170 protein-coding genes, 1 tRNA gene and 1 pseudogene (1 of these 172 only partly in view) are annotated in these 167,541 nt (G+C 55.0%); 85 read left to right on the plus strand and 87 right to left on the minus strand.

The window, feature by feature from the left end; translation table 11 throughout:
• The 4 genes in view from BVC71_RS07850 to BVC71_RS07865 are tightly spaced (at most 11 nt apart) and all read left to right on the plus strand, a layout consistent with a single transcriptional unit that may run on beyond the window.
• On the plus strand, window positions 1-543 hold the 3' portion of the coding sequence (locus BVC71_RS07850) for a CDP-alcohol phosphatidyltransferase family protein (protein WP_086451077.1). Its footprint begins 66 nt before the window's first position; the window shows 543 of its 609 coding nt (coding positions 67-609); its start codon lies beyond the left edge, outside the window; the stop codon is at window positions 541-543.
• A gap of 11 nt (window positions 544-554) precedes the next feature.
• Window positions 555-1,748 (plus strand): ABC transporter substrate-binding protein, encoded by a 1,194-nt coding sequence (locus BVC71_RS07855; protein ID WP_086451283.1) that lies wholly within the window; start codon window positions 555-557, stop codon window positions 1,746-1,748.
• Window positions 1,749-1,751: 3 nt separating this feature from the next.
• Complete coding sequence (locus tag BVC71_RS07860; protein ID WP_086451078.1) at window positions 1,752-3,395, plus strand: ABC transporter permease; 1,644 nt, start codon at window positions 1,752-1,754, stop codon at window positions 3,393-3,395.
• Window positions 3,388-4,047: an ATP-binding cassette domain-containing protein gene (locus tag BVC71_RS07865; protein WP_086451079.1), complete on the plus strand. Its 660-nt coding sequence runs from the start codon at window positions 3,388-3,390 to the stop codon at window positions 4,045-4,047. The genes BVC71_RS07860 and BVC71_RS07865 overlap by 8 nt, the downstream gene beginning before the upstream one ends.
• Here the strand turns inward: BVC71_RS07865 and BVC71_RS07870 are convergent.
• Window positions 4,021-4,632 (minus strand): TetR family transcriptional regulator C-terminal domain-containing protein, encoded by a 612-nt coding sequence (locus tag BVC71_RS07870; protein ID WP_086451080.1) that lies wholly within the window; start codon window positions 4,630-4,632, stop codon window positions 4,021-4,023. The genes BVC71_RS07865 and BVC71_RS07870 overlap by 27 nt on opposite strands.
• A gap of 150 nt (window positions 4,633-4,782) precedes the next feature.
• Here BVC71_RS07870 and BVC71_RS07875 point away from each other — a divergent pair, with 150 nt between their 5' ends.
• From BVC71_RS07875 to BVC71_RS07905, 7 genes and pseudogenes are all read left to right on the plus strand, one after another.
• The gene (locus BVC71_RS07875; RefSeq protein WP_086451081.1) at window positions 4,783-5,046 is read left to right on the plus strand and encodes a hypothetical protein; all 264 of its coding nucleotides are present in this window, start codon (window positions 4,783-4,785) and stop codon (window positions 5,044-5,046) included.
• Between the two features lie 60 nt (window positions 5,047-5,106).
• A complete protein-coding gene (locus tag BVC71_RS07880) occupies window positions 5,107-5,886 on the plus strand; it encodes a hypothetical protein (RefSeq protein WP_086451082.1) in 780 nt (259 codons plus the stop codon).
• Window positions 5,887-5,894: 8 nt separating this feature from the next.
• On the plus strand, window positions 5,895-7,244 hold the full coding sequence (locus BVC71_RS07885; protein ID WP_086451083.1) for a tetratricopeptide repeat protein: 1,350 nt from the start codon (window positions 5,895-5,897) through the stop codon (window positions 7,242-7,244).
• Window positions 7,237-7,632, plus strand: a complete 396-nt coding sequence (locus BVC71_RS07890) for a DUF6165 family protein (protein WP_086451084.1) — start codon at window positions 7,237-7,239, stop codon at window positions 7,630-7,632. Before BVC71_RS07885 ends, BVC71_RS07890 begins: the two co-directional genes overlap by 8 nt.
• Window positions 7,629-8,390, plus strand: a complete 762-nt coding sequence (locus BVC71_RS07895) for an FkbM family methyltransferase (RefSeq protein WP_086451085.1) — start codon at window positions 7,629-7,631, stop codon at window positions 8,388-8,390. The genes BVC71_RS07890 and BVC71_RS07895 overlap by 4 nt, the downstream gene beginning before the upstream one ends.
• 66 nt (window positions 8,391-8,456) lie before the next feature.
• Window positions 8,457-9,254 (plus strand): flagellar motor protein MotB, encoded by a 798-nt coding sequence (locus BVC71_RS07900; RefSeq protein ID WP_086451086.1) that lies wholly within the window; start codon window positions 8,457-8,459, stop codon window positions 9,252-9,254.
• Between the two features lie 61 nt (window positions 9,255-9,315).
• Window positions 9,316-10,608: pseudogene (locus tag BVC71_RS07905) on the plus strand (flagellar hook protein FlgE); the annotation flags it as partial.
• Here the strand turns inward: BVC71_RS07905 and BVC71_RS15550 are convergent.
• The 3 genes from BVC71_RS15550 to BVC71_RS07915 all read right to left on the minus strand — a co-directional run bounded on the left by BVC71_RS15550 (window position 10,545) and on the right by BVC71_RS07915 (window position 11,443).
• Window positions 10,545-10,709 carry a flagellin N-terminal helical domain-containing protein gene (locus tag BVC71_RS15550; protein WP_338036469.1) on the minus strand — a complete coding sequence of 55 codons (165 nt, stop codon included), beginning with the start codon at window positions 10,707-10,709 and terminating at the stop codon, window positions 10,545-10,547. The pseudogene BVC71_RS07905 and the gene BVC71_RS15550 sit on opposite strands and share 64 nt — an antisense overlap.
• A 190-nt stretch (window positions 10,710-10,899) precedes the next feature.
• The gene (locus tag BVC71_RS07910; protein WP_086451088.1) at window positions 10,900-11,229 is read right to left on the minus strand and encodes a hypothetical protein; all 330 of its coding nucleotides are present in this window, start codon (window positions 11,227-11,229) and stop codon (window positions 10,900-10,902) included.
• On the minus strand, window positions 11,222-11,443 hold the full coding sequence (locus BVC71_RS07915; protein WP_086451089.1) for a hypothetical protein: 222 nt from the start codon (window positions 11,441-11,443) through the stop codon (window positions 11,222-11,224). Before BVC71_RS07915 ends, BVC71_RS07910 begins: the two co-directional genes overlap by 8 nt.
• A gap of 106 nt (window positions 11,444-11,549) precedes the next feature.
• On the opposite strand from BVC71_RS07915, the gene BVC71_RS07920 reads away from it, so the two are divergent.
• Both BVC71_RS07920 and BVC71_RS07925 read left to right on the plus strand, forming a co-directional pair.
• Window positions 11,550-12,407 carry a flagellar hook-length control protein FliK gene (locus BVC71_RS07920; protein ID WP_086451090.1) on the plus strand — a complete coding sequence of 286 codons (858 nt, stop codon included), beginning with the start codon at window positions 11,550-11,552 and terminating at the stop codon, window positions 12,405-12,407.
• A gap of 7 nt (window positions 12,408-12,414) precedes the next feature.
• The gene (locus BVC71_RS07925; RefSeq protein ID WP_240516813.1) at window positions 12,415-13,062 is read left to right on the plus strand and encodes a flagellar hook capping FlgD N-terminal domain-containing protein; all 648 of its coding nucleotides are present in this window, start codon (window positions 12,415-12,417) and stop codon (window positions 13,060-13,062) included.
• Here the strand turns inward: BVC71_RS07925 and ubiB are convergent.
• Together ubiB and ubiE are read right to left on the minus strand one after the other, a co-directional pair.
• On the minus strand, window positions 13,059-14,582 hold the full coding sequence (gene ubiB, locus BVC71_RS07930) for a 2-polyprenylphenol 6-hydroxylase (RefSeq protein WP_086451091.1): 1,524 nt from the start codon (window positions 14,580-14,582) through the stop codon (window positions 13,059-13,061). The genes BVC71_RS07925 and ubiB overlap by 4 nt on opposite strands.
• Window positions 14,582-15,334, minus strand: coding sequence for a bifunctional demethylmenaquinone methyltransferase/2-methoxy-6-polyprenyl-1,4-benzoquinol methylase UbiE (gene ubiE / locus BVC71_RS07935; RefSeq protein WP_086451092.1), 753 nt, complete (start codon window positions 15,332-15,334; stop codon window positions 14,582-14,584). Before ubiE ends, ubiB begins: the two co-directional genes overlap by 1 nt.
• An 85-nt stretch (window positions 15,335-15,419) precedes the next feature.
• Between ubiE and mutM the strand changes: the two genes are divergently transcribed.
• The 11 genes from mutM (at window position 15,420) to BVC71_RS07990 (ending at window position 26,576) form a co-directional block, all read left to right on the plus strand.
• On the plus strand, window positions 15,420-16,271 hold the full coding sequence (gene mutM, locus BVC71_RS07940; protein WP_086451093.1) for a bifunctional DNA-formamidopyrimidine glycosylase/DNA-(apurinic or apyrimidinic site) lyase: 852 nt from the start codon (window positions 15,420-15,422) through the stop codon (window positions 16,269-16,271).
• Window positions 16,272-16,334: 63 nt separating this feature from the next.
• The gene (locus BVC71_RS07945; protein ID WP_086451094.1) at window positions 16,335-17,111 is read left to right on the plus strand and encodes an enoyl-CoA hydratase; all 777 of its coding nucleotides are present in this window, start codon (window positions 16,335-16,337) and stop codon (window positions 17,109-17,111) included.
• 151 nt (window positions 17,112-17,262) lie between these two features.
• Window positions 17,263-17,526, plus strand: coding sequence for a 30S ribosomal protein S20 (rpsT, locus tag BVC71_RS07950; RefSeq protein ID WP_086451095.1), 264 nt, complete (start codon window positions 17,263-17,265; stop codon window positions 17,524-17,526).
• A 548-nt stretch (window positions 17,527-18,074) separates the two neighbouring features.
• Entirely contained in the window at window positions 18,075-19,427 is a 1,353-nt protein-coding gene (gene dnaA, locus BVC71_RS07955; protein ID WP_086451096.1) for a chromosomal replication initiator protein DnaA, read from the plus strand.
• A gap of 108 nt (window positions 19,428-19,535) precedes the next feature.
• On the plus strand, window positions 19,536-20,654 hold the full coding sequence (gene dnaN / locus BVC71_RS07960; protein ID WP_086451097.1) for a DNA polymerase III subunit beta: 1,119 nt from the start codon (window positions 19,536-19,538) through the stop codon (window positions 20,652-20,654).
• A 40-nt stretch (window positions 20,655-20,694) separates the two neighbouring features.
• A complete protein-coding gene (recF, locus tag BVC71_RS07965) occupies window positions 20,695-21,795 on the plus strand; it encodes a DNA replication/repair protein RecF (protein WP_086451098.1) in 1,101 nt (366 codons plus the stop codon).
• Window positions 21,779-22,309 (plus strand): GNAT family N-acetyltransferase, encoded by a 531-nt coding sequence (locus tag BVC71_RS07970; RefSeq protein WP_086451099.1) that lies wholly within the window; start codon window positions 21,779-21,781, stop codon window positions 22,307-22,309. Before recF ends, BVC71_RS07970 begins: the two co-directional genes overlap by 17 nt.
• Entirely contained in the window at window positions 22,309-22,740 is a 432-nt protein-coding gene (locus BVC71_RS07975; RefSeq protein ID WP_086451100.1) for a VOC family protein, read from the plus strand. The genes BVC71_RS07970 and BVC71_RS07975 overlap by 1 nt, the downstream gene beginning before the upstream one ends.
• Window positions 22,737-23,357 (plus strand): LysE family translocator, encoded by a 621-nt coding sequence (locus tag BVC71_RS07980; RefSeq protein WP_086451101.1) that lies wholly within the window; start codon window positions 22,737-22,739, stop codon window positions 23,355-23,357. Before BVC71_RS07975 ends, BVC71_RS07980 begins: the two co-directional genes overlap by 4 nt.
• Before the next feature lie 80 nt (window positions 23,358-23,437).
• A complete protein-coding gene (gyrB, locus tag BVC71_RS07985) occupies window positions 23,438-25,873 on the plus strand; it encodes a DNA topoisomerase (ATP-hydrolyzing) subunit B (protein WP_086451102.1) in 2,436 nt (811 codons plus the stop codon).
• 145 nt (window positions 25,874-26,018) lie between these two features.
• The gene (locus BVC71_RS07990; protein ID WP_086451103.1) at window positions 26,019-26,576 is read left to right on the plus strand and encodes a nuclear transport factor 2 family protein; all 558 of its coding nucleotides are present in this window, start codon (window positions 26,019-26,021) and stop codon (window positions 26,574-26,576) included.
• Between the two features lie 29 nt (window positions 26,577-26,605).
• Here the strand turns inward: BVC71_RS07990 and BVC71_RS07995 are convergent, their stop codons facing one another.
• Genes BVC71_RS07995 through BVC71_RS08015 form a run of 5 tightly spaced genes read right to left on the minus strand, consistent with a single transcriptional unit; the run spans window position 26,606 to window position 31,255 of the window.
• Entirely contained in the window at window positions 26,606-27,379 is a 774-nt protein-coding gene (locus tag BVC71_RS07995; RefSeq protein WP_205905963.1) for a class II aldolase/adducin family protein, read from the minus strand.
• A gap of 4 nt (window positions 27,380-27,383) precedes the next feature.
• On the minus strand, window positions 27,384-28,406 hold the full coding sequence (locus BVC71_RS08000) for a ketopantoate reductase family protein (RefSeq protein WP_086451104.1): 1,023 nt from the start codon (window positions 28,404-28,406) through the stop codon (window positions 27,384-27,386).
• 9 nt (window positions 28,407-28,415) lie between these two features.
• Window positions 28,416-29,696, minus strand: a complete 1,281-nt coding sequence (locus BVC71_RS08005; protein WP_086451105.1) for a TRAP transporter large permease — start codon at window positions 29,694-29,696, stop codon at window positions 28,416-28,418.
• A 12-nt stretch (window positions 29,697-29,708) separates the two neighbouring features.
• Window positions 29,709-30,239 (minus strand): TRAP transporter small permease, encoded by a 531-nt coding sequence (locus BVC71_RS08010; RefSeq protein WP_086451106.1) that lies wholly within the window; start codon window positions 30,237-30,239, stop codon window positions 29,709-29,711.
• The gene (locus BVC71_RS08015) at window positions 30,236-31,255 is read right to left on the minus strand and encodes a TRAP transporter substrate-binding protein (RefSeq protein ID WP_086451286.1); all 1,020 of its coding nucleotides are present in this window, start codon (window positions 31,253-31,255) and stop codon (window positions 30,236-30,238) included. Before BVC71_RS08015 ends, BVC71_RS08010 begins: the two co-directional genes overlap by 4 nt.
• A 140-nt stretch (window positions 31,256-31,395) precedes the next feature.
• Between BVC71_RS08015 and BVC71_RS08020 the strand changes: the two genes are divergently transcribed.
• Window positions 31,396-31,866: a MarR family winged helix-turn-helix transcriptional regulator gene (locus tag BVC71_RS08020; RefSeq protein ID WP_086451107.1), complete on the plus strand. Its 471-nt coding sequence runs from the start codon at window positions 31,396-31,398 to the stop codon at window positions 31,864-31,866.
• Between the two features lie 14 nt (window positions 31,867-31,880).
• On the opposite strand, the gene BVC71_RS08025 is transcribed toward BVC71_RS08020, so the two are convergent.
• From BVC71_RS08025 to trhO, 11 genes are all read right to left on the minus strand, one after another.
• Window positions 31,881-32,384: a flavin reductase gene (locus BVC71_RS08025; RefSeq protein ID WP_205905964.1), complete on the minus strand. Its 504-nt coding sequence runs from the start codon at window positions 32,382-32,384 to the stop codon at window positions 31,881-31,883.
• Window positions 32,385-32,386: 2 nt separating this feature from the next.
• Window positions 32,387-33,346 (minus strand): PDR/VanB family oxidoreductase, encoded by a 960-nt coding sequence (locus tag BVC71_RS08030; RefSeq protein WP_086451108.1) that lies wholly within the window; start codon window positions 33,344-33,346, stop codon window positions 32,387-32,389.
• 2 nt (window positions 33,347-33,348) lie between these two features.
• Window positions 33,349-34,113, minus strand: a complete 765-nt coding sequence (locus tag BVC71_RS08035; RefSeq protein WP_086451109.1) for an SDR family NAD(P)-dependent oxidoreductase — start codon at window positions 34,111-34,113, stop codon at window positions 33,349-33,351.
• Window positions 34,113-34,607: an aromatic-ring-hydroxylating dioxygenase subunit beta gene (locus tag BVC71_RS08040; protein WP_086451110.1), complete on the minus strand. Its 495-nt coding sequence runs from the start codon at window positions 34,605-34,607 to the stop codon at window positions 34,113-34,115. Before BVC71_RS08040 ends, BVC71_RS08035 begins: the two co-directional genes overlap by 1 nt.
• Complete coding sequence (locus BVC71_RS08045; RefSeq protein ID WP_086451111.1) at window positions 34,604-35,881, minus strand: aromatic ring-hydroxylating oxygenase subunit alpha; 1,278 nt, start codon at window positions 35,879-35,881, stop codon at window positions 34,604-34,606. The genes BVC71_RS08040 and BVC71_RS08045 overlap by 4 nt, the downstream gene beginning before the upstream one ends.
• Window positions 35,882-35,893: 12 nt before the next feature.
• Window positions 35,894-36,256, minus strand: a complete 363-nt coding sequence (locus BVC71_RS08050) for a hypothetical protein (RefSeq protein WP_086451112.1) — start codon at window positions 36,254-36,256, stop codon at window positions 35,894-35,896.
• Between the two features lie 39 nt (window positions 36,257-36,295).
• Window positions 36,296-37,444 carry an acyl-CoA dehydrogenase family protein gene (locus BVC71_RS08055; protein WP_086451113.1) on the minus strand — a complete coding sequence of 383 codons (1,149 nt, stop codon included), beginning with the start codon at window positions 37,442-37,444 and terminating at the stop codon, window positions 36,296-36,298.
• Window positions 37,441-38,613 (minus strand): amidase, encoded by a 1,173-nt coding sequence (locus BVC71_RS08060; protein WP_086451114.1) that lies wholly within the window; start codon window positions 38,611-38,613, stop codon window positions 37,441-37,443. Before BVC71_RS08060 ends, BVC71_RS08055 begins: the two co-directional genes overlap by 4 nt.
• A gap of 259 nt (window positions 38,614-38,872) precedes the next feature.
• Window positions 38,873-39,589, minus strand: a complete 717-nt coding sequence (locus tag BVC71_RS08065) for an LrgB family protein (protein WP_086451115.1) — start codon at window positions 39,587-39,589, stop codon at window positions 38,873-38,875.
• Entirely contained in the window at window positions 39,582-39,929 is a 348-nt protein-coding gene (locus BVC71_RS08070) for a CidA/LrgA family protein (protein WP_086451116.1), read from the minus strand. The genes BVC71_RS08065 and BVC71_RS08070 overlap by 8 nt, the downstream gene beginning before the upstream one ends.
• 51 nt (window positions 39,930-39,980) lie before the next feature.
• Window positions 39,981-40,889: an oxygen-dependent tRNA uridine(34) hydroxylase TrhO gene (trhO, locus tag BVC71_RS08075; RefSeq protein ID WP_086451117.1), complete on the minus strand. Its 909-nt coding sequence runs from the start codon at window positions 40,887-40,889 to the stop codon at window positions 39,981-39,983.
• A 114-nt stretch (window positions 40,890-41,003) separates the two neighbouring features.
• Between trhO and pncA the strand changes: the two genes are divergently transcribed.
• Window positions 41,004-41,606 carry a bifunctional nicotinamidase/pyrazinamidase gene (gene pncA, locus BVC71_RS08080; protein WP_086451118.1) on the plus strand — a complete coding sequence of 201 codons (603 nt, stop codon included), beginning with the start codon at window positions 41,004-41,006 and terminating at the stop codon, window positions 41,604-41,606.
• A gap of 38 nt (window positions 41,607-41,644) precedes the next feature.
• The gene (pncB, locus tag BVC71_RS08085; RefSeq protein WP_086451119.1) at window positions 41,645-42,937 is read left to right on the plus strand and encodes a nicotinate phosphoribosyltransferase; all 1,293 of its coding nucleotides are present in this window, start codon (window positions 41,645-41,647) and stop codon (window positions 42,935-42,937) included.
• A 723-nt stretch (window positions 42,938-43,660) separates the two neighbouring features.
• On the opposite strand, the gene arfB is transcribed toward pncB, so the two are convergent.
• The 5 genes from arfB to BVC71_RS08110 all read right to left on the minus strand — a co-directional run bounded on the left by arfB (window position 43,661) and on the right by BVC71_RS08110 (window position 48,138).
• Complete coding sequence (gene arfB, locus BVC71_RS08090; RefSeq protein WP_086451120.1) at window positions 43,661-44,071, minus strand: alternative ribosome rescue aminoacyl-tRNA hydrolase ArfB; 411 nt, start codon at window positions 44,069-44,071, stop codon at window positions 43,661-43,663.
• A gap of 345 nt (window positions 44,072-44,416) precedes the next feature.
• The gene (locus BVC71_RS08095) at window positions 44,417-45,256 is read right to left on the minus strand and encodes an esterase-like activity of phytase family protein (RefSeq protein WP_086451121.1); all 840 of its coding nucleotides are present in this window, start codon (window positions 45,254-45,256) and stop codon (window positions 44,417-44,419) included.
• A gap of 3 nt (window positions 45,257-45,259) precedes the next feature.
• On the minus strand, window positions 45,260-46,159 hold the full coding sequence (mepA, locus tag BVC71_RS08100; protein ID WP_086451122.1) for a penicillin-insensitive murein endopeptidase: 900 nt from the start codon (window positions 46,157-46,159) through the stop codon (window positions 45,260-45,262).
• A complete protein-coding gene (locus tag BVC71_RS08105; protein WP_086451123.1) occupies window positions 46,144-47,526 on the minus strand; it encodes an MFS transporter in 1,383 nt (460 codons plus the stop codon). Before BVC71_RS08105 ends, mepA begins: the two co-directional genes overlap by 16 nt.
• Before the next feature lie 75 nt (window positions 47,527-47,601).
• Complete coding sequence (locus BVC71_RS08110; protein ID WP_086451124.1) at window positions 47,602-48,138, minus strand: acyl-CoA thioesterase; 537 nt, start codon at window positions 48,136-48,138, stop codon at window positions 47,602-47,604.
• 129 nt (window positions 48,139-48,267) lie between these two features.
• Between BVC71_RS08110 and BVC71_RS08115 the strand changes: the two genes are divergently transcribed.
• Entirely contained in the window at window positions 48,268-48,555 is a 288-nt protein-coding gene (locus tag BVC71_RS08115) for a YggT family protein (RefSeq protein WP_086451125.1), read from the plus strand.
• Window positions 48,556-48,683: 128 nt separating this feature from the next.
• Window positions 48,684-50,717, plus strand: coding sequence for a DNA helicase RecQ (recQ, locus tag BVC71_RS08120; RefSeq protein WP_086451126.1), 2,034 nt, complete (start codon window positions 48,684-48,686; stop codon window positions 50,715-50,717).
• Here recQ and BVC71_RS08125 read toward each other — a convergent pair.
• Window positions 50,714-52,159: a sensor histidine kinase gene (locus BVC71_RS08125; protein WP_086451127.1), complete on the minus strand. Its 1,446-nt coding sequence runs from the start codon at window positions 52,157-52,159 to the stop codon at window positions 50,714-50,716. The two genes, recQ and BVC71_RS08125, sit on opposite strands and share 4 nt — an antisense overlap.
• On the minus strand, window positions 52,159-52,896 hold the full coding sequence (locus BVC71_RS08130) for a response regulator transcription factor (RefSeq protein WP_086451128.1): 738 nt from the start codon (window positions 52,894-52,896) through the stop codon (window positions 52,159-52,161). Before BVC71_RS08130 ends, BVC71_RS08125 begins: the two co-directional genes overlap by 1 nt.
• A gap of 210 nt (window positions 52,897-53,106) precedes the next feature.
• Here BVC71_RS08130 and BVC71_RS08135 point away from each other — a divergent pair, with 210 nt between their 5' ends.
• From BVC71_RS08135 to selD, 9 genes are all read left to right on the plus strand, one after another.
• Window positions 53,107-54,351 (plus strand): ABC transporter substrate-binding protein, encoded by a 1,245-nt coding sequence (locus BVC71_RS08135; protein ID WP_086451129.1) that lies wholly within the window; start codon window positions 53,107-53,109, stop codon window positions 54,349-54,351.
• A 65-nt stretch (window positions 54,352-54,416) separates the two neighbouring features.
• Window positions 54,417-55,292, plus strand: coding sequence for a carbohydrate ABC transporter permease (locus BVC71_RS08140; protein ID WP_086451130.1), 876 nt, complete (start codon window positions 54,417-54,419; stop codon window positions 55,290-55,292).
• Window positions 55,285-56,175 (plus strand): carbohydrate ABC transporter permease, encoded by an 891-nt coding sequence (locus tag BVC71_RS08145; RefSeq protein WP_086451131.1) that lies wholly within the window; start codon window positions 55,285-55,287, stop codon window positions 56,173-56,175. Before BVC71_RS08140 ends, BVC71_RS08145 begins: the two co-directional genes overlap by 8 nt.
• 5 nt (window positions 56,176-56,180) lie before the next feature.
• The gene (locus BVC71_RS08150) at window positions 56,181-57,278 is read left to right on the plus strand and encodes an ABC transporter ATP-binding protein (protein ID WP_086451132.1); all 1,098 of its coding nucleotides are present in this window, start codon (window positions 56,181-56,183) and stop codon (window positions 57,276-57,278) included.
• 101 nt (window positions 57,279-57,379) lie between these two features.
• The gene (yaaA, locus tag BVC71_RS08155) at window positions 57,380-58,159 is read left to right on the plus strand and encodes a peroxide stress protein YaaA (protein ID WP_086451133.1); all 780 of its coding nucleotides are present in this window, start codon (window positions 57,380-57,382) and stop codon (window positions 58,157-58,159) included.
• 3 nt (window positions 58,160-58,162) lie between these two features.
• Window positions 58,163-58,816: an ABC transporter ATP-binding protein gene (locus tag BVC71_RS08160; protein WP_086451134.1), complete on the plus strand. Its 654-nt coding sequence runs from the start codon at window positions 58,163-58,165 to the stop codon at window positions 58,814-58,816.
• Window positions 58,813-61,167, plus strand: a complete 2,355-nt coding sequence (locus BVC71_RS08165; protein ID WP_086451135.1) for an FtsX-like permease family protein — start codon at window positions 58,813-58,815, stop codon at window positions 61,165-61,167. Before BVC71_RS08160 ends, BVC71_RS08165 begins: the two co-directional genes overlap by 4 nt.
• Window positions 61,157-62,173: a lipocalin-like domain-containing protein gene (locus tag BVC71_RS08170; protein ID WP_086451136.1), complete on the plus strand. Its 1,017-nt coding sequence runs from the start codon at window positions 61,157-61,159 to the stop codon at window positions 62,171-62,173. Before BVC71_RS08165 ends, BVC71_RS08170 begins: the two co-directional genes overlap by 11 nt.
• A gap of 12 nt (window positions 62,174-62,185) precedes the next feature.
• Window positions 62,186-64,354 (plus strand): selenide, water dikinase SelD, encoded by a 2,169-nt coding sequence (gene selD, locus BVC71_RS08175; RefSeq protein ID WP_086451137.1) that lies wholly within the window; start codon window positions 62,186-62,188, stop codon window positions 64,352-64,354.
• Here the strand turns inward: selD and mnmH are convergent.
• The 4 genes from mnmH to BVC71_RS08195 form a co-directional block, all read right to left on the minus strand.
• Window positions 64,341-65,393, minus strand: coding sequence for a tRNA 2-selenouridine(34) synthase MnmH (gene mnmH / locus BVC71_RS08180; RefSeq protein WP_086451138.1), 1,053 nt, complete (start codon window positions 65,391-65,393; stop codon window positions 64,341-64,343). The two genes, selD and mnmH, sit on opposite strands and share 14 nt — an antisense overlap.
• Window positions 65,394-65,403: 10 nt before the next feature.
• On the minus strand, window positions 65,404-66,117 hold the full coding sequence (locus BVC71_RS08185; protein ID WP_086451139.1) for a metallophosphoesterase family protein: 714 nt from the start codon (window positions 66,115-66,117) through the stop codon (window positions 65,404-65,406).
• Window positions 66,118-66,232: 115 nt separating this feature from the next.
• The gene (gene serA / locus BVC71_RS08190) at window positions 66,233-67,828 is read right to left on the minus strand and encodes a phosphoglycerate dehydrogenase (protein ID WP_086451140.1); all 1,596 of its coding nucleotides are present in this window, start codon (window positions 67,826-67,828) and stop codon (window positions 66,233-66,235) included.
• A 75-nt stretch (window positions 67,829-67,903) separates the two neighbouring features.
• Entirely contained in the window at window positions 67,904-69,049 is a 1,146-nt protein-coding gene (locus BVC71_RS08195; protein ID WP_086451141.1) for a phosphoserine transaminase, read from the minus strand.
• Window positions 69,050-69,271: 222 nt separating this feature from the next.
• On the opposite strand from BVC71_RS08195, the gene serB reads away from it, so the two are divergent.
• The 4 genes from serB (at window position 69,272) to rlmN (ending at window position 72,885) form a co-directional block, all read left to right on the plus strand.
• Window positions 69,272-70,147, plus strand: a complete 876-nt coding sequence (gene serB / locus BVC71_RS08200) for a phosphoserine phosphatase SerB (RefSeq protein ID WP_086451142.1) — start codon at window positions 69,272-69,274, stop codon at window positions 70,145-70,147.
• Window positions 70,148-70,909: a TSUP family transporter gene (locus BVC71_RS08205; RefSeq protein WP_086451143.1), complete on the plus strand. Its 762-nt coding sequence runs from the start codon at window positions 70,148-70,150 to the stop codon at window positions 70,907-70,909.
• A gap of 155 nt (window positions 70,910-71,064) precedes the next feature.
• Window positions 71,065-71,592, plus strand: a complete 528-nt coding sequence (locus BVC71_RS08210) for an invasion associated locus B family protein (RefSeq protein ID WP_086451144.1) — start codon at window positions 71,065-71,067, stop codon at window positions 71,590-71,592.
• A gap of 105 nt (window positions 71,593-71,697) precedes the next feature.
• The gene (rlmN, locus tag BVC71_RS08215) at window positions 71,698-72,885 is read left to right on the plus strand and encodes a dual-specificity RNA methyltransferase RlmN (RefSeq protein WP_086451145.1); all 1,188 of its coding nucleotides are present in this window, start codon (window positions 71,698-71,700) and stop codon (window positions 72,883-72,885) included.
• Here rlmN and BVC71_RS08220 read toward each other — a convergent pair.
• Both BVC71_RS08220 and BVC71_RS08225 read right to left on the minus strand, forming a co-directional pair.
• A complete protein-coding gene (locus BVC71_RS08220; protein WP_086451146.1) occupies window positions 72,876-73,352 on the minus strand; it encodes a gluconokinase in 477 nt (158 codons plus the stop codon). The genes rlmN and BVC71_RS08220 overlap by 10 nt on opposite strands.
• Complete coding sequence (locus BVC71_RS08225) at window positions 73,352-74,200, minus strand: LOG family protein (RefSeq protein ID WP_086451147.1); 849 nt, start codon at window positions 74,198-74,200, stop codon at window positions 73,352-73,354. Before BVC71_RS08225 ends, BVC71_RS08220 begins: the two co-directional genes overlap by 1 nt.
• 88 nt (window positions 74,201-74,288) lie before the next feature.
• Between BVC71_RS08225 and dapD the strand changes: the two genes are divergently transcribed.
• Window positions 74,289-75,116, plus strand: coding sequence for a 2,3,4,5-tetrahydropyridine-2,6-dicarboxylate N-succinyltransferase (gene dapD, locus BVC71_RS08230; RefSeq protein ID WP_086451148.1), 828 nt, complete (start codon window positions 74,289-74,291; stop codon window positions 75,114-75,116).
• A gap of 270 nt (window positions 75,117-75,386) precedes the next feature.
• On the plus strand, window positions 75,387-75,758 hold the full coding sequence (locus BVC71_RS08235) for a hypothetical protein (RefSeq protein WP_086451149.1): 372 nt from the start codon (window positions 75,387-75,389) through the stop codon (window positions 75,756-75,758).
• Window positions 75,759-75,763: 5 nt separating this feature from the next.
• Here the strand turns inward: BVC71_RS08235 and BVC71_RS08240 are convergent, their stop codons facing one another.
• The 3 genes from BVC71_RS08240 to BVC71_RS08250 all read right to left on the minus strand — a co-directional run bounded on the left by BVC71_RS08240 (window position 75,764) and on the right by BVC71_RS08250 (window position 79,535).
• On the minus strand, window positions 75,764-76,813 hold the full coding sequence (locus BVC71_RS08240) for a transporter substrate-binding domain-containing protein (RefSeq protein WP_086451150.1): 1,050 nt from the start codon (window positions 76,811-76,813) through the stop codon (window positions 75,764-75,766).
• 62 nt (window positions 76,814-76,875) lie between these two features.
• On the minus strand, window positions 76,876-77,955 hold the full coding sequence (locus tag BVC71_RS08245; RefSeq protein ID WP_086451151.1) for a Hint domain-containing protein: 1,080 nt from the start codon (window positions 77,953-77,955) through the stop codon (window positions 76,876-76,878).
• Complete coding sequence (locus BVC71_RS08250; protein ID WP_086451152.1) at window positions 77,955-79,535, minus strand: Hint domain-containing protein; 1,581 nt, start codon at window positions 79,533-79,535, stop codon at window positions 77,955-77,957. The genes BVC71_RS08245 and BVC71_RS08250 overlap by 1 nt, the downstream gene beginning before the upstream one ends.
• 275 nt (window positions 79,536-79,810) lie before the next feature.
• On the opposite strand from BVC71_RS08250, the gene dapE reads away from it, so the two are divergent.
• Both dapE and rnr read left to right on the plus strand, forming a co-directional pair.
• Window positions 79,811-80,965, plus strand: coding sequence for a succinyl-diaminopimelate desuccinylase (gene dapE, locus BVC71_RS08255; protein ID WP_086451153.1), 1,155 nt, complete (start codon window positions 79,811-79,813; stop codon window positions 80,963-80,965).
• Window positions 80,966-81,009: 44 nt separating this feature from the next.
• The gene (gene rnr / locus BVC71_RS08260) at window positions 81,010-83,268 is read left to right on the plus strand and encodes a ribonuclease R (RefSeq protein WP_086451154.1); all 2,259 of its coding nucleotides are present in this window, start codon (window positions 81,010-81,012) and stop codon (window positions 83,266-83,268) included.
• On the opposite strand, the gene BVC71_RS08265 is transcribed toward rnr, so the two are convergent.
• From BVC71_RS08265 to mbfA, 6 genes are all read right to left on the minus strand, one after another.
• Window positions 83,269-83,751: an RNA pyrophosphohydrolase gene (locus BVC71_RS08265; RefSeq protein WP_086451155.1), complete on the minus strand. Its 483-nt coding sequence runs from the start codon at window positions 83,749-83,751 to the stop codon at window positions 83,269-83,271.
• 1 nt (window position 83,752) lies between these two features.
• A complete protein-coding gene (locus BVC71_RS08270; RefSeq protein ID WP_086451156.1) occupies window positions 83,753-84,370 on the minus strand; it encodes a hypothetical protein in 618 nt (205 codons plus the stop codon).
• Between the two features lie 66 nt (window positions 84,371-84,436).
• Complete coding sequence (locus tag BVC71_RS08275) at window positions 84,437-85,768, minus strand: S41 family peptidase (RefSeq protein WP_086451157.1); 1,332 nt, start codon at window positions 85,766-85,768, stop codon at window positions 84,437-84,439.
• Window positions 85,769-85,776: 8 nt separating this feature from the next.
• Entirely contained in the window at window positions 85,777-86,898 is a 1,122-nt protein-coding gene (locus tag BVC71_RS08280) for a murein hydrolase activator EnvC family protein (protein ID WP_086451158.1), read from the minus strand.
• On the minus strand, window positions 86,895-88,418 hold the full coding sequence (gene gpmI, locus BVC71_RS08285; RefSeq protein ID WP_086451159.1) for a 2,3-bisphosphoglycerate-independent phosphoglycerate mutase: 1,524 nt from the start codon (window positions 88,416-88,418) through the stop codon (window positions 86,895-86,897). Before gpmI ends, BVC71_RS08280 begins: the two co-directional genes overlap by 4 nt.
• An 84-nt stretch (window positions 88,419-88,502) precedes the next feature.
• The gene (gene mbfA, locus BVC71_RS08290) at window positions 88,503-89,480 is read right to left on the minus strand and encodes an iron exporter MbfA (protein WP_086451160.1); all 978 of its coding nucleotides are present in this window, start codon (window positions 89,478-89,480) and stop codon (window positions 88,503-88,505) included.
• A 160-nt stretch (window positions 89,481-89,640) separates the two neighbouring features.
• Here mbfA and BVC71_RS08295 point away from each other — a divergent pair, with 160 nt between their 5' ends.
• The gene (locus BVC71_RS08295; RefSeq protein WP_086451161.1) at window positions 89,641-90,258 is read left to right on the plus strand and encodes a TetR/AcrR family transcriptional regulator; all 618 of its coding nucleotides are present in this window, start codon (window positions 89,641-89,643) and stop codon (window positions 90,256-90,258) included.
• A 36-nt stretch (window positions 90,259-90,294) separates the two neighbouring features.
• On the opposite strand, the gene BVC71_RS08300 is transcribed toward BVC71_RS08295, so the two are convergent.
• Window positions 90,295-91,425 carry an S-(hydroxymethyl)glutathione dehydrogenase/class III alcohol dehydrogenase gene (locus BVC71_RS08300; RefSeq protein ID WP_086451162.1) on the minus strand — a complete coding sequence of 377 codons (1,131 nt, stop codon included), beginning with the start codon at window positions 91,423-91,425 and terminating at the stop codon, window positions 90,295-90,297.
• A gap of 137 nt (window positions 91,426-91,562) precedes the next feature.
• On the opposite strand from BVC71_RS08300, the gene BVC71_RS08305 reads away from it, so the two are divergent.
• Window positions 91,563-91,850, plus strand: a complete 288-nt coding sequence (locus BVC71_RS08305; protein WP_086451163.1) for an I78 family peptidase inhibitor — start codon at window positions 91,563-91,565, stop codon at window positions 91,848-91,850.
• A 222-nt stretch (window positions 91,851-92,072) separates the two neighbouring features.
• A complete protein-coding gene (locus BVC71_RS08310) occupies window positions 92,073-92,411 on the plus strand; it encodes a DUF2794 domain-containing protein (protein ID WP_086451164.1) in 339 nt (112 codons plus the stop codon).
• Here BVC71_RS08310 and BVC71_RS08315 read toward each other — a convergent pair.
• The 3 genes from BVC71_RS08315 to BVC71_RS08325 all read right to left on the minus strand — a co-directional run bounded on the left by BVC71_RS08315 (window position 92,408) and on the right by BVC71_RS08325 (window position 95,045).
• Window positions 92,408-93,214 (minus strand): C40 family peptidase, encoded by an 807-nt coding sequence (locus BVC71_RS08315; protein ID WP_165767745.1) that lies wholly within the window; start codon window positions 93,212-93,214, stop codon window positions 92,408-92,410. The two genes, BVC71_RS08310 and BVC71_RS08315, sit on opposite strands and share 4 nt — an antisense overlap.
• A complete protein-coding gene (locus BVC71_RS08320; RefSeq protein WP_086451166.1) occupies window positions 93,214-94,581 on the minus strand; it encodes a leucyl aminopeptidase family protein in 1,368 nt (455 codons plus the stop codon). Before BVC71_RS08320 ends, BVC71_RS08315 begins: the two co-directional genes overlap by 1 nt.
• 62 nt (window positions 94,582-94,643) lie before the next feature.
• The gene (locus tag BVC71_RS08325) at window positions 94,644-95,045 is read right to left on the minus strand and encodes a hypothetical protein (RefSeq protein WP_086451167.1); all 402 of its coding nucleotides are present in this window, start codon (window positions 95,043-95,045) and stop codon (window positions 94,644-94,646) included.
• A 113-nt stretch (window positions 95,046-95,158) separates the two neighbouring features.
• Here BVC71_RS08325 and BVC71_RS08330 point away from each other — a divergent pair, with 113 nt between their 5' ends.
• Window positions 95,159-95,806 carry a carbonic anhydrase gene (locus BVC71_RS08330; RefSeq protein ID WP_086451288.1) on the plus strand — a complete coding sequence of 216 codons (648 nt, stop codon included), beginning with the start codon at window positions 95,159-95,161 and terminating at the stop codon, window positions 95,804-95,806.
• A gap of 698 nt (window positions 95,807-96,504) precedes the next feature.
• Here the strand turns inward: BVC71_RS08330 and BVC71_RS15605 are convergent.
• The 4 genes from BVC71_RS15605 to hemN form a co-directional block, all read right to left on the minus strand.
• Window positions 96,505-96,639, minus strand: a complete 135-nt coding sequence (locus BVC71_RS15605) for a hypothetical protein (protein WP_276267888.1) — start codon at window positions 96,637-96,639, stop codon at window positions 96,505-96,507.
• 557 nt (window positions 96,640-97,196) lie between these two features.
• Window positions 97,197-98,219 (minus strand): aspartate-semialdehyde dehydrogenase, encoded by a 1,023-nt coding sequence (locus BVC71_RS08335; protein WP_086451168.1) that lies wholly within the window; start codon window positions 98,217-98,219, stop codon window positions 97,197-97,199.
• 82 nt (window positions 98,220-98,301) lie between these two features.
• The gene (locus tag BVC71_RS08340) at window positions 98,302-98,865 is read right to left on the minus strand and encodes a GNAT family N-acetyltransferase (protein WP_086451169.1); all 564 of its coding nucleotides are present in this window, start codon (window positions 98,863-98,865) and stop codon (window positions 98,302-98,304) included.
• Between the two features lie 55 nt (window positions 98,866-98,920).
• Complete coding sequence (gene hemN / locus BVC71_RS08345; protein ID WP_086451170.1) at window positions 98,921-100,276, minus strand: oxygen-independent coproporphyrinogen III oxidase; 1,356 nt, start codon at window positions 100,274-100,276, stop codon at window positions 98,921-98,923.
• A gap of 69 nt (window positions 100,277-100,345) precedes the next feature.
• Between hemN and fnrL the strand changes: the two genes are divergently transcribed.
• Window positions 100,346-101,083: a transcriptional regulator FnrL gene (gene fnrL, locus BVC71_RS08350; RefSeq protein ID WP_086451171.1), complete on the plus strand. Its 738-nt coding sequence runs from the start codon at window positions 100,346-100,348 to the stop codon at window positions 101,081-101,083.
• Here fnrL and BVC71_RS08355 read toward each other — a convergent pair.
• Entirely contained in the window at window positions 101,080-101,922 is an 843-nt protein-coding gene (locus BVC71_RS08355; protein WP_086451172.1) for a universal stress protein, read from the minus strand. The two genes, fnrL and BVC71_RS08355, sit on opposite strands and share 4 nt — an antisense overlap.
• Before the next feature lie 185 nt (window positions 101,923-102,107).
• Between BVC71_RS08355 and ccoN the strand changes: the two genes are divergently transcribed.
• From ccoN to ccoS, 8 genes are all read left to right on the plus strand, one after another.
• Window positions 102,108-103,700: a cytochrome-c oxidase, cbb3-type subunit I gene (gene ccoN / locus BVC71_RS08360; RefSeq protein ID WP_086451173.1), complete on the plus strand. Its 1,593-nt coding sequence runs from the start codon at window positions 102,108-102,110 to the stop codon at window positions 103,698-103,700.
• Window positions 103,701-103,712: 12 nt separating this feature from the next.
• Entirely contained in the window at window positions 103,713-104,438 is a 726-nt protein-coding gene (gene ccoO, locus BVC71_RS08365; protein ID WP_086451174.1) for a cytochrome-c oxidase, cbb3-type subunit II, read from the plus strand.
• Between the two features lie 9 nt (window positions 104,439-104,447).
• Entirely contained in the window at window positions 104,448-104,642 is a 195-nt protein-coding gene (locus tag BVC71_RS08370; RefSeq protein ID WP_086451175.1) for a cbb3-type cytochrome oxidase subunit 3, read from the plus strand.
• Window positions 104,639-105,571, plus strand: coding sequence for a cytochrome-c oxidase, cbb3-type subunit III (gene ccoP, locus BVC71_RS08375; RefSeq protein WP_086451176.1), 933 nt, complete (start codon window positions 104,639-104,641; stop codon window positions 105,569-105,571). The genes BVC71_RS08370 and ccoP overlap by 4 nt, the downstream gene beginning before the upstream one ends.
• A 241-nt stretch (window positions 105,572-105,812) precedes the next feature.
• Window positions 105,813-107,234, plus strand: coding sequence for a cytochrome c oxidase accessory protein CcoG (gene ccoG / locus BVC71_RS08380; RefSeq protein ID WP_086451289.1), 1,422 nt, complete (start codon window positions 105,813-105,815; stop codon window positions 107,232-107,234).
• Window positions 107,234-107,701: a FixH family protein gene (locus tag BVC71_RS08385; protein WP_240516814.1), complete on the plus strand. Its 468-nt coding sequence runs from the start codon at window positions 107,234-107,236 to the stop codon at window positions 107,699-107,701. Before ccoG ends, BVC71_RS08385 begins: the two co-directional genes overlap by 1 nt.
• A 4-nt stretch (window positions 107,702-107,705) precedes the next feature.
• Window positions 107,706-109,883 carry a heavy metal translocating P-type ATPase gene (locus tag BVC71_RS08390; protein WP_086451177.1) on the plus strand — a complete coding sequence of 726 codons (2,178 nt, stop codon included), beginning with the start codon at window positions 107,706-107,708 and terminating at the stop codon, window positions 109,881-109,883.
• Window positions 109,884-109,885: 2 nt separating this feature from the next.
• On the plus strand, window positions 109,886-110,044 hold the full coding sequence (gene ccoS, locus BVC71_RS08395; protein ID WP_086451178.1) for a cbb3-type cytochrome oxidase assembly protein CcoS: 159 nt from the start codon (window positions 109,886-109,888) through the stop codon (window positions 110,042-110,044).
• 33 nt (window positions 110,045-110,077) lie between these two features.
• Here ccoS and BVC71_RS08400 read toward each other — a convergent pair whose 3' ends face one another.
• From BVC71_RS08400 to BVC71_RS08430, 7 genes are all read right to left on the minus strand, one after another.
• A complete protein-coding gene (locus BVC71_RS08400; protein WP_086451179.1) occupies window positions 110,078-111,070 on the minus strand; it encodes a DMT family transporter in 993 nt (330 codons plus the stop codon).
• A 129-nt stretch (window positions 111,071-111,199) separates the two neighbouring features.
• On the minus strand, window positions 111,200-112,306 hold the full coding sequence (gene leuB, locus BVC71_RS08405) for a 3-isopropylmalate dehydrogenase (RefSeq protein WP_086451180.1): 1,107 nt from the start codon (window positions 112,304-112,306) through the stop codon (window positions 111,200-111,202).
• 91 nt (window positions 112,307-112,397) lie between these two features.
• A complete protein-coding gene (locus tag BVC71_RS08410) occupies window positions 112,398-113,342 on the minus strand; it encodes an endonuclease/exonuclease/phosphatase family protein (RefSeq protein WP_086451181.1) in 945 nt (314 codons plus the stop codon).
• Window positions 113,343-113,365: 23 nt separating this feature from the next.
• On the minus strand, window positions 113,366-114,196 hold the full coding sequence (locus BVC71_RS08415; RefSeq protein WP_086451182.1) for a hypothetical protein: 831 nt from the start codon (window positions 114,194-114,196) through the stop codon (window positions 113,366-113,368).
• Between the two features lie 391 nt (window positions 114,197-114,587).
• Window positions 114,588-115,193, minus strand: coding sequence for a 3-isopropylmalate dehydratase small subunit (gene leuD, locus BVC71_RS08420; protein ID WP_086451183.1), 606 nt, complete (start codon window positions 115,191-115,193; stop codon window positions 114,588-114,590).
• 12 nt (window positions 115,194-115,205) lie between these two features.
• Window positions 115,206-116,612: a 3-isopropylmalate dehydratase large subunit gene (gene leuC, locus BVC71_RS08425; protein ID WP_086451184.1), complete on the minus strand. Its 1,407-nt coding sequence runs from the start codon at window positions 116,610-116,612 to the stop codon at window positions 115,206-115,208.
• Window positions 116,613-116,840: 228 nt separating this feature from the next.
• A complete protein-coding gene (locus tag BVC71_RS08430) occupies window positions 116,841-117,620 on the minus strand; it encodes a hypothetical protein (RefSeq protein ID WP_086451185.1) in 780 nt (259 codons plus the stop codon).
• A 256-nt stretch (window positions 117,621-117,876) separates the two neighbouring features.
• On the opposite strand from BVC71_RS08430, the gene rsfS reads away from it, so the two are divergent.
• Genes rsfS through BVC71_RS08460 form a run of 6 tightly spaced genes read left to right on the plus strand, consistent with a single transcriptional unit; the run spans window position 117,877 to window position 121,581 of the window.
• Window positions 117,877-118,239: a ribosome silencing factor gene (gene rsfS, locus BVC71_RS08435; RefSeq protein ID WP_086451291.1), complete on the plus strand. Its 363-nt coding sequence runs from the start codon at window positions 117,877-117,879 to the stop codon at window positions 118,237-118,239.
• Complete coding sequence (rlmH, locus tag BVC71_RS08440; protein ID WP_086451186.1) at window positions 118,239-118,709, plus strand: 23S rRNA (pseudouridine(1915)-N(3))-methyltransferase RlmH; 471 nt, start codon at window positions 118,239-118,241, stop codon at window positions 118,707-118,709. The genes rsfS and rlmH overlap by 1 nt, the downstream gene beginning before the upstream one ends.
• Before the next feature lie 39 nt (window positions 118,710-118,748).
• Window positions 118,749-119,675 carry an AEC family transporter gene (locus tag BVC71_RS08445; protein ID WP_086451187.1) on the plus strand — a complete coding sequence of 309 codons (927 nt, stop codon included), beginning with the start codon at window positions 118,749-118,751 and terminating at the stop codon, window positions 119,673-119,675.
• Window positions 119,676-119,687: 12 nt separating this feature from the next.
• Window positions 119,688-120,515 (plus strand): S-formylglutathione hydrolase, encoded by an 828-nt coding sequence (gene fghA, locus BVC71_RS08450; RefSeq protein ID WP_086451188.1) that lies wholly within the window; start codon window positions 119,688-119,690, stop codon window positions 120,513-120,515.
• Window positions 120,512-120,961 (plus strand): YaiI/YqxD family protein, encoded by a 450-nt coding sequence (locus BVC71_RS08455; RefSeq protein WP_086451189.1) that lies wholly within the window; start codon window positions 120,512-120,514, stop codon window positions 120,959-120,961. The genes fghA and BVC71_RS08455 overlap by 4 nt, the downstream gene beginning before the upstream one ends.
• Window positions 120,961-121,581, plus strand: a complete 621-nt coding sequence (locus BVC71_RS08460) for an HAD family hydrolase (protein ID WP_086451190.1) — start codon at window positions 120,961-120,963, stop codon at window positions 121,579-121,581. Before BVC71_RS08455 ends, BVC71_RS08460 begins: the two co-directional genes overlap by 1 nt.
• Here BVC71_RS08460 and BVC71_RS08465 read toward each other — a convergent pair.
• Window positions 121,578-122,807 carry an MFS transporter gene (locus tag BVC71_RS08465; protein WP_086451191.1) on the minus strand — a complete coding sequence of 410 codons (1,230 nt, stop codon included), beginning with the start codon at window positions 122,805-122,807 and terminating at the stop codon, window positions 121,578-121,580. The genes BVC71_RS08460 and BVC71_RS08465 overlap by 4 nt on opposite strands.
• Before the next feature lie 137 nt (window positions 122,808-122,944).
• On the opposite strand from BVC71_RS08465, the gene zapE reads away from it, so the two are divergent.
• Entirely contained in the window at window positions 122,945-124,015 is a 1,071-nt protein-coding gene (gene zapE / locus BVC71_RS08470) for a cell division protein ZapE (RefSeq protein ID WP_086451192.1), read from the plus strand.
• Between the two features lie 33 nt (window positions 124,016-124,048).
• Here zapE and BVC71_RS08475 read toward each other — a convergent pair whose 3' ends face one another.
• The 4 genes from BVC71_RS08475 to accD all read right to left on the minus strand — a co-directional run bounded on the left by BVC71_RS08475 (window position 124,049) and on the right by accD (window position 128,230).
• Window positions 124,049-124,927 carry a LysM peptidoglycan-binding domain-containing protein gene (locus BVC71_RS08475; RefSeq protein WP_086451193.1) on the minus strand — a complete coding sequence of 293 codons (879 nt, stop codon included), beginning with the start codon at window positions 124,925-124,927 and terminating at the stop codon, window positions 124,049-124,051.
• Between the two features lie 18 nt (window positions 124,928-124,945).
• Complete coding sequence (locus BVC71_RS08480; protein WP_086451194.1) at window positions 124,946-125,584, minus strand: rhodanese-like domain-containing protein; 639 nt, start codon at window positions 125,582-125,584, stop codon at window positions 124,946-124,948.
• A gap of 406 nt (window positions 125,585-125,990) precedes the next feature.
• Window positions 125,991-127,259 carry a bifunctional folylpolyglutamate synthase/dihydrofolate synthase gene (locus tag BVC71_RS08485; RefSeq protein ID WP_086451195.1) on the minus strand — a complete coding sequence of 423 codons (1,269 nt, stop codon included), beginning with the start codon at window positions 127,257-127,259 and terminating at the stop codon, window positions 125,991-125,993.
• Window positions 127,260-127,291: 32 nt separating this feature from the next.
• The gene (gene accD, locus BVC71_RS08490) at window positions 127,292-128,230 is read right to left on the minus strand and encodes an acetyl-CoA carboxylase, carboxyltransferase subunit beta (protein WP_086451196.1); all 939 of its coding nucleotides are present in this window, start codon (window positions 128,228-128,230) and stop codon (window positions 127,292-127,294) included.
• 213 nt (window positions 128,231-128,443) lie between these two features.
• Here accD and BVC71_RS08495 point away from each other — a divergent pair, with 213 nt between their 5' ends.
• From BVC71_RS08495 to BVC71_RS08510, 4 genes are all read left to right on the plus strand, one after another.
• On the plus strand, window positions 128,444-129,202 hold the full coding sequence (locus BVC71_RS08495; protein ID WP_086451197.1) for a DUF6478 family protein: 759 nt from the start codon (window positions 128,444-128,446) through the stop codon (window positions 129,200-129,202).
• Window positions 129,203-129,212: 10 nt separating this feature from the next.
• Entirely contained in the window at window positions 129,213-129,572 is a 360-nt protein-coding gene (locus BVC71_RS08500; RefSeq protein WP_338036468.1) for a hypothetical protein, read from the plus strand.
• A 70-nt stretch (window positions 129,573-129,642) separates the two neighbouring features.
• Complete coding sequence (locus BVC71_RS08505; RefSeq protein ID WP_086451199.1) at window positions 129,643-131,664, plus strand: NADPH-dependent 2,4-dienoyl-CoA reductase; 2,022 nt, start codon at window positions 129,643-129,645, stop codon at window positions 131,662-131,664.
• A gap of 132 nt (window positions 131,665-131,796) precedes the next feature.
• Entirely contained in the window at window positions 131,797-132,702 is a 906-nt protein-coding gene (locus BVC71_RS08510) for a LysR family transcriptional regulator (RefSeq protein WP_086451200.1), read from the plus strand.
• A 152-nt stretch (window positions 132,703-132,854) separates the two neighbouring features.
• On the opposite strand, the gene BVC71_RS08515 is transcribed toward BVC71_RS08510, so the two are convergent.
• The 3 genes from BVC71_RS08515 to BVC71_RS08525 form a co-directional block, all read right to left on the minus strand.
• Window positions 132,855-133,703: an OmpA family protein gene (locus BVC71_RS08515; RefSeq protein ID WP_086451201.1), complete on the minus strand. Its 849-nt coding sequence runs from the start codon at window positions 133,701-133,703 to the stop codon at window positions 132,855-132,857.
• Window positions 133,704-133,809: 106 nt separating this feature from the next.
• Window positions 133,810-134,523: a GNAT family N-acetyltransferase gene (locus BVC71_RS08520; RefSeq protein WP_086451202.1), complete on the minus strand. Its 714-nt coding sequence runs from the start codon at window positions 134,521-134,523 to the stop codon at window positions 133,810-133,812.
• Entirely contained in the window at window positions 134,520-135,242 is a 723-nt protein-coding gene (locus BVC71_RS08525; RefSeq protein ID WP_086451203.1) for a competence/damage-inducible protein A, read from the minus strand. Before BVC71_RS08525 ends, BVC71_RS08520 begins: the two co-directional genes overlap by 4 nt.
• A 41-nt stretch (window positions 135,243-135,283) precedes the next feature.
• On the opposite strand from BVC71_RS08525, the gene sfsA reads away from it, so the two are divergent.
• Together sfsA and map are read left to right on the plus strand one after the other, a co-directional pair.
• Window positions 135,284-135,994: a DNA/RNA nuclease SfsA gene (gene sfsA / locus BVC71_RS08530; RefSeq protein ID WP_086451204.1), complete on the plus strand. Its 711-nt coding sequence runs from the start codon at window positions 135,284-135,286 to the stop codon at window positions 135,992-135,994.
• Between the two features lie 60 nt (window positions 135,995-136,054).
• The gene (gene map / locus BVC71_RS08535; RefSeq protein ID WP_086451205.1) at window positions 136,055-136,867 is read left to right on the plus strand and encodes a type I methionyl aminopeptidase; all 813 of its coding nucleotides are present in this window, start codon (window positions 136,055-136,057) and stop codon (window positions 136,865-136,867) included.
• Window positions 136,868-136,894: 27 nt separating this feature from the next.
• On the opposite strand, the gene BVC71_RS08540 is transcribed toward map, so the two are convergent.
• From BVC71_RS08540 to BVC71_RS08550, 3 genes are read right to left on the minus strand one after another with little or no spacing between them, the layout of a single operon-like run.
• On the minus strand, window positions 136,895-137,536 hold the full coding sequence (locus tag BVC71_RS08540; RefSeq protein WP_165767747.1) for an HAD family hydrolase: 642 nt from the start codon (window positions 137,534-137,536) through the stop codon (window positions 136,895-136,897).
• A complete protein-coding gene (gene rsmD, locus BVC71_RS08545) occupies window positions 137,533-138,093 on the minus strand; it encodes a 16S rRNA (guanine(966)-N(2))-methyltransferase RsmD (protein ID WP_086451207.1) in 561 nt (186 codons plus the stop codon). Before rsmD ends, BVC71_RS08540 begins: the two co-directional genes overlap by 4 nt.
• The gene (locus tag BVC71_RS08550; protein ID WP_086451208.1) at window positions 138,090-139,304 is read right to left on the minus strand and encodes an NAD(P)/FAD-dependent oxidoreductase; all 1,215 of its coding nucleotides are present in this window, start codon (window positions 139,302-139,304) and stop codon (window positions 138,090-138,092) included. Before BVC71_RS08550 ends, rsmD begins: the two co-directional genes overlap by 4 nt.
• Before the next feature lie 86 nt (window positions 139,305-139,390).
• Here BVC71_RS08550 and BVC71_RS08555 point away from each other — a divergent pair, with 86 nt between their 5' ends.
• Window positions 139,391-139,879 (plus strand): peroxiredoxin, encoded by a 489-nt coding sequence (locus BVC71_RS08555; RefSeq protein WP_086451209.1) that lies wholly within the window; start codon window positions 139,391-139,393, stop codon window positions 139,877-139,879.
• A gap of 37 nt (window positions 139,880-139,916) precedes the next feature.
• Here BVC71_RS08555 and BVC71_RS08560 read toward each other — a convergent pair whose 3' ends face one another.
• From BVC71_RS08560 to BVC71_RS08590, 7 genes are read right to left on the minus strand one after another with little or no spacing between them, the layout of a single operon-like run.
• Window positions 139,917-140,762: a mechanosensitive ion channel family protein gene (locus BVC71_RS08560; RefSeq protein WP_086451210.1), complete on the minus strand. Its 846-nt coding sequence runs from the start codon at window positions 140,760-140,762 to the stop codon at window positions 139,917-139,919.
• Window positions 140,762-141,028 (minus strand): 4a-hydroxytetrahydrobiopterin dehydratase, encoded by a 267-nt coding sequence (locus BVC71_RS08565; protein ID WP_086451211.1) that lies wholly within the window; start codon window positions 141,026-141,028, stop codon window positions 140,762-140,764. The genes BVC71_RS08560 and BVC71_RS08565 overlap by 1 nt, the downstream gene beginning before the upstream one ends.
• On the minus strand, window positions 141,028-142,200 hold the full coding sequence (locus BVC71_RS08570) for a GNAT family N-acetyltransferase (protein WP_086451212.1): 1,173 nt from the start codon (window positions 142,198-142,200) through the stop codon (window positions 141,028-141,030). The genes BVC71_RS08565 and BVC71_RS08570 overlap by 1 nt, the downstream gene beginning before the upstream one ends.
• Window positions 142,201-142,231: 31 nt before the next feature.
• Window positions 142,232-142,981: a glycerophosphodiester phosphodiesterase family protein gene (locus tag BVC71_RS08575; protein WP_086451213.1), complete on the minus strand. Its 750-nt coding sequence runs from the start codon at window positions 142,979-142,981 to the stop codon at window positions 142,232-142,234.
• Window positions 142,981-143,442, minus strand: a complete 462-nt coding sequence (locus BVC71_RS08580; protein ID WP_086451214.1) for a RidA family protein — start codon at window positions 143,440-143,442, stop codon at window positions 142,981-142,983. The genes BVC71_RS08575 and BVC71_RS08580 overlap by 1 nt, the downstream gene beginning before the upstream one ends.
• A gap of 56 nt (window positions 143,443-143,498) precedes the next feature.
• Entirely contained in the window at window positions 143,499-144,773 is a 1,275-nt protein-coding gene (locus BVC71_RS08585) for an HlyD family type I secretion periplasmic adaptor subunit (protein WP_086451215.1), read from the minus strand.
• Window positions 144,770-146,506 carry a type I secretion system permease/ATPase gene (locus tag BVC71_RS08590; protein ID WP_086451216.1) on the minus strand — a complete coding sequence of 579 codons (1,737 nt, stop codon included), beginning with the start codon at window positions 146,504-146,506 and terminating at the stop codon, window positions 144,770-144,772. The genes BVC71_RS08585 and BVC71_RS08590 overlap by 4 nt, the downstream gene beginning before the upstream one ends.
• 153 nt (window positions 146,507-146,659) lie before the next feature.
• Here BVC71_RS08590 and BVC71_RS08595 point away from each other — a divergent pair, with 153 nt between their 5' ends.
• The 3 genes from BVC71_RS08595 to BVC71_RS08605 are packed head-to-tail and all read left to right on the plus strand — an operon-like array spanning window position 146,660 to window position 148,397.
• The gene (locus tag BVC71_RS08595) at window positions 146,660-147,454 is read left to right on the plus strand and encodes an MlaA family lipoprotein (RefSeq protein WP_086451217.1); all 795 of its coding nucleotides are present in this window, start codon (window positions 146,660-146,662) and stop codon (window positions 147,452-147,454) included.
• A complete protein-coding gene (locus BVC71_RS08600; protein ID WP_086451218.1) occupies window positions 147,454-148,047 on the plus strand; it encodes an MlaC/ttg2D family ABC transporter substrate-binding protein in 594 nt (197 codons plus the stop codon). Before BVC71_RS08595 ends, BVC71_RS08600 begins: the two co-directional genes overlap by 1 nt.
• Window positions 148,047-148,397: a hypothetical protein gene (locus BVC71_RS08605; protein ID WP_086451219.1), complete on the plus strand. Its 351-nt coding sequence runs from the start codon at window positions 148,047-148,049 to the stop codon at window positions 148,395-148,397. The genes BVC71_RS08600 and BVC71_RS08605 overlap by 1 nt, the downstream gene beginning before the upstream one ends.
• Here the strand turns inward: BVC71_RS08605 and BVC71_RS08610 are convergent, their stop codons facing one another.
• Both BVC71_RS08610 and BVC71_RS08615 read right to left on the minus strand, forming a co-directional pair.
• Entirely contained in the window at window positions 148,398-149,453 is a 1,056-nt protein-coding gene (locus BVC71_RS08610) for a saccharopine dehydrogenase (protein WP_240516815.1), read from the minus strand.
• Window positions 149,428-150,072 carry a histidine phosphatase family protein gene (locus BVC71_RS08615; RefSeq protein WP_086451220.1) on the minus strand — a complete coding sequence of 215 codons (645 nt, stop codon included), beginning with the start codon at window positions 150,070-150,072 and terminating at the stop codon, window positions 149,428-149,430. The genes BVC71_RS08610 and BVC71_RS08615 overlap by 26 nt, the downstream gene beginning before the upstream one ends.
• A gap of 172 nt (window positions 150,073-150,244) precedes the next feature.
• On the opposite strand from BVC71_RS08615, the gene BVC71_RS08620 reads away from it, so the two are divergent.
• Together BVC71_RS08620 and BVC71_RS08625 are read left to right on the plus strand one after the other, a co-directional pair.
• Complete coding sequence (locus tag BVC71_RS08620) at window positions 150,245-151,900, plus strand: peptidoglycan-binding protein (protein ID WP_086451293.1); 1,656 nt, start codon at window positions 150,245-150,247, stop codon at window positions 151,898-151,900.
• Between the two features lie 86 nt (window positions 151,901-151,986).
• Window positions 151,987-153,228, plus strand: coding sequence for an aminopeptidase (locus BVC71_RS08625; protein ID WP_086451221.1), 1,242 nt, complete (start codon window positions 151,987-151,989; stop codon window positions 153,226-153,228).
• Between the two features lie 41 nt (window positions 153,229-153,269).
• Here the strand turns inward: BVC71_RS08625 and BVC71_RS08630 are convergent, their stop codons facing one another.
• The 3 genes from BVC71_RS08630 to BVC71_RS08640 form a co-directional block, all read right to left on the minus strand.
• Window positions 153,270-154,469 (minus strand): PPC domain-containing protein, encoded by a 1,200-nt coding sequence (locus BVC71_RS08630; RefSeq protein WP_133064505.1) that lies wholly within the window; start codon window positions 154,467-154,469, stop codon window positions 153,270-153,272.
• Between the two features lie 137 nt (window positions 154,470-154,606).
• Complete coding sequence (gene ykgO, locus BVC71_RS08635) at window positions 154,607-154,732, minus strand: type B 50S ribosomal protein L36 (RefSeq protein WP_008231708.1); 126 nt, start codon at window positions 154,730-154,732, stop codon at window positions 154,607-154,609.
• 68 nt (window positions 154,733-154,800) lie between these two features.
• A tRNA-Val gene (locus BVC71_RS08640) sits at window positions 154,801-154,875 on the minus strand.
• A gap of 149 nt (window positions 154,876-155,024) precedes the next feature.
• Here BVC71_RS08640 and BVC71_RS08645 point away from each other — a divergent pair.
• On the plus strand, window positions 155,025-155,882 hold the full coding sequence (locus tag BVC71_RS08645) for an N-formylglutamate amidohydrolase (protein ID WP_086451222.1): 858 nt from the start codon (window positions 155,025-155,027) through the stop codon (window positions 155,880-155,882).
• Here the strand turns inward: BVC71_RS08645 and BVC71_RS08650 are convergent, their stop codons facing one another.
• Together BVC71_RS08650 and BVC71_RS08655 are read right to left on the minus strand one after the other, a co-directional pair.
• Window positions 155,883-157,610, minus strand: coding sequence for a glycosyltransferase family 61 protein (locus tag BVC71_RS08650; protein ID WP_133064506.1), 1,728 nt, complete (start codon window positions 157,608-157,610; stop codon window positions 155,883-155,885).
• A 75-nt stretch (window positions 157,611-157,685) separates the two neighbouring features.
• Window positions 157,686-158,939 (minus strand): DNA polymerase IV, encoded by a 1,254-nt coding sequence (locus tag BVC71_RS08655; protein ID WP_086451224.1) that lies wholly within the window; start codon window positions 158,937-158,939, stop codon window positions 157,686-157,688.
• A 45-nt stretch (window positions 158,940-158,984) separates the two neighbouring features.
• Here BVC71_RS08655 and BVC71_RS08660 point away from each other — a divergent pair, with 45 nt between their 5' ends.
• Window positions 158,985-159,398, plus strand: coding sequence for an NUDIX hydrolase (locus tag BVC71_RS08660; RefSeq protein ID WP_086451225.1), 414 nt, complete (start codon window positions 158,985-158,987; stop codon window positions 159,396-159,398).
• A gap of 111 nt (window positions 159,399-159,509) precedes the next feature.
• Here BVC71_RS08660 and BVC71_RS08665 read toward each other — a convergent pair whose 3' ends face one another.
• The gene (locus tag BVC71_RS08665) at window positions 159,510-159,710 is read right to left on the minus strand and encodes an orotidine 5'-phosphate decarboxylase (RefSeq protein WP_086451226.1); all 201 of its coding nucleotides are present in this window, start codon (window positions 159,708-159,710) and stop codon (window positions 159,510-159,512) included.
• A 102-nt stretch (window positions 159,711-159,812) separates the two neighbouring features.
• Window positions 159,813-160,517, minus strand: coding sequence for an orotidine-5'-phosphate decarboxylase (gene pyrF / locus BVC71_RS08670; RefSeq protein WP_086451227.1), 705 nt, complete (start codon window positions 160,515-160,517; stop codon window positions 159,813-159,815).
• Window positions 160,518-160,901: 384 nt separating this feature from the next.
• Between pyrF and BVC71_RS15365 the strand changes: the two genes are divergently transcribed.
• The 5 genes from BVC71_RS15365 (at window position 160,902) to msrQ (ending at window position 167,289) form a co-directional block, all read left to right on the plus strand.
• On the plus strand, window positions 160,902-161,360 hold the full coding sequence (locus BVC71_RS15365; protein ID WP_133064507.1) for a hypothetical protein: 459 nt from the start codon (window positions 160,902-160,904) through the stop codon (window positions 161,358-161,360).
• Between the two features lie 166 nt (window positions 161,361-161,526).
• Window positions 161,527-164,142, plus strand: a complete 2,616-nt coding sequence (gene clpB, locus BVC71_RS08680; protein ID WP_086451229.1) for an ATP-dependent chaperone ClpB — start codon at window positions 161,527-161,529, stop codon at window positions 164,140-164,142.
• 91 nt (window positions 164,143-164,233) lie between these two features.
• Window positions 164,234-165,733, plus strand: coding sequence for an FMN-binding glutamate synthase family protein (locus BVC71_RS08685; protein ID WP_086451230.1), 1,500 nt, complete (start codon window positions 164,234-164,236; stop codon window positions 165,731-165,733).
• 57 nt (window positions 165,734-165,790) lie between these two features.
• Complete coding sequence (msrP, locus tag BVC71_RS08690) at window positions 165,791-166,684, plus strand: protein-methionine-sulfoxide reductase catalytic subunit MsrP (protein ID WP_086451231.1); 894 nt, start codon at window positions 165,791-165,793, stop codon at window positions 166,682-166,684.
• Entirely contained in the window at window positions 166,684-167,289 is a 606-nt protein-coding gene (gene msrQ / locus BVC71_RS08695) for a protein-methionine-sulfoxide reductase heme-binding subunit MsrQ (RefSeq protein ID WP_086451232.1), read from the plus strand. The genes msrP and msrQ overlap by 1 nt, the downstream gene beginning before the upstream one ends.
• Window positions 167,290-167,541: the final 252 nt, after the last annotated feature.

Genomic DNA, 167,541 nt, shown 5'->3' on the forward strand with positions numbered 1-167,541 from the left:
CGGCTGGGAATTGCGGCGAATGCCGTGACGATTGCTGGGCTGGCGCTGGGCCTGATCGGCGCGGTCTGTGTGGCCTTTGGCCATTTTGCGACGGGATTGATGTTTATCCTGTTAGGCCGTTTGTTAGACGGTCTGGATGGGGCTGTGGCGCGTCATAGCTGCAAAACCGATTTTGGCGGTTATCTGGATATCACCTGTGATTTCCTGCTGTATGGTGCTGTGCCGTTGGCTTTTGTTTTGTATGACCCTGCGCTGAACGGCGCAGCAGGCGCATTTCTGCTGGCGTCATTTTATACAAACGGGGCGAGCTTTCTGGGCTATTCAATCCTTGCGGAACGGTTTGATATGGAAACCTCTGCTCAGGGCGTCAAATCACTGTATTATTCTAACGGACTGCTAGAGGGCACGGAAACGATCGTGTTCTTTATCCTGCTGTGTCTGTTTCCCGCTGCGTTTGCTGGCATGGCATGGGTGTTTGGGACCTTGTGTTTCCTTACAGCGATATTGCGCGTTTGGGGCGCGCGACAGGCATTCGATAAATGAAAGGAAAACTAATGAAGCTTTCGACATTTGGTGCGGTGTTCATGGCGCCGACAATTGCGTTTGCTGAAACTGATCCCGCTGATTGGGATGCTATTGCACAGACCGCAAACGGCCAAACAGTCTATTGGAATGCTTGGGGTGGATCCACGTCAACGAACGCATTTATCGAATGGGTTGGTCAGCGCGTCGCCGAAGATTATGGCGTGACGTTAGAACATGTGAAACTATCCGACACCGCCGATGCAGTTTCCCGCGTTTTATCAGAAAAACAGACAGGGCAAGACACTGGCGGCGCAATTGATATGATCTGGATTAACGGCAGCAACTTTGCCGCGATGAAAGATGCGGACCTTTTGTTCGGGCCTTTCGCGACAGATTTGCCGAACTGGGCCTACGTCGATATTGACGGCAAAACCGTGGAAACCGATTTCACGGTTCCCACCGAAGGCTACGAAAGCCCGTGGGCCATGGCTCAGGTTGTATTTATGTATGACACTGCCGACATGGAGCCTGTGGGATCAATGCAGGAATTGCTGGATTGGGCTGTCGCGCACCCTGGACGTTTTACATACCCGCAACCGCCCGATTTTCTGGGGACAACATTCCTAAAGCAGGCTTTGGTTGATCTGATCGATGATCCTGCCGTTCTCGCGCAACCCGTGACCGAAGAATTGTATGACGAAGTGACCTTGCCGCTATGGACGTGGTTAGAGGCGCTAACGCCGAACCTGTGGCGCGGTGGGGAAATCTATCCGCAGACTGGTCCTGCGCAGCTGCAATTGATCGCCGATAACGCGGTTGATCTAGCAATTTCTTTCAGTCCTGGCGAAGCATCCACCGCGATTGCGAACAGCCAGTTGCCAGACACAGTGCGTACCTTTGTTCTGGATAAAGGCACAATCGGTAACGCGTCATTTGTTGCGATCCCGTACAATTCTGATGCAACCGAAGGCGCGATGGTCGTTGCAAATTTCCTATTATCACCAGAAGCCCAGATCAGAGCGCAAGACCCCAATGTGCTGGGCTACGGCACCGTACTGGATATGGCGAAATTGTCTGATGAGGACGCCGAAGCGTTCGGTGCATTGGATTTGGGCGTTGCAACATTATCGCCAGCTGAACTTGGCACGGTTCAGGATGAGCCGCACCCCAGCTGGATGACGCGTATCGCAGAGGATTGGCAAGATCGGTTTGGCGTTCGTTAATCCATGATGCGGGCTGTCGTTATTGTCGCCTTGATCGGGCCGGTGATCGCTGGCCTGATCGGGGTAGCGTTGCCCGCGATTGGATATTTTCCCGCAATTGGGCGGGTCGATTGGGGACTTGAGGCATTTCGCGACGTTATCGCGTGGCAGGGGTTCGGCCCAGCTGCGCGGCTGTCTGTCTTTACGGGTCTTGCTGCAACCGCCCTGTCGATTATTGTCAGTTTCTTTCTCCTCGCCGCGCTTACGGGGAATGGTCAAAAACGGCTTCGGTTATATTTGGGCCCCATGTTGGCGTTACCCCATGCAGCGGTAGGCTTTGCCATCGTTTTTTTGATCGACCCAACTGGCATTGTGTCACGATTGATCGCGCAGCTTGTCGGCTGGTCGCGCCCGCCAGACGTTGCGATCATAGGCGATCCCTGGGGGCTGTCGCTGATCCTGGGGCTGGTTGTCAAAGAAATCCCCTTTCTCCTGTTCATGGCGTTGGCCGCTCTGCCACCGTTAGCTGCTTTTCAACGGATCAAAGCGTGCAAGGCTTTGGGATACGGCCAAATGGCAGCGTGGATATACGCCGTTGCTATCCCATTATATCGTGCGATCAGGATGCCGGTGTTTCTGGTGCTGGCTTATTCAATGACCGTTGTTGATATGGCGATCATCTTGGGCCCGACAACGCCCCCAACATTGTCTGTTCAAATCGTGAAATGGATGGCGTCACCCGATTTGAATGTGCGTATGGTGGCAGCAGCAGGCGCGATTGTTCAGCTGTTATTGGTTTTGGCCGTTTTTGCGATTTGGTTGCTCATCGAAACAGTCGCAAAGCAGTTAATCTTGCGATCTGCCAAAATGGGCTATCGGATTCCGCGATTGGGGGCCGCCAGTTTACGCGTCGGGCGATTTGTACGTTACTTTCCAGTCCTTTTCGTGTGCTTTTTAGGGATTTTGCTGTTGTGGTCGTTTGCTGGGTTTTGGTCGTTCCCAAACCTGATGCCCGACGGATTGACGACCCGCGTTTGGGACCAAGAAGCTGGTGGGCTAACGTCGGCATTGTCGAATGCGGCTGTCATCGGAATATGCGTTGCAGGTGTTAGCACATTGTGCGCGATCGCCGTGCTTGAGTCCGGTAAACGCGTCGCGCCCTATCTGTTGTTTGTGCCTTTGATTGTGCCGCAGGTGGCGTTTCTCTTGGGGTTGCAGGTCTTTATGATCCATATTGGTGTGCGATCAGGCATGGCTGCGGTCATGTTCGTACATTTCGTTTTTGTCATGCCCTATGTCTTACTGACGTTGCAGGGGGCATATGACGGCTATGACAGACGATACGACAGGGTGGCGGCAGCTTTGGGGCGATCCTATTGGGTCATACTCTGGCGTGTGAGGTTGCCAATTCTAATCGCCCCTATCATATCGGCGTTTGCAGTCGGCTTTGCGGTATCTGTTGCGCAGTATTTGCCGACACTTTTGATCGGTGGGGGACGTGTCGCAACGATTACGACTGATGCGGTCGCCTTGGCCAGCGGCGGGGACCGGCGTGTGATTGCGTCCTACGCATTATTGCAGGCAATCGCAGCTGTGGGGCCATTACTTATCGCGGCTGTTTTGCCTTATGCACTGTGGCGCAACAGAAAAGGACTCCGCCATGCGTGATGGAATGTTGGAGCTACGCGATATCCGTGTTTCCAAAGGCGACGATACGCTAATGACCGTTGATCTGAATGTCCCAGCGGGGACGATTGCCACGATTATGGGCCCGTCGGGTGTGGGCAAATCTACGCTGTTGTCGTTGATTGGCGGAACATTGGATCCGGTATTTTCGGCGAAAGGTGACATCATACTAGATGGCGTCAATTTAGGCTCTGTTCCGCCTGAAAAACGTCAAATCGGCATTCTTTTTCAGGATGAACTGCTGTTCCCACACATGACAGTTTCGCAAAATCTGGCTTTTGGTTTGCGGCAGGGCGGAACAGCGGCGCAGCGTTGTGATCAGGTGCGTCATGCCTTGGCCCAGATTGGACTGTCTGACTTTGAACGCGCCGACCCTGCAACGCTATCGGGTGGTCAAAAGGCACGGGTGTCGCTGATGCGGACGCTGCTATCGGACCCGCGCGCATTGTTGTTGGACGAGCCGTTTTCGCGGTTAGATAGTGATCTGCGCGACCGAATGCGGCAGTTGGTGTTTGGTCATGCCAAAGAACGCAACATTCCCGTCTTGATGGTCACTCATGATAAACAAGACGCAGATGCGGCAGGTGGCCCAGTGATTAATGTGGGATCAGACCGCCAGAATCTTGCGGAATAGTTGGTCCAAATAGGCATCCGCACCCGGGAATGGATCATCAACGCCGCCCAGAACGGTACGTACTTGCACGTCGAAATCAGCATAGTGCTGCGTTGTCGCCCAGATCGAAAAAATCAGGTGATAGGGGTCTAGTTTGGCGATCTTTCCATCATCGATCCATTTTTGGATGACTTTGGTCTTATCGTCGACCAACGGTTTCAGGCCTTCGACCAGATCGGGCATGATGCGCGGCGCACCTTGGATGATTTCATTCGCAAACAGGCGACTTTCCCGAGGGAATTCACGTGCCATTTCCAATTTGCGGTGAACATAGTCCAAAATCTCTTCGACGGGATCGCCGTCTGGGTTCATTTCCTTTAGCGGGTCCAACCAAGTGTCCAAAAGACCTTCTAGCAGCTCGACATGGATCGCTTCTTTGGATGGGAAATAATACAGCAGGTTTGGTTTGGACAAACCGGACTGTTCGGCGATTTGGTCCAAGGTCGACCCGCGAAAACCGAACTGCGAAAACACTTCTAATGCGGCATTCAGGATCGCGGTCCGGTTGCGTTCCTGAATTCGGGTGCGAGTAGGTTTTTCGGTCATAATTCAGCTCTTTGGCGACTAGGTCGGGGCATTTTGATCACTGCCCCAAGGTAAAGCCCAATCAGGGGGAGGATCAACAGCGGTTTTCCCTTGGATGAAACATCTATTCAGGGTTTATCTGATCTGCGGAATATATTGGGACGAGTGTTAATGACCAGAGCTTTCTATTTATTGGCTGCTGTTTTTGTTGGGCTTTCTGCCTGTACGATGGGTGATTTTCCGTTGGATGCTGATGGAAACCCGATCTACCCGCCAGAGGTGGTTGCGGCATTACCTGAGGGTGTAGACCCAGCGATCGTATTCTCGGCAGACAATGGCTGTTACGCGTTTGAAATCGAAACCACCGATCCGCGGTCTGGGTTTCCTTTGATCGATCGAAACGGTGAACCTGTTTGCGCGCCAACAGTTGAATAGCTGTTTTGACATCATCGCAACAATCGCATTGAGTGGTGCATACCCGCAGGAGAAGCCAAAATGGATTTGTCGATCAGGTTTGAAAACGCCCCCGGTCTGCCCGAGAACAAAGGGCCAGTGACCGTCGGTTGGTTCCTCAATTCGCAAAAAAATGGTGTGATCTATTTCCCGCCGGAACGTTATCGCGGAGCGGAAAAAAATCGCGAACACGCGAAATCTGCGTCGCGCTGTCCGGCTGTGATCAATATGGAAAGCCGCTATTTCGTATTTCGTGCGCCATTTGATCTGAACCTGCAATTTATTCGCGACAAGGACGGCAAACCTGGGCTGAAGAACCTAAATGGTGATATGTCACCGGTGCGCGCGAACAAACTAGGTCAAGTATTGCACATAGCGAATGAACGGGAATGGCGTCATCCAAACGTTCCGACGGTTCAGTTGTCTTTGCCTTATGTGTTGATCGCGGATGAACCCGTTTATGCAACGCAGCTGGCCCCATTTATGGATTATCAAAAAGACCCATGGCCTGGCACCATCTTTGGTGGTCGTTTCCCCATTCATACTTGGCCCCGGCCGTTGATGTGGGCATTCGAATGGCACGACACGTCCAAGCCGCTGAAAATCAATCGCGGCGATCCGTTGTTTTATGTGCAGTTCGAAACGATATCGCCAGATCGTAGTTTCGTTCTGACAGAGGCCGAAGTGACCCCAGAATTGACCGATTACGTCGATTTTGTTTCTGGCGCTGTGTCATATGTGAACCAGACCTTTAGCCTATTCGAACGCGCCGAAGAGGTCAGACCTGACACATTAGTTAAACCCATCCGCAGAAAGAAATAGGCTCTATTATGGCCAAAAACATGCGCGATAGCTGTATAGAGGCGCATCAGTCAGGCCGTCATAGCGATGCACTGCGCCTGTACGGCCAATATCTGGGCGCGGTTCCGTCTGATGCTCAGATGTGGTCGAATTATGGTGCATTGTTACGTGCGACCAAACATTTCCATAATGCGAAACGGGCGCATGAACGTGCCTTTGCGCTATCGCCAAAAAGCCGCACCATTCGGGCTAATTACGCAAACATCCTGTCTGATCTGGGCCATTATGCGCAGTCGATCGACATACGCAGATCGCTGATTAACGAATATGGCGATGATCCCGAACAACACGCGATGATCGGGCGGTGTTTGCGCAGCATGGGGGATTATCAGGGCGCTTGGGATTATCTACGCCCTCGGATCGAACAGTTTCCCGACTATGCGGATATCAAACTTCAGGCGGCCATGGCGTTGCTGGCTATGGGGCAATATCAGGATGCCTTTGCTTTGTATCGCGCACGCTGGATGACCAATGAATTAACCCCGCGGCGTATGCCCTTTCCTGAATGGACGGGGCAGCCATTGGGTGGAAAACATATCATCGTCATGCCTGAACAGGGTTTCGGTGATTTCGTGTTGATGTCTCGTCACGTGTCCGACCTGAAACACCTAGGCGCAACTGTTTCGGTGGTTGTTGAAAAACCGCTTTTTCGGCTGATGCAGGGTCTAAAGGGCGCTGATTTCATCGTTCCTAAGCCTGATCCAAATATCGCTTATGATTATTGGGTCAATGTGATGGAATTAGGCGCGATTATGCTAAAATCGGATGCTGATATTCGTGCGCCTGTGACAATGATCGTTCCTGACGACAGCGTTCAAAGGGCACAGAAAATCCTGTCGCCATTTGAAGATACGTTTAACGTTGGTGTCGTCTGGACGGGGTCAGTCACATATCGTGGAAATGCGTTCCGGTCGTTTAGCCATAGTGATTTTCTACCGCTTTGTGATGTGCCGAATGTGCAGCTGTTTTCACTTTATAAGGGGCCGATGATCGATGCGTTTTACGATGATGGTGCCTCTGGATTGATAGTGGATGCCGGATCACATGACCGCGATTTCGCTGACTGTGCAGCGCTGATGCGTGAATTGGATCTGGTAATTACTTCCGACACGGCGACGGCGCATATCGCGGGATCATTGGGTATACCGGTCTGGGTCATTTTACATATGGATGCATTTTGGGTGTATCGCCACCGCGGCACGACGACTCCTTGGTATCCCAGCATGCGGCTGTTCCGTCAGCGCGAGGCCCTGCGTTGGGATCATGTGATGACCGATGTGCGTCAGGCTCTAAGCGAGAAGGTTTCAAAAAATGGATGATATCCTGGTTCCCGTCGCACCTGGTGAATTGATTGATAAACTGACAATTCTACAGCTGAAATCTGAACGGATCGACGATGCCGCTAAATTGGCGAATGTCGCTATTGAACAATCCGCATTAACGGCCGTCGCAAATCAGGCGATCCCGAAATCTGACGAATTGCAGCGACTTTGGGGCGAATTGTATCAAATTAACGCGGATCTTTGGGTGATCGAAGACGACATTCGTATTTGTGAATCGCATGACGATTTTGGCGACGAATTTATCCGCCTTGCCCGTGCGGTTTATCAAACAAATGACCGACGCGCGGCGGTGAAAAAACAGATCAATTTGCTACTTGGGTCGGCGCTAGTCGAAGAAAAATCATACGCGGATACGGGCAAATGAATTTGGGTGCGCGCCTGCGCCAGCACTACACAGACGCCGCCGCGATCAAAAATGAAATCGCGGTAAAGCTGCGCCAAGAGAAAGGGCGCGGTCGGGCCGCGTTGAACCGCGAATTGCATAGGTTGCGGCGCGGAACAGAGCCGCAGTATCTATTCGCGTCACAAGCGGGCCAAGACATGATCGTGGATCGGTTGTTTAGCGGTAAGACAGGCGGGACATTTGTGGATGTCGGTGCGTATGACGGTGTAACAGGGTCTAATTCATTGTTTTTTGAACAGATCCGTGGATGGTCGGGTGTTTTGGTTGAACCTGTTCCGTCCCAAATTCAAAAGGCACGCATCGCCCGCAAAAGTGAGTGTCTGCAACTGGCGGTTTCCGATACGGCTGGTGAGGCTGAATTCATTGCGGTCACCAAAGGGTTCACGCAAATGAGCGGTTTGGCGCAAAGTTATGACGCCCAGACCTTGGCTCAGGTCAGGAATGATCCGCGTCATGTAGAAGAGTTGGTTCAGGTCCAGACCAAACGATTGTCTGACATCCTGACGGACGTGGGAATTGAACATCCTGATTTCGTGTCGTTGGATATCGAAGGCGGAGAGGTCGCTGTCTTGCGCGATTTCCCGTTTAGCAAACATCGTGTTCAGGTCTGGGCGATTGAAAACAACGCGGGCGATTCCGTTATCGCGTCGATCATGCGAGACGCTGGATATGATCTGGTGGATTTTGCGGGACCTGACGAAATTTACAGATTACGCTGATCGCGATTAATTTCCCCGAAACCTTTGGATCATAGCCCTGATTGCGGGTGAACAAAGGTGGATAGAATGGCGGTTGGAACCAACGCGCCGGTCATTATCAAACGCAAAAAAATGGTCGGCGGTGATGGCCATCACGGCGGCGCGTGGAAAGTGGCCTATGCGGATTTTGTAACGGCGATGATGGCGTTCTTTATGCTGATGTGGCTACTGAACGCGACGACAGAACAGCAACGCAAGGGTATTGCGGATTATTTCGCACCAACAATCCCTCTGGCGCGTGTATCCGCCGGAGGCGACGGTGCGTTGGGCGGAGAGGACGTTTTTTCGCGCAACATGCAAATTCAATCGGGTACGGGCGGCGTGGGGAACAGTGATGGCATGCCGCCGAATGAAACCGATTCTTTAGCCGAATTTGCCGCGATGATTGCTGGCCAAACCGGCGAAGCGTTATTTGCAGAGAACGAATTGCGGCACATTGTGACGTCGATCACCGACGAAGGGCTGGTTATCGATATTTTCGCGACACCGTCAGAGCCGATCTTTGTTGATCGCACTGCTGAGCCCACTCCGATTTTGCTGGAAATATTAGATTCTGTAGGTGCCGCTGCGCAGATGGTCCAGAACGAAATATCGGTTCATGCTCATCATGCGACGCAACCTGTTGTGGTGCGCGATCATATCGTTTGGGATGTTTCGCTGGCTCGCGCGGGTCAGGTCCGTCAGTTATTAGAGGCCGAAAACATTGCGCCAAAACGTTTCGTTCGTGCAGTTGGTCACGCGGACCGCGATCCCGCAGAATTTGTACCCACATCAGTTCGGAATAACCGTATTAGGATCGTTTTTCTGCGGTCCGATCTCCGTTAGGGGCCTGTTAATTGTGATGGCCTAGACCTTTGTGCAACGTCCTGATGCAGAAAGGCTCGATATGACGATTTCCTCTTCTCTTAACGCGTCGGTCGCGGGGTTGGCGGCAAATGCGTCGCGACTTGCGTCGATTTCGGACAATATTTCGAACGCGTCGACCTATGGGTACAAACGGGCCGAAACCGATTTCAATTCGATGGTCGTATCGAGCGCCGAAGGTACATATTCGGCAGGCGGCGTGCGTACGACGACCACGCGTGCGATTGATGAAATGGGGTCTTTGGTGTCGACATCCAGCGCTCTGGATTTGGCCGTCAGCGGACGGGGTATGTTACCTGTGACAACCTCGGCATCTGTAGCTGACGGTGGTAATGACACTCCGTTTCTTATGACGACGACCGGCAGTTTCTCAACGGATGAAGATGGCTATTTGACCACCTCTAGCGGTCTGGTTTTGATGGGTTGGCCCGCAAATGCGGATGGGTCTATTTCGACCCACGCCCGCGATACCGCCGAAGGGTTAGAGCCAATTTTGATCAATGTCAGTGGTTTTGCGGGCGAGCCGACGACGGCCATCGAAATGCAGGCCAATTTACCCGCCACATCAACTGCCAATGGGGCGGAAGGCGCAGCCGAAGAATTGACCGTCGAATATTATGACAATCTGGGAAAGACGGAAAATCTGGGGATAGAGTTTGTTCCGATCGTCGCCGAAGAAGGATCATCCAACACTTGGACGATGGTCATCACGGATAGCGCCTCTGGTGATGCGGTTGTGGGTGAATACACGTTGACCTTTGACGACACGCGCGATCTGGGCGGGACGCTGGAGTCTGTCACGGCTGTGACCGGTGGCGCCTATGATGCCACTAATGGCACGATCACGGTCACTGTAGATGGGGGACCGATTTCTATCGATATTGGAACGCTAGGTGATACCGATGGCCTGACACAGCTTTCCGATACGTTTCAGCCAGGTACAGTGACAAAAGACGGGTCCGAAGTCGGCAATCTGACGACGGTTGGCGTGGATGAAAACGGCAACGTAACGGCGTCGTTTGATACAGGCGTTACGCGGGTGCTGTATCAGGTGCCATTGGTGGATGTGGCTAATGTGAACGGATTAGAGACGGTCGGTGGTCAGGCCTATCGCATCACCAACAGTTCCGGGTCGATGTATTTGTGGGATGCCGGCGATGGTCCGACAGGTGAAATCGCGTCTTATGCCCGCGAAGAATCTACAACCGATGTCGCGAGCGAACTCACAGACCTGATCCAGACACAGCGTGCCTATTCATCGAATGCAAAGGTGATCCAGACCGTCGCGTTGTCTTTGGCCGAGTTCACCTCTTTACCGGTCGAAATCGTGTCTTGTACTTTGGACAGATCAGAGTTGATGGTTTTCAGGGTGCTTAGCGCCACCATGGCGCCATTGTTGGTCAGAATGCTAGACATAAAGGATGTCCCTATAATGTGGCGCTTTGCGCCTGGTTTTGTCTTTGTTCGGTTTTGAACAATCGAAGAGACGCCATTCTGACGCGAACCGGTCCAATGCCGGCATCCATTTCGGATGTGCTGTGATCATGCGTGCGGTGAGCTAACGATTCCCTAATGCGCGCGGTGAAATTTGTTCAAATTCTATCGATCAGGCTTTGCGCAATATTTGCGGCGCCGTGGGAACATGTTTGGCGAACTGTCCATCCGAACCATAACTTGCGAAATTTTCCTGTTGTTCTTTCGCATTGGTCTGATTGGCGATTGAATCATCGATCCCGCGTTTCGCCGCCTCTATGACTGCCATTGTGCGTCTTGCGGCTGTTTTGATCGCCGTCAGATCATCTGCATCTAGATCGCTGGGTAAGTGCATTGATTCCGTGATCCGGGCCAATGCGTCCAATGTGGTGAATTTGCCTTCGGTTATGGCTGCGCGTGTGCGTGCAAGCTGGGCAATTATGTCCATGGCACGTTTATCCATCTGCCCGCTCCGCTAATGCATGAAACAAGGACTCGGTCAGGCCAATCCCGCCACTTTTTACGATCGCTCGTGCTTGGGCTTCGTGCATGAAAGTCAAAAATTGATCCCCGCTATTTCCGGTTTCGCCGACACCGGAATGTTTCAGCATCTGGGATAGAAACGCAGTTTCGATTTTTTCTGCTGCTGATCTTATTGGGGATTGTGTCGCAATCATTTGGGACTCTCCTTTGGGTCAATTTTCCAAAGATTGAATCGATTTCGGTAAAGATTGAGTAATCATCGTCAGGTTTAGTGGCATCAGAACCAGTGCGGAGATTTTGATGCAGGTCAGTTTAGTTCAGTCATCTTTATCAGGTCTGCCGAATGACGGGGGCCTCTGTGCCACAGATGAGATGTGTGATGCGTTTCTACAAACAATGGATCAGCTGGAAACTGACGGCGAAACAGACACTGATTCAGCGGAAGTTGATAAGAGCCCAGAACCCGAGCTGGACGTCGACGAGAATGATCCGCTGGCGATCCCTGCGCCTCAGATTCCACCGGTAGATCCAAAGCCGGATAGGGAAGGCAGAACCACCACAGATATCGAGGCACAGGATTTCGGCAAAGATCATCAATTTGATGGCGCCATAACAAGAATAGAGACTAAATCGGCCCAAGTTGACCAAAAATTTCTGGATATAACTGGCTTTGAGGCCAGCATGGACCACGCAGTTGCGCCAAACGACGGCCCAGAGAAAGGCCCGCCTGTGTCGCTAGAACGCACGATTGTACGGTCCGAAGTCGTACCAAAAATTGTACCAAACACGACCGAGGCTCAGGTTGTGAAACAGGTCCTGTCCGCGCCGTTGTCTGATGGAAATGTGACTGAAATCGCTCTTGATCCCGAAGAGTTGGGGCGGGTGAGGATGCAGATGATCACGCATGAAACGTCAGTCCAAATCGTTATTGCAGTAGAGCGGCCAGAAACCGTGGATTTGATGCGAAAACATCTGGATCTGCTGACAAACGAATTCAAAGAGTTGGGGTTTGGTGACGTGAGTTTAGACTTCGCGTCCCACGACGACACGGACGACTCCCGCCAAGGTACTAGCCATGGCAAAGCTGAAACCCAGACCACCGAGATAATTCAACCCGTTTTGCGCGCCTCCGATGGACGCGTAGACATCAGGCTATAGGGACCCAATGACAACGATTGATACATCCACTTTGGCAACATCAACGGGGACAACGTCGTCTGATACCAATTCGGTCATCAGTTCCGATTTTGAAACCTTTTTGACAATGCTGACGGCGCAAATGGAAAACCAGGATCCTCTTAATCCGGTCGATTCCACCGATTATGCCACGCAATTGGCGACATTTTCGTCGGTTGAACAGCAGGTGCTGACCAACGATCTATTATCGGACCTGACGGGCATGTTCGCAACATCGTCTATGTCAGAACTGGCCAATTGGGTCGGTAACGAAGTTCGCGTGTCTGCGGCGGCATATTATGGCGGGACAAACAGCGTAACGGTCGCGGCAGAGCCCGATAGCGCCGCAGATAGTGCGGAATTGGTTGTTTATGACAGCACCGGAACAGAGGTCGATCGGCTGTCGATCGACACCAACGCGGCATTGATAGAATGGGAGGGAATGTCCGAAGGCAGCTACAGTTTTGCCGTGCTAAGCTATCAAGACGGGGTTCAGATTAACGCTGAAACGGCCGATGTATATGTAGCGGTAACCGAGGTGCGCAGCGCAGACGATGGCGTCGCATTGGTGTTGGAGTCAGGTGATGTTGTGGCGGCCACTGATGTGACCGCCTTGCGTGATCCAAGTTATGGTTAGATCAGCGTACCCACCCAAAACACAGCCATCGCGCCCGCGCCGATAACAGCCCAAATAGCGGGGTGTAGCGTGGAATCGTCTGTGTCTTTTTCCGGTTTGGACTGACGTATCAACGCAGCCTCGGCCAATTGCGGCAGTCGTGGACCAAAGCGTGCCAATACACGTGCTGTGCGCACCAGGTCACGGGTCAATGCGGCAGGGCCGATCGATTTTTGGATGTATTCTTCGACCACGGGGCGGGCGACTTCCCAGATGTTGATATGTTCGTCCAGCGACCGCGCCACGCCTTCGACAACGACCATGGTGCGCTGAAGTAGGATCAATTCGGTGCGCGTTTCCATGCCGAACCGTTCGGTGACTTCGAACAGATAGGCCAACAGACGGCCCATCGAAATGCGGCTGGCGTCCATGCCAAAGATCGGTTCGCCCACAGCACGCAAGGCGCGTGCGAATTCCTCAACATCCTGATCGGCGGGCACGTAACCTGCTTCGAAATGCACCTCTGCGACGCGTTTGTAATCACGGCGGATAAATCCGAACAGGATCTCGGCGTAAACGCGGCGGGTGTATTCGTCGATGTAGCCCATGATACCAAAATCATAGGCAATAATATCGCCATTCGATGCGACCTTTAGGTTGCCGTGATGCATATCCGCGTGAAAAAAACCATCGCGCAGTGCGTGGCTTAGGAACAGTTGCAACACACGTGCGCCCAGCGCGCGGCGATCATGGCCGGCGGCGTCAATCGCGTCGATATCACCAAGGCTTAGGCCTTCGGCCCATTCCAAGGTCATCACGCGGCGGGACGATAGGTTCCATTGGATTTTGGGCACCTGAAATCCTGCGTCGCCTTCGGTATTGGCGGCGAATTCTGATGCGCTCGCGCTTTCTAGGCGTAGGTCCAATTCACCCTGAACAACGCCGTCGAAATGTTCGATGACGTCCATCGGGCGCAAACGCCGTGATGAAGGAGAGAAGAATTCAACAAAGCGGGCCGCGAAATAGAATGCGTCGACGTCCTTTTGAAAGGCGCGTTCGACGTTTGGCCGCAGAACTTTGACCGCGACCTCTTTGCCGGTTTCAGCGATCCGTGCGCGGTGAACCTGCGCGATGGATGCGGCCGCGACGGGTTCGGAAAATTCGCTGAACACCTCGTCAACGTTGATGTCCAATTCTTTGGCCACCGCTTTTTTCGCGACGTCCAATGGGAATGGCGGCAGCGCGTCTTGTAGGACGCGTAGTTCGCGGGCCAAATCAGGGCCAACAACGTCAGGACGGGTCGACATGATCTGACCGAATTTGATGTAGGCAGGGCCCAATGCGGTTAGCGCGCGGGATACTGGCGGCAGTGAGGCGTCACCTTTGTAGCCCAACCAGCGGAACGGAAATGCCAATGTGCGTGCGGCAAAGCGCAGGACGGGGCTCGCGTCGAATGCATCTAGCGCGATGTTCATGGCGCCCGCGCGTTCTAGCGTTGCGCCTGTACGGATCAGGCGCCAAATGTTGTGAGGTCCGCGCATTAGATTTTCCACCCCGAATGCAGCGCCGCGATACCCAGCGACAGGTTGCGGTATTTCGCGTTGCCGAAACCGGCCTTTTTCACCATGTCGAGGAACGTGTCCTGATCTGGGAATTTACGGATCGATTCGACCAGATACTGATAGCTTTCGCTATCGTTCGCGATCAGTTTGCCCATACGCGGGATGACGTTGAACGAATACAGGTCATAGGCCTTTTGCATCATCGGGTTCGGCAACTGGCTGAATTCCAGCACCATCAAACGGCCGCCTGGGCGCAGAACACGGTAGGCTTCGTTCAATGCCTCTTGGGGACGGGTTACGTTACGGATGCCAAAGCTGATGGTGTAAACATCAAAGGTATTGTCAGGAAACGGCAGTTTCATCGCGTCGCCTACAACCCAGTCTAGGCTATCGGCCATGTCTGCGGCTTCGGCGCGTTTACGGCCTTCGACCAGCATGGATTCGGTTAGGTCCAACACGGTGGAATGCCCGCTGCCTGCGCGTTGCAGGAAACGGAACGAAATATCGCCGGTGCCGCCAGCCACATCCAATAGTTTCTGACCTGCGCGTGGGGCCAGCCAATCCATCATCGCGTCTTTCCAAACGCGGTGGATGCCGACGCTCATCACGTCATTCATAATGTCATATTTTGATGCGACCGACTTGAACACGCCCTGAACGCGGCCCGCTTTTTCGTTTTCGCGCACGGTTTCAAAACCGAAGTGAGTGGTGTTGTCGCGATTGTCGGTCATTGCTCTTGCCGTCCTTGCCGATGCGTCACATTTAATAGGTCTGATCAGGGGCATACACTGCCGCCCCAAAGATAGGAAGCGCACCATGCCCGAATTGCCAGAGGTAGAGACAGTCCGCCGCGGATTAATCCCAGCCATGGAAGGGCAGGTGATATCAAATGCCGCCGTAAACCGCCCAGACCTGCGTTGGCCGTTTCCGGAAAATATGGCGGAACGTCTGACAGGCAAGAGGATCAACGCCCTGCGCCGTCGGTCGAAATACATCCTGATGGATCTGGATTCGGGTGAAACGCTGTTGGTGCATCTGGGCATGTCTGGCCGCATGACGATTTCGGGTGTGGCTGTTGGCGAATTCCATCACCCGCATCCGACGCCTGAAAAACACGACCATGTTGTGTTCGATATGGAAAACGGCGCACGGGTGACATTCAACGATGCACGCCGTTTTGGGGCGATGGATTTGCTGGATACCGCCACGGCCGAAGATCATTGGTTGCTGCGTGATATCGGGCCCGAACCGTTTTCCAACGCCTTTAACGAATCGTACCTGATCGACCGTTTCCGCGGCAAAAACAGTCCGATTAAAACCGCGCTACTGGATCAGGGAATCGTGGCGGGCTTGGGCAACATCTATGTGTGCGAGGTGCTGTTTCGCACAGGAATTAATCCCAAACGAAAAGCAGGGCAGATATCCGCTCAGCGCATCGCTACCTTGGTTCCTGCCATCCGCGAGGTGTTGGCCGAGGCAATTGAATCGGGGGGATCGTCGCTGAAAGATCATAGGCAAGCGGACGGTAAGTTAGGGTATTTTCAGCATAATTTCCGTGTTTATGATCGCGAAGGCCAGCCATGCCAAACAGGCGATGCAGGTCACGTGATTCAGCGATTCGTGCAGTCGGGACGCTCAACTTTCTATTGTCCGCAATGCCAAAGATAACTTGAACGCTGTCACAGCTTTGTTAATCACTGAGGTCCAAGACAACAGCAACCGAGGCTGCAAATGGCTTATGAGACCATCAACGTGGACGTTCAGGGATACGTCTCACTTATCACCCTGAACCGACCAGAGGCTCTCAATGCATTAAATTCCAAGCTGTTGGGCGAATTGTCCTCAGCGCTTGAGGCGGCAGACGAGAACGACAAAGTTCGCTGCGTCGTTATCACCGGATCGGAAAAAGCATTCGCGGCTGGCGCCGATATTTCTGAAATGTCGGACAAATCGTTCGTCGACATGATGACCGAAAAGTTTTTTACGGCGGAAAGCGACCGTTTCAATAACACCCGAAAACCAATCATTGCAGCCGTGTCCGGCTATGCGCTGGGCGGTGGGTGTGAATTGGCAATGATGTGCGATTTCATCATTGCGGCAGACAACGCAAAATTTGGCCAGCCGGAAATCAATCTGGGCGTGATCGCCGGATTGGGCGGCACGCAGCGTCTGACCCGTTATGTCGGCAAAGCGAAATCCATGGAAATGCACCTGACGGGTCGTTTCATGGATGCTGAAGAGGCCGAACGTTCGGGACTAGTATCCCGCGTGGTGCCTGCCAAAAAGCTAAAAGAAGAAGCCATGTCAGCGGCTAACAAGATCGCTGAGAAATCCATGCTTGCTACGATGGCGGCCAAAGACTGCGTGAACAAAGCATATGAGATGTCTTTGGAGCAGGGGTTGGCCTACGAACGTGGTCAGTTCTATTCGCTGTTTGCGACCGAAGACCAAAAAGAGGGCATGGCAGCTTTCCTTGAAAAACGCGAACCTCAGTTCCGCGACCGCTAAAACACTTGCCTTTTTGGGCGGCGGGCATTAAACGCCGCCCGATACATGCGCGTGAGGCCCGCTCTGGCCAGAATCAGCCGGTTCCTATGAACCTTTGGTGGGCTTTCGTGCGTTCGACATTTTATTGGCCCAGACCAAAAGGAACCGCACTATGGCAAACACAGCCCAGTCCAAAAAACGCGCACGTCAGAACGAACGCCGCGCCGACATCAACAAAATGCGCCGTTCGCGCATCCGCACCTTCCTGCGCACCGTAGAAGAAGCTATCGCTTCGGGTGACAAAGAAGCAGCAGCAGCAGCTCTGAAAGCAGCACAGCCTGAACTGATGCGTGGCGTTACCAAAGGTATCTTCCACAAAAACACAGCGTCGCGCAAAATGTCGCGTCTGGCTTCCCGCGTTAAATCGCTGGGCTAATCCCGCTGATTCCATCCTTTCGGATGGTCCATAGAACTATTTGAAGCGCGCCCTTTTTGGGCGCGTTTTTGTTGCGCGGATGCCACCAAATTTTGGTTTTCTAAGCGGTCAAAAAAGGCCGAGAGATTCTTTTTCCAGAAAGTCAGAGTCAAGGACGTTGTTGTGTTGAAGGGAGCGCCCTGACGTTGCTAGTTTCACCCAAGCGATTCACATCGTTCCTGGGGGAGCATCGTGAAAGCGATCTTGAATAGCGTCAGATTTGATCTGACTTGCTGCTGTTCTTTTATCGTTACTCCTGATCGATCTTTCGATCAGCGCAGCTAGGCAGCCGATGTCATTGATATCGGACAGCTTTCTGTACCCCGGACGGATTGCGTCACACGCCCAACGAGGCGCTGACGCGGGCCGTATATGATAGGATGAAAACGACATAGCGTTCGGAGTGGGACTCTGAGCGGTGGGAAATTTTTGTCCGTTTGAACAGTGTGGAGTGGACTGTGGGGGTCTGCGAGCGAAGATTTAAAGACTGGGATAGGTACGGGACAAAAATGACTATGTGGGGCTCAATCCGCGAGACACTTAAAAACAATATTGGCACAGGCAACTTTACGAACTGGATTGAACCGCTCGAATTTCTGCATGTTGACAATGGCGTTGCGTATTTCAATGCGCCGACCAAATTCTTTGGCGACTATGTGAGCCAGAATTTTGCAGATCAGATCATCTATCATTTGAACCGCAATGGTGCGCAGACGGAACGTTTGTCTTTTGCTGTATCCGCGGCTGCCAATAACCCACGCCCAAATGTTGAGCCGAAGCCTGTGGCGAATCCGGTCCGCATGCCGTCCGAAGGTTCGGTTATTCCAGATGTCCCGCTGGATCCACGTTTTACCTTTGATAATTTCGTTGTCGGTAAACCAAACGAATTGGCCCACGCTGCTGCCCGCCGCGTCGCCGAAGGTGGCCCAGTCACCTTTAACCCGCTGTTCCTGTACGGTGGTGTTGGTCTGGGTAAAACGCACCTTATGCACGCGGTTGCCCATGAAATCCGCCGCCGTAACCCAGAAAAAACAGTTCTATATATCTCGGCTGAACAGTTCATGTATCGCTTCATCTCGGCGCTGAAAGACCGCAAGATGATTGACTTTAAACAACTGTTCCGTTCGGTCGACGTTCTGATGGTCGACGACGTTCAATTCATTGCTGGCAAGGATTCCACTCAAGAGGAGTTTTTCCACACCTTCAACGCACTGGTTGAGGCACGCAAACAGATCATCATCTCTGCGGATCGCGCCCCAGGCGAAATCAAGGACATGGAAGAGCGTATTCAGACCCGTCTGCAATGCGGTCTGGTCGTTGACCTGCACCCAACCGATTACGAACTGCGTGTCGGTATTCTGCAGACCAAAGCAGAACTATACGCCGAACAGTTCCCAGGTTTGGAAATTGATCCAGGCGTATTGGAATTCCTTGCGCACAAAATCACCACCAACGTCCGCGTTCTAGAAGGCGCCTTGAACCGTCTGTTCGCGATGGCGTCGCTGGTTGGCAAACCGATCACGCTAGAAATGACGCAAGACTGTTTGGCCGACCTGTTGAAATCGTCCGAACGCCGCGTGACCATTGATGAAATCCAGCGCAAAGTTGCTGAACATTTTAACATCCGTCTGTCGGATCTGATCGGCCCGAAACGCCTGCGTGCCTATGCGCGTCCGCGTCAGGTTGCGATGTGGCTGGCAAAGCAGCTGACCAATCGGAGCTTGCCAGAAATCGGACGTAAATTCGGTGGCCGTGACCATACAACCGTGATGCATGGTGTGCGCCGGATTGACGAACTTTCGGAAAAAGATTCCCAGTTGGCCGATGAACTAGAGCTGCTGCGCCGCACCTTGGCGTCTTGACGCTGGTCGCGCAGTATTCAACAGTCATAAAAAGAGCTTGAGCCTTGGAATTAAACCGTTAGGTTTCATTTTCCGGCCAGGTCGGGTCCGACAAGCGGAGCGAGAGACATGAAATTCAGTATCGAACGGGCGGTATTGCTCAAGGCTGTGGCACAAGCGCAGTCAGTTGTGGAACGCAGGAACACAATTCCAATCCTCGCCAACGTTCTGATCGAGGCCGAAGGCAATAACGTACAATTCCGCGCGACCGATTTGGATATCGAAGTCGTGGACAAAGCCGACGCAATGGTTGAACGCGCTGGCGCAACCACAGTCGCTGCGGTCACCTTGAACGAAATCGTACGTAAATTGCCAGACGGCGCATTGGTTACCCTGACCGAAGACGGCGTCAAAGGTCGCCTGACCATCGAAGCGGGTCGTTCAAACTTTAGCCTGGCGACCCTGCCCAAAGAAGATTTCCCCGTGATGGCGTCGTCGGACTATACCACGAACTTCTCGGCGCCTGCGCCGGTGCTGCGTCGTTTGTTCGATAAATCGAAATTCGCGATTTCTACCGAAGAAACCCGTTATTATCTGAACGGCGTTTACATGCACATCGCTGATGGCGAAGACGGCCGCGCGCTGCGTTGCGTTGCGACTGACGGTCACCGTCTGGCCCGCATCGATGCAGCAATGCCAGAAAACGCAGGCGATATGCCGGGTGTGATTGTGCCGCGTAAAACCGTTGGCGAATTGCGTAAACTGCTGGATGACGACGAAATGCAGATTGCTGTATCTGTGTCGGAAACCAAAGTTCGTTTTGCGACCCCGAACATTACCCTGACATCCAAGGTGATCGATGGAACCTTCCCTGATTACACCCGCGTGATCCCTCAAGGGAACACCCGTAAATTGGAAGTCGACGCCAGCGATTTCGCTAAGGCCGTTGACCGTGTGGCGACCGTCTCGTCCGAACGCAGCCGCGCTGTCAAACTGTCGCTGGACGAAGATCGTCTGGTCCTGTCCGTGAACGCGCCAGACAGCGGTGCCGCGACCGAAGAACTGGCCGTGGCTTATGATGACGAACGTCTGGAAATCGGTTTCAACGCGAAATACCTGCTGGAAATCGCATCCCAAGTGGACCGCGAAAACGCGGTGTTCCTGTTCAACTCCTCGGGCGATCCGACCTTGATGCGCGAAGGCAATGATACTTCGGCGGTCTATGTCGTGATGCCAATGCGCGTGTGACGCAGGGCGCGACCATGTTTGAATATTCAGGAGGCCGCGAATGAGCGGCCTTTCTGTTGACCATATTCTGCTGTCGCATTTTCGATCCCACAAACGGGTCGAGATTGATTTTGATGGTCGGCCCGTTGCGATTTTCGGGCCTAACGGCGCAGGCAAAACCAACATTCTAGAGGCGATTTCGCTATTGTCCCCCGGGCGCGGTTTGCGCCGTGCGGCAGTGGACGACATTGTGCGCAAACCCGAAAGTCTGGGATGGAAAATGGCGGCTGATCTGCGGTCTGGCCACAATTCCCATGAAATCGAAATCTGGGCCGAACCAGAAAAAACGCGCAATCTGCGGATTGATGGCAAAGCGTCTGCGCAAACCGCATTGGGCCGCATTGCGCGGGTGTTGTGGCTGGTGCCATCTATGGACCGCCTGTGGATCGAAGGCGCCGAAGGCCGCCGCCGTTTTCTGGACCGCATGACGATGAGCTTTGAACCCGCCCATGCCGAGGCGGTTCTGGCTTATGAAAAATCGATGCGCGAACGCAATCGGTTGCTCAAGGATATGGTGCGAGATGCTCATTGGTATGCCGCGCTAGAGGCGCAGATGGCGACTGCAGGGGCCACGATCATGGCTGCGCGGCGCGATGCTGTGTTAAATTTGATGACGGCCCAATCACAGGCTGAAACGGCGTTCCCCGTGGCGGAACTGACAGTTTTGAACGCTGAGGGCACCCCCGAAACCGAAGCCGAATTGCGCAATGCATTCGCCGCAGGGCGTTCGCGCGATATGGCGGCAGGGCGCACCCTAACTGGTCCGCATCGCAGCGATCTGGGCGCAGTATTTGCGGCGAAATCCATGCCCGCGGCGGATTGTTCTACGGGCGAACAAAAGGCGCTTTTGATCTCATTAATCCTTGCCAATGCACGTGCCTTGGCCGCGCAGATCGGCATGGCGCCGATCCTTTTGCTGGACGAGGTCGCTGCGCATCTGGATGCAGGGCGTAGAGCGGCGCTCTATGATGAAATCTGCGCGCTGGGATCGCAGGCGTTCATGACGGGCACGGGCCCTGAACTATTCACCGAATTGTCCGACCGCGCCCAAAACGTCGAAGTCACCGACCAAGGGGGCGCATCGCATGTTGCCAGCTTTTGAAACGATCAATGAATTCGACCTGACCCCTGAAACTGAGGCAGAGCTGACGACCCTGCTGGACCTTGCCTTTTCGCCGGAATTTGGCGGGGCGTCCTATCATCAACAACGTCACAATGTGCGCCTAATTCAACGGTCCAAAGGCGCGATTGTCGGGCATTTGGCCATCACCTATCGCACCGTAAGGTTGGGTGAACAGCTGCTGGATATCGTAGGTCTGGCCGAGGTTGCGACCCATCCCAACCATCGCAGCCAAGGGATCGCTGGCCATTTGGTGCGTGGAAGTATCGATTTCGCGCGCAAAGTAGGCGCTGATGCGATGGTTCTGTTTGGTGATCGGCCCGTTTATGCGGCGAACGGATTTCAGGCGAAACCCAACCCCCTGCGCTGGGTGGCGATGACAGACAAACGCACGGTCGCCATCGAGCATCAAACCGATGACCTGATGGTTTTGCCCTTGAATAATCGGTCGTGGGACGATCACCTGACGCTGGATTTGTTAGGGAATAAATTTTGATGACACCGCAGCGCGTGACTTTAATCACTTTGGGCGTTTCTGATCTGGAACGCGCAAAATCGTTCTATGAAACATTGGGGTGGCAGGTCACCGCCGAACAGCCCGGCGTCGCGTTTTATCAGATTAACGGAATGGCCTTGGGCCTGTTTCCGACCACTGAATTGGCCAAAGATCAGGGCCGCGAAGGCGCGCCGCTGGGTGTTGGCAACATGACGCTGGCGCAAAATTTTACAACAACGGACGAAGTCGATGCCGCATTCGACGCTGCGCTGGCCGCAGGGGCAACCGCGCTAAAACGGCCAGAGCCCGTATTTTGGGGCGGATATTCAGGCTACTACGCCGATCCTGATGGTCACGTATGGGAAGTCGCCCATAATCCCTTTTGGCCTTTGAATGAGGACGGCAGCCTGACCCTGCCTGTTGCTGAATGACGCTATCGATCGGTGATCTGGCGCTCTATGCGGGCGCGTTGTTTGTTCTGTTCATGACGCCCGGCCCTGTGTGGGTCGGCCTGATCGCACGGGCGATGTCGGGCGGGTTTCGGGCCGCGTGGCCGCTGGCGATGGGCGTGGTCGTTGGCGACGTGCTATGGTCTGTGCTGGCGATTTTGGGCGTCAGTTGGATCGTGAACCAATACGGTGGGTTTCTGACGGGCATCAAATATGTGGCCTGCGTGACCTTTTTGGTCATGGGGTACATGGTCATCAGGAATGCGGATAAATCCATCAGCTCCGATAGCCGTTTGACCCGCCCGGGGATGATGGCGGGGTTCATCGCGGGGCTGGCCGTGATTTTGGGCAACCCAAAGGCGATCCTGTTCTACATGGGGATGCTGCCGGGGTTTTTTGATTTGACCGCGCTCACCACGCCCGACATTGTCGCCATTGCCGCATTATCGGCCATTGTGCCGTTTGTCGGAAACCTGATCATGGGGGCGTTTATCGGGAAAATACGGGCTTTGCTGACCTCGCCAAAAGCGCTGCGCAGGATGAACCTAACGGCTGGTTGGCTGCTAATCGCCGTCGGGGTCATTATCCCCTTTGTCTAACCGCAAAATATAGCGTCTTACCCGTGACAATCGCCCAGTAATCCTCTATATTTTGGCGACTAAATACGGGGAAACACCGCATGTCCGAAACAGAGCAGCAGCAGCCCGAATACGGCGCCGATTCTATTAAAGTTCTCAAAGGCTTGGACGCAGTCCGTAAACGCCCTGGGATGTATATTGGCGACACCGATGACGGGTCTGGTCTGCACCACATGATCTACGAGGCCGTGGACAACGGCATCGACGAAGCATTGGCAGGCCACGCTGACCATGTTTCGGTAAAAATCCACGCCGATAATTCGGTTTCTGTCACCGACAACGGCCGCGGTATTCCTGTGGACATGCACCCCGAAGAAGGCGTTTCCGCCGCCGAGGTGATCATGACCCAGTTGCACGCTGGCGGTAAGTTCGACCAGAATTCCTACAAAGTGTCGGGCGGTCTGCACGGCGTGGGTATTTCCGTTGTGAACGCCCTGTCTGACTGGCTGGAACTGCGCATTTGGCGCAATGACAAAGAACACTATGTCCGCTTTGAAAAAGGCGTGACCGCCAAATCGCTAGAGGTTGTAGGCGAGGCTAATGGCAAAAAAGGCACTCAGGTGCGTTTCTTGGCGTCCTCCAAAACCAACGATCCCGAAGGCACCTTCCTGAACTTGGAATATTCCTATGACGTTCTGGAAAAACGCCTGCGCGAATTGGCATTCTTGAACTCTGGCGTGCGTATCCTGCTAGAGGATGAACGGCCAGCTGAGCCGATCAAGAACGAACTGTTCTACGATGGCGGCGTGAAAGAGTTCGTAAAATATCTGGACCGTTCCAAACACCCGATGTTCCCCGAACCGATTTTCGTTCAAGGCGAAAAAGACGGCATCGGGGTCGAGGTCGCGATGTGGTGGAACGACAGCTACCACGAAAACGTTCTGCCGTTCACGAACAACATTCCACAGCGCGATGGCGGTACGCACCTTGCTGGTTTCCGTGCGGCGCTGACCCGTACCCTGACGAAATACGCGCAGGAACACGGCATCGGCAAAAAGGAAAAGGTATCGTTCTCAGGTGATGACGCCCGCGAAGGTTTGACCTGCGTCCTGTCGGTTAAAGTCCCTGATCCTAAATTCTCGTCCCAGACCAAAGATAAATTGGTTTCGTCCGAGGTGCGCCCAGCGGTCGAAAATCTAGTTGGCGAAAAGCTAAGCGAATGGTTCGAAGAAAACCCGAATGAAGCCAAAGGCATCGTTGGAAAAATCATCGAAGCCGCTTTGGCCCGCGAAGCTGCACGCAAAGCCCGCGAATTGACCCGCCGCAAAACCGCGATGGATGTGAATTTCCTTGCGGGCAAGCTCAAAGATTGTTCTGAAAAAGATCCTGTTCAAACCGAAGTCTTCCTCGTCGAGGGTGACTCGGCTGGCGGATCCGCGCAAACGGGCCGTGACCGCCGCACACAGGCGATTTTGCCGCTGAAAGGTAAAATCCTGAACGTCGAACGCGCGCGTTTTGACCGTATGCTATCCAGCCAAGAGATCGGCAACCTAGTGATGGCACTGGGCACGGGCATTGGCCGAGATGAATTCGACATGAAAAAACTGCGCTACCACAAGATCGTCATCATGACCGACGCGGACGTGGATGGTGCGCACATTAGAACGCTGCTCTTGACGTTCTTCTTCCGTCAGATGCCTGAATTGATCGAAGCTGGTCACCTGTATATCGCTCAGCCGCCGCTGTACAAAGTGGCCCGCGGTAAATCCGAGGTGTATCTGAAAGATCAGGCTGCGATGGATGAATATCTGATCCATCAGGGCATTGAGGGCGCTATTTTGCGTCTGGCTGATGGCTCTGAGCTGGCGGGGCAGGATTTGCTGCGCGTGGTCGAAGATGCGCGTTCCTTGCGCCGCGTTTTGGATGCCTTCCCAACGCATTATCCGCGCCACATTCTGGAACAGGCTGCGATCGCTGGTGCTTTCGTTCCGGGCGCTGTGGACAGCGACCTACAGGGCGTTGCTGATACCGTTGCGAAGCGTTTGGACCTGATCGCGCTGGAATACGAACGCGGCTGGCAGGGCCGTATCACCCAAGACCACGGTATCCGCTTGGCCCGCATTCTGCGCGGGGTCGAGGAAGTCCGCACTCTGGATGGCCCAATGCTGCGTTCCGGCGAGGCACGCAAGACAGGCAGCTTTACCGCTGCACTACAAGAGGTTTACAGCCAACCTGCGCAGCTGCACCGCAAGGATCGTCACACGATGATCTATGGCCCACTGGACCTGTTACGCGCCATTTTGGAAGAAGGCGAAAAGGGTCTGTCGATCCAGCGCTACAAAGGCCTGGGTGAAATGAACCCTGATCAGCTTTGGGAAACCACGCTAGACCCTGATGCGCGTACCCTGCTTCAGGTCAGCATCGAAGACCTGCAAGGCGCCGACGACATCTTTACCAAACTGATGGGTGACGAGGTGGAACCACGCCGCGAATTCATCCAGACCAACGCCCTGAGCGTAGAAAATCTGGACTTCTAATTCCAATCTGATTGCTGAAAAGCCGCGTCAGGAAACTGGCGCGGCTTTTTTGTGCGTTGATCGATTTTTTGCATGAATATTAATGTAAATTCTTGTCAGCCGCAGGGCTGGGCTTAAACTTGGCTTTATATAGTTGGAGCCAAAAATGACTGATGTTGCATCGTTAATCGCACGTATTGACCGCCTAGAGGCCGAAAGCGCAGTCCGCCAAACACAAATGAGGTACATGGCGCTTTGTGATACACCATGCCCTGAATATGGCGTGAAAACAGATGCTCAGCGAATTGATCTGATTATGGAGCTGTTCGCTCAAGACGCTATTTGGGAAGGTGTGGGCGTATATTACGACGGACAATTCGGCGCGGCCGTTGGTAAATCCGCCATCCGTGACCACTTCGAAAAATTTTGGGGCCAGAAAAAAGATCCGGCTCTTGTTTTGAATTGCCATTACGTGACATCGGAACAAATTCAGGTCTCTGAAGATGCCCAAACAGCAACGGGGCAATGGGTGCATATGCAGCCATGGCTATATGCGGACGGTACGGCATTGCTGCGGTCATCACGCCTGAACAATGCCTATCGAAAGGATGAAATGGGCAACTGGGTGTTTACGCGAAACCGCACCGAAAACGTGTTTATCGCGCCGTTGCCAAATGGATTTGCGACTGATTTCCCCAGCGCGTCGGTTGTAATGCGGCCATGAAAAAGCGCCCCAAACGGGGCGCTTTGGTTTTAGGCAAACTCTGGTCGTTCGCGTTTCATTTTGCGCACCATCGCGTCGAACAGCAGCGTTGCAAATGACGCGTTATCCTTGAGCCTTTGCGCGTCTTCTGCGCATTTCTGTTTGACCGCATCAGGCAGCTGCACGTTCGGGCCTGGAATGGCGGCCGCTGCGCATTGGATTTCGGCCGCACGTTGAACGGTCCACAGCAGGAAAAAGGTCAGCGGAATATCCGCTTCGCAGACCGCGACGCCGTGGTTGCGGAGGACCAAGACGTGTTTGTCGCCCAGTGATGCCAACATGCGTTCGCGTTCGGTGTCATAGATCGTGATACCTTCGAATTCGTGATATCCGACACGGCCATATAGCTGCGCACCGTTGAAATTGTTGTGGTCGATGTGCCCGTCTTTCATTGTGATCGCAGAAATCGGGGTGGTGTGCGTATGCGCGACGCAGCCGACATCTGGGCGATGTTCGTGGATCACACCATGCAGCGCAAAGCCCGCAGGGTTGGGTTTGTATTCGCTTTCCCGCAGCAATTTACCATCTACGCCGACGACCAACAGGTTTTCGGGCGTCACCTCGTCATAATGCAGGCCCATAGGGTTCACCAAATAGGCGTGCTCTTCACCCGGCAAGCGCACTGAGATGTGGTTAAAGATCAGTTCCGTCCAGCCCAAGTAACTGACAAGGTGGTAAAAATCGGCAAGCTGTTCGCGCAGCTCTTGTTCGGATTTTCCGGCCATCGGATTGGAATCTGCGGTGATAGAAGAGGAGGTGTTCATCTGGTTATCCTTCTGAAAACTCGGATAGGGTGAAAAGCCGCGCAAGCGCGGTAGGAACCTGATCGGCAGCCGCAGGGAGAGAGGTTGCGGTTTCGATTTCGGTAATAAGGTGAGACAGAAACGGCATGTCGCCACCCGCGCGGCGGGCCATTTCCAGCGGAGCTTTGCAAATCGTATCCAATTCTAATGCGCGGCCTGCGCGGGCGTCTTGCAACATGGATGTCGGGAAATCGCCGGCATCGATGAAAAGGTCAGTGAGCCAATCATTGGATGGCAGATCGTACCCTGCCCCATTTGCCCATGACCGAAATTCATCGGCCAGTTTCAACGCAACCTCTCGCAGCGCTGGATTGGTGCCAACCTCGTTCAGCATAGCGCCGGTTAGGGCGGTCAGCGGGTTGGTCGCGATATTGGCCAACAGTTTTACCAGCACCTTTTGGCGGATGTCGCCGCATAGGTCAGTGCGAATGCCGCCCGCCTCTAGGACCTGTAATAGGGCATCGATGCGGTTGGTATCTGCACTGCCAACGATGGGCCCAATGCTGAGCGTGGGCGTGTTCGACGAAATGGCACAGCTCTCGTCGTCCATCCGAACGGTCATCAGTAGGACAGCACCCAAAATCTGTCGCGGCTTTAGCAGTTTCGCCAGATCGCCCTTTGGGTCCAGAAAGGGCACCGATCCTATGTCCGAGCCTTTCGCGTTGAACCAGAACGGCATTCCATTCACCATCGGGATCACCAAAGTGTCCTGCGAAATAGCAGCGGCATTGGCAAGAATAGCCGAGGCCAAAGACTGTGATTTTACGCAGACGAATACCGCGTCCATAGCGTCTGTGATTGTTGGCGCCGCGATCGGGCGTGCCGTAAACCGTGACCCGCGATCAATCAGGCTGGTGCCGCGTGATTGAATGGCCGCCAACCGATCACCGCGCGCCGCTACATTGACCATAGCGCCGGACTGCGCGACAAGGGTCGCCATTGCGGTACCGATGTTGCCAGCACCGATGATGCCAATTTTAAGCGTCATAGCAGCCTCTTAGGTAAGTAATAGAACCATGGATGGGACTAGCGTCAGCAAAGCGACGCGCACGATATCCATCGCAACGAATGGTCCTAATCCGCGGAAAATGGTGCCTAGCCGTACATCTGGTACCACCGACCGCAGGACAAAGGCGTTCATGCCAACGGGCGGCGTGATGTAGGAAATCTCGGTTACCATGACCACGAAAATGCCGAACCAGATCAGATCAATGCCCATTGATGCCGCGATCGGATAGAACACCGGAACGGTCAACATGATCATCGACAGGCTTTCTAACACGCAGCCCAGAACCAGATAGATGCACAGGATGATCAGGATGAAACTAACGCGGCTATCACCGAATGCGGATAAAAACGTCTGGATGTCGATCGTCATGCCCGACAGGTTGACGTAGTTCGTAAACGTCAGCGCACCGAACAGGATAAAAAACATCATCGCGGTGGTATTCATGGTGTCATACAGAACCACCAGCATGGAATTGACGGTGAATTTGCCCGACAGGATCACCAACAGTAACGCGCCGCCTGCACCCATGCCCGCGCTTTCGGTTGGGGTGAAAACGCCCAGATAAATACCGCCCATGACAAAGGTGAACAGGGCCAACGCGCCACCTGTTTTACGCAACGCACGTAGCCGATCACGCAAGGGTAGTTTGGGTTCAGTCGGCAGATCGATATTGCCAACCTTGAGCGTGATACGCACGGCCATGGAGTAGAACAGAATTCCGATCACGCCTGGAATGATGCCGGCCAAGAACAGTTTGCCGATGTCTTGCTGTGTCAGAATGCCGTAAAACACCAGAATGACCGACGGTGGGATCAGGATGCCCAATGTGCCGCCCGCCGCGATTGATGCGGTCGATAGCTGATCTGGGTATCCGAATTTGCGCATCGATGGCAGCGCGATACGGGTCATGGTCGCGGCGGTTGCCATGGATGATCCACAGACGGATGAAAACGCACCACATGCGATCACGGTAGCGGTCGCCAATCCGCCTTTGCGGTGGCGCAACCATGCATAAGCAGAGGAATACAGATCCTCGGCCACGCCTGATTGAACGACAAAATTACCCATCATCAAAAACAGCGGCAGCACCGACAGGGAATAGTCGCGGCCATTGTCAAAGAACGCGGAGCCAAGCAGCGACAACGCAGGTGTCCAGCCGATGATGGACGCTGTGCCCACCAACCCTACACCAGCCAGCGCAAAGGCAATCGGGACGCCTAGGAAAAGTAGAACAGACAGAATGGCAACGCCAATGGGCCAATGTTCCATGGGAAAACTCCTTTATGCGGTGGGGGGCGCAAAGAAACGTTTCAGGGGAATAGCGACGGTGATCAGCGCGCCAACGACCGTGCAAATGGCACAGAAATATCCCAAGGGCGCGATGGGAATAGACAGGTTCGTGGTCGATCCGTTGTAACCGCCGATCTGATCGGCATAGACCCAGAGCCGCCATCCGACCACGCATAGGATCACACCGGAAAACAGCCCCGTCAGCACCTGACGGATCGGGTGAACCCAAGCGGGCATATAATCGACCAGCAGGTCCACGGTGACGTGGTCTTCGCGCAGGGAAACCGCGCCTAGACCCAAAAAGATCACAGCGCAAAGTAGAATTTCGGTCAGCTCTGCCGCGCCTTTGATGGGCGAATTGAACAAATATCGCCCGATCACGTCGAAAACGGTCAGGCCCATCATGGCGACCAGCATGATCGCCCCGATGATGGCGAGCGTTACCCCCGACCGTCCAAGTGTTTGGACGGCCGAAAGAGCATTGCCCGAAGGCGGCTTGCTTATCAGGGCTTGGATTTTCATTCCGCTGCCAGAGCCTCGATTTCAGCCATTAGCATGTCATAAGCGGCTTGCCCGTCGATGCCGGTTTCCGAAACTTCGGCGATTTTGGCGTCGATGACGGGCGACAGGCTTTCGGTCCACGCGGCCAATTGGGCATCGGTTGCTGTGGTTACAGTTACTTGGCCCTCCATCGCGGCCAGACCTGCAGCATCCACGGTGTCCCACATTTGGCCAGCCATGCGGGCCAGCGCTTCGCCTGTGACGCTGTCGATGGCAGCTTGGGATTCTGGGGATAGGCTTTCCCATTTGGCTTTGTTCATCACGACGTAGAACGACGTATTATACAGGCCGCCCGGAACGTCGACGCCAACGGACAGCTGCGGGATCAGTTTGAAAAAGTTCACCGATTCATAGGGAAACAGAATGCCGTCAGCCACGCCTTGGCTCAGCAATTCATAGGCCTTTGACGATGGGCCTTCGACGGGGACCGCGCCCAAGGTCGATGCAACTTCGTGGACGATGCCGCCGCCAACGCGTAGTTTTTGTCCGTCCAGCAATTCAGCCGCGGCCGCGTCGCCGTCTTTTAGGAAAACCTGACCTGGGCCGTGGGTGAAAACGCCGAGAACTTTGACGTCGTCATATTCGCCAGCGTCGGCCAGCATCGCCTCGAATGTGCGCCAATACGCGACCGAGATATCTTCGGCGCTGTCGCCCAAGAATGGGACTTCAGCGATGTTGGTGGTTTTGAAACGACCCGCGTTATAGCCCTGCACGCCAAAGGTGATGTCAGCGATGCCATTTACCGCAAAATCGAAATGCGCAGCGGGTGGTCCCAATGGCGCAGGCAGGATGTTCGCGGTGACCTCTCCGCCCGTGGCTTCGGCGATTTGTTCGGTCATTGGAACGATCACATCCGACACCAATGGGTGCGATGGTGGCAGCCAGTTTGCAACGGTCAATGTTTCTGCCGATGCGGCGGTCGCTGCCAAAGAAGCAGCCAAGGCAATGAGAGATATTTTGGTAAATTTCACGTTCATTTTCATATTCCCCGTTGGAATGGTTTAAGTATATGACGCCTTGATCAGCGCTCTTTTGGCAATAACTGGCCCTTGTCAGGACCGAAAATGCCTGTAGTTTCAGTGTTTCTGATCATTCCGCGATAGATGTTGGGTGCGACATGACCGAAAATTTGGCGAAAGAAGAACAAACCAGTCCCGAACATTTCCGTGACGGATGGCCCTTTTTTTGGATCAATCGTGCGAATGCTTATTACACGCAGGCGTTGGAAAAACGGCTCAAGCCGCTGGGCGTGGACGCGCCAAAATGGCGTGTGTTGATGTCGTTGCACGAACAAAATTACATGTCCGTTTCTGAAATCGCCGAATTTTCCACGCTCAAGTTGAATACCACGACGAAAATCGTGCAGCGCATGATTGCCGATGGATTTGTTGAAACCCGCGTGCGCGCATCTGATGCCCGCGTGACCGAGGTGTGTTTGACCGCAATCGGTGACGATCTGCGTGCCAAAGCTTTGGTCGAAGTGGACCGCATCAAGGCCGAGGCATTTTACAACACGTCGCCCGCCGAACTGGATGCGCTGAATGATACCTTGCGCAAAATCAGCGACGACCTGTTCAAACTGTTTTGATGCAGCCCAGCTCATTACGCGGTTTCCGTGATCAGATGGTGGAAATCGCGGGCGAACCAGACCAGACCGTGACGCGCCTGATCTGACAGGCTGACGGCCTGCACATTGCAGAAAAACACCGAATGCGTGCCCATTTCCTGACGCGAGGCAATAGTGCAATCAAAGGCCACATTCGCGTCGCCTAAAACAGGTGCGCCGGTTTCCATGGTGCCCCAATTCGCGGTGCCGAAACGATCCACGCCTTCGACGTAGCGGGCGAATAGCATCGATAGATCTTGATGATCGGATGCCAGCACATTCACCGCTAGAACGCCGTTTTCCACCAGTTTGTCGTGGGCGAACGCGTTGCGGTTTATACACACCAGCAGGGTAGGCGGGGCATCGGTGACCGAACAGACCGCAGACGCGGTCAGGCCGTGTTTGCCCGCTGGTCCATCCGTGGTGATCAGGTTCACGGCAGCGCCTAGGCGGCTCATGCCTTCGCGGAAATCTAGTTGGGTTTGGGTCAGGTCGGTCATGGTCACAGGTCCAATACGAGTTTCTTGCCCGAACAGCGCGAACAGCAGGCGCAGATGACATCGCCGTCTTCGCGTTCTTCTTCGGTTAGGAATTGGTCGCGGTGATCAATCACGCCTTCGATGACGTCGGTCAGGCAGGTGCCGCAAACGCCTTCTTCGCATTTGACCTCGATCTTGATCCCTTCGCGGGCTAGCGCTTTGGCGATGGTATCTTCGGGGCCGACGGTGACGGTGATCCCGCTGGCGGCGCATTCCACGTCAAAGCTGTCGCCAGTCAGGTCCACATCCGCCGAAAAATATTCGCGGTGCACATTCGCGGTCGCGTGACCTGCGGCTTCGGCGCTGTTGATGACCCAATCCATGAACCCTTGGGGGCCGCAAACGTAGATATGGGTTGCGTCGTGGACGGCAGGTAGGTCGCGGGGCAGGTCCAGCCGTTGATCGTCGCCAGCATCGTCGAAATGGAACACGACTTGATCTTTGAACGCGCAGTTATCTAGCAGATCCAGAAACGCGGCTTGGGATTTCGATCGGGCGCAATAGTGCAGAGTGAACGGTTTGCCCAAGGCATGCAGGCGGTGCGCCATCGCGATCATCGGGGTGACACCAATGCCGCCGCCGAACAGAACAGTTTGGGTCGCAGTTTCATCAAGGGGGAAATGGTTCCGCGGCCCTTCGACGGTAAAGCTGGCACCATTCACCGCCGTTTCGTGTACCTTGATCGATCCGCCACGACTGGCTGGGTCTTTTAGCACTCCGATTTCGTAGAATGCCGTTTCAGCAGGGTCTGAACACAGGGAATACTGACGCCACATATCCAGATCGGGCAGATACAAATCTAGATGCGCGCCTGCGTCAAACGCAGGCAGCGGCGTGCCGTCGACGGTGGCCAGACGAATGCGGGCGATGTTGCCCTGATCGTCGGATCGTTCAATCACAGTAAGGGTTTGAGAGTTGGTCATTGTTACCTCGGGAATAGGCCGCCGTTGACGTCCCAGCAGGCGCCATTGACGAAAGCCGCATCAGGGCCAGCAAGCATCACAACCATGCGTGCGACATAGGCGGGATCGCCCAGCTGACCGACGGGGATATTGGCCAGAAAGCCGTCCATTTTTTCGGGCGGCACGATCGACCACACCATTGGGCTGTCCATCGGGCCGGGGGAAATGGCGTTACAGGTGACTCCGAATGCCGCCAGATCGCGGGCAAAGATTTTGGTCAGGGTCAGGATTGCGCCCTTGGAGGCAGCGTAATGCGCGCCCGTGGCAGTGCCGCCGTTCTGACCGGCCAGCGATGCCATGTTGACGATGCGCCCGTACCCGCGGGTTTTGAAATGCCGGCCAAAGATTTGACAGCCCGCAAAAGTGCCGCCAGCGTTGGTGGCCATGATGTCGTTGAACACATTTGGCTCGATGTCCATCAGCGGCTGCGCCATCGTGCGGGCCGCGTTGTTCACCAGCACCTCGACCGACCCGTATCGATCCACGCATTTATCCAGAACCTTCTGGAAATCGGCAGGGTTCGATACGTCCAGCGTGGCGGTCACAGCCGTTTCGCCAGCCAGATCTAATTCGGATGCCAGCGCCTGACCTTCGTCGCCGACATCGCGGTCGGCGATCACAACGCGGTAGCCTGTGGCGTGCAGGGCGCGGACAATCGCCGCCCCCAATCCGCGCGCGCCGCCGGTCACCACGGCTGTTTGCATCTGTTCGGGCAAAGGCGCTGTCATCAGAACAAGTAGCTGAACGAATTCAGCATCCCGGCAGAGTTCAACAGACGCACGATTTTGCGGTCGATTTTGAAACCATCATCGGTGCGGATCAGCGTGTAATAGGCATTGCCTGCCCAAACGCGCTGACGACCAAATTTGTCTTCGATCAGGTGTTCGGCGCAGGATACGCTGATCACATCACCTGCTGCGTTGTCGATTTTGATGCGCGACAGAGTACGCACTGTTTGCGCCGGCGGAGCCGAAGAGATCGAAAAGCCGCGATTGAAACGATCAATGCGATCACGGCGCATTTTGTCGTTGTCGTAGCACAGGTTCAGCTGGTTTGCGTAATCGTCGCCTTCGTCAATCGGCATGATGTACAGACCTGTGTCAGTCCATAGGTCCAGCCACGCTGCGTAATCTTTGGCATCCAGATATGCGCCTTCGGTCCAGATGAATTCCGTGACATCGGCCAACAGGCTACGAGTGTCGATTTGGCTAAGCTCGGTCATTGGCTCATCATTCCTTTCCACATCTTGTAGGCGGCGCGCATTCCCGTTTCAGCCGAGATGTGACCGCGTGGGCCGTATTCGCCGGGTTCTTCGTCGACCATGCCGCGGTTAACGAGGATCGACAGGTCTTCGCCGCCTTTGGTGCCGCGCTGAACGCGTTCCCAGACTTCGGCGTCGTCAGGCGATCCGAACCCCATTGGGCCCTGAAAATGTTCGTGTAGGCGCATACGCATTTGGTTGGCGGCCTCTGGTCCGCCGTCCATGCCTAGGGCGATGTGACGGATGTCGGTTTGTTCCACCGATTTCGGGGTCAGTACGCGCAAGAAAGACAGCGAAAATGAAACGTTCGGGAATAGGTTCAGGTTGAACCCTGCACCACTGACCGCCCGCACGATTTTGCGCATTTGCTCGTCAGGATATCCGTCATCCAGCAGTTGCTGCGCCAGATCGGCGAAACGTTCGGGGATCGGGTCATCCAGGTTTTCGTCCAGATCCAGCAGTTCGGGGATCATCAGCATAACCGAATGGCCGTTGCCCAGATCTTCGACATAGCCGACGCCTTTGTCCAAGAAATCGAACAGCTCGCCCGTTTCGCCATCCAGTGTCTGCATAAAGCTTTTGTGGACGATCGGGAAATGGTAGGCGTCGGTGGTGTTTTCCAGCTGCACTTTCCAGTTCATCGGAACGGAAAACTGGTGTTCTCCCAATACTTTGACAGGAAAACCGCCGCCCTGTTTCATGAACAGATCGATGTAGCGGCAGACGCCTTCGCCCAGAAAATCAACCAGCGGTTCGGCGTCTTCGTTGAAGGTCGCGAAAACCATTCCGTTGTAGGATTCGGTTCGTAGTTTCAGCAGGCCATGCTGCGTTTTGTCGAAATCATCGCCGTATTGTTCAGGATACGGCAGCGCGCGCAGGCTACCGTCTAGGCCATAGCCCCAACCGTGGTACGGGCATTGGAAGGACGATGTTTTGCCCTTTTTGACTTCGCAGACGGTGGCGGCGCGGTGACGGCAGCGGTTCACCATACAGTGGATTTTGCCCTTGCGGTCGCGCACAACGATCACAGGTTCCAGACCGACGTTCGAAAGTTTGAACGATCCTTTGTCCGGGAATTCGCTGTCATGGGCGACAAAGACCCAAGTCTTTTTGAAAATCTTTTCCATCTCTTCGGCGAAAAGGTCAGGATCTTCGTACATCGAGGTCGCAACCTCGGCAGTGTTGGTGTTGTACAGCGCGTCTAGGTCGCTGAATTTTGGCATATCTAGTGACATGGTGTCGGCCCTTTACAGCTGTGGGATTTCTAAAGCGCGGCCCATGCGCGCTTCGACGGTCATGTATTTCCAAAGGCGGTCGTTGCCTTCGCCGACGACGATGGTGCGCAGCAGGTTGCAGGCGGCTTGGACGTCTTCGCGGGTGGGGAAATCGGCCATGATGTACCATGTGAACGGAAACCCGACGGACGCGCCCACAAAGGTCTGGTCGTCATCAAAGGTGCCAACGATCTCAACGCCGTCCATCTGGTCGATCTTGAACATCAATTCCTGCGTTGCTTTCCAAACAGGGCCGATCTGATCGAATGGCAGGCTGAAAAACGCAGCGTGGTTGTTAAAGCACAGCAGGGTGCGGATCGGTTTTGTCTCGCTCATCTGTTTTGTCCTGTTGTCTGAATTCTGAAATGAAATGGATTAGGGGTAGCCGGGCATCGTGGGTTGGTTGAACAGTCCCGCACCCGCCGCAGGCCATGTGCCAGCACCCATGAATGCGTGCTGGGCAACGCAGGCGGCATCGATCATGCAGCGACCCAGCGGATGGCCCGTGGTCATCACGCCCGACCCGCCGATGTTGAATGCGATCCGTGCGGCCTCGGCCCCGTCGGCGGCGGCTTTGGTCGCGACAAGGCGCAGTTTCACGCGCATGTCGTGGCTGATGTCGCCAGTGGTCAGCAGTTCGTCCCAGCCCGCTTCGATCGTGTCGTAAAACGCGGCCTTGGCGCCCATCAGGATGCCTTGGGCCTTGGCGTAGCCTTCTTGGACGTAAGGACGGGCACCGGGGTTTGGTGCGCCTGTGATTGATGCGCGTTCGGTGCTGTCTTTCATGAAATCCAGCGCTTCGCGGGCGGTGCCCAATGCGACAACGGCTAGAACCTGCGCGGCCAATGCCATGGCGGGGAAACGGAAAATCGGATCATCCATCGACGACGGTGCGCCGCGTACAAATGTCCATTCTGGGGCAACCGTGACGTTATCAACCACCGCATCATGCGATCCAGTCGCGGCCAAGCCGATGGTATCCCATGTTTCGTCGACTGTGACCGACGATTTAGGCAGGACGGCGACGCGCGGCAGGGGTGTGTCGTCACCGTCAATTTTTATACCGCAGCCAACCAGCGATGCGCCCATGATGCCTGAACACCATGGCCAGCGGCCTTTGACCACGTAGCCTTTGTCGGTTTTTGCGGCCTGCTGCGGTGGGAACAATGCGCCCGCAAAAACCGTGTTTGGATCGGCGCCATAGATTGCGGCATAGGTGTCCGTTGGTAGCGCGGCCAGATATGTTGCCGATACCCCGAATGATGCGACCCAGCCCGTTGATGCGTCAGCTGCCGAGATGTCTTCAATCAGACGGCAGAAATCGGCAGGCGATTTTTCATCGCCACCAAATCGGGCGGGAACAAAGGCACGATAGGCCCCGATTTGCTGAAGTTGCTCAACCGTGTCCTGCGGTATGTGACGCAGGTTTGAAAACTCCGAACGGCGGGCACGGATAGATTCTAATACAGCGGAATATTCGCTAGTTTCTGACTGGCTTGTGGCCAATCTAGTGACTTTGTTCATTGTTCGAATTCCTTGATTAACGCGGGGCCGCGGAAATAGGGGGTGCAACCGACAAACCAATCGGCAATCGCACAAAGGTCTGCGTCTGCGCCTTTGCGGCCAACGATTTGCAGGCCGACAGGCAGGCCCGTGTTGGTGCGGGCGGGCAAGGTGATTGCGGGATGACCGCTAAGGTTAAAGGGACGCAAGAAACGGGTCAGCGGCAGGATTGTTGCCGGATCCAAAGCTTGGGTCAGGGTCGGCGGAATAACGGGCAGCGCAGGGGTGACGATGGCGTCATAGCGGGCCAGCAGCGCGTCCACTTCGTCAGTAAAGGTCGCGCGGATGTATTCAGCGGCATCGTATTGATCTTTGGTCACGCTGCGGGCCGCGATCAGCCGTGCGCGGACATCATCACCTAAAGGCGCATTTTCATCGATCAAATGTCCGAATTCTGCGGCCATTTCATAGGCGATGATCGTCATGCCTGCGTCGAAAGCCGCGCCCATGTGAGGCAGCTGTTCGTAGGCCATGTCGGGGTAGGACTCCATCAACGAGATGACCAGCGGATCGCCGACTTCGCGGGTGAGGTCAGATTTGATGCGGGCCAGTTTTGGCGGATGTTTGATGGATGTGCGTTTGAAGGTGGGGTCAATCGTGGCCATGCCTGTCTGCAGCATGTTCATGTCGCGGGCAAAAACGCCGACGCAATCCAACGTGCTGTTTACAGGTGTCAGGCCATCGCGGGATACGCGGCCAAAGGTCGGTTTGAATCCGAACACGCCGCAGCAGACCGCAGGTTGACGGACCGAACCGCCTGTATCTGTGCCCACGGCGAAATCACACAGGCCCGATGCGACAGCGACCGCCGATCCTGACGATGACCCACCAGGGATGCGATCGGGCCAAATTGGATTGATGGGGGTGCCGAAATAGTCGTTCGCACCCGTCATGCCATAGGCCAGTTCGTGCATATTTGCCTTGCCGATAATGCGGCATCCTGCAGCGATCAGATTGTCAACAACTGTGGCGTTTTGTGCTGCGACCGGCCCCGTAGAAAAGGTTTCTGACCCTGCAGACGTGATATAGCCTGCGATGTCGATGCAGTCCTTGATGGCAACAGTCGGTCCGTCGCCTCCTAAGGAAAGAGGCTGGACCAACGCATTAAAGGCGTCGGTGTGGCGTGTCATAGGTTTTCCGATTTCGTCTTTGCTGATTACAGCGGATATACAGTAACTTTCACGTAAATAATTTACGCGTCAATCACCGACAGTCGGAAAAATATGAAAACCGCAAAAACTGGAATATTACCGCATTTATGTTATGCACATGTTGCAAATTGGCGTCTAAAAAATGTGCATCGCTGAGATTTCACCGATTTCAGCACGATTCGATGCGAGATCTGTGATCCATTAAATCGGATTTTTAGGTGATTAATACCCTATTGGGTCACAGTAAAAGGGGCCAAATCAATGGCAGTGCCAGCGCGGTGACCAAGGCATTGAGGCCCATTGCCAGGCCTGAAAACGCCCCCGCGACCTCTCCGATCTGTAGGGCGCGCGCGGTGCCAACGCCGTGGGCGGCAGTACCGATGGCGAAACCTGCGGCCCGTTGATCAGTGACGCGCAGCAGCGATAATACCGCTGGTCCAATCGCCGCGCCTGTGATGCCAGTGCCCATCACAAAAACGACCGCAAGGGCGGGAATCCCGTTCAGTTGTTCGGCAACTGCCATGGCAACAGGTGATGTCACGGATTTCGGCGCAGCAGAGGCAAGGATGTCTGCGGGCAAATCGAACCACCATAACAACCCGACAGCAGATGCCATCCCCGCAAAGGATCCGATGCATAGACTGATAATAAGGGGCCATGCGGCCTCTTTCACGCGGTCCAACTGACGATACAGCGGAACAGCCAGCGAAACAGTCGCCGGGCCCAGTAGGAAATGGACGAACTGGGCGCCGTCGAAATAGGTTTCATAGCTGGTGTTGCTAAGGGTTAGGATCGTGATGATGACCACTACAGCGACCAAAACAGGGTTCAACAATGCAAAATTACCCGAAGCGCGAAATGCATACAGCGCCAGTTGATAGGCAACCAGTGTCAGTGTCAGGTGAAACAAAGGCGAGGCGCTAAGGTAGACCCAAACCTGAAATAAGTTATCCATCGCGGCGACCTTTCAGCAGCAGCTGAAGAACGACACCCGTTACGCCAATCCCAACAATAGTGCTGACTAAGATAGACAGGCTAAAGGCAACCAGATGGGATGCCAAAAGCCCAAGGTAGACCATCACTCCAGTGGCCGCAGGCACGTAGAGCAATTGCATATGCCGCTGGAGCCCGTCCGTCACCTCGGCCAATTCGGCGGGGACGTGTCCGCGGATCACAAGGAACAGTAGCAACGCCAATAATCCGGCGACCGGCCCTGGGATAGGTAATCCAAACGAGCCAATAAACAGTTCGCCAACCAATTGGCAGACGAAAATCAACGTCAGATACTTTAACATTGCGCCCCCTTAACATGCCGCAATTCAGTTTGGCACGTTTGGGACGGCTAGTTAAAGATCAGCGCCCAAATGTTTTTCGCCGCGTTTTTTTGCCAGTTGGATCTGTTTCTGGCGTTCGCGGAAACGGGCTTTGTCGGTGTCTGATGTTTTGTCGATGCACAGGTGGCAGGATACGCCTTCTTCCCATTCGGGGCGGTTCTTGTCCTCTGGCATGATCGGGTGACGGCATGCGTGGCACATTTCGTGCGGGCCTTCCTTTAGGCCGTGACCAACGGATACACGGCCGTCAAAAACGAAACAGTCGCCTTTCCACAGGCTTTCGTCCTCGGGGACTTCCTCCAGGTATTTCAGGATGCCGCCCTGCAGGTGGTACACTTCGTCGATGCCCTGCTGTTTGACAAAGTTCGTCGATTTTTCACAGCGGATGCCGCCCGTACAGAACATCGCGATGCGTTTGTTGTGGAAACGCTCTTTGTTTTCTTCCCACCATGCGGGGAATTCGCCAAAGGACTTGGTTTCGGGATCGATCGCGTTTTCAAACGTGCCGATGGCGTATTCGTAATCGTTGCGGGTGTCGATCACCACAACGTCGGGCGCGCTGATCAATTCGTTCCAGTCTTTGGGTTCGACGTAGTGGCCCACGGCTGCGCGCGGATCAACGTCCGGCTGGCCCATGGTCACGATTTCCTTTTTCAGGCGCACCTTCATTTTGCCGAAGGGCTGTTCGGACGCTGTCGACAGTTTCCAAACGATGTCGGAACATCCGGGCAATGCCTTGATATGCGCAAGCAGTTTGTCGATCGCTGGGCCCTTACCCGCGACGGTGCCGTTGATGCCTTCTTTGGCCAGCAACAGGGATCCGGTGATCTCTTGCGATTTACACAAATCCAATAGCGGCCCGCGAATGGCTGCAGGGTCCGCAAACGGGGTGAAGTGATATAGAGCGCAAACTGTAAACATGGTTTCCCCTTACGCCTGTCGAATAGATTCAGCAAGCGCGGCGAAATGTCATTGCCCGCGTTGACGGCGCAAAGAACCACGTTAGGGTCAAAACCAACCTGACAGGAGAGTGAGATGACCAAATCCACAACCGCGCTGATCGTCATCGACGTGCAAAATGATTTCTGCCCCGGCGGTGCGCTGGCTGTGGCGGGCGGCGATGAAATCGTCGCGGGCATCAACGAAATTATGGACGATTTCGGCGCTGTTATCCTGACCCAAGACTGGCACCCAGCGGGCCATTCGTCATTCGCGTCCAGCCACGCGGGCAAATCCCCGATGGAGCTGATCGAAATGCCCTACGGCCCCCAAGTGCTATGGCCTGATCACTGTGTTCAGGGCACCAAAGGCGCTGAATTCCACCCCGATCTGCGGATAGACGGCGATCTGATCATCCGCAAAGGGTTCAATCCTGCCATTGACAGCTATTCTGCGTTCTTTGAAAACGACCACACGACCCCAACAGGGCTGGACGGGTATTTGCGTACCCGTGGGATTACGGACCTGACTCTGGTCGGTTTGGCGACTGATTTTTGCGTGAACTATTCCGCCGTGGATGCCGCCAAACTAGGTTATACCGTGACCGTCCGCACCGATCTGTGCCGAGGCATTGATTTCGACGGGTCGATGGTTGCGGCCATCGACGGAATGCGCGCCGCTGGCGTTGACGTTCAATAACCTGATACACGGGCCGCAATCGGCACAAGGAACGCACCATGGTTGATATCGCGACCCGAGTTTGGAACCACAAATGGAAGATCGATCCGATCGTCCGGTCCTTGATCGATACTGATTTCTATAAACTGCTGATGTGTCAGTCGGTGTTCCGCAACAAACGCGACACGCAGGTTACGTTCAGCCTGATCAACCGCGCCAAACACATCCGCCTTGCCGATATGATCGACGAAGGCGAATTGCGCGAACAGCTGGATCACGTGCGGTCCCTGTCGCTGACGCGCGGAGAATCCACGTGGCTGCGCGGGAACACGTTCTACGGAAAACGCCAGATGTTCCGCCCCGATTTTATGGAGTGGTTCGAAAACCTGCGCTTGCCCGACTACCATCTGGAAAAACGAGACGGCCAATATGAACTGACCTTCGAAGGCACCTGGCCCGAGGTGATGCTCTGGGAAATCCCCGCCCTTGCCATCCTGATGGAGCTGCGGTCGCGCGCCGTGCTGAACACCATGGGGAAATTCGAACTTCAGGTGCTATACGCCCGCGCGATGACCAAGCTGTGGGAAAAGGTGCAGTCCCTGCGAGAAATTCCCGACCTGAAACTGGCCGATTTTGGCACCCGCCGCCGCCATTCCTATCTGTGGCAGGATTTCTGCGTTCAGGCCCTGATCGAAGGGCTGGGCGATAAATTCACGGGCACGTCGAACTGCTCCATCGCCATGCACCGCGACCTAGAGGCGATCGGCACAAACGCTCACGAACTGCCCATGGTCTATGCCGCGCTGGCCCGTGATGACGCCGCGCTGCGCAATGCGCCCTATGACGTGCTGGCCGATTGGCAAGAAGAACACGATGGCAATCTGCGCATCATCTTACCCGACACCTACGGGACCAAGGGGTTTCTGGACGGCGCGCCCGATTGGCTGGCGGGCTGGACGGGCATCCGTATCGACAGCGGAGACCCCGCAACAGCCGCCGAAACCGCGATTCAGTGGTGGAAAGACCGGGGCGAAGACCCGACGCAAAAGCTCATTATCTTTTCGGATGGGCTGGACGTGCAGAAAATCCACGAACTATCGGATCAATTCCGAGGGCGCGTCCGCGCGTCATTCGGGTGGGGCACAATGCTGACCAATGATTTCATCGGCCTGACCCCTAACGACGCGCTCGCCCCATTTAGTCTGGTCTGCAAAGCGGTGTCCGCCAACGGCCACCCCACCGTCAAACTCAGCGACAACCCCAACAAAGCCATGGGCCCCACAGACGAAGTCGCCCGTTATAAAAGCGTGTTCGGGGTAGGGGAGCAGGAAAAATTCGAAGTTAGGGTTTAGTGCGAGAGCCGTAAGGCAGCTCTCGCGAAGTCGAACTATTTCGACTTTTTTATGGTCTCAACAACATGAGTGCTTTTATGTTGTTGGGCTTTCTTTACCGTTGTGAAGCGGCCTGTTTTCGCACTTCTTCCAACCTTAAAAGTCTTTTTAGCCATCGGCGTTCCTTTCGAAAGGCGTTGCAAATGGCCAAGTTTTCCGACAGAATCTTAGTGCTACCGAAGATTGACGGGCAACTTGGCCTGTTGTTTTCACCACGAGGGCTAGTTCATAAGAGCTAGCCTTCTTGGCCTCTATCGGTCCGACATTGCTGATCGGGGTGAAGCTGCCGTAGAGGTTTTACTAATAACTTCATATCGTTCCTTTCCGTGGATACCCTGAGTACATTTTCGTACGCCAGTGGGTTCACGGCATAAGCTTGAGACAAGATCTTAATTACGGCAAGGTTGTTTTTGGACTTATCGTCCCAAAAAGCACATCGGATTAATCACCCAAATGTTCCTGTATTGTTCTGCGACTTTTGGGCGGCATTTATTTTGGTATCAATTTCAGGGCGTTAACTATCTGAGCGGGCAGAATACTGGCAGATATGCGTTTCTATGATGCCTGCTAAGCGCATCTCGACTCTGATGCGATTAACAATATGATGTGTTTGTTTCATCGCTATTTGCGATATTTTGTGTGCCCACCTGAAGTGTGATGCGAATCGATGATGGGCACGGCTGGTCAGATTCCACGCCTTAACGCCTTAACCTCCCCCCGACGTTTCTTCTCGTCCAGACGTCTCCGCACCGATCCTTTGGTCGGCTTAGTCGCGATGCGGCGTTTGGGGGTGTGGGTGGCTTTGGTGATCATTTCGGACAGGCGTTCGCGGGCGATCTCTCGGTTTCGGGCTTGGGACCGCGTGTCCTGAACAAACAGGACAATCGCGCCGTCGTTCGTCCATTTGCTGCCCGCGATGCGGCGTAGGCGGCGTTTAACAGGATCGGGTAGGAACGGGCTGCGTTCGGCCTCAAACCGTAGCTCAACAGCCGTGGACACTTTGTTCACGTTCTGACCGCCCGGGCCAGAGGATCGCACGAACTGTTCCGTCAGTTCCCAATCCTGAATGGTTATCGTGTCCGTGACCTGCAACATGGCCCTTATGTATCGCGTTTGCGCCAAATTAAAAGGACCGCCGAGGCGATCGGCGATCCTTCGAAAGTTCAGGAGGTGGGTGTGGTTAGGAACGTCCCACCTGAGGTTTTGAGCCGTCCGAGGGGCTGCCCTAGACGATCGCCCCCCAAGCTGTCCCGACACCATTCTCCAATACCTTTCTCGACACTGGATCACCTCCTTTCAATGAGTTTCGCCTGTAAGTTAAGGGTGGCACAGATGTCGTGTTTGTCAAAACTTTTTCCACAAAGGATTGTGAAATTTTTCCGAAACTGCCGCAGAAATAGGCATGGTTTTTGCCAGAGTGTTACCCAAAAGGGCGCGAAATCAGTCCAAAAGCCTATATTCGACGATCATGGTGGGCAAAAATGTCTGGCCGTTGTCCGACACCATGGTCAGGCGGGTTGCGCCTGTGTCGTCTTGCCAAACGGCGATGCCTTCGAGGTTAGAGTGGGTTCCAAAAGCGCTTTGCATGACGGTTTCGCCATTGCCGTTCATGTCGAACCTGCGAACACGGCTGCGAAATCCGATGCCCAGAAAATCACGTTCTAGAACATATAGCAGGCCATCTGGCCCGAAATCCGCACCCGTGATCAGGAATGAATCCGTGCGCGGGATGACAAAGGCAATGTCCCAATCAGAGATGTAGCGATAGACGGGAAAAGGTTCATCGTATCTGCCCGACCGTTCGGGGATCGTGTAGATCGCGCCGTCGGGGCCGGTTGCCAGCGCTTCTAGCCCTGCGTTGGGTTGAAATGTCTGGAAGGCATCGAAAACCGGATTGGCCTGCGCTTCAGATGTGATCGATGGATAATACCAAACACGTCCCCAGTTTTCGAAACTGACATGGAAGCCACCCTCTGGGGCAAAGGAAATGCCCTCGGCATCGGCTAGGCGATTTTTCAGTGGGTCGCCCGCGTCGTCCAAAAGTGCGGCTTGTTGCGCGATCGTCAGTCCCGTTATGCTGTCGCCTGCGCGGATAATGGTGCCTTCGAATGCGACACCGCGATCCGTGACCATGACAAAGGTTGCGCCATCATCGCGTAGATCAATGGCGGATAGTTCGGCTGTTTGTTCCAAAGGGATGGCTGTTTCCGATAGCAGAGCCGCGTCGGAAAAACAGGGTGCGGCCCAGATAAGGGCCGCAAGAGTTGTTAAAATACGCATGTTTTATTGAGCAGCCACGGCCCCGCACTGCGCTGGTAGATCGGCCATAGTGAGCGGGCCGCGCGGCGTTGATGGAGTGGCGTTCGGGTTTGGTGGAGGTGGATTAAGGATACGATCAACCCAGCCTTGAGCTTCTTCACAGCCATCGCCAGGTGGGGGCGGGGCTTGATCAACGCAGGTGGCATCGCCTTCGGGGCAGCTAAGTCGTACGTGGAAATGATAGTGGTGGCCCCACCATGGGCGAATTTTCCGTAGCCAGCTACGGTCGCCTGTGGCGCTATTGCACATCTCAACTTTGGCGCCAGGGAACACGAAAATGCGGGCGACACGGGGGTCGCTTGCTGCGGCGCGCAGCAAGGCTTCGTGCTGTGGGGTCCAATCGTCGTTGGTGAACGCACCGCTGGCGCGACGCATCGAAATCGACGAAATGTTTTCGCGTTCTGTTTCCGTCAAATCCAGTTGGTTCGGCGGTAGCATCCAGATGTCGACGTCCAGACCGATTTGGTGGCTGGCATGACCTGTCAACATTGGGCCGCCGCGTGGTTGGCTCATATCGCCAACGTAAAGGCCATCCCATCCGTCCAAGGTAGCGGCGAATTTACTGAGGTCTTCGATGAAATCGACCAGCTCTGGTTGGCCCCAGTTGCGGTTTCGGCTGAGGCGCATCGCTTGCCATGTTGTGCCCGTTTCGGCCAACTGTTCTGCACCTGACTGACACCCGCGGGCGTAGGATCCGATTGCTTCGGATGGGCCATGGTTGGCTTCGGGGATATAGCCGAAAACATCTTTGGCGATGCGGGGGTCATTTATGGTCTGCGATGAAACCACGGATGCTGTTTGGCTTTCTGTTTTACATGCAGAAAGCGATAGTAACGCAAGTACCAGTGCTAATGCGCGGACCATTCTGCTCGATCTCCTTCGCTGTTAACCCAGCGTAGCATCAACATGCCCAAAAGGAAAAGCACGATCACCGGCACAAACCCAAGTTGTACGTTTCCGGTCAAATAGGTGACGATCCCAATCAGCATTGGTGCCAAAAATGCAGTGGCCTTACCCGTCAGTGCGAATAGGCCGAACGCTTCGGCAGGGCGGCTTGGGTCGGTGTGGCGCACCATCATAGAGCGCGACGACGCATATAGTGCGCCGCCTGCCCCGCCGATTGCGGACCCGCAAATCAGGAAAATGATATCAGGTAGGTTTGACCCTGGTGCCAAAGCGATTGGGCCGATGTGTTCGCGGTTCATGGACACGATAACGATACAGACCAGTACAAGGACTGAAACGGTCGTTTTGATGACTGGTTTGGGACCAATTTTCTGATCAAAGCGCCCGCCGATATATGTCGCAATGGCGGCAGTGATTGCACCGATAATACCAAAGATGCCGACTTGCATCGTTTCCCAATCCAGCACCAGCGTCGCGTAGACGCCGCCAAAGGCATACAGCGCATTTAGCGCGTCGCGGTACAGCATGGATCCCAAAAGAAAGCTCGACAGGCTGCGGCTGTCCAAGACACCTTTGATCGTTGATTTCAGATCGCGGAATACCACAACTAAATTAACGCGGCGGGTCGGCGCATCGCGTTTATCACGAACCCACAGGAAAAACGGGATCATGAAAACGGCGTACCAGATGGCGATAAACGGTCCCACAGCGCGCGTGCCCTCGTTTTGAGAGGCATCCAGAAGGCCGAACGCTGGCTCCAGCTCTAGCAGCATTGTTTTGCCGTTCGTATCGACAAAGAACAGCAACAGAATGAATAGCGATAGAACGCCGCCCCAATAGCCGAAGGCGGCGCCTGATCCTGAAATGCGGCCAACCTCTTTGTCGTTGCCAAGGGACGGTAGGATGGCATTCGTAAAGTTCAGCGCAGATTCAGCGGCAAAGAAACCGACGTAGAAAATGACCAGTGTAAACGCCAGTCGTGATCCATCAGGTGTCAGGCCCCATAACATCCATGTCGCGACGACATAAATGACCGAAAAGAACGCGATCCATGGGATTTTTCGGCCCGATAAATCCGCCCAAGCGCCCAATATCGGGGCGGTGATCGCAATGACTAGACCCGCAACAGATTGCCCCAGCGACCACATCGATTGTGCGTTTGCTTTGGCCTGATCAATCGGCGCGCCGCTGTTTAGGAAATAATCCGTGGCAACAGCTGCAAAGTAGGGGCCGAAAATGAACGTCAGGCCTAGCGTGTAGATGGGCTGCGATGCCCAATCAAAGGCCATCCATCCCCAAATGCGTTTCTTTTGTACCGATGCCATGACGTCCTCCTGCCTTGCAGGGGTTAGATCATCGAACGGTCAAATCTGGCAAGTGGTTGATTATGCGAAAATCATTTAGTCTTGCATCGGGGGCCATGGGCGTTGCGTTTCTGCCGCGCTCCATGCTGCGATCCAGTCAGGCATGTCAGGCGATGGGCCGGTATGTCCCATTTCGGCGGCAACCAAAGCAGGATTGACGATGCCGTTCTTGTCCGTCAGCGCGGCGCGGATCAAAACGTGGCTGGCGCATTCGCCGTTCCTTTTCCACATGCTTTGTTCCAGATACATAAATTTGTCGTCCCAGCACACAGCGCGGGTTTTCATTGTGAATCGATCAAACAGTCGGATGCGGCGGCGATAGCGCGGGCATGATCCGGCAACAGTCAGGCCCCAGCCTTTCTTTTTCAGGACGTCCAATAATTCAGAGGACTGACCCAAAACCATCCGTCCGATATCGTACAAAGTCAGCGTACGGCCGTTATTCAGTTCCCAAAAGATATCCAAATCCCACGGCCAGCAGATGTGATGCGTTTCCATGATATCCCCGAAATTCGGCTTTGGATCGTTGCGGTGCAAAAACATCTGATAAAGAATGCGGGGTAGCGGATACATGGTGCCAACCTGTGAATTAGAATGCGGGTAACGTGACATGCCGCGCGGCCGCGTCAATCGAAACGTGACGGCAGGGGATTGTCGAAAGCGCTCTGTGCTATTACCTGAGGGCCAACGAAAGGAATCCAGATGACTTCGATCTTTCAAATTCTGCTGATGCTGCTTGGCGTTGCGCAATTCATCATCTTTGCCCACTTCATCATGAGCTGGCTGATCAGTTTTCAGGTGCTGAACATTCGCCAGCCGCTGGTCGCCCAAATCTGGTACGGCCTAGAGCGTATTCTTGAGCCCATCTATCGCCCGCTGCGGAATATTCTGCCGAATATGGGCGGGCTGGATCTGTCGCCACTTGTGGCATTGCTGGGTATTCAGGCGATCGAAATCATCCTGCGCAACAACGCTGGATTGTTTTACTAATTTCACCCACTGATCGTCGGCGTTCTTGGCCCGATATTTGATGCGCAATGAGGCATGTGGGGTTGCTGCGGCGGCCCCCTTGTGATTCTTATGGGGCAATAAAAACAACCCTACAGGCACAGTTCCGCATGAGCGCTGACACGCTATTACGCGATGTATTTGGATTCGACGGTTTCCGCCCCGGTCAGGGTGAAATCGTGGATGCGGTCGTTGCGGGGCGAAATACGCTGGCCATTATGCCGACAGGCGGCGGTAAATCGCTGTGTTACCAGCTGCCTGCGTTGGTTCGCCCGGGCGTAACGGTTGTTATTTCCCCGCTGATTGCCCTGATGCGCGATCAGGTGCGCGGTCTGCGCGAAGCAGGGGTCGAGGCCGGCGCGCTGACATCCGGCAATACTCAAGAAGAAAATGACGCTGTTTGGCAGGCCATCGAAGAAGGCCGACTAAAGCTGCTGTATATGGCGCCTGAACGTCTGGCATCGGGCGGTGTTCCGCAAATGCTGCGCCGCATTGGCGTTAGCATGATCGCGGTGGACGAAGCACACTGCGTCAGCCAATGGGGCCATGATTTCCGTCCTGATTACCTGCGCATCGGTGAATTGCGCCGCGCGTTGGATGTGCCTTTGGCGGCGTTTACCGCCACGGCAGACGCCGAAACCCGCGCTGAAATCGTTGAAAAACTGTTTGGCGGGGATGCCCCTGTCGAATTCCTGCGTGGTTTTGATCGCCCGAATATCCATCTGGCCTTTGCTGTGAAAAACCAGCCGCGCCAGCAGATCCTTGGTTTTGCCAAAGAACGGCAGGGGCAGTCGGGCATTGTTTATTGCGGCACCCGTGCGAAAACGGAATCCATTGCCGCCGCGCTGCGCGATGCGGGTCATGTCGCCTGCCATTACCACGGCGGGATGGAGGCCGATGACCGCCGCGACGTCGAAGCCCGTTTCCAGCGCGAGGATGGTTTGATCGTCGTTGCGACCGTGGCGTTTGGTATGGGCATCGACAAACCCGATATCCGCTGGGTGGCCCACGCCGATCTGCCTAAATCGATCGAAGCCTATTATCAGGAAATCGGCCGCGCTGGGCGTGATGGGGCGCCTGCGGAAACGCTGACTCTGTTTGGACCTGATGACATCCGTTACCGCCGCCAGCAAATCGACGAAGGATTAGCCCCGCCCGAGCGCCGCATGGCGGATCACGCGCGACTAAATGCGCTGCTGGGTCTGTGCGAGGCGCTGGATTGTCGCCGCAGCACTTTGCTGAATTACTTTGGCGAAACGGGCACGCCCTGCGGCCACTGTGATCTATGCGACAAACCCGCTGATGTGTTCGACGGGACGACACCGGTGCGTATGGCGTTGTCGGCGGCGTTGCGTACGGGCGAAAGTTACGGCGCGGGGCATCTGATCGAAATTCTGGTCGGGTCGGACATCGACCGGATCAAAGAACGCGGTCACGATGCGCTGCCCACCTATGGAGTGGGGAAGGACTATAGCCGCCGCGAATGGCAGGCGATTTTCCGTCAGATGATGGGGCATGATTTGCTGCGCCCCGATCCAGAACGCCACGGTGGTCTGCGCATGACCGAAAAAGCGCGGCCGATCCTGCGCGGCGAAGATACGATCAAACTGCGCCGCGACACGATCAAAGCGGCCAAAACCGGCAACAAAATCAAAATGCTGGTCAGCGAAGACGACGCGCCGCTGCTGTCCGCTCTCAAGGCGAAACGCCGTGCATTGGCCGAAGCTGCCAGCGTGCCAGCCTATATCATTTTCAACGATTCAACGCTGATCGAAATGGCGCAAAAACGTCCGCGTAACTTGGATGATATGGCTGCGATCAGCGGTGTCGGGGCTAAGAAGTTACAAAGCTACGGCGACGCATTCCTGACCGTCATCGCGGGTGAGGCCGAACAACTTCACCCCGCGCGTCGCAAAATGGCAGGCCGCGCCGAAGGGTCAATTTACGATCAATTATTGGCCGTTCAAGCGGACCTGAGCCGCGGCGAAGACGGCACAGGTAAACCGATGACCTGCAGCGCATCGCTATTGGCGAAAGTCGCTAAAATGCGCCCCAACGATATGGGATCAATGCAGCGCGTTTTGGGTGACCGATATGCGGAACGATTTGGCGCTGCGTTTTTGGATGTGATTGGCAACGCTTAAGCGCGTTGGATCGTGATCTGCGCCCGTAAACCGCGCCGCCCGCGAATAAATTCCAACGTCCCGCCATGTTGCTCTGCGACAGCTTCGACAATGGTAAGGCCTAATCCGTAACCATTTACCGATCCTACGTTTGAACCGCGTTGAAACGGGGCGGTCAAAACGGCCATGTCGTCAGGGCCGAACGTGCCTTCGTCTTCGACGATGATCGTTGCGGTTTGGCTATCCGCGATCAGCCCAACGTGGGCGCGGCGGCCGTATTTCAGCGCATTATCAATCAGGTTCGTGATTGCGCGTTGCAGCGACACCATGCGCACCGTGGCCAGCATTTTCTGGGCATCCGGCATATGCGCCATCATGGGGCGTGCAGCAAATACTGAATGGCCTGCTTCGATCTGGGCAGGGGGCTGATCCATCAGCGTGACCGGTTTGTCCATATCTTGATAGTCATCGACGATGGATTGAACCAGTGATGACAATGACACTTTGCGTGGTTCTTCGGCGGACATTTCAGACCGCGTATAAGTCAGTACGCTTTCGATCATGCCCGTCATGTGGTCAATGTCGTGTTCCAGTTTGGAACGCAAATCATGATCAGGGATCAACGCTGCGCGCAGCCTCAGCCGCGTTGCCGGGGTGCCCAAATCATGACTAACGCCTGATAAAACAACGGCTCGATGCGATAGCTGCGCCCGTTCTACAGCAAGATAGCTGTTCACCGCATCCACCATATCGCGCAATTCCATCGGGCCTTCGGTTTGATAGGCTTCGGGCCCGCCCAAACGGCGGCGATTGCGCAGCGCGGCGGCAAAACGTCCGAAAGTCGCGGTCGTATCAACGACCAGCGTGTATAAGATCGCCATGCCTAGCATCGCAATGCCGACTGCGATCAGTCGCAAATCCTTGGGCGCGGTTTGGCATCCCCATAATTCGGTACCATCAATCTTGTACCACGACCTGTTGCCATAAAACGCGTAGATGATGGGTTCGCTGCAATAGCTGGCCAACATGCGCGTGATTTCTGCCATTTTTTGCGGAGCGGTGGCATAGGGGCTGCTGGCGATGGCCGCTGCGCTATATTGCAGGTCGCCCGACACAATAGCGAGAGTAAGGATCTCTCCGGTAAAGCTGTCCCCTGAGTTGGCAAGGATCGACGCATTGGTCACAAATGTTGGCTGCGGCGCATCGGGCATGCGTGCGAATTGGCCCAGATCTGCCAATGCGTTTTCCGCATCTGACAGCGGTGTAATTGTTACCCCTTTGGGCGTAGACCGTTGTTCGCGCAGCGCCTCGTAAACTGCAAATCCAGCCTCGTAGGCGGTTATGAGATGGTTTTGCCACGCCCGTTGTGAATGGTTCCACAACGCGGCGGCGCTCAGCCCGCAAATAAAGGCGGCCAACATCCAGATCAGCGCAAGCGACCGCAAAGGCAGTGAGCGCAGCATCAGGTATCCTCGACGGTGACGTCGACGGAGAGGACATAACCAACACCGCGTTCAGTGCGCAGCATACGCGGGTCTTTTGGTGTCTTTTCGATCTTAGCACGTAGGCGACCCACCAACACGTCAATCGCGCGTCCCGTTGCCTCGGGCGAGGCATCGCCAGAGGCCGTGACATCCAAAGCCGCTGCGATTTCTTCGCGGGTAAGCGGGATGTGGGGGTTCGCCAGTAGAACGTTCAGCAAAGCGGTTTCGCGGCGTGAAAGGGCCACTTGAAATCCGTCAGGGGAAATCACTTCGTCTTTTTTGGCGTTATAGGTCCACCCACCGAAATGGAACGTGCGGGTTTTCCGGCGATACGCCAGCGACGGTGTGCGTTGCGCGCGTTGCAGGACAGCGCGAACGCGGGCCAGTAATAGCTGCGGGTTAAAAGGTTTCGCGATGTAATCATCTGCGCCAACCTCGTATCCAGCCATGCGTTGATGATCTGCGGATAAGGCAGATACCAGAATAATGGGAATATCTTGTTCGCGGCGCAGGTTGGCGCAAATCTCTACGCCGTTTTCGTTGCCCAACATCACGTCCAACAGGATCAGGTCGATCCGTCCGTTTTCAAGGTGCGTCAGGATTTCGTCTTCGGATTGCGCGGGCAGCGCAATAAACCCATTCTGCCGCAAAAACTGCGTCATCATTTGGCGCATATCCGCATCGTCATCGACGACCAGCAGTCGGGGTATTGTCATCCTTGGCTCTCCTCAGGCGCACCTTGGATACGTGCTTTGTAACACTCTGCAACAAAATCAATGGCAACGTAACAGCGTGTAACAAATTGCGTATATTTCGGTATGCATAAGGCGCAAACCCGCCGTTTCAGTGTTGAAAGGGCTGCGCGCAATTCGCCATGATCTGCGGCACCACTGCCTGATAGTTGGGCAGAATCATGGGAGGAAAACATGAAAAAATTCACATTCGCGGCAGCTTCTGCCGTAGCAATCGTCGCATCGGGCGCTGCATTCGCTGAACCACAGGCAGAAGTTCTGCACTGGTGGACGTCGGGCGGCGAAGCGAAGTCCGTAGCTGTTCTGCAAGAAGAATTCGCTGCAAACGGCGGCACCTGGACCGACATGCCTGTAGCAGGCGGCGGCGGCGACGCTGCGATGACCGCACTGCGCGCACGTGTTCTGTCGGGCAACGCACCGACCGCTGTTCAGCTGAAAGGCCCAGCGATCCAAGAATGGTACGAAGAAGGCGTTCTGGCTGACATTTCGGCAGTTGCCGAAGCAGAAAACTGGGCGAACCTGCTGCCCGCATCGATCGCAGCGCACATGCAGTGCGAAGGCAGCTGGTGTGCAGCACCTGTTAACGTACACCGCGTTGACTGGATCTGGGCAAACGCTGACATCCTAGAAGCCAACGGCATCGAAATGCCAACCACTTGGGACGAATTCAACGCAGCAGCAGAAAAACTGCAGGCGGCTGGCATCACCCCACTGGCACACGGTGGCCAGGCTTGGCAGGACGCAACCGTATTCGAAACCGTTGTTCTGGGCGTAGGTGGTCCTGAATTCTTCCACAAAGCGCTGGTTGAACTGGATCAGGACGCGCTGACTTCGGACACGATGGTTGCTGTATTCGACCAGATGCGCACCATGCGCGGCTATGTCGACGACAACTTCTCGGGTCGTGACTGGAACCTGGCAACTGCAATGGTCATGAACGGCGAAGCGGCGTTCCAGATCATGGGTGACTGGGCCAAAGGCGAATTCATGGCTGCTGGCAAAGTTCCAGGCGAAGATTTCCTATGCGCATCGACCCCAGGTGACGGTTACCTGTACAACGTAGACAGCTTTGCGATGTTCGACGTTGACGGTGACGACAAAGTTGCTGGTCAGGCTCTGCTGGCAGAACTGATCATGGGCCCGAACTTCCAAGAGGTTTTCAACCTGAACAAAGGTTCGATCCCAGCACGTACCGACGTTGATCTGGCTGCATTCGACGTGTGCGCGCACACTTCGGCAGAAGACATGTCGGGCACGTCCGAGCGCGGTTCGCTGCTGCCATCCTATGCACACGGCATGGCGCTGCGCGGCGCACAATCGGGCGCAATCACTGATGTTGTGACTGCACACTTCAACTCTGACATGTCGTCGGCTGACGCTGTTCAGATGCTGGCAGACGCTGTCGCAAACTCGATGTAATCCATCCCTCCCTAATCCCGCCCGGCGTCATGCTGGGCGGGGTTTTCTATTAACGGAGACACCCCATGTCAGAATGGCTTGAACGCCATGTCCCCAAGGTGGTGCTGGCCCCGTCCTTTGTGGCGATCCTCTTTTTCGTATATGGCTTTATCGCATGGACAGCGTGGGTTTCGCTGACCCGTTCGCGCCTAATGCCGAAATACGACATCGAAGGTTTCATCCAGTACGAACGCCTGTTTGCTGCGCCGCGTTGGGACACGGCCATGAACAACCTGTTCATTTTTGGTACCCTTTTCATCGTTATCTCGATGATCCTAGGCCTTTTGTTGGCGATCCTTCTGGATCAAAAAATCCGCACCGAAGGCGTGATCCGCACCATCTATCTGTACCCGATGGCGCTATCGATGATCGTAACCGGTACCGCATGGAAGTGGATCCTGAACCCAGGCCTAGGCATCGAAGCCATGGTGCGCGGCTGGGGTTACGAAGATTTCAAATTCGATTGGCTCGTGAATAGCGATTTGGCCATCTACACCGTTGTTATTGCGGGTGTTTGGCAGTCGTCCGGTTTTGTTATGGCGCTGTTCCTTGCAGGTCTGCGTTCCGTAGACGGCGAAATCATCAAAGCGGCCCAAGTCGACGGCATTCCAACATGGCGCATCTATTCGGCGATCATCATTCCGTCGATGGCTCCGATTTTCTTGTCCGCGTTCATCGTGCTGTCGCACCTTGCGATCAAATCGTTCGATCTGGTTATCGCGCTGACGGGCGGCGGACCAGGTTACGCGACTGACCTGCCTGCGACTTACATGTACGCAATGGCGTTTTCGCGCGGTGACATCGGTCAGGCGGCATCCTCGGCCATGATCATGATGGCTGTCGTGTTCGCGATTGTTGTGCCTTACCTGTATTCCGAGCTGAGGGCGGCGAAAAATGACTGATATGACTGTCACCAACGCCCGCAGTGGCGGGCTGAGCAAGATCGCTCTGCGCTGGATCCTGTACATCCTGCTAGGCATCTTTGCGCTGTATTACCTGATGCCGCTTTTCGTGATGTTGACCACATCGCTGAAAAGCTTGGACGAAATCCGCACTGGTTCGCTGGTGGCCCTACCGCGCGATGTCACGTTTGACGCGTGGCGCACCGCATGGTCGGGCGCATGTACCGGCATCCAGTGCGAAGGCCTCCAGCCTTATTTCTGGAACTCGGTTCTGATTGCGGTGCCAGCGGTTATGATTTCCACCCTATTGGGTGCGATGAACGGCTATGTCGTTGCACAATGGAGATTCAAAGGCGCAAACATCATCTTTTCGCTGATGCTGTTCGGTTGCTTTATCCCGTTTCAGGTTGTTCTGCTGCCGATGGCAACCACGCTGGGCAAACTGGGCCTTGCGGGTACCATCCCGGGGCTGATTTTCGTGCACGTGGTTTATGGTTTGGGCTTTACCACCCTTTTCTTCCGCAACTACTACGTCACGATCCCACAGGAATTGGTCAAAGCGGCCAAAGTCGACGGCGCGGGATTCTTCCGCATCTTCTGGTCGATCTTTCTGCCACTGTCGCTGCCGATCATCGTTGTGACCGTCATTTGGCAGTTCACACAGATCTGGAACGACTTCTTGTTCGGCGTTTCGTTCTCTCAGGCGGGGACGCAGCCGATCACCGTGGCCCTGAACAATATCGTTAACTCCACCACGGGCGTGAAAGAATACAACGTCGATATGGCCGCTGCCATCATCGCCGCTCTTCCTACGCTTCTCGTTTACGTCGTGGCTGGCAAATACTTCATCCGCGGTCTGACCGCTGGTTCCGTAAAAGGATAATCCCGATGGCTCCTATTCTGGATATCAAAAACCTGAAAAAGAATTACGGTTCGACCGAAATTCTGAAAGACATCAACGTGTCGATCGAGCCGGGCGACTTCCTGGTGCTGGTTGGCCCATCGGGCTGCGGTAAATCCACCCTGCTGAACTGTATCGCAGGTCTGGAACCGATCACCGGCGGATCGATTAGCATCGCAGGTCAGGACATGACCGAGGTGTCGCCAAAGGACCGCAACATCGCAATGGTGTTCCAGTCCTACGCGCTATACCCGACCATGTCGGTTGCCAAAAACATCACTTTTGGCATGAAAGTGCGCGGTGTGGATCAAGCGACCCAAGACAAAAAACTGCAAGAAGTCGCAGCGCAGTTGCAGATCGAACAGCTGCTGAACCGTCGTCCGGGTCAGTTGTCGGGCGGTCAGCGTCAGCGTGTTGCCATGGGCCGCGCATTGGTTCGTGACCCTGCGCTGTTCCTGTTCGACGAACCTTTGTCCAACCTAGACGCCAAACTGCGCGTCGAAATGCGGACCGAGATCAAGAAACTGCACCAGAACCTGAACGCGTCGATGGTTTACGTGACCCACGACCAGATCGAAGCGATGACTCTGGCGACCAAGATCGTTGTGATGAAAGGCGGCGTGATCCAGCAAATCGGATCGCCTGCGGAAATCTACAACCGTCCTGCAAACCTGTTCGTAGCTGATTTCATGGGCTCGCCTGCGATGAACCTGATCCCTGCGAAAACCCGTGCAAACGGCGGCGCGACCGAAATCGTGATCGACCGTCCAGCGGCAGAGCCTTTGGTTCTGAAAGACACGCAGAACGCCAATTTGCCTGCGGACGTAATTCTGGGCCTGCGCCCCGAAGACATTGCCGAGGCTGGCTATCGTTCGGGCGACAACGTTCAGACGGCAGACTGCATGGTCGAAATGGTCGAACCTGCGGGCGCGGATACCTATGTTGTGTCGCACTTGGGCGGCAAACAGGTCACTGCACGCCTGCACGCAGAAACCACCGCAACGCCGGGCGCAGCACTGCCAATGGCGTTCGACCTTAGCAAAGTCAGCTATTTCGCCCCAGAAACCGGTGCGCGACTGAACTGATTTCCGCTTTTGTGCGTAATGATAGGGCAGGGTCTATTGATCCTGCCCTTTTGTTTTTGGACCCGAATGCTAGGTTCTGCGCGGAAGTAAGGAGATCAGGAATGCTAATCGTCGTATCGCCCGCAAAATCGTTGGATTTGTCGCCTGTTGACATCGAAACCACCGACATCATGTTCCCCAAAGAGGCGCTAAGCCTTGCCAAAACCGCGCGGAACCTGACGCTGGGCGATCTAAAATCCCTGATGTCCATTTCCGACAATCTGGCAAAATTGAACCGCGATCGGTTCAAGGCCTACACCGAAACGCCAGATGCTGACGCGGTTAAGGCGGCCGTCTACGCCTTCGACGGCGATACCTACAAAGGGTTAGAGGCAAAAACGCTGGACGAAGACGACATCAAGTGGGCCCAAGACCACCTGCGCATTCTGTCGGGCATGTACGGCCTGCTGCGCCCGCTCGACGCGATGCAGCCCTACCGATTGGAAATGGGCAGCAAACTGAAAACCCGCCGCGGTAAAAATCTGTACGAATACTGGGGCGATCAGATTGCCAAGACCCTGAATACCGAAGCCGAGGCGATTGGCACCGACATTCTGGTCAACTGCGCGAGCCAAGAATATTTCCACGCCGCAGACACCAAGGCGCTGAAACTGCGCGTGATCACGCCGCAGTTCTATGAAATCAAAGACGGCAAAGCGAAAATCGTCAGCTTTTTCGCCAAACGTGCGCGCGGTGCGATGGCCCGCTACATCATTGAAAACCGCCTGACCGATGCCGAAGCGATCAAAGGCTTTGCCACGGGCGGCTATGCCTATGACGCGGACCTGTCGGATGGTGACACTTGGGCCTTTAGCCGCGCGTATCCAGATACCAAGGATTGATAGATGCTGTCGGTCCGTGATCTGCGCAAATCATATGCCTTAGGTGGGCAGACGTTGCAGATTTTGCAGGGCGTGTCGTTTGATCTGGCCGCTGGCGAAACGCTGGCACTGACGGGCGAATCCGGCAGCGGCAAAAGCACGATCCTGCATTTGGTCGGCGGACTGGATCGCCCTGACGCCGGGCAGGTTGTGATCGACGGACGTGATATTGGCGCGATGTCCGATAAACAGCAGGCGCAATTGCGGCGAACAACGCTGGGCATTGTGTTTCAGCAATTCAACCTGATCCCATCATTGACGGTGGCCGATAACATTGCGTTTCAGGCGCGATTGGCGAGGCGCCACGACCCCAGCTATGCGGCAGATCTGGCATCAGAAATGGGGTTAGCTGATCAACTGACAAAGTACCCAGAACAACTGTCTGGGGGTCAGCAACAGCGTGTTGCAATCGCGCGTTCTTTGGCGGCAAAGCCGAAAATCATTTTGGCGGATGAGCCGACAGGAAATTTGGATGAAACCAGTGCCGACGCCGTGATGGCAGTCATGAACCAGTTGGTTCGTGAAACGGGCACTGCGATGTTGATGGTGACCCATTCCGAAAAGATCGCGCATGCGATGGACCGTCGTCTGCACTTGAGCCATGGGCAGGTGGCATGACCCGTGCGATCTGGTCGGCGGTCCTAAGCCACTGGCGGCGTATGCCGCTGCAGTTGTTTACGCTTGTTATGGGGTTGGCCTTGGCCACCGCGCTGTGGTCGGGCGTTCAGGCCATTAACGCCGAAGCACGGGCAAGCTATGCGGCGGCGTCGGATGAACTGACAGGGGGATTTGATCGGATCGAACGGGCCGATGGTGGTTCCATATCAGTCGACACCTTTGTTGCGTTACGGCGCGCTGGTTGGTTGGTATCGCCAGTCATTGTTGCGGACCTGGATGGCACCCAAGTGGCGGGAATAGACGTCCTGACAATGCCAGATTTTGTTCTGGATGATAGCCAGTCAGTCACGCCCAGTACCCCAACTTTATGGGTTGCGGAAAATGTGAAAATTACGTCGAAAACCGTAACTACCGTTGTTGACGCTGATCTACCGCCCGGTACGGCGGTCGGTGATATAGGTGTTGTTTCTGACCTGACGGGCGCCGATATTTCCTACCTGGTTGTGAACCCAGTTCAGCCTCTGTTTCAAGAAAAATTAGACTCTATTTCGCCTGAACTCGTGATTCTTGAGGCAAGCGGTGAGACTGATATCGCACAGTTGACTGATAGCTTTCACCTGAATCTGACCGCCTTTGGACTGCTATCGTTCGTTGTTGGGATATTTATCGTGCATGGTGCGGTTGGTTTGATCTTTGAACAACGGCGGCCGTTGGTCCGGACCCTGCGGTCAGTTGGGGCACCGTTAGGTCAGATTATCACCGTGATGGCGTTAGAACTGTTGGTGATCGCGATTTTGGCGGGCGCAATTGGTGTGATCCTTGGCTATTTTATTGCGTCTGCCTTGTTGCCTGATGTCGCGGCGACGCTGCGTGGTCTTTACGGGGCAGAGGTTGGCGGCACGCTGACCTTGCGCCCGATATGGTGGATCAGCGGGTTGGGTATCGCCGTCGTGGGGGCAATGATAGCCTCGATCAGGGCTTTGTTATCGATTGCACGTATGCCGATCCTGAAAATTGCCCAACCCCGCAGTTGGGCGATGCAGTCGGGGCGGGGGCAGGTTGTTTTATCTGTGATCGGCATCGGGTTGATCGCCGCGGCTGGGATACTGTCACTATTTGCGACGGGATTGTTGGCAGGCTTTGCAATTTTGGCGGCACTTTTGATTGGTGCCGCGTCATTGGTCCCTGTCGTTTGGACGCTATTTCTAGCGGGTACTGAACGATCTGCGTCTGGCCCTATTGCCAAATGGTTCTGGGCCGATACGCGCCAGCAAATGCCGGGATTATCGCTCGCGTTGGCCGCATTAATGTTGGCGATGGCCGCAAATATCGGTGTGTCGACCATGGTTGGTTCTTTCCGCAACACGTTTCAGGGTTTTCTGGATCAGCGGCTGGCGTCCGAAGTTTATATAGACACTAAATCAGCCGAACAGGGCCAAAATTTTGTTGATTGGGCAGCGGGCCGTGTTGATGCAATCCTTCCGATTGATAAGGCGGACGTGAACATCAGCGGGATTCCAACAGAGCTGTATGGTCCTGTGGCGCACCAGACTTATCGTGATCATTGGGCGTTCTTATCTGCAAAGCAGGACGCGTGGGAAACGATCCATGCGGGCGATGGCGCAGCTATTAACGAACAACTGTCATATCGCGGCGGATATAAGGTTGGTGACGTGATTGTGGTCGCTGGGGTCGCGTTACCGGTTGTTGGCGTCTATGGGGACTACGGAAACCCTATCGGACAAGTGATTATCGGACGCGACCTTTTCTTACAGGCCTATCCCGATAGCGCGGCAACTTCGTTTGGTATCCGTATCGCGCCCGAGCGGATGTCAGAGTTTATGGCCGAAGCGCGGGAAGAATTCGGTTTATCTGGTCAAGACGTCATCGATCAAAACGCGTTGAAAGCCTATTCAATGGAGGTTTTTGAAAGAACCTTTACCGTCACCGCATCGCTAAACGTTCTGACGTTGGGCGTTGCTGGCTTTGCGATCCTGATGTCGTTGTTGACCTTGGCGGGCATGCGATTGCCGCAATTGGCACCTGTCTGGGCGATTGGATTGGACAGGCGCCAATTGGGCTGGATCGAATTGGCCCGCGCTGTGATTTTGGCCATCGGAACGGCCGTCATTGCACTGCCTGTCGGGTTAGCGTTGGCTTGGGTGCTTTTGGCCGTTGTGAATGTGGCCGCCTTTGGATGGCGTTTGCCGATGCAGGTTTTCCCGGTGGATTACGCAGTGTTGGGGATCCAAGCTGTTGTCGCAGCGATCATCGCAGCGATTTGGCCCGCCGTGCGGATCGCGCGCATGCCCCCTGCTGATCTAACAAAGGTATTCGCAAATGAACGTTAAAGCGATCGTGCTGTGCATTTTGCCGATGTGTGCAATGGCTCAGGGGTTTGCTGGGCTGGGTGAAACGGTGGATGGGTTCGCGGTTCCGACCGCGGGATATCAATTCATGTTTCCCGAGGATCACGGCGCGCATCCTGAATTTCGGATCGAATGGTGGTATGTCACAGCCAATCTTACGGGCCCTGACGGGACGCAATACGGCGCGCAATGGACAGTGTTTCGGAACGCGTTAGAGCCTGAAATGGGCACTGGATGGGGCGCGCCCCAGATTTGGCTGGGGCACGCGGCCCTAACCACCCCGACCGATCATTATTATGCAGAACGGTTTGGCAGGTCCGGCATAGGTCAGGCGGGTGCCAAAGATACCTCGCTGGATGTATGGATCGACGAATGGGAACTGACGGACAACCATATGACCGCGCAAGGCGCAGATTGGGCCTATCACCTAGATCTGCAATTCGACGGTCCATTAGTTTTCCACGGCGACAACGGCCTGTCGGTCAAATCCTCGGCTGGTCAGGCGTCCTATTATTATTCGCAGCCATATATCCGTGTTTCAGGTTCTATATTCGTCGATGGCGCTGAAATCCCTGTGATGGGTCAGGCGTGGATGGACCGTGAATGGTCGTCGCAACCGCTGGCCTCTGATCAGTCTGGCTGGGATTGGTTTTCTTTGTCTTTCGATACGGGCGACAAATTGATGGGGTTCCAGTTGCGCGGGACGGATACCTATACATCAGCCAGTTGGATCAGTGCGGACGGAGGCGTAACGGCTTACTCAGATGGCGCGTTTTTAGCCGAACCAATAACGGTACATGAAACCGCAGGCGTAACTTTGCCGGTGGAATGGCGCGTGACCTTGCCCTTGCAAGGGGTAGATGTAATCGTAAACGCAATTAATCCAGATGCTTATCTGCCCGTATCTGTTCCCTATTGGGAAGGCCCCGTCACGGTGACCGGATCACACGGCGGCGTTGGGTATCTGGAAATGACAGGTTACGATTAGAAAGACGCGTTGATGCAAAACGATATTCCAGTGACCCGCGATTTGGTTTTGATCGGGGGCGGACATGCACATGCACTGGTGTTGCGTATGTGGGGGATGAAACCCGTGCCGGGTGTCCGTGTTACGGTCATTAACCCCGGCCCGACCGCGCCATACACAGGCATGTTGCCAGGTTTCGTAGCAGGTCACTACACGCGTGATGATCTGGACATTGATCTGGTGAAATTGGCCCGTTTCGCGGGCGCGCGGATCATTATGGCCAAAGCGACGGGTATCGACATCGAGGCGCGAAAAATCGCGATCGAGGGGCGTCCAGCGATCAACTATGACATCGCGTCGATCGATATCGGGATCACAACAGATATGCCCGACATCGACGGTTTCGCCAAATACGCTGTACCGGCCAAGCCCCTGGATACCTTTGCCCAGCGGTGGGATGCCTATCGTGGTAGCACATCAAATCCCAAGGTTGCAGTAATAGGAGGAGGCGTCGGCGGGATTGAATTGTCGATGGCAATGGCCCATGCGCTTCGCGACAAAGACGCGACGGTGTCGATCATTGATCGTAGCGATATCGCAGGTGAATTCGATGAAAAACCTCGGGGTATGTTGCGGCGTGAATTGGCCGAACTAGGCATTCAGATGTACGACAACGCGTCTGTGCGGTCTGTTCACGAAGATGGTGTAAAGCTGGAAAATGGTGATCAGATCGATGCCGATTTTGTTGTCGGCGTTGCTGGGGCCCGTGCGCATGGGTGGCTATCAACAACAGGGTTAGAACATCAAGACGGCTACCTGACGGTATCTGAAACCCTGCAGACCAGTGATTTGAATGTCTTTGCTGTCGGCGATTGTGCCAATCTGGTCTACGATCCACGGCCAAAGGCAGGGGTCTATGCGGTTCGCGCTGCGCCGATTTTATATCACAACCTGTCTGTCGCCTTGCGCGGGAATACGTTGTCGCCGCAGATGAAACCGTTCAATCCGCAAAAGGATTACCTCAAGCTTATTTCACTGGGTGAGCAAGCAGCGCTGGGCGAAAAATTCGGACGGATCATCAAAGGTGGCTGGGTGTGGAAATGGAAAAACCACATTGATCGAACCTTTATGCGCAAATTCTATGAATTACCCCAGATGGGGGCACCGAAAATTCCTCGAAACGCCGCCCAAGGTGTGGCCGAGGCATTGGGTTATCAGCCAATGTGTGGCGGTTGCGGATCCAAAGTTGGGCGCGCTGCATTAGGTGACGCGCTGGATGCCCTGCCCGCGCCGACCCGCGCCGATGTATCGTTTCTATCGGGTGATGATGCTGCCGTGATCAAGGTCGGGAATGCGACACAAGTGATGAGTACGGATCACCTGCGTAGTTTTATAGAAGACCCCTATGACATGGCGCGGATTGCGGCGGTTCATGCGTTGGGCGATGTCTGGGCTATGGGTGGTGATCCACAGGCCATGACCATGACGGTGATCCTGCCACGCCTATCGTCTGAATTGCAGCAACGCATGTTGTCCGAAATCGTCGCTGGGGCGTCTACGGTGGCCAAAGCAGCCGGAGCAGAAATCATTGGCGGGCATAGCTCAGTCGGGGCAGAACTGACCATCGGGTTTACCGTTACCGGCCTATGCGATGGCGATCCGATCACACTAAAGGGCGCCCATGCGGGCGATGCGATCATTTTGACCAAGCCTATTGGGACTGGCGTCATCATGGCTGCGGATATGCAGCGCAAAGCACGCGGTGCTGACGTTACCGCGGCCCTGTCGCAAATGGCCGAACCGCAAGGCATGGCATCTCGTATCTTGCGCGATCATGCCCGCGCTATGACTGATTTGACCGGCTTTGGCATCGCGGGCCATCTGTCAGGTATGTGCGATCATTCAGGTGTCGGGGCAGAGATCAAAACAGACTCTGTTCCGTTGTTAGATGGTGCATTTGAATTGGCAGAAAACGGGGTCAAATCCAGCCTCTGGAATGAAAATCGGGCTGGTGTAGAGTCTGTTTTTGGCAAACAAGGCCCTGTTTTCGATCTGTTGTTTGATCCCCAAACAGCGGGCGGTCTAATGGCTGCCGTACGCGGGGATCAGGCCGAAGAGATTCAGAAAAAGCTATGGCTATGCGGCCATCACGCCTCGATCATTGGGCATTTCACCGAAAGCCCAGGGATCAAAGTGATTTGATGATATCAGCCAGTTGTGTTGCAGCGGCGGCCTGACCGGTCTCAGTCAGGTCCGAGGGTTCGATTGTATGCAACACCGTTGGCGTGTGAACCGCACGGGATTTGGCATAGGACGGATCGTAATGATCTTGCATCAGTGCGGCGGCAAACCCGTGCATGTCACCATCCGCGAACAGTTGTTCCCATTTGTCCACGGTCGCATGGCTGCGGTGCTGGCGTAGGGGCTGTAGCCGAGCCATCAGGCGGTCCGCGTCATTTGACAGATCATGATACGCACCAGCCAGATAACGCGCACGTTCGTCCAGGGGCGCACCGATATCAATGCGGGGCGCGGCGCACATAGCGGACCACAGGCTGGGCGGGATGTTGATTTTGCCGATCTTGCTGCTTTCGGCTTCGATCACGACAGGGCGGGTCGGGTCCATGCGGGCCAAGGCGCAGGCGATCGTCGATTCAAACGCTTTTTGATCGGGCTGTCCGCCTACCATGCCGCCTAACATTGATCCGCGGTGCTGTGCTGCGCCCTCTAGGTCTAGAATTTGGATTCCATGGGCGGGTAGGCGTTTCAGAATATCCGTTTTCGCGGTGCCCGTGTTGCCGTCCAGTAGGACAACGCGGTGCGGCAGCGGTTTTTCGTGCAGGTCTTGAAACACGAAACGGCGATAGGTGCGATAGCCGCCTGCTATGGTATCTGCCCGCCACCCGATTTGTTTCAGGATGATCGCAACCGACCCAGACCGCTGCCCGCCGCGCCAGCAATAGACCAAAGGTTTCCACCCGCCGTCTTTGTCCGCCAATGCGGTTTCCAGATGATGGGCCACATTGCGCGACACGATTGCTGCGCCGATTTTGCGGGCGTCAAAGGGGCTGACCTGTTTGTAGATCGTGCCGACCTTGGCGCGTTCTTCGTTCGACATCGCGGGCAAGCTGATCGCGTCTGGTACGTGGTCTTCGGCGTATTCAGCGGGCGATCTGACGTCGATCACGGTATCAAACCCGTGCGACATCAGATCAGATAGCGATGTAAACTCAATCGGCATTGTGCGCCTCTTAGGACGCGGGCAATAGCGCCTGTCGTCCGGTTTCGGTCAGGATATAGCAGTCTTTGCCATCAAATACCGCAGGAACGATGGGGCGACCATAGCCTGCACCTGTATCCAGATCGACGCGGTTGCCGAAATGGGTGGGTTCGTCCAGTGCAGTGTGCCCATGAACGATCAGTTTAAAGTGCGGATCGGTGTAATCCAGATACCCGTCACGGATCCAAATTAGGTCGTCTTCGTCCTGATCTTGCATGGCGACGTTGGGTTTGATGCCTGCGTGCACAAACAGCAGATCGTCGCTTTCAAACCACAGATCGCGGGACGACAGAAACTCCATATGTTCGGTTGGTACGGCTGCTTTTGCCAGTTCCAGAACATTCTCCGCATCAGGATCAACGCCATAGGACGCCAGCGTTTCCCGTCCGCCCAGCGATGGGTTCAGCCATCCTTTGCCCGATAGAATGCGTTCGTCGTGTTCGATGCCCTGGGTCACATAGCGCACAAACATACGGTCGTGGTTGCCGCGCAGCACGGTCCAGTTTTTGCCCGCAGCAACGCCGTCGATTAGTTTTTGGACAACCGCGCGGCTATCTGGCCCGCGGTCGGTGTAATCGCCCAGAAAAACGATATGAGCGTCAGGGCCGCCGTCTGCGTCAATCATCGCCAGCGCTTTATCCATCTGTTCAATTTGGCCGTGGATGTCGCCAATCGCGTAAATCATATGGGTCTTTCAAATGTCTTTGGTTTAAAACCTATGCCAATAGTGTTCCCTGTCACGGGAAAAAACAAAAGGGGGCGGAAAACCGCCCCCTTTAATTCATCTGAACCTGTGTGCCTTAGGCAATATCAAAGGTCAGCGGTTTAACCTGCTTGAAGCGGCCAGTTGCTGCCAGCGCGTCCAAGGTCGCTTGGCTCAGTGCATCGTCAACATACAGCAGAGCGATCGCTTCGCCGCGGGCTTCGGAACGGCCCAGGGTAAAGTTTGCGATGTTCACGCCATTGTCGCCCAGAACCGAACCCAGGGTACCGATGATGCCTGGAACGTCTTCGTTCGTGGTGTACAGCATGTTTTCTCCAACTTCGGCGTCCACGTTGATGCCTTTGATCTGGATGAAACGTGGTTTGCCGTCCGAGAATACGGTGCCTGCAACCGAACGTTCTTTGGCTTCGGTGACGACAGTCACTTTGATGTAGCCTTCGAATGCGCCCGACTGGTCCTGAGTGGTGGTCGAGATTTTCACACCGCGTTCTTTTGCGATCACTGGTGCGGACACGACGTTCACGTCAGGGTTGCCCTTTTTCATGATGCCAGCAACCACAGCCGAGGTCAGAGCAGCCAAGTTCATGTCCTGAACTTCACCATCGTACAGGATGTTGATCGCTTTGATCGGCTCGTCGGTCATCTGACCGATGAAGTTACCCAAGTGAGTTGACAGTTTCACCCATGGGCCCATGACTTTGGCTTCTTCTGCGGTCACGGATGGGGTGTTCAGTGCGTTCGAAACAGCGCCGGTCAGCAGGTAATCCGCCATCTGTTCTGCAACTTGCAGCGCCACGTTTTCCTGTGCTTCGGTGGTTGCTGCGCCCAAGTGTGGGGTACAAACAACGTTCGGCAGGTTGAACAGTGGGTTTTCGGTTGCTGGCTCTTCCGAGAATACGTCGAAAGCAGCGCCGGCAACGTGGCCCGATTTCAGGGCTTCGGCCAGTGCAACTTCGTCTACCAGACCGCCGCGTGCACAGTTGATGATGCGAACGCCTTTTTTGGTTTTCGCGATGTTTTCAGCCGACAGGATGTTGCGGGTGGAATCGGTCAGTGGAACGTGCAGCGTGATGAAATCAGCGCGTGTCAGCAGCTCTTCCAGTTCGACTTTTTCTACGCCGATTTTGTCTGCGCGTTCTTCGGACAGGAATGGATCGTATGCAACGACCTTCATTTTCAGGCCCTGAGCGCGGTCGATCACGATGGAACCGATGTTACCTGCACCAATAACGCCCAGCGTTTTGCCGGTCAGTTCAACACCCATGAATTTCGACTTTTCCCATTTGCCAGCGTGGGTGGATGCCGACGCTTCTGGGATCTGACGTGCAACAGCGAACATCATGGCGATCGCGTGTTCAGCGGTGGTGATCATGTTGCCGAACGGCGTGTTCATGACAATGACGCCTTTTTTCGAAGCGGCTTCTTTGTCGATGTTATCGGTGCCGATACCAGCGCGGCCGATGACCTTTAGGTTGGTCGCAGCAGCGATGATTTTGTCGGTCGCTTTGGTTGCCGAACGGATCGCCAGACCGTCGTACTGGTCGATAACAGCCAGCAGAGCGTCTTTGTCTTTGCCCAGTTCAGGGCGGAAATCCACGTCGATGCCGCGATCTTTAAAGATCTGCACAGCTGCGTTGGACAGTTTATCGGAAATCAGAACTTTGGGGGCCATGATGGGCTCCTTCCACAGTAGATAAGGATAGGGGGAATAGGCGCGGGGATGGGCCCGCGCCCGAAATAAGATCGATTAGGCTTGCGCTTCGATTTCAGCGTTGAACGCGTATTCCAGCCAAGGCAGCATTGCGTTGATGTCAGCGGTTTCAACCGTTGCACCAGCCCAGATGCGCAGACCAGCAGGCGCGTCACGATATGCACCGATGTCCAGCGCGATGCCTTCTTTTTCCAGACGCTTTGCAACAGCTTTGGCGAATGCAGCGCCGTCTTTGATGCGATCGTCGGTGAATTTCAGGCAAACCGAAGTGTTCGAACGGGTCGCTGGGTCAACAGCCAGGTTGTCGATCCAGTCGCGGGTTTCGCAGAAATCGAAAATCGCCTGAGCGTTGGCATTCGCACGCGCGAACAGACCTTGCAGACCGCCAACTTCTTTGGCCCAATCTAGCGCGACCAGATAATCCTCAACCGCCAACATCGAAGGCGTGTTGATGGTTTCACCGCGGAAGATACCGTCGATCAGTTTGCCGCCTTTGGTCAGGCGGAAGATTTTTGGCAGTGGCCATGCTGGGGTGTAGTTTTCCAGACGCTCAACTGCGCGTGGGGACAGGATCAGCATACCGTGTGCTGCTTCGCCGCCCATAACTTTCTGCCAAGAGAAGGTTACGACATCCAGTTTGTCCCAAGCCAGATCCTGTGCAAACGCAGCCGAGGTCGCGTCACAGATGGTCAGACCAGCGCGGTCCGCAGGGATGAAATCGCCGTTCGGGACGCGCACGCCCGAAGTGGTGCCGTTCCACGTGAACACAACGTCGTTGTCAAAGTTCACTTTGGTGAAATCAACGATTTCGCCGTATTCAGCGGTGTGAACGTTGGCTTCGATTTTCAGCTGTTTCACAACGTCGGTGACCCAGCCAGCGCCGAACGATTCCCAAGCAACCATTTCAGCAGGACGTTCGCCCAGCAGCGACCACATAGCCATTTCAACCGCGCCGGTGTCGGACGCAGGAACGATGCCGATGTGATAGTCAGCAGGGATGCCCAGAATTTCACGAGTGTTTTCGATGGCTGCTTTCAGCTTTTCTTTGCCGACAGCTGCACGGTGCGAGCGGCCCAAAGGCGCATCAGCCAGCTTGTCCAACGAAAATGTAGGGATTTTGGCGCATGGGCCAGAAGAAAAACGCGGATTGGCCGGACGCGTTGCCGGAGCTTCGATAGCCATAGGTGTTACCCTCTCAGATATATGCCCTACGTTGGGGTAGGGTGTCCCACCGCCTGACATAAGGCCCAGATGCTGCGCCTGCAATAGGGAAAATGACGTCATTTCCCGACAAGGTGTCGCATTTGAACCAGCAGCGACCACTGTCGGAAACATCAGGGCGCTTGGCAGGGGAAACGCGATGTGCGAAACGGGGCGAAACCGCACAATTTTTCGGAGCCGACAATGTTCACCGTCAGCCTTTTGACCGCCGCATCGAACCCAACCCTAGAGTCAGCCATGGTTGATGCGCTGCGCAACGCATGGGGTGGCGGCGATGCGACCGTGTTGTCGACAGGAGAGGCCGCCGAATTCGAAGTGCAGACCAAACCGTCCAATTTTTGGGATGTTTGGAACGACCTTCAGGCGCAAAAGATCGATCTGGTGATCCAGCCATCCGCGAACCGCCGCAAAAAGATGCTGCTGGCCGATATGGACAGCACGATGATCCAGCAAGAATGCATCGACGAACTGGCGGCAGAGGCGGGCGTTGGCGAACGCGTGGCTGACATCACCAAACGTGCGATGAACGGCGAATTGGATTTCAACGGCGCATTGGAAGAACGCGTTGGCCTGCTGGCGGGTCTGGACGAAACGGTCATTGAAAAGGTGCTGAACGAACGCATCACCCACATGCCAGGCGGCCGCGAATTGGTGCAAACGATGAAAGCCAACGGCGGTTATGCTGCGCTGGTATCGGGCGGCTTCACCGCGTTTACCGCGCGCATCGCGTCGGAATTGGGGTTCGATACCAACCGCGCGAACACTCTGATCGCTGAAAACGGCAAGCTAACGGGCAAGGTTGGGTACCCAATTCTGGGCCGCGAAGCCAAGGTTCAAGCACTAGAAGAAATCACCACCGAACTGGGTATTTCCGAATCCGACGTGATCGCGGTGGGTGATGGTGCGAACGATCTGGGCATGTTGGGTCGCGCAGGGGCAGGCGTTGCGCTGCACGCGAAACCCAGTGTTCAGGCAGAATGCGATATCCGCGTGAACCACTGTGATCTATCGGCTCTGTTGTTCCTACAAGGCTACGCCCGCGAAGATTTCGTGTCCTAAATGATCGAAGTCTCGGTCGAGGTTCTGATTCTACTGACCAGTGCGGCTGTGATCGCGGGTTTTGTTGATTCCATCGCAGGCGGTGGCGGTTTGATCACGGTGCCTGCGCTGATGATCGCAGGCATCCCGCCCGTCGCTGCATTGGCCACGAACAAAGTGCAGGGCCTATTTGGCGCGGGCATGGCCGCATTCAGCTATGCGCGGCACGGCCATGTGGATCTGAAAAAACAAATGCCAGCGGCGCTTATGTCCTTTGCTGCGTCGATCGCTGGTGCATTGCTGGCCAGCCACCTACCCACCGATGTCATCCGTTTGGGCCTGCCTGTTCTGCTGATCGCTGTTGCGCTGTTTTTCGCATTCCGACCCGGTTTGAATGACCTTGACCGCCAGCAGCGCATCACGATGGGCGTGTTTATCCTGACCTTTGTGCCGCTGATTGGGTTCTATGACGGCCTGCTGGGGCCAGGAACGGGCGCGTTTTTCATGATCGGGTTCGTCGCGCTGGCGGGTTATGGCGTGCTCAAGGCGACGGCGCATACCAAACTGTTGAACTTTGCATCGAACGTTGGCGCCACGCTGGCCTTTGCGCTGGTGGCAAAACCGTTGTGGATCACGGGATTATGCATGGGTGCGGGGCAAATGTTGGGCGCTTATTTGGGGTCGAAACTGGCGATGCGCGTTGGGTCCAAAGGCATTAAACCTGTGCTGGTCGTCGCCTCGACTGCGATGGCGATCAAATTAATTTGGGATGCTTTGCCCTGATTTTGGCAAAAAACCGCACATAACGTCCAAGTTATTTGGTGTTTCCCAAACTAGGCGTTTATTGGTATGGCTAATTTATCGGGTACATCCGCCTCGAATATCGCCGTCAGAGCGTTAGGGGCAAAGAGGCAAAAGACAGCTTGGAGGCTGCAGACATGATTTCGTCTTTGATGCGTAGCGTTGGTTTGGTTGTGGCGCTGGGAACGGCAACGGTTGCCGCGGCCCAAGATTCGAACAACCGCGTGGCTGCAAACACAGACTGGAGCGTTTTCGAAGGTACCGATCCGCGTGAATGCTGGATCGTTTCGGCTCCGAAAGAAACGGTAAACACCCGCGATGGCAACGTGGTTGCTGTGCGCCGCGGTGACATCCTGCTTTATGTTTTCTTCCGTCCGGCATCGGGTGTTGCTGGTCAGGTGGCCTTTACGGGTGGATATCCCTTTGCATCTGACAGCACCGTAAATTTGGAAATCGGCGGCACCAATTTCGACCTATATGTTCAGGATGAATATGCATGGCCCGCCGATGCGGCCGCCGATGCGGCAATCGTTGCTGCGATGAAAGCAGGCGCAAATGCGACCCTGACCGCACGTTCATCGCGTGGCACCGTGACCCGCGATACATTTTCCCTGCTGGGCTTTACCGCGTCCTTGGACGAGGCACAGCGCCGCTGCGCAGGCTAAGACCGGCGCCAGTCGCGCCGTTTTGAATAACTTAGGGGCGGAATTCTTTTGAATTCTGCCCCGAATCCTATATGAGCACCGCTTATCCGAAAATTCGAGGCCGCCATGACTGCCACCGCTCCGATTACCCAAGACGTTATGACCATCCCGCGCAAAGCGGCTGATGGCGCGAAAAATTTGGCCGGTATGACCCGTGACCAAATGCGCGAGGCATTGGCCGAAGCAGGCACGCCAGAAAAACAGCTGAAAATGCGCGTCAATCAGCTGTGGCAGTGGGTTTATCACTGGGGCGTCACCGATTTCGACGTGATGACCAACCTGTCCAAAGATTTCCGCAAAATGCTGTCGGAAAATTTTGTGATCGAACGCCCTGAGTTGGTCACCAAACTGGTGTCCGAAGACGGCACGCGCAAATATCTGGTCCGCATCGCTGGCGGTCACGAAGTTGAAATCGTCTATATCCCCGAAGAGGGCCGCGGCACCCTATGTGTGTCGTCGCAGGTGGGCTGTACCCTGACCTGTTCGTTCTGCCACACGGGCACCCAGAAACTGGTGCGCAACCTGACCGCGTCGGAAATCGTCGGTCAGATCATGCTGGCGCGCGACGATTTGGATGAATGGCCCGAACCAGGTACTGGTACGGGCGACGATGGCCCCCGTTTGCTGTCGAACATCGTTTTGATGGGCATGGGCGAACCGCTGTACAATTTCGAAAACGTGCGCGACGCGATGAAAATCGCGATGGATGGCGAAGGCATCGCATTGGGCCGCCGCCGTATCACCCTGTCGACCTCGGGTGTTGTGCCTGAAATCGCCCGCACCGCCGAAGAAATCGGGTGCCTGCTGGCCGTATCGTTCCACGCCACCACCGACGAAGTGCGCGATGTTCTGGTTCCTGTGAACAAAAAATGGAACATCGAAAAACTGCTAGAGGCGCTGCGCGAATATCCAAAGGCGACAAATTCGGAACGTATCACCTTTGAATATGTGATGCTGAAAGACGTGAACGACACCGACGAAGACGCGCATCGTTTGGTCAAACTGCTGGACGGTATTCCGGCCAAGGTAAACCTGATCCCATTCAACGAATGGCCCGGTGCGCCGTATCAGCGTTCGTCGAACAACCGTATCCGCGCTTTTGCGACGATCCTGATGCAGGCGGGCTATGCCTCGCCGATCCGTACTCCGCGTGGCGAAGACATCATGGCCGCCTGCGGTCAGTTGAAATCCGCGACCGAACGCGCTCGTAAATCACGCGCTCAGATCGCGGCAGAGGCTGGCATTCAAAGCTGATACAGCGCTGATTTCACCATATTTTCGATAGAGTCAGAGGCGTCCACGACAATGGGCGCCTCGTCCTTTTCTGGCTCTTCCAATGTGGCCAATTGGCTGTCCAGTAGGCTGGGCGGCATATAGTGATCTGTACGCGCCTCCATCCGTGCGCGGATCGTTTCGGCGTCCACCTTTGGGTACACGAAGACCACGTCAGGCGCATAGACGCGCAGCAGCTTGCGATAGCTGCGTTTCAGGGCCGAACAGGCCAGAACGATCGGATCATTTCCAGCCAACTCTGCCCCGCAGGCCTGCAACCACGGCCAACGCATATCATCGTCCAGCGATTTCCCCGCAGCCATATGCGCAACGTTTTCAGGCGGATGCAGCCTGTCGCCTTCGACAAAGACCGCCCCTAGGGCATCCGCCATCGCCGCGCCCAGGGTCGATTTGCCCGACCCTGAAACGCCCATCACGACGATACGCATTAGCGCCCCGGAATAGCGTCGCGGGTTTCGCCAGCATGAGCCCAGTTTTTCAATGCATCGATCGCCTCTTCGGCGGTGTCGACGAATCGGAACAGGTCCAGATCTTCGGCGGAAATTGTGCCCGCGTCGGACAGAGCGTCCCAGTTTACGATTTTTTGCCAGAATTCTTTGCCGAACAGCAAGAACGGGACCTGCTCCATGCGGCCTGTCTGAATTAGGGTCAGGGCTTCGAACATTTCGTCCAAGGTGCCAAATCCGCCTGGAAAGACACAGATCGCTTTGGCGCGCATTAGGAAATGCATTTTGCGGATCGCAAAGTAGTGGAAATTGAAACACAGCTCTGGTGTGACGTATTCGTTCGGGGCCTGTTCGTGCGGTAGAACGATGTTCAGGCCGATCGATTTGCCGCCTGCGTCCACGGCGCCGCGGTTGCCTGCCTCCATCACGCCGGGGCCGCCGCCGGTGACGATCACGTTTTCACGTCCGCCAGACTTTAGCGACTCTTCGGTCATCAGGCGGGCAAAGGTGCGGGCCTCTTCGTAAAAGGCCGACAAATCAGCAAGTGTCTGAGTTCGCGCGGTTTCTTTTTTGTCCGGTGCAGGAATACGCGCGCCGCCGAACATGACGATGGTGCTGTCGATGCCTTCGTCGTCCATGTCCAATTCGGGTTTCAGCAGTTCCAGCTGCAACCGAACGGGGCGCAATTCTTCGCGGCATAGGAAATCATTATCGGCAAAGGCCAAACGGTACGTCGGGGACCGCGTTTGTGCCGTGTCTGGTACATCACCCACGGCTTTGCGGTCTTGCCCGCTGTTGCGTAGTGGGTGGCGGCGGTGGTCTTCGGTCATCTACTCGTCCCGTTTGTTGCTCTTTGCTGGGGAAACAGTTTATATCCCCGCAACCGTCTACAAAGCACAGATAACACCAAGAGGCCACATGTCGAACGCTCAGCTAGAAGCCGCAATCGAATCCGCGTGGGAAGCCCGCGACACCATCACCCCAGCTACCACTGGCGAAACCCGCGAAGCGATCGAAGATACGCTGAACGCGCTGGACAGCGGCTCTCTGCGCGTTGCTGAAAAACTGGAAAACGGCGACTGGCACGTAAACCAGTGGGCAAAGAAAGCTGTCCTGCTGGGGTTCCGCATCAAAGATATGGAACTGCAATCCGGCGGCCCACAGGATCACAGCTGGTGGGACAAGGTCGACAGCAAATTCAAAGGCTGGGGCGCTGACGAATTCAAAACCGCTGGGTTCCGCGCTGTACCTAACGCTGTTGTGCGCAAATCCGCGTTCATCGGCAAAGGCGTTGTTCTGATGCCATCCTTTGTGAACTTGGGCGCATTCGTTGACGAAGGTACCATGGTCGACACTTGGGCGACCGTTGGATCCTGCGCACAGATCGGTAAGAACGTTCACCTGTCGGGCGGCGTTGGCATCGGCGGCGTTCTGGAACCTATGCAGGCTGGCCCAACCATCATCGAAGACAACTGTTTCATCGGCGCCCGTTCCGAAGTTGTCGAAGGCTGTATCGTTCGCGAAGGTTCGGTTCTGGGCATGGGCGTTTACATCGGCCAGTCGACCAAAATCGTTGACCGCGAAACCGGCGAAGTCATGTACGGCGAAGTCCCACCATATTCGGTGGTCGTTTCCGGTTCGATGCCATCGAAGAACGGTATCAACCTGTACTGCGCGGTTATCGTGAAACGCGTGGACGAAAAAACCCGTTCGAAAACCGGCATCAACGAACTGTTGCGCGACTAAGAAAAAAACCCGCAGGTTTTGGGGAACCTGCGGGGGAATAAGTAGGTCACGGATGGACGGAAGTGTGTCCGTGACCGCTGAAAGACTGAAGCGACATGACAGGATCCATTCAAACAACAACAACCACGAATGGAGCGCATCATGTCTCGACCCCTTAACCATACGTTGAATGACACGGCAAAGGCGATTGCCCAAAAGTGCAAAGCCGTGGTCGCATTCGTATAGGGTGTCGAAAGTTTACACCGCACTACGCGGTCGCAGTGCAAGGAAATGACCATGGCAAAAAAAGACAGTAAGCAACAGGTCTACACATTGGTCGTACAGGTCGGCCGCAAGGATGGCGATGGTTTGCCAGAGGAAAGCACTGGGGCGGCGCTAATGTGCTATGCCAGCGGCGTGGACGAAGCAGAAGCCGTCCGCGAAACCGTTGCAATTCTTAAACAAGCTGAGCTGAACCCGCTGGATGTCACGGGTTATGGAAACCTGTCTGATCGAGAGGCAGCAGGCCACGAAATCGATGATGACGAACGCGAATTGATGGATCGTGCGCTGGACGAAAACAGTGTTATCGTCGCGCAGATGACGCCATTTTTTGGTGACGAAAACTTGCGTGACATCGAAGGCGAAGTACCTAACGCCTGATCTAATTACTGTTGCCCGAACCAGTCGCGATAAATGGCATCATAGGTGCCGTTTTCGCGCAGGGTTAGCAAGCTGCGGTTGATTTGTTCGCGCAGCGCGCTGCCCGATGGCATGATGATCCCATAGTTTTCAGGCACAAGGTTGTTTCCAACCAATTTGAAATCGCCGGCTCCGCGTGTCTGTGCGTACCACGCCAGGATCGGAGCGTCGAACACCACAGCGTCCAGTTCGCCGTTTTCCAGCGCCAAATACATCGAATCCAACTGGTCGTAACGGATGGCGGTCACCTCGCGGCGGTCCAAAAATTGATCTGCTGTCGATCCTTCAATCGTGCCAACGCGTTTTTCGTACAGATCATTCACGCCTGTGATTTTCGACTGGATCGCCTCGACTGTCATGACAGTTGTGATTTGCGCCACGAAAATCGACACAATGAACAAGGAAGACACGACCAAAACCACAGCGAACATGCGGCCCAAAATCGTGCGAGGCATGCGTTCTTCGAAGCCGCCATTGACGACCAGATTCAGCGCCCACCAAAATGATGGGAAAGCAGCCTCTTTAAAGGTGCCTTGGAAATAGGGCTGCGCTTTGCGTTCCAGCAACCACATGACAGCGCCGCCGCCAAACAAAAGACCGATTGCGGCGGCAACGGCGATCAGCACATCACGAGAAAAGATAGCTGACCAAACCGATCCACTCGTGTTATCGACAGGGGCTAGAATGCGTATCCCTGATTGGAAAACGGGTTGAGAGAAATCCATGATTTCTTCGCGGGATGCTGTGATCGAAATGTTGGCGATGGCGGCATCAACTTCGCTGTTTTCGACCGCAGACAACATTTCGCCAAAACTGTCGACGCGGCGAAATTCAGTTTCTGCCCCCAGTTCAGCGGCAATGGCATTCCACAGCTCGATCGAAAAACCCGTGTCGCCGCCGTCGCCATCGGGCATGGAAAACGGTGGACGCGTTACTGTAGACACAGTCAGAGTTTCAGCGAATGCCGGTTGGCATAGCAAACCGATCAGCACAAAGATGCCACGTAGAAGTTTCATAAATGTGTCCCCGATATCGATAAGCGTCGCGATACCTGTCTTTCAGGCGACACGCAACAAAGTTACCTAAACGGAATGAGTAAGGCCTCGAAATTACGAAGGTGAGGCATATCCAGACTGGTCGAGTTTGGCAAAAGTTCGATGGGCACATCGCGCAAAATTCCTGCACGAATGACCTCGGGGTTTGCGCGGAAATGAGCAGGGTTCAGCGTCGGTGCACGCACGCCTGATAGCGATATGACATCGTGTTGATCCAGAAGCAGGTGAAAATAGGTCACAACATCGTTGCGGGTATCGACGACGATTTCGCTGTCGTCGACCAAATGACCGATTTCCGCCAGCACGTGTTCTTGATTGAATAGATATTCGATTTTTGAACCAGCTAGTTCGATCTGCTGCGTTGCCCCAAACCCAATATTAGTCGTTGCACCATAAAACGGCGCGCGGATGACCCGCGGCGCAAACCGTCCGCGTGCAGGTAACGATTGTTCCACCACATGCAGGACTTGCGCCCGGCCACCGTTGGCCGTGTGAATTGACGTGCCAGGTTTGATGTCTTTGACCTTCTGGGGGCCGCTGGTTGTTTCGATGATCGCATCGCCTGACAAACTGGCAGGCAACCCAACAGGTTCGATCGTATTCGCCATTGCGCAAAACTGCGTGGTGGGCCCCAGTCGCGTATGCGCGGATTTGGTAAACATACGGTCGGAATCCAGTACCGATAGTGGCATTGGACCCTGTAGGTCAGTGGAAAATTCGTCTCCGGCACAGCTGCGCGCGGCCAACATGCCGGTGCGGTTTTGGCTGTCCCACGTATACCAGATCGTCGCCGCACCTTTGTGCGTCGCCAAAGATGTCGGTAGTGCATAAGCAACCGTAGATGGCCCCATAGACATCATCAGGTGCAAGGTACCGTCATCGTCGATGGCGATCCGAAACGAACTATGCCACGGGGCCGATGCCGCATAGCGGAATAGGTTTTGCCGCACGTGATCGGGGTCTATCGAACATTCGATGACAATCGTGCCACGCGTAAAAAGTGAATTCGCCTTAAGCTGTAGGGGACCGTTGTGCGGGGCGTCTAACCCCCGCGGAGCAAACCGGCCAATGCCGTGTCTATCCCGCAGGCCGATCCACGCCATTACGCGATCCCTGCCAACAATTGCGCTTCGTAGGATTTTAGCGAAAGCCGTGCAGACGGTCCGTATCCCAACCCAGTTTCGGGTGACAATTCCGGGAACAGCGTACAGATTTCGTCCAGCACCTCTTTTTCAAAGCAGTCTTTGGTCTGGGGGCCGGGGTGAAAGCTTTCGGTGGCTAGGCCTTCGGAAAAGACGACTTGGTGCGAATCAAACAGGATGTGGTGATAGGTCACCGTTCCGCCCGAAACAGGCCGAACCGTCAGATCGTTAATCAAATCTTTGGCTTTGACTAGAACCTCGTCTTCGCCAAACAAAAGGTCCGCTTTGGTGTCTTTTAGCAAAACGCGGTGCTGCGGGGATACCATCAGGCGTTCGTGATCGCCCAAGGCACCTTTATCAATCACGATCGGGGCTAGGTTGCCCGTCGCAGGGACAGTGCGGCTGCCAACCCACCGCAGCGGCTGTGGTCCATCGTCTAGCGTCACGACCCAATCGCCTGGTTCCAAATCTTCGACAGGGATCATGCCGCGCACAGTTTCGATCCGCGTTCCTGCAACGAAACAGGGGATAACGTCCAAATTGACGATGCCGGTCGAAACCGCAATTTCATTGCCGTTTTCGAAAGAGGATGCCTGATACGTGAAAGCCACATCTTCGGCATTGGCATCTGCATCGACAGTGATCGTTCCGTCGGCGTTCAGCGTTACAACTTGCCCTGTTGATAAGGTAACAGTGCTACCTGCTGTAACATCCTGGCCGTTGATCTGCGTAATTTGCAGTGTACCAGTTGTCTGATTGGTATCGTTAGCCAGTAGGTCAAACGTTTTGCTGCCGCCAATGAACATGGATTCATCGTCAAGTTCGGCAATCAAATATGTTTGGCCGGAATTCGCGGCGATCAAAAGATTGGAGTCGTAAGAGGCGTCGCTCACATCGGCGATGCCGATGCGGATCGTGTTCACTTCGCCCGAGTTGACGGGCATGTTCAGCGTCAGGGTGACCGTAAACCCGTCCATTTCGGTGTTGTACTGGTCACTTGTGTTGTCGATGTACAGGTTCTCTTGGCTCGTGCCGTTTACGTTCGACACAGACGTAGACCCGTCACCAACGGTGATCGGAACATGTTCGCCGTTTACCCATACGCCAACCACATCGTTGAAAACCGATCCTGCGTATTCCGGATATTCATCCGAGCTGAACACAAAGCTCAGCGTCATGACATCACCGTCTGGGATAAATGATGCATCGATCCACGACGCATCATAAGTCGATGTGCCCGCGACTTCGTTGAAATCCGCGTTGTTATTGACGCCGCTAGTGTTGGTTGTTGTGTTGTTCGATACGTTCGACTGCCAACGGTTGTTGGTCGTGAATGAGGCGGCATCACCTGTGGACAGGATCACGCCCGTGTCGGACGGAGTCACCCCGCCTGTGCGGTCACCATCCGTATAGATCGCCGAAGAGTCGTTATCTCCGGTGTACGATGCCGATACAACTGTGACGCCATCGCCGAAAATGGTTTCGGCTATCTCCATCGCAGATGCATTGGTATCGTAGCCTATCTCGCGTCCACGTACCATTTTTATGCCTCAGCCCCAGCCAAGGTCAGCGCAGATTCGGTCGGTCTTTGCCGACTTCACTATATATTGTGGCTATTCCTGCTCGCCACGGACCATATATGGTCTGCCCTGCCTCGGGTCATTCTTATGGGTATAGGTTATGATCCGTTTGGTAAATTTGTTAACCTTTTTGGGCGCTTGGCTGTCCATGTGGCGAAACTGTGTTCAAATCGCCACATTGTGATTGATTGCATCAGAGCGGCGGCTTGGGTACGGCTAAGTCAAAGGAGACAACCATGACCCCTATCGATCCCGTTGATTTGACCGCCCGTTTGGTGCGCTGCAATTCTGTGACGCCAGCCGAAGGCGGGGCGCTGGTTTTGTTGCAAAACGAACTAGAGGCCGCAGGTTTTGAATGCACCCGCGTCGACCGCGAAGGAATCGCCAATCTATACGCGCGCTGGGGTCGCAAGGGCGCGAACCGCACGTTCGGGTTCAACGGACACACCGATGTTGTGCCTGTCGGGAACATCGATGACTGGACGACTGACCCATTCGGGGCCGAAATTAAAGACGGCATTATGTACGGGCGCGGCACAACCGATATGAAATCGGGCGTCGCGGCGTTTGTAGCGGCAGCGATCGACCATGTGCGCGAAACGCCCCCCGATGGCGCGATTGCGATTGCTATCACTGGCGACGAAGAGGCGGACGCTGAACACGGCACCATCGCGTTGCTGGACTGGATGGACGAACAGGGCGAGGCGATGTCGGTCTGTCTGGTCGGCGAACCGACGTGCCCTAATGAAATGGGCGAAATGATGAAAATCGGTCGTCGCGGGTCCATCACCGCGTGGTTCACGATCACGGGTGTTCAGGGACACGCGGCCTATCCGCATCGCGCCAATAACCCGCTGCCTGCGATGGCGCGATTGGTGGATCGTATGTCCAGCCATGAATTGGATCAGGGTACTGATCATTTCGATGCCTCCACGCTGGCCTTTGTGACGGTGGATACGGGCAACCCCGCGACCAATGTCATTCCGGCCGAGGTAAAAGCGACCGTGAACATCCGTTTTAACGATCTGCATACGGGCGCATCACTGGAACAATGGATCCACGATCAGGCTGATACTGTCGCACAGGCATTCGGTCTGCAAATCGCGGTCAAAGTGAAATGTTCCGGCGAAAGCTTTGTCACGCCCCCGGGCGAATTGTCTGATCTGGTCGCGAAATCCGTTCAGGCGGTGACAGGTCGCACGCCTGAATTGTCGACCTCGGGCGGCACATCGGATGCGCGGTTTGTGAAAAATCACTGCCCCGTTGTGGAATTCGGTCTGGTTGGCAAAACCATGCACCAAGTCGACGAACGGGTAGAGGTCGAACAGATCAATCAGCTGAAAACCATCTATTCGCGCGTTTTGGCCGATTATTTCGATAATCAGGCGTAATTTTCCACCGTGCGCTTTGCCCTGCCAAATGGTAGGGCAAAGGTATGACTCGTATCCCGTCCAAAGAGGAAATCCTTGAATGGATTTCCCAGAACCCGACCCTCGCCACGAAACGCGATATTGCCAAAGCCTTTGGGATCAAAGGCTCTGCGCGGATCGATTTGAAACGCGTGCTGCGCGAAATGGAATCCGACGGGACGCTGAACAAACGCAAATCATCCCGCGCTGACCGCGAAGGCCTGCCGCCCGTGGGCGTATTGCAGATCGTTGACCCTGATCACAACGGTGATCTGTGGTGCCGCGCGATTGAATGGCGGGGCAAAGGCAACGCGCCGCGCATCCTGTTGATCCAACGCGATAGCGATCCAGCCGTTGCGCCGGGCGACCGTATCTTGGGCAAACTGACCCAAGCGAACGGCGAAGATTACGATTACACCGCACGTATCATCCGCCAGATCGGTCATAACCCGCAGCGTATCGTTGGTATTTTCCGCCAAGGCCACGAAGGCGGGCGGATCATGCCGATCGACAAAAAGAACGACAAACAATGGATCGTGCCCGCAGGCGCGGTGCATGGCGCCAAAGACGGTGAATTGGTCGAGGCAGAACAATCTGGCTCCAAAGGCCGCATGGGCCTGCCCAAGGCGCGTATCGTCGAACGTCTGGGCGATCCAACCGCGCCCAAGGCCGTTAGCCTGATCGCTATTCATCAGCACGGCATTCCAGATGCGTTTCCCGATGACGTGATCAAAGAGGCGGACGCCGCCAAACCTGCTGGGCTAAAGGGGCGCACTGATCTGCGCGACCTGCCGCTGCTGACCATCGACCCCGCTGATGCCCGCGACCGCGACGATGCGGTTCTGGCCATCCCAGATGAGGACCCGAAAAACAAAGGCGGGTTCCTGCTGTGGGTCGCGATTGCCGATGTTGCGCATTACGTTCGCCCGAATTCCGCACTGGACCGCGAGGCGCGTAAACGCGGCAACTCTAGCTATTTCCCTGACCGCGTTGTGCCGATGCTGCCCGACCGTCTGTCGGGCGATCTGTGTTCCCTGCACGAAGACGTCCCGCGCGCCTGTATGGCGGTCGAGATGAAGATCGACGCCCAAGGCAACAAGATCAGCCACCGTTTCGTGCGCGGCCTGTTGAAATCTATCGCATCGCTTGCGTACGAAGATGTGCAGGCGGCCATGGACGGCAATCCGGACGAACGCACCGAACCCCTGCTGGAGCCGATCCTGAAGCCGCTATATGGCGCATACGAGGCGCTGAAACGTGCCCGCGCGGTACGTCAGCCGCTGGAATTGGACCTGCCCGAACGTCAGATCGTGTTAAACGACGAAGGCGAGGTGACATCGGTCGCGTTCAAAGAACGGTTTGACGCCCACAAACTGATCGAAGAGTTCATGGTCCTGGCCAACGTCGCTGCGGCCGAGGAACTGATCAAACACAAAATGCCTCTGCTGTTCCGCGTTCACGAAGAACCCAGTCAGGAAAAACTGGAATCTCTGCGCGAGGTCGCACAGGCCAGCGGTCTGAATTTGGCCAAAGGTCAGGTGCTGCAGACCCGTCACCTGAACCAACTGCTGAAACAGGCCGCGAATTCGGACCAGTCCGAACTGATCAACATGTCCACGCTGCGGTCGATGACGCAGGCCTATTACAATCCTGAAAATTTTGGCCACTTTGGTCTGGCGCTGCGCAACTACGCGCATTTCACATCGCCTATTCGTCGTTATTCCGACCTGATCGTTCACCGCGCGCTGATCAAGGCGCATGGGTTTGGCGACGACGGTCTGTCGGACTGGGATATTGAAATGCTAGAGGCGACCGGCAAGCAGATCTCTGATACCGAACGCCGTTCTATGCTGGCCGAACGTGACACGACTGACCGTTATCTGGCGGCGTTCATGTCGGACCGCGTTGGCACCGAACTGGCGGGCCGTATCAGCGGCGTTCAGAAATTCGGCGTGTTCGTGAAACTGGACGAAACGGGCGCAGATGTGATGGTGCCGATCCGGTCGCTGGGGTCGGAATTTTTCCACTTTGACGCAGACGCGATGGAGCTGTTCGGAGAAAAGTCGGGCACCGTGGTGCGCGTCGGTCAACGCGTGACGCTGAAGCTGACCGAAGCGGCCCCAGTGACAGGCGGCATGGTTGGCGAAATCGTCACGATTGACGACCGCGCCATGCCCAAAGGCGGACGCGGCGGAAAACGCGGCCCTGCACCACGTCGCAAGGCGGCAAGTTTTAAAAAGAAAGCCGCGAAAACAGCCCGCAAGGTCAAGCGGACCCGCAAATAATCAGATTTGCGGGCCTAGTTCGGCCATGACCTGTTCGTAAACCGCGCGTTTGAATGGAACGATCGCGCCGACTACATCGGCGGGGTCGATCCATTTCCATGCGGTGAATTCAGGATGTTCGGTTTGGATGTTGATTTGATCGTCGGTCCCGTTGAACCGCAGCAGGAACCATTTCTGTTCCTGACCTTTGTAGCGGCCTTTCCAGATGTGCGGCACCACGTCGTGGGGCAGGTCATAGGCGACCCAGCCTTTGGTTTCACCGCCAACGGTCACCAAATCAGGCGACACACCGATTTCTTCGCCCAATTCGCGTAGGGCAGCCTCGCGGGGCTCTTCGCCTTTGTCGATGCCGCCTTGGGGCATTTGCCACGCATCGGTGTCGCGGTCATTGCGCTGGCCGACGAACACTTTGCCCTCTTTGTTAACCAGCATAACGCCAACACAAGGACGATAAGGGAGTTTGGCGATATCTTCGGGAGTCATTTTAGTCCGGCGTATGTTTTTTAGGGGCAAATAGATCGATCATCATCAAGATGACCACGGCCAAACTAGCATAGGCAAGCGGGCGACCGAAAGGCATGTAAATTCTGAACGAAAGTGCGCCGTAGAACAAAGCGAGTGCCAGAGGGATGACCCAAACAAACCTTGCTGGAACGACTAAAGACAAACCCAAAGAAAACATAATGGTAGGGAAAGGATTTGTGCCAAAGTATGCAAGTTCATTGATTTGGCGGCCTTGCTCGAGCCCCAAAATAACGTAGCCCACCAAACCGAACACCATCATCAGAGAGCCTGATATGCGCCGTGCTGTGTTGCCGGAATATTCTGGTTTGCTGATCGCCATGATGATGGCTTGGGCCGTGAAGATCAGCAAATTCACGTAAGCCATATAGTGGTAGCTGCCAAAGAACAGCCCAAAGAAAACGATACCGACCATCAACCAGCTGGTTGCAGCGATGTAATATGAAATCCTGTACATATCCAAAAGCGACGCAATCAAGGCGATCAGGCCAAGCGCGGTAAATACCAACGGCAAAGGCCAAATCACTTCGTGGTAAAGATCCATCCGTTCGCGGATAAGCGCAAGAAGTTCGTTATCCATGGTGTCTACTCCTTTCGGTATAGACACCATGAATGACGTTAAGAATTTTTCAACCGTCTAAACTGATCAGTTTTGGGAACCGAGTGCGCCCAATCCGCGCAGAATGTCGATTGCATAGGCCAGTTGATAATCTTCCTCACGAAGGGCGGCTGTCGCTTCGGCGCGGGCTGCGTCTTCTTCGATTTGGCGGATTTCATCTTCGGTCAGACTATCGTTGTCCAAGGCGCCGCGCAGGTCGGCTTCGGAGCGGAATACGAAACCGTCTTCTTCGGTTTCTTCTTCATTCCGCGGGATTGGCTGTTCGACGATGATGTCTGGCTGAATGCCCAGTGCCTGAATCGAACGACCCGATGGGGTGTAATAACGGGCCGTCGTCAGGCGCATCGCGCCGTCGCCTCGCAATGGCATCACGGTCTGGACCGATCCTTTACCAAAGGATTTGGTGCCAACGACAATGGCGCGGCGGTGATCTTGCAAGGCGCCCGCAACGATTTCCGATGCCGATGCCGACCCGCCGTTGATCAGGACAACAACGGGCATGCCGCCAGTAATATCGCCTTCTTCGGCGTTATAACGATCTGCGTCTGATGTGTTGCGACCACGGGTCGACACGATTTCACCGGCATTCAGGAAAGCGTCGGATACATAGATCGCTTGGTTCAGCAAACCGCCAGGATTGTTGCGCAGGTCCAGAATGACACCATCAACGTTTTCAACGCCGCCAGCCTCTTCGACTTGTTCTTGATAGCCCGCGACCAGATCGCTGATGGTTTGATCGCTAAATGTTGCGATACGCAGAACGACAGCGTCGCCTTCGGTACGGGCGCGGACGGCGGCCAGTTTGATGGTGTCACGGATAATCGACACGTCGAATGGTTCGGTTTCGCCTTCGCGCACGATGGTCACGATGATTTCCGACCCGACGGGGCCGCGCATCAGATCGACTGCGTCATCTAGCGTCAGACCCAGCAGGCTTTCGCCGTCTACATGGGTGATGTAATCGCCTGCCAGAACGCCCGCCGCATCCGCTGGCGTGCCGTCCATTGGCGATACAACTTTGATCCAACCTTCTTCTTGGGTGACTTCGATACCCAAGCCGCCAAATTCGCCTGACGTCTGAATGCGCATATCGGCGGCATCATCAGGAGATAGATAGCTAGAGTGCGGATCCAAAGAGGTCAGCATGCCGTCAATCGCGGCTTCGATCAGCGCGGCCTCGTCAACGGGTTCGACGTATTGGGCGCGGATGCGTTCAAAGATGTCACCGAACAAATCTAGCTGTTCATAGACCGATGTATTCTTTTCCGCCTCTTGTGCGATCAAGGGGCCTGCAAACTGGGTCGTGGCTAGAATGCCCAGAACGGTGCCAGTTGCAGCGGCAATTGCAAATTTCTTCATGTCGTACCTCATTCGATCGCGAACCATAGTGCGGGGTCTACCGGAGCTTGCCCTTCTCGCACCTCGAGATAAAGGGTCTCGGTGGCAGTTAGGCCCGCTCCGTTCTGCATTTCTGTCAAAATCTCATCAACTAATGGTGAGTCGCCGCCCATCATGCCAATTGGCGACCCTGCGGGTAGAATTTCACCGACATTGCCGAATACCTCGGCCAGTCCCGCATAAATGAATAAAACGTCTGCTGCGGGTTCTAGGATGACAACGTTCCCGTAATCTAACAATGGGCCTCGAAATCGTAACGTGGCCGCCACTGGCGTCGTTACAATCACGCGTGGGCGGGCCGCAATCAACAAACCGGGACGAGAAATGCCAGCTAGGTCTTCTTCGTTGAAACCGCGCAAAACCCGCCCTTGAACGGGTAGAGGTAATTCCCCGCGTTTGGACAGTGCATCGGGTGACGAAATGTCCAATTCGGTTCCAATGGTATCGTTCAACCCACTGGCAAAAGCATCCAAGGTTTCGGCGGATGCGATCAGCAAGGCCGTTTGAATGTCATCTTCGGTAAATCGCTGTGGCAGGTCGGTGCGGTCGGAAATCGCAGCGCTGAGTGCGGCGCGTGCGGATTGTGCGCCATTCAGGCCCTTGGTCAGGGTATCGGCAGCGTTATTTTGCAAATCGCGCAGGAATGCGACCTCTTCCAACTGGGCGCGCAGGGCGACGACTTCGTCCTGTAGGGCAGGGGTAACATCGGCCAAAATCATGCCCGACCGGGCGGTGCCCGTGGGCCCTGTCGGGTGCAGCAGCAATACTGGCGACGGTGCGCGTCCCATCGACTGTAAAACGCCCAACAACTGCGCGATTTCGTCGGATTTCGCGTTCAGCTCCAGCTCTAATGCTTCTTGCCGAACGGCGGCGCGGCGCAGACCTTCGCGCAGGGCGATCAGGCCTTCCTCATAGGCTTTAACGGTTTCAGTCAGCGCGGTGACGCGGTCGCGGGCACTGCTGGCATTTTGCAGCTGGATGCTGGCGTCTTCGATCCGTTGAGCTGCATTCACCGCAGCCTCGCCTGGGCTGGTCTGGGCCAACGCAGTGCTGGCCCAAATCAAGGATATGAACGCAAAAGCGCGGATCATTTGGTGATCAGGCTTTCGCCGGTCATTTCGGCTGGTTTGTCTAGGCCCATCAGATCCAGAATGGTCGGGGCCAGATCGGCCAAACGGCCGTTGCGCAGGGAAATGCCAGCAGGGCCGCCGAACACAGCGACAGGGACCAGATTGGTGGTGTGCGCGGTATGCGCGCCGCCCGTTTCAGGATCGACCATCATTTCGCAGTTGCCGTGATCTGCGGTGATAACCATCGCGCCGCCTGCTTTTTCCAGTGCGGCGACGACTTGGGTTAGGCCCTGATCGACGGCTTCGCAGGCTTTGATAACCGCATTCAGGTCGCCAGTGTGGCCCACCATGTCGGGGTTCGCATAGTTGGTGACGATCAGGTCGTAGCCTTTTTCGATCGCTTCGACGAATTTTTCGGTCACCTCTGCCGCCGACATTTCGGGCTGCAGGTCATAGGTGGCGACCTTTGGCGATTTCGGCATGTAGCGGTCTTCGCCTTCTTCGGGGGCTTCTTTGCCGCCGTTCAGGAAGAACGTCACATGTGGGTATTTTTCGGTTTCGGCCAGACGGAACTGGGTTTTGCCCTGCTTCGCGACCCAAGCGCCCAACGTGTTTTCGATTTTCCGTTTCGGGAAAACGATGTCGTACCATTGGTTATGGGCGTCCGAATATTGGACCATGCCCAATAGCGCGGCAAACGGAGGCATCGCGCCACGATCGAATTCAGCAAACTCAGGGTTGCCCAATGCAGCCAGAATTTCGCGAGCGCGGTCTGCGCGGAAATTCAGGCAGAACAGGCCGTCGCCGTCTGCAACGCCAGCGTAATCGCCGATAACGGTGGCTTTGATGAATTCGTCCAGTTCGTCACGGTCATAACCAACGGCAACTGCATCGATCGCGGTGTCTGCGGTGAAATCAGCCTTGGCCGTTGCGATGGCGTCATAGGCGGTGGACACACGTTCCCAACGGTTATCACGGTCCAGCGCATAATAGCGGCCCGTGACCGTACCGATCTTTACGCCTTCTGGAAGGCGCGCCACCAGATCAGCCATATAGGTATCTGCCGATTTCGGCGCGACATCGCGGCCATCGGTGATTGCGTGCAGTACAACAGGAACGCCAGCGTCGGTCATAACCTTGGCCGCTGCCAGAACGTGTTCGATGTGACCATGCACGCCGCCGTCGGAAATCACGCCCAACAGATGCGCGCGGCCACCTGTTTCTTTCATCTTTGCGATGAATTTCACGATGGCATCGGTTTTGCCGAAACTGCCGTCTTCGATTGCCAGATCGATCTGGCCCAGATCCATCGCCACAACGCGGCCCGCGCCTATGTTTGTGTGGCCAACCTCGGAATTGCCCATCTGTCCGCTAGGTAGACCCACGTCGGGGCCGTGGGTAATCAGCTCTGCCGTTGGGCATTCTGACATGATGCGGTCAAAAGTTGGGGTATTCGCCAGCGCAGGGCCGTTCGCAGAGGTATCTGCGTTTTTGCCCCAGCCATCCAGAATGCACAAAACAACGGGTTTAGGTTGGCTCATGGTCTGCTCCTCTTTGTCGTCATCTACTTAACGATGACCGCGCGGCAGGAACAGCCCCACAAACCCAAATGGTGCGAAAATCCGCTACCCCGCGCCGATTAAGGCACCTGCTGCGAAAACCAACGCACCGCCCAGAACGACTTGGAACGTGGCGCGCAGGAATGGGGTCTGCATATAGCGGTTTTGAATCCAGACGATGGCCCACAATTCGACGAACACGACAAAGAACGCAATGATTGTTGCGGTCCAGAAATGCGGGATCAAATAGGGCAACGCATGACCCAAACCGCCCAAGGCCGTCATGACGCCCGCCGCGATGCCGCGTTTAAAGGGCGATCCGCGGCCCGACAGTTGCCCGTCGTCTGATGCGGCTTCGGTAAAGCCCATGGAAATGCCCGCGCCGATGGATGCGGCCAGACCAACAAGGAACGTTGTATGCGGGTCTTGGGTCGCAAAGGCGGTCGCGAAAATGGGGGCCAGTGTAGACACGGACCCATCCATGAGGCCCGCCAATCCCGGTTGCACCCAAGTCAGCAGGAACTGGCGGTGTGCGGTGTCGGCCTCGGTATCTTTGGCGTCATCGCTTAGGTGCGTTTCGGTCAGGTCTTCGGCGGTATTGGCGTGGGATGCTTCGGCTGCGGCCAGATCGCCCAGTAATTTGCGCGTGCCCGCGTCCGACGTTTTCTGGGCTGCGGCCAGATAAAACCGTTCGGCGTCCTGTTCCATCGCGGTGGCTTCGGTGCGGATGCGGTCGATGCCCAGATTTTCGATCAGCCAAACAGGGGATCGATTGTAATACCCCGCCACATGTTCGCGGCGGATCAACGGGATCACATCGCCAAAACGGCGGCTGTGTTCGTCGATCAGGCGCTGTCGGTGTGTGTCTTCTTCGGCGGCCATGCCGTCAAACACAGCAGCAGTCGAGGGATAATCAGTGCGCAGACGTTCGGCGTACATACGATAAATGCGTGCGTCGTCTTCTTCGGACGATATCGCAAGAGCAAGTATTTCCTGCTCGCTTAGGTCTGAAAAACGGCGTTTGGAAGAGAGTTGTGGCAACATGGTCGGGCCTTTCTAATCATTTACAAATTATGGCCGTAATCTGGGGTTGCAATGGGAACCTGATCTGTCGCGTCAAAAAGAACGCTTCACACGACTAAATGTGAATTTTGACACGCAAAAAGGTTTATCTATAATCAAGTTCTAATTGAACGGAGTCGACATGGCAGACGGTGATAGCACGATCAAACGCGGACGTAAGTTTGATCAGGTTCTGGCAGGCGCACAACAGATTTTCCTGAAAGATGGATTTGATGGCGCTAGCGTGGATGACATTGCCAAAGCGGCTGGCGTGTCCAAAGCGACCCTATACAGTTATTTTCCCGACAAACGCCTATTGTTTATGGAAGTCGCGCGTCGCGAATGCGAGGCCCAAGCTGATGCAGCCGAAGCTTTGGTAGATACGTCCCTTCCTTTGCGCGATATATTGATGTTGGCTGGGCGCAGTATTGTCGGTGCGATGAGCCGACAGTTCAACATTCGCATGTATCGGATGTGTGTCGCCGAATCCGAACGTTTCCCGCAGGTTGGTGAATTGTTTTACGAATTCGGCCCCGCATTGGTGCGCGAACGGATTGGTTTTTTTCTGCGGATGTTCACGGAAAACGGGCAGCTAAAGATTGAAGATTTCGATCTGGCATCAGATCAATTTCTACAGCTATGCCGCGTCGACCTGATGGATCGGTCGCTTTTTAAATTGGAAACAGATTTTTCGGCGACTGATGTCGACTACGTTGTGAATAACGCGGTCGAAATGTTTTTGGCGCGCTACGCCGCCTGAAATTAGGCCCCCGCATGTCGCAGGGGCCTAATTCAATTAGTACAGAACAACCGAACGAATGGATTCGCCTGAATGCATCAGGTCGAAGGCTTCGTTGATTTTTTCCAATGGCATGGTGTGGGTGATCATCGGATCGATTTCGATCTTGCCGTCCATGTACCAGTCTACAAATTTAGGCACGTCGGTGCGGCCCTTGGCGCCGCCGAATGCCGTGCCTTTCCAAACACGGCCAGTGACCAGTTGGAATGGGCGGGTGCTGATTTCGGCGCCAGCAGGTGCGACACCGATAATGACCGACACACCCCATCCCCGGTGCGAACATTCTAGCGCATCACGCATGACCTTTACGTTGCCAGTCGCGTCGAACGAATAATCCACGCCGCCAATCTGATCCGCGCCGATTTTGGTCAGGTTCACGATCTCTTCGACAACTGTACCGCTGATTTTCGACGGGTTGACGAAATGGGTCATGCCGAATTTGCGCGCCATTTCTTCTTTGTCGTCGTTCAGATCAACGCCGATGATCATGTCAGCGCCAGCCATGCGCAGACCCTGAATCACGTTCAAACCGATGCCGCCCAGACCGAACACCGCAGCGGTCGATCCGATTTCAACGCCAGCGGTGTTGATCACAGCGCCAATGCCTGTGGTCACGCCGCAACCGATGTAACAGATTTTGTCGAACGGCGCGTCGTCACGCACCTTTGCCAGAGCGATTTCAGGCATCACAGTGTGGTTCGCAAAGGTCGAACAGCCCATGTAGTGATAGATCGGGGTGCCATCCAGCATCGAAAAACGAGTGGTGCCATCCGGCATCAGACCTTGACCTTGGGTGTTGCGGATCGCGGTACACAGGTTGGTTTTACCCGATAGGCAGGACGGGCATTCGCGGCATTCTGGCGTGTACAGAGGAATGACATGGTCACCTGGTTTCAGCGTGGTGACTCCTTCGCCGACTTCCAGAACAATTCCTGCGCCTTCGTGACCCAAGATTGATGGAAACAGACCTTCGGGGTCTGCGCCGGAACGGGTGAATTCGTCGGTGTGACAAACGCCAGTCGCTTTAACTTCGATTAGGACTTCACCCGCTTTGGGGCCTTCTAGGTTGACCTCCATAATCTCGAGCGGTTTGCCAGCCTCGACGGCGACGGCTGCTTTGGTGCGCATAACAAAATTCCTCCCTAAATAATTGGGTGCAGGTTGGACCAAGGTCGTATTCATTGCAACTAAACTCACACGTGTTTGACCTGTCTTTTTAATCGCGGCACTCTGGGGGCTGAATGCGGCGAATAGGATGAATTAAAATGACACAAACCCGCTGGATTATTGCATTTTTTGCGCTGGGCTTGGCGGGCTGTTTGAAATCGGCACCAGAGCTTGCGCGGCTGCCTGAGGTGGGGGCTGATACTTGCCAAGGCGCACAATACGCCGGTTTGCTGGATCAGGATCAGACAGCGCTAGAACGGGTTTTGATCATGCGCCAGATCCGCATCATCCGCCCTGGTGACATGGTCACAATGGATTATCGGGCCGAACGCATCAATTTTGCGATCGGTGAACAGGGACAAATTTCGCGGATTTATTGTGGTTAAGTGATAGCTCCACGCTGCTATGACGTGGAGCTATCCTTAACTTCAAGGCTGCCTGACGCACTGGGTGGGGGCAATAACAACGCCAGTCAATAACACCTTGTGGTTTCACCATGACCGCAGGCTGGGGCGGTATCCCGACTGTGGCGGGGCAATTCATCGGTGATTTTGGGGCAAAACAAAGGCGCTATTGATTTGTGATCCGTTTCGCGCACATCATTAGGTATGACAGCTTATACAACGACGCCATTTCCGCGCCCTGATGAAAAGGTTGCGTTTCACCGGACAGAGTTGAACGTGATCATGGGCCTATATGGCCGCTACGTCGCCGCTGGCGAATGGCGCGATTATGGTATTTCCAGCCTAAAGGACGCTGCCATCTTTGCAGCCTTTAAACGCACGGCAGAAAATCCGCAGTTCCGTATCGAAAAGCGCCCAAAGTTGCGTATGAGGCAGGGTCAATATGCGGTGATTGGCGCTGAAGGTCAGGTTCTGAAACGGGGCAATGACCTGCGTCAGGTGCTAACGGTTTTGGAACGCAAGCTGATCCGTATCGTCGATTAGGGCCGCCGATGGTGGGTCGGTTGGCCCATACGGTTAAATCCGATTTCTATGGTTTCTACCGTAACTGCCATGTGGTGCGCATTGGCGTGGACAATGCGCGTTTGATCCACTGCCATCGCCACATGACCGGGCCAGAAAAACAGATCACCCGATTGTGTTGGCGTGTCAGGGGGCAGCAAAGTGCCAACCTCATCCCGCTGCATATCGCTGTCGCCGGGGCAGTCGATCCCGCAGCCCTGCAGCGCCATTTGCACCAGTCCGGAACAGTCAATTCCATCAGCAGAATTGCCGCCCCACAGGTAGGGTACACCAACAAATTTCAGAGCCTGTTGGGATGGATTAGTGTCTAATTTATCAATTTCACCCAGCATCTGTTCAGGCACGAAACCAAGCGGCGTTTTGGCCATTTTGTTATCAATTCCGAACACGGTCAGTTGCGCCCCGTAACTGATGCGGCACAGGTCGGGTGATTTGATATCGGGGTCACGAAATGCGTGGGTTGCAGTCACCGCGACGCGATGCGTTGCTTGCCATGCAGGTGACAGTTGAGTTTGTTTCAAATAGCCGACGTAGCCATCCCGTAGGGATTGAACGAAATGCATCGACCCGATTGTGTCGTACACCCTGACGGGGGTTCCCGCGATCAACTGGCGGTCCCTTTTGCCGTCTGGGGTATCCAGCAGGTCAGCAACCGGCACGGACACCCACGCGGGCGACCCGTCGGAATAATGCTCTGCCGCGACCACGCCTTTTAGTTCGGTCGCGGCGACCCGTCCGTTCGCGGCTGTTCGGCGACGATCCATTATATCGACAGGATGTTTGGTAGCGCGTGCAGCAGTGCGCGGGCACCTTGACCTGCACCGCCTTTGGGACGGGCTGGTGCGGCGCTGGGTTGCCATCCGTAAATGTCAAAATGGGCATAGGGCGCGTCCGCAAAACGGCGAAGGAATAGCGCTGCGGTAATCGATCCAGCCATGCCGCCAGATGGCGCGTTATCCAAATTAGCGATCCCTGGTTCGATCATTGATTCATAGGGCGCGTGGAACGGCATACGCCAGACCGGATCGGTACCTTTGATCGCGCCTGATTGAATGGCGGCGGCGATGTCATCATCGTCGACGTAAAACGGCGCTAGGTCTGGACCCACGGCCACACGCGCCGCCCCCGTTAGGGTCGCCATGGATATCATAAGGTCTGGGTTATCTTCGCTGCCATAGGCCAGCGCGTCGGCCAGAACCAAACGACCTTCGGCGTCTGTGTTGTTGATTTCGACCGTTAGGCCTTTGCGGCTGGTCAGAATGTCTTGGGGGCGGAAGGCGGACCCGTCGATTGAATTTTCGACAGCTGGGATCAGAACGCGCAGCTGAACAGGCATCTGGGTTGCCATGATCATATGGGCCAATCCCAAAACGGTTGCTGCGCCGCCCATATCTTTTTTCATCAGGCCCATAGACCCACCCGGTTTGATATTCAAACCACCGGTGTCGAAACACACGCCTTTGCCGACCAGTGTCAGTTTTGGCCCTGACCCACCCCATTTAATGTCGATCAGGCGCGGTGCGCGCGATGATGCGCGGCCCACTGCATGGATCATGGGAAAGTTTTCATCCAGCAGTGTGTTGCCCGATATGACATGGATTGTTGCGTTATGTGTATCTGCCAATGCGCGCGCCGCATTTTCCAATTCCTCGGGGCCCATATCAGACGCGGGTGTATTGATCAGGTCGCGCGTTAGGAATTCACCGCTGACCATCGCCTCCAGCAACACATCATCAATGCCTTCTGGCGTTTTTAGGGTCGCTGCCATTGGCGATTGTATGCGGTAGCGGTCAAACCGATACGATTCCAAACGCCACGCTAGGGCAGCTTCGAACAGGGCATCGCCGCTTAGGCCCTGTAGCTGGTATTCACCTTTGGGCAGTTTGGCTGCGGCAGAGGCGATTTGAAACCGTTGCCGTTGGGCGGATTCAGGTGATCCTGCGCCTAATAGGGCCATGGAAATATTCCCATTCGCATCGGGCACCGTAACGCAGTCGCCCGATTTACCGCTGAAACCTTGGGTCATGGCCCATCGCGCCGCCATAGGCGGCAAGTTTTCCGCAATTTGAGGCCAGTCAGTTTGATGAATAACGCGTGCGGGAATGGCAGTGTTTTGGGTGGTTTCGGTCATGGTGGCCTCTGTTCATTTGCCAACACACTAGCCTGCTTGTTCCGCGCCGCAAGGTGGTCAGATCAGTCAAACTGTTCCAGTTCATCATGCGCACGGGCAACCAATCGCTGACATCGCGCGATCAATGCAGCGACCGCGGTGCCGTCCACGACCTCGGCGCAGCGCGCAATATGCGTCGCGACAAAAGCAATTTCAGGCAACGACAGCCTGTCGGCAACGTCGCTAATATGTGTTGCAATCGGCGGGATGCGGGAAAAATCACATTCATTGAAATGCCTAGAAATATCGGCAACATCACCTTCGATCAGTTGGATCAATGTCAAGGCGGTCCGGCCGGTCGGCATGGGGTTTAGGCTGCAGTTGATGGCAAAGTGATCCACCTGTGGCCCCACGGGCGGCGATAAACGGATGATCGCGCTTTGACGGTGGATCGGGTCCAATTTTTGGGGCTGTAAATCTGTCATGCCAGCACGATACGGGTCGACTGCTAGCGATATGTTTATGCGAAATACAATTATCTCTCGAAATTTGGGTAAATTGGCTCTATCTGTTCGCGAGTTTATCGAGAGGAGACATGATGAAAGCCGCACGTCCGTTGCCCGAATATCTCGTTCGCCGCTATCAGGGGTGGAAAGCCACGACCTATTCCGACAACCGGGCGTGGTATCGTACCTTGGCCGCAGAAGGTCAGCACCCGCGCGCCATGGTGATTTCCTGCTGCGATAGCCGCGTTCATGTCACATCAATCTTTGGTGCGGATTCGGGTGAGTTTTTCATCCACCGCAACATTGCAAACCTTGTCCCGCCATATAACCCAGATGGCGACCACCACGGTACATCCGCAGCGTTGGAATACGCTGTAACGGCCCTGAAGGTCGCGCATGTTATTGTTCTGGGCCATTCGTCCTGCGGCGGTGTTGCTGGTTGCAACGCCATGTGCAGCGGCCAAGCACCTGAACTGGAAAGCAAAACATCGTTCGTTGGGACTTGGCTGAATATCCTACGCCCAGGTTACGAACGCGTTGCAGATTTGCCTGACGACAAACGTGTTGCCGCACTAGAAAAAGAGGCGGTTCTGGTCAGCCTAGAAAACCTTGCGTCTTTTCCGTTCGTCAAAGAGGCGATGGACAAAGGCACGCTCAGCATTCACGGCCTTTGGAATAACATCGGCGAAGGTACATTGGATATGTATGACGCGGACGAAGGCAAATTCGTTCAAATCTAAAAAATAGAAAAAGGGACGGCGAAAATTGCCGTCCCTTTTCCGTTCAACGTGAGTGGCGTTGTAACTGAATTTCTATGCCGCCAGTTGCAGACGGTGTGTGGCAGTACGGCGCGACAAACCGCGACGATAACGACCCAAAAGAGCAGCGCGACGGCCCAAGCGGGCTTTGGTTGCAAGACACATGTTGCCGGTCCTTATTGCGGGGGCCACCTATGATGCGATTCCAACTCTTTTGCGAACAGTTGGCAAATCTCGTCACGGGTTACCCGTTTTTGTTTTTTGGCCCAACGTCGTGCTGGCCGTTTTGTTTCGGACGCTTTGCGCCACCAAGCTACAATGGTCATGGACACATCCATTCCAATGGGCCTTCGGGGGCAAGGCGAGTTTCTGTTATGTCCTTCCGGTTGTCGGTGCCTTTGTGGATTGGGACACAAAAGCACCGAACCGAGGAAGGTTAGTCGAGCTAATCTAGGAACCGGTGGATTGGGACACCTGCTCCGTGTCTTTACACTACCTGAACGTGATTGATTTAATCACCTGCCCGCATGAAGAGTTTTGGCATCTTGGCGTATGGTGACCCTATCCTTTGGTATGTTTGTGCTACCGTGAAATGCGGATAGGGCAGGTTTAGTGAGCCAAGTTTTGCACGGTTTACCTGCGTCCCACGATAGATATCGGCCTGTTCAGGTGCAGTAGAATCAGAATTTTGGTTGGTCAGGGCGCGGACGGCGGCGTTGGCCAAACGAGTCGCTAAAAATGTTGGCTTCTTTTTCACGTACGCCTGAAACTGCGGAAACGCGTCCTTTGCGGGCTTTGGTCATCAGATTGTGCATGGTTCCGTTCCTTTCGTTAGCAGTGTTGTGGGCATTGCACGGCAGCTGTGCGAAATGCCGGGTCAAAGGTAGAGGCTCCAAAGTTTCGTCGTTCAGCGGCGCGGTGTCGAATTCGATCGGTTAAAACCGAAACCGGTTTTGGCGATGTACGATTTGAAATTTTGTTCATCTTTCTACCCCTTAGGTGTAGGCGGATTACGCCCAATGCCACATAGCTGGCATTTTCGCTGCAGGTTGATACGACCCCCGTCTCATCAAGCTCTGCAAAAACAGTGTAGCGCGGAGCTGGGCGGTGTATTTATCGATTAAAGGATGGTTTGGGATCGCTTTGGGCCTGCGACAGACCCTTTCGGATAGTTTTTGACACTACGTCAGATGGTAAAAAATGTTCTATCGAGGCCTAAAATGGCGAACGTTTTTGTCGGGGGTGCATTTAGAAGCGGCCAAAAGGGAATCGTTTTGACATCGATTCTATGCCTTTGATGTTTGTCGCAGCGTTACAAACAAAAAAGGCCAACCCGCATAGGTTGGCCTTTGTAAACTTATGGTTAGGTCGATCAGCCTTTTTTCAGGCAGCGCTGACCCAGAACCTCGGCGATCTGAACAGCGTTCAGTGCTGCGCCTTTGCGCAGGTTGTCCGAAACGCACCACAGGTTGATACCGTTTTCGACAGTCACGTCTTGACGGATGCGGCTGATAAAGGTCGCGTAATCGCCAACGCATTCGATCGGGGTTACGTAGCCGCCGTTTTCGCGTTTATCGATCACCATGATACCTGGTGCTTCGCGCAGAATGTCGCGGGCTTCGTCTTCGTCCAGGAAATCTTCGAATTCGATGTTGATCGATTCCGAGTGGCCGACGAATACAGGAACGCGAACGCAGGTTGCCGTAACCTTGATCGACGGATCGACGATCTTTTTGGTTTCGGTGATCATTTTCCATTCTTCTTTGGTGTCGCCGCTGTCCATAAAGACGTCGATGTGCGGGATCACGTTGAATGCGATCTGTTTTGGATAGACGTTTGGTGCTTTTTCCTGACCTGGCACATACATGCCTTTGGTCTGATCCCATAGTTCGTCGATAGCTTCTTTGCCGGAACCGGAAACCGACTGATAGGTCGATACAACAACGCGTTTGATTTTCGCGCGGTCGTGCAGCGGTTTCAGGGCAACAACCATCTGTGCGGTCGAACAGTTCGGGTTCGCGATGATGTTTTTCTTTGTGTAACCGTCAACGGCTTCGGCGTTCACTTCTGGAACGATCAGCGGCACGTCTGGGTCATAGCGGTATAGCGACGAGTTATCGATCACCACGCAGCCAGCTTTGGCAGCGATTGGAGCGTATTTTTTTGTCGCGTCTGAACCGACAGCGAACAGGGCCATATCCCAGCCCGAAAAATCGAACGTATCCAGATCTTCGGTCTTTAGGGTTTTGTCGCCAAAGCTGACTTCGGTACCTAGCGATTTACGGCTGGCCAGCACAGCGATCTTTTCGACCGGAAACTCGCGTTCAGCGAGGATGTTCAGCATTTCGCGGCCCACGTTGCCCGTGGCACCAACGACGACGACATTGTAGCCCATTGGCTTCTCCTTCGGTTTGACGGAGCGGGCTATAGACCCAAAGGGCCCCAAGGGAAAGGGGGCAGGGGCTACCCACCTTATTTTATTGCGCTTGGGAGGCGTTTTCGCGCTGATTTACCGTGTTTTCCCAAGCCTCTTTGGAAATGGTGTAACATTTCCAGTCTTCGGGTGGGGTGCCCATCAGGCCCAACGACGCGTCATAGCGCCAAACTGCGCCCAATTTGCCCGTGCCTTTTTGTGATCGTATATTGGATGGCGCGATGTGGAACCAGACCTCGTCATAGGTTTTGAATGCGTGTTCCAGCATCAGGCGTTTGAACGCATAATTGGTGTCACCGCCCCAGAATTTGCAGTCGATAAACGTATAGCCGATGCTGATGCTGTTTTCGACGTCGGGCGCAGGGTAATAGCGCGAACAGCCGATCACCGTGCCTGCATCATTGCGCAGAACAACGGTTTGTTTGCTGGACAGGTTATCGTCGAAATAGCGATCGAAATTGGGTCGTTGGTGGCGCGTGGTGGCTGGGTGACCGGCCCAAGTCAGAGGGTCCGATGCCGCCTGATACAGCGCCTCTCGGTCCTCTTCCCGCAGGGGATCAATGCGGTATCCATAGCCAGAAATGCTGGGTTGAGTATCAAACGTCATAGCGTCACCAAATTTGATCAAATTTAGGACGTTATGACCTGTACCTTTATAGTTGTCAAAGAGCGCGGCTATGCCGTCCTTCGGGCATGGAATAGGCGTCGATTTTCTGCGCGCACAGGCGGGCAATCAGGCGCGCGTGATCGTTCAGTTGGATGATGTTGTCACGCATCGTCATTTGATCATGAAACTGCGTGCGCATGGCGCTGGTCATTTGCAGCAGGTCTTCGACCGACCGGCCATGCGTTGATGCCAGCATGTTCAGGTCCAGACGGAAATCACACATCAGCCGTTCGATCATATCGCTGCGCAGTAGATCGTCATCGGTCATCGCGTGGGCGCGGGCGGTAGCGATCTGTCCATTTTCGATCATCGTCGCGTATTTGGATGATGCAGATTCGTTTTGTGCGAACCCTTGGGGGAAACGCGAAATGGCAGACGCGCCAAGGCCGATCAATACAGGCGCAGTGTCGTCGGTGTAGCCTTGGAAATTGCGGTGCATACGGCCCTGCTGCGCGGCTTTGTAAAGGCTGTCGGATGGGCGGGCGTAATGATCGATCCCGATTTCTTTGTACCCATCCCACATGAATAATTCGCGGGCTGTATCAAACAAAACCAAACGGGTTTCCGCGTCTGGCAGCGCGTCCGCAGGGATCAACGCCTGACGTTTCGCCATCCACGGCACATGCGCATAGCCATACAGCGCCACGCGGTCAGGGTTCAGCGAAAGAACGCGCTGCACGGAATCGGAAATGCGTTCTTTGGTCTGGAACGGCAGGCCGTACAGAATGTCCATATTCACCGAATGGACGCGGGCGCGGCGCAGCATCGCAACCACGTCCCGCGTTTGATCAAAGCTTTGATCGCGGCCAATGGATTTTTGCACGATCGGGTCAAAATCCTGCACGCCGATAGACGCGCGGGTCATGCCAATTGCGGCCAGCGCATCAATGCGGTCCTGATCCACTTCGGTCGGGTCGATTTCCACCGAAAATTCCAGATCATCGGCCAGCGGGCGGAAGGTGTTCACCATTTTGCCGACTTCTGCGATCAGGTGGGGTGGTAGGATCGTTGGCGTCCCGCCACCCAAATGGATTTGGCTGATCACCACGTCTTGCGGCAGGTGTTGATCGATCAGGGCCAGTTCCTGTTTCAGAAGTTTGACATAGGGCACCAGCGGGCGGTCTGTGGCGGTGCCTTGGGTGCGGCAGGCGCAGAACCAACACAGGCGGCGGCAGTACGGGACATGCAGATACAGCGAAACGCGGCCACCTGCGGGAACAGTGCGCAACCACTGTGCCGTCTGATTCCCAAAGCCCCCCGTTTGGAAATGATTTGCAGGCGGATAGCTAGTGTAGCGCGGCGCTCGGGCGTCAAAAAGTCCCAATTCACGCAATCTATCGCTGCTATTCATTGTGTTTCCTTCCCAAAAACGGCTTATAGTTGCTTTTGAATACAAGATTGCGCCGAGGTTGTTTTTGCGATGGGTCAAATTGCGTTAGATATTCACTGCGAAGAATGTCCAATTCGTCATCGTGCTGTATGTGCAAAATGCGATTCCGATGAATTAGAACAGTTGGAAGCCATCAAGTATTATCGCAACTACGAAGCAGGGCAGTCCATCTGCTGGGCGGGTGACGATATGGAATTTGTGGCCTCTGTTGTGTCGGGCGTCGCGTCCCTGACCCAAACGATGGAAGACGGCCGCACGCAAATGGTGGGTCTGTTGCTGCCATCCGATTTCATTGGTCGTCCCGGTCGCCAGCAATCGCCCTATGACGTCACCGCCGTTAGTGACGTGACCCTATGTTGTTTCCGCCGCAAACCGTTCGAACAACTGATGCATCGCACGCCCCATGTGGCCGAACGTTTGCTGGACATGACGTTAGACGAATTGGATGCTGCGCGCGAATGGATGCTGATTTTGGGACGCAAAACTGCGCGCGAAAAAATTGCCAGCCTTTTGACAATTATCGCTCGTCGAGAATCGCAGATCGGCATGCTGCCTTTGACGGGGCAGATCAACATCAACCTGCCGCTGACACGTGAATCTATGGCAGACTATTTGGGTCTGACGCTGGAAACCGTCAGCCGTCAGATTTCGGCGTTGAAAAAAGACGGCGTCATTCATCTGGACGGCAAACGCCGGTTCCGGATCGAGGATTTTCAGGCCCTTGTCGCTGAAACCGGCGATGATACCGATGGCGGGATGATCGCCTAGCGCGTCATCAATAGCGGTAGTGTGGTGGCTTCTAACGTGTCGCGTGTCGCGCCGCCCAACATCGCTTCGCGGAAACGCGAATGGCCATAGGCGCCCATCACGATCAGTTCGACGCCGTGTTCTGCGGCAAACCGATCAATCACATCCGACACTCGCGGCAACGTGCGGGCCAAGATGGAAACTTCTGCGCGAACACCGTGCCGCGCCAGCAACAGACAGACTGCACCGCCGGGATCTGACCGTTCAGGCGAATGGCTGGGCGGATCGACCATCACAATATCGACGCGGTCTGCGGCCATAAGAACAGGCAAAGACGCGCGGATGGCGGCAAAAGCTTCGCTGCTTTCATTCCAAGCAATGGCAACGCGGGAAAATGGTTCGCTGCCGATCGGGCCGGTTTCGGGTACTATCAGCACAGGAACGCCGGTGCCAAACAGTTCGGCTTCTAGAACATTGACCTGAACGGGGCCGCGGCCTGCGCCATAGGGTTTAGTCGCAACGATCAAATCGCTATAGCGCGCAATCCGCGCCACCATCGTTTCGACGCCCATTTGCGGCATCACAACAGATTCGATGCTGACCGACGGGCGCACGTTCGCAACCTGCGTGCGGACCCATTTTTCCAGACTATCGGCTAGTGTGCGGGCTTCTTTCGCGCCGACTTCGATCAGGGCCGCGCCGCCGCCTGCGGGGATCGCATCATAGCGGGCAGGGTCGATGCCGATACAGGTGACATTCACATGGGCATCGGTGCGATCGGCAATATTTATGGCCGTTTCCAACGCGTTGGTATCGGCTGCGCTGTCCGTGATGATCACAGCAATAGTTTTATATGTCATGGCGTTCTCCTTCGTTGGAACAGCGGCCCAGGCAGGGCCTAGCCAGTGATGAAAGAGGTAGCAGAGCAATTGGCCAATCGTATTGACATGGATCAAGGCAAGGCAGTCACCAGAATGTGAAACCACAATCAAAGCAAACCGGCCTGCGCGAATCCGTGCGGGCAATAAAGAGGGAACGCGAAGATATGTGGGATTGGGTTAAGATTATAGCATTCGGGGTCATCGCCCTGTTTGCTGCGATTGCCGCGAATTTCGCGCGCGATCTGGCCTATCAGGTACACGCGCTGATTATTATGGCCGTTTCGGCTGGCATGTTTATTTGGTCCGTTCGTAGCGCTGGCGAAGCAAAGCCAGCGGTCGAAACTGGTTATATGGACGGCGTTGTGCGCTATGGCGTGATCGCAACGACGTTTTGGGGTTTGGCAGGGTTTCTGGTGGGGACGTTCATCGCGTTCCAGCTGGCCTTTCCCGCGCTGAACTTTGAATTTTTGCAGGGCTACGGCAACTTTGGGCGCTTGCGTCCGTTGCACACATCGGCAGTTATTTTCGCCTTTGGTGGTAACGCGCTGATCGCCACTTCGTTCTATATCGTACAGCGGACTTCTGCTGTGCGTTTGTGGGGCGGAAATCTGGCGTGGTTCGTGTTCTGGGGCTACAACCTGTTTATTGTTCTGGCGGCAACGGGTTACCTGATGGGTGCCACCCAGTCCAAAGAGTATGCCGAACCCGAATGGTACGTTGACCTGTGGCTGACCATCGTGTGGGTCGCCTACCTGCTGGTTTTCCTTGGCACGATCCTCAAACGCAAAGAACCGCACATCTATGTTGCGAACTGGTTCTTCCTGTCTTTCATTGTGACCATTGCGATGCTGCACATCGTCAACAACTTGGTTGTCCCTGTGTCGATTTTTGGTTCCCGTTCGGTGCAGGTCATGGCGGGTGTTCAGGATGCTATGACTCAATGGTGGTACGGCCACAACGCAGTGGGCTTTTTCCTGACCGCAGGCTTCTTGGGCATGATGTACTACTTCGTGCCAAAACAGGCCGAACGCCCCGTTTATTCGTACAAACTGTCGATCATCCACTTCTGGGCGCTGATCTTCCTATACATCTGGGCTGGTCCGCACCACCTGCACTACACCGCGCTGCCTGACTGGGCGTCGACGCTGGGCATGGTGTTCTCGATCATCCTGTGGATGCCGTCGTGGGGTGGTATGATCAACGGTCTGATGACCCTGTCGGGTGCTTGGGACAAACTGCGCACGGACCCTGTGATCCGCATGATGGTGATCTCGATCGGTTTCTACGGCATGTCCACATTCGAAGGCCCAATGATGTCGATCCGCGCTGTGAATTCGCTGTCGCACTACACTGACTGGACCATTGGTCACGTACATTCGGGCGCGCTGGGCTGGAACGGTATGATCACCTTTGGTGCGCTGTACTTCCTGACGCCACGCCTGTGGAACCGCGACGGTCTATACAGCCTGCGTTTGGTCAGCTGGCACTTCTGGCTCGCGACTATTGGTATCGTTCTGTACGCCGCATCCATGTGGGTCACCGGTATCATGGAAGGCCTGATGTGGCGTGAAGTCGACGCAAACGGTTTCCTAGTGAACACCTTTGCCGACACCGTAGCCGCCAAATTCCCAATGTATGTCGCACGCGGCATGGGCGGGGTCCTGTACCTCTTGGGCGCACTGATCATGACCTACAATTTGTGGATGACAGCCTTTGGCAAAAAAATGCCAAACGCCGCTGCCGTCCCTGCAGAATAAGGAGTTAGGGACATGGGTATCCTTGACCACCATAAGGTTCTGGAAAAGAACGCAACCTTGCTGCTGATTGGCGCGCTGGGCGTGGTAACCATCGGCGGGATCGTGGAAATCGCTCCGCTGTTCTATCTGGAAAACACGATTGAGGATGTAGAGGGCGTGCGCCCCTACTCCCCTCTGGAGCTGGCAGGCCGTGAAATCTACATCCGCGAAGGCTGCTACGTCTGTCACAGCCAGATGATCCGCCCGATGCGCGACGAAGTCGAACGTTACGGCATGTATTCGCTGGCCGCTGAATCGCAGTATGACCACCCGTTCCAATGGGGGTCGAAACGGACTGGGCCTGATCTGGCGCGTGTTGGCGGCCGCTATTCGGATGAATGGCACGTTGACCACCTGACCGACCCGCAATCAGTTGTGCCTGAATCGGTGATGCCGAAATACGGGTTCCTATTGGATCGCGAACTAGAGCCTACCTACATCGGCGATCTGATGGCTACGCACAGCGTTGTGGGCGTTCCTTACACCGAAGAAATGTTGGACAACGCGGTTGCCGATTTCGAGGTTCAGGTTGATCCGGATGGCGATTGGGATGGTCTATTAGAACGGTATCCCAATGCGGTTGTATCCAATTTCGACGGCCAAGACGCTGTGACCGAAATGGATGCGTTGATTGCATACCTGCAGATGCTGGGCACTCTGGTCGATTTTTCGACCTTTGAACCAGACGCTAGCCGATAGGAGCGCGTGATGGACTATCACATTTTCCGCGAAATCGCTGACAGCTGGGCACTGCTTGCGCTGTTCCTGTTCTTTGTTGGGGCGATCCTGTTCGTACTGCGCCCCGGCAGCCGCCCCGTTCACCAAGATGCGGCCAGCGTTGTGTTCCGTAACGAAGACGCGCCAGCCGCTGATGCAAACCCCGAAACAGAGGTCAAACAATGACAACCCGCAACGACAAAAAAGAAGTCGAAACCACGGGCCATTCGTGGGACGGCATCGAAGAATATAACAACCCTTTACCACGTTGGTGGGTCTGGGTGTTCTACGCGACCATCGTTTGGGGCCTGTGGTATACAGTGGCCTATCCCGCATGGCCTGGCATCAAATCGGCGACCGCTGGCTATTTGGGGTTTTCGACCCGTGGTCAGGTCGAAGAACAGATTGATGCGGTTAACGCATCTAATGCCGATGTGATTGCGGCACTGGAAACCGCTGATCTGGCCACGCTGTCCGAGGATGACGCGCTGCACGGCTTTGCTGTAAATATGGGTTCGTCCGTGTTCAAAGCGAACTGCGTTCAGTGTCATGGTTCGGGCGCAGCAGGGGCCAAAGGTTATCCAGCGCTGATTGACGACGATTGGATCTGGGGTGGCCGTATTGATGAAATCGCGTGGACTGTTCGTAACGGTATCCGTAACGAAAGCAGCTGGGATGCACGTGGCTATGGGGGCGTGATGCCATCCTTTGCCGACACCTTCTCGGACGAAGAGATCGTAGCTACGGTTGCTTATGTTCGCGCCATTTCCGGCCAAGACGCCGACGCCGCATTGGCCGAAGAAGGCGCAGTGCTGTTCGCAGATAACTGTGCGTCCTGCCATGGCGATGCAGGCACAGGCAGCCTGATGAACACCCGTGCATTCGAAGATCCAGAATACGTTGTTGCAGACGGCGAAATGACCGGCGCGCCAAACCTGACCGACGCAATCTGGCTGTATGGCGGTTCCGAAGAGGCCATTACCGAAACTCTGATCGAAGGACGTGCAGGCGTCATGCCAGCATGGGGCATCGAATACCGCCCTGGTTTCGGCCTGACCGATGCGGAAATCAACGCTGTTGCCGCCTATGTCCACCAGCTGGGTGGCGGTCAATAATTGATCTTCCTACGCGGTGTTGCAGCCGCCGCGCAGGATTAGGCACCGGTCCAGCCCCCTGTTCGCGCATATGCCGGGCTGGTGCGACTCCCCCCGATCAGATGTCTCTGATCGGGGGATTTTTCATTTCAGGGGATAAGTTGACTCGTAGGTGCGGCATTAGTTGATCTGGGTCAAAGCCACGAAAGGCGCGCACAGGCACAACAGACAAGAAGTCAAAGCAAAACGTCAGGACGATTCTATGTCTGCGCCCGAGGCCCCAAAGCTATACGCCCCTAGAGAGCCCATCTTCCCCCGCCGCGTCAGTGGTTTTTTCCGTAATATGAAATGGGTGATTATGGCGATCACCTTGGGCATTTATTACCTGACACCATGGATCCGTTGGGATCGTGGGCCTGAACTGCCTGATCAGGCGGTCTTGGTCGATCTGGCACACCGCCGTTTCTTTTTCTTTTGGATCGAGATTTGGCCACACGAATTTTACTTCGTCGCGGGTTTGCTGATCATGGCGGGTTTGGGGTTGTTTTTATTTACCTCAGCACTGGGTCGCGTTTGGTGCGGGTATACCTGTCCGCAAACCGTATGGACTGATTTGTTCATTCTGGTCGAACGCTGGATCGAGGGCGACCGTAACGCCCGCGTGCGTCTGTGGAACGCAAAATGGTCGTTCCGCAAGGTGCGGTTGCGGATTACAAAATGGGTCGTTTGGGCGCTAATCGGTCTGGCAACGGGTGGGGCGTGGGTGTTCTATTTCACCGATGCGCCGACATTGTTCGTAAATCTTTTGAACGGCACTGCGCACCCCGTCGCATACACCACGATGTTTGTTCTGACCGCGACGACCTTTATCTTTGGCGGTTTTGCACGGGAACAGATCTGCATCTACGCCTGTCCGTGGCCCCGCATTCAAGCCGCAATGATGGACGAAGACACCATCACGATCGGTTACCGCCACTGGCGCGGGGAACCGCGCGGCAAGCTGAAGAAACAAGAGCAAAACAAACAAGGCGATTGCATTGATTGTATGGCCTGCGTGAACGTCTGCCCCATGGGGATCGACATACGTGATGGTCAGCAGATGGAGTGCATCACCTGCGGTCTGTGTATCGACGCCTGCGATGACATGATGGACAAGATCGGCAAACCGCGCGGTCTGATTGATTATATGGCGCTAAAGGACGAAGAACGTGAAACCAGCGGCCAGACGCCGATCCCTGTGATCAAACATATCCTGCGTCCGCGTACGATGCTGTACACGTTCTTATGGGCTGCGGTTGGCTTCGCACTGGTGTTTGCGCTGTTCATCCGTCCTGACATCGACATGACGGTATCCCCAGTTCGCAATCCCAGCTTTATCGTTCAATCCGATGGCACAATCCGCAACGTCTATGAAATCCGCATTCGCAACAAACATGGCGAAGAACGTCCGTTCGAAGTCGCGTTGATCGATCAGGTGGATTTAGCGGTGACGGTCGAAGGCACAGACGACAACATTGTTCTGGTCCCCGCCGATACCGCAAAGCTGATCCGCGTTTATGTAGATGCCGCGCCTAACACCCCCGAGGCATCGAACGATCGCACCGATTTCACCATCTGGGTCACCGATACCACAAACGATGACCGCACATCCGAAAACACCGTCTTTAATGGGAGAGTGAACTAATGCTGCAAATGTTCAAAGGCCCGATCACAGGTCCGAAATTCTTTGCGATTTTTGCATCGTTTTTTATCGTGATCATTACCGTCAACGTCATCATGGCAATGCAAGCGGTGGGTACGTTTCCTGGGTTGGTGGTGCGCAATTCCTATGTTGCAAGCCAGACGTTCGATGCGGAACGCGCGGCGCAACAGGCATTGGGATGGGACACATCGGCCTATGTACTAGATCATGAATTGATCGTCGAAATCGTGAATGCAGATGGCGCAGTTCCAGATGCCACCGTCGTCGGAATTTTTGGCCGCCCTACACAGATGCGGGATGATCAGGACGTTGTTTTGGAATTTGATGGCGCGGTTTACCGCACACCTATTCATGTGTCTGAAACCGGCAACTGGGATTTTCGAATGCAAGCCACGGCCGCCGATGGAACCCCGTTTCATCAGCGCCTAAAGGTGGATTTCAGGAATTAATCGCATGAATATCGACCAACCTGCCGGCGTTATGGCGTGTCCCGCTTGCATTGCGACACCTGCCGCGATGTCGCGGGCGGCGAAAACTGTGGATGCTGCCAGCGTCGAATATCAGTTTTCTTTGCCAACCGTTCACTGTGCGGCCTGTATTCAGACAATTGAAACACAGCTGTCGAACTTGGATTATGTGGATGACGTTCGTGTCAACCTGACGCGCAAACGCGCCACCGTTCACGCTCGCCCGCAAACGCCTGAACAGGATATCATCAGCGCCATTTCCGCGCTGGGATACGAAGCCGTTCCTTTGGACAGCGCAACTTTGTCTGCTGGCGAAACGGATCGCGCCGCGCGGGATCTTGCGATGCGATTGGGCGTTGCAGGATTTGCGATGATGAACGTCATGCTTTTGTCCGTCGCCGTTTGGTCAGGCGCATCAGATGCAACACGTGATTTGTTTCATTGGCTATCGGCCCTGATTACTTTGCCCACTGTTCTGTTTTCGGCCCGTCCATTTTACACCAGCGCATGGCGCGTCATACGCGTCGGTCGTTTGAATATGGATGTTCCGATCACGCTGGCGATTTTGTTGGCATCGGGGATGTCGTTGTTTGAAACGATCAGCCATGGCGATCACGCATATTTTGATGCTGCGCTATCGCTGACGTTCTTCTTGTTGGCGGGCCGCTATCTGGACCAGAAAATGCGAAGCGTCGCGCGGTCTGCCGCCACAGAACTGGCCGCAATGGAAGTTCCGACAGCGCTGCGTATGAATGGCACTGATATGGAAACGGTTGCAATTCAAGACGTCGTTGTTGGCGATGTTCTCATGGTGCAGGCGGGCGGTAAAGTTCCTGTAGATGGACGTATTATCAGCGGCGTGACAGACATGGATCGTTCGTTCCTCACAGGTGAATCCGACCCTGTATCCGTTGGTATCAATAGCGATGTAAACGCGGGCGAAATCAATCTATCGGCTCCGGTCCAGATACAGGCGACAGCCGTTGGTGAAGACACATTGCTGCATTCATTGGCTGATTTGGTGTCGGTCGCTGAATCTGCCAAATCGCGGTACAATTCGCTAGCGGATCGTGCGGCGCGTATTTACGCCCCCGCGGTCCACTTGCTGGCTATCGCCGCCTTTGTTTTGTGGATGTGGCTCACGGCGGGCGATGTTCGTGTTGCGATGAACATCGCGGTCGCGGTTCTCATTATCACATGCCCCTGTGCGTTGGGGCTGGCTGTTCCCGCCGTGTCGACTGTGGCGTCGGGCCGTCTGTTCAAATCAGGCATTTTGGTCAAACACGCGACGGCCTTGGAACGGCTTGCTGAAATAGATGCTGTTGTTTTGGATAAAACGGGCACATTGACGTTCGGGTTGCCAGAGCTGGTAACGCAACTCTCTGATGATGATCTTGCGGTTGCAGCAGGCATCGCGCGTCAATCGGCCCACCCCAGATCCAAAGCCATCGTTCAAGCGGCCAGTGCGCGGGGCGTTTCAGCTGCGACGGTTGCGGAGATAACCGAAGAGCCAGGCATGGGACTAGAGGGACGCCATAACGGGGAAACCGTGCGTCTGGGTCGCGCGGTCTGGGCTGGGTGCGTGTCGTCGACGATGACCGTTTTGCAGATCGGGACCAACGTTCATTCGTTGGAGTTTCGTGACAGCCTGCGTGACGGCGCAGCGGATTTGATCGATGCGTTTAAAACCCGCGGTATCCCTGTTTCGCTACTGTCAGGTGATGTGAAAATGGCGGTTGATCAGGTGGCGGATGAATTGGGCATCGACAACAAATTTCACGAAATGTTGCCGCAGGACAAAATCGAATTCTTGAACCAATGCACCCAATCTGGACAGAAAGTTCTGATGATCGGTGACGGTCTGAACGACGTCGGGGCGTTGTCGGTGGCCCATGTATCCATTGCGCCAGCGTCCGCGTTAGAAGCAACACGAGTGGCAGCCGATATGGTTTTGGTGTCACCTGATTTACGAAATGTATTTTCCGCGATTGGCACCGCACGTTCTGCTCGTTCGCGTATTTTGGAAAACTTTTCGGTGGCCGCGGTTTATAATATGATCGCTGTTCCGATTGCCTTTGCCGGTTTTGCGACCCCATTGGCAGCAGCGATTGCGATGTCGACATCATCGATTATCGTTTCGCTAAATGCCTTAAGGACACGTTGAATATGGAAGTTTTGGTCATCCTCATCCCCGTCTCCTTATGCCTTGGCGCACTAGGGTTGGTTGGTTTTTTCTGGACAATGAAATCGCGCCAATACGAAGACCCCGAAGGCGACGCCGTACGTATTTTGCGGACGGACTATGATGATAGCCCTGCCCCCTAATGCAAAAGACGCCCCAGTGGGGCGTCTTTGTGTTTAGTGCCAAACACCTTTGGATTTGCGGTAATTATCCTTGTGCCAAATCCGCATGAGGATAGACACCCGCGGTGACGTGACCGTTTCGCTGCGTAGGCGGGTCTGGGACACAGGGTTTGTTTCCGATGCACCACCGCGTTCGCGGATCACAATATAAATGCCGGACGCGATAATGATTCCTGCGCCTGTGATGGTCGGTACATCCAGCTTTTCGTTGAACAACAAATAGCCGTAAAACGTCGCCCAAATAATTTGGCTATACTGCATAGGCGCGACAATGGCAGCTTCGCCGACACGGTATGCTTGAATGAACAAAAACGATGCGATCAGGCCGAACAGCGCGATGATACCTGTCATTCCGATGTGGCTGAATTCCATGGGTTCATAGACAAACGGCATGGCGATAAGCATCGCGATAAAGTTCCCCAGCATCGGGTAAATCAACATCACGACTGACCGTTCTTCGCTGCCGATTTTGCGTGAAATGACGGCTACCATCGAATTGGTGATTGCCGCCGCCAATGCAGCGATATGGCCTGCTGTTAGCGGTTCTGCCCCGGGGCGCAGCACGACTAGAACGCCAATCAGACCCGCAACAACCGCAGCCCAACGGTGAAACCCGACCTTTTCACCCAAAATCGGGATCGCAATGATGGTAATCAGCAACGGTGACGCGAACAAAATTGCGTAGGTCTGTGCCAATTCCAGAACCGTGAATGCATAGAACGCGCAAACGCCCGTATTGACCATACAAATGACGCGCAGGGCCATCCAGTAAGGGTGGCGCGGAATGAGTGTTCCACTGGTGGTGTCCCGCATTAGGATCAACGTCACCATTGGAAACCCTAGAAGGGCCGAAAAGAAAATAATCTGGAACGCGCCAAAGCCCGCTTCGCCTAGATATTTTACGACGACGTCATGCGTCGCATAGATGCCCATAGCACCCAAGGCGTAAAATGCGCCTTTGACATTGCTTTTTGCGTAATCGGCCATGAAACCTCCTGTTTGCGCTAACCCAGTGATGAAACAGCTTTGACCGCACGTGCAACCCTAAACTGTCTGGTAAAAAAATAAACGGGCGCCCAAAAAGGCGCCCGTTTCTAATCTGGTATAGTCGCTGGATTACAGCGAAGCGTCCAATGCAGCGATGATTTTGTCGCCCATTTCGCTGGTGGAAACTGGGGTAACGCCTTCGTCTGCCAGTAGGTCTGCGGTGCGAACACCGTCAGCCAGTACTTTTTCAACGGCGGCTTCCAGACGGTCGGCTTCTGCGCCTTGATCGAACGAATAACGCAGCGCCATCGCGAAGGACAGGATACAAGCGATTGGGTTTGCTTTGCCTTGGCCCGCGATATCTGGTGCCGAACCGTGGACTGGCTCGTACAGCGCTTTGGGGCGGCCGTTTTCCATTGGTGCACCCAGCGATGCCGATGGCAGCATGCCCAGCGAACCGGTCAGCATTGCAGCAGCGTCCGACAGCAGGTCGCCGAACAGGTTGTCGGTGACGATCACGTCGAACTGTTTTGGCCAGCGGCACAGCTGCATCGCGCCTGCGTCTGCGTACATGTGCGACAGTTCAACGTCTTGGTATTCGGTGTCGTGTACGCGCTGAACAACTTCGCGCCACAGGATGCCCGATTCCATCACGTTGGCTTTTTCCATCGAACAAACTTTGTTGCCGCGGCGACGTGCCAGCTCGAATGCCGAACGTGCAACGCGTTCGATTTCGGATTCGGTGTAACGCTGGGTGTTGATGCCTACGCGTTCGTTACCTTCTTCAAAGATACCGCGTGGTTCACCGAAATAGATGCCCGAGGTCAGTTCGCGCACGATCATGATGTCCAGACCGGCAACCACGTCTTTTTTCAGCGACGAAAAATCGGCCAGCGCGTCGAAACACTGCGCAGGGCGCAGGTTGGAATATAGGTCCATTTCCTTGCGCAGGCGCAGCAGGCCGCGCTCTGGTTTCACCGAGAAATCCAGGTCGTCGTACTGAGGACCACCAACAGCGCCCAGCAGAACAGCGTCAACCTCTTGGGCTTTGGCCATCGTGTCATCGTGCAGCGGGGTGCCGTGTTTGTCGTATGCACAGCCGCCAACCAGATCTTCGCTTACGTCGAAGCTCAGGTCGCGTTTGTCGCCGTACCAGTTAATGATTTTCTTAACTTCGCCCATTACTTCTGGGCCAATACCGTCACCGGCTAGGATCAGGATCGAGGGATTGGACATCTCGGTATTCCTTGTCTGAAAAGGTCTGGGACGGGTTAAACCTTTGCCGTGCGGGGGTCAAGAAAGCCCTTTGTAAATTGCGTTTTGCGTGTCATTCGGCGACGTCCACCCAAACAATTCGGTGTGGGCCCGATACCGAAACCGTATCAGGCGGCAAGACGTCAGCAGACCATAGCGTGTCAGCCTGTTGAATGGTCAGTGATGATGACGGCAGGACATAAGACACGCGTAGCTGTCCAATGTCGGGCCAGATGGCTGTTGGTTGTGCCGGAGTTGGGTCGGTTAGGGCGGGGTTTTCTAGCAAAGACCTTATCGCGCTGCGCAGCCCATCGCCCGCCAAAGGGTCTAGATTCGCGTTTCCAATGACAATCGGATTTTCTGGTGGTGGGCCGTAATGGCCCGATAGGACCAGTTCCCAAAGCCTGATTTCATCTGCGTTGCGCAACCCATTTCGATCTTCAGCGCCATCAAAAACGGGTGGGGTCGCTGCGAAAGCCAAAAGATTTATTGGCCCAATCGGAGTTTCAACCGGTACAATCCAATGGTTGGTCGAAGACAAACGTTGGATCGATATGGCTTCGGTTGACGGGAACACGGTGCCATTTACGCGTGGCAACCGTGCAGAGGGTAAATCCTGCCACAAGAGGGCAGTGAAGTCGCGCATAGGTCCGATAGGATAGCGCGACAGGATGGCCAAGCCGCCATCGCCTGTGAATACGCCATACCCTTGGGCGTCGCGTGGTTCGCCTTTTCTGCCGTTGCCGTCCATATCGAGATCAGTTTCCAATCCAGCGTTTGGCCTTGCAGAAAACAGATGGTCAAAGGGGCGGTCTAGTCGTGCGTTGAATGCATTTAGTGCAACCCACGCCATATCGAAATCAAAGTTCGACAGGACTAAAATGTCAGGGGCGATATGATTGATGATTTCAATTGTTGCATCAATCTGTGGATCGTCGCGCCCAAGATCCCGCAAGAGCAATCCCGGACCGTCACGGGATAATGGCGCGGCGAACGTTGCGATCCTGATATCGGCCATGGCCCATGTGGGCCATAGGCAGATCAGGCCAATTGCAAGGATTGATCGGACACTGTGCGACGACGTTTGTCTTCGATCAGTTGGGCAACGCGGCCCATAGCGATCCCGCGCATGATCAGTGATGCAGGTAGGAATGCCCATGCCGTAACAGTCCAGATCAGGGTATGCGGTTCTGACAGGCTGATCGGGTCAATCACATCCGACGCCAGTTTTACCGCGGCTGGAATAATAAATGGCAAAAGGAATCCTAAGATCAGGTTAACTTGGCTGTCGCGCTGTAGCCGATCAACGATGTCCCCACCGGCTGTGGGGTCAAAGGTTGGCATATTCACCCAAACGTTAAAGCCCGATTTGCTGGATGGCCAATTGTTGACCCGCATCAGCACGACGAAAACGGCCAATGATAAAACGGACACCAGATAGCTGACGCCAGCGGCCGTCCGAACAGAGCTGATCAGCCCAAGGTCTGCGTCTTGTGGCAACATCAGAACCATCAGACGCACTGGTGAATAGGGGAAATCGATTGTTTCAGATAGGTTCTGACCAACCGCTTCGATAAAGCGGGCCAATGTTGATGCATCAGTCCCGCCCCGCGCGATCAGCGACAATGACAGGACGCAGACGAACAGTGCCACAAACCGAATGCGGTTAAACGGCGGCGCGTCACGGAATTCCACAAGGCTGGGATAGGCAGAGTTGTATTCGGCAAACGTGAAGACAGCCGCGGCAATAGCCACGAGCGCAACGATTTGTGTTGTGTCCGAATGGGTGCCTGGCAACAGCATAGATGGCGTCGAAATCAGAACGACCATCAAAACTGCGCGCAGTACTGCCCCCGCAATTCGCGAAACCACTGCCTTGTTATCCTCAATCCGGCCGGACGCGGTACTTTGCCGTGTCCTGTTTCCAGTTTGACCCCGTTCATAGGAAACGGGTTGCCTCATCTTTGCCACAATGTTGCGCACATCAGCCCCCTTTCGCAACTAACAGATTAATAAGACGAAATATTTTGGGCGGATTTGCGGCCTTACTGGTGCCAGATTGCAACCATTTCAGTACCTGTACATGGCAATACGGTTTTGTCTGAAAACCAAAAAACACAAATGTAGCGGAAAGCTGCAGGGCATATACTAAATATAGGTCGGGCAAATGTGGCGAAAATGTGGACGTCAGATTCGGTTGCTAGAATCAAAAAGGCCGCCCAATTCAAGGCGGCCTTTTCTAATTTAGATCAATGGGTTGGGATTAGACCCAAGGACGTGCTTCCGATGCTTTCGCTTCGAATGCGTCGATCGCGTCCACGTTTTCCATGGTCAGACCGATGTCATCCAGACCGTTGATCAGGCAGTGTTTCTTGAACGCGTCGACTTCGAACGGGAAGGATTGACCGTCCGAGGTGGTGACCGTTTGGTTTTCCAGATCAACGGTCATACGTGCGTTCGAACCTTTTTCAGCGTCTTTCATCAGAACGTCTACAACGTCTTCTGGCATCACGATCGGCAGGATGCCGTTCTTGAAGCAGTTGTTGTAGAAAATGTCTGCGAAGGATGTCGAAACGATGGCTTTGATACCAAAGTCAGCGATTGCCCATGGTGCGTGTTCACGGGACGAACCACAACCAAAGTTGTCGCCAGCCACCAGAATTTCAGCGTCACGGTACTGTTCTTTGTTCAGGACGAAATCTGGGATTTCATTGCCCTGACGGTCATAGCGCATTTCGTCGAACAGGTTCACACCCAGACCCGAACGTTTGATCGTCTTCAAGAAAATCTTGGGGATGATCATGTCGGTGTCGATGTTCACCAGCGGCATAGGTGCCGCGATACCGGTCAGTGTTTCAAACTTTTGCATCGCTGGCTCTCCTTACATCAGCTCGCGGACGTCGGTCAGTTTGCCGGTCAGAGCAGCAGCTGCTGCCATGCCTGGCGACACAAGGTGGGTACGACCCTTATAACCTTGGCGACCTTCGAAGTTACGGTTGGATGTGGATGCGCAACGCTCGCCCTCGGCCAATTGGTCGGGGTTCATTGCCAGACACATGGAACAACCAGCCATACGCCATTCGAAACCAGCATCGATAAAGATCTGTGCGATGCCTTCTTCTTCGGCTTGTGCGCGAACCAGACCCGAACCAGGCACGACCATGGCACGCATGCCCTCTTTGATCTTTTTGCCTTTCAGGATTTCGGCTGCGGCGCGCAAATCTTCGATGCGGCCGTTGGTGCACGAACCGATGAATACGGTGTCGATTTCGATGTCGGTCAGTTTCTGACCCGATTTCAGACCCATGTATTCGATCGAACGGCGTGCTGCGTCGACTTTGCCGCCTTTGAAATCCTCTGGGTTTGGAACCAGAGCGGAAATCGGCAGAACGTCTTCGGGCGAGGTGCCCCAAGTGACTACAGGCTCGATCTCTTCACCTTTCAGGGTGACGACTTTGTCGAAATGTGCGCCTTCGTCGGTGAACAGGGTTTTCCACCAGTCCATCGCTTTGTCAAAGTCTTCGCCTTTTGGCGCGTGTGGGCGGTTGCGCACGTAGTCGAATGTGGTCTGGTCAGGTGCGATCAGGCCAGCGCGAGCGCCGCCTTCGATTGCCATGTTACAGACAGTCATGCGGCCTTCCATCGACAGATCGCGGATCGCTTCGCCGCAATATTCGATGACATAGCCGGTGCCGCCAGCAGTACCGGTTTCACCGATAACAGCCAGAGTGATGTCTTTTGCGGTCACACCTGGGCGCAGTTTGCCGGTGATTTCGACCTTCATGTTTTTCGATTTTTTCTGGATCAGGGTCTGGGTTGCCAGAACGTGTTCCACTTCGGATGTGCCGATACCGTGTGCCAGCGCGCCGAATGCACCGTGGGTTGCAGTGTGCGAGTCGCCACAAACAACGGTCATACCTGGCAGGGTCCAGCCCTGTTCTGGGCCAACGATGTGCACGATGCCCTGACGAACGTCGGACACTGGGTAGTAGTTGATGCCGAATTCTTTGGCGTTTTTGTCCAGCGCCTCAACCTGAATGCGGCTGTCTTCGGTCATGGTTGCTGGGTTTGCACGGTCCAGCGTGGTCGGAACGTTGTGGTCCGGCACAGCAATGGTTTTTTCTGGTGCGCGCACCTTGCGGCCCGCCATACGCAGGCCTTCGAAAGCCTGAGGCGAGGTCACTTCGTGAACCAGGTGGCGGTCAATATACAGCAAACAGGTGCCGTCTTCGGATTCATGGGCGACGTGTGCGTCCCAGATTTTATCATAGAGCGTCTTAGGCGACATGGCTCTTACCTTTTGGAATTGTTGCTAGTCAGATCGAGAGACGGGCGCACGCATGGGCGCCCCGCAGGACATTACAGTCGAGCGAGGATCGAGCGGGTTTCGCCGTAAAACCGTTCACGCAGACGCGCGCGGTCATCCATGTCAAAAATGCGGATCATGGCGGTCACATACGCCTTTCGCCCGAGTCTATCAAGTCAGCAGTGTTGACGTGGCGAGCACTTTGTCGCCTTAGCCAGTTATGATGAAGTCCGAAGCCCTTATGCCGATACCGTTTAGGCCAGCATTCCGAACGGCGTCTTCGATCGCGGCATCATCAACAGCTGCGTCGGTGTCCCGTAGGATGAAATTGAGTTCGGTGGTTTCAAATTCATACGGGTTGCCAAAGCCTGCGATGAAAACGGGCGTAAGGTCAAAAGACCCGCCCAGATCGGTGATCTCGGCACCGTCTGCATCGTAGGCAGTATAGGCGGCGATTCCGTAGATCACCGCACCTGTCGTGCCGTCGGGCAATTGCGCGGCGGTCGCAGAGTAGGTCACCCCGCGTAGATCGACATCGGGAATTTCGGTGCCAGCAACCTCAGGATGCCAGTTTACTTCGATCAGGATACGGTCGCCTTCGTCATAGTCATAATCGCGAATGATAGTCAGATCGGCGCCTTCTGCGATTTGGGCGTAGGTACCATAGGGATCTTGGTCTGGATCGTCATAGGCGACATCGGTTTCCACATCGAAGTCAGATTCGTTTTCCTCATCAATCCAGAAAACATCCGCGCCGTCACCGCCGTAAAGCTCTGCTTCACTATCGTCCGTCTGAAGGATGTCATCCTCGTCGGTTCCAAAGATGGCATTTGTCAGATCAGAATCAGTTTCGGCGTCGACGCCCGCTGTTTCAGTGTCTTCGGGTACGGTGTCGGCGTCGTCATCTTTCGCCGAGCCGTCCATCCAGTCAAACAATTCGGCTAAGCCCCAGGCCGATAGCGCGGCTGGTAAGGCAAAAAATAATAACATCAACACACCACAAAATCGAAAATCTATACAGAAAGTTTACGGATGATGGCGTGTTTAAATCAACTCAAAAGTGTGCTGCTCCTACGCATGCACCTAGCGTCGCGGCATACATTGGGCGATTGGTTGAAGATACCACCGTTCGGTGCTACTCTTTTCTTAGCCTAGTGCCGTGGCTGTTGGACGGTGCGCAACCCCGGAGGACAATGAACTGTCTTTCAATTCAGAGGCAGCAAGCGCTGCCAACGTGGAGCCATTGATGACGGCCCAGCAGAATGTAACGAGCGAGGATATCCTCGCACTTGTTCTCTCTTCCCTTGATGATGACAAAGCTGAAGACGTTGTAGAGATTCCTCTGCGCGGAAAAACCGAGGTCGCTGACTATATGGTCATCGCGTCGGGTCGTTCCACACGTCAGGTTGCGGCTATCTCTGAAAAGCTGGTTGAGCGACTGAAGGAAAAATTCGGCATCCTGTGCAAAGTCGAAGGCGCCGAAATCGGTGACTGGGTACTGGTCGATGCTGCCGATATTCTGGTGCATGTTTTCCGTCCCGAGGTTCGCGAGTTCTACAATCTGGAGAAAATGTGGCTGCCTACGGGCGCTACTGCTGCGGATAACTAATGCGCGTGCACATTGTCGCGGTGGGCCGCCTGCGGGCGGGCCCCGAACGCGACCTTATCGATGACTACCTAAAACGCTTTGATCGCACGGGGCGGGCTTTGGCCCTTGGCCCCGCGAATATCATTGAGGTCGAAGACAAAAAGAACGCCGGCATGGGGGCAGAGGCCGCCCTGCTGGACAAAGCGATCCCCAATGGGGCGCTGATCTGCATCATGGATGAACGCGGCAAGGTGATGACATCGCCCCAGTTTGCCGACCAATTGGGCGGCTGGCGTGATCAGGGGCGGCAAGACGTTGCCTTTGTCATTGGGGGCGCTGATGGGCTGGATCCTGCGTTCCGTGCCCGCGCAGATGCGGGACTGTCGTTCGGGAAAATGGTCTGGCCGCATATGTTGGTGCGGGTGATGCTATCGGAACAACTGTACCGCGCATCATCGATTTTAGCTGGTTCACCATATCATCGCGCATGAACGCTTTTACATGATTAAATCGCGTGCTAGCGATTTGGCATGTTAGCGATATTTTTAGAAACACTTCCTTTTTTCATGTTGATCGGGCTGGGCTACGGCTCTGGCCGAACTGGTTTTTTCACGCCAGAGGCAACCGCCTATCTGTCGCGGTTCGTTTTCTATTTCGCCCTATCGGCGATGCTGATCCGATTTTCGGCGAACCTGTCGATTGATGAATTGATCAACTGGCCCTTTATGGGGGCCTATTTGTTCGGATCTTTGGTGATTTGGGGACTGGTGATGGCTGTGGCCCTGATCCGCAAAGCATCCATCGCCGAAGCGGCAACCGAAAGCCATGTCAGCATCACAGGCAATACAGGGTTTCTAGGTATCCCGATGCTGTCGATGTTGCTGGGCGCGGCGGCAATTGGGCCGATTATGATGATTTTGGTCGTCGACCTGATCTTTTTCATGACGCTATTTGTTGTGCTGGTGCTGGCCAGCCGGGACGGGCGGTTGCGGTTGTCTGCGTTCAAAATTGTCGCGCGCGGATTGGCGACGAACCCTATGATTATGTCGATCATCACGGGCGTTCTGATTTCGGCGTCGGGCATGCATATTCCAGACCCGATCAATGATTTTCTGGAAATTTTGGGATCGGCTGCAACCCCTGGGGCGCTGTTTGCCATTGGTGCATCTTTGGCCGTCAAATCGGCAGAACGGGTTTACGTGGCGGGATGGCTGACATTTGCCAAACTGGTGCTGCACCCCGCTGCCGTTGCTGTGACGGCTTATGTCGTGTTCCGCATTGATCCATATGCTGCGATGGTTATGGTCGCTTCTGCGGCGCTGCCTGTTGCGGGCAATGTGTATATCATCGCGCAACATTACGGGGCTGCGCCAGCGCGGGTATCTGCATCGATTTTGATATCAACCGTGCTAAGTATTTTTACGCTGTCCGCAGTGATCGCGCTCGTTCAGTTTTGATTGGAGGATAACATGGAAACCATTTCAGAAAGCCGCTGTTACGGCGGCGTTCAGGGCGTTTACAAACACGCATCTGACGCGACGGGCACCGATATGACCTTTGGCCTGTTCCTACCAGAAGAGGCCGAACACGCGCCCGTTCCGGTTCTATGGTTTCTGGCGGGCCTGACCTGCACCCATGAAAACGCGATGGTCAAAGCGGGCGCTCAGGTTTGGGCGGCTGAACATGGTATCGCGCTGGCATTCCCCGACACGTCCCCACGCGGCGAAGGCGTGGCCAATGATGACGCCTATGACATGGGCCAAGGCGCAGGTTTTTATGTGAATGCGACCCAGAAACCATGGGCACCGCATTTCAACATGTTCGACTATGTGACCAGCGAACTGCCGAAAATCATCACCAACAACTTTGCCGTGGACGAAGAACGCCAATCCATCACCGGCCATTCGATGGGCGGACATGGCGCGCTGACATTAGCGATGAACGTGCCGCAATATCGGTCGGTTTCGGCGTTTTCGCCTATTTGTAACCCGACCGCTGGTGATTGGGGCCGTCCGCAGTTCACCAATTATCTGGGCAGCGATGAAACCACGTGGGAACGCCACGATGCGACGCTCATGATGCGTAATGTTGGACTGGATATTCCGCTGCTGGTGGATACGGGCGCAAATGACCAATACGCTGATTACCTGATGACCGAAAACCTATGGGCCGCTGTTGCCGAACGCCGCAAGGCCGCAACCCTGCGTCTGCAACCGGGCTATGACCATAGCTATTTCTTTGTGTCTTCGTTCCTCGAAGATCACGTCGCATTCCATGCAGAGGCGCTCTACGCGTGATTTATGTGGATGCGGACGCCTGTCCGGTAAAGGCAGAGGTTGAACGGGTCGGCACCCGCCATGGGATGCGTATGTTCGTCGTGTCCAACGGCGGGCTGCGCCCTTCGCAAAACCCGCTGGTCGAAAACGTCATCGTCCCCGAAGGCTCAGATGTCGCAGACATGTGGATCGCGGACCGCGCCACCGCTGGCGATGTGGTGATCACGGGCGATATCCCTTTGGCTGCGAAATGCATTGAATCTGGCGCCCGCGTCCTAAAACACAACGGCGAAGCCCTGACCGAAGCCAACATCGGCAACGTTTTGGCGACCCGCGACCTGATGGCGGATTTGCGGTCAGCCGACTCATTCCGTCAGGGCGGCGGAAAACCGTTCTCCAAAGCAGACAGATCGCGATTTCTGGACGCATTGGAGCGCGAACTACAACGAATTAAACGAGGTTTATGATGAGCATCCAAGCCGTCATTTTCGACATCGGCAATGTGCTGATCGAATGGCAACCCGAACGCCTGTATGACAAAGTCATCGGAGAAGAGCGCCGTAAACAAATGTTCGCCGAGGTTGATCTACACGGCATGAACGATGGCGTTGACCGCGGTGAAAATTGGTTAGAGGCCGTCGAGGCGACCGCCGCGAAATACCCCCAATGGCATGATGAGATCATGATGTGGCACAGCCGCTGGGTCGAAATGGCATCGCCGGCGATTGATCATTCGGTGCGGTTGCTGCGTGCCTTGCGTGCGGCGGGCGTGCCCGTTTTCGCGCTGACCAACTTCGGCATTCAGACCTTTGAATTGGGCGAACGCGAATACCCGTTCCTAGAAGAATTCGATCGCCGCTATGTGTCGGGCCATATGGGTGTGATCAAACCAGAGGCGCGGATTTACGAAATGGTCGAACAGGATTGCGGCATCGCACCTAGCGGCCTGTTGTTCACCGATGACCGCGTCGACAATATCAAAGCCGCCGACGCGCGCGGCTGGCAGACGCATCTGTTCACAGATCCCCAAGGATGGGCCGATCGTCTGGTTTCCGAAGGTTTGCTATCGGAAACCGAAGCAGCCTAAGCCATTGCGGCGGGGCGATTTTCGCGGATGGGCAAATGTACCAGCGCCGAAAACGCCCCAACACCTACGCCGACCCACCAAACAGCGTCATAGCTGCCGTATAGGTCGTACAATTTCCCGCCCAGCCACACGCCCATAAAGCTGCCCAACTGGTGGCTAAAGAACACGATTCCATAGAGCGTGCCCATGTAACGCAGCCCGTATAGATGCGCGACCAACCCTGAAGTCAGCGGGACCGTGGCCAACCATAGCGAACCCATCAGGACCGAAAACACGATCACAGTTGCCGGCGTCATCGGCGTCAGGATGAACCACGCCGCAATGATGGTGCGGCCCGCGTAAACGCCCGCAAGCAGGTATTTTTTGCTGTACCGTTTGCCCAGATATCCTGCCGCCAATGTCCCTACGATATTGGCCAGCCCGATCAGCGAAATCGCCACAGCGCCCAAGGCGGATGTGGTGTTCACGCCGACCGAAGACAGAATGCCGCCCGCCATGATTGGGCCGCAGACCTCGGCCACAAAGGCGGGGAAATGCGCGGTGATGAATGCCAACTGGTATCCGCAGGAAAAGAACCCCAAGAAGATCATGGTATAGGACGGATCCTTGAACGCGCGGGTCAGGATAGCGCCCATGGATTCCTCTAGCTCGACCTTGGATGCGGCTTGGGGTGCGCGCATGAACGGCAGCAGCAATAGGGTGCCTAGAATAGCGGCGGCAAACCACAGGAACACGACCTGCCACGACATGATTTGCAGCATCGCCTCGGCTATTGGGGCGCCAATGACCTGACCGGCGGACCCTGCGGCGGTTGCAATCGCTAGGCTCATCGATCGGTTTTCATCGCTGCTGGCGCGGCCAACAACAGCCAGAATAACGCCAAAACCTGTGCCCGCGATGCCGAAACCGACCAAAACTTCGTACAGTTGGTGCTGAATTGGCAGGGTCGCACCCGCCGACAGCATCAGACCAACCGCATACACCACCGCGCCCATGATGATCGCTTTGCGGTCCCCGATTTTTTCGGCAATTGCGCCAAAAATCGGCTGACCAAATCCCCAAGCAAGGTTCTGGATCGCAATCGCCAAACTAAAGTCAGCGCGCAGCCACCCGTTTTCAGTCGCAATAGGAATCTGAAAAACACCAAAGGACGCGCGAATGGCAAAGCTGATCATGATGATCAGGCAGCCAGTAATCAGGACGGGTGTGAAAATTGATTGTTTCATGCCGCACAGCTTTGTCTGCTGCGATGTGATGCGTCAATGTGCAAACCGATGGGCGATAATTCAAATTCGTGATTGCAGATATTCGGTTTCCCTATGACCCGCTTTCTTTTGTTTTACAGCAGGGGTATGTCCCGAACATGACCACAGTGATCGAAGCATACCGCCAAGGCGTCGCCGAAGGCCGATTGAAACCCGACCCAGCGCAGGAAACCGTGTTGGATGCGCTGGAACGTGTGCGCCACGGTTTGGCTCAGCCCCCTGTGAAAAAGGGTCTGTTCCGCAAAGCGACCTACGAACCTGTCAAAGGTCTGTATCTGTGGGGCGGTGTCGGACGCGGGAAATCCATGTTGATGGATTTGGTTTATTCGATGGTGGATGTTCCGAAACGGCGCGAACATTTTCACGCGTTCATGCAGTGGGTGCATAATGAACTTGCCAAAGCGCGGGCAGATGGCGTCGAAGACGCGATTGGTCCTGTGGCTGAAAACCTAGCCAAAGACGTGCGGTTTTTAGCGTTCGATGAAATGCAGATCACAGACATCACCGACGCGATGCTGGTGGGGCGGTTGTTTGAAAAACTGTTCGATGCGGGCGTGACGATTGTGACCACGTCGAACCGCGTGCCTGATGATCTATATAAAAATGGTCTGAACCGTCAGCTGTTTTTACCATTTATCGCACTGGTCAAGGATCGCATGGAAATCCGCGAACTGGTTAGTGACACAGACCATCGTCAGGGGCGTTTGCAGGACACGAAACGGTATTTCACGCCGTTGAACGCTGAAAACCGCGCGGCTGTGCGGGCAATCTGGGACGATTTTGCGGGCGATCAGGGGCACCCTTTGGTGCTGCGGGTCAAAAAACGTGATGTGACGCTGCCTGGGTTCTGCAATGGCGTGGCGCGGGCAACGTTTTTCGATTTGTGCGGTAAAATGTTGGGCGCGGGGGACTATCTGGCAATCGCCGAAGCCGTCCGCGTTCTAATCATCGAAGAAATTCCCGCCCTAAGCCGTAGCAATTTCAACGAAGCCAAACGTTTCGTGACGCTGATAGACGCATTGTACGAAGCAAAGGTCGAAGTCATCTGTTCGGCTGCCTCTGAACCTGAAACGCTGTACCTCGAAGGCGAAGGGGTATTTGAATTCGAACGCACGGCCAGCCGATTGCGTGAAATGCAGGACGCGAATTGGGGCAAAGAGCCAAAGTGATAAAAAAAGGCGGGGAAATCCCCGCCTTTCGTTCTATGGAATGACCAATCGCTGTCCTGCCTGAATTCGGTCAGGGGATGACAGGATTTGGCGGTTCGCCTCGAAAATGCGCGGGAAAAATTCGACAGAGCCGTAGAATTTGACCGCGATCGACCCAAGGCTATCCCCAGCGGCAACCGTATAGAATTTGTACTGTTCGGTTTCGCCTGCGCGCTGAACAACGCGGACCTCTACGCCGTCGGCAGCGCCTAGTGGCGTTGTTGGTGCGGCAGGTGCCTGTCCAGTTGTCATGGTCGTGGCCTGCTGCACGATCGAGGCAAGCAGCGTTGATGTATCAACACGTCCATCAGAGGTGACAAGCATCGCGGGAACGCTGACGTCGCCAGCTTGGGCGGCTTCGTTCAATAACGCATCGATATAGGCGTCGTTTTGGCCTTCTTGTAGGGCTTTGGCGACAAGAGATTGCAGGCTGTTGGATTCGGCCTGTTGTGGGGCGGGTTGACCTGTGATGGCGCGAATGCCGGCCAAAGCGCCTGCAGTCATATCCATCATTTTATCGTCGCCGGTCGTCGATGTAGGCGTTGGCGCAGGGGCACCAGTTGCCAACCCCAGCGCGGCCAAAACGCCCGCAGTGGTATCGGAAATACTGCTGTCGTCAGTTTTGATTGCGGGCTCTGGCTGAACAGCGCCACCTGTGGCCGCCAAAATGCGCGACGCTGCACTAACGGCGACGCCGTCAGATGTGTTTTGCCCAGCGATGGCAGGGGCCAAAGTGGGCGACGTGACGGTTTGTGACTGTGTGCGCGTCACGTCGGTTTGAGCAGGATCGTCGTTATTACCGGCAGGTGCAAAAACGATGGCGGCACAAACGACGACGGCGGTGGCAAAAAAGGCAAGTACAATACGGATCATAGGAACTCCTGCGAGAAATCAGCCGCCATTGGCCGGTGTTACGGTGGTTAGCCCCAACAGAAGCCAATTTTGCATTCCGCCACGATAGTAAAAAAGCCGATCAGCGGGATAACCCGCGTCTAGCAGACCATCAATCGCGCGCTTTGATTGCCCGCACCAAGGTCCGTTGCAGTACAGCATGAGATCATACACGTTCGAAAAATCCAGACCGTCACCACTATCGGTGGCGCCAAGCGCACGCATGATATCATCGCGATAGGGGTTGTCAGACTCGAGCGCGTTAAACGGTACGTTCACAGCGCCAGGAATTGCGCCATTGTTGTAAAAGTCGGGTACACGGGAATCGATTAGCAAACCGGTGCCGCTGGAGACACGAGTTTGGAGGAAATCGAGTACCTCTAGCTCGCCAACGGTATCAACGCCGGGCGCAACCGTCATAGGTTGAATGCAAAACGGCGGGCAGGCACGAGATGTTTTCGTGAAATCACCTGTCAGCTGATTTTCGGTGTCTTGAATGCGGGCCACGGTAAAGTTTTGACCGTTTATGGAAAAAGACACTTGCGGCAGGTCTTGGGTGATAGAAACGGTTTGGGCCTGAGCGGATATCGTTTGGGTAAAAATGAAAATGGCAGAGAAAACTGCCGAAAAACGCAACATATAATGTCCCCCGTCTGCGCTGCTACTTTATCTATCCAAACCCGCTGGCAGGCGGGGCTGAAACCATAGCTTTGCCCATATGTAGTAGAATCAGCCGAATCAAGTCAAACCCAGAGGCGAATGTGATTCGCGCTATGTGTCGAATTTTCGAGATCTGCTGAAACTGTTGGCTAAAACAGAAAGACGAGCCCAGATTGGCCCGCCTCCCCGCCCTGCCTGGACGTTGTGTCATGGGGCGCAGAGCGCCGAATGACGAATTCTGCACTGAATCTAACTGCGCGGGTGATTCGCGGTCAAGTGTGCTGATTCGTTCAGAAGGATAGAATGGGCGTTGATGCTGTTAAAATGTGCAGCAAGCTGCGTTTCTTTGGTCTCGCGCCTTGGGGCGCTCGGGTTTGGTGCGGGTTTATCCGTTTGACCGTAAGATGTGACCGGCCAGATAAAGCGAGCCGCAGATAAGGATGCGTGCAGCAGGATCTGACTGCGCGATTTTTTCAACGGCTTTGGTGACCGATGCAGCGGTTGTTGCGTCTGTAAATCCGGCGCTTTGGGCGGCGGCGGACAAATCATCAGCATCAAAGCTGTTTGGCTCGTTCGGGATGGTGACACATTGGATCGACTGAGCAGCGGTGGTCAGTGGGCGCATATAGCCGCTGACATCTTTGGTGTTGATCATACCGCAGATCAGGTGAGTCGGGCGCGCCGGGAGTGATGACAGGGTTGCCGCAACTGCAGAGCCGCCAGCGGGGTTATGTCCGCCGTCCAGCCATAGTTCGCAAGTCCCAGCAGCATCGACCAAGGGGCCGGTTTTGAGGCGCTGCATTCTGGCGGGCCATTCGGCACGGGTAACTGCGCCTTCGTACGCGGTTTCCGACATTTTTAAGTGGCGCAGCGCAGTTAGGGCGGCGCCTGCGTTTTGGATCTGGTGATCGCCGGGCAGGTTTGGACGCGGCAAATCCAGCAGGCCGTTGTCGTCCTGATAGGTCATGCGGCCATGTTCGGTGCCGACGTGCCAGTGTTGACCATAGGCCATAATCGGCGCGCCCAGTTTCATGGCGGTGCGTTCGATCACGTCCATCGCTTCGTCTTGTTGAGGGCCGACGATGACGGGAACGCCGCGTTTGATGATGCCTGCCTTTTCGCCAGCGATGGCGGCTAGGGTATTGCCAAGGAATTGTTCGTGATCGATCGAAACGGGTGTGATGATCGTCAGTTCAGGTTTGGCGACAACGTTTGTGGCGTCGAGGCGACCGCCCAGCCCGACCTCTAGCAATGTATAATCGGCAGGGGTCCGCGCCATCGCCAAAATCGCCGCGCAGGTCGTGATTTCGAAATAGGTGATCGGTTCGCCGCCGTTCGCCTTTTCGCACTCTTCGAGCGTGGCCATCAGCGCGGGTTCGGAAATCAGTTCACCAGCCAGACGGATGCGTTCGTGAAAACGGGCCAGATGCGGCGACGTATAGGCGTGCACCTTTTTGCCGTCGGCCTCTAACCCTGCGCGGATCATGGCCTGGGTCGACCCTTTTCCGTTTGTGCCCGCGATGTGGATCACGGGTGGCAGGTCGTTTTGTGGATTTCCCAGAGCGTCCAAAAGACGCCAAACACGATCAAGTACCAGATCGATGACCTTTGGGTGTAGGGTCATCAATCGTTCTAGAATTACGTCCGACGTCATATTGGTATCCGTTTGCCGCAGGGGGCTATGAATTATTCAGCGTCTGCCTTGGAGGCTTCGTCAGCTTCTGGTGTGTCGGTCTGGTCTTCAACAGGTGCAGGCACTTCGGCTGGGGCGATTGCCTCCATACCGGTGAGCATGCGGATGATGTTTGCCAGTTCGTTTTTCATTTCGCCGCGCGGGGTCACGCGGTCCAGCATACCGTGGTCCAGCAGATATTCAGCACGTTGGAAACCTTCGGGCAGTTTTTCGCGGATGGTCTGTTCGATCACGCGAGGGCCAGCGAAACAGATCAGCGCGTTTGGTTCTGCGATCTGAACGTCACCTAGCATCGCGTAGGACGCCGTTACGCCGCCTGTGGTTGGGTGGGTCAGAACGACGATGTATGGCAGGCCTGCCTCTTTCAGCATGTCGACTGCAATGGTGGTGCGCGGCATTTGCATCAGGGACAGAATGCCCTCTTGCATGCGGGCGCCGCCAGCGGCCGAAAACAGAACCAGTGGGCGTTTCAATTCGATCGCGCGTTCAGCTGCCGCGATAATCGCGTTGCCGACGAACATGGACATGGAACCGCCCATAAAGCTGAAATCCTGCGCCGCAGCCACAATCGGGGTGCCGTGAATATCGCCTTCGGCAACCAGCATCGCCTCTTTTTCGCCGGTGTTTTTCTGCGCGGCTTTCATGCGGTCAGTATATTTTTTCTGATCGCGGAATTTCAGAGGGTCCTCGATCGGGGTTGGGACTTTGACCTCTTTGAATTGGCCGTCATCAAACAACGCAGCAAAGCGCTCACGTGGCGTGATCGCCATGTGATGCCCGCAGTTCGTGCAGACGTTCAGGTTTTCAGCAAATTCGCGGTGGAACAGCATCGTTCCGCATTCACCACATTTCGTCCATAGATTTTCAGGCACCTCGCGGCGGGAAAACAGCGAATTGATGGTTGGGCGGACGTAGTTGGTAATCCAGTTCATATCACGTGCCTTTGTTCCTAGTTGGTCACGGAAATAAGCGCCCTTTGATTGAATTGCAATCGACGTAGGGTCAGTTGTCGCAAACTTCGGGCTGTGACTTGGGGGGAACTTGTTGCAAACATTCCCAAAACCGCTGGTCAGTATCTTGACCTTTACCTGTCGCATGAGATTTTGTTGCCAATATCTGGACAATAGACAGGGCGTGTTTCTTTCATGCGGCTGACCGATAAAATCACGCAACGGCGGTTTTTGCGCCAATTGGATCGTATGGTGCGCGGCGCCCATCAGGCCACCACATCGACTTTGCGTGAGGAACGCGGAATGATTTCCAAACTACGGGCCAAATGCGCCGAGTTTGCCTATGTCGCAGATAGTCGTCTGGCGCTTCCGGCTATTGGATCGAATTTGTTCCCGACACCGCGCGGCACAGATTGGGCGTGGCGCCCTCAACTTTGGCGCGGGCCGTTGGCCACCAAGGGCCTTGCTGCAGCCCCGTCGAAATCGAAAATCGGTGATGAAGTCACCCTGTATCATGATTGCCGCGTTAGCGAATTGACGCTGCGCCAGCTGCGCAATACCCGAGAATCCGATTTGGCGCCTTTTGGTTTGCGGATGGACGTGTTCCAATTCGATGGGTCCTACCTAAGCCTAGCGATTGATCTGCCGCCAGAGGCCTGCGAAGGGCTGCGGATGAAACATCTGGTGCGGTGTGACCCGATTATTGAATTCGAAAAACCGCTGGAAATCTTTGCTCGTTTGAACATCAAACACGGTCCAAACGTCGAGCAGATCGTCCGCGAACTGCCCCTGACCCAAGATAACCAGATGATCGAATTCGACTTGGGCTATTCAAAGTTGAACGAAAAACGCATCGAAAAGGTCTGGGTGGATTTGATCCTAGAGGGTCCAGAAATGAATCAGGTGACCGTGCGCGACATCACCTTTAGCCGCTACCCACGCGCCGAACTGTAAAGGCATAAACATGATCACAGTGACCAAAACCCGTTTGTTCGAAGGTGTCTGGGAAGGCGTGTTGAAAACCGGATCGGACGTCGCGCCGCAAATCGTGGTGACCCATTTGGCGCGTGAAATTCACGATGTGTCGGTTGAAGCAGGCCCAGATGGATGGGTCGTACGTGTGGCCATTCCTGCAAATGTTCTGGCGGATGGGGTGCAGACCTTTGTGATTGCAGACAAAGAGTCGGGCGCAACGCTATCCAGTTTCTCGATTATCTGTGGCGATCCCGTCGCTGATGATTTGCGGGCCGAAATTGATTTGCTGCGGGCCGAACTGGACCTGTTGAAACAGGCCTTCCGCCGTCACTGTATTGAAACCATGTGATTTGACGCCGCGTTGCACGTGACGCGCACGTAAGACTTGGGCATGTTGCCTCTGAATGAGGGAGGCACGCATGACCAATTATCCGCACCTATTGGCCCCATTGGATCTGGGTTTTACCACGCTGAAAAACCGCGTGATCATGGGATCCATGCACACAGGCCTAGAAGAAACCAAAGATTGGAACCGCGTCGCTGAATTTTATGCGGCGCGTGCACGCGGCGGTGTTGGGCTCATGGTGACGGGCGGTATGGCTCCGAACAAAGAGGGTGGCGTTTTTCCTGGCGCGGCTGGTTTGTTCAATGATCAGGACATTGCAAACCACCGCGTTGTCACGGACCGCGTCCATGATGCAGGCGGCAAAATCGCGATGCAAATTTTGCACGCGGGCCGCTATGCATACAGCCCTGATTGCGTGTCTGCGTCCCCCGTCAAATCCCCTATTTCACCATTCCCGCCCAAAGAGTTGGACGAAGAGGGTATTGAAAAACAGATTGCCGATTTCGTGACCGCTGCGGTTCGCGCCAAAGAGGCAGGCTACGATGGCGTCGAGGTGATGGGGTCCGAAGGGTATTTCATCAACCAGTTTCTGGTGCGGCACACCAACAAACGTACAGACCGCTGGGGTGGCGACTATGAAAACCGTATGCGCCTGCCTGTCGACATCGTCCGCCGAATCCGCGAAGCCGTAGGGCCAGATTTCATCATTATCTACCGACTGTCGATGATTGACTTGATCCCGAACGGATCAACCCATGCCGAAGTCGTTCAATTGGCCCAAGCCATCGAAGCGGCAGGTGCAAACATCCTGAATACCGGCATCGGCTGGCACGAAGCGCGCATTCCCACCATCGCAACCAGTGTACCGCGCCGCGCCTTTGCGTGGGTCACGCAAAAGATGATGGGCAAAGTGTCGATCCCGATCGTGACTTCAAACCGTATTAATACCCCCGAAGTCGCCGACCAAGTCTTGGCCGAAGGTTGTGCAGATCTGGTCAGCATGGCGCGACCGTTCCTTGCCGATCCTGATTTCGTGAAAAAAGCCGCTAATGGGCAATCGGGTATGATTGCACCGTGTATCGCTTGTAATCAGGCCTGTTTGGATCACACCTTTAGCGGCAAACTGACGTCTTGTTTGGTGAACCCACGTGCCTGCCACGAAACTGAATTGCTGATTGAACCTGCCGCGACCGCAAAAAAGGTCGCGGTTGTCGGTGCAGGGCCTGCCGGAATGTCGGCCGCGATTACGGCTGCAGATCGTGGTCATGATGTGACGTTGTTTGAACGCGGCGACGCGCTGGGCGGGCAGTTGAATTTGGCGAAACAAGTTCCGGGCAAAGAGGAATTCTGGGGCCTTGTTGATTGGTTCGCAGCCTCTGTCACTGCGGCAGGTGTTGATGTGCGCCTGAACACCCCGGCCACCGTCGATTCCTTGCAACATTTTGACGAGGTTATCATTGCAACTGGTGTTGTTCCACGTGATCCAGGGATTGAGGGGCAGGATGGCCCCAATGTGCTGTCGTATGTCGACGTGTTGAAAGGCGCGGACGTTGGCGCACGTGTGGCCGTGATTGGTGCAGGCGGCATCGGCTTTGATGTGTCTGAATATCTGGTCACCGGCGACAGCCCAACGACGAACCTGCCGGAATGGATGCGTGAATGGGGCGTTACCGATCCAGAAGAGGCCGTGAGCGGCCTTGCCCCTGAAGGCCCGCAGCCAGATGCGCCTGTGCGTCAGGTGACATTGCTGCAACGCAAGGCCGAAAAACCAGGACGACGGTTGGGTAAGACCACAGGCTGGATTCATCGTGCAGCATTGCAGATGAAAGGTGTGACCATGAAAGGCGGCGTGAACTATGAACGTATCACCGCCGAAGGTCTGCATGTGTCCATTGGCGAAGCTCGCGAAAATCCGACCTTGATTGAATGTGATACGATTGTTCTGTGTGCAGGCCAGCTGTCGGAACGCAGCCTGGCCGACGCGTTGATCGAAAATGGCGTATCCTGCCATGTGATCGGCGGCGCTAATGTAGCTGCAGAATTGGATGCAAAACGCGCAATTAATCAAGGTACGCGACTGGCGGCGACGCTCTGAATACCTTCCAGACCTATACATTTGGGCCGAGGTTTATCGACAAATAACGCGATATTGTCAGGTCATGGCCCAGATTGTGCCCGATTTGGCGACGATAGATGGTCCAACGATTAGGTATTTAAGGGTCTGGGTATGGATCGCCTTACAGAAATGGAAGCCTTTGCCACCGTGGTTGATCAGGGTGGATTTACAGATGCGGCAAAGAAAATGGGGATTTCAAAATCCGCCGTTTCCAAACATGTCTCCGCGCTAGAGGCTCGATTGGGGGCACGGTTGCTGAACCGCACGACGCGCCGTGTCAGCCCGACAGAAATCGGTTTGGCCTACTATGATCGCGCTCGTCGCGTGTTGAATGACGCAGGCGAAGCCGACGCTTTGGTCACGTCTATGCAGTCTGCGCCGTCTGGATTGCTGCGTATTTCGGTTGCAACCGATTTCGGCGTAAACCACTTGTCACCGGTGCTGGGCGAATTCCTACAAGAGTTCCCAGATATCACCGTCAATATGGTGCTGAACAACCGCTATGTTGAACTGATTTCCGAAGGCTTTGACATGGCGATCCGTATCGGAGAGCTGGAAGACAGCACCCTACGCGCCCGCAAGCTGACAGAAACCACGCGCCGCATGATTGCATCGCCTGAATATTTCGAAAAATATGGGCGTCCGCAGAAAATTGATGATCTAAATGATCACAAACTGCTGCACTATTCGAACCAAGCCAATTCGGCCGTATGGAAAATCATCGCGCCAAGTGGCGAAAAACGTCAGGTGCGCACAGCCGGATGGTTGACCGTAAATGATGGTCAGTCGTTGCTGAACGCTTGTATTTCGGGCCTAGGTATCGCCTATTTGCCGTCGTTCCTATACGCCGATGCGATGAAACAAGGTCTGGTCGAAGAAGCCATTCCAGACCTTCCGATGGAAACTCAAGGGATCTATGCCGTTTACCCCCCAGGCCGGTTTACCCAGCCCAAGGTGCGCGCGTTCATCGATTTTCTGGTTCATGCCTACGCGGAAAAAGGTCCCGAGAACTGGTGATCTAGCACACATGATCTGACGGCGTCTAAGGGCACTCCTTGGGCGCCGTATTTGCTTCTTGAACGGGCATTTCAGCGCTTCGAAGCTGATAAAAGTTCTAGCCACAGAGTTGCTTCTGCCTTGCAATCAAAACAGGCAGTGTTCAACCGCGGTTAGTCTTCACCGATAGAGGTTAGGACAGCTTCGACTCGGCGGTTTTTATCGCGGCCTTCAGCTGTCAGATTGCTGACCAGCGGAGACATGTAGCCCATACCGGCTGCCTCCAGTTGGCTAGAATCTACCCCGTAATCATTGATCAGCGTATCTACAACGGCCTGAGCGCGGGCGCGGGATAGATCAATGTTAGCCTGCAAAGATCCAGAGCTATCGGTGTGGCCTACGATTGCGATTTGATAGTAGGGGTTGGCGACCAAAAAGGCAGCAAGTTCGGCCAAACTATCTGCACCAGCCGTTGCCAGATTGCTAGAACCGCTTTCAAAAGATAGCCCCGTGAGGACAACATGCCCTGCGGTTTGAAGCGCGCTGGGGATAGAGGTGTCAATTAGCGCCGTAGGGTTGGCTACCGTGATGGTTGGATTAATCAGCGCTTCGTTCGCCCCGATGTGAATGATCTGCACGAAACCCGACGCTTTGGTTTTGCTGACGAAAATGACAATGGTTTCGCCCGCTTTTTCAGCTGCTAAATATCTAAAATCATTCAAATCGACTTGCATGTCGGGATTGTTTTTCAGATCGACATTGTATCTAAAATCAAACCCGCCACACACGTCGGTGCGGCATTCAAAAATAACGTCAAAACCATCGTTTGCGAGCTGCTGCCGCAATGGCGCATAGATTTGCAAAGTTGTTAGATCTGCATTGGAAATGCGCCAGACTTGTTGCGTGACGTCGCCGTCGCGGGTGTCCAAATCGATGTGGTCGGTGTCCCACGGTGCGATCGGAAAACTATAAGAGCTGGCAATATCTGTGGTGCGCAGCGACACTATCGCACTGGCGGGCATGTCCAGACTCTGAGCCGTCGAACAAACCGGCCAAAGCACCCAAAAACCAACCAATAACTGCCGAATGTCGATCAAAAGCGATATAACCCGTTACGTTCTTTCAGTTTTATGAACTGCGATAATGGTAATGCCCTACAACATCAAACCCTAACGAAGTGTACAATGCGTTAGCGGCCACGTTTGCATTGGTTACAACCAAAGAAATATGCGTGGCTTTATGCGCTTTGGCCCAGAATGCCATGCGGCGCAGGATGCGGATTGCCACGCCCTTGCGGCGGCAATCAGGGGATACCTCTAGAGCATGAACCATGGCGATTTGGTCGCTGATGGAAACAAACCCGGTGCCTGCCGGAATATCGCCGATACGGCCCATAATCGAAGTTTTAGGGCCTTTGGTCCGCTCCATCACGTTGATCCGAGCATTATCAATTCCGCCCGCCGCCCAAATTTCACGTTGGATCGCCACAGGCGGCCATATGTCGTAAATTTCTGTACTATACGTCCACTCGGTCGCGATGCGGTCAATGGGCGCAGCGTATAGCGTAACGGGATCTTTTACCCGATACCCGCTCTGTCCCAAAATGTCGTCCAGATCGGACTGGCCATCACGGATCATGAAAATCGGCGTTTGGCCTAGTTCGCGCATCTTTGCGGCGGCGATATCTATGCCGTTTTCATCCGCAGGGCCCGTTGCACAGGAAACACGACTGCCGCCACCAGCGCCTTCGCGCACAGTGAACGCGCCAACCTGATGTTTGGCGAATGGCGCCCAAGTGGCATCAATGACATCATATAGCTGCGCAACAGTTGGGTTTGTCATGCAGAAAATAGCGCAGTCAGTTTTACAATAGCTTCGTCGACCATTGCACCGTCTGTGCCGCGAATGACGATATTGGATCCATAAGCCCCGTTTTGGGTAAACGGGTAAGACCCGATTGATAGATCAGGATAGGCCTCAGCCAATTCTGCCAGAGGTCCCGCAATGTCACCTTCGCCTCGTTCGATACGCAGGCTTTGGGACAGTAGTGGTGCGCCGCCGGTGAGTGTTGGTAACACGGTTGCAACCATCGCTTGGAATACAGATGGCACTCCGGCCATGACGTGTACGTTTTGAATGGAAAAACCGGGGGCAATTGACACTGGATTTTCAATCAGCGTTGCACTGTCGGGAATGCGGGCCATGCGTTGACGGGCTTCGTTAAATTCTTGGTCGCGGCTGTCATAATGCGCCTTTAGTAGGGCATAGGCGTCATCACGCACATCGATATGATCGTTAAACGCCGCAGCAACGCAATCGGCGGTGATATCGTCATGGGTCGGGCCAATTCCGCCTGACGTGAACACATGGTCATAGGCCGCGCTGAGTGCCTGAACAGCACCAACAATGGCATCGCGATCATCTGACACAATCCGCGTTTCTTTCAGATCGATGCCTGCCGCCGTCAGCTTTCCGGCCAGATAATACATGTTTCCCTCGCGGGTGCGGCCCGACAGGATCTCATCCCCGATAATCAAAATTGCGGCGGTTGGGTTTGGCATCGGCTTCTCCATCATTACAAGAAACGGTATAGGTCTGTGCTATGCAGTTTTCCACTCCGTTAATGCCCGCCCGCCTTATCCGCCGCTACAAACGGTTTCTGGCCGATTGCCGGCTAGAGGACGGAACAGAAATCACCGCCCATTGCCCCAATCCGGGCAGCATGATGGGGCTGGCCGATCCAGATATGAAAATCTGGCTGGAACCGAATGACGATCCGAAAAAGAAACTTAAATACGGCTGGCGATTGGTGGACCATGAAAACGGCCACTATACGGGCGTAGATACCGCCGTTCCGAACCGCGCCTTGAAACAGGCGCTGCTGGCACGCGAAATCCCTTCGCTCGCGGATTATCCGATTATTAAGCCCGAGGTAAAATACGGTGAAAACAGCCGCGTCGATTTTCACCTGTCCGGCGGCAACCGCCCCGACCTGTGGATCGAGGTGAAATCGGTCACCCTTATGCGCCAAAACGGCGTTGCCGAATTCCCTGACAGTGTCACGGCACGCGGGGCGAAACATATGGGGGAATTGGCCGCTATGTCGCGTGCCGGCGATGATGCGATGGTGCTGTTTTTGGTTCAGCGCACGGATTGCGCGCGCGTCGCCCCTGCCGCTGACATCGACCCGAAATACGCCGCGGCTCTGCGCGATGCGGTCGCCGACGGGGTGCGCGTTATGGCGCTGGGCACCCGCATTTCACCCAAAGGCGTCGAAATCGGCGATGAAATCCCTTTCGACATTGGTATCTGAGGTCTGGCCCTTTTGCCTCATCGGCCTTACATAGGGCCTGATAACGAACGGAGTGGTACATTGAACGAAGATCTGCGTGGTCGCCTGACCAAAGACGGTATTCGCATCTACGAAGACGCTGACTTTGCCGGAATGCGCAAAGCAGGCCAAGTCGCTGCGCAAATTCTGGATGACATCATCCCGTTCATCCAAACCGGCGCGACTACGGGCGAAATCGACGCAAAGATCACCGAAATGGTGACCGAAAGCGGATCAACCTCGGCCACGATCGGTTACAAAGGATATCAGCACGCCAGCTGTATCAGCGTGAACCACGTTGTCTGCCACGGCATTCCTGGCGATAAAAAGCTGAAAGAGGGCGACATCCTGAACATCGACGTCACCGTGATTGTTGATGGATGGTTCGGCGACACCAGCCGCATGTATGTCGCTGGTAAACTACCGCGCAAAGCGGAACGCCTGATCCAAGTTACCCATGATTCCCTGATGCTGGGGATCGAGGCTGCGAAACCAGGTAACACCTTTGGTGATATCGGCAACGCAATCCAGACCTATGTGGAATCTAACCGCATGTCGGTGGTCCGCGATTTCTGTGGTCACGGTCTGGGCCGCGTGTTCCACGCCGCGCCGAACGTTCTGCACTATGGCCGCGCGGGCACTGGCGCCACGCTAGAGGAAGGCATGTTCTTTACCATCGAACCGATGGTGAACCTTGGCCGTCCAGAAACCAAAGTTTTGGCCGATGATTGGACCGCAGTGACCCGCGATAAATCGCTGTCGGCGCAGTTTGAACATTCGATTGGGATCACCGCAGATGGGGCCGATATTTTCACCCTATCGCCGGGCGGTAAATTCCATCCGACATATCTGTAATAAATCGGGCCGCATCTGCGGCCCTTTTTATTTCACCAATTTCTGTTTCAGCTCTGCCATCGAATAAATGATGTCTACGCCCAGCGGTTTCAGCACACTGTCTGGGCTGTGTTCGCTGTAGCCATAGAATTGCGTTCCAGCTGCCTGTGCGGCACCAGCGCCAGCCGTGCTGTCATCAATCATCACAGTATGTTCGGGGCGTGCACCCGCCTGTTCCATCGCGGCTATCAACATTCCTGCCTGCGGTTTGGGTGCGTGGGTGTGGCCCGAATACATGCGGTCCTTTAGGCGATCAAACAGACCCGATGGGCCCAGCGTCACCTTCATTTTGTCGATCGCACCATTCGACGCAATCGCGATCGCGGTGCCCTGATTTTCTAGCGCATCAAACAGGTCGATCACGCCTTTGGACAATGGCGCGCCCTTTAGGACTTCGAACATGTCGGCGTAGACTTCATCGACCCAATTGTCGGGCAAATTTAGGTCGCGTGCCTCCTCTGATGCTTGAATGTCATGCAGGGTGCGGCCCATGAACAATTCATGCACGCCTTCGGGTTTCAGCGGCATGCCATAGCCCGACAGGTTGGCGGCGATTGCTTCGCATGTGGGGCCTTCGCTATCGACGATCACGCCGTCACAATCGAAAATTACCAAATCAGGTTTCATCATTCTTTTTCCAAAAACGTCACATGGGTGTCGCCGTATTTGCGCTGATCCAGCATTGCAAACCCTGCCGGAGCGATTTGCGGCGCGTTTTCTTCCCATACGATCAATGCGTTATCTGCGATCCAGCCGCCTGTGACTGCGGCCTCGATCGCTTTGGCGCCTAGGGTTTTTCCATAGGGCGGGTCCAAAAATATCAGGTCATAGCCGGCATCTGGGTTGGCCGCCAAGCGGGTCGCGTCACGCGCCACCAGCGTGGTTTCGCCCTTGCGCCGCGTTTTGGTGATGTTTTCACGGATCAATTTCTGCGCAACCCGTCCGTCATCGACAAAGGTGACGTGGGACGCGCCGCGCGACAGTGCCTCGAGTCCCAATGCGCCCGTTCCTGCGAATAGGTCCAGCACGCGGGCATCGGTGATCGGGTCGCCGAATTTGCCGCCCATCAGCACGTTAAACAGGCTTTCGCGTACGCGGTCGGTGGTGGGGCGCAGATGTGCGCCCACGTCGCCTTTGCCCACGGACGTTAATGCCAGCCCGCGATGATCGCCGCCGATGATCCTCAACGTAGTAGCGCCTTTAGGTCTGTGGCCTCATCGGTCAGATCGGCGGGGGCAGGGGATTTGCCAGCTTCGATCAATCGTTTGCCGACCATGTAATCGCGGGCAGCGTTCATGGCATCAACTGCGATCAGTTCGTCGCCTTTGAAATACCAATGGACGCGCGACAAAGGATCGTCGGAATAGCGTTTTACATGCACCGCATCATAGCCAATGTTTAGGCCTGCAATCTGCAATTTGACGTCATATTGGTCCGACCAAAACCATGGTTTGGGGGCGTAGCTGACGCCTTTGCCCAGCATATTGCGAGCCACAACATCCGCCTGATCAATGGCGTTGCCGACGCTTTCGATGCGGATGCGTTCGCCTTTAAACGTCAGGTTCGCACAGTCACCCGCCGCCCAAATATGCGGGGCCGAGGTTTGCCCATACACGTCCGTATCAATGCCGTTTGAACAGGTCAGGCCCGCAGCATCTGCCAGAACCGAGGCAGGCGAAATGCCGACGCCAACAATCACGAAATCCACGTCCAATTCGGTGCCATCGGTCAGCACAGCGCCCGTGACGGCATCGGTGCCTGTCAAGCGGGTCAGGCCGACGCCTTCGATGATTTTAACGCCGTGTGCAGCATGCAATTCGCGGAAATAGTCCGATGTTTCGGCGCAGGCGACACGTTGCAAAATGCGCGGTGCCATTTCGACCAGAGTCACATCGCAGCCCTTTTTCGCGGCGACGGCTGCGGCCTCTAGGCCGATGTATCCGCCGCCCACGACCAATAGTTTGCGGCCTTGGGTAAATTCGGGGGCCATCGTGTCGGCGTCTTTTAGATCGCGAACGGTATAGACGCGGTCCAGATCACCTCCGATCGCTGCGGGTAGGGTCCTTGGGTGCGATCCCGTGCAAATCGCCAATTCGTCGTAGGACAGTTCGCTGTCACCTTGCAGGGTGATGGTTTTCGCGGTGGGATCAATCGCTACAACGCGAGTGTCCAGCATCAGGTCGATGTTGTTTTCCGCGTACCATTCGGGCGCGCGTAGCAGCAGGCGGGATAGCTCCATTTCGCCCAGCATGTAGGCTTTGGACAATGGGGGGCGCTGATACGGATGAACGTTTTCGGCCCCGATTAGCGTGATTTTGCCGTCGAAACCTTCGGTCCGTAGGCGCGCGACCAGCGTTGCGCCGGCTTGTCCTGCCCCGATTACCACGAAATGTTTCATCTTAGCCCCCGATAGTTATGGCCTAGTTCGGGGCCGACCCTATATGTTCGAACAAACAGCGGCAATTGCGAACAGAGGAAAAGCAAATGACGATTTCAGTAGGTGATAAACTGCCAGACGCAACCCTATGCGTGATGGGCGCCGAAGGCCCGACCCAAGTCAAAATGTCCGAACTGACTGCAGGCAAAAAGGTTGTGATCTTTGGCTTGCCTGGTGCGTACACTGGCACTTGCACCACGGCGCATGTTCCCAGCTTTATCCGTACCAAAGACGATTTTGCCGCCAAAGGCGTGGATGCCGTTATCTGCGTGGCTGTGAACGATCCGTTCGTAATGGCAGAATGGGCAAAATCCACTGGCGGCGCTGACGCGGGTATCCATTTCCTAGCTGACGCAGGTTCCGAATTCACCAAAGCGGTCGGCATGGAATTCACCGCGCCGCCCGTTGGTTTCTATGATCGTTCCAAACGCTATGCGCTGTACGCCGAAGACGGCGAAGTCAAAGTGCTGCAGCTGGATGAAAATCCCGGCGTTTGTGACCTGTCGGGCGGTGAAAGCCTGCTAGAGGCAATCTGATAGCAAAACGGCGGGGCCATCACCCCGCCGTTTTGTTTTATGCGTTTTCGTTCAGAACCGTGCGTGTTGGGAACGGAATATCGATACCGTTCGCGTCCAGCGCCTCTTTGACTTTGCGTTTCATGTCGGCCTGATATTGGAAATAATCCGACGACTGCACCCAAACGCGGCACAGGAAATCCACCGAAAAATCACCCAAGTTGTTTACTTGCAGGAATGGCGCTGGGTCCGTCAGCGACCGTTCGTCCGCCATGATCGTGTCGCGGATCACCTGTTCGGCCAGTTTTAGATCAGCGCCATAGCCAACGCCGAATACCCATTCCGCGCGGCGGGTTTGGTTGATCGAATAGTTGGTGATGGTGTTGCCCCAAACTTCGGCGTTTGGAACGATGACCTGCACGTTCGACAGGTTCGCCAGTTCGGTATAGTTCAGCGAAATGTCTTTGACCGTGCCGGATACGCCGTTCACTTCGACGAAATCGCCGATTTTGATGGGGCGGAACATGATGATCATCACGCCTGCTGCCACGTTCGACAGCGTGCCCTGCAACGCCAAACCAATGGCCAAACCGGCGGCACCGATAACGGCGACGATCGACGTTGTCTGAATGCCGAATGTGTTCAGGACGAACAGACCGGCAAAGGCCAAGATCAGGTAGCGGGCGATATTGCCCAGAAAATTAAAAAGTGTCGGATCCAGATGACGGTTTTTCTGGCCGATGTTCGCGATACGGCGCTGCACCCAACCCGAGATGATGAACCCCAGAATGATGATCAGGATGACCGACAAAACGTCACCCAGTAGCGCGACCAGGAATTCCAGCGTCAAATAATCGCCGATCGTATTCCCGTTATAAATTTCAGTATTTAATAGTTGTTCCATTATGAACCTTGTATTTCATCCATTTTTTCAGCCAGCTTGACGTCCTTATCGGTCAATCCACCAGCGTCGTGCGTGGTGAGCGTCACCACGACCTTGCGATATATATTAGTCCACTCGGGGTGGTGGTTCCACTTTTCTGCCCAAATAGCTGACTGAGCCATGAAACCAAAGGCCTCGGGGAAGGTGGGGAATTCGAATGTTTTCGTGATTTTCGTGCCGTCGTCATTGGCGGTCCAACCACGAGACTTGAGCATGGTGATGTCCATCAGTCTTGCTCCTCTAGTTGAGTATGTTTGAAGGGGCCGTAAGCGGTCAAGATGTCGATTTCTTCGTCGACCATCTGGCGTTCTTGTTCCAGAAAATCCTGCACGGCGGTGCGGAACGACGGGTTGCCGATCCAATGCAGGGAATGGGTTTGGGCGGGCAAATACCCGCGGGCCAGTTTATGTTCGCCTTGAGCGCCGGCCTCGATCCTCAGGCCGTTTTCAATCGCGAAATCAATGGCTTGATAATAGCACAGTTCGAAATGCAGGCAGGGGTGATGTTCGGTGCAGCCCCAGTAACGGCCGAACAATGTATCGCGCCCGATGAAATTCAGCGCCCCCGCAATCGGGGTGCCATCGCGCACGGCAAGTGTCAGCAGCATATCATCGCGCATGGTATCATGGGCCAGATCGAAAAACGCGCGGGTCAAATAGGGCGTTCCCCATTTGCGTGCGCCTGTGTCCTGATAAAACTGCCAAAAATAATCCCAATGTTCGGGCGTGATCGCGTCGCCGGTCAGCTGTAGGATATCCCCGCCGAAAGATTGCGCCTGTTTGCGTTCCTTTCGGATCGCCTTGCGTTTGCGCGACGACAGGGCGTTTAGGAAATCTTCGAAACTGGCATAGCCCTGATTTTCCCAGTGAAACTGTTGGCTGGTGCGGTGTAGCAGCCCCAATTCGCGGCCCACAATCGCCTCAGCCTCGGTGCAGAATGTGACGTGGAGCGATGACACGCCCAACTCCGTAGCAAATTGTACAGCGCTTTGGGTTAGCGCCGTGATGCCTGTGGTTTCAAACCCCGCGCGGGTTAAAAAACGGCGGCCTGTGGCGGGGGTGAACGGAACGGCGATTTGCAGTTTCGGGTAATACTGCCCGCCCGCGCGTTCGTATGCGTGCGCCCAGCTGTGATCGAAAACATATTCGCCCTGACTGTGGGATTTGCCGTACATTGGCGCGACGGCGATAACCTGACCGTTTGATTTTGCGGTTAGATATCGCGGCTCCCATCCTGTGCGTGGGCCGACTGATCCGCTGTTTTCTAGCGTGGATAGAAACCGATAGGTCGTGAACGGATCGACGGCGCGGCCTCCATCTGGGTTCGCGCAGGCATCCCAATCTGTTCCGCCAATATCGGCGATGCTGGAATGCAGGGATATTTCGATCGCGTCGGTCATGCCCCGTATGGTGGAGGTGCGGGGCGAGCCGTCAAGCGGCGTAACCTTCGAAAGTGATGTTATCCGCGATTTCGCGGGCTTTTCTTTCGGCATCGGCCGTGCGGATGGTCCAGCACAGTATCTGCGCGCCATCTTTGCGCATATCGGCGACGCGGGGGGCGTTTAGCTGATCGTGCTGATGGCTGATGAAACAGGCGCCAGTGCGTGCGTAATCAGGAATATCGCGCAAGGTTTCGCGGATCCGCGCAGGAATGGTCGGCCAATCGTCCGCGTCGAAATTACAGGTCGTCAGCCCGCGCGGCACATTCGGGGATAGATCGGCCATGCGCGCGACGCTGTGGGGATTGAACGACATGACCGCGACGGGGCCTTTATATCCCGCCAAACAATCGGCGGTGGCCTGTTCCAGCGCCCCGTTGGTTGGGCCTAGAATGCCGCTTTGATCTTTAATCTCGATCAGCAGGGGAACGCGCCCTTCAATCATCGACAAAACCGTTTCCAATGTGGGGATCGTATCGGTTCCGTGGCGCAGCGGAATGGCGGAAAGTTCGGCGGCTGTGCGCGTGGCCAAAGGCCCCTTTTCATGGGTCAGGCGGGCCAGATCATAGTCATGAAAGACGATCGCCTGACCGTCTTTGGACAGTTGTAGGTCGATTTCGATGCCGTACCCCGCGTCCACTGCCGCCTGTACGGCAGAGGCACTGTTTTCTGGGCGACCAGCGGCGATGTCATGCAGGGCACGATGCGCGATGGGCCGCGCCAGAAAATCAGGATGCAGCATTATTCGATCTCGAAAATACCGTCGATTTCGACCGCAACGCCCAAAGGCAGCGCTGCAACGCCAACAGCCGAACGCGCATGGCGGCCTGCATCGCCCAGCGCCTCAACCAGAAAATCGGATGCGCCGTTGACGACCTTGGGTTGTTCGTAAAAATCAGGGGCCGAATTTACGAATGCGTTCAGTTTGATCACGCGTTTCAGGCGGGAAATGTCGCCGCCGCAGGCCGCTTTGACCTGTGAAAGCAGGGAAATCGCGCATTGTTTTGCGGCGATCGCGCCTTGTTCGGTGGACATATTTTCACCCAGACGTCCCAAGATCAGGCCGTCGTCATTCTGGGAAATTTGACCCGAGATATGCACCAAATTGCCGGTAATGGTGAAAGGTACATAGTTCGCGGCTGGCGCTGGGGCGTCGGGTAGGGTGACGCCTAGTTCGGCCAGTTTGGTTTCGATGTCGCTCATGTTGGCTCCGTCTATAGATTTGGTCGGACGCTAGCGCGGGTTGCGCAGGCCTGCAATCAGGTCTCGCGCCATGCACGGGCAAAAAAATCAGTCAGTGGTTTCAGCAAAAACTGCATCGGTGTCCGATCCGCCGTTCGGATAAAGGTTTCAACGGGCATTCCGGGGACCAAAACCGCACCTTCGGGCAGACGATTGATTTCGTTTTCGTTCAAAGTCACTTCGGCGCGGTAGAATGATTGGCCTGTTGCATCGTCTTCGAATGCATCGCCCGATAGATTGACGACCGTACCGTATAATTCGGGGGTGGTTTTTTGATTGAACGCCGAAAACCGCAAGGTCACGTTTTGACCGACCAATAGTTGATCAATATCGCGCGGATCAATGCGGGCTGTGATGATCAGGGGGCGATCTTGGGGGACGATAAATAAAATGGGTTGTGCAGGTTCGATCACGGCAGAGGTCGAATAGATTTGCAATCCGTAGACCACACCTGACACACCCGCGCGGATATCTAGACGGTCCAATTGTGTGTTCAAAGACGTCTGTGTTTCGCGCAGTTCCAATTCCGTCGGCTGAAGATCGCGGATTTCGGCGATTGCTTCTTCGCGGCGAACTGTGTCGATGTTCAGAATTCCCAATTCGATTTCGGTTATACGCCCGCGGGCTTGAGCGGCTGATGCGGTCAGTTCGCCTTTGCGGCCCTCTAGATTGGCTTTTTCACGTTCCAGCGCCAGAACCCGTGTGGCTTGGGCTAGTCCGCGTTCCAGAAGCGATCGTTGGTCGGTCAGTTCCTGTTCGATCAGCACTAGTTGCCGTTCAAGCGATTGTTGTTGCGCCTCGATCCCATTGATTTGGTCAGTGATCTGTTCAATGCGGCGTTCAAATTGTTCGATCTGGGTTTGGGTGCTTTGACGACGCGCATCGAACAGACGGGTCTGTCCTGCGATCAGGTCGCTGAAACCATTTGAAATCATTGGATCGAAAGCGATCTGATCTGCGCCGTCGCGTTCGGCCTCTAGCCTGTTGCGGCGGGCGATTGTTTCGGCCAATTGGCCTGACACAACGGTTAGCTGTGACCGTAGGTCGGTTCCATCCAGTTGGATAAGGATCTGGCCCGCATCTACAAAATCGCCCTCATCTACCAAAATGGTGTCGACTTGTCCGCCGTAAGGGTGCTGGACGACCTGCCTGTTTTGGTCGACCTCGATCCGGCCAGATGCAATGACGGCCCCGCCAAGTTCCGCCATGACCGCCCATGTGCCAAATCCGCCAACCAACACGGCAAGCGTGATTAGACCAATCCAGATATAGCGTGCCGCAGACATATTCATGACACGCCTCCTGGCATGGTGCTACGCGCCACGTCTGTGTGATTTTTCAGAACATTGCGCATGACTTCCTCTTTTGGGCCAAAGGCGCGGATGGTTCCGTTTTCGATCATCATTAGTTGGTCGCATTCCTGAATTGCAGCGGGGCGGTGGGCCATGATCATGACCGATCCGCCTGCGTCACGATGGGCACGAATGGCAGCGTTCAATGCGACTGAACCTTCGTTGTCTAAATTCGAATTGGGTTCATCCAGTACCAGAATGACGGGATCGCCGTATAGCGCACGGGCAAGGCCAATTCGTTGAATCTGACCGCCTGATAGTCGCCCACCCGCTGCTGAAACCCGCGTGTCATAGCCGTTTGGCAGTTTCAGGATCATGTCATGGGCTGCCGCTTTTTTCGCGGCGGCGATCACGGCGGCATCATCAGGCGCGGTGGACATGCGTGCGATGTTTTCTTTGATCGTTCCATCCAGCAGCTGAACGCGCTGCGGCAGATAACCAATATAGCGTGCCAATGTATCTGGGTCGTATTGATCCAAAGTCGCGCCATCCAGCCGCAGTTTTCCGCCTGCGGGCGTCCAAATGCCAGTGATCAATTTGGCCAACGATGATTTGCCTGCACCAGAAGGTCCGATCACACCTACTGCGTGACCGGGTTCTAATTTGAATGTCAAAACGCGCAAGGCTGCGGTGCTTTCGCCGGGGGGGACGGCGGTGACGGTCTGCGCCTCTAGAATGGCGCGGGGACGGGGCAGGGTGGTGCGTTGTTGCGGTGCGGGAATGGTGCCCAGAAGCTCTGACAGATTTGCCCATCCTTCGCGGCCGCGTTCGATCACCGCCCATTGGCCAATGATCTGTTCAATTGGCGCCAAAGCGCGTCCCAGCAAAATCGAACCTGCAATCATGGCACCTGCTGTCATTTCGCCGCGCAAAACCAGATACGCGCCAAGCCCCAACATAGCTGACTGCAAAAACAGCCGTATGGCGCGGGTCATTGCGGTATATCCACCGCTTTTGTCAGCAAATCCAATGGATGCGGTCAGCGATTGGTCGCGCAAAGTTTTCCAGCGGTCAAAAGCAGCATCCCGCATACCCAAAGCGCCGACCATTTCGGATTCTGATCGGATCATGTGCCCCATCATTTCTGCGGATTGGGTGGCGCGGGTTGAGTGTTCCAGTGGTTTTTTACTGTGCCATCGATTTGCCAAGGTGATCGCAATCAGTACGGCTGCGCCGACCAGTGCCAAAAGGCCCAAATCAGTGTGGAAAATGAAAATGCCCAGAAAAAAGATAGGCATGAACGGCAAATCATAGACTGCCATGACAGCGGGGGACGTGATCATGCGCTGGATTGATTCCAGATCACGTAGGGCGCTGGCGGATTGTGCGGGTAAGGTGCCGTTGGTCGCGGCGGTTGTCGATGCTTCGAACACGCGGCGGTCCAGATCGGATTGGAACCGCGCACCGACGCGGCCCATGATCCGGCCGCGTACGAAATCCAAAACGCCCATGCACAGGTACAAAAACAATACCAATACCGTCAGTGCGACCAGAGTTTCGAACGATCCCGACCCCAAAACGCGGTCGTAAACATTCAGCATGTACAATGGCCCCGTCAGCATCAGCAGATTGACAACCATACTGAATATCGCGACCAGCCAATACATTGGACGCCCGCGTTTGCGGATTTCGGCTAATTCTGTAGCGCCGATTTGGGTAGTGCGGGTTGTCATGGTTGGGTTGTCGCCTATCTGATGCCTGTTAACGCACTCTGCCTTATACCCGTCAGAGATGAAGTTAATGTTTCAAATCTGTCACGATTTTTGCAGAGCTGACAACAGGCCTCTGTGATTTTGGTTCAGATAGGTATTTGAGTGCGCATTGAGATGACTGTAATTTATGGCCGCCACGTGACCCGATTTTTATCTATTTCTGCGCTGATTTCTTCTGTCGCTTTGACCGCTTGTTCGGTCGCGCCGGATGGTGTGGCGATCCATGATCCGTATGAAGATACGAACCGCAAAGTGCACGAATTCAACACCGGCTTAGATCGTGCTGTTTTGCGGCCAGCATCGCGCGTGACAAATGCAATGCCTGTTGTTGTCACTGAACCGGTCAGCAATTTTGCCGATCACGTTGGTTTGCCTGGCATGGTTGTGAATGGCGTCTTGCAGGGCGATATCCAAGGCGCTGGCACGAATGCGTTCCGATTTGTTGTAAACACGATCTTTGGCATTGGTGGCCTGTTTGACCCCGCAGATGCGATCGGCATCTATGCCGAAGACACCGATTTCGGCGAAACATTGGCGGTTTGGGGCGTTCCCGAAGGCGCCTATGTGGTGTTGCCTGGGTTTGGTCCATCAACAGAACGTGATGCAGCGGGTCGTATCGTTGATTTCGTGATCGATCCTTTGGATTCTATAGTACAATCCGATGTGTTGCCGTACGCGACAGGATCGCGGGCAGCTGATATTGTGATCAAGCGTGGGCGCTTTGGTGATACAGTGGATTCCGTTTTGTATGAAAGCGCAGATAGCTATGCGCAAATGCGCGTGTTTTACTTAGACAGTCGTCGCTATGAATTGGGCACCACTGTCGTTGATGCATCTTCTGATCCATATGCGGACCCTTACGCAGACCCATATGCCGATCCGTACTTCGATCCCTATGAGGACCAATAATGATTAACTTGTTTTCCCGCCGCCAGTTTTTGGCTGTTGCTTCGGCTGCGGCAGTTGTTCCAACGACGTCTCTTGCTTTGACAGAGTCGCAGGCGCGCACGCTTGTTGATCGCTTGGTCGCTGACATCAATGCGATCATTGCGTCGGGAAAATCCGAATCCGCAATCATTGCCGACTTTGCGTCGATTTTTGACCGTTATGCTGATGTGCCAATCATCGCACGGACCGCTATGGGGGCCGATTGGCGCGCGGCGACCGCAGATCAACGCACGCGTTTCGTAAACGCGTTTAGCGACTATGTCGCGTCAAAATATGGACGCCGTTTCCGCGAATTTGTTGGCGGTCGTATCGAAGTTACCGAAACGGTGACCGTCCCAAACGGGGTCGAGGTGCGTGCCCGTGTGATTTTGCAAGGCCAGTCGCCATTTGAAGTCAGTTTCGTTGTCTCTGATGGGTCGGGACAGCCGAAATTTATCAATATGTTTATTGAGGGGATTAACATGATCACCTCGGAACGGACCGAAATCGGCGCCATGTTGGACCGTCGCCGCGGTGATATTGATGGTTTGATCGTTGATCTAGAGGCGCTGTGATGCGCCGTTCTTTGGCTCTAGCGTTGGCTGTGGTCCCCGCTATCGCAGCCGCGACACCCTACGATGGGGTGTATCGTCAGGCTGCTAATGCCGACTGTGGATTGGTTGGCGTCGATGGCGGTGCGTTGATGATCAAGGACGGGATTTTCCATGGCGTTGACATGGAATGCCGTATGGAAAACCCCGTAAATGTCACGGATATGGACGCGACGCTGTATACGTTGCATTGCAGCGGCGAAGACGATCATTGGACCGAACGCGCCCTGATTATGAATGCCGCCGATAGCGACGGCATCATCATGTTATGGAATGGCTATGCGTTCCGTTATGAAACCTGCCAAGGCGAATAATTACAGATGTTCGTCAAAGCAGGCTTTGGCCCGCCCCCACACATCGTCGTCGATTTTATCTAGTGTTTTCAGATGCGGTAGCAGCTGACTTGCGTAATCGACCGAACTTTCCATCGGCAACATGGACGGCAAGTTGTCAATCGCGGTGACATCCAAAACAAGGTCGTCATGCACCCGCAATGCAGGTGCGTCCCATGATGTCGTGCGATCATAGACTTTGATCGGTGAAAATTCACTGTCGGGATCGCATGCAATATCGCCAATGACCGACAATTTGCGCGGATCTGTTTTTGCGGATGCTGGCACAAAGACCGGCGTGCCCGGACGTGCCAAAATGCAGTTCAGGAACAGTTCGTGATCCAAAATTTCTGGGAATGGCCCGCCGCTGGCTGTTTCGGCCATGTCCCATTTGGTCACGTCAATCCCTACGCGTCCGCACAAATCTGCAGCGCCCGATCCGACCCGCCCCAGCGCACCGATGATAATCGCGCGAGCGGTTTTGTCGCCCAAAGCGCCCCGCACAGCATCGGCCAAGGCATCGGCATCTTTGTAGGTTGAAACCGCAGGGCACAGCGCAGGTTGCGCTGCATAGGACAGCGCCGTGACAGCCGCACCCGCATATCCAGCCCAGTACCCAAAGGCCGCGACACGGCGCCCGTCCTCTAGCGTGAGGTATTCCAGATCATAGAGCGTTCCTCCGCCCGCCTGAAACCGATCCAACAGGCGGCGGCCAGCGGGTTGACCTTTGTAGGCGTGGCCGAACATGATGTGGCGATGAACCAGTGGCATGTCGGTTTCGGGCAGTTCTTTTAGACCAAAGATGATCGCGTCTTTGGGAGCGTCGGGCCACGACGCCTCGGCCGCGATTGCACAGCCCGCATCGGCATATTCTTCAATGGGAATAATGCGTTGGCTGCTGTGTTCGACTGTAACGCGATAGCCCATCGCGATCATTTCGGCAGCGCCTTGCGGTGTGATGCCGACGCGTTCTTCATTGGGGCGTTCTTCGGTGCGGACCCAAAGATGTGGTTTAGAAATGTGTGCGGAGGTGTTCACGGTCGCTGCCTTCTAAATGTGGAATTGTATTGAACCCTGCTAAAATTGGCCCCACGGGTGATACGTGGACGTGGTGCTGGGACGTATTGAAAATAGGGATCATCACATGGGCCATGCGGCGCGGATCCAGATCCAACAGGTGACGTATGATCATCGCGATGACGCCGCCAGATGTGATGCATAGAACATTTCGACCCGGGGTCAGGGCGGCGTCTAAGACTGTACTGATGCGTGTTTCAAACGCGTCGAACGTTTCGTTTCCCATGATTTCCGCGCGGTGCCATGCCTCCATCACCAGCGGAATATGTCGGGCAAAATCGTCGCCTTCGGGAATTGGCATCCCGTGGACGTCCTCCATCGCTTTGCCCAGATTGAAGTAGTCAATTTCGTTCAACCGATCATCGATTTGCGGGTTGCTATGGCCCATACCCGCCGCCGTTTCGCGGTGACGGCGTAGGCTACCCGATAGAACCAGATCAAAGCTTTGTCCTTGATCGCGCATCCATTTTCCCAATGTGTCGGCCTGTTCGTGGCCTTTGGGGGATAGGCGGTCATATTCCTCTTCGGTTTTGGCGGCGGAATTGGCCTGACCGTGCCGGACAAAGGTGATTGTGCCCATGATCGTCTCCAGTTTTGACAGGCAATGGGTAGGGGGGCATGAAACAAATGACAACCCAGCGCGTTGTAACATTCAACAGGGCAAGGTTTCGCCTATGTGATTTGTGTTGTGGAATACGCAGGTTATCGTCGGAATAGCGCTTTTGCCTACATGAATGAAAACAGAGGATTCTATGCGCCGCTTTATGATGATGACCACCGCTGTAATCGGTTTGGCCGCGCCAGCCGTGTGGGCCGAAGACGCCGCCCTGATCTTGGGCAATGACAGTTATGAACGATTGGGCCGCGTGGATCGCGCCGGTCAAGTTGTTGATGCAGCAGACGAATTAAGGGCGCTAGGATTTGATGTTCAGGCCCTACGCAACGGCCGTATGGATGCCGCTGTTGATGCACTGACAGAGTTTGCTGATGTGGCCGAAACGGCGGATCGTATTGTCGTTGTTCTGGCTGGGCGGTTCGTAACAGACGGCGGTCAGACGTGGTTTTTAACCTCTGATGCAGACGACCCAAGCTATTTTGGAACGCCGCAAACGGCTGTGTCCGTGGAAAGCGTGTTGCAAGTGCTGGCCCAAGCGCCTGGTCAGGCGGTTCTAATGTTGGGCAATGATGCTGTTACTGGCACAATGCCGTATCTATCGCCATCCATTGGTGAACTGGACATCCCGCAAGGTGTGACGGTGTTGCGCGGGCCGGTGCGCGATGTTGCGGGTTACGCCACTGATATTCTTGTGCGTCCTCAGTACGATTTGGCAACTGGAGGTGATTATAACATCACCGCTTTGGGATATATGCCTGATACGCTGGTTGTTATGCCGATGCGCCCTACAGCGGTTCCTGCCCCCGCCGCGCCTGAAACTGATAACAGCGCCGAGGTCGCAATGTGGGAAGGCGCGCGTGCCTTGGATACCGTTGTCGCCTATCGCAGCTATCTGCGCCAATACCCGAACGGCGAATACCGCGCCGATGCAGAAAACCTGATCGCCGAAATCGTGAACGAACCCAACCGAGACGCGCGTTTGGCCGAAGAGTCGCTATCGCTGTCCCGTGATGCGCGCCGCGAAATTCAGCGTGATTTGTCGATCCTTGATTACAACACGCGCGGGATCGACGGCATTTTCGGGTCAGGCACACGGTCGGCTATTACCAATTGGCAGCAGGAAAACGGGTTTTCGCAAACGTCTTATTTGACGACGGATCAGATCGCCCGACTAGACGCGCAAGCCGCACGCCGCGCGGCCGAGTTGGAGGCCGAAGCCGAACGCCGCCGCCAAGAGGCCGAAGCGCTGGACAACACCTATTGGCAGGAAACTGGTGCCAAGGGCGATGAACCGGGTCTACGCGCCTATCTAGACCGTTACCCCGATGGCATCTTTGCCGAAGTTGCGACCGAACGCTTGGAGGCGATCGAGGCTGAAAAACGCCGTGCCGCCGCCGCGGAAGAAGCCGCCGCATGGGATCGCGCATCGAATGCCAACACCGTCGGTGCCTATCAGGATTACTTGTCGGTCTACCCCGAAGGTCAGTTCGTCGGCGAAGCCCAAGCCGCCATCGCCGAGCTAACTCAAGAGGAACAAATCGCCCCCGAGGTCGAAGCCGCTCAAGCGGCCGAGGCGAACCTTGCCCTCAACGCGCTGACCCGCCGTCTGGTCGAATTACGTTTGCAGCAAACAGGATTCGAGCCGGGCGCTGTGGATGGTAATTTCGATGAAGACACCCGCCGTGCGATCCGCCGTTATCAGGCGAACGCAGAAATCGACGGTATGGGGTATTTGAACGAGGCGACATTGGTCAGGTTGCTGGCCGATGCGGTGAACGACATTGCACAATAATCGAAAGGCCCCCGTTGCGGGGCCTTTTGCTTGACCTTCCTGAATTGATCGCCAGATTTCAGGGTAAGGAACAAAAGGAATTTTCCATGACCCAACCCAATATTGATCCCGTCCTGCTGTCGCGCCTTGCTGATGTTGCGGTGAATGTGGGACTGAACCTACAGCCCGGTCAGGATCTGGTCATGACCGCTCCGGTCGAGGCGCTGCCGCTGGTCCGCGCGATTGCGGCCAGCGCATATAAGGCTGGCGCAGGCGTTGTTACGCCGTTGTTGTCGGACGATGAAATCGCCCGCGCGCGTTTCCAGAACGCACAGGACGACAGTTTCGATAAGGCGGCAAATTGGCTGTACAACGGCATGGCCGAAGCGTTCAACGCAGGGTCGGCCCGTCTGGCTATTGCGGGCGGCGATCCGATGGCGTTGGCGAACGAAGACCCCGCCAAAGTGGGTCGCGCGAACAAGGCTAATTCGATTGCCTATAAACCCGCGCTGGAAAAAATCGCGAACTTTGGCATCAACTGGAACATCGTCGCTTATCCGACCCCCGGTTGGGCGCGTCAGGTATTCCCCGATCTGCCAGAGGACGAAGCGATCGTAAAACTGGCCGACGCGATTTTCGCGGCCTCGCGCGTGCAAAACGATGATCCTGTAGCGGCTTGGATTGAACATAACAAGGCGCTGCATGCGCGCAGCAAATGGCTGAACGACGAACGGTTTGATGCGCTGCATTTCACGGGCCACGGCACCGATCTGACCGTTGGTCTGGCCGATGGTCACGAATGGCATGGCGGCGCGTCGCAGGCGCAAAACGGTGTGGTCTGTAACCCCAACATCCCAACCGAAGAGGTGTTCACCACCCCTCACGCCCACCGCGTTAACGGCGTAGTCCGCGCAACCAAACCGCTGTCCTATAACGGAAACCTGATCGAAGAGATTGAGATGAAGTTCGTCGACGGCGTCGCGGTCGAGGCGAAATCGTCCAAAGGTCAGACCGTTCTAACCAACATGGTCGACAGCGACGAAGGCGCCCGCCGTTTGGGCGAGGTCGCGTTGGTGCCGCATAGTTCGCCAATTTCGCAATCTGGCCTGCTGTTCTACAACACATTGTTCGACGAAAACGCGGCTTGCCACATTGCGATGGGTCAATGTTATTCGAAATGTTTCCTAGACGGCGCATCCCTGACCGAAGAACAGGTCGCAGCCCAAGGCGGGAACGCATCGATGATCCACGTCGATTGGATGATTGGCGGGCCAGAAACGGACATCGATGGCATTCGCGCGGATGGAACCCGCGTGCCGGTGTTCCGCAAAGGCGAATGGGCCAACTGATCGAAAAATAAAAAGGCCCCCGAATTTGGGGGCCTTTTGTTTTATTTGGCTGGGACAAACCGTTCTAGGATCATCCGCACGGGCGATGTGCCGTCATTATATTCGCCGACGCCCAACGTATAAGTTCCTGCCGACACACGAGCAGCCAGAACGGGGTCCAAATCGTTCGTATCGTCGTTATACGCAACTTCGCGACCGAAATCGTCGAACAGGATCAGATACGGATCCCCCATGCCGTTTAGCGACACCGCTTCGACGACGATTGCGCCAGCTTCTGGGATATCAACACTGTACCAAGATACGATGGTACCATTTTGCAGATCGACGCGCTGACGATTTGCCAGCTGTCCCAGATCGGTCACAGGGTAGCTGCCGTCTAGGGGTGGGGCTGCCTCGCCGCGATCATACATGGCGCGCATGGCTTCTTCTTCGGTTAGGGTTTCCAGCATCACGGTGATCGGCTGGCTAGCATCGCTTAGGGCGTCAACTTCGACGCAGTAGTCACCTGCATCCAGCGGATAGGTGATTTCGATGCGGGAATTCAGGTCGTCCCAATCGTCATTTTCGTCGATGTAGTTCCCGTTCCCATCATACAGCGTGATATAGGGGTCGGCCGCAGGGTTGGTCGCGGTCAAGGTCAGCGCCTTGGATTCGGTTAGCGTAAACCGATAGGCGTTGATGTCGCCGATCGTTGCTGTGCTTGGTAATTCATCAACCAGTTCATCATTCGGTAGCGGGCCAAAACATCCGCCACTGCCGGTGTCATTTCCAGGAACGTAGCCAGCGGTAAGTGGTTCATGTTCTTGGCGGCCGACGCGAACAAAGGCGGTCATCGGTGCAGAATCATAGCTGCGCAGGGCCACGCAGTAGGTGCCGCTATCCAGCGTGAGTTCAGAGCGCGAAGACACGCCGCCGCCCGAATCGTCGTCGGTGGCGACCAGATATCCAGCGCTGTCATAAATTTCGATCATTGGGTCGCCCGATCCGCGGCCTTCGGCTTCGATTCGGGTGTCGGTCGTTTCAGACAGGGAAAACAGCGCGATGTATTCGTTATTGCCCATGACCAGCGCCATTTGTTCAGCATAGTCAGGCGACGTGGTCAGGTCCGAAAACGCTTCGGTACCGCCGATCCATTGTCCAGAGGAGCCGATCCCCGCACAGTATTCTTGGGCAAAGCTAGCGCCAGCGCTGCCCACGCAAATTGCTGCCGCTAAGGGCAGACGGGTTAAAACGCGGTTCATGAAAAATTCCTCCGACAGGTAACAACTTGGGCTGATCCTATCGGCAAGGTCGGGGTGCTGGCTAGCTTTGGATTGTTTGACCCCAAAGAAAAAGGCCGCGTCCTTGCGGAGCGGCCTCTAATCTTATCTGCTTCAGATTAGCCCTGACGAGCTTTGAAGCGACGCTGTGTCTTGTTGATAACATAGACACGGCCCTTACGGCGCACAATGCGGCAATCGCGGTGGCGCTGCTTGAGCGAGCGGAGCGAGTTGCGAACTTTCATTGTTCATCTCCTATTCGCGGCGCGGCGATTGCGCCTGTTGCGTTTCAGCCTAAAGGCCAGTGAATTCGTGGTGGGCGGTACTGGGATCGAACCAGTGGCCACTACGATGTCAACGTAGTGCTCTACCGCTGAGCTAACCGCCCACGGCCAACTTGTTTACCATCGCCTTGAATAAACAAGACGCGGCAAAGCGCGTCGGGTGAGCGGCTCTATAAAAGGAGTCGGAGCGGTGTTCAAGGGCTTTTGCCAAAACAGATTCACACGCTATTGTTTTTTTATACAAGGAGCGCCCATGACTGAAACGCCTTTTACCCTAACGCGGCCCAAAGAACGAACCACTTCGGTTGTTTTTGCGTCACCGCACAGCGGAAATCATTACGCGCCGTGGCTAAGGGATAATGTAGTTTTAGACGCTCATACGATTCGCACATCCGAAGATGCCTTTGTAGATCAATTGTTTGCCTGCGCACCTGATCACGGCGCTGCGCTGTTAACCGCGCGGATTCCACGCGCGATCGTTGATTTAAACCGCGGTGTGGACGAATTAGACCCTGCCCTCATCGAAGGCGTCCGACGCAACGTGCATAATCCGCGTATCGTGTCGGGCCTTGGTGTGATTCCCCGCGTGGTTGCAGGTGGTCGCGCAATTTACCGTGGAAAATTGTCCCTGACCGAAGCGCATGATCGGTTGAAAACATATTGGCACCCGTACCACGATCAATTGCAGGCTTTGCTGGATGAAAACACCCGCCAATTTGGTCAGGCCATCCTGATTGATTGCCATTCAATGCCACGAGAGGCTCTTGATTCGGCGCGGTCACAGTCAGAACGACCTGAAATCGTCATTGGGGATCGGTTTGGGGCATCGGCGTCTAAGGATATCGTTGATCAAGTCGCGGCTGCGTTTCGTGATGCTGGATTTAGCGTTGCGCATAATTCGCCCTTTGCAGGCGCCTATAGCACGATTGCTTACGGGCGCCCCGCGCGCCGTCAACATGCCGTTCAGGTCGAAATTGATCGGTCGCTTTACATGAATGAACAGGCGATCGAACCACACCTGTATTTTGACAAATTCCGTGATCGGATAGCCAGCGTCATAAAAGGATTGGTGCGTATCGGCGCCCAACAGCAACCAATGGCGGCTGAATAGTCAGGCCTGTTCCAGACGATCAAACCAGCGAATTTTTTTGCGAAATGCATCGTGCCGATTTGGAAACCGCTGCCGATGTTCTGCGACCAAATCTGGCGCTAGCTCTAATTGATTTGTTCGGCGGCATAGCCAAATCAATCGTTCCAATGACGCGGGTTTGCTTTGATCAATGAGCCAGATCGCGGACAGCATTTTGAATGTTTTTTCCGGCAAATCTAATTCCGTACACATTCTTACGTACATTCGCATCAGGTCCAGATCGCCTTGGATCAGATTGTCGTACTGTTCCATCAGGCCGATGGCGGCGGCGCATTTCCCTGTTTTGTCCAATACGTCCAAGTTCTGCCGCAGCCGTTTTCGCCCGATTTTTGCAGGATAAGCGCCGACGTTGCATGCAATGAAATCGACAATGGTCTTGATTGCATTTGGGGTGACCGACACAGCAATATGTCCGTCTTTGTCGAAATTGGGGATAATTTCGGGGGTCGCCCAATCCATGTCCGCGAAAAACGTCGTGTATTGGGCTTGGGCTGCGTGCGCCAAAGGAAAGAAATCCGCCCATCGCACCATTGCCGTTTGGGGCGTGCCGATTTCGATGACTTGGGTGTTTGGCCCAGCAAACAGCATGTTGGCAAAGGCGGCGCCATGGTGCGATGCCATGATTTCGGCATTGGCCATAAGAGCGATTTGTTCCAGCGGCGAATAATCTTCGAATAGGATGGACTGAAACCCTAGCTTTTCCAGTTCGGTGACCAATGCCTCTTCGTTTTTCATCATGCGGGCGCGTGGCGATGATGGATCGCGGGTGACCCAGAACCGTTTCGGCAAATGGGAAACATCCATACCGTCGATTGCGGTCAGCGCGCGTTCGCGCAATTTCACCAGCAGAGTGTTAAAGGCGTTCAGGTCCAGAATACGGCGCGCGGTGCGTGCAGTGGAATTGTGTAACCATTTTTGCCCTGCGGGGATCAGTGGTGAAATAGATGGCACAATGTGATCTGGCGCGACGGCATGATAATGATCCCAAGAAAAATCAATCACGGCTTGCGGGATGTTCAGCGGGGATTCAACGAATTCAACGCGATCCGCAATTTCTGGAAACAGCGCATCAATCAGGCGTTTGGGGAAACCCGAAACCTGTTCGCCTTTGTAGCAGATTTGTATGGGGCCATTATGACCGATATCGATTGGTATCTGTAGCCGCGGCAGCGTTTCAGTCAAAAAATGGTAATAATTGTGTAGGTTTCGTGCGTCGATCACATAGGGCAACGCGCGGTAATCACCATCAAATTGCGGCAGCGGCTGCATTGCGCTGTCAGAGCCTTGAAACTGCGACAGATAGGCGTCGGTCTGGGTATCAACTTCGATCGCATCAGACGAGGATCGCCAAACGCTGCGGTTGCGGATACGCGCACCGCCCGCGCCCGATAGCAACCATTTCCCGTTGATCCCCATGCAGTTTTTGACGACCGACAGGTTTTGCGCAACAGCAGGGATGCTGTTGAATTCTATCGTAGATTCGAACACGCGCGACCGCGTGGCCTGATCAATGGTGATATCAACGGCCTGGTTGTGGTTATCATAGGCGCTGACCGAATACCCGGCAATTCTAGCCCGCTGCGCTGGCCGCCAAGCCCATTCATTAGGGCGTACGATTGATAAACCCGTATCCACACCAGGGATAAAGAACAGCTCTTGCGGCGGCAGGTTATAATTGATGGTCGTCACGGGTTTCACAGGGTAATTTTGACTGCTGTATGTGGAAATTTCCAGCGCCAAGTTCTGCTTCGGTTGATTTTCGCTCTACCTTAAGGCGCGTCCTTTGATAATCGCCTTAGATCCGAATTTTTCGCGTATTTTATCGGCAGCGCGTTCTGCATCCGCCCGCTTGGACGCGTTCGGGTCCAGCAAATCGCCTTCTAGGTCGGCTTGGGTTTCTGGAACGATGTCCGATATGCCGACCCCGATCAATCGATATGGACCACTGTCACCTGCTGCATCAAACATAGCGCGAGCGCGTCGATAAATCGTGTCTGCCATCTGGGTTGGCTGGTGCAACGTTTGGCGACGCGTGATCGTTTTAAATTTTGCGGTTTTTAACTTGAGCGTGACAACACGGCCTGCCTTGGCTTTGGCTTTGGCGCGGCTGCTGACCTGTTCAGCCAACCGCCAGATATGACCGTCCAGAACGTCTGCATCACCAGTATCCTCAAAGAATGTCGTTTCTTTTGAAATACTTTTGACCGGAGCATTCGGGGATACGCGGCGGCGGTCTTGGCCGCGGGCCAGATGCCATAGGCGATCGCCCATATGCCCGAACCGTTCGGTCAATTGATCCAAATCCCAGCGGTGCAAATCCGCTACGGTGTGAATGCCCGCCCGTTCCAGCGCATCTTGAGTCGCAGGGCCAATCCCCCAGAAAATGCGCACGGGTTTGGGACGCAGGAAATCGACTGTTTCAGCACGCCCAATGACGGAAAATCCGCGCGGTTTGTCCAAATCAGATGCAACTTTTGCCAAAAATTTGTTGTGTGACAGGCCAATAGAACCTGTTAGGCCCAATTCGTCTTTCATACGTTTGACCAGCCGCGCCAACATGACCGCAGGCGGGGCGCCGTGCATGCGTTGTGTGCCTGTCAGATCGATAAAGGCTTCGTCCAATGACAGGGGTTCGATTTGCGGTGACAGTTCATCCATCAATGCACGAACTGCGCGGGAGGCTTCGGCGTAAGCCTCCATCCTTGGGCGGACGATCACAGCATCGGGGCATAGTTTTGTGGCCTGAAACATCGGCATGGCGGAGCGAACGCCGCGGATGCGGGCGATATAGCAGGCGGTTGATACCACGCCGCGTTTGCCGCCGCCGATTATGACAGGTTTATCGCGCAGTTCAGGATTATCGCGTTTTTCAACACTGGCATAAAACGCGTCGCAATCCATATGTGCGATAGACAGATCCCACAGTTCGTCATGCGCTACGACACGCGGCGACCGGCAGGCGGGGCACCGCGCGCCGGCGTCAAATTGATGTAGGCAATCTTTACATAAGGCGGGCATCGGGGCACTTCGTCATTACGGGGTGATAATACCAAAAGGACGGTCATGTACGACCAAGATTTTGATGGTGCGAAATGTGCGATATTGCGCCGTGGTCATGTATTGACGATTTTGCGTGATGATCGCGACGATATCGTGTGGCCGAACCATTGGGATTTGCCTGGTGGTGGGCGACAAGGGGCCGAAACACCTTTTGAAACGGTGGCTCGCGAAACGTTCGAAGAGGTTGGCCTGACCTTACCAGAACAGCGCATTTTTTATTCCGTCCGCCAAATCAATGATTTCGGTCTGCCTGTCTATTTCTTTGCCGCATTATGGGATGCGCTGCAGGATGAGGACATCCAATTCGGCAACGAAGGCCAGCGATGGGAATTCATGCCCATCGAAGTGTTTCTGGAACATACCTATGTCATCCCGCAGCTTAAAACCCGCCTGCGGCTAGCGCTTACCACCCTGTAAAAAGCCCCCGACGCGGGGAGGCGTCAGGGGCAGGGGGGATAGCTGATCGGCAAGGGACAAACGACAATCAGCTGGGACCGAAACGGAGGGACAGCCGTTCGGGATGCAAATTTAGTGGTGGTTCGGGGTGTCGGACATGCGCAGGGCCTGACAGGCCAATCCAAAACGGACCTGTTCAGCGTCCATTTCGCGTGGGGCGCTCATTTGACAGGGATAGCGGAACACATGGTCTCCGCGGTGGACGTCGACGCGGGCTTCGAAATTGCCGGTGGCGTCGTTGTAACGAATTTGTCCAAAAGAGATGTTAGGCATCCAAGGGACCTTTCTAATCAGCAGTTATCTATACAACTGCAAACTCTGGTCCAAGTTCCCTTGGTTGCGTAAAAATTGTGTTCAAGGCTCTGATAGTCAGAGTTAGTGAGGCTTTGCGCCTTGGATTTCAGCGACAACTGCGCGCGCTGCGGCGGCCGGATCGCTGTGTTGCCAGATTGGGCGACCAACGACCACGTGGTCAGATCCGTTCAGGATCGCCTCTGCCGGTGTCATAACGCGTTTTTGGTCACCCAGAGCTGCGCCGGCTGGACGCACGCCTGGGGTCACGATCAATTTGCCTTCTGCTTCGGGCAGGGCGCGGATCATGGCAGCTTCGTGCGGGGATGCGATGACGCCATCTGCGCCAGCCTCTAACGCGCGGGCCGCGCGTTCGGTGACTAGTTCGGCAACGGTGCCGTCTTTGTAGCAGGACGCATCCAGATCAGTGCGGTCCAGTGACGTCAGAACAGTCACTGCCAGAATTTTCAGGTCTTTGCCGCCTGCGCCTTCTTTGGCGGCGCGGACAACGTGGGGGTCGCCGTGGACCGTTAAGAAATCCAGATCATATTGCGCAATGCCGCGCACAGCGTTTTCGACCGTGGCGCCGATGTCGAAAAACTTCATATCCAGAAAGATGCGTTTGCCGCGTTCCTGTTTCAGTTCATTGGCCAGCGCCAGACCGCCGCCCGTCAGCATGCCCAGACCGATTTTGTAGAACGAAACGCTGTCACCTAGCCGGTCAGCAAGGTCCAAACCTTGGACAACATTGGGGACATCTAGGGCTACAATCAAACGGTCGTCGGACATGGCTTATTCCTTTCCTAAGTTGGTCTCTCCATGCTCTTTTGTGTTTGGGCGGTCAAGGGCGCTTGCGTTCTGGGAACGGGTCTGAAAATTATGCTTCACGTCAAAATAAGGGAAAAGATGCAGCGTTTTGTGATTTCAGCCCCGCGCAGTGGTTTGAACTGGGTTAGGTTCTGCACCGAATATTTTTACGGTCAGCGGACACCCGGAAAGACATCTTTGATCGACAAAAGCGATCGACCGGCAACGGTGTTCGTCCGTTCGCACGATGCGATGGCATGGTCGCGTAAATCCACATCGGGTGCGTGGCAACAGATCAATCCCGCATCCTCACAGGGTGGAAAGGTTGCTTTGATTTTGCGTGACCCGCTAGAAGCGTTCGTTCGGATGGCCGATAAAAAGCTACCGCAGTTTCGATGCTATGCGGGCAACATTCGTTTTTTCACAGAAGCTGCGACAGACGACAAATCAGTATTTTACTACAATGATTTGGTCCAATCGCCTGCGGAAATGAAACGGTTGTTTGACCTTATGTCCTTTGAGCCGGCCGAGGGTAAAACAGTGCCCAGTCTGTCGGATATGGAGAGCCAGTGGGCAGAAGTGGCTGCCAAGAGCCGCGGTCAGTACGACAAGAACCAAGCTGCAGGCGGAGGATCCAAGACCAAGGATGCGCCGCTGGATTTCAAATTTCACCAACGCAATCTGACTGATCCGGAAAAGATGAAAGCGTGGCGATATTTGAATCGTGTTTTGACCGATGAAGAGTTTGCGTTGCTCGAAAGGTTTGAACCGCCAGCGCATATTCCCAAAGCTTCGCTCTTTCAGCGTATTGCCGATTTTTTCTGAAACCCAAGGCCCACCGTTTGGTGGGTCTTTTTTTACATAATCCCGATTTCAAAACCTTGAGTTTGGTCGTTCTTGTTCCCATCTTGATATCGAGGCTTCGATCAAAGACGTGCTGCAAAGCGGGCGTCGATTTTACCCGAAGCGCTTAGGTAAAAAGGAGAAACCGATGAACATGGAGAAGTTCACGGAACGTGCACGCGGTTTTATTCAGGCCGCTCAGACTATTGCTATGCGCGAAAGCCATCAACGGCTGACGCCCGAACATCTGCTAAAGGCGCTGATGGACGACGATCAGGGTCTTGCAGCAAATCTAATCAATCAATCCGGTGGTGACGCTGCCCGCGTTATCGAGGCGGTGGATTTGGCCGTGAATAAAATCGCCAAAGTATCGGGCGATGCTGGCCAGACCTATCTGGATCAAACCACAGGCCGCGTTTTGGCTGAGGCTGAAAAACTGGCAGAGAAAGCTGGCGATAGTTTCGTACCTGTCGAACGTCTGCTGATGGCGCTGGCGATGGTCAAATCCCCTGCCAAAGACGCACTGGATGCGGGCCGCGTGACGGCGCAGGGCCTGAACATGGCGATCAACAACATCCGCAAAGGTCGCACCGCCGACAGCGCGAATGCCGAAGAAGGCTATGACGCGTTGAAAAAATACGCTCGCGACCTGACCGAGGCTGCGGAGCAAGGCAAGATCGACCCGATCATTGGCCGCGACGAAGAAATTCGCCGTGCCATGCAAGTCCTGTCGCGCCGTACCAAAAACAACCCCGTTCTAATCGGTGAACCTGGCGTTGGTAAAACCGCCATCGCCGAAGGTTTGGCCCTGCGGATTGTCAATGGTGACGTCCCTGAATCGCTGCGCAACAAACGTCTGCTTGCGCTGGACATGGGTGCGCTGATCGCTGGTGCGAAATACCGCGGTGAGTTTGAGGAACGCCTCAAGGCGATCCTGAAAGAGATCGAAGCCGCCGCCGGTGAAATTATTCTGTTCATCGACGAAATGCACACTCTGGTCGGTGCGGGTAAATCGGACGGCGCAATGGATGCGGCGAACCTGATCAAACCTGCGCTTGCGCGTGGCGAACTGCACTGCGTTGGTGCGACCACGTTGGACGAATACCGCAAATACGTTGAAAAAGACGCGGCACTGGCCCGTCGTTTCCAGCCTATTCAGGTGTCCGAACCAACGGTCGAGGATACAATTTCTATCCTGCGCGGGATCAAGGAAAAATACGAACTTCACCACGGGGTCCGTATATCCGACAGCGCGCTGGTGGCGGCGTCGACCTTGTCGCACCGCTATATCACCGATCGTTTTCTACCTGACAAAGCAATCGACCTCGTGGACGAGGCCGCAAGCCGTCTGCGTATGGAAGTCGATAGCAAACCCGAAGAGCTGGACGCGCTAGACCGCCAGATACTGCAAATGCAGATCGAGGCGGAGGCCCTGAAGAAAGAGGACGATGACGCATCCAAGGATCGTCTGGTCAAACTGGAACAGGAACTGTCCGACCTACAGGAAAAGGCTGACGTGATGACCGCCAAATGGCAGTCGGAACGGGACAAGCTGGAAGGCGCGCGGGTCGTCAAAGAAAAGCTGGATAAGGCACGCGCCGATCTGGAAATCGCCAAACGCGAAGGCAATCTGGCCAAGGCGGGCGAACTGTCCTACGGCGTGATCCCCCAGCTTGAACGCGAAGTGGCCGAGGCAGAGGCGAATGAAGGCGAACAAATGGTCGAAGAGGCCGTTCGCCCCGAACAAATCGCCGAAGTGGTCGAACGTTGGACGGGCATTCCAACCAGCAAAATGCTGGAAGGCGAACGCGAAAAACTGCTGCGCATGGAGGACGGTCTGCATAAACGCGTGATCGGTCAAAATGCGGCAGTGCGTGCTGTGGCCAACGCGGTGCGCCGTGCGCGTGCGGGTCTGAATGATGAAAACCGCCCGCTTGGGTCGTTCTTGTTCCTTGGGCCTACGGGTGTCGGTAAAACTGAATTGACCAAAGCGGTCGCCGAATTCCTGTTCGACGATGACAGCGCGATGGTTCGGATTGATATGTCTGAATTCATGGAAAAACACGCGGTTTCGCGTCTGATCGGTGCGCCTCCTGGGTATGTCGGTTATGACGAAGGTGGCGTTCTGACCGAAGCGGTCCGTCGTCGTCCGTATCAGGTGGTCTTGTTTGACGAGGTCGAAAAGGCGCACCCAGATGTGTTCAACGTGCTGCTGCAGGTTCTGGACGATGGTGTTCTGACCGATGGTCAGGGGCGCACGGTCGATTTCAAACAGACGCTGATCATTCTGACGTCGAACCTAGGCGCCCAAGCGCTCAGCCAGTTGCCTGATGGCGCAGACAGCGGATCGGCAAAACGGGATGTGATGGATGCGGTGCGGGCTCATTTCCGCCCTGAATTCCTGAACCGTCTGGATGAAACGATCATCTTTGATCGTCTGGGCCGTGCGGACATGGATGGCATCGTTGATATTCAGCTGGGCCGCCTGCAAAAACGTCTGGCGGGTCGCAATATCACGATCAAACTGGACGATGGCGCGCACAAATGGCTGGCCGACGAAGGGTATGACCCTGTGTTCGGTGCTCGCCCTCTGAAGCGTGTGATCCAAACCGCGCTACAGAACCAATTGGCAGAAATGCTGTTGGCGGGTGATGTCAAAGATGGTGATACGATCACCATTTCGGCTGGTGCTGATGGTTTGATCATCGGGGACCGCGTTGGCGGGACGAACCGACCGAAACCAGATGATGCAGTCGTGCATTAATGACGAAACAGCGGCGGGCGATTTGCCCGCCGTTTGTTTACTTGGCCGTCGTTCGTGTTAGGTCGGGGATAAATGCGCGACGGGGGTACAAATGTTTTCGCAATTCACAAATCAGTTCTTTGAGTGGCTGGCATTAGCGTTCATCGTTGCGATGGGCGTTGCAGTATTGGTGGTTGCGGTGCTGTTCGTGATCGACCGCACCCAAACGGGCGATGCGATTAGACGGAACTATCCTGTAATCGGACGGTTCCGTCATTTGTTCACGACCTTGGGTGAATTTTTCCGCCAGTATTTCTTTGCTATGGATCGCGAAGAAATGCCATTTAACCGCGCCCAACGCGATTGGGTGCATCGCGCCTCTGAGGGTAAGAGCAATACGATTGCTTTTGGATCGACCCGCAACTTGACGCTTCCCGGGACACCGATTTTCATCAACGCGGCGTTTCCCCCGCTGGATGAACAATCCGCAAAAACCGAAAGTCTTCTGATCGGCCCTTCGGCGGCAAAACCATATATGGCGCCGTCGATCTTTAATATTTCAGGCATGAGTTATGGTGCGATATCCAAACCTGCGGTTCAGGCGCTGTCGAAAGGAGCCAAGGCTGCAAACATGTGGATCAACACAGGTGAAGGCGGGTTGTCGCCATTCCACCTAGAGGCCGGATGCGACATCGTTTTCCAAATGGGTACCGCGAAATACGGTGTGCGGGGGCCGGATGGATCGCTGGATGATGCAAAACTGCGCAACATTGCCATGCATGACAGCGTCAAGATGATCGAGATTAAGCTTGCCCAAGGTGCCAAACCGGGCAAAGGCGGCATTTTGCCGGCATCGAAAATCACGCCCGAAATCGCTGAAATTCGCGGGATCGAGTCGGGGCAAGACAGCCTATCCCCCAACCGCCATGAAGAAATCGACGATTGGAATGATCTGTTGGATTTCATTTGTCATGTGCGTGACGTGTCGGGCCTGCCAACTGGTATCAAAACCGTTGCTGGCGAACGCGGTGCGTTTCGTGAACTCTTTGCCCTGATCAACGAACGCGGGCCTGATTGCGCGCCTGACTTTATTACCTTGGACGGCGGCGAAGGCGGCACAGGCGCATCGCCTATGCCCCTGATGGATCACGTCGGCATGTCCATCCGCGAAGCTTTGCCAATCGTGTCCGCCTTGCGCGATAGCGCCGGATTAAAGGATCGCATACGCCTGATCGCAAGCGCCAAAATGGTAACTCCTGCCGATGTCGCTTGGGCAATGTGCGCGGGCGCCGATTTTGTGACCGCAGCGCGTGGGTTTATGTTTTCGCTGGGCTGCATTCAGGCGCTAAAGTGTAACAAAAACACCTGCCCCACAGGCATCACCACCCACGATCCGCGCCTACAAAAAGGTCTGGTTGCCGAAGAAAAATGGAAACGCGTTCGCAACTATGCGCAAAACATGGTGCATGACGTGGAAACCATCGCGCATTCCGTCGGCGTGAGCGAACCACGCAAAATGCGGCGGCGCCATGTACGGATCGTTCAGCCTGATGGAACATCAGTGCCGCTGAATGAATTGTTCGACCGTTACAGCCACCCAACGGCATCGTGACGCCCTGTAACCGGAAATTGCCCTATATAATGATCAAAGCAATTTCCGGAGGAACCAATGGCCTATCGCTGGAAGAACGATTTAACCCGCGCTGATGTCACCCCAAAATCAATGTGGCTGAACCGCCGCCAGATCATCGCTGGCGCTGCGGGCGTCGGTCTGGTCGGATCGTCCGCCTATGCGCAGGACGCTCTGACCCCGAACAGCAAATCCGACATCGAAAGTTACAATAACTTCTACGAATTCGGCACAGGGAAAGAGGACCCAGCCCGCAACGCTGGCAAACTCGATACATCGAACTGGACGATCGCTGTTGATGGTCTGGTCGACAACCCCGGTGAATACAGCCTGAATGATCTGATCGGCGGCCTAACGGTCGAAGAGCGCATCTATCGTTTCCGCTGCGTCGAGGCGTGGTCGATGGTCGTTCCATGGAATGGTATCGAACTGGCCGACATTCTGGACCGCGTTGGTGTTCAGTCGAGCGCGAAATACGTGGCCTTTGAAACGGTCGTGCAGCCCGAAAACATGATCGGCGTACAGCGCAATGTGATCCCGTTCCCCTATGTCGAAGGACTGCGCCTGGACGAAGCTCGCCATCCGCTGACCATTATGGCGACAGGTATCTATGGCGAACCCATGGCAAACCAGAACGGCGCCCCGATCCGTTTGGTCGTGCCGTGGAAATACGGGTTCAAGTCGATCAAATCGATCGTCCGCATTTCGCTGGTTGATGAACAGCCGCCATCTACATGGAATCTGATCAACGCGCGTGAATACGGGTTCTATAGTAATGTGAACCCGAACGTATCACACCCGCGCTGGAGCCAAGCCACCGAACGTAAAATCGGCGGTGGTCTATTCGCGGCCCGTCAGGACACACTGATGTTCAACGGCTACGACGAAGTAGCAGGCCTGTATGAAGGCATGGATTTGGCGACCTTTTACTGATGATTGTTGATCGCATAAACCGCGCGACCCGCCGCGTTCCCGCTTGGCCTATATATATAGTGGCAGTGGCGATCGCTGGGTTTCAATTCTACCAAGGCCTCACAGGGGCCTTGGGTCCCGAACCTATTAACGCGTTAGAGCGGGAATATGGCGAACTGGCGCTGAAACTCTTGATCGCTGGGCTGGTCATCACGCCGCTGCGAACCTTTACCGGCGTGAACCTGATCAAATACCGCCGCGCCATAGGGCTATCGGCGTTCTTCTTTGCGACGGCGCATTTGGCGGTATGGGCATTCTTGGACGTGCGGGCGTGGTCTCGTGTGATCGAAGAAATCATAAAACGTCCTTATGTGACCATCGGCATGGCGGCGTTCGTTTTGTTGATACCCTTGGCTGTGACGTCGAACAAAGCCAGCATTCGCGCAATGGGCGCCAATTGGCGCAAACTCCACAAGCTGACATATCCCGCAGTTCTGCTGGGCGGCATTCATTATGTATGGCTGGTCAAAGGCTGGCCGGCAGAGCCGTTCATCTACCTTGCGGTCATCATCGCGCTCTTGGCAGTGCGATTCAAACCGTTCCGATTCCAACGCGCACGGGCGTGAATCAGGCCGAATTTACGTCGCTTGTGCATCTATACACCCTCACGGATGCTGCGGCTGCATCTGTGAGGTAATAAACAGAACGAAAAGCACCCAAAAACTTACCGTTAATTTCATAAATATATGAAAACATACGTTTTTTCGGGTTTTTCAAAGTTTTTTCGATTTTCTTCAAAAATCCGCTTGCGCCCATGCATCACTCCCCTTAGAACCCCCTTCACCGGCGGCGCTGAGGCGCGGTTGGGACTTCTGAAG

This window comes from Marivivens niveibacter, assembly GCF_002150005.2.
In the GTDB taxonomy this organism is placed as follows: Bacteria; Pseudomonadota; Alphaproteobacteria; order Rhodobacterales; family Rhodobacteraceae; genus Marivivens; species Marivivens niveibacter.

Coding starts and splice junctions, on each gene's coding strand:
- BVC71_RS08465 (WP_086451191.1), bottom strand. CDS start 122,807: ATGAAACAATCAATTTTCACACCCGTCCTGATTACTGGCTGCCTGATC.
- mbfA (WP_086451160.1), bottom strand. CDS start 89,480: ATGTTGCCACAACTCTCTTCCAAACGCCGTTTTTCAGACCTAAGCGAG.
- BVC71_RS08310 (WP_086451164.1), top strand. CDS start 92,073: ATGACAGCTTATACAACGACGCCATTTCCGCGCCCTGATGAAAAGGTT.
- BVC71_RS08525 (WP_086451203.1), bottom strand. CDS start 135,242: ATGCCAAACCCAACCGCCGCAATTTTGATTATCGGGGATGAGATCCTG.
- BVC71_RS08445 (WP_086451187.1), top strand. CDS start 118,749: ATGTTAGCGATATTTTTAGAAACACTTCCTTTTTTCATGTTGATCGGG.
- pncB (WP_086451119.1), top strand. CDS start 41,645: ATGGTTGATATCGCGACCCGAGTTTGGAACCACAAATGGAAGATCGAT.
- BVC71_RS15550 (WP_338036469.1), bottom strand. CDS start 10,709: ATGTCTAGCATTCTGACCAACAATGGCGCCATGGTGGCGCTAAGCACC.
- BVC71_RS08505 (WP_086451199.1), top strand. CDS start 129,643: ATGACCAATTATCCGCACCTATTGGCCCCATTGGATCTGGGTTTTACC.
- BVC71_RS08300 (WP_086451162.1), bottom strand. CDS start 91,425: ATGCGCACCAAAGCAGCCGTCGCCGTCGAGGCTGGCAAACCGCTCGAG.
- ccoP (WP_086451176.1), top strand. CDS start 104,639: ATGACAACCCGCAACGACAAAAAAGAAGTCGAAACCACGGGCCATTCG.
- ccoS (WP_086451178.1), top strand. CDS start 109,886: ATGGAAGTTTTGGTCATCCTCATCCCCGTCTCCTTATGCCTTGGCGCA.
- BVC71_RS08315 (WP_165767745.1), bottom strand. CDS start 93,214: ATGGATCGTCGCCGAACAGCCGCGAACGGACGGGTCGCCGCGACCGAA.
- BVC71_RS07995 (WP_205905963.1), bottom strand. CDS start 27,379: ATGAACACCTCCTCTTCTATCACCGCAGATTCCAATCCGATGGCCGGA.
- BVC71_RS08235 (WP_086451149.1), top strand. CDS start 75,387: ATGACCATGGCAAAAAAAGACAGTAAGCAACAGGTCTACACATTGGTC.
- serA (WP_086451140.1), bottom strand. CDS start 67,828: ATGGCCCCCAAAGTTCTGATTTCCGATAAACTGTCCAACGCAGCTGTG.
- BVC71_RS07990 (WP_086451103.1), top strand. CDS start 26,019: ATGACTGATGTTGCATCGTTAATCGCACGTATTGACCGCCTAGAGGCC.
- rsfS (WP_086451291.1), top strand. CDS start 117,877: ATGACGGCCCAGCAGAATGTAACGAGCGAGGATATCCTCGCACTTGTT.
- mnmH (WP_086451138.1), bottom strand. CDS start 65,393: ATGCCGATTGAGTTTACATCGCTATCTGATCTGATGTCGCACGGGTTT.
- dnaN (WP_086451097.1), top strand. CDS start 19,536: ATGAAATTCAGTATCGAACGGGCGGTATTGCTCAAGGCTGTGGCACAA.
- BVC71_RS08145 (WP_086451131.1), top strand. CDS start 55,285: ATGACTGATATGACTGTCACCAACGCCCGCAGTGGCGGGCTGAGCAAG.
- BVC71_RS08620 (WP_086451293.1), top strand. CDS start 150,245: ATGCGCCGCTTTATGATGATGACCACCGCTGTAATCGGTTTGGCCGCG.
- BVC71_RS08030 (WP_086451108.1), bottom strand. CDS start 33,346: ATGACCAACTCTCAAACCCTTACTGTGATTGAACGATCCGACGATCAG.
- msrP (WP_086451231.1), top strand. CDS start 165,791: ATGGCCTATCGCTGGAAGAACGATTTAACCCGCGCTGATGTCACCCCA.
- BVC71_RS08485 (WP_086451195.1), bottom strand. CDS start 127,259: ATGACGTCGGACGTAATTCTAGAACGATTGATGACCCTACACCCAAAG.
- BVC71_RS07970 (WP_086451099.1), top strand. CDS start 21,779: ATGTTGCCAGCTTTTGAAACGATCAATGAATTCGACCTGACCCCTGAA.
- BVC71_RS08520 (WP_086451202.1), bottom strand. CDS start 134,523: ATGACAAACCCAACTGTTGCGCAGCTATATGATGTCATTGATGCCACT.
- BVC71_RS07880 (WP_086451082.1), top strand. CDS start 5,107: ATGGATTTGTCGATCAGGTTTGAAAACGCCCCCGGTCTGCCCGAGAAC.
- clpB (WP_086451229.1), top strand. CDS start 161,527: ATGAACATGGAGAAGTTCACGGAACGTGCACGCGGTTTTATTCAGGCC.
- mepA (WP_086451122.1), bottom strand. CDS start 46,159: ATGGTCCGCGCATTAGCACTGGTACTTGCGTTACTATCGCTTTCTGCA.
- BVC71_RS15605 (WP_276267888.1), bottom strand. CDS start 96,639: ATGCACAATCTGATGACCAAAGCCCGCAAAGGACGCGTTTCCGCAGTT.
- ccoG (WP_086451289.1), top strand. CDS start 105,813: ATGTCTGCGCCCGAGGCCCCAAAGCTATACGCCCCTAGAGAGCCCATC.
- BVC71_RS08125 (WP_086451127.1), bottom strand. CDS start 52,159: ATGCTGCGCTCACTGCCTTTGCGGTCGCTTGCGCTGATCTGGATGTTG.
- BVC71_RS08045 (WP_086451111.1), bottom strand. CDS start 35,881: ATGTCACTAGATATGCCAAAATTCAGCGACCTAGACGCGCTGTACAAC.
- BVC71_RS08010 (WP_086451106.1), bottom strand. CDS start 30,239: ATGAAAATCCAAGCCCTGATAAGCAAGCCGCCTTCGGGCAATGCTCTT.
- BVC71_RS08430 (WP_086451185.1), bottom strand. CDS start 117,620: ATGTTATTATTTTTTGCCTTACCAGCCGCGCTATCGGCCTGGGGCTTA.
- yaaA (WP_086451133.1), top strand. CDS start 57,380: ATGCTAATCGTCGTATCGCCCGCAAAATCGTTGGATTTGTCGCCTGTT.
- BVC71_RS08005 (WP_086451105.1), bottom strand. CDS start 29,696: ATGGAACATTGGCCCATTGGCGTTGCCATTCTGTCTGTTCTACTTTTC.
- BVC71_RS08250 (WP_086451152.1), bottom strand. CDS start 79,535: ATGGTACGTGGACGCGAGATAGGCTACGATACCAATGCATCTGCGATG.
- rlmN (WP_086451145.1), top strand. CDS start 71,698: ATGACTGCCACCGCTCCGATTACCCAAGACGTTATGACCATCCCGCGC.
- arfB (WP_086451120.1), bottom strand. CDS start 44,071: ATGTTGCAGGTCACGGACACGATAACCATTCAGGATTGGGAACTGACG.
- BVC71_RS08570 (WP_086451212.1), bottom strand. CDS start 142,200: ATGACCGACGCGATCGAAATATCCCTGCATTCCAGCATCGCCGATATT.
- BVC71_RS08055 (WP_086451113.1), bottom strand. CDS start 37,444: ATGAACAAAGTCACTAGATTGGCCACAAGCCAGTCAGAAACTAGCGAA.
- zapE (WP_086451192.1), top strand. CDS start 122,945: ATGACCACAGTGATCGAAGCATACCGCCAAGGCGTCGCCGAAGGCCGA.
- BVC71_RS08015 (WP_086451286.1), bottom strand. CDS start 31,255: ATGAACGTGAAATTTACCAAAATATCTCTCATTGCCTTGGCTGCTTCT.
- BVC71_RS08630 (WP_133064505.1), bottom strand. CDS start 154,469: ATGAACCGCGTTTTAACCCGTCTGCCCTTAGCGGCAGCAATTTGCGTG.
- leuD (WP_086451183.1), bottom strand. CDS start 115,193: ATGCAAAAGTTTGAAACACTGACCGGTATCGCGGCACCTATGCCGCTG.
- BVC71_RS07875 (WP_086451081.1), top strand. CDS start 4,783: ATGACCAGAGCTTTCTATTTATTGGCTGCTGTTTTTGTTGGGCTTTCT.
- BVC71_RS08020 (WP_086451107.1), top strand. CDS start 31,396: ATGACCGAAAATTTGGCGAAAGAAGAACAAACCAGTCCCGAACATTTC.
- BVC71_RS08460 (WP_086451190.1), top strand. CDS start 120,961: ATGAGCATCCAAGCCGTCATTTTCGACATCGGCAATGTGCTGATCGAA.
- BVC71_RS07925 (WP_240516813.1), top strand. CDS start 12,415: ATGACAACGATTGATACATCCACTTTGGCAACATCAACGGGGACAACG.
- BVC71_RS08510 (WP_086451200.1), top strand. CDS start 131,797: ATGGATCGCCTTACAGAAATGGAAGCCTTTGCCACCGTGGTTGATCAG.
- BVC71_RS08655 (WP_086451224.1), bottom strand. CDS start 158,939: ATGCCCGCCTTATGTAAAGATTGCCTACATCAATTTGACGCCGGCGCG.
- pyrF (WP_086451227.1), bottom strand. CDS start 160,517: ATGTCCGACGACCGTTTGATTGTAGCCCTAGATGTCCCCAATGTTGTC.
- BVC71_RS07945 (WP_086451094.1), top strand. CDS start 16,335: ATGGCTTATGAGACCATCAACGTGGACGTTCAGGGATACGTCTCACTT.
- BVC71_RS08095 (WP_086451121.1), bottom strand. CDS start 45,256: ATGCGTATTTTAACAACTCTTGCGGCCCTTATCTGGGCCGCACCCTGT.
- BVC71_RS08025 (WP_205905964.1), bottom strand. CDS start 32,384: ATGACCGACCTGACCCAAACCCAACTAGATTTCCGCGAAGGCATGAGC.
- BVC71_RS07920 (WP_086451090.1), top strand. CDS start 11,550: ATGCAGGTCAGTTTAGTTCAGTCATCTTTATCAGGTCTGCCGAATGAC.
- BVC71_RS08665 (WP_086451226.1), bottom strand. CDS start 159,710: ATGCCTAACATCTCTTTTGGACAAATTCGTTACAACGACGCCACCGGC.
- BVC71_RS08195 (WP_086451141.1), bottom strand. CDS start 69,049: ATGGCTATCGAAGCTCCGGCAACGCGTCCGGCCAATCCGCGTTTTTCT.
- ccoO (WP_086451174.1), top strand. CDS start 103,713: ATGGGTATCCTTGACCACCATAAGGTTCTGGAAAAGAACGCAACCTTG.
- BVC71_RS08130 (WP_086451128.1), bottom strand. CDS start 52,896: ATGACAATACCCCGACTGCTGGTCGTCGATGACGATGCGGATATGCGC.
- BVC71_RS07910 (WP_086451088.1), bottom strand. CDS start 11,229: ATGGATAAACGTGCCATGGACATAATTGCCCAGCTTGCACGCACACGC.
- BVC71_RS08515 (WP_086451201.1), bottom strand. CDS start 133,703: ATGCCCGCCAGTGCGATAGTGTCGCTGCGCACCACAGATATTGCCAGC.
- leuC (WP_086451184.1), bottom strand. CDS start 116,612: ATGTCGCCTAAGACGCTCTATGATAAAATCTGGGACGCACACGTCGCC.
- BVC71_RS07860 (WP_086451078.1), top strand. CDS start 1,752: ATGATGCGGGCTGTCGTTATTGTCGCCTTGATCGGGCCGGTGATCGCT.
- BVC71_RS07980 (WP_086451101.1), top strand. CDS start 22,737: ATGACGCTATCGATCGGTGATCTGGCGCTCTATGCGGGCGCGTTGTTT.
- BVC71_RS08330 (WP_086451288.1), top strand. CDS start 95,159: ATGAAAGCCGCACGTCCGTTGCCCGAATATCTCGTTCGCCGCTATCAG.
- BVC71_RS08370 (WP_086451175.1), top strand. CDS start 104,448: ATGGACTATCACATTTTCCGCGAAATCGCTGACAGCTGGGCACTGCTT.
- gpmI (WP_086451159.1), bottom strand. CDS start 88,418: ATGAGCCAACCTAAACCCGTTGTTTTGTGCATTCTGGATGGCTGGGGC.
- dapE (WP_086451153.1), top strand. CDS start 79,811: ATGACCCCTATCGATCCCGTTGATTTGACCGCCCGTTTGGTGCGCTGC.
- BVC71_RS07865 (WP_086451079.1), top strand. CDS start 3,388: ATGCGTGATGGAATGTTGGAGCTACGCGATATCCGTGTTTCCAAAGGC.
- ubiE (WP_086451092.1), bottom strand. CDS start 15,334: ATGACCGACAATCGCGACAACACCACTCACTTCGGTTTTGAAACCGTG.
- ccoN (WP_086451173.1), top strand. CDS start 102,108: ATGTGGGATTGGGTTAAGATTATAGCATTCGGGGTCATCGCCCTGTTT.
- BVC71_RS08340 (WP_086451169.1), bottom strand. CDS start 98,865: ATGACGTTTGATACTCAACCCAGCATTTCTGGCTATGGATACCGCATT.
- BVC71_RS08265 (WP_086451155.1), bottom strand. CDS start 83,751: ATGACTCCCGAAGATATCGCCAAACTCCCTTATCGTCCTTGTGTTGGC.
- BVC71_RS08555 (WP_086451209.1), top strand. CDS start 139,391: ATGACGATTTCAGTAGGTGATAAACTGCCAGACGCAACCCTATGCGTG.
- selD (WP_086451137.1), top strand. CDS start 62,186: ATGCAAAACGATATTCCAGTGACCCGCGATTTGGTTTTGATCGGGGGC.
- BVC71_RS08185 (WP_086451139.1), bottom strand. CDS start 66,117: ATGATTTACGCGATTGGCGACATCCACGGCCAAATTGAACAGATGGAT.
- BVC71_RS08540 (WP_165767747.1), bottom strand. CDS start 137,536: ATGATGAAACCTGATTTGGTAATTTTCGATTGTGACGGCGTGATCGTC.
- BVC71_RS08065 (WP_086451115.1), bottom strand. CDS start 39,589: ATGGATAACTTATTTCAGGTTTGGGTCTACCTTAGCGCCTCGCCTTTG.
- BVC71_RS08035 (WP_086451109.1), bottom strand. CDS start 34,113: ATGACAGCGCCTTTGCCCGAACAGATGCAAACAGCCGTGGTGACCGGC.
- BVC71_RS08205 (WP_086451143.1), top strand. CDS start 70,148: ATGATCGAAGTCTCGGTCGAGGTTCTGATTCTACTGACCAGTGCGGCT.
- BVC71_RS15365 (WP_133064507.1), top strand. CDS start 160,902: ATGGCCGATAAAAAGCTACCGCAGTTTCGATGCTATGCGGGCAACATT.
- dapD (WP_086451148.1), top strand. CDS start 74,289: ATGTCGAACGCTCAGCTAGAAGCCGCAATCGAATCCGCGTGGGAAGCC.
- BVC71_RS07895 (WP_086451085.1), top strand. CDS start 7,629: ATGAATTTGGGTGCGCGCCTGCGCCAGCACTACACAGACGCCGCCGCG.
- BVC71_RS08400 (WP_086451179.1), bottom strand. CDS start 111,070: ATGGCCGATTACGCAAAAAGCAATGTCAAAGGCGCATTTTACGCCTTG.
- BVC71_RS08070 (WP_086451116.1), bottom strand. CDS start 39,929: ATGTTAAAGTATCTGACGTTGATTTTCGTCTGCCAATTGGTTGGCGAA.
- serB (WP_086451142.1), top strand. CDS start 69,272: ATGTTCACCGTCAGCCTTTTGACCGCCGCATCGAACCCAACCCTAGAG.
- BVC71_RS08105 (WP_086451123.1), bottom strand. CDS start 47,526: ATGGCATCGGTACAAAAGAAACGCATTTGGGGATGGATGGCCTTTGAT.
- BVC71_RS08595 (WP_086451217.1), top strand. CDS start 146,660: ATGACTGTAATTTATGGCCGCCACGTGACCCGATTTTTATCTATTTCT.
- msrQ (WP_086451232.1), top strand. CDS start 166,684: ATGATTGTTGATCGCATAAACCGCGCGACCCGCCGCGTTCCCGCTTGG.
- fghA (WP_086451188.1), top strand. CDS start 119,688: ATGGAAACCATTTCAGAAAGCCGCTGTTACGGCGGCGTTCAGGGCGTT.
- ykgO (WP_008231708.1), bottom strand. CDS start 154,732: ATGAAAGTTCGCAACTCGCTCCGCTCGCTCAAGCAGCGCCACCGCGAT.
- BVC71_RS08170 (WP_086451136.1), top strand. CDS start 61,157: ATGAACGTTAAAGCGATCGTGCTGTGCATTTTGCCGATGTGTGCAATG.
- BVC71_RS08160 (WP_086451134.1), top strand. CDS start 58,163: ATGCTGTCGGTCCGTGATCTGCGCAAATCATATGCCTTAGGTGGGCAG.
- gyrB (WP_086451102.1), top strand. CDS start 23,438: ATGTCCGAAACAGAGCAGCAGCAGCCCGAATACGGCGCCGATTCTATT.
- BVC71_RS08060 (WP_086451114.1), bottom strand. CDS start 38,613: ATGACACGCCACACCGACGCCTTTAATGCGTTGGTCCAGCCTCTTTCC.
- BVC71_RS08575 (WP_086451213.1), bottom strand. CDS start 142,981: ATGCTGCATCCTGATTTTCTGGCGCGGCCCATCGCGCATCGTGCCCTG.
- BVC71_RS08240 (WP_086451150.1), bottom strand. CDS start 76,813: ATGAAACTTCTACGTGGCATCTTTGTGCTGATCGGTTTGCTATGCCAA.
- BVC71_RS08410 (WP_086451181.1), bottom strand. CDS start 113,342: ATGGCCGATATCAGGATCGCAACGTTCGCCGCGCCATTATCCCGTGAC.
- BVC71_RS08625 (WP_086451221.1), top strand. CDS start 151,987: ATGACCCAACCCAATATTGATCCCGTCCTGCTGTCGCGCCTTGCTGAT.
- BVC71_RS08040 (WP_086451110.1), bottom strand. CDS start 34,607: ATGACCGAGCTTAGCCAAATCGACACTCGTAGCCTGTTGGCCGATGTC.
- BVC71_RS08355 (WP_086451172.1), bottom strand. CDS start 101,922: ATGACATATAAAACTATTGCTGTGATCATCACGGACAGCGCAGCCGAT.
- BVC71_RS08660 (WP_086451225.1), top strand. CDS start 158,985: ATGTACGACCAAGATTTTGATGGTGCGAAATGTGCGATATTGCGCCGT.
- BVC71_RS07855 (WP_086451283.1), top strand. CDS start 555: ATGAAGCTTTCGACATTTGGTGCGGTGTTCATGGCGCCGACAATTGCG.
- BVC71_RS08645 (WP_086451222.1), top strand. CDS start 155,025: ATGACTGAAACGCCTTTTACCCTAACGCGGCCCAAAGAACGAACCACT.
- BVC71_RS08605 (WP_086451219.1), top strand. CDS start 148,047: ATGCGCCGTTCTTTGGCTCTAGCGTTGGCTGTGGTCCCCGCTATCGCA.
- recF (WP_086451098.1), top strand. CDS start 20,695: ATGAGCGGCCTTTCTGTTGACCATATTCTGCTGTCGCATTTTCGATCC.
- BVC71_RS08550 (WP_086451208.1), bottom strand. CDS start 139,304: ATGAAACATTTCGTGGTAATCGGGGCAGGACAAGCCGGCGCAACGCTG.
- BVC71_RS08210 (WP_086451144.1), top strand. CDS start 71,065: ATGATTTCGTCTTTGATGCGTAGCGTTGGTTTGGTTGTGGCGCTGGGA.
- BVC71_RS08320 (WP_086451166.1), bottom strand. CDS start 94,581: ATGACCGAAACCACCCAAAACACTGCCATTCCCGCACGCGTTATTCAT.
- BVC71_RS08495 (WP_086451197.1), top strand. CDS start 128,444: ATGCGGCTGACCGATAAAATCACGCAACGGCGGTTTTTGCGCCAATTG.
- hemN (WP_086451170.1), bottom strand. CDS start 100,276: ATGAATAGCAGCGATAGATTGCGTGAATTGGGACTTTTTGACGCCCGA.
- BVC71_RS08000 (WP_086451104.1), bottom strand. CDS start 28,406: ATGACGCTTAAAATTGGCATCATCGGTGCTGGCAACATCGGTACCGCA.
- BVC71_RS08585 (WP_086451215.1), bottom strand. CDS start 144,773: ATGAATATGTCTGCGGCACGCTATATCTGGATTGGTCTAATCACGCTT.
- BVC71_RS08580 (WP_086451214.1), bottom strand. CDS start 143,442: ATGAGCGACATCGAAACCAAACTGGCCGAACTAGGCGTCACCCTACCC.
- BVC71_RS08295 (WP_086451161.1), top strand. CDS start 89,641: ATGGCAGACGGTGATAGCACGATCAAACGCGGACGTAAGTTTGATCAG.
- BVC71_RS08280 (WP_086451158.1), bottom strand. CDS start 86,898: ATGATCCGCGCTTTTGCGTTCATATCCTTGATTTGGGCCAGCACTGCG.
- BVC71_RS08390 (WP_086451177.1), top strand. CDS start 107,706: ATGAATATCGACCAACCTGCCGGCGTTATGGCGTGTCCCGCTTGCATT.
- BVC71_RS08270 (WP_086451156.1), bottom strand. CDS start 84,370: ATGGATAACGAACTTCTTGCGCTTATCCGCGAACGGATGGATCTTTAC.
- dnaA (WP_086451096.1), top strand. CDS start 18,075: ATGACTATGTGGGGCTCAATCCGCGAGACACTTAAAAACAATATTGGC.
- BVC71_RS08150 (WP_086451132.1), top strand. CDS start 56,181: ATGGCTCCTATTCTGGATATCAAAAACCTGAAAAAGAATTACGGTTCG.
- BVC71_RS07870 (WP_086451080.1), bottom strand. CDS start 4,632: ATGACCGAAAAACCTACTCGCACCCGAATTCAGGAACGCAACCGGACC.
- pncA (WP_086451118.1), top strand. CDS start 41,004: ATGACCAAATCCACAACCGCGCTGATCGTCATCGACGTGCAAAATGAT.
- BVC71_RS08220 (WP_086451146.1), bottom strand. CDS start 73,352: ATGCGTATCGTCGTGATGGGCGTTTCAGGGTCGGGCAAATCGACCCTG.
- BVC71_RS08480 (WP_086451194.1), bottom strand. CDS start 125,584: ATGTTGCGTTTTTCGGCAGTTTTCTCTGCCATTTTCATTTTTACCCAA.
- BVC71_RS08560 (WP_086451210.1), bottom strand. CDS start 140,762: ATGGAACAACTATTAAATACTGAAATTTATAACGGGAATACGATCGGC.
- BVC71_RS08165 (WP_086451135.1), top strand. CDS start 58,813: ATGACCCGTGCGATCTGGTCGGCGGTCCTAAGCCACTGGCGGCGTATG.
- BVC71_RS08590 (WP_086451216.1), bottom strand. CDS start 146,506: ATGACAACCCGCACTACCCAAATCGGCGCTACAGAATTAGCCGAAATC.
- BVC71_RS08565 (WP_086451211.1), bottom strand. CDS start 141,028: ATGGACATCACCATGCTCAAGTCTCGTGGTTGGACCGCCAATGACGAC.
- BVC71_RS08615 (WP_086451220.1), bottom strand. CDS start 150,072: ATGGGCACAATCACCTTTGTCCGGCACGGTCAGGCCAATTCCGCCGCC.
- BVC71_RS08225 (WP_086451147.1), bottom strand. CDS start 74,200: ATGACCGAAGACCACCGCCGCCACCCACTACGCAACAGCGGGCAAGAC.
- accD (WP_086451196.1), bottom strand. CDS start 128,230: ATGAACTGGATTACCAACTACGTCCGCCCAACCATCAATTCGCTGTTT.
- BVC71_RS08110 (WP_086451124.1), bottom strand. CDS start 48,138: ATGTATCCGCTACCCCGCATTCTTTATCAGATGTTTTTGCACCGCAAC.
- BVC71_RS07890 (WP_086451084.1), top strand. CDS start 7,237: ATGGATGATATCCTGGTTCCCGTCGCACCTGGTGAATTGATTGATAAA.
- fnrL (WP_086451171.1), top strand. CDS start 100,346: ATGGGTCAAATTGCGTTAGATATTCACTGCGAAGAATGTCCAATTCGT.
- BVC71_RS08685 (WP_086451230.1), top strand. CDS start 164,234: ATGTTTTCGCAATTCACAAATCAGTTCTTTGAGTGGCTGGCATTAGCG.
- BVC71_RS07900 (WP_086451086.1), top strand. CDS start 8,457: ATGGCGGTTGGAACCAACGCGCCGGTCATTATCAAACGCAAAAAAATG.
- mutM (WP_086451093.1), top strand. CDS start 15,420: ATGCCCGAATTGCCAGAGGTAGAGACAGTCCGCCGCGGATTAATCCCA.
- BVC71_RS08600 (WP_086451218.1), top strand. CDS start 147,454: ATGATTAACTTGTTTTCCCGCCGCCAGTTTTTGGCTGTTGCTTCGGCT.
- BVC71_RS08140 (WP_086451130.1), top strand. CDS start 54,417: ATGTCAGAATGGCTTGAACGCCATGTCCCCAAGGTGGTGCTGGCCCCG.
- rnr (WP_086451154.1), top strand. CDS start 81,010: ATGACTCGTATCCCGTCCAAAGAGGAAATCCTTGAATGGATTTCCCAG.
- BVC71_RS07915 (WP_086451089.1), bottom strand. CDS start 11,443: ATGATTGCGACACAATCCCCAATAAGATCAGCAGCAGAAAAAATCGAA.
- sfsA (WP_086451204.1), top strand. CDS start 135,284: ATGCAGTTTTCCACTCCGTTAATGCCCGCCCGCCTTATCCGCCGCTAC.
- BVC71_RS08135 (WP_086451129.1), top strand. CDS start 53,107: ATGAAAAAATTCACATTCGCGGCAGCTTCTGCCGTAGCAATCGTCGCA.
- trhO (WP_086451117.1), bottom strand. CDS start 40,889: ATGTTTACAGTTTGCGCTCTATATCACTTCACCCCGTTTGCGGACCCT.
- rpsT (WP_086451095.1), top strand. CDS start 17,263: ATGGCAAACACAGCCCAGTCCAAAAAACGCGCACGTCAGAACGAACGC.
- BVC71_RS08245 (WP_086451151.1), bottom strand. CDS start 77,955: ATGGCGTGGATCGGCCTGCGGGATAGACACGGCATTGGCCGGTTTGCT.
- rlmH (WP_086451186.1), top strand. CDS start 118,239: ATGCGCGTGCACATTGTCGCGGTGGGCCGCCTGCGGGCGGGCCCCGAA.
- BVC71_RS08325 (WP_086451167.1), bottom strand. CDS start 95,045: ATGACAGATTTACAGCCCCAAAAATTGGACCCGATCCACCGTCAAAGC.
- BVC71_RS08050 (WP_086451112.1), bottom strand. CDS start 36,256: ATGAGCGAGACAAAACCGATCCGCACCCTGCTGTGCTTTAACAACCAC.
- BVC71_RS08115 (WP_086451125.1), top strand. CDS start 48,268: ATGACTTCGATCTTTCAAATTCTGCTGATGCTGCTTGGCGTTGCGCAA.
- ubiB (WP_086451091.1), bottom strand. CDS start 14,582: ATGCGCGGACCTCACAACATTTGGCGCCTGATCCGTACAGGCGCAACG.
- BVC71_RS08500 (WP_338036468.1), top strand. CDS start 129,213: ATGATCACAGTGACCAAAACCCGTTTGTTCGAAGGTGTCTGGGAAGGC.
- BVC71_RS08475 (WP_086451193.1), bottom strand. CDS start 124,927: ATGATCCGTATTGTACTTGCCTTTTTTGCCACCGCCGTCGTCGTTTGT.
- BVC71_RS08385 (WP_240516814.1), top strand. CDS start 107,234: ATGCTGCAAATGTTCAAAGGCCCGATCACAGGTCCGAAATTCTTTGCG.
- leuB (WP_086451180.1), bottom strand. CDS start 112,306: ATGTCCAATCCCTCGATCCTGATCCTAGCCGGTGACGGTATTGGCCCA.
- BVC71_RS08335 (WP_086451168.1), bottom strand. CDS start 98,219: ATGGGCTACAATGTCGTCGTCGTTGGTGCCACGGGCAACGTGGGCCGC.
- BVC71_RS08305 (WP_086451163.1), top strand. CDS start 91,563: ATGACACAAACCCGCTGGATTATTGCATTTTTTGCGCTGGGCTTGGCG.
- BVC71_RS07975 (WP_086451100.1), top strand. CDS start 22,309: ATGACACCGCAGCGCGTGACTTTAATCACTTTGGGCGTTTCTGATCTG.
- BVC71_RS07885 (WP_086451083.1), top strand. CDS start 5,895: ATGGCCAAAAACATGCGCGATAGCTGTATAGAGGCGCATCAGTCAGGC.
- recQ (WP_086451126.1), top strand. CDS start 48,684: ATGAGCGCTGACACGCTATTACGCGATGTATTTGGATTCGACGGTTTC.
- BVC71_RS08275 (WP_086451157.1), bottom strand. CDS start 85,768: ATGAAGAAATTTGCAATTGCCGCTGCAACTGGCACCGTTCTGGGCATT.